Raw genomic sequence first — 227,557 nt, forward strand, 5'->3', positions numbered from 1 at the left:
AACTGAAGCTGGACCCGGAGCGCATCGGCTGCATGGGGGGCTCGGCGGGGGGGCATCTCTCAGGACTGACGGCGATGACGACGGGGCTGGCGGAGTTTGAAGGCGAAGGGCCGTTTAAAGATCAATCCAGCGCGGTGAAGGCGTGCATTGTGATGGCGGCGACGCAGGACCTGGTGGCGGCCAACAAAGGCAAAAAGAACGAGGGCGCGGCGCTGTTCTTTGGCGGGAGTGAGGAGGAGAAGCCGGAGATTTACAAGGCGGCGTCTCCCATCACCCATGTGCGCGCGGGTGTGCCGCCGACGATCTTTATTGAAGGGGAGAAGGACACGCTGAAGGTGGGGCGTGCGGAGATGATGGAGAAGCTGAAGGCGCTGGGGATTGAGACGGCCGTGTACACGCTGAAGGATGCGCCGCACCCGTTTTGGATGAGCGACCCGTGGTGCGCGGAGACGGTGGATATTGCGGCGGCGTTTTTTAAGAAGCACCTCGGGAAGCCGGTGGTGAAGTGAACAGAGGGACGTGGCCGGGTGGGAACTTGGATGATTCGCGGACTGAACGCTGGCGCTGGAAACTCACTGGAAGTTTTTGTGCAGACTTGGAATGCTGGCGGTGGCCCAGGAACCGCACACGGAGTGTGCGGACTACTTCACGGGTGCTTGTGCGATGTGCCGTGGCTATTTCAGCACGTCGAAAAAAGATGGCGGGCCTTGAGCACCTGATCCTTGACGTTTGGGACGCACGAGATAGCAGGGGGCGATGAGCATTTCGTACCGCATCCTGGGGAGTGCTGGCAGTGACAACGCGCTGCTGGTGCAGGTGGACAGTGGTCAGGCGGTCGAGCGCCTGCTGTTTGATTGCGGCGAGGGGTGTCTTTCGGAGGTGGCGTTCGCCGACGTGCTGGGGATTGATCATCTGTTTTTTTCGCATCTGCACATGGATCATGTGGGGGGATTTGACTCGTTTTTCCGCAGCACTTTCAACCGGCAGACGAAGGCGAACCGGATCTGGGGGCCGCCGGAAACGATCCGGATTTTGCAGCATCGCTTTCAAGGGTATTTGTGGAATTTGCATGAGGAGATGGCGGGGACGTGGCGTGTCTCTGACGTGCATCCCGGTGAGGTACGCACGGCGCGGCTGGAGCTGCATGAGGCCTTTGCGGTGGCGCATGATGAGGGGACGCAGCCTTATGCGCGGACGCTGTGGGAAGGAGCGGGGTGCAGCGTGGACGTTGTCACGATGGACCACCGCACGCCCACGCTGGCGTATGTGATTCGTGAGAAGGCGCGGAGGAATGTTGAGACGTCACGGCTGCCGGCATTGGGCTTAAAGCCGGGGCCCTGGCTGAAGCAGCTGAAGGAGTCGGTGAGCGGTTCCGAGGTGGTGGTGATCGATGGTGTGACGCACTCGATGGACGAGCTGCGGGAGAAGCTGATCGTGGAGACGCCGGGGGACTCGATCGCCTATCTGACCGATTTTCTGCTGGATGAACCGGCGATGGAGCGGCTGAGCGATGCCCTGCGTGGCTGCCGGGTGATGATTTGTGAGGGGCAATACCGCCATGCGGACATGGAGCTGGCGCGGAAACATTTTCATATGACCACGGTGCTGACGGCGACGCTGGCGCAGCGTGCTCAGGTGGGGGAGCTGGTGCTGTTTCACCTGTCTGCCCGCTACGAGCGTGCGGTGTGGCTGGAGATGCTGCGGGAGGCCCGGGAGATCTTTCCGAAGACTGCCTACCCGCCGCACTGGGGGCTGGATTTGAGTGACCCGCCTGCACTTCCACACTCCCAACACTGAAAGGCGGCGATAGAGCGCCAAGCCGGGGCGGGGCGAAGACAGCCGAAGGCAATTCCGATTCCGCGAAGGTGACGCCTCGGTATCGGAATACCGAGCTACATAAACTCGTGCTGCACGCCGTCCGCGAATTCGCTGTGAGTGTGAGAGATACGGGTTAGCCCGGGGCCTCCGGAGCTACTTGCCCGCTTTCGGCAGGGCCTGGACGAGGAGGCTGTAGAACTCGTTTTCCTCGGGGGTTTCGCCGTCGCTTTTGAGGATGTTTTTCACCACGCCGAGGACTTCCTTTTGAACCGCCTTGGTGGCGAAGGCCTGGGCTTTTTCATTGATGTAGTCAAACATGGTGTCGTCGCTCTCAGACATCTCACGGGCGCGGGCGAAGGATTCCTCGATGAAGAGGCTCTTGGGGTATTCGGAATCCCAGCCTTCGGCGACAAAGGCGGACTCGAGCAGGCGCTCCTCGGTCAGTGAGATATGGGCATCCGCATAGATGGAAAGAGTGAGGACATCAAACAGGGCTTCGCGTTGGGACTGGTTCATATGAGGAGAATCTGGCTGCTGGCGGTGCCTGATCAAGCAGACACTTCCTCAGACTGAAATCTTCAGGGTCTGGAAGGCCTCTGTTTGCGAGCCTGAGTGAACGGCGGCGGTGACTTGTGCGCCATCGACGGTGATGACGGCGAAGCCGGCGGTGTCGGCATACTCAAAGGAGGTGACCTGCTGGCGCTCGGCGGCGTAGATGTCGCGGCGCTGGGCGGCGGTGTCGGGGGAGTGCTTGGGCTCGAGATTGACCTGATCGCCGGTGTAGGTGTCGAGGCCGTGGAGGATGTCCTTGGGCTTTTGATTTAACGATGAGACGACGCTGCTGACGGCGAGCTGGGAGAAGCTTTTGCCGCCGGCATTGCGGGTGAGGGCGCTGAATTTGTGGAGGTGGCCGCCGAGGACCATGGCCTGCTGCTGGCCGAGGATGTCGAGGAGCTTGGCGCGCTGCGATTTTGTTTTCTCGCCGGCGTAGAGGTGCCAGGATGCGCGGGCGCCGTAGGGGACGACGGGCGGGTGGATGGTGACGAAGAGGTGTTTGGCGGTGCGTTTGGCGGCGACGGCTTCGAGCCATTCGAGGCTGGTTTTGTCGTAGGCGTCGAAGAAGGCGAACTGGGAATCGCCCTGGGTCAGGGTGTGATTGGCCTGGGTGTGGGTGGCGGTGGAGTCGAGCTTGCGTGCTTCTTTGGCCATATAGGGCAGGAGGACTTCATCGAAGGCTTCTTTGGCGCCGTCGCCGGTGACGTCGTGATTGCCTTTGGTGAAGACGAAGGGAATGCCGAGCTCTGACTGGGTGACGAAGGCGAGGGCTTCGCGGTTTTGGCGGGCGGAGAGCTCGGCGGTGCCGCAGAGGCCTTCGACGAGATCGCCGACCTGGAGGACGAAGGCGGGCGGTGCGGCGGAGTCGCGCAGGGATGCGATGCGTTGTTTTAATGCGGCGAACATGCCGGGCATGACTTCGGCGGTGAGGCGGGAGTAGTTATTAATTTGGCTGAGATCGCCGCCGTGGTGGGCATCGAGCCATTTCATGTCGTGATGGGAAAGGCTGTCGTAGTGGAGGTCGCCGAGGAGGATGAAGGAGAAGGGCTTGGCAGGCTCGGCGGCATGAGAGGCGGGGTGTGGAAGTGCGGCTGCGGCGGTGCAGGTTTGGAGGAAGCGACGGCGGGAGTGCATGTGCTATCAACGTGGGAGCGGCATTTCGTCATTCTGAATTCGTCATTCGTCATTGCTCCCCTCTTGACCTGCCGGGCTACCTCTTGACTTCTTGACGCCCGCCCAAGCCATGTCTGACGCCAGCACCACTCCCATGATGAAGCAGTACCTCGCCATCCGGCGCGAGCTGCCGGAGGATGTGCTGCTGTTTTTCCGGCTGGGGGATTTTTATGAGCTGTTCTTTGAGGATGCGAAGACGGCCTCGCCGGTGTCGCAGGTGCTGAGTGCGGGAACGATCAATGATCTCAATCTGCTGGACTCGAACCGTGCGAACTATCTGGCGGCGGTGTTCCGGGATGGGAAGAAGCTGGGCCTGGCGTATGTGGACCATACGACGGGGGAGTTTGAGGTGGCGGAGTTCAAGGATGCCACGGAGCTGGTGGACGAACTGGAGCGGCTGCAGGCGAGCGAGCTGCTGTATAGCGAGGAGCAGCGGGATTTGATCGAGCTGCTGGGCAGGCCAAGCTGTGCGCTGGCGGTGGAGGGGTATTTGTTTTTGATCGATCAGGCGCAGCACAGTCTGACGCAGCATTTCAAGGTGCAGTCGCTGGATGGCTTTGGCTGTCAGGGGCTGAGCGCGGCGATCGGGGCTGCGGGGTGCATTTTGCAGTATCTGCAGTTTCAACTGCGGCGGAGTGTGGATCATATCCAACGGCTGCGGCATGCTCAAATTAGCGATGTGGTGCTGATCGATGCGGCGAGCCAGAGCCATCTGGAACTGGTGACGGCACGCGGTGGCAATGCGCACACGCTGCTGAGCGCGCTGGATCGCACGTGCACGCCGATGGGCGCGCGGAAGCTGCGGCACTGGGTGCTGCATCCGCTGCGGGATCTGGAGACGCTGACGCAGCGGCAGGACATGGTGGCGGCGCTGCTGGAGGAGTCGATGCTGTTCAGTCAGATCCGCACGCTGCTAAAAGAGGTGCGGGATCTGGAGCGCACGAGTTCGCGGCTGAGCCAGGGCAGCGGGAACGGGCGTGATCTGCTGATGCTGGCGTCTTCGCTGGAGGTGGTGCCTGCGCTGCGGGCGGCGCTGGAGCAGTTGATCGTGACGGGGAATTCGGATGATGAGGCGGCTGAAGGTGGGATCAGGATGATTCCTCTTCTGCTGACCCGGCTGCATGATCTGACGGGAATTTCGCAGGAGATTCAGAAGGCGATCGCGGAAGAGCCGCCGATGCAGATCAAGGAGGGTGGTGTGTTTCGCGAGGGCTATCTGCCGGCGCTGGATGAGCTGCGTGCGGCCTCGACGCTGGGCAGGCAATGGATCGCGGATTTGCAGAATCGTGAGATTGAGCGCACGGGGATCAAGAGTCTCAAAATCAAATACAACGCGGTGTTTGGGTACTTCATTGAGATCACGAAGGCGAATGTGGGCAGCGTGCCGCCGGATTATCATCGCAAGCAGACGACGGTGAATGGCGAACGCTACATCACGGATGAGCTGAAGCGGATGGAGGACAAGATTCTCGGCAGCGAGGAGCGCAGCAAGGCGCTGGAGTATGAGGAGTTTCTAGCGCTGCGCGGGCGGGTGCTGGAGCATCTGGCGCACATTCAGGAGACGGCGGAGACGATTGCGATTCTGGATGCGCTGGGTTCGCTGGCGGAGACGGCGCGGCTGTTTAACTACACGCGGCCGGTGCTGAATGAGACGCGCAATCTTTTCATCCGCGAAGGGCGGCATCCGGTGCTGGATCAGAACCTGACGGGTGGCGAGCGCTTTGTGCCGAATGACATCACGCTGGAGCCGGAGGAGAGCCGGCTGATTTTGATCACGGGGCCGAACATGGCGGGTAAGAGCACTTATTTGCGCATGACGGCGCTGCTGACGCTGATGGCTCAAATCGGAAGCTATCTGCCGGTGGCGAGCGCGGAGGTGGGGCTGGTGGATCGCATCTTCACACGCATCGGCGCGAGCGATGACATCGCGCGCGGGCAGAGTACCTTCATGGTGGAGATGAATGAGACGGCTCTCATTTTGAACAATGCGACGGAGCGCAGTCTGGTGATCCTGGATGAGATCGGGCGCGGGACGAGCACGTTTGACGGCCTCAGCATCGCCTGGAGTGTGGCGGAGCATCTGCATGACAAGGTGGGAGCGCGCACGCTGTTTGCGACGCACTACCATGAGATCACGGCGCTGGCGCAGAGCCGCAGTGCGGTGAAGAACTACAACGTGGCGGTGAAGGAGTGGAACCACCAGATCATCTTCCTGCGCAAGATTTTACCGGGCTGCGCTGAGAAGAGCTATGGGATCCAGGTGGCGCGGCTCGCGGGGCTGCCGGAGAATGTGATTGATCGCGCGAAGGAAGTGCTGCTGCAGCTCGAGGCGGGGCATCAGCCGGCGGAGAGTGTGAAGGAGGTGCCGGTGGCGACGAGTGTGCCGGCGAAGGTGAGGAAGAAGGCAGTGAGTGATGAGGATGCGGGGCAGATGGTGTTGTTTGGGTGATTTAAGATGAGGCGTCAACATCATCAGCTTTCCGAGCAGTTGAGAGCTTCTCGGACAATTCTTTGTCATACTGGGAAAGCCTGTTTTGAAGCCCCTCAATTTGATTCGTCAGATAAGTAATCGCTTCATCAATTTTTCTGCGCTCATCACGTGATGCCGCAGTAGAAGCGAAAAAGCTCCCGGAGATTTGACTTTCTTCCCATTTCTTCAAATTGGCATACGCAGTCTCACGTCTCGAAATGTGTGTCGAAAGTTGCGCCGTGATGGCTGAAATCAATACTTGGAGTGTGAGGGCTTCTGCTGAGTCCTTTTGAGCTTCGGCAGATTTCTTCAGCTCGCTCCGGGTCAATTTAAGCTCTTCTCGTTGAAGGTAGATTTCATGCATTTGAAGTCTGATCGTGTAAATCAGGCCAATCAATGCCGCCCCTGAAAAGAGGCTGTTAACCATCCCGAACATGTCGCCAAACTCTCCAGGTTTTTCTGCAATTTTTGGCGTGATTCCAATCAAAATCCAAACGATGAGAAAGCCAAAAATCCACGACCACTCAAACTTTGGGGGATCTCTCTTTTCTTCTGGGTTCATTTCGTTTTTCACAAACGGCTATGGTTGAGTGGTGGGCATTTTAAATTTACAAGTTATACGGCCTGCCTGCGGCGGCGGAAATGATTCACGAAGGTGTCGCGGTCCATTTCGATGGAGTCACCACGATCAAGCTGATCAAAGCCGGATGCGGCTTCCTGGTGCAAGAGGCCCAAGGCTGATTCACGAAATTCCATTTGTCGCAAAGCCTCGCGCACGACTTCTCCTTCATTCTCATACATTCCGGAGGCCATTTTTCTGGCCACGAGAGCGTCCAGAGCGAGTGGCAGGGTGATGGTCATGATTGCAAAACTAACAAGATCTGGATGAATGGCACTGAGTTTTGTGCGGTTGGTGTGTTTTCGGAGGGTGCTGTCCGAGCCATGGTGGGCTGGGTGCTTGCGGTGCAGGTGCGCAGCGGAACGTGTTGCAGACGCCGCTGGTGGATGGCGGAGTGTGGCGGAGTGCTGGGTTTGCTTCCCGGATTGTGGTGCGCCTACCCAGGGAAGCACTCGCCAAGGCTCGGCATCCCTGGGCTATAATACGGAAGGCCATTGGCCTTCAAGCCAAGGGCGTCATTCGATGGCGCAAGATTTTGCGGGGGTTCGTCGATGTTGAAGCCTTGGTTGCGAAGGTGGAGCATTTGTTTCTTGCTGTTTTTCACGCTGGGACCACAAGCCGACAACAATGGTGTCTTGGCTCCGTTTAACACCCTCACCACCATGCGCACGCTTCTTCTTCCTTTGCTTCTTTCGTCGCTCGCCTTTGCGGACACCCCCAAACTTCCTGGCGTTGGGGAGGCGATGCAGGGGATGATTGCCAAGGGTGAGGTGGCGGGGGTGGTGACGGTGGTGGCGAAGAAGGATGGGGTGGTGCATCTGGAGGCGAATGGGATGGCGGACATTGAGAAGCAGAAGACCATGAGCGTGGATACGATGTGCTGGATTGCTTCGATGACGAAGCCGGTGACCGGGGTGGCGATCATGATGCTGCAGGATGAGGGGAAGCTGAACATTGCGGACCCGGTGGCGAAGTATCTGCCGGAGTTTGCCGGGCTGAAAACGCCTTCGGGCAAGTCGGCGAATCTCACGATCACGCAGATTCTGACGCATACCTCCGGCTTGGGCGAGGCGGGTGGTGCGAAGGCGCAGGAGGCGCACACGCTGGCGGATCTGGTGCCGATCTGGCTGGCGACGCCGATGCAGTTCGAGCCCGGTGCAAAATGGCAGTACTGCCAGTCGGGCATCAATGCGGCGTCGCGCATCGTGGAGGTGATCAGCGGGATGACGTTTGACGAGTTTTTGCAGAAGCGGGTGTTTGATCCGCTGGGGATGACGAACACGACTTTTTATCCGACGGATGCGCAGTGGAGCAACGTGGCCACGGGGTATGCGAAGAACAAGGAGAGCGGCAAACTGGAGGCGGTGCCGCCACGCGGTGACTTCGGGAAACGCGGCCGCCCGCCGCAGGGCAATGGCGGGCTGTATTCCTGCGCGAAGGATTATACGCGCTTCTGCCAGATGCTGCTGAATGGCGGCACGCTGGAGGGCAAACGCATTTTGAGTCCGGAGGCGGTGAAGATTCTCTCGGCTGTGCACACGGGCGAGCTGCCCTGCGGTTTTTTCCAGAAGGCGGAGTTTGGCAGTCACGGGAAGAACTATGGCTGGGGCATCGGCACCTGTGTGCTGAAGGAGCCGCATGAAGGTCTGGCGGCGATGCTTTCGCCGGGCACCTTCGGTCATGGCGGTGCGTGGGGGACGCAGGCGTGGATCGATCCGAAGAAGGAGCTTATTTATGTGCTGATGGTGCAGCGTACGAACTTCCCCAACAGCGACGCGAGCCCGGTGCGTGAGGCGTTTCAGAATGCGGCGGCGAAGGCGGTGGGGAAGTGAGGGGGATCAGCGCCGCTGCAAGGAGCGGTCATGGATGGTCTGGGTGCTTGCGGTGCAGCTGCGCGGCGGGACTCGGTGTAGACGCTGCTGGTGGTGGGGTGTGGCGGAGTCCTCGGTTTGCTTCCCTGTCTGGCTGACAAAACCCAGGGCGGCGCTCGCTTAGGCTCGCTTGCCCTGGGCTATATTACGTCGCCCTTTCAGGGCTGTCGGCGGTTGCGGAAATGGTTCATGAAGGTGTCATGATTTGTTTCGACGGAAGCGCCGCGATCTAACTGGTTGAAGCCGCGCGTGGCTTTGTGCTGCCATTTTTGTTCGAGCAGTTGCATAGCTTCAGGCAGGGGGCGTTCGCGTCCGTTTTTCACGTCGTCCTCTGCTGCGGAGATGCCGCGCAGAAGGGGTGCGGCATCATGCAGTTCGCGCCAAGCTGCCGACTCCTCTGGCAGCTCTGCGAGCAAGGACAGGGTTTGCTCTTTGGTGCTCATGTATGCAGCGTAACCGCTGCCCTTTGGCATGCAACTGGGGCTTGGCTGGCGCGTGAGATGCGGCGTCTATCAGACTGCATCACGGACACTCCCGACGTGGACATACGGCCATGCGACTTGCCTGAGAGTCATCTAGAGGAAGTGCGGAGAAACTTGCACGTGCGGAGCTCTGCGGCATCGGAGTGCCGCGCTCCCAGGGTGACTACCTTTCGGCGTGAGGGTGGCTTTGTGGGGGAAGGACGTCCTCGCAGTCGGGTGGTTTGGCGGAGGAGGATGTGGGGCATGAGTACGACTTCGACGCCAAACACAGCCGACCTACGACCAGAGTGCCGCGCTCCCAGGGTGGCTGTGGGCGTGAAGGTGGCTTTGTGAGGGAAGGACGTCCTCGCAGTCGGGTGGTTTGGCGGAGGAGGATGTGGGGCATGAGAACGACTTCGACGCCAAACACAGCCGACCTACGACCAGAGTGCCGCGCTCCCAGGGTGGCTAGCTTTCGGCGTGAGGGTGAGTTTGTGGGATACGAGCGTCCTCGCAGTCGGGCGGTTTGGCGGAGGAGGATGTGGGGCATGAGTACGACTTCGACGCCAAACACAGCCGACCTACGACCAGAGTGCCGCGCTCCCAGGGTGGCTAGCTTTCGGCGTGAGGGTGAGTTTGTGGGGTACGAGCGTCCTCGCAGTCGGGCGGTTTGGCGGAGGAGGATGTGGGGCATGAGAACGACTTCGACGCCAAACACAGCCGACCTACGACCAGAGTGCCGCGCTCCCAGGGTGGCTGTGGGCGTTAGGGTGGCTTTGTGGGGTACGGACGTCCTCGCAGTCGGGTGGTTTGGCGGAGGAGGATGTGGGGCATGAGAATGACTTCGACGCCAAACACAGCCGACCTACGACCGGAGGGCCGCGCTGTTCGGGAAGACGTCTTTGGTTTCTGCCCAGATTTTCAAACGCCGGCTAACGCTGCTGCAAGGAGCGATCCACGAGGCCTTCGTAGATTTTGCGGCGTTCGTCGAGGCCGAGGCCTTTGTTGCGGAGGCCGAGCATTTGTTGATTGATGGTCTCGCGCTGGGAGGTGCTGAGGCGGGAAAGCTTGGCGACCATCTCGGGGGGCGGGGCCTTGGGGTAGCCGTCTGAGGAGAAGCCTTCCTTGTAGTTCACCGCGGCGGTTTTGGCTTCGCTCAACTGAGTGGAGGTGAGCTGCGGGGCGCTGCCACCGGAACCTCCGCCAGAGCTGCCGCCGGATTTGGAGCGCGGGGGCCGGGGCGGGGGCTTTTGATAGCGGACGGAGATGACCTCGCCGCCGGGGACCTGGATTTTGGCGGACCAGGTCTGGATCTCGTCGGAATGGCCGCCGACGCCGACGAGCTGCCAGCCCTGGTAATTGGGGGTGCGGGAGACGACGTGGGACTCGAAGGTCTTTGTGTCGAGAAGGGTGGCGTAAACGTCTTTTTCGAAATGGGCGACACCCGTGAGAATGAGGGAGTCGGAAATGCCGAGGGAGCGGGTGAAGGGGGAATTAGTGACGAGGGCTTCGAACTCCTCCATGTTTACCATGCGGGGGATGGCGCCGTCGTCCTCTGCGGGCATGGGTTGTGGCATGGGCATGGGGTCTGCGGCGGGCAGTGCCGCGACCGCCGTCAGGCACAGGACCATGAAAAGTACGCGGGGCACTGGCTTCATGGCCTTTCTTTCCGGGTCACAAGACGGACGACTCATGGCCAAATTACGGCGGTCATCTGCGCGAACCATCAAGGCAGCTTCTGAAATTCCTGCCAGCCTTCCCAGGCGATGCGCTGGAGGTCGGCGCGGTCCTTCTCGGAGAACTTGCGGGTGATGGGGCTGCCATCGCGGTCCTTGGTTTTGTCAGGAACGGGCTTTTCCTGGCTGCGGATGTCCGTGACGGAGTCGATGGGCAGGCCGACGGGGCTTTGATTGAAGATCGCAGAATAGAGCGTGCAGGCGGTGAGGTAGGCCATGGTCTGATTGAGATGCGCGTCATTGACGAAGCGCAGGGTCAGGTCCGGACGCTGGGTCTGGCAGCGCAGGGCGACGAGGGCCATCGGAGCGACGGAGGCATCGATCTTTTTGGCGAGGGCGGCGATGGTGCGCTCCTTGGCAAGCACGGGTGCGGGATCTGGCGCGGTGGTCAGGGGTTTCTCATTCTGGGTGGTGGGAGTGGTCACATAGAGGATGACGCGGGCGCCCTGGGCTTTGGCGAGTTCGGCGAACTTGGGGGCATACTCGGCATAGGGAGCGGGGTCGCCTTCGATGTCGTCGCGGTAGGACTGAAGCACGATGATGTCCCAGGGTTTGCGGTTGGCCTCGATCTTGGGGAGGAGCTCGCGATGGCGAGCGATGGCGATTTTGGCGTAATTGTCCTTGGGGTTTTCAGCGAGGGTCTTTTCGAGCGTGGCGATGGTGGCCTTTTCCTCGGCTTCGGTGAGGGTGGAACGCTTGACGAAGTTCTGGGTGCCGAGGCGCCAGTGATCTTTCAAGGTGCGGCCGCCGTAGATGATGTCGGTCGCATTGAATTTGAGACCCGGCTGGCCGGCCTCGGCCATGGCCTTGACCACGGAGCAGAGATTGTGGCGGCCGGTGAAGCTGTTGCCAATGAAGAGGACGTTCAGGGTTTTGGCTTCGTTCGCGGCCTGTGCGGCCATGGGAAGTGCGAGGAGGGCCCAAAGGGCGAAGCGGTGGAGGAGGCGGCGCGTCATGGTGGGCGTGAGAACGCGGTGGCGGAGTTTCGTCTCTCAGGGATTTGAGATGGCGGGGGTGGTGAAATCGTGAGATCTCCCCAGGAAGAAGAGAGGTTGACGAAACACATCCCCATTCTCATGCTTCGGGGCCTGATTCAAAATTCACATTCTCATGAGGGAAAACATACGCGCAGGATCGATCATCATGATTATCGCAGGGCTCGCCCTTGCGTATGTCTCCATGAACAAGGGCAAGGGGCGTGAGCTGCTGGAATCCACGGGCATCGAAGTGCCAGGGAAGGTACTGAAAGTCGAGGTGAATACCAAGACAGGACGACGCAGCGGCACCAAAAACTGGCTTACGGTGGAATACACGCCCAAAGAGAAGGCAGCCATCACGAGGCAGTTTCAGGTGACCGACGGCTATCTCGGCTCGATCACCAAGGGTGATGAGGTCACCGTGGATACGGTGCCAGTTGTCTATTCCGCGGCGGATCCGAAGAATGCGATCATTCGGAATGGCTCCACGGGCGATGGAGCCGGGGCCGAGAAGATCATGCTTTTCATCGCCGCAGCGGGAGGAGTTGGATTTTTGCTTTCCTTCGTTCCCCTGGGGAAACGTTAGCTGTCACCTTATCACGCCCTCTCTTCAACCCACGACCTTTCCTGTTCCTCATGTCCACCCGTCGCCATTTTCTCCACGCTGCCCTGGGTTTTGCCGCCCTGCCCTCTTTCTCACGTGCGGCTGCTGCGGGCGGGCCCAGCCTGGGTTTTAGCCTGTATGGCATGAAGACGCTGACTTTGAATGAGGCGCTCAAGACCTGCGCGGAGATCGGCTATGCGAATGTGGAGCTGGCATTGAATGCGGGGTTTCCGACGGAGCCGAAGGTGTTTACGGCCGAGGCACGGAAGGAGGCGGTGCAGCAGCTGGCGGCGCTGAAGCTGGACCTGCCGTGCCTGATGGTGAACATCAGCCTGACGGCGGATGACAAGGCGCATGCTCTGGCGCTGCGGACGATCGCCGATGCGGCGCAGGTGGCGCGGGACATGAACGCGGCGCAGCCGCCGATCATCGAGACGGTGTGCGGCGGCAAGCCGGCGCTGTGGGAGGAGCAGAAGGCAGGGATGGTGGAGCGGCTGAAGTCCTGGGCGGAAACCGCGGAGAAGGAGAAGACGGTGATCGCGATCAAGGCGCATGTGGGCAGCGCGGTGAACTCGCCGGAGCGGCTGCTGTGGTTGATCGATCAGGTGAGGTCTCCCGCCATTCAGGTAACGTATGACTACAGCCACTTTGAGCTGCAGGGGATCGACATGGAGGAGAGCATGAAGCTGCTGCTGCCGCGGACGAAGTTCATCCATGTGAAAGACTCGACGGGCGATGCGGCGAAGTTTCAGTTTCTGCTGCCGGGAGAAGGGCGGACGGATTATGTGAAGTATTTCACCCTGCTGAAAAAGCACGGTTACACCGGCCCCGTGGTGGTGGAGGTGAGCGGGCAGATTTTCAGCAAGCCGGGATATGACCCCGTGGCGGCGGCGAAGAAGAGCCATGCCGTGCTGGCCGGGGCGCTGGCGAAGGCGGGGTGATGCGCACTTGCTCACCGAGCCGTCTGCGATTTGCTGGCTTGCCACGCCTGAACGAAGAGATAACTTCTCCCCATGACTGCCACTCTTACAGCGCCGGCCGAGGCTTTGCTCCGTGAACAAGTCGCGAGTGGGCAGTTCAGTTCTATTGATTCGGCCCTGGAGGCCGCTGTGCAGACTGTGTTTGGTCGTCGTGCCAGCAAGGCTCTCGAGTCTCTGCTTGATGAAGCGCTGCAACATCCTGGACGCCGGGTGCCTGTCGCTGAGCTGCGGCGGAAGAAGGCATGAAGGCCGTTGTTCTTAATCCGGTGGCCGTCAATGATCTTGACGAAATCGAGGACTATATCGCCCAGGACAATCTCGCAGCCGCTGAGGAAGTTCGGCAGGATATTTTGGACACGGCCGAACGCCTGGGGCAACAGCCAGCCATTGGCGTTCGCCCTCGCTTCAGCGCTCCTCGTTTTGTGGGCATCCGATTTCTCCCTGCGGACCATTTCCCCACCTACCTTTTGTTTTATCACGAATTGGAAGATGAAATCGAGGTGTTGAGGGTTCTGCACGGCGCCAGAAATCTGCCGCCTCTTTTTGAATAATTTCCCGCCATGAAATCTCACTTGCTCATTCTTTTCCTGGTCACCCTAAACGCCGCCGCGCAAGAAGGAGCGCTGCTGCGGGTGGCGGATTTTGAGACGGGGGATGTTTCGCAGCTTGGGACGCAGAGGGCGCAGGAGGATTCATTGAGCATCGTGACGACGCCGGTGCGGGCGGGAAAGCATGCGGCGAAGACGCTGCTGCGGGCGAGTGACCCGGAGGTGAATGGCGGGCAGCGGGCGGAGTTTTCAGACGGGAAAAAAATGACGAAGGTGGAGATGGAGAAGGACTACTGGTATGGGCTGAGCATCTATGTGCCGCAGGAGTTCACGGCGCCCAAGCAGTCCAACGCGGTGCTGTTTCAATGGCACACGCAGGCGGGCGGACCGAGCCCGGTGCTGGCCATCCGCGTGGGAGCGGACGGGTGGATCATCACCACCAACGCCACGGAGAAGAAGCGCACGCTGGCCAGGATTCCCCTGGTGAAAGAACAGTGGACGGACTGGGTGGTGCATGTGCGCTGGTCCGCGGAAAAGAAAGGCTTCTGGACGATCTGGAAGGACGGCGTGGAGGTGGTGAAGGAGAGGGACATCATCACGCAATATCCGGAAGGGCTGGGGCCGTATGCGAAGTTTGGGCAGTACCACAGCGTGGGCGAGGTGCCGCAGAACGTGGTGTATTTTGACGAGTATCGCGTGGCGGGCCCCGGGGGCAGCTTTGAGGCGGTGTCTCCGGGCAGGAGCGTGGAGAAGAAGTGATTGACGTTTTGCGGTGTGTTCGTCAGCATCGCGGATCACCATTCATTTCATTTTTTATGACCCGAAGCACCTTTCTCAAATCAACCGTGGCCGCCAGCGGGCTCGTCGGTGTGGCGCAAGAACTCACAGCCGCCGATGCGCCTGGCAGCAGCGCGCGCGAGTATTTTGAAATCCGGAAGTACACGCTGAAAAGCGCCGAGAAGCAGAGGGTGCTGGAGGCCTACCTGAAGGATGCGGCGATTCCGGCGCTGAACCGGCTGGGCGTCAAAAACGTGGGGGTGTTTCTGCCGGAGAAGCCGGAGGGTGCGCCGGTGGTGTATGTGGTGCTGCGCTACAGCTCGCTGGATCAACTGGCAAAGACGGCGGAGCTGCTGGCGGATGCCGCCTTGCAGAAGCAGGGCGCGGCATATCTGGATGCTCCCGCGGCGGATGTGGTCTATGAGCGCGTGGAAAGCTGGCTGACGCAGGGCATCGACGGCCTGCCGACCATGACGGTGCCGGCCAAGGGCAGCCAGGTGTACCAACTGCGCATCTACGAAAGCCCGACGGAGAAGACGGCGAAGAAAAAGATCGAGATGTTCGACATCGGCGAACTCGCCATCTTCAAGCGCTGCGGACTGAACGCGGTGTTTTTTGGAGAGACAATCGTGGGCCCGCTGATGCCGAACCTGACCTACATGCTGAGCTTCAGCGATGCCGCCGCAAGGGACCAGGCCTGGAACACCTTCCGCGGTGATGCGGAGTGGGCCAAGCTGAAGACGACGCCGGGATTCACGGACAAGGAGATCGTGTCGCGCATCACGAACATCGTGCTGGTGCCCGCAGCGTATTCACAGATCTGAGCGGAGAGTGGAGGAGACGAAGACACACTCCGTCTCCTCAATCGCCATCATCGTTGCTCAGGACTTGCCGGCTTTGGCCAGCACGTTTTCGAGGGTTTTGGCGAACGCTTCGGGAGAGGTGCCGCCGATCTGCTTGTCGATCTCCTTGCCGGAGGGATTGAGGAACTCGATGTGCGGGATGCCGTTGACGCCGTACTTGGCGGCGGCGCTTTCGTTGCGCGGATCATCGACGTCGAGATAGGCCCACACGAATTTGTCGTGGAAGGCCTTCACCTCGGCGCTGGGGTAGACGTCATGCTTCATGGCCTGGCAGGGCGGGCACCAGGCGGCGGAGAAGACGAGGACGACGGGCTTGCCGGACTTTTTCGCGGCACTCATGGCGGAGGTGCTGCTGTCTTTGAACTCGGGGCTGCCTTTGGGAAAGTCGCCGGCGATGGCCAGGCTGGTGGCTGCGGCGAGAAGGAGGAGGAGGGTTTTTTTCATGGGTTTTGGGGGTACCAAGGGGAACGAACCATGAGATGCGGCGGGGACGGTTTTTATTCCGGGTTTTGCGCCAGCCGCGAGAATCGCGGTCAATTTCGAGAGCCTTTTTTTGAACGGCGAGCTTCCGACTGCATTGACTTGGCGGCAGGCTGCCGTAAGCGGTGCGGGATGAGCATGAAACGACTTCCGGTTTTTCTCGTCGGTGCGGCCCTGGCACTTACTCTTCCGCCTTCATCCATCCTGGCGAATGAAGCGTTCTTTTCCAAAGATGGCGGGACGGTGACGCTGGCGCTCGGCGACCGGGGTTACGGGCTGATGCAGGTGGATGTGGGCACGGGGAAGATCACCCACGCGCCGCTGCCGGCGGAGCTGAAGGATGAGAGCATCAACAGCGTGGCGGCGGGGAGCGAGGGTGAGGTGCTGTTTCTGGCGAAGAACGGCGTGTGGGTGTGGACACCGGGCGCGGCCAAGCCGGTGAAGCATGTGTGCCCCACCGCACCCGTGGTGGATGCGACGGATCTGTTTGTGGCCACGGTTCCGGGCACAGCGCTGACGGACTGTCTCTTCATCAGCGGCAATGAGACAGCAGAGGGAACGAGCCGCGGTCTGCTTTATGGACGCAAGCCGGGTGGCAAGCAGCCCTTTCTTTCCATCTTCTGCCGCCGTGTGAGTGATGCGACGGGCGGGGTGTTTTCCAATGACGGGCGTTTGTTTTTCGTGAGTGGTGGTGATGTGTGGGAGGGCGGCATCCAGCCGGACGAGGACACGGGCACGGAGCGGCTGGGCACGCTGGTGGGGGCGCGCATCGCACCGCTGGGGATCATGAACACGGATGAAGCGAATGCGGGCAGCCTGTGGGTGCAGCATGTGGCGCCGGCGGGAAAGTGGATCTACGCGCAACTGAGCGGGCACCACATGTCCGCGATCGTGCGGACGCCGCTGCCTGCCAAGCCGCTGTATGCGCCAGGATCGGAGGAGACTCCGAGTTCCAAGGATCATCTGGCGGCGATGGCGCATGCGCTGGGGAAGAGCGAGATCATCACGGAGGACACGGAGCATGTGAGCGCGCTCTGCGCCACGGAGGTGGGAGGGAAGCCACGTTTGTTTTTCTGCGGAGATGCGGAGGAGGAGAAGGGCCCCGCGCTGCTGCTGTGGGAAGGCGCCGGCGCGCCACGCGCCATCGGGCACCTGCCGAAGGAGTGAAGTAAGGCGCAGCGCAGCACCGCTGAAAATGCGAACGCCCGGAGAGAAGCTCCGGGCGTTGCTGGGGTGATTTGATTTATGCCAAGGCGCGGCTGCGATCAATGCATGCCGTGGTGGCCGCTGTGATGGCCGTGGCTGGAGTGGCCAGAGGCGGGCGCGCCGCCCGACGGAGCACCACCGGAGGGAGCGCCGCCGGAAGAGTGGCTGCTGTGATGATGAGAGCCGCCGCCGAAGCTGAAGCCGCCTGAGGAACCGCCGCCGAAAGAGGAGCCAGCACCGGCGCTGGAGTGGTGAGAGCTGCCGCCTGAGTGGTGGGAGCTGCCGCCGAAGGAGAAGGGAGAGCCCGAAGAGCCGCCCCCGAAGTGGCTGCCTGAATGATGCTGCGGCTGATGATGGGAGGGAGAGGGCGAGGAGTAGCCGCGGCCGGAATGGTGGGAGGAAGACCCGAAGCCGCTGAAGAACGAAGCGAAGGAAGGCGCGGAGTAGGAGCGGGGTGAATAGCTGGAGCGGGGGGAGTAGGGCCGGGAGTTGTAGCTGTTGTATGAAACGACCGGGCGCGAGCTGTAGCCATAGCCGCTGCGATAGTAGTTTGAGCCGGACGAGTACCCGGAGCCGTAGCCATAACCATAACCGGGGCCGTAGGGCGCGGCGAATTCGTCGCAGGAGGAAAGGGAAAGGACGGCAGCCAGTGAAACCAGCGGGAGGAGGAGAGATTTGATTTTCATGATCCTCGCTTCGGACGAATAGGCGCGAGGCTTATTCATTCGATTGTTTGCGGCATGAAGATTTTTCGTCGGCGGCATGTTGAGCTCGCTGCGGGAGAGAAGCTGTGGGCTTTCGCAGTGACGGAGGATTTGGGGATGACGGAATGCCTGGGATGAGGCGTGAGCGCTGGGCCATCTCGCGGAGCGAGATGGCTACTTTGGCGGCGGCTTCGCCGCTTTGAAGGGGGCAAAGAACGCCTAGGGCATCAGTTCATTTGCGAGTGCGGTGGCTTCGGCCAGGAAGGCCTCTCCCAGGGGGGAGAGGCGTCCAGTCCAGAGGGCGCCGAAGCAGAGCGGAGGAAAATCTTCGAGCGTGAGCACCTTCACATTGTCGGGCAGTTTGATGCGCGGATGGCGCAGCATCAGTCCGGCGCCGAAGCCTTCCACGACGTAGCGGAGGACGAGATCGAGGCTGCCGACTTCCAGGCTGGGCAGCCACTCCAGACCGCGCTGGCGCAGCGTGGCCTGGAAGGAGCGTGAGACGACATCCCGGGCCTCCAGGGAAACCAGCGGGAGATCGATGCGGTCTTTTTCGAAAATCTGCGCGGCCTGGGTGATGCCGCTCTGCTGGGTGACGAGCAGGACCATGGGCAGGCGGATGAGTTCGCGGGACTCGATGTTGGCCGTGGTTTTTTCCATGAGGGTGCCAAAGCCAATGTCCACCTCCTGCGCGGCCAGCAGGGCCTCGATCTCCTGCTGGCGGCCGTGGGTGAGGGTGAAGTGAAAGCCCTTCACGCGGCGGCGCATGCGTGCGAAGAGCTCCGGCAGGTAGTCCCGCTGCACGACCTCGGCCGAGGCGATGCGGAGGCGGTTTTCGCCGCCGCCGCGCAGGCGGTCTCCCATCTCCGTGAGGCCGCCGAAGAAGGGGGCGATGAAGTCGTAGAGCGTCTGCCCCTCGCGCGAGAGCTGGAAGGGCCGGCGCTGGTAGAGGGTGACGCCCAAGGCATCCTCAAGCTGCAGGATCTGCGCGCTGATGGCGGGCTGCTGAATGCCATAGGGCATGGCGCGTGCAGCGGCGCTGACACCGCCGTGCCGGGCCACGTAGTAAAAGAGCTCAAGGTGATGGACATTCATGCCGTGGGGCAGGCTATACGGTTTATCAATGATGCCACGTGGAAATATCAATTTCCCTTGCGAGGCCGGGTCTGAGAAGCTCGGGCATCATGGAAGGACTCATCTTTCTCTTTCTGCTGGGACTCTGCATTGCAGTGCTCGTATTGCCCTTTTACGCCACCTCCGTGGCGAACAAGGCGAGCCGCCGTGTGGACGAGTTAAACAAGGAAACCAGAGCGCTGCGCGGGCTGGTGGCCCAAAATGTGGAGCGTGAAGCGCGGCTGATCCGGCGCATCGAAGCCCTGGAAGCCGGCCGGCCGGCACCGCCGCGGGAGCCCACCGCCGCCGCGGCTGAAGCAGCGGTCCCCGTGGCAGCGCGGGAATTTGTATCTGCATCCCCTGCCCCGGCTGTTCCGCCGAATGAGCCGGTCTTGGACGCGGCACGGTTCTCACCGCCGGCGGCTTCCGCACCGGAGCCCATGGCGGCCAAGACGACGGCACCGGTTCCCGTTTCCGCACTGAAGGCGGCCACAACAGCCGCCCCGCCGCCACCGCCCACTCATCCCGCGACCGTCCGCCCGCCCGCCGAAGCCAGGCCGGTCGCAGCGCCGGCCGAGGCTCCAAGCCTGTCTCTGGAGCAGTTCATGGGCGCGAAGCTCTTCGCGTGGGTGGGCGGGCTGGCCTTGTTTCTCGGCATCATCTTCTTTGTGAAGCTGAGCATCGAGCGCGGATGGATCTCTCCCGAGCTGCGCACGGCGATCGGGTTTGTGATCGGCGCCGGGCTGGTGGGCGCGGGCGTGGTGATGCAGCAGCGCAAAGCGTTTGCCACACTGGCGCAGACGCTGTGCGCCACCGGCACCCTGGTGCTGTATGGGGTGAGTTATGCGGCGCATGCGCTGTATCACATTCCGCCGTTTCATCATGCGCTGGTGACCTTTGGACTGATGACGCTCATCACGGCGGCGGCCTTCGTGCTGGCAGTTCGCATGGACGCGCAGGTGGTGGCGGTGCTGGGCATGCTGGGGGGATTTTTGACGCCGGTTCTCTGCTCCACGGGGCATGACAATCCGGGCGGGCTCTTCAGCTACATCGCGCTGCTGGACATCGGCGTGCTGGCGGTGGCCAAGTACAAGCGCTGGCTGCACCTGACGGCGCTGGCGGCCACGGGAACGATGATCATGCAGGCGGGATGGATGATGAAATTTTTCCACACGTCCCACTATGCCATGGGTGCGGCCACGTGGATTCCGGTGAGCGTGTTTCTGGGCTTTGCGCTGCTGTTTGCGGTAGCGGCGTGGTGGTCACGGCAGCGCGAGGATGAGGACGGCATTCCCGCCAAAGCGGCGCTGGCGCTGTGCGGCAGCGCGCTTTTCACCGCCTTCCTCTTTCTGGACTACGGGGCCATCGCCGCACGCCCGGTGCTGCTGTACACCTTTGTGCTGGGGATCAACGCCCTGGTGCTGCTGATCGCGTGGCAGCAGCCGCGCGTGGCGGTGGCGCAGGGCATCGTGGCGGCGCTGACGTTTCTGCATCTGGTCAAATGGACGACCGACCAGCTCACTGCGGAGCTGCTGCCGCAGGCGCTGGGCATTTATCTGGCCTTTGGGCTGCTGCACACGGCCTTTGCGGTGCTGTGGCAGCGCCGCGGGCAGTCTGGCACGGTGGCGATGAGCTGGACGCCGGTGGTCACGCTGGCGCTGCTGCTGATGCCGGTGCTGTGTCTGGACTCGGTGAGCCTGATGCTGTGGCCGGCGATCCTGCTGGTGGATCTGCTGATCATCGGGCTGGCGGTCTTCGTTGGATCATTGATCCCGGTGTTCGCGGCGCTGGCGCTCACCTTCATCACGGCCGGAGCGTGGATGTTCCGCCTGCCGGCACACACCGCGGGCGGGCTGGGCCAGTTTCTCTTTGTGCTGGGCGGCTTTGCAGTGCTGTTTGGCGCTGCCGGCAGCCTGATCTCGCGCAAAATGCCGAAGATGCCGTTTGCGGAGCTGCTGCCGGTGAGCTCGGCAGTGCTGCCGTTTGCGCTGCTGATTCTGGCCACGCTGCATCTGCGGGTGGCGGATCCTTCGCCGGTTTTTGGGCTGGCGCTGCTGCTCACGGTTTTCCTGCTGGGACTTACACGCATCAGCGGCATCGCGGTGCTGGCGCCCACGGCGCTGGGCTGCGTGCTGGCGCTGGAGTGGGCCTGGCATCAGCAGAGCTTCAGCGCGGAGCATGCGGCCACACCGCTGTGCTGGTATCTGGGATTTTACGCGCTCTTCACGGCCTGGCCGCTGGTGTTTCAGAAGCTCTTTGCCACACGGCAGCTCCCATGGATCGTCTCCGCGGCGGCGGGGCTGGGGACCTTTGGCCTGGTCTACCGCACGGTGGGGCAGGCGTGGCCGAATGAGATGATGGGACTGCTGCCGGTGGCCTTTGCCATGGCGCCGCTGCTGTGCCTGGTTTTTGTGCTGAAGCAGCATGGTGCGGAGAATCCGGCGCGGCTCACGCAGCTCGCGTGGTTCGGAGGAGTGGCGCTGTTTTTCATCACGCTGGTCTTCCCGGTCCAGTTTGAGAAGCAGTGGATCACGCTGGGCTGGGCGCTGGAGGGCGCGGCGCTGTGCTGGCTCTTCCGCCGGGTGCCGCATGCGGGCCTGCGCGGCACGGGCACGGTGCTGCTGGTGGCGGCCTTTGTGCGGCTGGCGCTGAATCCGGCGGTACTGGAATATCAGATCCGGGGTGAGACGGCCATCCTGAACTGGCAGCTCTATGCCTACAGCCTGTGCGCGCTGGCGCTGTTTGCCGCGGCACGCTGGCTCACGCCGCCGCATGACCGGTGGGGAGAGACGAGTCTGCGCGGGCTTTTCTGCACGTTGGGCGGCATCCTGCTTTTTCTGCTGCTGAACATCGAGATCGCGGATGCCTTCACGCCTGCGGGGCAGAGGTCCATCACGTTTGACTTTGACGGCAACTTCGGCCGCGACATGACCTACACCATTGGATGGGCGCTGTATGCGCTGGGACTGCTGGTGCTCGGCATCTGGCAGCGGAACGCACCCACACGCTATGCGGGCATCGGCCTGCTGGGGCTGGCGCTGCTGAAACTGTTTCTGCATGATCTGGCGAACATTGAAAGCATCTATCGCATCGGCGCGCTGATGGTGGTGGCGGTGATTGCGCTGGCGGCCTCGTTCCTGTATCAACGTTTCCTTACCGACGACAAAAACAATCCTGCATGTTAAACGGAGCTTTGTGCGCCCAGAACGAGCTAAAGCTCACGACTACTTTCCCCACTCATGAAACCGCAGCTCCTTCTTCTTGCCCTGTGCCTGTCCTCGGCCGCGAGCGCTGCTGACTATGCCGCCTGGACGCACCGGCAGACGGTGAAGGTGGCGCAGCCCGGCCTGACGCGGCTGGAGCTGGAGCCTGCGCTGCTGGACGCCTCGAGCGCGACGGGCGGCGCGCCTTTCCACGACCTGCGGGTGGTCAGCCCCAGCGGTGTGGAGACGCCGTACATCATCGCGCTGCCGCGCATCATGCGGCCGGAGATGGTGGAGGCGGCGGGATTTAAAACCACGCTCAATCCGAGCGAGACGGTGCTGGAGTTTCAGCCGCCCGCGGGCACGGCGGTGACGGAGGTGCTGCTGCAAACGCATGCGACCGGATTCATCAAGGCCGCGACGGTGGAGGCGAGCAGCGACGGCGCACGCTGGCAGACGCTGGCCAGCCATGAGCTGCTGTGCCGCCAGCACGGCACGGAGCGGCTGCGCTTCCACTTCGCCTCCGCGGCCTGGAGGCACTTCCGTGTGACGATCGACGACACGCGCAGCGCGCCGGTGGTCTTCAACGGGGCGCAGGTGCGGCGGGATCTGCCGGAACTGCGCATGCTGGCCCAGCCGGTGACGATCCGCGAACGCACGGAAAAGGCCGGTGAAACGCACCTGAAGCTGGATCTGGGCAGCGCCCATGTGCTGCTGGGGACCGTGAGGCTGCACACGCCCGAGCCGGTGTTTCAGCGTGAAGCGACGCTGCTGGATGCGCATGCGACGCTCTTCCGGCTGCAGCATGAGGGGCGCAGCGTGGAGGATCTGGAGATGGCCCCGCACCAGCTCGCTGAGAAGCGCGAAGTGGAGCTGGTGATCCGCAATGGCGACAGCCCGCCGCTGAAAATCGAGCACATCGAGGCCAGGCGGCACCCGGTGCCGGTGGTGTTTCAGGCGGACGCGGTGGGAGAGTGGCAGTTTTACATGGGCAATGCGCAGGCCGCGGAGCCGCGCTACGACATCGCGGCGCTGGGCGAGAAGCTGAGGGAGGCCACCGCGCACTCCGCCACGGCCAGCGCGGTGGAGGCGAACACGGCTTTTCGCAAAACCGCCACCGCCCCGGAGGTGGGTGATGTGGGGCCGGCGATCGATGTTTCGCCATGGGCATTTCAGCGGCCGGTGAAATTCAAGGAGGCCGGCGTGGTGGTGGTGGAGCTCGTGCCAGAGGTGCTGGCGCGCTGCGCGAATGATCTGCACGACGTGCGGGTGGTGCGGGAGGGGCACCAGCTTCCGTTCATCGCCATCAAAGCGGGGCTGGAGCATGAGCTGGAAGTGCCCATCTCCGAAGTGGCCGACCCTCAGAACCCGACGTGGTCGAAGTGGGACATTCAGCTGCCGTTTGCCAATTACCCCACGAGCGAGCTGCTGCTGGACTCGCCGACGCCCCTTTTTGCACGGACGCTCACGGTTTCCGAGCAGCATGAGACGGAGAAGGGGCGCTTCGAGCGCATTTTGAGCAATGCGAACTGGCAGCGGCGGCCGGGGCAGCCGGCGAGCACGTTTCATCTTTCGCTGTACTCCGCGCCGCGCGCCACGTCCATCCGCCTGGCCACGGACAATGGCGACAATCCGCGGCTGCAGATCACCTCCGCACGTGTGCTGTATCCGGTGGTGCAGCTGCTCTTCCGGGTGCCGGACACCACGCCGGTGCAGCTCTGCTATGGGAACCGCCGGGCGCCCTACACGCGCTATGATCTGCAGCTGGCGCGGCCCGAATTTGAAAGCGCCGTGAAAGTGGCCGGGGTGCTGGGGGATGAGGCGAAGCTGCCTGGGTATGACGCGGGTGTGCACGGCCCCATCGGCAAGGGCGGGGCGTGGATCTGGATGGCGCTGTCCCTGGTGGTGGTGGCGCTGCTGTGGGTGGTGGCGAAGATGCTGCCGAAGAAGGCGGAGGGGTGAGGGCGGGAGGAGTCAAGCGCCCCCTTGCAACCCCGCCCCGCATGCGGACGTTATTCTCTGTACCCCCCCGACCATGAGCGAAACGACCGCCCAGCCCCCCAAATTCACCAATGCGCTCGCCAAGGAGCGCTCGCCCTACCTGCTGCAGCATGCCCACAATCCAGTGAACTGGCTGCCGTGGGGAGAGGAGGCGTTTAAAAAGGCGAAGGCGGAGGACAAGCCGATCTTTCTCTCGTCCGGCTACTCGACCTGCCACTGGTGCCATGTGATGGAGCGGGAGTCGTTTGAGAACGAGGAGACGGCGAAGATCATCAACGAGAACTTCATTCCGATCAAAGTGGACCGCGAGGAGCGGCCGGACGTGGACCTGACGTACATGACCTATGTACAGGCGGCGAGCGGGCACGGCGGCTGGCCGATGAGCGTCTTTCTCACGCCGGAGTTGAAGCCGTTTTACGGCGGCACATATTATCCGCCGGAGAATTCGCCGGGGCGCATTGGGTTTAAAAATCTGCTCAATGAGCTGCACAAGGTGTGGACGGAGGACCGCAAGGGCATCGATGAACGTGCGGCGCGCTCGGTGGAAAAGCTCCAGGACCACCTCGACAACGAGAACACGGCGCTGCATGAGATCAATCATGAGACGCTGGTGCAGAAGGCCTATGATGATCTCTCCGGCTCGTTTGATTATCATGAGGGCGGCTTTGGCAGCGCGCCAAAGTTTCCACGGCCCACGACGCTGAACCTGCTGATGCGCATCCACCGCATCCTGGCGGAGCGGAAGGGCGAAGACCGCGAGTCCGAGAGCAACTGGGCGATGGAGATGACGGTGAAAACGCTGCGCGGCATGGCGAATGGCGGCATGCGGGACCACATCGGCGGCGGATTCCACCGCTACAGTGTGGACGGCTACTGGCACATTCCGCATTACGAGAAGATGCTGTATGACCAGGCGCAGCTTCTCACCGCCTACACCGAGGCCTGGCAGCTCACGCAGAACGCCATGTTTGAAACCATCGTGCGCAGCACGGTGGCGTATGTGAAGCGTGACCTGCGGCAGAAGGACGGCGGGTTTTTCTCCGCTGAAGATGCGGACAGCCTGGCCACGGCCGATGCGGCGCATAAAACGGAAGGCGCCTTCTATGTGTGGAAGGCGGCGGAGATTGACGAGATCCTGGGCAAGGAGGACGGGAACATTTTCCGCTATGCCTACGGTGCGCGGCGCGATGGCAATGCGCGCGCGGAGAGTGATCCGCAAGGGGAGCTGAAAGGACTGAACACGCTGTACCGCGCGGTGTCGTTTAAGAAGACTGGGGAGTACTTCAAGAAGTCGCCGGAGGAGATCAAGGCGATCATCGACAAAGGGATTGCGGCGCTGTTTGAGGCGCGCGCGAAACGGCCGCGGCCGCACCTGGATGACAAGGTCATTGCTGCGTGGAACGGGCTCATGATTTCAGGGCTGGCGCGCGCGGGGGCTGCGTTTGGAGATGCGGAGATGATCCAGCTGGCGGCGGATGCGGCGCAGTTTCTGCATGACCAGCTCTGCACCACGCCGGGCAAGGAGCTGCACCGCTCCTGGCGCGAAGGGGAGCGCGGCCCGCGGGCTTTCGCGATTGATTACGCGTGCCTGATTCATGGCTTGATTGACCTGTACCAGGCGTCTTTCGATGTGAAGTGGCTGCGATGGGCCACCGACCTGCAGACCGAGATGGATGCGCTCTTCCTCGACATCGAACACGGCGGCTACTACAGCGTGCACACGGACATGCCGCACAGCGTGCTGCGCATCAAAGAGGACTACGACGGCGCGGAGCCTTCGCCCAACTCGCTGGCCGCGCTGAATCTGGTACGCCTCAGCGCGCTGCTGGCCGCGGATGCGTGGAAGAAGCAGGCGGAGAAGATTTTCGCTCTGTTTGGCTCGACGCTGCAAAGCAGCCCGTCCTCCGTGCCGATGATGGCGATGGCGTATGATCTGCACCATCGCGGCAAGCAGCAGATCGTGCTCGCGGGTGATCCGGGGAGCGAGGCGTTCAAGGCGCTGGCGGGGAATGTACACCGGCGCTTTCTTCCCACGGCCGTGGTCTTGTGCGCGGATGGTGGCGCGGGCCAGGAGTGGCTGGCGAAGCATAATGAAGTGCTCGCCGGGATGAAGCCCGTGAAAGGAGAGCCTGCGGCGTATGTGTGCCAGAACTTTACGTGCCAGGCGCCGGTGACCACGGTGGAGGGGGTGGAGAGGGTGCTGGGGAAGTGATGCTTTCAATAGTTCATGAGAACCAATGTCATTTTTAAATGCACGGTCAGTGGTTGCCTGATGTTGAGCATAGTGTGTGTCACGTCTTGTCGAACCACCAAGCGTCCTCCGTTATCTGAGTGGCAACAAGAAAGCCTGCGCCTGACGAAGGAAGGCGAACGTCAAGCTGGATTGAACAACAAATACAGAGCTAATTATGCAGCCAAATACGCGGCCTATCGATGCGAGAATCCTGGATTGCCGGTGATCAAGTCTTACAAGCTGCCTTTTGATGAGCATCACGGCATTGACGCATCGAAGTGGCGTCCTATTGAGCTTGCGCACGGCATCGTGGTCCGTACTCAACTGGGCAAGGCAATACGAGTCAATAGTCGTAACGACACCTTTCGTACCAATACACGTCACATCCTTGAAGTTTCAGGCAAGGAGACGGGTCGTGCTGAAAGTCTGCTCTCACGGGAGGGCGACGGCGAAGTCATGGGTTCTTCTGAAATCACTTTTTCTGAGACCTCGCACGAGGTTCTCATCGAGGATTTCATAGGTGGTGCTGGAGCACGATACCGCCACATCGCGTTCATTCCTGAGCAGGGAAGCGCAATGAACAAGGACGGCGTGCCTACCCGATGGCGCAGGGTGTACGTCGATCTACCGAGCCATGTCTTAGTTGGCAGCGATCTGGGAGAAATTGGAAAGATACATGGAGTTCTAAATGGTAAAATCTATGTGGAAATGGACGGCCATTTTTATGCTTTTCCAGTCGATGATTTTGTGGAGGAGAAACTGGAATTCACAGTGGGCTGATCAAGCTTCATGTCGCCGCCATGCACGACATTACCCCGATCCCGAAGGGATCGTAGAAGGTAGCCAGGGGGCGAATGCCCCCTGGAAGGTGAGTGCCCCGGAGTTTTTTCAAGTGCGCATGCCGGAGGCATGCCAGCACGGCCCTTCCATGCCTGATCCGCGTGTCAATCCAGATAGCGCTCGTCGAACTCCACGCCGGCGCGGCGCAGCATCGTGACCAGTTCTTCGCGGAATGTTCGTACGCGGTGATGTTCTTCCTGATCGTTGACATAATCCCGCACCGATTCAATCGCCGTCGGACTGACGGTGAAGGCGGCGTAGCCTTCCTGCCAGGCGAAGTGAGGTTGTTGAAGAGCCTCTTGGGTCCAGTTCGTCGCGTCTTTTTTCAAATCGCGCATGAAGTCGGAGAGGCAGTGAGTGGGTTTCAAGCCGAAGAGCAGATGGACGTGATCCGCCACGCCGCCGACGCAGAGTGGTGTGCCGCCGAGGCCGTGAATCATGCCGCCAAGGTATTCGTGCAGTCGTGTGCGCCATGCGGTGGCGATGAGGGGATCACGGTTCTTGGTGGAGAAGATCACGTGGTAGTGCAGCGAGGTGTAGGTGCCGGGCATGCGGTGGGAGAATTGACGTAGAATGTTTCAGGTATAGGAGATTGGGCAACCATTTTGAGGCGAATCATCGTGCGTTGAATCATGGCGATTTGGGGACGTCCTGGTGGGCCGTGAGGCGGGAGCCACGGGGAGATCGGACGTTGCTAGCATGCCTCCGGCATGCGCCCTTAAAGAAAGCGTTGGAGGGGTGAGCTTTCCAGGGGTCTGCGACCCCTGGCTACCTTCTATGATCCCTTCGGGATCGGGGTGCCGGAACTGGTCACGCTCTTTTCTTTTCCATCATCCTCAGCGCCCGTTTGCAGGCGGGGGGCGTATCGTTAATCTCGCGCCTCCATGTCTCGTACTGCCAAAAAATCTGCCTCCAAAAGTTCGCTCAGTGACGTCATTCGCATCCGGGGGGCGAGGCAGAATAATTTGAAGGGGGTGGATCTGGATCTGCCGCTGGGGAAGCTGAATGTGATCACGGGGCCGAGCGGATCGGGGAAGTCTTCGCTGGCGTTTGATACGATCTATGCGGAAGGGCAGCGGCGGTATGTGGAGACGTTTTCTCCTTACACGCGGCAGTTCTTTGAGCGGATGGACAAGCCGAAGGTGGATGCGATCGAGGGGATTCCGCCGGCCATCGCGATCGAGCAGGTAAACAACATGCGCAGCACGCGCTCGACGGTGGGGACGATCACGGAGATCAATGACTATTTGAAGATGCTGTTTCCGCGGCTGGCGGAGGCGACGTGCCCCTCATGCAAGCGGCCGGTGCGGCCGGAGTCGCCGGAGAGCATTCTCAATGAACTCATCAATGCGCATGCGGGAAAGCAGGCGCTGATTTTGTTTCCGGTGCCGGTGCCGAAAAACACGGTGGCGGAAGATTTTGCGGTGTTCCTGCAGTCGCAGGGTTTCCTGCGTATTTTTCTGTATGGAAAGGTGATCCGGCTGGATGATGCGGATGCGCTGAAGGGGCGCAAGCTGCCGGCGCAGGTGATGGTGGTGCAAGATCGTGTGACGCTGGAGGCGAAGCAGCGTGCGCGTGTGAGCGAGGCGCTGGAGGCGGCGCTGCGTTATGGCAAGGGCAAGGTGGCGGCGAGCATCGACGAGGAGACGCAGCATTTTTCGACGGACTGGAGTTGTGCGGACTGTGGCATCACGCTGCCGGCACCGACGCCTGGGTTGTTTAGTTTTAACAGTCCGATCGGGGCGTGCCCGACGTGTCGTGGGTTTGGGCGGACGCTGGGGCTGGACATGGGCAAGGCGATTCCGGATGAGTCGCTGAGCATCAACCAAGGGCTGGTGCGGCCGTTTCAAGGGAGCACGTACGGGGACTCGCAGGTGGATCTGGAGAAGGCGGCGCGAAAGCGCGGGGTGGACATTCACAAGCCGTTTGAGGATTACTCGAAGGAAGACCGCAAGTGGCTCATCGAAGGCACGCGGGATGATCCGGAGGAGGCGTACAATCGCGGCGAGTGGTATGGGGTGCGGGGGTTTTTCAAATGGCAGGAGTCGCGCAGCTACAAGATGCATGTGCGGGTGTTTCTGAGCCGCTACCGTGCGTACACGGAGTGTAGCGACTGCGGTGGCGGACGCTTGAAGAAGGAGGCGTACAATTATCGCATCGGCGAGCACACGATTGCGGATCTCTCGCGGGTGCCGGTGAATGAGCTGCATGCGCTGGTGCAGTCGTGGCCGATCAAGGGCAGCGACCATGTGGCGACGATGCTGCGCGGGGAGATCGCCAGCCGGCTGAGCTACATGGATCGCGCAGGGCTGGACTATCTGAATCTGGACCGGCAGACGCGTACGCTGAGCGGTGGTGAGTTACAGCGGGTGAATCTCACGACGTGTCTCGGGGCTTCTCTGGTGAACACGCTTTTTGTTTTGGATGAGCCGAGCATCGGGCTGCATCCGCGTGACATTGGACGGCTGATTGGCGTGATGGAAGGGCTGCGCGACAAAGGCAACACGCTGCTGGTGGTGGAGCATGAAGAAGCGGTGATGCGCAGCGCGGACAACCTGATCGACATCGGGCCTGGGCGTGGCGAGAAGGGCGGGGAGCTGGTTTACAGCGGGCCGCTGGAGAAGCTGGGAGCGAAGGTGAAGTCGCTGACGGGGGATTATCTTTTTGGGAGGAAGTCGGTGCCGGTGCCGGCGAAGAGGCGTTCCGTCAAACGCGACAGCGTCCTGGAGTGCGCCGGCCCTCCGGCGCTTTCGAAAGCTTCGCGGTCTGCGAAAAGCTCCAGAGGACTGGAGCACTCCAAAACGCTCACGCGCGATGTCGCACGGTTTCTTTCCATTCGCGGAGCACGGCAGAACAACCTCAAGAAGCTGGATGTGGATATTCCGCTGGGGGTGTTTTGTTGTATCACGGGGGTGAGCGGTTCGGGGAAATCGACGCTGGTGCATGATGTGCTGTACCGGAATTTGCAGAGGCTGCGGGGCGAGGTGTGTGAAGAGGAGCCGGGGCGGGTGAGCAAGATCACGGGCTGGGAGCAACTGCATGAGGTGGTGATGGTGGACCAGTCGCCGCTGGCACGCACACCGCGCTCGACTCCGGCGGTGTTTCTCGGGGCGTTTGATCACATCCGTGCGCTGTTCTCCGAGACGGAGGATGCGAAAGCGCAGGGGATCATGCCGGGCTTCTTCAGCTTCAACTCGGGTGAAGGACGCTGCGAGCGCTGCGCGGGGAATGGCTTTGAGAAGATCGAGATGCAGTTCCTGAGCGATCTGTATGTGACGTGTCCGGAGTGCGAGGGGAAGCGCTACCAGCCGCATGCGCTGAAGGTTTTGCTGCATGGCAAAAGCATTCACGATGTGCTGGGGATGACGGCGGAGGATGCGGTGGACTGGTTTGGCGGGCCGCTGTTTGAGACGTCGAAGAAGGCGAAGCAAATTGTATCGCAGCTCGCACTTTTGAATGAAGCGGGGCTGGGATATCTGAAGCTGGGGCAGCCGCTGAACACTCTTTCGGGTGGAGAGGCGCAGAGACTGAAGCTGATCGGGCATTTGATCGAGCATCCGGCGGGTGCGTCTGCGGGAAGTCTGCTTCTGCTGGATGAGCCGACGACGGGGCTGCACTTTGATGACATCGCGTTGCTGGTAAAGCTGCTGCAGCGGCTGGTGGAGGAAGGTCACAGTTTGCTGGTGATTGAGCACAACCTGGAGGTGATCAAATGCGCGGACTGGGTGATTGATCTTGGGCCGGAGGGCGGCGAGGCGGGCGGCACGCTCGTGATCGCGGGAACACCGGAGGAGGTGGCGGAGTGCAGTGCGTCGCATACGGGAAATTATCTCAAAGAGGTGCTCGGATCGGGGAGTGTGGTGAGAGAAGCGGCACGTGGTTACACAGTGGCGAGAGCCAGTGTTCCAGAACGGGCTGCTGCGGAGCCGCGAAGCGAACCCCGAACTACGAACACGATCTCGATCAGCGGAGCGCGGGAGCATAATTTGAAAAATGTCTCGGTGGAGATTCCGCGGGATGAGTTTGTGGTGGTGACGGGGCTGAGCGGCTCGGGCAAGTCGTCGCTGGCGTTTGATCTGATCTTTGCGGAAGGGCAGAGGCGCTTTTTGGACAGCATGTCGGTGTATGCGCGGACGTTTGTGGAGCAGATGGAGAAGCCGGAGGTGGATCTCATCACGGGCGTGCCGCCGACGGTGGCGATTGAGCAGCGGATCTCGCGCGGTGGTGGGAAATCGACGGTGGCGACGGTGACGGAGGTGTATCACTTTTTCCGCCTGCTGTTTTCAAAGCTGGGCACGCAGTACTGCCCGCATTGCGAGGTGCCGGTGAAGAAGCAGAGCGTGCAGGCGATTTTGAAAACGGTGCAGCAGCATTTGCGCAGCGGTGGCGGGCATCTGCTGGCACCGCTGATCAAGGCGCGCAAAGGTTTCCATACCGATGTGGCGGAGCATGCCGGCAAGCATGGCATCGAGACGCTGCTGGTGGACGGTGAGTTCCGCGACACGATGGGCTTTAAGAAGCTGGAGCGTTTCAAGGAGCACACGATTGATGCGGTGATCGCGCGCGTGGCGAAGGGTGATGATGCGGAGAAGCTGCGCACGCAGATCGAGGCGGCGCTGAAGATGGGCAAGGGCACGATCAAGCTGCGCATGAATGACAAGACCATGCATGTGCTGAGCACGGAGATGAGCTGCCCTTCGTGCGGTTTGTCGTTTGAAGAACTGGATCCGCGACTGTTCAGCTTCAACAGCCCACACGGGTGGTGCAAAGACTGCCGTGGCTTTGGTCTGGTCGGTCATAAGACGGATCACAGCGACCGTGCGCCGGATGTTTCGGTGCTGGAGGCAGAGCTGGAGGAGGAGCGGCGGTTTGAAAGTGCGGATGACGAGGAAGAGAAGCCGCGTGAGATCTGCCCAAGCTGCCAGGGCAGCCGCATCAATGAGATCGGCCGTGCGGTGCAGCTGCAAGGCACGAAGATTCAGCAGTTCGCCGGACTGACGGCAGGCGATGCGGGGAGGCTGCTGGACAAGCTGAAGTTTGACGGGACGGAGGCGATCATCGCACGAGATATTGTGAAGGAGATCGCGCAGCGTCTGAAGTTCATGCAGGAGGTGGGGCTGGGGTATCTGCAGCTGAACCGCAGTGCGGACACGCTGAGTGGTGGTGAGGCGCAGCGCATCCGGCTTTCGGCGCAGCTTGGCAGCAATCTACGTGGTGTGTTGTACGTGCTGGATGAGCCGACGATCGGCCTGCACCCGCGCGACAATGAGAAGCTGCTGGACACGCTGATGGCGCTGCGGGACAAGGGAAACTCGCTGCTGGTGGTGGAGCACGATGATGAGACGATGAAGCGTGCGGACACCATTCTGGATCTCGGGCCGGGTGCCGGAAAGTTTGGCGGGCAGATCGTGGCGCAGGGGACGATGGCGCAGATCATGAAGAACAAGCAGAGCGTGACGGGCGCGAGCCTGCGCGAGCCGCTGGTGCATCCCGTGCGCGGCGAACGCCGTGCGCTGCCTGGAGCGAAGGCCAAGGAAGGCTGGCTGCGTGTGACGGGCGCAACGGCGAACAATTTGAAAAATGTGGATGTGTCCATCCCACTGGGGCGCCTGACGGTGCTCACCGGCGTGAGCGGCAGCGGCAAGAGCTCCTTCATGCACGGGGCGCTTTCGCCGGCTGTGCGCGAGAAGATCAGCAAAGCGAAGGTGAAGCCGGCGGTGAAGGCGTGGAAGAGCATCAGCGGCTTTGAAAATCTGCAGACGGTGCATGAGGTGGATCAGTCGCCGATCGGCAAGACGAGCCGCTCGTGCCCGGCGACGTATGTGGGCATTCTGGATGACATCCGCAATCTCTTCGCGCAGGTGCCGCTGGCACGTACGCGCGGCTACACGGCGAGCCGTTTCTCCTTCAACACCGAAGGCGGACGCTGCGAGACCTGCGGCGGCAATGGCGAGATCAAGGTGGAGATGGCCTTCTTGCCGACCACACGCGTGCATTGCGAGACCTGCAACGGCCAGCGCTTCAATGCGGCCACGCTGGAGATTGAGTACAACGGCAAGAACATCGGCGATGTGCTGCGCATGAGCATCAGCGAGGCGGCGGAGTTTTTTGAAGTGGTGCAGAAAATCGCACGCCCGCTGAAGCTGCTCGCGGACACGGGCCTGGGCTATTTGCAGCTCGGCCAGCCGAGTCCGACGCTGAGCGGTGGTGAAGCCCAGCGCATCAAGCTGGTGACGGAACTGCGCAGCGGTGATGGGCGCACGACCAAGGAGCGACTCAAGGGCATCACGGTGGCCGGAAAGCGTAATCTGTATCTCATTGAAGAGCCGACCATCGGCCTGCACATGCAGGACGTGGCGCGCCTCATCGATGTACTGCACCGGCTGGTGGATGAAGGCCACACCGTGGTCGTCATCGAGCATCACCCCGACGTCTATGCCGAAGCGGACTACCTCATCGACATCGGGCCTGAGGCTGGGCCTGAGGGTGGGAAGGTCGTGGCCGCGGGGACGCCGGAGCAGGTGAAGAAGTGCAAGGGGAGCCAGACGGCGCGGTTTTTGTGATGACTTGGGCACGGAGGTGCTGGCATAATGAGGCCCTTGCTTCATGCCATGAATTCGCTCCTGCTTCCGTTTGCCACCCTCGCGCTGGCCACGACGTCTGTGCTTATGGGGGGAGAACCACTGGATCTGCCCAAAGGATTTAAGCCCGATCCCGCGCGGCCGGAAGGGGACGAAAGCCTGTCGGCAAACCGAAAGTTCTTCAAGGCCAAGAAGGCGATTGAGGCGGACTACCGGGCGCGACTGGCCGACATCATCAGCCATGCCAACCGCGTGGAACTCGTCCTGTTAGACTTTGAACCGACGAGTGATCTGGAAAAGATCCCCGAACCAGACCGCTTCGCTATCTCCCCCTCCAATTCTTCGACCAGGATTCTCCGCCGTATTACCCCCAAGCCGGACATTGCCGACCTCGCCAAACAGCATTTTCAGCGCCTTTTGCGGACTCGTGATGATCATGAAGGTGGCGCATGGTGCCACATGCCGGTCCACGGCGTCCGCTTTTTCAAAGACGATCACCTGCTCTTTCAGACCTCGCTTTGCTGGACATGCCACAACTACTTCGTGACTTACCCCGATGACGATGAAACCGCCACCTGGGTCGGCCTGGAGGATGAAGGATTGAAGAAATTCATGCTCGAACAGCTCCCGATCCCAGAAGAGGAACTCCGCCGTTTTCACAAGGCTTTTCCACCGTCAAAGGAGGACACGCCGCAGAAGTAGCATTTATTTACATTCCTGGGCGTATGGTGGTGGGTGCAGGGGTGCCGGGGAGCGGGACAGTTTCTGTGAGCGGGTGGTGACGAAAACGTCGATCCCAAGAAAGCGGCGGCTTCGGCGTCATGCTGCCGCATGCTTTCGCACCGACCATCGTCTCGTCGCATTCCCGACTGGCACAGGGAGTGCATTGACGGCAAGTGGAGGTGGACCGTTCCATGGGGAGTGTTTGGCGTGGTCGGGGCTACCGTGGCGCTTCTGTTCTGCACTCCATGGATGGCTGGACACATCGAGCGCAACACTTTCTACGAGTTCAGGTTGAGTCTTGCAGATGCGTCCACCGCCATCCCGCCTGGAGCGATGGTGGTCCGAGTTCACTCCGAACACGAGATCCAGGTGGGCGAAGTGATGCTGGATGTGTCCGTGCCAAACATTCGCATCGAAGAGGAATGGCTGCGGAGCGAAATGGAACGGAAACAGGAGGTGCTAAGGCGGAAGGCCGTTCGGGCCGCGATTCGGCGAGAGCTGAAGAAGATCCCTTCGACGTCGGCCATTGTGCTTTGCGTCGATTCGCAAACGCCCCTGGAGACCATCGCCATCGTCTGGACGAGCATTCAGGCGGTTTCAAAAGCGGCCCTTTATTTCAATGTTCGCGATGAAGAGCCAGGCGGAGTGCCGTAGGAGGCGGGCAGACAGACCGAGAGTTTTTAGCAGGTTGTGTGTTATGACCCGGTGAACCCAAGAAAGGTTTGGCATCTGCGTCATCCTCCACATGCGTTCACATCGATTCCCGCGTCGTCGCAGCCCTGACTGGCAGGACGAGTGCATTGACAGCAAGTGGAGGTGGAGCGTGCCCTGGAGCATCACCACGGCTGGGTTATTGATTTCGATGCTGGTGGTAACGTCCCTTTGGAATGATGCCCTGCTGAAGGACTTCTCCAATTATTTCAGGTTCGAAGGGACTTTGAGGCTTTCCGTGGCATGTGCCGATGCCAGCAAGCGAGAGTCTTGGGAGCCAGGCATTCTTTGGATGGACACCCAGCAGACCCTGCATGTGGGCGGCAGGGGCGTTTACCATCCCCGCCTGACGTCCCGCCACCGCCGGCTCGTTAGCGTCCCGCCGCCGGCATCCCGGATCACCGGGCCTCGCTGGCGCCCTTCAGATATTCCGTGGGAAGGCTGATGAGAGCCGCTCAGATGAGACCTCGTGCCGGCTTACGAGTTCGTTAACCAGCAAATATCTGCTGCAATGCCTGATGCGCTGCGCTTCGAACCTTGGCGGACATCCAAAGTGTTGACTGTTGCTCCAGATCATCGAGCACCTGTGCAGCCCTCTCTCGGGTCAAGATGCCAGTGGCGGCTAGATACAGAACCACGCCAAGAGAGCCACGAACCTGGAGCCCGAGAGACTGACCAATGGCGCGAGCCGCCGTGTCATCGCTAAGAAACAGGTCCGCGCCGATTTCTTTGGCGTAGGCCAGGGCTTCCGCCTCGCCGGCATGAAGCAGGTCAGCCTGGAGCCACTTAACAGCCTGCCGACTGGCGTTCGCAGATGGCGTGATCACCCGAAGCCATGGGGGAAGGCCTGTCTGGCACAAGGATGGGGCATGGCGTTGGAGTTCAGACCAGACTTGGGGTGTCATCTGGATTTCGCCCATACTGGCGATCAAATCGATGGCTCCCACTTGATGGAGGTGCAAAAGCGGGCCGGTATCTGTCACGACGACGGTCATGATTTGGCCGCATTCAGCGCCCAGGCAATATCATCGAGCTGCTGTTGCTCCAGCAGGTCCAGTTTGCGATGACTCATCAGATCCCGGATGGCAGCGCGCACGGCTTCCGCCTTGCTCTCAAACCAGCCGGATTGCACGGCGGCGTCAAGTTCGGCAGAAAGCGCCTCGGGAAGTTCGATGGTCAGGGTTGCCATGCGATAAATTATGCCATCAGACAGGCCTGCGCAAGACCGTCCTCCTTGCATTCCCCCGGCTCCCACCTTTGATGCTGGTTCAACTTTTGAACTGAACGACACATCATCATGGGCGCACAATGGAAACAGAAATGGCGGGAAATGGCCGCGGACCAGAAGGGGAAGATCACGGGCAAGCTGGTGCGTGAAATCCAGGTGGCGGCGAAGCTGGGCGGGCCGCACCCGGAATACAACGCCCGACTGGCAGCCGCGGTGGCGAATGCGAAGAAGCAGAGCGTGACGCGGGACACCATCGAGCGCGCGATCGCCAAGGGGTCAGGGACCGGGCCGGATGCGGTGCAGTATGAGACGACGATTTATGAGGGCTTCACGCCGCACCGGGTGCCGGTGGTGGTGGAGTGCCTGACGGACAACAACAACCGCACCTCCTCGGAAATCCGCGTGCTGTTTCGCGCGGGCAGCATGGGCAAGGTGCTGTGGATGTTTGACCACGTGGGCCTGGTCGAGGCGCACCACGCGGACAAGTCGCTGGACATCGAGGAGGCGGCGCTGAACGCCGAGGCTGAAAACGTGGAGCCGATGGAGGTGGAGGATGAAGAGGCGGCCGGGCACATCGGCGCGCGGTTTTTCACCCAGACGACGACGCTGGATGCGGTGACGAAGGCGCTGAAGGCGGCGGGCTGGCAGATCACGACTTCGGAAATGAGCTACATCCCGAAGGAGTACCCCGAGCTGACGGATGAGCAGCGGGAGGAGGTGACGGGATTTTTGCAGACGCTGGATGGACATGATGATGTGCACCGGGTGTATGCTGCGCTGAAATGACAGAAGAATGACGAAACCAGAATGAGGAATGACGAATGAAGTCCTAATGACGAAGCTCGAACGAGCCGGTGCGGCCCGAATTCGTCATTTGGGCTTGGCCATTCATTCGTCATTCGTCATTGATTCGCTTCGCTCACCCCTTCGGGGCAGCCTGTGGCTGTCTGTCGCACTTCGTTTGGCTCTAATTTCGTCATTTTTTCTCCTGTGCGGCTGTGGGAAGAAAAAGGCCGCCGTGAAGCCCGTGGAGACGCCGGTGGTGGTGAAGCCGACGCTGCTGACGGAGGCGGAAAGGCTGGGGCTGGCGGCGCGTGTGCCGGTGGATGTGGAGTTTTGCGTGAGCAGCGTGCAGTTGAAAAAGCATGCAGAGGCGCTGCAGGCTTCGCGCTGGTGGGGGCAGATGCAGGCGTTTGTGGAAGACAAGACACCGACGGCCGAAGAGAGCGCCAGCGTGGCGGTGGATGAGGCGTTTCTGGCCTTTGGCAAAGACAGCGTGAAAAGCCTTCTGCTGCTACGGCAGTTGAATGATCTTTACAATGAGACGGCGTACCGCGGCATGATGAGCGGAGGTGTGCTGGCCGGTCTGGGAACGAGCTTTGATGCGAAGAAGCTGATGGATGCCGCGCTGCGGGATCCTGAAGTACTGGAGGCGCTGATCCTGATGCTGGAGCGCTTTGAAATGCCGCCGGTGATGATCGGTGTGGCATCGCCGGAGCCGGAGCAGGTGCTGCGGCGGATGAGCGATCTGCTGCATCTGGCGGACTGGCTGGGAAATGCGCCGCAGTCGCGCATCGTGACGGCCCAGGGCGAAAAGATCACGGTGAATGAGATCGCCATGGAGCAGGTGCTGACGGTGGAGCGGCGGCGGGAATGGATGGACGCCCTGGAGAAAGCGGCGCCGGGAATCACACCGGAGATGAAGGACCGGGTGGCGCGTGGCCTGGAGGTGCTGGCACGCAAGAAGTGGGTGCTGGCGCTGGGGCTGGGCCCTCAGCGTGCGTACCTGGCGGTGGGAAAGGCCAAGGACCAAATCCGGCTGGCCAATGCGGTGGAGGACTCCCTGCTGGCGCGGCCGGAGCTGCGCCCGCTGGATGAGCATGCCCAGAAAGGCCTGGGACTGATCGCCTGCTGGGACGGGGTATTCTGGGATGTGCTGCAGTCAGACCATCCGTTTCAGCCGATCGTGCGTGGTGTGCTGGCGGGGCTGCAAACCGAGAAGACCTTTGCCCCCATGGCGCGCGCGCTGGAACCACAGGTGATCGAACTGGCGGCGGCGGAGCGCGCCTTTTACCACAGCGAGCACACCAACGGGGCAGCAGTGGCGTGGTGGAACCATGGACTGCAGGTGGAGATGACCGGCGGCTTTTCCGCAGCAGATGCCGTGGTGCTGGGAAGGGCCTCGCAGTTTACAGCCCTGCTGGATGAACCGGAGCTCGTGTTTGGTCTGAGCGGCCAGGGATCCGGCACGGGCGCGGGCAGGGCGTATTTTGAAGCATGGATGCGCATGGTGCATGCGACGGCGCACGAACTGGCGAAGGCGGGAGTCGGCGGTGATAAAGCCGCGGACGTGCTCAAGCTGGTGGATCACGCAGTGCTGCCGCAGGTCATCGAAGTCTATGATGGCACGAAAACGATCTGGCAGAAGGCGCTGGGCGACGATGGGGCATTGATCCTCGATGTGGGTGGGAAAATGCCCGCGCTGCCCGGCCTGCCACCGGGCGGCGAGGCGGTGCCAGTGCCGCGTCTTGCCAGCGTGCGCGAGATCAAGAACCGCGGGCTGATCGGCGCGGCCTGGGAGAACATGGAGACGGCGCTGCGGCAGCTCTTGAAAAACGTGCCCGCGCCGCAGCCGCTGGAGCTGCCCAAGGCAGTGACCAAACAGAGCGGAGATCTGACGAGCTACAGCTACGAGCTGCCGTTTGATTCGCGTGAGGCGGGGCCCTGGGTCTCCTTGAACGACCGGCTGTTCATGCTGGGCACCTCACGCGTGCAGCAGGCGCATCTGGCGGAAATCCTCAGGCAGCCGGCCGCGGGCGCGGCCCCGGGCCTGCGGGTAAAGGTGAGCTTCACGAAGCTGCGGGAGTTTCTGAAAGCCTTCGCAGCGGTGCGGGCGCAGAGCGGCGGCGCGGATGAGCTGAAGGCGGCCTTGAAATGGCTGGAGCCGTTTGAGGTGCTGGATCTGCGGCTGTGGAGCGAAGAGGGCCTGGGGAAAGCACGGGCATCGTGCCAGATGCACGATGTGATGAGCTACGATTGACGCCAGACGGCGCTCTCTCGTTACTTCGGGGACACCGGCGTGGGCTCGGCCTGCGGGCGCCAGGTGAGGAGGTCTTTGTCGTTCTTGATGTAGATGACGGGGACGGCCTGGCCTTTGGGGCCGTCTGGCAGGAGGCGGCCTTCGGCATCGAAATTGGCGATGCGGGAGTCGGCGTAGCGGATCCAGCCCTGGAGCGCGCCGGAGTCGGGATCGTAGCGATAGACATCCCGCCACTGCTTGGGCGTGGTGAGGCGCGGGCTGACGTAGGCGGGCGCGGTGGAGCGCTCCAGCACGTCCGGAAAGAGCACCTGGCTGATCAGGGTGATGTTGAGGCCGCGCAGCATGTAGCGCTCGCCGAGGGAAAGCTTGTCGGGCGGAGACATGGTGTCGATCTGGCCGGAGGCCTGCTCGATGAGGACGCCCTGAAGAATGAGGCGGTGAAGCTCGGCGCGAATGTCCGCGACGGCGGATGATTTGGGCGAAGCGGCGGCGAGTGCGTCGAGCTCGCGCTGGGAACCAAGGTAGAAGGGGTGGAAGTTGGCGATCAGGTTGAGCACCTTGTCGATGGTCGCACGAACGGTGAGATCAGATTTTCCGGCGACCTTCGTCTTCAGCGCGGTGCTGATGGCCTCGTCCAGTTTGGTGCGCAGCCGGGCAGCCTCTTCCTTGCGTTTGTCCGCGTGCTCGATGGCGCTGAAGGCTTCGAGCTGCGGTTTGAGCGCGAGGTACTGCTGCTGCAGAGTGCTGCGTTCGTCGGGCGTGAGGACTTGATCCAGCAGGCGGCCGCGGAGGTTGGTGTCCTTCGTGCTGAAGGCCAGGAGGATCTTCACCCAGCGGGAGTCGGTGTCGGTGACAGGCAGGCCGAAGTCGGGGTTGTGCGTTTGATAGTGGATTTCAGACACACGGCCCTGCTCATCGTAGAAGTGCATTTCATTGGGCAGCATGTAAAAGCTGATGATGGCGGGAGCGCTGATGCTGGAGCCGTTGTCGGCAAAGATGCCGATGTCGATGCGATGACTGCGGATGCCGGAGGCCGCGGTCACAGGCGGCGCCCAGCGGACGCGGAGACGGATGACATCGCCGCCGGGCTTGGACTCGATGTGGACGAAGCGCGAATCTCCCTGCAGGAGGGCGGCGCGCATTTGCAGCGGCGCCTTGACGAGATTGAAGGTTTTGTCAAAACCGATGAGCATGCTGTGCTCGGCTTCATTGCCGCGCAGGATGCGGGCGATGGAGGCCGGACCTTCCGAGAGGCGCCAGGGGTACGGGCCGGGCAGCTCAAAGAAATTTTTCCCCGCTTCGATCTTCGTTTCCTCAAGGACGCGCAGCAGCACCAGCGGCGGGATTTTTTCCGGCGTCATCTCATGGGCGATTTGCACCATCTTTTCCTCGTCGATCTGCGCGCCGTCGAAAACCGGCGGATGCGCCTTGCCGCTGAAGTAGTCCTCGGAGGTCTGCACCATCTTGTTGGAGCGGCGAAAGATGGACTGCAGGGTGGGCATGAGCAGGCGCTTTTCGATGAGCAGCTTCTGCGTGTCAGGAGGGAAGGCGGCGGTGGCGGAGAGGAAAGCCTGCAGAAAGGGCTGGTCGGTGAAGGAGGAGCCCTGGGAGACGAGCAGGCAGGGTGTGTTCACCGGCAGGAGGTCGCCATAGCCGCCGCCGGCGGCACCGTTGGCGCCGATGTCATAATCCTGGTGCTCGGGATAGATGAAGAGATTGTTGGAGAGGTACTGCTGCGCCAGGAAGCGGTTGCCGGCAGGGTCCATCATGTAGATGCGCGGCAGGCAGCCGAGCTGCGTGGCGGCGGAGGCCATGGAGCAGTTTCCCAAAGTGGGCTGCGGGCGGACCTGCGTGGCGGCGCCCTTGTCGTTTTCGCCACCTTTGTGAACCTGGAGCTGAGGGTATGACGCCGTGTTCAGCGGTGAGTGCTGGCCGTCACGATTTTCATAGGTGATGGCCTGGAGGCCGGCGGCGGTGCCTTTGGCAAACCACTCATTGAGGAGGCCGGCCACTTTGTCCGTGCGGGTGGTGACGGGCTGTGCCATGACGCCGGAGAGACCCAGCGTGAGAAACGCAAGGAGGCGCATGAAGGCCGTGGGTGTGGTCAGCACGCCGCATTGTCACAGCGGCACCGCACTTCGCAAAAGGAATATGCTACGCGGAAGGTTTAAGCTCCCGGTGAAGCCAGCGGGAAGCGCAGCCTGATTTCCGTGCCCAGATCCGGGCTGCCCTGCACAAAGAGCTGGCCGCGCATCTGATCGGCAAAGACGGCGAGGATTTTCAGGCCGAGTCCGCTGCCTTCGCCCGGGTGAAACTCCGACGGCAGGCCGATGCCATCGTCACGGATGACGAGCTCGCCGCTGCCCTGGGAATAATGCAGCACGGCGGAGACCTGCCCCTGACGGCCATGCGGGTAGGCATGCTCAAAGCAGTTGGAGAGGGCTTCATTGAACGTGAGGGCCAGGGGCATGAGCCACTCCTGCTCGACGGGACCTTCCTGCACGTCCAGATGCACCTTGATCTGCTCCGGCTGCACTTCGTAGCATTCACGCAGGTGGGAGATGAGATCGCGCGTAAAGTCGCCGAAGGTGTCCCCCTTCCCCAGCGCGACCTGGTACAAATGCTGATGCAGAGCGGCGATGGCGCGCACGCGGTTCTGGCTGGAGCGCAGAGCGTTGCGCGCGTCCTGATCGCTCACGCCATTGATCTGCATGTTGAGCAGGCTGGAGATGATCTGGAGATGATTTTTGATGCGGTGATGCGTCTCGGTGAGCAGGAGTTTTTCGCGCTCCAGATCCACGACCGGCCAGCGCGCGCTGGAAGGCGAGACCACCTGGAAAGCCAGCGGTGTGCTTGCCTGCGGGCCTGCCACCGGCGCCGGCTGGGCCGCTGAGACCGGGGCTTCCGGCGTGAAGTGGGAGGTGAGCTCGAAGCCGCCGTCATCGAGCATGCGGGCGCTGATGCTGGCTTCTCCGCGCCTGCCGTTCGCTCCGAAAAACGGGCGCTGCACGATGCACTGAGGGTCCGCTGCCTGGGCGGCAAGATCCGCGAAGAAACCGGTGGCGTCCGAAGGGCGGAAGAGCTGGTGCAGCGGCCGCCCCGTCGCGGCAGCGGTTTCGAATCCAAAAGTCTGCTGCGCCTGCTCCGTCCAGGTACGCACGCGGCCGTTGGCATCCGTGGTGAGCAGCGTGGCGCTGGCCGGGCCGGCAGTCGCGGCAGGCCTGGGCTCCATCGGAGCGAGGGCGGGCACGTCCGGAGCGGCCACCGCGTGCGCGGCATCCGGCACCTCCTGAAGGTAATGAATGGTGCAATGGGTGTCCCCCTGGGCATCCGGAACGGTGGCCAGATGCAGCGTGGCGCGGGAGAAGGAGCCGTCCACGCGCTTCACGCGCACGGCGAGCGCCTCCGCCTGGCGGCCGCTGCTTTGCAGAGTGCGCAGGGCATCGCGGCGCGCCGTGGCGCTGTCAGGGTCCAGCCAGGCATCCAGCGGGTAGCGGCGCAGCTCAGACTTCGCCTGGCCCAGCAGGAGCTCGGCGTGCTGGTTGACTTCGAAAATGACCCCGGCCTTGTCCGTCATGACGATGGCGATGGGGCTGCCCTGCATCAGCGTGCGAAGCTTCGCCTCCATGCTGCGGAGCTGCTCTTCGTGACGGGTGTGCTCCGTGGTGTCCTGAATGCTGACGAGCAGCCCGCCGCCCGGCAGTGCCACGGGGTGGAACTCCAGCTCCTTGAGCAGGCCGTCCGCCGTGGCGAGAGACACCGTGCGCGTGAGCTGACGCCGCCACACGCTTTCGCGCCAGGCCAGCGCCACATGCGTGCGGTGCTCCTCCGTGGGGCAGCCATGCGCGAGCCAGCTTTCGACGGTTTGGTCACTTTCAAGCGGGCGGCCGAGCAGCTTGGCGAGCCCCTCGTTCTGAAACACCGGCATGCCACGCTCATCGAGCACGAAAATGCCGCAGGGGACCGCTTCGAGATAAGCCCGCAGACGGGTTTCACGCCTGCCAAAGGTCTGCTGCGCCTCGGCAAGGGTGCGCAGCTCCTGGCGTGAACGGGAGAGTTCATTCTCCAGGCGTTTCACCACGGCATCATCCGCCGGGGGAGGAGACGGCGGGATGGGCGCGGCAATGACCACCGGGATGGGAGCGGGCACTGGAGGTGCGAAGCGCGTCACCACCTCCACCGGCGGTGGCGCTGAAAAGCCCATCAGCATGAACTGGCGTGAGGAGCCGTCCGGACCTTTGTGCGCCAGCGGGGAGACCAGCCAGCGCGAAGGACTGCTTGCATCGGAGGAGGCATCAGCTCGGGTGTTGATGTAAACAGGGACCAGATCCGGCGCCACGGTCACACGAGTCAGCGCGTCCAGAGTCTGCTGCCGCAGCGCGCTGTAGTCCCGCCCTTCATTAAACACTTCCCAGAAGCAGGTGGTGCCCTCCTGGATGCCTTTGTCCAAAGTGAGATGTGCGGCGGCGACATTCGCCCGCAGAATGGCGCCGTCCGCATTCAGCACCAGCATGGGCATGGAGCAGTCCAGCGGATCTGGCGCCCTGGCCATCGGCGGCGTGCTGTGTTTCTCTTCAGAAGAAGGCGCCGCGTTGTCAGCATCCTCGCCGGCAGGCTGCGGAGAGCTGAACTTTTCGCAGGTGACCATGAGCCCGCCGACGGCGGCATCGCGCTTCTTGCGCCATGGCCGCACCTCCCAGCGATAGACCAGGTGGCGTCCATCAGGACCGCTCAGAGAGTCGTGCTCACTGCGGACAATGTGGCCCTGCAAGGCGCGCTCATAGACCTGCCGCCAGCCTGGATGCAGCCCGGGAAAGATTTCATACTGGCTCCTGCCGACGAGGGGCTGAACCTGCTGCAGGCCAAATTCGCTGATCCACTGGCGGTTGGCCAGCATGTAGCGCATGCCGCGGTCAAACATGGCCATGGCCACCGGGGCATTTTCCACCAGCACGCCGAGCACCAGTTCCATGTCCTCAGATTCGTGTTTCGGGAATTCCTGGCCGGGTGAGAACGCCGATGTGCTTCCTGGGCGAGGCTCCTTCCCGTCGTCACGCATTTTCTCCAAGGGCGTGGTCTGCGCCTTGGGATGAATGACGTTTCTCAAAACTGAGGAGGACATGGGGTGATTAGTTGAGAAAATTTGAAATTTAGGTTCTCTCAAGTTATCAGCAAGGCGAAAATGCGACGATTTGCGTCTCAGTTCAGCAATAAACGCGCCGGGAGGCAAGCTTCATCATCGCCGAGGTTCGGTAAAATCATTCACGGTGGTAGGGCTCTCCGCGGATAATCGTGTAGGCCCGGTAGAGCTGCTCCATCAGCGTGACCCAGGCGATGTCATGCTGCATGGTGAGGCTGGAGAGGGACCAGGACGCTTTGGCCTTGGCGCGGAACTGCGGCGAGTGCCCGTCCGCACCGCCGATGACGAGGCAGACGCGTTTGCGGCCGGAGACTTCCTCGTTCTCGATCCACCGTGCCATTTCCACGCTGCGAAGCTGCCTGCCGCGTTCATCCAGCAAAATGCAGAGATCTCCGGCGCAGGCGGCCTCGATCTGCTTCTCTACTTTCTCCAGCGGCGCCTCCTTGATCACCACATGCTCGAAGTGGCTGTAGTGCTGAAGTCTTTTCCAGTAGAGATCGACCGCCTCCTTCACCCAAGGGTGGCCGGGCTTGCCGACCGTGATGATGCGCCAGTGCATAGGCTAAAAGCGCACATCTCATCAGGATATACAAGGTGTCCGTGATATTATTGCCATTTTAATAAAAATGGATTTTGTTGCAGACCATTGCCATCCTTGTTGTTGCATAATTTAAAAAGATCGTTAAAATGAGAATGCCAATTCAAAAATTAACCGCTGCCAAGTCTATGTCCCAAGCCTCCTCTCCTTCGGTTCATCTCGCTGCTGCATCCAGCCTTGCGGCGTTGATGCTGGCATCCTGCGCACTTCCTCCTCGTCAAGCCTGGCAGGAAATTCAAACTCGTGGGCTCATCACCTACTACATGAATAAAGAAAGCCGTCCTTTGGGAGCCACCTCCGGACCCCGGGTGATGGCGCAGAGCACGGCGCCGGTGCAAACTCCCAGCCCGGTCGTGGGCCCTGACCGTCCTGCCACACCTCCTCCTGCGATGCTGAACGCATCCACGATGCCCGTGGCGCAGGCAGTGCCGGATCTGCCCGGTTATGTGCGCACTCCCTTCACCAACCCTCCGCGTCTGGTGGATGTGCGCGGCATGTCCCCCGGCTCCAAAGTGGTGTGCCCCTACACGCAGCGTCCTTTCCTCGTTCCTGGCAGTGTGACGTCTTCCACCAGCATCGCCGCTAGCCGCCCGAAGACCTCCACGACGCCTGAGCGTCCGCGCACCTCGTCGGTGGATGCCAACAGCAACGTGGCCGCCATGACCAAGCCCGCCCCTTCCGCACCGAGCACGCCCGCAGTTTCTCCCACGCCTCCGGCCCCGGCTTCTGACCTGCCCTATGGCACGCCTATCGCAGGCCGCCCCGGTTTCGTGAACAGCCCGTTTGCCGCAAAGCACCAGCTCGTGGACGTGACGGGGCTGCCCGTCGGCATGGAAGTGAAGTGCCCCTACACCGGCAAGCTCTTCCGCGTGCCGCCGCAGTAGCAGCAGTGGTCGTGCTCACCACCACCGGTGATTGATTCATATCCTTGCCCCGTCTGGACTGCTCCAGGCGGGGCTTTTCATTTCCGCCACAGCGGTACCGTGATTTGCCTTCACGCCACAACATGCGATGGTGAAGCGTAATGGATTTTCCCTCAGGCCTGCTTGCGCTTCCCGGCCGCACCTTTTTACACTTTCTCGTCTATCTCGGACAGCTCACCGCGCTGATGCATGAACTCATGCTGGCCGTCCGTTCGCGTGTCTGGCGGCTGAGGCTGGTGGCGCAGCAGATTGTGGCCATCGGCTACGGCTCGCAGGCGGTGGTGATCGTCACCGGAGCCTTCACCGGGGCGGTTTTCACCTTTCAGAGCTACGCCAAGTTCAAGGACTTCGGCTTTGAGACGACGGTGGGCGCGGTGGTTTCCGTGGCGCTGTGCCGCGAGCTGGGCCCGGTGCTGGCCGGCCTGATGGTGGCCGGACGTGTGGGCGCGGCGATGGCCGCGGACATCGGCACCATGAAAGTGACCGAGCAGGTGGATGCGCTGCGGGTCATGGGCGTGCATCCGGTCGATTACCTCGTGCTGCCGCGCTTCCTGGCGATGATGGTGTCCATGCCCTTCCTGGTGGCGGAGAGCATTTCCTTCGGCCTGTTTGCCTCCTATCTGGTGACGAGCTTTGGCTACGACATGCCCTCCGCCTGGTATCTCAACCACATGTTTGAGCACACCAACATGGACGACCTCAACATCGGCATGATCAAAGGCTTCGTGTTTGGCATGCTCATCACCCTGATCTCATGCCATCAGGGGCTGGGGGCGGAAAACGGCGCCGTGGGAGTGGGCGCGGGCACGACGCGGGCGGTGGTCATCTCCTCGCTGGTGCTGCTCATCGTCAATTTCTTCCTCTCCATCCTCCTGAACTACATCTTCCCCATCGGCACCGTTTAACCCATGGCTGAACCCACCCCCAGCGCGACGCCTGCCCCCGCTCCGATCAGCGGCGGCGGCCATGCCTTCATCGAGCTGAAGAATGTGTACAAGCGTTTCGGCACCCAGGAGGTTCTGCGCGGCATCAATCTCACGCTTCAGCATGGCGAGACCCTCTGCATCATCGGCCCCAGCGGTGAAGGGAAGACGGTGCTGATGAAGCACATCATCGGCCTGATCAAGCCTGACAAAGGCGAGATCTATGTGGACGGCGTGCATGTGAACCGGCTGAAGGAGCGCGAGATGGCCCCCATCCGCCAGAAGGTGAGCATGCTCTTCCAGGGCGCGGCGCTGTTTGACAACCTCACGGTGGAGCAAAACGTGGCCTTCCCGCTGCTGGAGCACGGCGTGCGCGACCGCAAGGAAATCGACCGCCGCGTGCGCGAAGCCCTGCAGGCCGTGGACCTGGACGAGCACCGGCAAAAATATCCCACGAGCCTCTCAGGCGGCATGCGCAAACGCACCGGCATCGCCCGCGCCATCATTGACCACAGCGAGTGCATCCTCTACGACGAGCCGAACTCCGGCCTCGATCCCATCGGCTCTGACATCATCGACCAGATGATCCTGCGCATGCAGCGCCGCTACAGCATCACCTCCATCATCGTCACGCACGACATGCGCAGCATCTTCAAGATCGCCAACCGTGTGGCCATGCTTTATCGTGGGGAGATCCGCTTCCTGGGCACGCCGGAGGAACTGCGCAAAACGGACGACCAGATCGTGCAGGATTTCATCAACGGCCGCTCCGACATCACCGGCTGACCCCACCCCTTTCCTTTCCACCCCCATCACTCTTTTCTTCTCATGATCGACAGCGATAAAAAAACCGAAATGCTCGTCGGACTCTTTTTGTTCATCGGGCTGCTGCTGCTCGGCGGGCTGATCCTGACGTTCGGACGTGTGCGCGAAGTCTTCAAGGACACCTACCATCTGCAGGTGGCCTTTCCAAACGCCGCCGGCATCAAGGAGGGCTCCCCTGTCTTTCTGGGCGGTTCGCGCGTGGGCAAGGTGGACAAGAAGCCGCAGCTCAACGACACCTTCACCGGCGTCATCCTGGACCTGGAGCTCTTCAAGGATGTGATGATCCCCGCGGACGCCTCCTTTGCCATCGGCTCGGCCGGGCTCATGGGAGACGCGCTGGTGGAGATCAAGCCCACCGGCAAGCAGACGGACGTGTTCCTGCCGCATGATTACGACAAGGTCATCGAAGGAGAAAAAGGCGGAGGCCTGAACGACCTGCAAAGCCAGGCCGAGCAGGTGGCGAAAAAAGTGGAGGTGGTGCTGGATGACGTGCGCGTAGCCCTCAAGGATGTACAGGGCGCGATGGGCAAGGTGAACAAGGACGCCCTTTCCGACGCCACGATTCAGAGCTTCAAGGAAAGCATCGAACATCTGCACAGCACCCTCAAGCGCGTGGATGACAAGGTGCTGGGCGAGGAGAATGCGCAGACGCTGAAGACCGCGCTCACCGATTTCAAAGAGGCCGCCGCCAGCTTCAAAAGCGCCGCAAAGAGCATTGATGAGTCCAGCAAAAAGCTCGGCCCCATGTTTGACAAGCTGGACCCCGTCATCGCCAAAACCGACAAGGTGATGACCGAGGCCGACAGCGCCCTGCAGTCCGTCCGCAAGGCCGCTGACAGCTTCGCCGCCGTGGGCGACAACATCTCCTCCGGAAAGGGCCTGCTCGGTGCGATCATGAACGATCAGCGGCTGATGAACGACTTCCGTGACCTGATCTACAACTTCAAGATCAACGGCCCGCTGTGGTATAAAGACACGGCGTCCAGGCTCCGTGCTGAGGAACTGAAAAAGCACGGCGGCGAGGAAACGCCGCCCAAGCGCGGCATCTTCCGCTGATCTCCGCCGAACAGGCGCTCAGGCCAGCACCGCGTGGAGGACGCCCTCATCCTCCCGGCATTCGCTGAGGATCAGGGCACGCAGCCGGCGTTTGGCACGGTGCAGGGCCGTGCGCAGTGCGCCGCTCTGCGGACGCGCCGCACGGCAGCCTCTGATGATGCTTTCCTCAAAGCAGTTCCACACATCCCCGCGTCCCTGGGCCTGCAGTTCCTGGCTGAAGGAGTGAAGAGCGCGCTCGATGACGCTCCTGGCCCAGTCACGGTCCAGCTCATTGTCTGGAGAAGGGCGGTCGTCCGCGACATCGATGTCGGCCCCGTTTTCATCGCTCAGGGAAAAGCAGACCGCGCCGCCGCCGCGGCGCTGGCGGGTGCGGTGCTGCCAGCGCTTGATGAGGTGCGTGCGCAGACGGGCGAAGAGGAAGGCCGCCTGCTCGCCATGGTCCACGATGGCCGCCGCGCGCTCGTGCTGGCCCTGGGCCACGAGTTTGGCAAACAGTTCCTGCACGGCGTCCTCGGCGTCGTGCACCTCGCAGCCGCGGGCACGTGCAAAAGCGCAGAGCACCGGATAGTGGCGGCGGTAGAGCATGGAGGCCGCGTTGAGGGCGGATGAATCAGTGGTGTGGCTGGGGGCGTGGTCTTCTCCGAGGTGCATGGCGGTGGATGGGTTGTTATGCCGTATTGGAGAGCGCGGGCATGACACCAGGCCGTGGACGGAGATTAATAGGCATTTATCTTCGTGCGCTTCCGGCCTCTCCGCATGAAAGTCCCGGCATCACCCGCATTGCATGAGCGCCCCGGCCAACACCCGCAGCTTCCGCACCCGCCTGGCCCTGCAGACGATGATCGTCGCAGGCACCCTGGTGGCGGGCTTTGGCGCCGCGTCCTGGTGGTATGCGAGCCAGACGCTGGAGCGCAGCGTGGACGACCGCATCATCGCTCCGGCGCAGCGCGTGTGGAACCGCATCGACCCCTACACCACGGATGATCAGTTTAAAATGATCGCCGATCTCGTCTTTGGCACCTCGCCGGAACACAATGCCACCCATGCGGTGCTGGTGGTGCAGGAACATGAGCGGGGAAAAACGATCTTCGCCACGCCGAACGCCCCCAAGGATCTCGATGTGTACTTCCGGAGCTGCTTCCCGACCCAGGAAGAGATCCGGCGGGCGCCCCCGGTGGCTCCCCCTGGCGGCGGCCCCGGCCCGCCCAACGGCCGGCGGCGCGACCCACCGCCACCACGCCGGGAAAACGGCTTTGACGACCTGCTCGGCACGCCGGGGTTTGATGTGGTGCGGCCGCCGCCGCCAGAGCGTGACCTGCCCTTCCGCCCGCAGATGCCCATGGTGCGCGAGCCCGCCACTTTCACCGCGCGCTCCGGCGGCATTGACTGGCGTTTCGGCGCCTTCAGCAGCCCGAGCTACACCATCTTCATCGGCCTCTCGCTCACGGATTTTTATGCGGAGATCAACCGCATGGCCTGGTGGTATGTGAGCGCCGGCGCCCTGGGCCTGGTGCTGGCGGGCTTTGGCGCGCTGTGGACTTCGAAGCAGGCCATGCGCCCCCTGGAACGCGTGGTGGGAACCGCCCAGCGCCTGACAGCCAGCGATCTGGCGGAACGCATCCCCGTGCAGCGGGACGACAACCGCGAGTTTGCCCAGCTCATCGACGTGCTCAACGCCATGATGCAGCGCCTGGAGGGCAGCTTTCAGCAGGCCGTGCGCTTCACCGCGGACGCCTCCCACGAACTGAAAACCCCGCTGGCCATCATGCTGGCGGATCTGGACGATGCGGTGCGCCACGCCACCCCCGGCAGCGCGGAGCATGAGCGCTTTGTCTCGCTCTTCAGCGAAGCCTCCCGTCTCAAACAGATCACGCAAAGCCTGCTGCTGCTCTCCCAGGCGGACGCGGGCCGTCTGCCGACGCATCCCGAAAGCTATGACCTCAGCCTCGATCTCGAACGCCTCATCGAAGACGGAGAAATCCTCTGCGAGCAGGCCGGACTCACGCTGGAACATCACATCGAGCCGGGCATCACCGCGCATGCGGACCGCGCGCTGCTGCAGCAGGTGTTTCAGAATCTGCTGAGCAACGCCGTGAAATACAACCGCCCGCAGGGCCGCGTGCGCCTGCAGCTTTCCCGGCAGGACACGCAGATTGTCTTCACCGTCACCAACACCGGCCCGGCCATTCCTGAGGAGAACCAGCAGCGCCTCTTTGAACGCTTCTTCCGCGGCGACAAAGCGCACACCCGGCAGACGGACGGCTTCGGCCTGGGCCTGAACATCGCCACCGAGCTGGCCCGCGCGAACGGCGCGGAGCTGCGGCTGGTGAGCTCGAAGGAGGACGAGACGGTGTTTGAGGTGCGGATGCCTAGCGATCCGTCGCAATGAGACTCACGGCCTTCTCCTTGTCCGGCTGGTGGCGCAGCAGGGAAGTCTGCAGCATGGCCATCGCGAGGGTGTCGCAGCGGGAGGCGGCGGAATAGATGTTCTCGCGCACGGAGGCGCGTGGGAGGGGCTTGCCATCGGGCCAAAATTTCTTCACGGCCCAGGCGGCAAACCACTCGGCCCGCGCGAGGTATTTCTCGTCGTGGCTCAGCTTGTAAGCGGCATTGAGCAGCACCATGGCGTTGCCGATGGAGCCCGCCTCGATGTCGGCGGGACGGGCGCCTTTGCTGGCGGGCTTTTCATTCAGGGAGGCGTCGGGGTCGGCGGTGAGGTAGTTGTCCGCGCAGGCCAGCAGCAGCTTTTTGTAGCCCTCGTTCTGGGTCTGCGCATGGCGGGCGATGAGCGCGGGAACGACCCAGGTGTGCGGATGCTGGCCGGTGTAGGCGGAGCGCCAGCCGCCCGTGTAGGGAATGCGGCGCGGCGGCAGGCCGAGATCGAGGTCTTCCTTGGATTGCCAGTATTCCGTGGCGGCGAGCGTCTGGGGGTCGGCAAAGAGGATGAAGCCCTTGCCTCCGGGCCCGGGATCGTGCGCCATGGCGAGGAAGACAGTGTCGATGCTTTTCGCCAGCGCCAGCATGCGCTGCTTCAGGGCCTCCGGCGCCACGGCGGCGGAGGTCTCGAGATCCACCGCCAAGGACACGGGGCTCTGCGAATAGACGTAGCGCACCTTGCGGCCTTCTTTATCAAAGGCGTAGTCTTCCGAGCCATGAGGGATGGCGCCGGTTTTGGGGTCGCGGCTCTTCTCATAGAAAGCCACCAGCGCATCCATGGCCTGGAGCATTTCGGGATCGGAGGTGCGCTGGTAGGCGGCGGCCCAGGTGGCGATGTAGAAGCCGCCGTGGCGTGGGAAATCCATGCCGCGCCGGCTGGGGGTCTTGCTGGAGATCATGGCATGACGCGAGAAGGAGATCCTGCCGTCCTTGTGATCGATCTGATGCCGCCACAGCGCCTGGGCAAAGCGCAGGCTCTGCTCCGGCGCCATGTCGAAGGACTTCTGCCAGTAGATCCAGGGCCGGTAAAACTCGTGAATCTGGGCGGTGTAAGGCCCAGTCTTGGGATTGCCGCCCGGCTCGTGGTCGATGAGGTCCCAGCCGAGGTGCTCGCCCCAGCAGAAGAAGCCATATTTCGGCTCCTGGCAGTGATGCAAAAACCAGTCGATGATGCGGTCCGCCTCGGCGGCGTATTTCTTCTCTCCGGTGAGCTGGCTCAGCGCATAGAAGACCTGGTAGAGGTTCAGGTCGTGGTGGATGTTGGCGATGTTCTTGAACTCCTGCGGCACACGCGCGGTGTAGAGGTTGCTCACCTTGCCGGCGGGAATCTGGTATTTGTCCCGCGTGAGCACGATGGGAAACAGGGGCGTCAGCGGTGCGGGCAACTGCGTGCGGCTTTGGTCGATCATCGCATCCGCATACCGGCGCACGATGGCGGCAAGGTCCGGCGGGTCCTCCGCCCGGAGCGCGGTGATGGTGGAGAGCAGGAGAAGGACGCGGAAGCAGGTCTTCATACGGTGGGGCCAGCTAAACGAAGCGATGTGGCGCATTGTTCACGGCGAAAAAGTTCCAGCGGCGCTCTCGTCCCGCAACATGAGGTGTACACCGGCCCCAGGCCCGAGGATGGCGGTGCCTCCCTCCGCCCCAGCCGGGATATTGAGAACGAGCATTAGAATTCCTTTCCCCCTGCGCTTGACTCTACTCACATGGTTTAGGTAATATGTCTCACCATGTCCATGGCTTGTTTTGTCGCCGTGTGGTGAAACGAGCGGTGCACTGCCTCGTTTAAGCTGTTCATCCTTATGTTCTCCCTCTTTCGCAAGACCTGGATTCTCGCTGCAGCCTTCGCTCTGGCGGCTCACAGCCTCCACGCGCAGACGTCCTCAAACCCTGAGTTGATGGCCCTGCTGCTGGCCTTCAAGGCCAAAATGACGGCCGATGCGCAGGTGCCGTTTGCCAAATCTCTGGATGAACTGAACCAGAATTATGTGCAGGCGCTGGACCGTGCCCAGCACGAGGCCACGGTGAAGGGAAAACTGGAGGAAGCCCTGGCGATACGCGCGGAAAAAACCGCCGTGAGCACCAGCAACGGAGAACAACTGCCGGCGCTCGTGCCCCAGCACCGGGAGCTGGCGGCATTGCGAAAGAAATATCTGGATGCCCTGCAGACGCTGCGCAGCGCCATGCAAAAAAAGCTGGAGCCGCTGGAAAAGGATCTGGCCAGCCAGCTGGACGTGCTGGCCCTGAAAATGTTGAATGCGGGAAAGAGTGACGTGGCTCTGGAAGCGCGGCAACTGGCCAAAACGTACCGGAAAACCCCGGGCGTGACAGACAACACCTGGGAGGACCAGACCCGCAAAGTCGTTCCCAAACCGACCACCACCCCCATCCGCCTCAAGAAGCGCGACACTCTCAGCACCGCCGCGAGCTTCACGCCGCCGATTGAGTTTGAAATGGTGGTCAAAATCGAATCGCTCGACCTTCGCATCGGCTACGCGGCCAAGGAGATGATTTTCAACTGGGAACGGAAGCCCGATGAACTGCGCATTGATGGCGGGCCTGCCGACCGGGTGTACACTCCCAAAATGGGCGAGATACCCCAGAACAAGTTTGTGGTGATCCAGTGGACCGTGCTCAAAGACCGGCAGATCATTTCTGTGGATGGGAAGGAACGGTTTGAGCACAAGGGAGACTACTCTGACCTCAACCGCCCGCTGACCATTCAAGCCTTCGGCTCCGAGGGAGCCGTGCAGTCCATCAAGACACGCGTCCCCGTCATTCACTGATGTTTTCAGCGGCCTGCGGATTCCCAGAACTATTATGGACTCCATCACTCCCCCTCCGCCCCCACCCCCTCCGCCTTCTCCCTTTCCGGACTCCGCGCCGCCGCCCATGCCGCCGCGCAAAAGCAGCGCTGGAAAATGGGTGCTCATCGGCTGTGGCGGCTGCCTGGGGCTCGCCATTCTCGGGGTGGTGATGTGCGTGACTCTTTTTTTTGGCGCGAGCAAGCTCATCCGAAAGACGGATGTGTATGAGAATGCCCTCAAGCACGCCCAGAATTCCGCGGAAGTGCAGGCAGCCCTGGGCACTCCCATCGAGACGGGGTGGTCGTTCTCTGGCTCGGTGAACTACACCAATGGTTCGGGCGAGGCGAGCTTCACGGTTCCGCTGACCGGCCCCAAAGGGGAGGGCACGCTGAACGTCAAAGCGGACAAAACCAGCGGCGGGCCGTGGCGGTACTCCACCCTGGAGGTGGAGTTTCCGGACGGGCACAAGACGGACCTGCGGGACAAGCCCTGAATTTTTCTGCCCCGGCAGCCGCTACATCACGTTCAGTCATCGCGAGAGTGATCCGGCTTGCGTCTTTTTCTGCCGTTTGATACAGGTGGACGCGTTACCGGTGCGTTAAGTTCCAGTTGGATTCGTTTACAACAATCTCTCATTCTTTGGCCATGAAACTGACCTTCCTCCCTGCCGCCCCCACCCCACGAAAGCTGCTCAGCGCTGCCTTCCTCCTCATCAGCCTCGCCACCAGCCCCGCCTTTGCGGATGGCAAGGACTTCCACGACCAGGATTTGAAAAGCAAAGACTTCAGCAGGCAGGCGCTCAACGGCGCGAACTTCGAGGACGCCGTGCTGGACCACGCCGTTTTTGCCAATGCCAGCCTGAAGAAGGCCAGCTTCAAGGACGCGAGTCTCGATTTTGTGAGCTTTTACATGGCGGACCTCTCCGAGGCGGACCTCAGCGGCGCCACCGGCACGATGGTGCTTTCCAATGTCAATCTCTCCAAGGCCAATCTGGAGGCCACGGGCGACCCCAACAAGGTGCTGACCCTGAATCTGTCCACGGAGATCAACCTGCGCGGCGCCAACCTGAAGAAGTGCAAGATCATCAACGTGGGCTACAAGTGCGACCTCAGCGGCGCGGATCTGCGCGGCACCAATCTGCGCGGCGGCAACATCAGCGACACCGCCAGCCTGAAAAAGGCCATTTACGACGACGACACCGCCTGGCCGAACGGCTTTGACCCCGTGGCCGCCGGCTGCGTGATGGCAAAAGAATCCGCCGCGGAGAAAAAGTAAGTACAACCCGCACCGACTTCGCCGCCCGTGAAAACCCCGTGTGCCGCTGTTCTGCCACTCGTGGCTCTCGCCTGCCTGCTGCTGTCCGCGGCAGGCCAGGCCGCCACCAAGGACTACTCCCGGCAGGATCTGCCGAACAAGGACTTCAAGGATGCGATGCTCGACAACTCAAACTTTGACGAGGCGAACCTGGAGTATGCAAACTTCACCAACGCCTCGCTCAAAGGCTGCAGCTTCCGCAATGCCAAGCTGAGGGGGACAATCTTTTACCGCGCCGTGCTGGATGGTGCGGACTTCACCGGCGCGGACCTGACCAGCGTGCGCTTCACCGACGCGAAGGCCTGGTACGCCCGGGTGCCGGACTCCACCGTCTTTCTGGCGCGTGCCTCCCTGCTGGACTTGAAGGCGCTGGGCAGGAAGGTCAATCTGGACTACAAGTCCGAGCAGCTTCTGGTGGAGAACCAGGAGGCCACCTGCGGCTCGCTCTCCTTCCACTACGCGGATCTGCATGGCACCCGTTTTCTGGGCAATGCCGAGGGCATTGATTTTCGCGGTGCCGACCTGCGTGGCGCGGACTTCAGCGCGGCGGAAAACCTGGACAAGGCCAAGCTCAAAGGGGCCAAGTATGACGAAAGCACCGTCTGGAAGATCGATCCCGTCGCCGCGCAGGCCGTGCTGATGCCCGGGGCGAAGACCGCTCCCGGCGGCACGGCTCCCACGCCGCGCTCCAAGCACCCGCTGCAAGGCAAGTGGCTGATTTTGAAGGAAAAAGGGGCCAAGGACAGAGGGACTCTGCGGGTGTACTCCGACTTCACCTACGAATGGGACTTCTCCGCCGACAGCCCCGTGGCCAAAGGCAAATGGGAGGAGGCAGGCGAGCAGATTTTGCTCAAGAAAGGCGAACTGGATGCTGACTGGAAGGCAAAGGGCCAGGCCAAGGATGAACTGCTGCTCTCCACGGACAAAGGAGAGGAACGCATCGCCGTGCGCGCGCCCGACGAAGAGCCGAAATAGAGGGCGCAGGCGCAGCCGCGCTTAGCTTTCGAACTTAGCGCTGCGCCTTGCGGGCAGCCTCGAGCTGCTCCGCTTTGATGCGGTCCAGCTTGCGCTGCTCCTCGGCCCGGTCCGCCTTGATACGATCCTGCTGGCGGTCATACGTCAACTGGTCGGACTTGCGGCGGTCGGCATCCTGCTGGGCTTTGAGGTTTTCCAGCCGGCGGTTTTCAGCGATGGTGTCCGCCTGGATGCGGTCCGCCTTGCGCTGCTCTTCAATGCGGTCGGCCTTGATACGATCCTGCTGGCGGTCATAGGCCATCTGGTCATCCTTGCGCCGCTGGGCATCCTGCTCGGACTTGCGGTCATAATATTTGCGGGTCTCGATCTTCTGCTCCTCCTCGCGGGCCGCGATTTTACGGTTCTCTTCAATCACCGCCGCCCGGTTGCGCTCCTGCTGGCGGTCATAGGCCAGCTGATCATCCCTGCGCCGCTGCGCATCCTGCTCGGCCTTGCGGTCATAATACCTCCGCGTCTCCACCTTCTGCTCCTCCAGGCGGGCTTCGATCTTGCGGTTTTCCGCGATGGTCTCCAGCCTGCGGTTTTCAGCGATCTGCTCCAGACGGCGATTTTCGATTCTGCGATTTTCAGCAATCGTTTCCAGACGACGGTTCTCAGCCTGCTGCTCCGCCTTGCGAGCGGCATCGATGTTGAGCCACTCGGTGGTGTTCACATGCTGGGGCACGGAGGACGGAGCCCGCGACGCTGAATACGCAGCCGCGGCAGCCTTGCGGTCAGCGTCAATGCGCGACTGCTTGATGGCCTCCTGCTGCTGCTCGTAAGCACGGTTCACGGCGATCTGGTCTGCCAGACGGCGGTCCGCGGCACGCTGCTCTGCCCGGCGGTTTTCGTCCATCTGCTCCAGGCGGCGGTTTTCGGCCTGCTGGTCCCAGCGCCGGCGGTCCTCGGCCTGCTGCGCGGTTCTCTGGTCGGCTTTGCGGTTGTCCTCCAGCTGCTGCTGGCGCTGCGCCTCAAGCTTGCGGTTCTCCGCCGCCTGATCGGCCTTGCGGTTGTCTTCGCGCTGCTGCTGGCGCTGCGCTTCCAGCCTGCGGTCATCGTCAATGCGCTGCTGGCGGATGGCCTCCTGCTTCTGCTCTTCAGCACGCGCGGCCTGGCGGTTCATTTCACGGATGGCCTCCTGGCTCTGTTCATAGATCCGCCTTTCGATGATGATGCGGTCTCCGGACTGATAGACGCGATCTTCTGCATGCAGGCCCGCGTTTGCCTGGAGGGTCGCGGCCACGATGCACACGAGCTCTTTCGGGAAAGGAAATCGTTTCATAGGACTTTGGACTTGGGAATGTGATTCACACGCGGTGCGGTTCGAAAACCGCACTCCGGCGTGCGGGGGGAAGCTCCTTCACGAACGCTGGGTGTCAAGGGGGGTTCCAAACACGCCCGGTGCTTATAACCGATGCTCTTCTAAAGAAAAAACCAGGGGTGGAATGAACATCGTCGGCACCCTGTTCGGGGGGAGAAACCCCGGGCAGAAGGACCGTGAAAACGCACATTTCCCCCTTGCCAAACCCGGAACCTCTCCGACACTCCCGGCCCTCTTGTCCGGGAGCCTTCTGGCTTTGCGGGACGAAAGCCCGCCGGGTGCCTCAGGAGTGGAGGTGCGTGTGCGGTCACCCACTAAACACTCGCAACCCGTAACAACAGATAATGAGCGCAACAGCGACACTCGCAGACCTGATCGCAGGTTCTTTCCGCGAGCTTTCCGAAGGATCCATCGTCAAAGGCAAGATCCTCGAAATCAAACCCCAGGTCATCCTCGTCGATATCGGCTACAAGTCCGAAGGAGCCATCCCGGCGAACGAGTTTGAAGATGAAGACATCCAGGTAGGCGATGAGGTGGAAGTCCTCCTCGAGCGCCTCGAAAACGACGAAGGCATGGTCGTGCTCTCCAAGGAGAAGGCCGCCCACCGTCAGAACTGGGAGAAGATCTACAACGTCTTCAAGGACGGCGGTCTCGTCAAAGGCAAGGTCAAGAGCGTCGTCAAAGGCGGCCTCATGGTCAACGTGGGCGTCGAAGCCTTCCTGCCCGGCAGCCAGATCGACATCATCCCGCCGAAGGATCTCAACGAGTACGTCGGCAAGGTGTTCGAATTCAAGATCGTCAAGATCAACGACGAGCGCAAAAACATCGTCCTTTCCCGCCGCGAAGTCATCGAGGCCGAGCGCGCCGAACAGCGCCAGAAGTTCCTCGACGGCGTCACCCCTGGCGACAAAGTCATCGGGATCGTCAAGAACATCACCGACTTCGGTGCGTTCGTGGACCTCAACGGCATGGACGGACTGCTCCACATCACGGACATGTCCTGGGGCCGCCTCAACCATCCTTCCGAAATGCTCGGAATTGGGCAGAAAATCGAGGTCCAGATCCTCGAAGTCAACCGCGAGAAGGAGCGTGTCTCTCTCGGCCTCAAGCAGCTTCAGAACAATCCTTGGGAAAACATCGAAGCCCGCTACCCCGTGGGCCAGCGCGTGCGCGGCAAGGTCACCAAGCTGGTGGCTTACGGTGCATTCGTCGAAGTGGAAGAAGGCGTCGAAGGCCTTGTCCACGTCTCCGAACTGTCCTGGACGAAGCGCATCGCGCGTCCTTCGGACGTTCTCACCGTCGGTCAGGAAATCGAAGCGTCCGTCCTTGGCATCAACAAGGAAGAGCGCAAGATCAGCCTCGGCGTGCGTCAGCTCGACACCAATCCATGGGACGACATCGACAGCCGCTACCCGATCGGCACGCAGCTTAAGCGTCCGGTCCGCAACCTCACCGCTTACGGTGCGTTTGTGGAGCTGGAAGAAGGCATCGATGGCATGATCCACGTGTCCGACCTCAGCTGGACCCGCAAGATCAACCATCCTTCCGAGCTCCTCAAGAAGGGCCAGGAAGTGGACGCCGTGGTTCTCGGCATCGACAAGGCCAACCAGCGCATCAGCCTGGGCATGAAGCAGCTCGACACCGATCCATGGTCCATCATCGACAGCCGCTTCAAGGTGGGCGATGTGGTGAAGGGCCGCGTGGCCAAGATCGCCTCCTTCGGCGCCTTCGTCGAACTGGAAGACGACATCGACGGCCTGGTGCACATCTCGCAGATCAGCGAAGACCGCATCGAGAAGGTGAAGGACAAGCTGAACGTTGGCGACGAAGTGGAAGCACGCGTCATCAAGGTGGACAAGGTGGAGCGCCGCATCGGCCTTTCCATCAAGGCCATGAACTACAGCGAAGCCGACATCCAGAAGGAAAGCCAGGCCTTCGAAGCCCTCCGCCCAAGCACCGACCTCGTCGGTCTGGAGCAGGCCTTCAAGTTCGCCACCGAAGAGTGGCGTCCAGGCGGCCAGTAATCCGCAGCCGCGATCTGAGACTCAACATCCCAATCAACCACGAAGAGGGCACCGCGAGGTGCCCTCTTTTCTTTGGCCTGGCTCGATCTTCCTCTTCCTCCTACTCCTACTCTTCCTCCCTCGTTTGGACGCCCAGCGCTGCCAATCCAAGGGAGGAGGAAGATTGAGACGCAGCCCTCTTCTTTGCACGCGGGTGAACAATCTTCTGACATTTTCCTTCTAGCACTCCCCTGCGAAGGAGGGCAGTTTTGCAGGATGTCCGAGGATGTTCCCCACGCGCTTCCCGAGACACGCCGCACCTGGCTGCAGCGTGGCCTGCTGGCATTGCCGGCTGCGCTGGCCGGCTGCGCGGCTCCCGCCACTTCGGTGATGGGTTTCTCCGCGAGAAGATCGCGGGCACAATGGGAATACCACAACCGCTTTCTGGCCTCCGGTGCGCGGCTGCGCTTCCGCTCCCACAGCGCGCATGGCAGGCCTTACACGGCGGGCATGGAGTACGTGTACCGCACCCACAAGCGCGATCCGCGAGTCGGCTATGCGGTCAAGAATCTCGCCACGGGCCGGTACCTGGCGGAGTTTCAGGCGGACAGGCTTTTCATGGGCGGCTCCATGCCCAAGCCCGCCGTGGCCGCGGTGCTGCTGGAAAAACGCCGCGGCAACCTCACGCGCGATGAATTTCAACACATCGTCTATGCCTGCGACCAGAGCATCAACGCCTCCTGGTTCTACCTCATGGCCCGCATCACACCCGCGGACGAGCAGTACTTTGAGCAGAAGTACCGCCTGCCGAATGTGCAGATCATCAACAACTGGCAGTCGCCGCGCTTCTACGCCGAATTCTACGAGCGCTGCGTGAACTACCGCCTCGAGTACGGCTGCGAGCTGCTGCTGGAGGCCATGCGGCGCGACCAATATGGCCTCGGCCGCTGGGTGATGCCCGCGAGCATCACCTACATCGGCGGCAAGACGGGCAACTACGGCGAGTGGGACCACGAGTCTCTCTTCTTCTATTACCGCAACACTCCCTATGCCATCGTGCTCTACACCCGCGGCAACTTCGCCCCTGGCAACCAGCTCGGCTGCATGATGGGCGGCCTGTTCCGCGAGTACTGCGCATAAAACCAGCCGCTGACGGGATCACGGCGCGGGCTTGCCGTACTTTTCCAGCGCCGCCTGGAAAAACGCCTTCTCAATGCGGCGCTTGGCATCGCCGCGTGTTTGCAGGTCCATGCTCTCGTACAGCAGGATGAGCACGAGTTTGTTCACCGGATCCACCCAGAGCACGGGCCCCCGCGCGCCATGATGGCCGAAGCAGCCGAGCGGCACACCGTCGCTGTCGTTTTTGGTGACGAACCATCCCAGGCCGATTCCCGGCGCCGGCTGAATGCCCTCCATGCACGGCTCCAGCGTGGTCATGCGCTGGAAGCTGGCCTCTGAGACGAGGCGTTTGCCGTTCACCACGCTGCCCCGCAGCATCGCCTGGCCGTACTTCGCAAGATCTCCTGCCGTGGAGAACAGGCCGCCCGCAGGCCAGGCGTAACGATTGGGATAGGCACGCAGCGCTTCGCCTCCCAGGTACATGCGCATCGGCAGCGGCACCTGCTTTTGCTCCAGCCACGCTTTGTCGGGCTTGTTGGGAACGTCTTCGAGCACGGACTTCTCCTTGTTCCACTGCGAGGTCTGCGCCAGCCGTGCGGCGAGTTTTTCACCCGGCCAGAAGGTGGTCTCGCTCATGCCCAGCGGCTCCAGCAGGCGCTGGCGGATGAAGTCGCCATAGGCCATGCCGCTGACCACTTCGATGATGCGGCCGGCGGTGTTGATGCCGGCGTTGTTGTACTCAAACTTGGTGCCCGGCTCCCATTTCAGAGGCGCAGACGCATACTGCCGGATGTCGTCCGCCAGGTCGTTATGCTTTTGAATGGGCGGATCATTGGGGCCGATGATGCCGCTGGTATGCGTGAGCAGCTCTTTGACCCGCATGGGGTGCCGCGGCGGGTGGTTCCCCTTCTTGTCCGCCACGAGCTGCCCTTTGAATTCAGGCAGGTATTTTTCCACGGGATCGTCCACGTTCACCTTGCCCTCATCGACGAGCATCATCATCGCCGTGGCCACGAAAGTCTTGCTGATGGAGGCGATCCAGAAGACGCTGTCCTCACGAAGGGGCGCTTTCGTGCTCAGGCTGCTGCGGCCCACCGTGGTCACATCCAGCACGCGTCCGGCATCCGCCACCAGCGCCACCCCACCGGAGACGTAGTGCTCATCCACAAAAGGCTGAAGCTTGGCTGCAAACGCGCCATGACCAGCGACCTCCTCCGCTGGCAGAGCCGGACTCCACGCGACCAGCAGGAACACACCCGCACAAAGCCGCGAGCGTTTCAGGACAGGATTATTTGCCAAGAAGTTTCTCATAATACGCGGCGTCGGGTGAAGGGTTGTAGATCAGGTCCATTTTCTGACGGAGCTTCTTCCAACGTTCCGCGCTGGCATCCACCCCGTAGTCCATGAACGTGTAGTCTCCCAGATTCCACACTCGCACGTAGTCCGCCTTCACGGTGGGCACGCCGTCTTTCTCGTCGGTGACGGTGCCGATGATGCGAACGAGGCAAAGGCGCTTGATGGCACCCTTCGGGTCCGCGGCAGTGACCCGAAAATCACCCGCCCCATAGAGCGAGGCGAGCTGGATGTGGAAATCATTCAAGCCGTCGAAGTACTTGTTCTCGATCAGATAAGTCCCTCCTGCCGCCGCCGGCACTTCACGGACAATGCCAAACCACGAGACCAGCTTTCCCTGGTAGCCCAGCAGCGTTCCGGCCTTGGCGGCACCGAATCCATTGTCCCCACCCACATCAGGGTTTTTGGCATCGAAACCGGCCTCCACCTTCGTCGGCGAATAACCAACCGTGGCATCCCGCGTGTGCGGCCGGCTCTTGGGTGAAACTTCGATCTGCTGCGCGTGGCTGGCAAACGCCGCCAGCAGGACGGCAAAAACGATGAGCGATGATTTCATGGTGGAGGAAGAGCGACGAGCCGGACGGCTCGTCCCATGCTCAAACCTCCGCAAGCGGTCTCATCTTTCCTTCTGCGGCAAGACTTCCACCTCAATGTCTCGGACTTCGAGAGACGTGGAGGTCACCGGCTTCTCCGGCTCCAGCCACACATTCTGCCTGGCGGCGGAGGAGAGTTTGCGCCGCAGCGTGTAAAACAGCGCGGCGCCGGCGGAGAGCGCCAGCCCGGCCACGGCCACGGCAGCGCCGACCATCAGCACCAGCGCAAGGATGCCGGCTGCCACCACCACGATGACTCCCAGCATCAGCATGGCGGGCAGCCCGCGAAGTTCAAAGGTTCGGGTTCTCATGGTCACACCATGCGGCCTGCAGGGAAGATGACAACCCGCATGTCCCCTCAGGGCCTTGCAGAAGCGCGCCTACTTTGTAGCCACTCCGGCCTCTCCCACCTCCCAGCCATAGCCGCCGGCGCGGATGGCCACGGCGGTGGCATTGGCCGGCCAGGGGGCGCTGAGCTGGTCTTTGAAATAGGTCTCCCAGGTGATCCATCTGCCATTGATCTGCGCCTGCATGACCCACCAGCGCGTGGCGCTCATCCAGCGCGCATCGCTGTGCTGCCAGTCCACCGTGAGTTTGCCCCCGGGCACCGTTTTGCCGATGATGGGTGCGGGCAGCTGCGTCTGGCTGAGCCATGGAGAGGCGGGCGGGAGCGCGTGCGTGGTGTAGGCGCGCTCCTTGGTGTAGGTGCCCAGTTTGCCGAGGTCCTTGTGCAGGGAGCCGAAGTTCCAGTGAAAGTGCCCCGGCGTCATCTTCAGGCCGCGCTCACGCAGCACGCTCATCTGGTGGAGAATCTCGCCCGCATTGCGGTCGTCGCCCACCTTGGAGGAGTTCATGCCCGGCCAGATGTGGCGGCCCAGGGTGTTCTGCTCCAGCCACCAGTCGTAGAAGGTGATGAAGCCGAGCTTTGGCCGATCGATGGTCCAGTAGAGCTGCGGCGTGAGGTAGTCCACCCAGCCCTGCTGCAGCCATTTGCGCGAGTCCGCGCCCAGGTCTTCATAGGGGTCCAGCCCGCCGCCGGTGCCCTCGGGGAAATTGGGCCTCCACAACCCAAACGGGCTGATGCCAAACTTCACGTAGCGCTTCTCCGCCTTGATGCCTTCATAGATGATGCGCACGGTTTCATCCACATTCTGCCGCCGCCACGCCGTGAGCTCCAGCGTACCGCCCGCGGCCTTGTAGCGGCCGTAGCTCGCATCATCCGGAAACGGGATCTTCTTTTTCGCCGCATCCATGATGGGATAGGGATAGAAATAATCGTCGATGTGAATGCCATCCACGTCGTAGCGGCGGGTCACATCCATGATCACCGCGATGGCCTGCGCGCGCACTTCAGGAACGCCCGGGTCCATCCAGGTGTCGGGGCCGTATTTCATGGTCCACTCCGGATGCCTGCGCACGATGTGGTCCGCGCTGGGCGCCCGCTTTTCACCAGCGAGAGCGCGGAAGGGATTGAACCACGCATGCAGTTCCATGCCGCGCTTGTGCGCTTCCTCGATGGCAAAACTGAGCGGATCCCACAGGGGCGAGGGCGCCACCCCCATCTGCCCGGTGAGAAACGGCGACCAGGGCTCCAGCTTCGATTCATACACCGCATCGCCCGCCGGACGGACTTGAAAGATAAGTGCGTTCAGCCCCACGTCTGCCGCGGAGTCGATAAGCGCCCGCAACTGCTCCTTCTGCTTCGCCACGGGCAAGCCCGGCTCGCTGGGCCAGTTGATGCAATGCACCGTCGCGATCCATGATCCACGCAGCTCACGCGAAGGCATCGGCACGCTGGTCTGGGCGTGCAGCGTGGCGGCGAGCAGGAGGGAGATCGGGAGCAGAAACTTCAAAGGCATGTCTGGGAAGAAAACGCTTCTGGGAGGATGTGTCGCTGAAATTTTCTCTTCTGTGCCGTAATGATGTCCCGCATGTTTTTTCGTTCCTTATCCTGCCTAACCTTTGCGCTTATTCTGGCCTCCTGCTCGTCCTCGCGCTCGCCCATCGTTCCCGGTGCCAAACCCAAGGACCACGGAGCCATCGGCGCCACCGAAGGCCCCGCATGGAAAGACGGCTCCCTCTACTTCACCGATGGGAAGCACATCAATCGCCTGGGACCGGATGGGAAGACCACCGTCTTCCGCCACAACTCCTCCAACGGCCTGCTCTTTGACAAAGAAGGCCGCCTCATCGCCTGTGAGACCAAGAACCGCCGCGTGACGAGGACAGAGAAGGATGGCAGCATCACCGTGCTGGCGGACCGGGTTGAAAACAAAAATTTCTGGGAAATCGATCTAATCGAACGGGTGTTGAAACCTCAACCCAAAACCCGCCTGGCAAAGCTTCTGCAAAAAAGCCGGTTCAATTCGCCCAACGATCTCTGCATGGATTCCAAAGGACGGATCTATTTTACAGATCCCAGATATGGATCTCGTGCGGGCATGGAAATTCATGAACTGTTCTATGTGTATGATTTTGCCCAGAAATATAATTTCCCTACCACTGGCCCGCCTGTGGATCCTTTGACCAAAGCTTTGGCTCTGAGAAAAAAACTGTTAGCAGAATCACCTCAGTTGCTCGAGCGATTCATCGAGGGTGTTTATCGCATCGATGCCCCTAGTCAGGTAAAGCGTGTTATAAGCGGAGGAGAAGGAGGATACATTCTCGAACGCCCCAATGGCATTCTCATCTCGCCTGATGATCGCTATCTCTACATCGCCGACAACAATAACAGCACCCACAGCGGTTCACGAAAGCTGCTGCGCTACAAGCTTGATAAAAACGGTGACATTAGCGGCCCTCCCACAGTCCTCTTCGACTGGAAAGACGGCCGCGGCCCGGATGGCATGAAGATGGACAGCGCGGGCCGCATCTACGTGGCGGCTGGAACGAACAAGGCCACGGAGTTTGAGACGACACGCTTCAAGGCAGGCTGCTACATCCTCTCTCCCTCCGGCCGTCTGCTCGACTTCATCCCCGTGGCTCCGGACGAGTGCTGCAACTGCGCTTTCGGTGGCCAGGATGGCAAGACCCTCTTCATCACCTCCGGCGGCCATTTGTGGAGTGTGCCGCTGCGCTGAGACGTGTTATCTTTTCTTTCCCATTCATGAATCTCAATCTTCACCGCCCCATCTCGCGCCGCACGCTGCTGCGTGGCGCCGGCATCACGCTCGGGCTGCCGTTTCTGGAAACGATGCTCAGTGCGCAGCAGACGGCCGCCGTGCCGCGCCGCATGGTCGCCATCGAAACGAACATGGGCATCATTCCGCAGTTCTTCTTTCCGGAGAAAGCCGGGCGTGAGTATGCGCTGACGCCCTACCTGCAGAAGCTGGCGCAGCATCGCGAGAAGATGACGGTCTTCTCCGGCGTGAGCCTGCCAGGTGTCACGGGCGGGCACGCAGCGGAGAAATGCTTCCTCACCGGCACGCCGCACCCGGAGCGCGGGGGCTTCCGCAACGGGGTGTCGCTGGATCAATTTGCCGCCGAGCACATCGGCGTGGCCACGCGCCATCCTTCGCTCTCGCTTGCCATGGTCAGCGACGGATCGCCCACGCTGAGCTACACGCGCAGCGGCGCACCGATTCCGGCGGAGAAAAGCCCGAGCAAGCTCTTCCAAAAACTCTTCGTGCAGGGCAAGGCCAGCGAAGTGGAGGCCAATGTGGAGGCCCTGCGCCAGGGCCGCAGCATGCTGGACTTTGTGGGTGGCCAGTCCAAGCGCCTGAACCAGACGCTCTCCAAAGCGGACCAGCAGCGCATGGACGAGTACTTCACTTCCGTGCGTGAGCTGGAAAAGCGCCTGCATGCCGCGGAGGAGTGGGAGTACAAGCCGAAGCCGGTCATCCAAGAGACGGCGCCGAAGGACATCGATGATGCGCGTGAGTTTGTGGCGAAGACGAAGCTGATGTTTGAGGTGATGAAGCTGGCGCTGGAGACCGACTCCACCCGCATCATCACCCTGTTCATCGACACCGGCGTCATTCACAACATCACCCACCACGGCAACCGCCCGGAGGCGCTGGCGGAGTTGCGCGAGAAGGAGGAGGCGCAGTTTGGCGCGCTGAATGGATTCCTCACCGCGCTCGACGGCACGAAGGAGGGGGGCCAGACCCTGCTGGACCGCACGCAGGTGCTCTACGGCACGCCGATGGGCAGCGCGAACTCCCACAGCAATGTGAACCTGCCCGTGCTCATCGCCGGCGGTGGCTTCAAGCACGGCCAGCACCTGGCCTTTGACACGCAGAACAATTATCCCTTGAGCAATCTGTATCTCTCCATGCTGCACCGCCTGGGCATCGAGACGGATGAATTCTCCACCGCGAAGGGCACGATGAAGGGACTGGAGCTGGCATGATGAAGAAATCGCTCGCCCTTGCCCTGCTCACCTGCGGTCTGCACGCCGCCGAGCCCACCGCCGCCTTTTTCGACACGCACTGCATCGACTGCCACGACGCGGACACGCACAAAGGCAACCTGGACCTCACGGCGCTGAAGCAGGACTTCAGCAACGCTGAAACCTTCGCCAAGTGGGTTAAAATCCACGATCGCATCGAGTCCGGCGACATGCCGCCGAAGAAGAAAGCGCGCCCGCCTGCCAAGGACGTGAGCGCGGTGACGCAGTGGCTGAACGCATCCCTCATCAAGGCCGAGCCTCTGGACGTCGCCAGCCGCACCGGCGTTCGCCGCCTCACGCGCAGCGAGTATGAAAACACTGTGCGCGATCTCTTCGACCTGCCGGGCATCGCCTTGCAGGCGGGACTGCCCGCCGACGGCTCGGCGCATGGCTTCGACAACAACAGCGAGGCCCTGGACATCTCACACGTGAATCTGGCGCGCTACATCGAGGCGGCGGACAAGTCGCTGGACATGGCCATTGCCACACGGCCCACGGCGCCGAAGTCGGAGATCGTGCGCCTCTCACTCGCGCGCAATTACGAACCCGACATCATGCTGATGCAGGGAGACGCCATTCTGCTGCGCGACAAAAAGATCGATCCCGTTTTTCCGCCCGCCGGCGAGTATGGCCATGTGAACCAGGGCGCGCACGAGCAGCTCGGCCTCTTCGACCGCATGAGCAGCGTGGGCGTCTTCCGCCATGAGGACGAATCCTGGAACGCCTACTTCCGCCACTTTGCCGCGCTCTATCCGGGCCGTTACAAGGTGCGTGCTTCGTTCTACAGCTTTCAGTGGGACCAGGGAAAAATCCTCCCGTCTCGCGGCACGGAGGCGGCGCGGCTTTCCATCGTGCAGTTCAATGACAACGGCCGCGGCGGCCAGCAGCCCAGCTACGTGCTGGGCTACTACGACGCACCTTCTCTGGAGTCGAAGGTGCACAATCTCGACGTGTGGCTGAACTTCAAAGAGACCCTCGGTTTCAATGTCGCCTCGCTCGCGCCGGTGGTGCTGTATCGCGTGGGCACCTGGGGGCAGAAAGACCGCACCATGGGCTTCACCGGCCCGTGCATCGCCAATGACTGGGTGGAAATCGAAGGACCGCTGCATGAGGTGTGGCCGCCGCGCAGCCACTCGCTTCTCTTCGGAGACCTGCCGCTTACCGAATTCAAAGGCGCGCGCCCGCCCGTGCGCAAACCGCTCAAGCAGGAGATCATCGGCACCCGCAACAAGCCCGAGCCTGAGCCCGGCATCTGGACCGTGGAGCCGAAAGAACCGCTCGCAGCCGCCGACCGCCTGCTCGCTGAGTTTCTGCCGAAGGCCTTCCGCAGGCCTGTGAGCGATGAGGTGCGGCAGCAGTACCTCGCGCAGTTTGAAGCACGTCAGAAAGCAGGCGACTGCTTTGAAACCGCCATGCGCTGGGTGTGCCGCGCCGCGCTGTGCTCGCCCGATTTCCTCTACCACATCGAGCCGCCCGGAAAGCTCGACGACTCCGCACTGGCCGCGCGTCTCTCTTACTTCCTGTGGAACTCCGCGCCGGATGCCGAACTGCTCAGCAAGCCCAAAGACTTTCACAACCAAGTGGAGCGCCTGCTCAAAGATCCGAAGTCCCAGCGTTTCGTGGAAAACTTCCTCGGCCAGTGGCTCAAGCTGCGCTCCATCGCCGCGAACGATCCTGACAAAAAACTGTATCCGGAATTCAGCCCCTACTTGCAGGACAGCATGGTCGCCGAAACACGAGCCTACTTCCGCGAACTCATCGAGCAAAATCTGGACGCCGGATATCTCGTGCAGTCAGACTTTGCCATGCTTAATGAAAAGCTCGCCGTGCACTACGGCATCACCGGCGTGAGCGGCCCGGCGATCCGTCGCGTGGCTTTGCCCAAAGACTGCGCCCGCGGCGGCTTCCTCACGCAGGCGGCGCTGTTGAAAGTCACGGCCAATGGCACCACCACCTCGCCCGTGGTGCGCGGCGCGTTTGTGATGGCACGCCTGCTGGGCAAACCGCCCGAACCACCGCCGCCGAATGTGCCCGCTGTGGAGCCGGACGTGCAGGGCGCCACCACCATCCGCGAACTGCTGGACAAGCACCGCGCCGACGCCACCTGCGCCTCTTGCCACGCGAAGATCGACCCGCCCGGATTTGCACTGGAATCCTTCGATGTCATCGGCGGTTTCCGCGACCGCTACCGCTCGCTCAATGAGAAGGGCGACCCCGCCCCGCGCGGCAGCATCGATCCCAAGATCGCCATCAGTTTCAAACTGGGCCCCAAGGTGGATGCGACGGGGCAGTTCGCCGACGAGCGCAAGTTTGGCGGCATCACCGATTTCAAAACCATGCTCGCCGCGGACAAGCACACGCTCCTGCGCAATCTCGCCCAGCAGCTCATCATCTACGCCACCGGCCGCGATGTGGCCTACGGCGACCGCGCCGCCCTCAACGACATCGTGGCACGCACCGAGAAACAGGGCGGCGGCCTCCGCACCCTGCTTCACGAAGTCGTCCTCAGCCCTCTTTTCCAGACCCGATGATGAAACACCTTATCCTCATCTTCAGCCTCACTGCGCTGCACCTGCACGCCGATGAATCCAAGCACCGCCTCATCGGCCTCAGCGAACCTTCGCGGGAACAAGACTTGCGCGATCAGGTCAAGACGCTGCCCGAAGTCGAAGTCGCCGCGTTGAACATGGAAACCGGCGAAGTCACCTTCCGCTACGACGTGACGAAGCTTATCACGAATTACAACGCCAAGAAACCACCCGCCCCAGAAGCCGTCACCAAGCGCCTCGAAGACCTCCTGCGCGCCGCCTCCAATGGCACTTTCACCCTCGTGCCGCTTTCCACCCTGCCTGCGGACAAGCTGCAAAAAATCCAGATCCAGTGCGGCCTGCTCGACTGCAAAGGCTGCCGCTACGCCGCCTACATCGCCGTGGCGAAACTCGATGGCGTGGAGCATGCCAGCGTGAACGAACATGCGCTGCTCACGGTGATGATTGACCCCGCGAAGACGAATCGCGCGGCGCTTGAAGAAGCCCTGAAGAAAGGCCGTATCGAACTCAAGCCCCTATGAAACTGGCCCTCCTCCCATGGTTCGTATCCGCAAGCCTGTTCGCCGCCGAGCTGCCGGACATCCGCAGCGTACCCGTTGATCTCGAAGTGCCCGCCTTGAGCGAAGGCGCCCCCGCCGCCGGCAAGCGTGTGAAGCACGTTTTGGAAGGCTGGAAAAACACCGCGCTCTACAATGTGCTCTACCTGCCCACCGACTGGAAACCCGGTGTGAAGATGCCCGTGATCGTCGAGCTCGCCGGCAACGGCAACTTTAAGAGCAAGCAGGGCGATGTGAGCACCGGTGTGCCCGAAGGCAGCAATCTCGGCTACGGCCTCTCCGCCGGCAAAGGCTTCATCTGGCTGTGCGTTCCGTATGTGAATGGCAAGGGCGATGAGATCGCCATCACCTGGTGGGGTACTCCGCCCACCTACGATCCGCAGCCCACGCTGAAGCATCTGCGCGAGGCCGTGAAAAATGTCTGCCATGACTTTGGTGGCGATGAATCCAAAGTCCTGCTCTGCGGCTTCTCACGCGGCGCTCTCGCCTGCAACTACCTGGGCCTTTACGATGATGAAACCGCCAAACTCTGGCGCGGCTTCTTCGCTTACAGTCATTTCGACGGCGTCAAAACCTGGCCCTACCCCGGCTCAGATCGCGAATCGGCCCTCGTGCGGCTCAGGCGCCTCGGCAATCGCCCCGAGTTCATCTGCGGCGAAGGCGACAATCCCAAACCCACCGAGGCCTACCTCCGCCCGCTGCTGCCCGATGCCGACCTCACCTTCATGAGCACCGGCTTCCTCAATCACAACGATGCCTGGACCCTGCGCCCGAGCCCTGCGCGGGAAAAGGCGCGGGAGTGGCTGAAGCGGGTGATCGGTGCTCCGTAGGTCACACGGCGCGCTGCTTCGCCGCTTCAGCCACGACCTGCTCCAGCACCGCATGGGTCTTCACGATCCATTTCTCTTCCATCGGCGTGTTCCAAAGAAGTTTGCGCACCTTGGCCTCGTCCAGCCGGTCGGTGGCCAGGAGGAAGGACAGCAGGCGGATGTCCTTCGGCCGTCCGGCGAAAAGTTTGGCCACGGCCATGTCGTGAGGATCAAGGGCGAATACGCGGGGACAGCCTTCCAGTGGAACCAACCGGTCGCGAAAATCGGGAGGGAAGTTGTCGAAGGCGGCGGGGCGTACGATGTCGGCGTAATAACCAAACATCTCGAAAAAGGAACTGTTTCTGCCGAGGCGCTTGCTCAGCATCGCGCCCAGTTCGTCGCTCCATGGGTCGAGGATGAAATCGGCGTCGTTGGTGTTTTCGTAGATGTTCGTCGCCTCCGGCAATTCAGGAAAAGTGGCGAAGGCAGAGGCTGAACCAAAGACGATCACCTTGATCTCCGGCACCAGGCTTGAGGCAGCCTTAGCCATGTGAGTCAGTGCCTCGAGCTGCATAAAAACTGGTCGCTTTCTTCTTCAGTTAGCACTCCTGGAAATGGAGCGAAGCCTTTAAAGAAACGTGTTTCCTCATCGTCGGCGCGAAGCAGCGCACTCAACTCCCTCATTCCATCGCGGCTCTTTTGCGCCTTCGTAATCAGGTCCTGCCACTGCAAAAGACGTTTCACGGCCCGGTGGCCGCGATCCAGCCACCGGGCGATATTGCGCAGAGGGATCTCCAGCAGCTCAGGCTCCCGCTCAAACTTGTCGGCGAGGTAGCAGAAATACGCGTGTTCCAGCTTGTCGCCAGTGTCGTCGTGTTCGTGCATGGCTGGTGGATGGTAGCGGACGCGGGGCGGGCTGCCAAGGGGCGTTTTAGCGGGGGGTGGCCAGCACGGCGGCCACGGCCTGCAGAATCGCCTCCACTTCCGCCAGTCGTCCCACCCCTTCGTAGCCGCAGGCCAGCATGCCGGAGGCTGGCTCCACGAACTGCGCGCCGTAGCCGCGCAGGGTTTCCACGTTTTTCTGCGTTGCGGGGTGCTGCCACATCTTGCCGTTCATGGCGGGGGCGATCAAGATCGGGGCGCGGGTGGCCAGGGCGATGGCGGTGAGGGCATCATGGGCAAAGCCATGGGCCATGGCGGCCAGGACGTTTGCCGTGGCGGGGGCGATGAGGAGCAGATCCGCCTCGTCCGCGAGCTGGATATGCCCGGGCTGCCAGCCCTCCTTTTCGGCAAACAAATCACTGATGACCGGATTTTTCGACAACGTTCCCAGAGTGAGCGGCGTAACAAACTCCAGCGCGGACTTGGTCAACACACACGTCACAACGTGGCCGGCTTTCGTGAGCTGGCTGGCGAGGTCCGCCGCCTTGTAGGCTGCGATGGAACCGGTGACGCCGAGGATGATGCGGGACATGCAGGGACAATAAACCCTAAAGTCCGCCCGCAAAGCCCGATCTGCGAAGCCGCTTGCCATCCGGCCCCCGAGAAAGCACATTCCCCACCCGAATACCCCCATGCGCTGCCCCAAATGCGGAAGCTCCCAGGATAAAGTGATCGACTCCCGCGAGGCGCGGGAAGGGCATGCCATCCGCCGCCGTCGCGAATGCATGCGCTGCGACTTCCGCTTCACCACCTACGAGATCGTGGAGCGCGAGGAGCTGCGCGTGGTGAAGCGCAACGGCGCCCGCGAGAGCTTCAACCGCGACAAGCTGCTGGGCGGCGTGCGCAAATCCTGCGAAAAGCGGCCCGTAAAGATGGAGCAGCTTGAACAGTTGGTGGACGACATTGCCAACGAGCTCGAAGAGGAAGGCTACCGCGAGATCCCCAGCACCGTCATCGGTGCCAAGGTCATGCGTCGTCTGGAGACTCTCGACCACGTGGCCTACGTGCGCTATGCCTCGGTGTACCGCCAGTTTGAGGACGTGGGAGAGTTCATCGACGAGATCAAGAGCCTCGGCGAGCGCCGTCCACGCGATGGGCGGCAGCCGGAACTTTTTCGTTAATCCCCCATGAGTGAGAAGACCATTTTTCAAAAGATCATCGACCGCGAAATCCCCGCCCCGCTCGTTTATGAAGACGATCTGGTGGCCGCTTTCAACGACATCAACCCCCAGGCGCCGGTGCATGTGCTGATCGTGCCAAAAAAGGTGATCTCCCGTGTGGGCGAAGCCATGGCGGGAGACCAGGCCACGCTGGGTGCGCTGCTGCTGGCGGCGGGAAAGATTGCCGAAAAGCTGGGCGTCTCAGACCGCGGCAAAGGCTTCCGTCTCGTGATCAATCACGGCAGAGACGCAGGGGAAACCGTACCGCACATGCATGTGCATCTGCTGGCTGGACGCAGCCTGAACTGGCCTCCTGGCTGAGCCAGAATAGGCATCAAGCCCATCCGCCCTCACATTCTCCTGCTCCTCCGGCAGAGTGCCTCTGTCATGCCACGGCCTACATTGTGACAAAAATGTAACAATAAATGAGTGGACCTCGTTGGCCCCTTCATTCGCCACCAATGGTCCGCCTTTCTCGCCTCTTCTTCCACCCATCTCCTCCCCGTCCAGCGCCTCTGCACTCGTGTTTGTTTGCCGGCTTTCTCCTGGCCGGATTGTTTTCCTTCAGCACCGCCCTCCACGGGGTCACTGCCGCTCCGGCGCCCACCGCCGCCGCTGCCGCCAGACAGCCTTCGCTGCTGGATCAAATGTGGGGCCTCCCCGTGCTCTATGAGGCGAAAACCGGCTTTCTCACGCGCTTTCAGCTTTACGGCATCCTGCAGCTTCAGGACGCCCAGGGCTGGTCTGACCGCGGCAATTTCGGCAGCCGTGACCGCCCGCAGGATGTGCGCTGGGGGGACCTGGAGGTGCGCCGCATGCGCCTCGGTTTCAAATCCAAGTGGCTGGACGGCAAAGGCCGCCTCGATGGCCTGATCGACATCAACCCCGACTTCAATCAGTTCTACGGCCGCATCAACATCCTCTTCTTCGAGTATGCCTTCTCAGACGCTCTCACCCTGGGCATTGGCAAGCATCAGGCCTACTTCGCCCTGGAGCGTACGACTTCCTCCCGTGAGTTCCTGACCGTGGAGCGCTCCCTGCTCACAGACATGCTGTGGACGAGCTGGTACACCGGCGTCTGGGCCACCGGCAAGGCCGGCAATGTGCTCTGGGAGCTGGCCGCATACGCAGGCGATGACGAGCGTGAGTTCACCACCTTTCACGGGGGCGCGCTGCTCCAGGCAGGCATTGGTTACGACCTCAAGGAGGCCACGGGGCTGGACCGCGCCTCGATCAATTTTGACTACCAGAAGGCCACCGCGGACACCTCCGTGAAGGGAAACACCTTTGAAGGCGCCCCTTCCCCCTACCCGTTTGAGAGCGCCATGTCCCTGAACACCATCTGGGAAAAAGGCTCCTGGGGATTCTACACCGACATTCTGCACGGCCATGGCCGCGGCCCGCAGGGAGATGTGTCCGGCATCATCATCATGCCCACCTTTTACCTCACCAAAAAGCTGCAGTTTGTTGGGCGCTACCAGTGGGCGGCGGGTGAGAATGATGGCCTCCGCCTCTCCAGCCACTACGACCGCCTGGCACCCTACAACACCGACGGCGGCCACGGCCGCCGGTACCAGGCCCTCTACCTGGGGGCCAACTACTACATCTACGGCCACAAGCTGAAGCTGATGAACGGGATCGAATTTGCCACCATGGACGGCGGCGGGGACGGTGGCAGCTACAATGGCTGGACGTGGTTCAGCGCGCTGCGCATGTATTTCTAGCCGCCCCGGGGGGCAAAAAAAACCGGTCTTGGTGCAACTTTGGCTTATGGTAGCTGTTTGAAAGCCTGATCTAAACCCCCGCCCCGTCATGGAACCCCTCTCGCCCCAAGACCCCGTCGCCAAGCTGCTGGCCCAGGCCCGCTCGGTCGAGGTGCGTGCCCATTTCGCGCAAAACGTGGCCCGCGCCGCACGTCAGACGCCGCAGGATCGCGGCTGGCTGGCCGCTCTGCGCCTGTGGTGGGAGGACGTCTCCTTTGCGGATCCCTCGGCCAAATGGACCTTTGCCACGGTGACAGTGGCCGTCATGGCGCTGGCGTTCGTCATTCTCCAGGCCCAGCCCTCGGCTGAGACCCGTCTGGCCCAGCAGGAGGCTCCGGTGCTCGCCGCGCCGGAACTGCCCCTGCTCCCTCAGGCTGCGGAGACGCCCTGGGAGGCCACCTTTGACACTCAGGCCCTCCTGGCGGTAGATGACACCTCCCAGCTCACGGACAGCGAGATCGGCTTCCTGCTGTATTAATACAGCCTCGTGACCGCGTGTGACGAAAACGTCGGCACATGCTGACGGACGAATGAAACCGCCATGCCAAATGGCGTGATGGGCCCCTCTGCCACGCCATTCTGGAATGAGAAGCACTGCCGCCAGCACGGCTGGTGGCTGCTGCTCACGCTCACCCTTCTGCTGTACCTGCCGGGCACGGCCACCCTGCCGTTGATGGACCGCGATGAACCGCGCTTTGCCCATGCCACGGTGGAAATGATGGAGCGCGGCACCTGGACCATCCCGTATTTCAATGGCGCGTATCGTTTCGACAAACCTCCGCTGACCTACTGGTGGATGCGCCTGCACTACGCCCTGCTGGGTGTGAACGAACTGGCGGCGCGCCTGCACAGCATCGTGGCAGTGTATCTCACCGCCCTTGTGGTCACGGGCATGGCGCGCAAGCTGGCTGGAAATGCCGGCACCGGCCTGCTCGCGGGGGTGGCCTGGCTCACCAGCCTGCAGTCGCTGGTGCATGGCCGCCTGTGCGTGGCGGACATGCCCATGATCCTCTGCGTGGCGCTGGCCTGCCGGGCGCTGGTGGAGTTGCTTACTGCCGCGGAGGAGCGGCGCTGGGGCGGCTGGTTCGGGTGCCTGTGGCTGTCTCTCGGCGCCGGATTTTTGGCAAAGGGGCCCATTGCCTGGCTCGTGCCCGCACTCGCGCTGCTGCTGTGGCGCTGGGTGTTCTGGAGAAGGCCGCTGCCGTGGCGCAGGCTGCAGGCCGTGCCTGGCCTCTGCCTCGCGGTGGCGATGGTGGCGGCCTGGGGCATTCCAGCTCTGATCGAAACCCAGGGCGCTTTTTGGAAGACGGGCATGGGAGAGCATGTGGTGAAGCGTGGCACGGATGTCTTCAACGGCCGCAAGTTCCTTCCGGGCTACTACCTCCTGACCACCTGGCTCAGCCTCTTTCCCTGGATCGGTTTTGCCCTGCCCGTGTGGCGCAGTCTGCGGGCCCGGTGGACGGCGCAGACGTCTTTCCTCACGGCGTGGTTTCTCGCGCCCCAGGTCATCTTCTTTTTCTATGCCACCCAGCTCCCGCATTATGTGATGCCGGGTTATCCCGCCTTCATCGTGCTGCTGGCGCTGGCGTGGCAGGACCGCAGCCGCGCATTGCCGGGCGCGGCGAAGTGGCTGACGCTCGGCCTGGGCGCTCTAATAGCCGGCGGGTGGGTGTTTGCGGCGGTGATGCCCATCCAGCAGGGCAGCATCCGCGGGCTGCTCTACAGCGCCCTGCTGGTGCTGACCTGCGTGCTGGTGCTTGGCGGAGCCCTGGTGTGCGTGGTGTGGAAGCAGGGCCTGACGCGCCGCAATGCCTGGCTCGCCGGCACGGTGGTGGTGCTGACGAGCCTGAGCCTGGCGCTGCTCGGCCTGCAGTTGCGCGCCACCTCGGTTCCAGTGCGTGTGGCCCGGCAGCTCGGTACGGCGCCCCAGGACATGACGCTGCACGGCTGCGGCTACACCGAGCCGAGCCTGGTATTTTATACCAATCACGTCTGGCAGTTCACGGATGATGTGAATGCGGCCACGCAGCTTCTCCAGCGGCCCGGCCCCCTGGCCGTGGTGCTGCTGAAGCGCGACTGGACGCTGGACCGCTGGTTCAAAGGACTGCTGGGAACCGCCCCGCCTGGCACCGCTGCCAGGGATCACACAGCAGCGGTGCAGGCCCTGGAGAATGTGGAAACGCAGTCCATCGAAGGCTTCAACATCGCGCGCTTCAGCTGGGCTGAGGTGGTGCTGGTGATCAAGCGCTAGGCCGCTTCGATCCCCCTCTTCCTCCTGCTCATGCTCCTCCTCCCTTTTCCGGGAGTAAGAGGGGGAGCAGGAGGAAGAGAAAGATTGCCTGCCATCCGCCGCACCGTGAGCCCCAGTGGCACGCCAAACACCAGCGCGATGAGCACGGAAGTCAGCACATCGCTGGGATGATGGCAGTTGTTCTGCATGCGGGACCACGCAACGCCGCCGGACACCACCAGCAGCGGGGCTCCCGCCGCAGGAAACGCGACGGCCAGCGGCACGCAGGCGCCGAATGAGGTGGCGGTGTGCGCGCTGGGAAACGACTGTTTGCGCGCGCTCAAGGTGGGGCCGTAAAAACCGGCGGCCAGGCCGCTGCCGGGCCGGGCCCGCCCGGTGGTCACGCGCATCACATTCACCAGGCCTCCGCTGAGCACCGTGCCCATCACCGCGGCCAGCGTGAGCCGGCGGAAAAACGGCGAGCGTCGCACAAAGGCAAAGCAGGTGAGCGTGGCAAACACGAACACATTGAATCCCGCGAGATCTCCCCAGTAGCTCAGCCAGCGCGCCACGCTGCGCGCGCGCTCTGACTCCACCGAATCTCCCACGTGCCGCACCTGCGCCAGCAGCGCCAGATCATGCGGCATGAGCGCCGCCACCAGCACACCGCCCGCCAGGATGAAGCCCAGCAGCTTCCGGCGGTTGGCGGCCAGCATGGCCCTGGCGCTGCGGAAGAGGCACACCACGTCCGACCACCAGCAGGTCAAAAGAGGGCGTGCATGATGATTGAACCCGGCGGGAAGCCAGGAGGACGAAGGCTCCGCGGCGAGCTCATTCCAGGACGCCGCATACGTGGGCGGCAGGCCGTGCTTGTTGTCCATGACGCCAATGAAAACAAAACAGGCGAAATGCCCAGTCCCTGGTGGCAACAGATTCGTTGCGTCGCGGCTGTGTGACGAAACATACACACTCCCCCGCTGGCTCGCGCTCACATTCCGCGTGAACACTGCGCACTCCCTCCGCGCTCATGCTCAAAGAGTCCCCACCTCGCCGTCCGGTTCACATGTTGAAATCGGCCCATGACATGGTCTTCCGCCATGTTCACAATTCCAACCTCATCTACAACACCGCCTGGGAGGACCCGCGGCTCGACCGCCAGTTGATGAGGCTGGATGCAGGCAGCCGTGTGGTGATGATCACCAGCGCCGGCTGCAATGCGCTCGACTACCTGCTCGATGGCCCCGCGGAGATCCATGCAGTGGACATGAACTACCGGCAGAACGCCCTGCTGGAGCTCAAGCAGGCGCTCATCCGCCAGGGCGATTTCGAAGAGCTGTTCGAAATGTTCGGCTTCGGCTCGCATGCAAATTACGCCTCCGTCTATGCCCGCGTGCGCGGCACGCTGTCCGGGCCGGCGCAGAAGTACTGGGACAGGCGCATCAATTTTTTCAGCCCCACGAGCCTCAAGAAATCATTCTATTATCACGGCACCTCGGGCATCGCCGCGTATGTGATGGGCAATGCGCTCTTCAAGCTGCGACCGAACGTCAAAAACTTCGCCGCCTGCCTGCTGGACGCCCGCTCCCTGGAGGAGCAGCGCCATGCCTATCAGCTCTTTGAGCGTGAAATCTGGGGCCCCTTCAGCAACTGGCTGCTGCGCCAGCCCACGCTGATGACTCTGCTCGGCGTGCCGCGCCCGCAGATCAAGCTCATTCAGGACTCCTACCCCGGCGGGCTCACCGACTACGTGAAGGACAAGCTGCGCCACGTCTTCACCGGGCTGCCCATCAGCGACAATTATTTCTGGCGCGTGTACATGACCGGCTCCTACACGCTGGGCTGCTGCCCGAATTATCTGAAGCAGGAAAACCTCTCCACGCTGCAGTCGCGCGTCGGCCGGCTGAAAAGCTACACCACCACGCTTTCGGGCTTCCTGCGCGAATATCCCGGCAGGTACACCCACTTTGTGCTGCTCGATCATCAGGACTGGCTCGCCGCGCATGACACCGAGGCGCTGCGCGATGAATGGGAGCTGATCCTGGCCAACAGCGCTCCTGGCGCGAGGATCCTCATGCGTTCGGCGGGCGTGAACCTCGACTTCATTCCGGAGTCGATCCGCTCACGCCTGCGCTTCTTCACGGAACGCACGGAGGCCCTGCATCAGCTCGACCGCGTGGGCACCTACGGCAGCCTCCACTTTGCGGAGGTGCTGTGATGAGCACCGCCGCCGCTGACACCCCGGCCCGCACGGGCGCCGCGCTGGAGCGCTACTACCAGTTTCACTCGCGCATCTATGACGCCACCCGCTGGAGTTTTCTGTTCGGGCGCGAGAGCGCGCTCATGCGCGCTTCCTGTGTGGCCAGGGCCCAGCGCATTTTGGAGGTCGGCTGCGGCACGGGGCGCAATCTGGCGGGCCTGCGGCGGCATTTTCCTCACGCGCACATCACCGGCGTGGATCTCTCCGAGCAGATGCTCGCCATTGCCGCGAAGAAGATTCGCGATGACCAGACCACGCTGCTGCGCCGCTCCTACTCCGCCCCCGTGCATCCGGATGGAAAGCGTTTCGATCTCGTGCTGTTTTCATATGCCCTGTCCATGTTCAATCCCGGCTGGGAGCAGGCCATCGATGCCGCGTGGGAGGATCTCGCGGAGGGCGGCTGCATCGCCGTGGTGGATTTTTCCCACTCAAACCTGGCGTGGTTCCGCCGCTGGATGGGCGTGAACCACGTGCGCATGGAGGGGCACCTGTGGCCGTACCTGGGCCAGAAGTTTGTTCCGCTGCTGGATGAGCGCTTCACCGCCTACGGCGGCGTGTGGCAGTACGGCATCTTCATCGGCCGGAAGCAGCGCTGAGTGTGGCGATACTGTTTCGTGCAGTCCGGTGAAGCGGTCGCATTTTCCCGTGATCCGCAGACACTTTTGCTCATGATGTACTTCCTCATTCCCGGCGCCCTGCTCGCGCTGTTCGCCTTCATCCATTTTCTGCGCCGCTTCAGCATGGCGTGGTCCATGCGCGGCTGGCGGCGCACCCAGGGCACGGTGGTGACGGCGGAAATGCGGCGCGCCCAGATGAAGACGGCGGACGGCTGCATCATGTATGATCCGGTCCTGCGCTACTCCTACACCGTGGACGGGCGGACCTTTGAGAGCAGCCGCTTCACCCACCGGACCGTGCGCAATCCGGCGGGCCCCATGACGCAGTTTATTGCCAGGCTGGCGCAGGGTTCGCAGGTGCCTGTGTACTATCACCCGCGCCATCCACAGGAGGCCGTGGTGCAGCCTCTGGCCTGGCGGGGCGCCGCGCTGGCCGCCCTCTTCTGCGCCATGATGCTGGCAGTGCTGGCCACCGCCGTCTGGCTCACGTAAAAGCATGAGCTCCGCCGCTACGAACGCCTTCGCAGCACCACAGCTCGGGCGCTGTGCTCTGGGAGGCCGCGCGGCGCAGATCGCCCTCGTCGGCTTTGTGGCCGGACACGCCTTTCTGCCCAACGTCTGGCTGCATCTGGGCTGGCTCCTCATCGCGGGGGTCACCGCCTGCGTTTGCGTGGACTGGACGCCGCAGATCAAACGCTGGCGGCGGGACGCGGGCGCCTTGTCTGTCATCCTGTTCCTGGCATGGATGACGCTGCGTTCCTGCCTCCAGATGCCCTTGGTTTCAGGATCCACTCAGAATGAAGTCATTCGCGGCATCCTGGGCATTCTCCTGCTGCTGATGTTCTGTGCGCTGGTCTGGCAGCAAAGCCAGACCCGTGGCTCTCTCCGCCTCGTGGGTTGGGCGACGTGTGTGGCGGCCGCACTCGCCGCGCTGATCAGCATCGTGCTCTGCTGCTTCGTTCTGCCCGGTCATCACGTTGGAGAGCGGCTCCAGAACTTTCTCGTGCATGGCGGCCTCAATCCGGTCTGCACCGGCCTGACCTTCGGTTTTGCGGCGCTGTGGCTGGCGGTTTTGGTGGAGGATGTGACCACCCCGTGGCAGCGCCGGCTTTCCTGGGCTGCCTGCATGCTGCTGCACTTTGCCACCTTTCTCTCCGGCAGCCGCGGCGCCATGCTGGCCATGGCCGCGGGCCATGCAGTGCTGCTGACCACGCGCGGCTGGCGGCGTGGCAGGGCGGCGCTGGGCGTGTTTCTGCTGACGGGCACGATCTATTTCACCACCGGACCGCTGCTGGCGCTCACCCTGCCGTCGGGCGCCTCACCATCCGCCTATGCCTTGCAAACCGCTCTCGATCGTGGCGACAACGGCCGCCTGGACATTTACGGCGCGGGCTGGCACGCCGTGGACAATGTCTGGCTCGGCACCGGACAGTGGGGAGTGCGCGAAGTGTGGCAGTGCGAGCTGCAGGCCAGGAGCGACACCTCGCTCCTGGAGCATCTGCACAGCGCTTTCTTTGCCACCCTGGTCCACGGCGGACTCGTGGCTGCGTGTCTGCTGCTGCTGATGCTCGCCTATGGCATCAGACGCGCGTGCCTTCTCGCGGCCCGTGGCGACCCCGCCTGGATCTCCCTGCTGGCTTTTGGCTGCGCCGGTCTTCTGTTTGATGGCGAGTCACTCGCCTCCCTGGCCACGGCGCCACGATTTGAAGGCCTGCTCTTCTGGCTGCCGCTGACCGTGGCGCTCGCGCGCGGGGCGGTTACGGCACCACGCGCAGATTTCTGAAGCCCGCCTCCCCATCAAACACGATCAGGTTGAGCTGTGTCTTGGCTTCGGCGATCACAGGATGCTTCCCAGTCGCCGTCACCCCCGCGATTTGCGCGGTGATCTGATCGCCCTTGAAGCTGATGCGCAGCGTCTGCCAGTCTTCCGTGTTCAACTTGAGCTTCTGGCGCGCGAGCGGCTCGGTCTGGTTTTTGTCCTGGCCTTGATCCGGGTTCTTGGTGATCTCCAGCATGGTGTTGCTGACGACAATGCGGAAGGAATGCCTGCCACCGGTGTGAATGCGCAGCGAGTGCCGTCCCGCGGTGTGCAGTTTCATTTCGTACTGCAAAGTGCCGTCGGTGATCGACAGCGGTGCGCTCAGCGTGGCGCCCTGCTCCGCACCTTTGGGCGCGGGATTCCAGATGGCCTCGTCATGCACCTGCCAGGTGCCGCGGGTCATGGTCCAGGGCTTGCCCGGCAGCGCCTTGAAATCCTCTGACATCACCGCATTTCCCGCCAGCGGCGGGAGTGCAGGCGGCGCCTTCTTCTCAACAATGGGCGGCAGCTCGCGGCTGTAGCCTCCATCGCGGTAGCGGTTCACCAGCGCGCTCAGTTCCTTCACCACTTCCGGGTGCTGCGCGCTGACGTCCGTGGTTTCGGCCGGATCTTCCTTCACATTGTAAAGCTGCGGCTTGAACTGGCTGGCATGCGCTTTCCGCGCTCCGAGTTTCATGTCGCTCACCGGCACGCCTTCGATCCATTTCCACGGACCTTTGCGGATCGCGAAGACGCCATCGGAACTGTGGATGAACATGTGGTCGCGCGTGGGCGCGGCATCCTTCGTGCCGAGAAAGGCGGGCAGCGCGTTGTAGCTGTCTTCCGCGGCGGTGGCGGCTGCGGGCAGCTTTTCCCCCACAATCGCCGCCGTGGTGGCGAGAATGTCGGCAAGGCTGATCATGTCGTTGCATTCGGTGCTCGCGGGGATCTTCGCGGGCCAGCGCGTGATGAAGGGCACCTTGAAGCCGCCCTCCCACACGTCGTGTTTGCCGCCTTTGAGACCGGCGTTCACCTTCAGCCCGGCCTTGAAGGCCTGTGTCTGCACCGTCTCGCGCGTGGGCGTGAAGACGCCGCCGTTGTCGCTGCTGAAAATGACGAGCGTGTTTTCAGCGATGCCCTTGTCATCCAGCGCCTTCAGCACGCCGCCCACACTGCGGTCCAGCTCGAGAATCCAGTCGCCGTAAGGTCCGGCCTTGCTCTTCCCCGCCAGGTCCTTCTCCGGCGTCACGGGATTGTGCACCGCCACCGGTGTGTAGTAGAGGAAGAAAGGCGTGCCCTTCTTCTGCTGGGCAATCCACTCCGCCGCCTTGGTGGTGAGCACCGGCATGACGCGGTCATTCACGCGGCGTGGTGCATCGAGGTCGAGGATCGTCGCCTTGCCATTCTCCGTGTCTTCGGGTCCGTAAGTGGCCTTGAAGCTCGGATCGTCCGCGTCGGGGCCGCGCAGCTTCATGCCGTCGGGGATTTTGCCGCTGCGCAGGCCATAGACGAAACGGTTTTCCACGTACACGCCGGTGAGGTCGCCATGGTTGCTGGGCACGCCGAAATGGTAGTCAAAGCCGATGTCCAGCGGCCCGGGAGAAAGCTCGGCGGTGTAGTCCGTGCGCCATTTCAGCGAGCCGTCGTCCGTGCCGTAGCCCAGGTGCCATTTGCCGATGGCGGCGGTCTGGTAGCCGTGCCTTTTCAGCAGGGAGGCCATGTTCAGCCGTGTGGTCTCGATGTGCAGCGGCGAAAACGTGCCCAGCACCTCATGCGTGAGCGAGGTGCGCCAGCAGTAGCGGCCCGTAAGCACCGAATAGCGCGTGGGGGAGCAGACGGAGGAGGTCGTGTTCGCATCCGTAAAGCGCCGCCCTTCTTTCGCCAGCCGGTCAATGTTCGGCGTCTGCACGAGCTTTCCATCCGCGCCATAGCAGCCCGCGCTGCCGTAGCCGTAGTCGTCGGCCAGGATGATGACGATGTTGGGGGTGTCCGCGGCGATGGCGGACGAAACAATGAGGGCAAACAGGAGCAGAAAACGCATGGCCCCCTTCACGAAGAATTCACATTCGACCTTTCGTGAATTCGCCGTGAACTGAGGCGCGCGCATTGACCACGCTCGTGCCGCGTCGCAGAATGCACCCACGGCGAAATCCACCGCGCCTCCAAAAATGCTCACCCCGCCCACCTCCCGGCTCCTGTCACTGGTCCGTGGCGACACCGCCAGCCTGGTGCGCTGGCTGGCGGAAAAATCCGTGCGGGCGACTCTGCCGCTGGTCATAAGCATCGTGGCCGGATGTGGGGTCTATGGCCTTGCCATCGGCCTGGGACGCGCGCCGCTGATGGCCGTCTTTGTCGCGGTGAAAATGCCGCTGCTCATCTTCCTCACGCTTGGTGTGAACGGTCTCATCAACGGCATGTTTGGCTCGCTGCTGGGCAGCGGCATGTCATTCCGCCAGACCATGCAGGCCTGCCTGATGAGCTTTGCGCTTTTTGCGCTGATCGTCGGTTCGCTCGCGCCGGTCATCCTGGGCATGGCGCTGGACCGTCCGGCGGATGGCACCCCGGAGCTGGAGCCGTGGTACCGCGTGTTTCTGCTCAGCAACACCGCGGTCATCGCCTTTGCCGGCATCATCGCCAATCACAAGCTGCTGCGTTTGATTGAGGCCTTTTCCGGCAGCGCCGCCGCGGCGCAGCGCACTCTGGTGGCGTGGCTGGCCGGGAATCTCTTCGTGGGGGCGCAGCTCTCCTACATCCTGCGTCCTTTCTTTGGCAACCCTGCGCTGCCCGTGGCCTTTCTGCGCCCGGAACCTTTCGACGGCACCTTTTATGAAGCGGTCTGGAGCATGATCGTGGCGAGCCTGCCCGAGGACAATGCGACGGTCGTGCTGCGGCTTTTCCTGGTCATGGGGCTCGTCGTCTGGCTCTGCATGCGTGCCCCCGCCCGCGACCCTGCGCAGGCTTCCAAAGTATTTACCGCCACCACCTCACACCATGAACATTGAAACCACACCCGAGCCGCCTCCCGCCCCGCAATCCACACCGCCAAAGCTGGATCTGCAGCCGCTGGGCGCACACGCCTCGTTTGTGGCCGTGATCGAAGCCCTGCTCAAGCAGCCCGGGCGCATCATGCATGAGTGCAGGCACGGGGGCGGCAAAGTACCTGCCCTTCTGTTTGTGGGCGCCTTGCTGGGCCTGGCGGTGTTTGGCATCCTGCTCGGCACCTTCTCCGGCGGCGCGCAGTACTGGGCGGCGCCGGTCAAAGTGGTTCTGGGAGTGGTGGCTTCGCTCGTCATCTGCCTGCCGAGCCTCTACATCTTCAGCGCTCTCGGCGGCCTGGAGGCGCGGCTGCCGCAGATCGTGGGCATGCTGCTGGCCATGATTGCGCTCACGGCCCTGCTGCTGCTGGGCTTCGCCCCGGTGGTGTGGATTTTTTCCCAATCCACCGAGTCGGAGGGCTTCATGGGCTTTCTCGTGCTCGCGTTCTGGCTCATCGCCCTGTTCTTCGGCTTCCGGCTGCTGCTGGCGGCCGCCAGCACCTTTGGCATGACCCGCAGGCATTACCTCAATGTCTGGATCGGCATCTTCCTGCTCGTGACGCTGCAGATGTCCACCACTCTCCGGCCCCTCATCGGCACCGCCGACACCCTGCTGCCGACGAAAAAGAAATTTTTCCTCCAGCACTGGGGCGATGAACTGGGGGGAGACACGACCGGCCACCGGTACCGCTGACCCCGCCCGAAAGCTTTCCCGCCGCCTTTCTGATTGCGACGGCCCGCGCACGCTTCACAGTGCGTACCATCATGCCCCGTCGCGCGCTCTTCTCTCTATTGCTCTGCCTTGTCAGCCTCTTCCACACCGGCTGTGAAACCACCGGCCTCTCTCCTCAGCAGGCCGCCGCGGTGGAGGCACGTCATCGCCAGATTGCCATGGAGCCGCGTGGTGACTACTTCATCGGCCGCCGCTTCTACATCAATCACACACATCTCTGGGGCTATGTGCGCAGTCCGGGGCAGACTTGGGAAAACTCCAGGCTCGTCATCATGAACGAGCGCTACCAGAAGATCCCCTACCGCCTGCCTGAAGTGCCGAACGAGGGCGGCTACGCCTACGGCGACGACCACAACACCGAGTACACCCTCTGGGGCCGCTTCACCGGACGCAAGGTGTTTGACCCCAACAGCAACCTCGTCCTGCCCGAGTTTGAACTGCGCCGCTGGGAAGTCCGCAACGAAAGTCCCGGCTGGCTCTTCAAGCCCAACGAGCGCTTCAACGGCTCCCAGCTCCTGCGCTCCGAGCCCGGCACGACTCCCTGACGGGAATGACGAAACCCGGATGGCGAATGACGAATTTCATCCCATTCGGGCTTCGCGCTTCCTTCGTCATTCCTCATTCTGATTTCGTCATTTTTTCTTCATGCCCACGACCGACCTGATCGCCGATCTCGAATGGCGCGGCCTGCTCAAGCAGTGCAGCGACCTCGATGCCCTCAAGGAAGCCCTCAAAACCCAGCAGACCTTCTACTGCGGCTTTGACCCCACCGCGGACAGCCTCCACATCGGCAACCTCCTCCCTCTCATGGCCCTGCGCCGCGTGCAGGAGCATGGGCACAAGGCCATCGCCATCGTCGGCGGCGGCACCGGCCTCATCGGCGACCCCAGCGGCAAGGCCAACGAGCGCACGCTCAACACGCCCGAGACCGTCGCCGAATTTGTGAAGCGCATCGAAGTGCAGATCCGCAGCATCCTCGTGCCGGAGCAGACCATCGTGGAAAACAACGCGGACTGGATCTGCAAGATGAGCGCCGTGGAGCTGCTGCGCGACGTGGGCAAGAACTTCACCATCGCGTGGATGCTGGCGAAGGAATCCGTGAGCGCGCGCCTGGAGAGCGGCATCTCCTTCACTGAGTTCACCTACATGATCCTGCAGGCCTACGACTTCGTCGTGCTCAATGAGCGCCACGGCTGCACCGTGCAGATCGGCGGCAGCGACCAGTGGGGCAACATGACCGCCGGCATCGACCTCGTGCGCAAAATGCGCGACCAGAGGAACCTGCCCGAGCAAAGGACCTTCGTGATCACCTTCCCGCTCATCACCACCAGCTCAGGCAAGAAATTCGGCAAGTCCGAAGCCGGCGCTATCTGGATGGACGCGAAGAAGACCAGCCCCTACGCCTTCTACCAGTTCTGGGTGAACTCCGAAGACCCGGACGTGCCGCGCTTCCTGCGCCAGTTCACCCTGCTCTCGCACGAGGAGATCGAAGCCATCGAGGCCGAGCACAATGCCAATCCCGGACAGCGCAGCGGCCACAAGCGCCTCGCCGCCGAAGTCACCCGCATGGTGCATGGCGAAGAAGAGCTGCAAAAAGTCATCCTCGCCTCCCAGGCCCTCTTCGGCGGCGCCGATCTCGCCACCGCCGATGTCGGCACGCTCATCGAAGCCACCGCCTCCGCGCCGAGCACCGAAGTCGATCTCGCCACCATCCCGCAGATCGCCGATCTCCTCGTCACCCTCGGCCTCGCCACCTCCAAAGGCGATGCCGGCCGCCTCATGAAAGGCGGCGGCTTCTACATCAACAACGTCCAGGTCCCTGCCGGAGAAGTCCCCACCCTCACCGCCGAAAACTTCCTCGGCGGCAAGCTCTGCATCCTCCGCAAGGGCAAGAAGAGCTACGCGACGGTCCGGGCGGGGGTGTGAGGGCACGCCACGTTTTCCCATAGAATGACGGCCGCTTTGCGTTAAAATGACTGCATGCAACTGACTCTCGACATCCCGGACGATGTGGCCCGTTCCCTGCCTTTGCCACAGGAAGAACGACGCCAGCGTCTGCAGACGGAGATGGCCTGCCTGCTCTACTCCAAGGGTTGGCTGAGCTATGGTCAGGCCGCGCGTGTGTCTGGTCTTGACTACTATCGCTTCGGCTTCGAACTGGGCGACCGCAACATTCCCCGTCAAATGAGCGAAGAAGACGTGGAGCACGAGCTGGCCTATGCACATCGTCAGCAACACGTCTCCCGTCTCTAACCTCGCCATTGTCGGCAGGCTTGACCTATTGCGCGCCAAATTTGGACGCGTCATCATTCCGCTGGCGGTCGCCTTTGAATTGTCCCGGCTCAGTCATCCTGGTGCCTCGTCAGCCATCAAGGCCGCCCTGGCTTCCGGCTGGCTCGCAATCGTTCCGGTGCCTGATCGCACTCTGCTTCCAGTGCTTCGCGCACGGCTGGATGAGGGCGAGGCAGAAGCCATCGAACTAGCACGTCAGACGAATGCCGATTTGCTCATCATCGATGACGCCGCCGGGCGTGCCGTTGCGCGCGAAGAGGGCCTGCCTTTTGTCGGGATCATCGGCCTGCTGGCCGAGGAACGCGAAGCAGGCCGCATCGTCAGCCTGAAAGCGGAGCTGGATCGTCTTCGCGCTGAATCGCGATTCTTCATCGCTCCGGCATTGGAAGAAAGCGTGTTGCGCCGTGTGGGTGAGATCGCATGATCTCCCACCGCTCATCATGAAGCTTCTTGCCGCTCTTGGTTTCATCATCGCCTCCGTCTCGGTTTCGATTCGCGCCGCAGACTCGTCCCCGCTCAATGCCGACCTCCTCATCGTCGGTGGCAACGAATCCGCCTGTGCGGCAGCCGTTCAGGCCGCGCGACTGGGCGTGAAAAAGATCGTGCTGGTCAATGACATCGAATGGCTCGGCGGGCAGTTCAGCGCGGAAGGCGTCGGCTGCCCGGATGAATGGACAGGCGTGAACGGGAGACGCGTGAATTTTCCCCGCAGCGGCATTTACAGCGAGGTCATCAACCGCATCCGCGCGCACAATTCACAAACCTACGGCATCCCCTCGCCCGGCAATTCCTACTGCGGCACCGAAACCATCGAGCCCGCCGCCGCAGCCAAGATTTTTGAAGATCTCGTCAAACCCTACACCGACTCCGGCGTGCTGCGCATCGAGCGCGGCTGGCAGCCAGACAAGGTGACCCTCGAAAACAACCATGTCACCGGCTGCCTCTTCGTTCGTAGTTCGGGCTTTAGCCCGTCTGGCATCCTCACTGTCCGCGCCAAGCTCACCCTCGACTCCTCCGACTGGGGCGATGTCATCCACCTCAGCGGCGCAAAATACGCCGCAGGCCCCGATCTGAAATCCCGCTTCGGCGAAGCCAGCGCTCCCTCGTCCTTTGATGATGCAGGCGCGCAGGAAATGAACCCGCTCTCCTGGTGCGTCGTGCTGCGTGAAGCAGGCAAAAACAGCACCCTTCCCAAACCCGCCACCTACGACCCGCGCTCCTTTGCCGCACTCGACAAAACACCGCCGTGGGTGGACAGCGACATGAGCACCGGTCCTTACAGCCAGTCCGGCTGGAGCGTGTACACGCACCGGCGGCTGGTGGACCGCTGGCACAATCACCTCGCGCCCGGCACAGAGGCGACCTTTCTGAACTGGCCCGTGCAGGATTACCCGCTCTGCCAGCTTCCGCAGCGGGTGGTAGATGCCCTGGAAAAGACCGAAGCGGGAGCGTCGAGGAAGAACATCGTCGATCTCACACCCGCGCAGCGGCAGATCATCTTCGACGACGCGAAGCAGCACACGCTGGGCATGCTCCACTATCTGCAGACCGCGGTGCACGATCGCGTGGGCGACTTCCCGCAAAGCTTCCGCTACATGCAGCCCACCACGGAGTTTGGCACGCCCGATCTCCTGCCGCCGAAACCCTACGTGCGCGAAGGCCTGCGCATGGAGGCCCTCTACATGCTGCGCGAGCAGGACATCCGCGCCGAAACCCGCGAACCCAAATGGGCGAAAGTGATGGTTCCTGACGGCCTGTTTGGCTTCCAGTTCAACATCGACTTCCATCCCACCCGCCGTCGTTTTCTCAGCGAGGACCGCAACGGCCCCTGGCAATATGTACAGACGCCCTCGCGCGGCTGGCACACGGACACCGACCGCGCCATGTTTCCCCTGCGCGGCCTCGTGCCCGTGCAGATGAACGGCCTCCTCGGCTGCTCCAAGAACATCGGAGTCAGCAGCGTGGTGCAGAGCGCGCTGCGTCTGCACGGCCAGATGATGCATGTCGGCCAGGCCAGCGCCACACTGGCGTGGCTCTGTCTGCGCGAGGGCATCCAGCCTCGCGCGGTCGCAGCTTCGCAAAAGCACTGGCGTGAGATTCAGCTTCGCCTCGCACGCGGCTGCGGCGGCCCCGGCGTGCTGCTCTTTCCCTGGCAGGATCTGCCTTTGGATGCCGCGCATTTTGAAGCCGCCAGCATGCTCGCCATTCGCGGCATCTGGCCGGGGGATGCGAACAGCGTTTTCTTTGATGCCGACCACATCATGACACGCCGCGAGCTCGCCCGTGTCCTCGCACGAATCCTCCGCGCCAAATCGAATCCGCCCGAATGGAAAGTCGCCGCCTCACCACGCTTCACCGATGTCGGCAAAGACGATCCCGATCGCATCGCCATCGAGTCGCTGTGCTCCTGGGGCATGACCACCACCGATGAAAACTTCCACCCCGAGGACAAAGCCGGCTGGTCCATGCTCCACCGCTGGTGCACCGCCTTGAAGCTCCCGGTGAATCCCGGCCTCGCCAGCAAAGACGTGGCGCAGCGCCCTCTCCTGCGTGCCGATGCGGTGGTCCAGCTCTGGCATTCGCTGCAGCAGCAGGGTGAATGGCTCAACGATGATGACTCATGGCTGCAGCCCGGGCAAGACCACGATGAAGACGGCCGCATGAATCTCGATGACCCTCTGCCCTTCGACCGCAACAACAACGGCGTGCCGGACCGCCTCGAGCCCCTGCGGTGATATCACGCCGCATTCAAAACCGGTCTCCATTCAGCCGAATTCAGCTCTGTCCTTGCGCTCGTGCGCTCGTGTCCACGCTTCATTTCTCACTTTTTGTACATGAGTGCCGCAAACCCATGGGCCTCAATGATCCCGGATGGGATCACAGCCGGTAGCCAGGGATCAGCTCGCGTAGCGAGCGCCATCCCTGGAAGGGAGGCGCCCGCTCCGGAAGCAAAGCCAGCGCTTTCTACACACTCCGTGCCCTCCAGCAGCGCTTCACCGTACCGCCGCCACATTCACACCGCTTCGCCACGCACAAAGCCCCGACCCTCCTGCGGGCAGGGAGCATTTGGGAAGCGCGACTTAACTGGTTTCATTCGGGCTCTTTTTCGACCGCGCACGGTATAGATCACGCCTCCCTGCGCTGCGCCCACTTCTTCCCGGACGCAAGAGCCCGCAGCGTTTCCTTCAGCCGCCGCTGGATCGTCTCCTCCTGCTTCGCGCTGCTGATCCACACTTTGTACTCGCGCTGGCAGGAAATGCTCATGGCCTTGAAGCCCGCCGCGGCCGCCTTGTTCTGTTTCAGCGCCTTCTCCAGTGCCGGCGGCATCGGCCACTCGGCTCTCTTCTTCATCGGCGGCGGCTTGGCAGACTCATCTGCGTCCAGCGCCACGGCGGCATGCAGCAGACGCTGAAACGCCTTCGCATTCAGCTTCTCCAGCCTCGTCACGCGGATGGTCAGGATGCTGGTGTTCTCCTCACCTCCTTCAAACAGATCCGTGATCTCGCGCAGCTCCGTGCCGCGGAAGAAGGCGACGCCCAGATGTTTCTTGCACGCGCTGATGGCGCAGATGTTTTTCCGCCCGCTGAAGCACAGCATGTTCCATTTGATGGACTCCGTCAGGTCCGGCTCCCAGCGCTGGATCCAGCCGCGCACCTGCCGCGCCATGGCCTGCGAGAACTCTGGCGCGAGATCGAGCCAGGTCTCGGGATCACGTGTGGCCGGGCGGGCGACGTCCATGCCAGCGAAGCTTAGCTCACGGGCTTGAGCACCACCTTGTTCACGTCCAGCACGGCGCTCTTCGCCTTCGACACCGGATCAATCACAAGGCGCATTTTGCCCGGCGCTTTGATCTCCACTTCACCCACCTGCTCCTCGGACCACTTCTGGAAACCACCGGTGTCCTTCACATTGAACTTCAGCTCCTGGTCCCCCAGCTTCACCGCCACCTGGCTGCCTTCGTTACCGGTGCCGCAGCCGTGGACCACGGTCACCTTGAACTTGCCCGGTTTGGTGACTTCAAAATCCCACTCCGCAAAGTCGTCCTCGCTGGTCCAGAAGCCCAGGCAGTTTTTCTCAGACTTGGGCTCGTAGCGCATGTTTTCAGACCACGTCGTGGCGCTGCTGGCCTCGAGCGTGATGCTGCCGTCCGCAGCCTGCACGGGCGCCGGGCCTTCAGGCGCGGGCACAAAGGCCACCTCATGGATTTCAAACCCGGGCTCCGTGCCCGTGGCGGCCGCAAAGATCGAAAACGGGTAGGTCGTGGTCTTGTCCACATACACCGTCCCATACACCACGCGCTTCGGCTGGCTGGAGGCCATGAGCGTCTTCTTCAGCGGCTGCTGGGCAAAGCGGAACTGCGTTCCCAGCGTGGCATTTCTCAGGGTGTAGGTCAGCCGCACCTCGTAGCGGCCCCAGCGCTTGGCGTTGAAGCTGGAGCAGTCATACTGATCCCAATGCTGCTGGGAGGTGTGCTTGATGTCCTTCGGCTCGATGACGATCACCCCCCGGGTCGGCTCGTCCACACGCAGCGCGGGTTCATCACTGCCAAAACCGTTCAGGTCCACCGGTGTCGCGGCAAACACAGGTTCCGCGGGCTTCGCGGGCTCCATCGCCTTCGCAGGTGGGGGAATGGGCACGGGCGGCGGAGCCACCGGCTTGGCGGCCACAGTTGCTGGCGCGGGCGCCGGTGCGGCGGCGGGCTGCTCTTGCTTGCCGCAGGAGCTGAGGGCGAAAAGCAGCGCTAAGGCGCCGGCGGCATGAGGAAGAGCGTGGCGTTTCATGGTGGTCGAGTCCGTAATGATGCAGGCGGAAGCCTGCCCCGCAACAGAAACGCACGGGGACTTTCGCCCCCGTGCGACCCGACTTCACTGCTGGCTCAACTAACAAAAACTCGCCGTTAGAAGCGGATGCTCATGTCCATGGTGAAACGGTTGTTGGAAAGGCCATAGGGCTTCACCACCGCCATTTCATAGGCAAAGCCGATGTCCACATTCTTCTGGATGCGTGAACGGAAGCCGATGCCCAGCATCCCCTGCGTCACGCCGCTGGCATTGCCCGCGCCGAAGTTGATCACATCGTAGCCGTTGCTCCGCAGCCCGGGGATGTTGGAGGCGCTGTTCAGCGAGGTCCAGAAGTTGGCGGTGGCAAAGGGGATGAACCACCGGCTCACGTAGTAGTCCACCATCATGCTGTAGTGGGCCATGGTGTTCTGCTCATTGCGCAGCATCGGGATCAGCACGCCCACGTTGCCCGTCAGGTGCAGGTCTCCAAAACCCTTCGCAAAGGAGACGAAGGGATTGAGCTGGCCGCTGCCACGGCCGTGAAAGACATCTTTGTCCCCCGTCGGAATCTGGAAGGTGAAGCCAGGCGTCAGGATGAACTGGTTTTCGACGTCATTGATCAGCGCGTATTTGAAGCCCGCCGCCAGATCCATCCAGCCGCTGCCCTTCACTCCGGTGCCGTTGATGTTCAGGTAGCCGTCCTGCGTGGCGATGAACGCCAGCCGGTCCGTCAGCGCGTAGCGGAACTGGATGGCCCCGACACGCGCGCTGCCACGACCTGTCACAAACTGGTTGTCGAAGTTGTGATAGATAAAAATGGGGCGGATCTCAGACCGGATCACCGGATCTTCGAAATAGATCGGATTCGTGACCGGGGAGATGGTGTTCTCCTTCCAGTCAAAGGGATCGGGAACAGGGTTTTTCGCCGGAGCGGGCGTGCCAGCGGTGGCGTTTGAAAAGGACACGGCTGCTACGACGCTGAAGCCCAGCGCAAGCAACCACCGGTATTGGGAGTGTGGTTTATTGACCATCCATCAACAAAGCACACGCGCTTCCGCTTTGATCCGCGTGAATTGGCATCCATTGAACGTGTGATGCGACGAGCCTGAGACGCAATCTCTCTAACGCCGCCAGTACTCGCAAAACAGCAGGCCAAAAAGCAACTCTTCACGCTTCCGCCGCGTGAACCCCGCGGCGCTCAGCAGTGGCGCCACATTCACCAGTTCATGCGCCGCCAGCCGCGTCACCCGGCGGAAAAACGCATACAGGACCCCCACGATCATCCGGCTGCACACACGCCGCACCACACCCGGCGCGATTTGGAAATCCGCATGCAGCCACCCGCCCGAGATCGTTGCCGCACCGGCAATCACCGGCACCAGCCGCTGCAGTTGATCCACGCGGAAACAATCAAGAAAGAAACAGGTCACGATGAGGTCATAGGCCGCCTGCGGCGGCTGCCAGGCCAGCGCGTCCGCATGGATGAACTCCACCCGCGCATCCTCCAGCCCTGCGCGCCGCAGCCGCGCACGTGCCAGGTCAATCATCACACTGCTGGCCTCCACCACCGTCACCCGCGCCTCTGGAAAGCGACGGCACAGCTCCACCAAAAAGCGCCCGTTTCCCTCCCCATAGATCAGCACCTGCTGCGGCGGTGAAAGCGCCGGCAGCAGGGCCGTGCGCGCCCGCTGCAACTGCCCGCCGGCACACAGCGCCTCCATCCAGCGGTAATGCGGTGCCAGCAGGTCAAAGCTCATGCCTCAGTCAGAGCGTCGGGCCTTCCCATCCGCAACCTCCAACAATTCCTCACTTTCACGATCCTCATTCCCGGCCTAATTCGTCATTCCCCATTCGTCCTTCGTCATTTTCCATCTCTCATGAAACTCACCACCTGGAACGTCAACGGCATCCGCGCCTCCCTCGGCAAAGGCCTCCGCGAATACATGCTCTCCGGCGATGCCGACGTCATCTGCCTGCAGGAAACCAAGGCCCAGCAGGAGCAGGTGGACCTGGCCTGGTTCCCCGGCTACAGCGCCGTCTGGAACAGCGCCCAGAAAAAGGGCTACTCCGGCACTCTCATTCTCAGCCGCGTCCCCTTTCACACCTTCACCCACGGCTTCGGCATTGATGAACACGACCGCGAAGGCCGCCTCATCACTGTCGAGTTCCCGGACTTCTACGTCGTGAATGTGTACACACCCAATTCACAGGCCGAGCTCGCACGCCTCAGCTACCGCCTCTCCTGGGACGATGCCTACCGCGCGCATCTGAAGAAGCTGGAAAAGAAAAAGCCCGTCCTCGCCTGCGGAGATCTCAACTGCGCCCATCAGGAGATCGACCTCGCCAATCCAAAGTCCAACCGCATGAACCCCGGCTTCAGCGATGAAGAACGCGCCAGCTTCACCCGGCACCTCGACGCCGGCTTCCTCGACGTCTTCCGCCAGTTCGACCCCAGCCCCGGCCGCTACACCTGGTGGACCCAGCGCACCCCCGACGCCCGCGCCAAGAACATCGGGTGGCGTCTCGACTACTGGCTCGCCTCCGAAAAGCTGAAGCCCGCCCTGAAGTCATGCACCATCCGCTCCGACATCCACGGCAGCGACCACTGCCCCGTCGAGCTGGTCGTGGGGTGAACAATGAAATGATCAACAAGAAGACTATGTTTCGCTCCATTGACTCGAACTTGATACATTGGCAATAAACATGAAGATTGAACTTAGCCGTTCTGATATCGAAACACTCTTGGAGTCACTCAATTATTCCAAACTCCATATGTCGAAAGCTCTAGTTTTTCCAGATGATGGAACTAACACTGTGCGGCGTGCTAACATTGAAAGAGTCGAGCTCGTCGAAACCAAATTGCGATTTGCTCGCAATGAAAATGCAGATTGATCCCGGAGGGATCCAAGAAATTAGCCAGGGGTCAGCTCGCGCAGCGAGCGCAGCCCCTGGAACAACGCACCCACCCAAAGTCCTCTCAAGGTCGCATCCTGAAGGGATGCGAGAAGCTTTCATCGGCTCCTCGTCTACGCTGAGCGTCACATTTCTTCTCGCATACCTCCGGCATGCTCTCCCTTGAGCCGGCTGTACGTTCTATAGGGTCTGCTGGTTCTAACTCGCCACGCCTCGCTTCACCAGCGGCTGCCTTTCCTCATCTCTCCGGGATGATCCGTCACTTGCAGTTTGCCATCTTGACGCTCACACGCCATCCCCGACAATCAAACCATGGAGGTCACAATCGAATACGCCAAGGCACACTTCTCCCACTTGCTGCAACAAGTAGCGCTGGGAGAAGAAGTGCTGCTGCTCCAGGGTGCAGTGGCGGTAGCGCGCATCGTGCCGGTTAAATCATCACTGCCGCTGACACGCCCATGCGTGGGTGAACGCACCTCAGGCCCCGTTCGCTGGAACACCGCTTCTTTTGCGGCATTGGATGAAACGGGCATGCACGAACTAGGACTGCTGTAGCGTCCTGCGTTCTGGTGGCCTGATGAGTCTTCGCTGGAGCTCTTATCCAGTTGCAGCGCAACTGGACTACTTCCCCAGCCCCTCCCGCACCTTCTTCGGCAGCGCCGCCACCACGAGCTCATACGAGTGCTTCACCAGCTCCCGCACCAGCCGCGGCGGCACCGTCCCGTCCAGCATCACGGTGTTCCAGTGCTTCTTGTTCATGTGCCAGCCAGGCTTGATGCCTTGGTGCTCGTCCCGCAGCTCGATGGCGCGCTGCGGGTCACACTTGAGATTGATGCTGGCGGGGAAGTCTTCCGGCACCGTCACCGCAAACATCTTGCCGCCGACCTTGTACACCAGCGCCTCCGGTCCAAAGGGCTGCGTCTCCTCCGCGCCGGGAAAACTCAGGCATTGCTCAATGACATCAGGCAGTTCCATGGGGCACGATAGGCCCGGCCCGGCCCGGGGTCCAAATCTTACCGCGAATCCCCCTCTATTCGTTTGATGAACCGCTCATCACGGTTCTTTCTTGGCCTCAGTCCATGCCCATGCGTTCCCTGTCCCTCCGAGAAAGAGTGATCGTGGTTTTTGCCACCGTTCACCTGACCTTCCTTTTGTTCGGCGCGCTCCCGCTGCGCTGGCGGGAAGGCCTGCACGTGGCCCCCCCGTTCCGTGTTTATGAGCGCATCACCCGCTGCCATCAGCTCTGGAACATGTTTGAGACCATTCCAAACATGAACCGCCTGGAGGCCCGCCTCGTGGTTCAGGAGGGAAGCCAAAAGCCGCGTGCGGAGGGCGTCATCCTGCCTGGCCTGCGCCGCTTTTCCCAGCATGACCACGTGCGCCTGAACAACTGGATGGTCAACGTCATCTTCAATCCCACCCGCGGCGTCTTCCGCGAAGCCTACATGCGCAATGCGGCTGCCGAGCTCCTCCGCTCCGGGCGCTACACACCCCGCGCCAGGATGACCCTGGAGGTCATTCCGGCTTACACCCGCAGCTTGGTCGGCGTCCGTTCCCTCAAGGAGATCGCCGTCGAACGCCCTTCCGTGCTGGGGCCCTTCGAGCTCGGCACCCTGGCTCCCAACCCCGCACCACCCCGGCCCGCTCCATGAGCATGAGCGCGCAGAGCTCCCAGTCCCGTTTCACGGACCTGTTTCTCGGAAAGGCGGACTCCCGTGTGTATGCCAGCATTCGCATCGCCTTCGCCCTCGTCTCCCTGCTCAATCTCATGCAGATCTGGCCGGAGAGAGCGGTCTTTTTCACCGATGCTGGCATGGTGGACCCTGAGGTGGTGAAAAAGTACACCGTGGGACCCTATTTTTCGGTGTTTGCCCTGTGCCGCGACCTCTCCGCCGTCAGCACCTACATGCTTTTCAACGGTGCAGCCATGCTGCTGCTGCTGCTCGGCATCTGGCCCCGCGTCGCGGCCGTCATCATCTACGCATGGTATGTGTCCTACAGCATGCGTGCACCTTTGATCTCCGTGGGCTGGGACGAAGTACTGCGCTGCACTGCCTTTCTGGTGCTCGTTTCGCCCATGCCGGCATGCTGGTCCCTGCGCTCCCGCAAGGCGCGCAAACGGTCCCCGCCCGAACCGTACGTGCCCTGCTACGGCCTCACCTTGATGCGCGTGCAGCTCGCGGTGATCTACCTGCAGGCCGTGCTGGCACGCCTGGACAATGAATTCTGGATGAGCGGTGAATTCATGAGCTTCTTCCTCCTCTCCCACAATTCCCGCTGGCCCGGCCTCTGGGTGCTGAACTATGGCCTTCCACTGAAGGTGCTCACCTACCTCGTGCTCCTCGTTGAGCTCGCCATTCCCATCCTGCTCATGGTCCGCCGCTGGCGCTGGTACGGCTTCATCACAGGCATCGCCTTGCACGCCGGCATCTGCCTCATGTCGTACAATCTCGTCCTGTTTTTCCTCGCCATGATGGTGCTCTACCTGAGCTTCCTCCAGCCCGAGGATTTCGACCGCCTGCAGCGCCGCCTGCCCTTCCGGTCGTAGGTCGGCCGTGTTTGGCGTCGAAGAAGTATCATACCACGCTCTGTTATAGCATTTTCCAAAATAGAGTTCCGAAAAATGGGTCGGGCGACGGTCCCCTTCGGGTACGATGGAACACCCAATTTTACGGCAAAGAGGCAGAGAGGCAGAGGGACCAGAGAATCGATACAAGCCTCTGCCACCTCTGCACCTTTGCCCCTCTGCGGCAAACCGAACCTCCAAAGACTCGCCTTACCGGAAATCAGTTTCGCGAATCGCTATAAATACGGGTCCATTCTCCTCGCGCACCAGCCCCAACGGGGCGACGGATTCAGCCCAGGGCGCGGCGAGGCACGAGCAAGCCCTGGGTCACTCGCACACAACCCGGAGAAGCAAACCCAGCGCTTCGTCACATCACGCCGGGTTCCAGCAGCGTTTGCAACGCGCCCCGCCACGCTTCTGCGCCGCAAGCATCCATCGCACTCATCTCAGTTTTCGCTGCCCCCAAACAACCTCATCCGCCCTAAGCAGAGTGCCAGTCACTCAGACCGGTTTTCAACTGTCGATGGTATCAATGCCAACGGCGCGCTCCGCCAAACCGTCCGACTACGAGGACGTTCCCACGCCATGCAGCCTGCCGTACGGGCGGGCTCTCGCCGCACCCATCCAACGGCAAACTTGCATCACTTACACCAGCATCAGCGCCGGGTTCTCCAGCAGCTTGCGCATCTCCGCCAGGAAGGTGGCGGCCACGGCGCCGTCCACCACGCGGTGGTCGCCGCTCAGGCCCACCCACATGCGCTGTCCCACCACGATCTGCCCCTTGTCATTGACGACCGGTGCGGAGCGGATGCTGCCGATGGCCACGATGGCGGCCTGCGGCGGATTGATGATCGCGGCAAACTGGTCGATGCCATACGCGCCGAGGTTGGAAACGGTGATGGTGCCGCCGGCGAAGTCATCCGGACTGAGCTTCTTGTTCTTGGCCTTGCCAGCCAGGTCCTTCACGCTCTGGCTGATCTCCAGCAGCGTCTTCTTCTCCGCCTGCTTGATGACCGGCGTCACCAGACCGTCATCAATCGCGATGGCGACGCTGAGACCCACGGACTTGAACTTCACAATCGCATCCCCATCCCAGGCGGCATTGATCGCGGGCTGCGCCTGTGCGGCACGGATGACGGACTTCAGGATGAAATCGTTGACGGTGTACTTGTTGCCACCGGTCTTTTCAGCGGAGGCGTTCAGATGCGCGCGGAAGGCCATGAGCGGGCCGGCGTCCACTTCCATCTGCAGGTAGAAATGCGGGATCTGCGTCTTCGAGGCCAGCAGGCGCTCGGCAATGATGTTGCGCATGCTGCTGGTGGCCACGCGCTCATCCTCCGGCCCGATGACGGGACGGATCGCGGGAGTGGCGGCCACACGGCCTGCGGCACCGCCGCCCACCGGGGCGTTTTCCACATCCGCACGCACCACACGGCCGCCAGGGCCGCTGCCGACGAGGGAATTGAGATCCACGCCACGCTCCGCGGCGATCTTCTTCGCCAGCGGGGAGGCCTTCACGCGCAGCGTGGCATTGCCAGCAGCGGCACGGCTCTTGTGCTGCGGGGCCAGCGGCAGGCGCGAGCCAGGAGCGGCGGCCTTCGTGGCAGAGGCTGCGGGCTTCTTCTCAGCCGCTGGTGCGGGAGCCGCGGCGGCCTGCGCTTTGGCGATGAGCTCGTCGAGATTGGCCGGAGCGGCCTCGTCTTCCTCCAGGAACACGGCCAGCGGCGCACCGATTGGGACTTTGACACCGGCGTTGATGATGAACTTATGCACCACACCCTCAAACGGGCTGCCCCACTCCATGGTCGCCTTGTCGGTTTCGATGTCGGCGATGGCCTTGCCATTGGTGACTTTGTCCCCTTCCTTGACCGTCCATTTGGCAATGGTCCCCTCGGTCATGGTGTCACTGAGCTTGGGCATTTCGATGAATTTTGGCATGGCGGAAAAACGGGATGAGCGGTTTAAAGAAGGGGCAGGGAACGAGGGGGGATCAGCAAATGCCAAGCGCTTTGGCGACGACGACGTCCGCCGTCGGAAGCTGGATGGCCTCCAGCGGCGGGCTGTAAATCGCGGGGGAGTCCAGGCTGCACACGCGCTGCACCGGGGCGTCCAGCTCGTCAAAAATGCGTTCCTGGATCATGTACGCGATCTGGGCGCCGATGCCGCAGTAGGGCTTGTTTTCCTCCACGTAAATGGCGCGGTGCGTCTTCGCCACGGACTCCAAAATCGTGTCCTCATCCAGCGGGCGGATGCTGCGCAGGTCCACCACTTCAGCGCTGATGCCGTGCTCTTCTTCCAGAATCCGTGCGGCTTCCAGGCAGGTGATGACCGCCTTGCCGTGGGCGATGAGGGAGATGTCCGTGCCCTCGCGTTTCACGTCAGCCAGGCCCAGGGGGATGAAAAGTTCGCCGCCGGGCAGCTCGTCATTGGCGGGCACTTCCCATTCCTCGCCGTAGAGCTTCGTGCTCTCCATGAACATCACCGGGTCATTGTCGCGGATCGCCGCCTTCATGAGGCCCTTGGCGTCGTAGGCGTTGCTGGGGCACACGCACTTCATGCCGGGGAAATTCGCCATGATGTTCTCAGGCGTGTGGGAGTGGGTGGCGCCCACGCTGGTGCCGCCATTGGCCGGGCCGCGGATGACGATGGGGCAGTTGATCTTCCCCCCGCTCATGTAGCGCACCATGGCCCCATTGTTCACGATCTGGTCCCAGGCCACCGTGTAGAAGCTCCAGAACATCAATTCCATCACCGGCCTCACGCCCAGCATGCTCGCGCCGATGCCCATGCCGATGAAGCCCGCCTCGCTGATGGGGGTGTCCACCAGGCGCTTGTCCCCCCACTTGTCCCACAGGCCCTGGGTCACTTTGTAGGCCCCGTTGTACTGGGCCACTTCCTCGCCCATGACCACGACCATGGGGTCACGGGCGATTTCTTCATCGAGGGCTTCACGGACGGCGTCGCGGTAGGTAATTCGGCGGGGCATGGCGGGGTTTGGGGAGGCAGTAAGTCGGGTCGGGGCGGGGCGGTGTCAAGCGGGGGGCTGCATAGAGAAAGGACATTCTGCCGCCCTGCCCTGAAGGGCGCAAAAATCGGCCCAACCGCTCCCAAAGCTCAAAAAAGGCCGGTTGGCAGGCGATTTTATTAATAAATCTTAACTTTTTCTAGAAATGATGTTGACGATCAGCCGAAAGTTTAGTTGAACGGAGCTTGTTCATTCTTCGCTCGTGCCACTTTCCACCGGTCCATCCTCCTATACTGGCCGCAAACTTGCTCAAAAAACACGAGCGAAGTGTAAAAATGCTTTTATACTGACCACCCCCTGCGTCCCAGCCGGGGGCAAGGACGTTGGTCCTTGTATCGTATTACCCACCTAGAACGCTCAATATGGAACTCGACGGAGGCATCAAGATTTACCTGCGTGAGATCGGCAAGACTGACTTGCTGACTCCCGACCAGGAGGTCGAGCTTGCCGAACGCATCAAACGTGGCGACCCCGAAGCCCGTTCGCACATGATTCGTGCGAACCTGAGGCTCGTGGTGAAAATCGCCCAGGATTACGCCAACTACGGTCTGCCCCTTCTCGACCTCATCTCTGAAGGCAACATCGGCCTCATGAAGGCCGTGGAACGCTTCGACCCGAACAAAGGCGGCAAGCTTTCAACCTACGCCGCCTGGTGGATCAAACAGTCCATCAAGCGCGCCCTCGCCAACCAGTCCAAGACCATCCGCCTCCCTGTCCACATGGTGGACAAGATCAGCAAGATGCGCCGCGTGGCCATGGCCATGTCTGAGGAACTGGGTCGCGAGCCCACCGACGACGAACTCTCCGAGGAAATCGGCATCGACCGCGCCAAGCTCAGCCAGCTCAAGGTCGCCTCCATGCGCCCGGCCTCGCTCGACGCCCCCATCAGCGACGACGACAGCACCGAGTTCGGTGAAATCGTGGGCGACGAAAACGCCCAGACCCCCTTCGACCTGCTCTCGCACAAGAACATGCACAGCCAGCTCGATGGCCTGCTGACCGTTCTCGACGAGCGCGAACGCAAGATCATCGACGCCCGCTTCGGCCTCGCCGGCCAGAAGCCTCGCACGCTGGAAGAAGTCGGTCAGGAGTTCGGCGTCACGCGCGAGCGTATCCGTCAGTTGCAGAACATCGCCCTGCGCAAACTGCGCCGCGCCCTGCAGAAGAAGGAAGACCCGATTCCCAAGGCCCTCCGCAACGCCGGCGGCAAGAAGAAGCGGAAAAAAGCCGCCGCTGCCGAAGCCGAAGAGGATTAAGATTCCAAAATCACGAAGCCGGGTGTCGCAAGACCCCGGCTTTTTTGCGGCTTGGAAAGTAGCCTTGTTCCTGTGGAACAAGGGAACGCATCGCAAGAACAAGCAGCATGAAAGACCGTGCGGTTTCCGGCACAGCGGAGCCATCCCTTGTTGCACAGCAACAAGGCTACTTCTTCACCGGCACCCACTGCACCGCATCCGCGATCACCACCTTGTCCGGCTCCGTCCCTTCATTCGACACCCGCACCCACCCCGCACGCCCCGCTTCAAACCGAAACTTCCCCAGCGTGCGAAACAGCCGCCCGTGCTCCGGCTCCTGTTGCTGATTGATGATCACCTTCGTCTCTCCATCCGCATGATGAATCGTCACCGGTGTCTTGGTCGAGCGCCGCACATTGTAGCAGTGCGCCAGCCGCACCTCATACCAGCCAGCCTTCGGCAGCGTGGGCGTGAAGGTCACGGACTTGCTGCCCTTCCCCGCCTTCATGTCATGCAGGTAACCCAGCCCCACATACGGCGGCGTGTGCGTGGAGTACTGCCACTCACCCACCAGCTCCGCATCCATCTCATCCACCACGATGCCGGGCAGCGTTTTCGCATCGGCCACGATGAATTTCACCATCTCCGGCCGGTCCACCTCGCCGGGCGGGTGAATGTTGGACACAGCCTTCGGATGCGGCTTGAGAGCCTCGGCGGCCAGGGCGGCGCCAAACAATGTCGTTGCGATGAAGAGGAATCTCATAGGCTGGAGGTGCGCGTGCGTGGTGCCACCTGAGGCGCGGTTATTTCTCGGAAATCTCCATCACGATGCCGGGTGCCTCGGGCATCCCTGGAAACGTGACGGCGATCTTGCGGGGAATGCAGCCCAGCTTGCGCATCTCGGCGAGCGCTTGCAGTTCCGCGAAGGGCGGCATCCCCTGATCAGTCATCGCCTTTTTGTAGGCATTCAGAACCGCGTAATCAAAATAGCGCTCGGCGTTCTTTTGGGAGGCCACGCCTTCGATCACATAATCCATCTGGCCTGAGGTGAGTTTCAGAACGCCATTGGCTTCCTGAACCTCAAAGCTGGGATTCAGGGACCACAGCAGGAATGCTTTCATCGTGGCCGGGGCAGACACGGCACTGACGAGGGCCTGCGCCTTGGACTGATCCGCCGCGGCCTTGCAGCGATCCAGAGAAACCCATTGGCCCGTGCTCGGTTCGAGCCAGCTCATTTCCCGGATGTTGAAAAGCTCCCGCTGGCCTTCGGCTTCGGCGACGGCCTGGCTCGCATCCACGGTCAAAGTGAAGTTCGCCACCAGCTCCCCGCCAGCCTTCACGTCCACCTGGAGCTTGTCTCCAGTCGCGCTGCGTTTGCAGGAGTTGAAGAGTGTGACGACCGCCAGGAAGAGGAGGAAATGTTTCATACGCACAGAAGATGTTTCTACAGCCCCACTTCATAGAAGGTCTGTGCCTGGGTTGTCAGCCCAATTCGATCCGTAAGGCGCAAAAGTTTCTCACTTGGCCGCCTTCTCATTCATCAAATACCCCAGCAGATTGACAAACGCCGCCTCATCCAGTGCCTGCCCAAACACCGGCGGCATGAGCGACATCGGCGTGGTCTCATCCTTCGCGAGATCATTTTTCGACACCCGCTGCTCCAGCCCCGCGGCATCGGCAAGAATCAAGACCTGGCCCGCTTCGCCTTTGAGAAAGCCGCTCATCGTCCCGCCATCCTTCAGCGTCAGCGTGTGCAGGTGGAAATGCGCATCCACATTGCGGTTCGGGTCCAGGATGTCTTCGCTCAAACGTTCCGCCCCGCGCGCGCCGATGCCATCGAGCTGCGGCCCGATGAGCCCGCCTTCGCCGCGGATCTGATGGCACACCGCGCAGTTCGCGGTGAAGATCGTTTTTCCCGCCGCCACGTCTGGCTTCGCCTTCGCATACGCCGCCGAGCGCGCCGCGATCAAGGCATCGAGCTGCTTCCGCTGCTCCGGTGAGACTGGCAGCGGCGGTGGCGCAGGCCGTGGCGGCAGGTACGCCGCCAGCTTCTCGCGCAGCGCCGCCGGTGCCGTGTGCTGCAGCATCATGGCCAGGGTTTTGAGCTCCTTCTGCTTCTGATCGTCCGCTTGAAAAGTCGCGATGCTCACCACCGCAGGCTCGATGCGTGTCACTCCCAGCCAGGCATAGGCGGTGCCGTTGTCCCCATCCACAATCTCAAGCTGCACCGGCCTTCCTTTGAGACCGCTCAGATCCCACTCGATGCGCTGGCACACATCATTCCGCGGCGGAAACGCCTGTTGCACGGTTTTGCCTTCGCTGATGAGGCGCACCAAGTTTTTGTCATGCGCCTTGGCTGTCGGGAATCCGCGATGCCCGCACAGCCAGAAGGACAGCTTTTCGGGAGCTGCGAAGCTCGTGCTGCGCAAAATGCCCGTCAGTTTCTCCGGCGACTTCTGCGCTTGGTCCAGGCTGCTGATCACCTGCGCCTGCGTCCCATCCGCACACTTGCGCTCCTGCAGGCACCACGGGCTGGCACTCTGCGGGAAATCAGGATGCGGCAGGGACTGCCATTGCGTGTCTGCCTTGGTCGGTTGTGTCAGCAGAGACTCCGCCAGCTCCATGGCCCATGCGCGCAATGCGGGTGAGGGTTTGGCGCCGCGCTCCATGAGGCCGTTGTAGATTTCAAAGACCGCGTCCGTTTGCAGCGTGGCATTGGCCTTGGTGAGACGCCTGGCGCTTCCCACCATCTTCTCCACACTCTCAGGGCTTCCATATCTGGCGATCTGCGCGAGGAACCTGTTCATCTCCGGAGGCGGTTCGGTCAAAGGTTCCAGCCGCCCCAGCAGCCAGTCGCTGACCACCGAAGTCTTCAGAGCAAGAGCCATCTCCTGAAAATCGCGTTCAAAGGCCTGCCATTCGGCTTTTTCCTCCGGGTCAGTCGGAGGAGCAACTTCCCATTCCGCAGCCTCGTTCTTAAACACCTCTGGATCAGACAGCAGTTTGTACGAAGCCAGTTTTAATGCCTGCCTGAGTGTCAGATCATCGGCGGGCACATGCTGGAGCATCGTCATCATGACAGCTGCCGCGCCGGATCGGGCATCCGCACGGCAATTGGTAAGAGCCCAGGCGGCTGCAAGCTGGGTTCGAGGAATAAATCGCTGATTATTCGGTGCGAGGCAGGACAAAGTATAGGCAACCGCAAGTCGCCATTGCGGAGTTGGCCCTTCGGCTTCACGCAGAAGTAAATGCACGTCCACAAAGTCGTCCGTGTTGTTGTCCATAAATGACAACGAACCGCCCGTGCGCAGCCACACCTGATGCGCGACCCAAACGGCATACGCTTTTTGGAATGTAGACTGGCAATTTTTCTGCAATGCCGCCTGCTCTTCCGGCATCTCAATCAAGCGTTCTGCGAGAACCGGCACCGTGCTGTGTCTGACCGTCAGATTCGGCGAATCGAGCTGCTTGAACAATTCAGGCAGAGCTGCGCTGGTGAGATCCACCTTTTTGGCTTCTTTGTCCGTCTTCACCACCCGCCAGATTCTTCCCCTCTCTTTGTCCCGCCCCGGGTGATCCAGCGGCACCTCATAGTGCCCGATGATCCGGTTATAAAAATCCGCGATGTACAGCGCGTTGTCCGGCCCGAGTTGCAAATCCACGGGGCGGAACCACGGATCATCACTCGTGATGAAGTCAGCCTGCTCATTCGCCTTCGGCGTGGCTCCGGTGAAGCTGACCTTGTCATGGTTCACGCGGGAGGTCACACAATTGCCCACAAACATGTGGTCGTCCCACTCCGGCCCCCACACGCCGCCATCGAGATAAACAATGCCGCAGATGCCGGTGGAGCCGTGGCTGTGCTCGCACATCACCGGCGCGAAACCGAGTCCATCGTGAGGCTTTCCGAAACTGGGATAAGACGCACCGCGAAGGAGCTGGTAAATCGGCGAGCTATGACAGTCCGCGCTGTAGAGATTGCCGAAGCGGTCCCAGCAGAGGCCGAAGGGATTCACCTGGCCACTGGTCCATTTTTCAACGCGCGAACCATCGGGCCGGAAGCGAAACACATTGCCGCTGTGCAGATCCAGCGTGCTGCCATCCTTCGCCTTGAGATGGCTCGTGTTGTTAAATCCGTGCGTCGCATACACCCAGCCATCCAGCCCCAGGCGGAAGCTGCTGCACATGCCGTGCGTGTCCTTTTCATAACCCAGCGGGCCAAAGAGAATTTCACGGTGGTCCGCTTTGTCATCGCCATCGGTGTCCGCAAAGTACCAGATGTTCGGAATGCTCCAGGCGATGCATCCGGCCTTGTGCTCCGGCTTGTGCCAGGGCAGCACACCTGTGGGAATGTTCAGCCCGCCGGCGAAATCCGTCACCTTGTCCGCCTTGCCATCACCATCCGTGTCTTCGAGAATTTTGACGGCATCGCGGCTGTCTTTCACCTGCGTTCCCTGCGGATCAGACCAGCGGCTTTTGTCCGCCGCATAGGGATACTCCACCGTCGATGACACCCACAGCCGCCCCCGTGCGTCAAAGGCCATGTTGATCGGCTTGTTGATCATCGGCTCGCTGGCAAAAAGCTGCACCGTGAAGCCCGGCGGCACATGCAGGCCCGCGCGCTCCTGCTCCGGCGTCAGCGCCTCCGTCTCACGCACCAGCCGCATTTTGTCCTCCGCGGCATGAAGGCTGGCGGCGAGAGTGCATGTGAGAAAAAGACTGCGCGGGAATGACATGCAGCCATTACAGCGCAGGCCGGCGGCTTCCTTCAAGCCATCGTTCACGCTCCACGTACCAAATGCGGCCGGCCCATCCACACGTCATGAACGCCCGGCGAGTGATGCGCGGAAACCAGCCGCGCCTCCCGGCTCCAGTCTCCAGTCAAAGACAGCAGGCTGCGGTCTCCGATCTGCGCGGTGAGCGGCACAACATCCCACGGCGGATGCCAGATGCGAAACAGGCGCCGCAGCATGGGCCTGCCCGGCAGCGGCAGTTCCACGCTGGTGAAAGCAGTGTAGCGCTCCACCAGAAACTCCTCCAGCGAATCCGATGCACAAGGAGCATGCACGGCGGCCTCATCCACCTCACAGGAATAAACAAGAGCCTTGCCACTGCCGGCATCCTCCACACGTCCGCGCGCCACTCCGTTCTCCATATCATGATCGTAGTCCATTCGCCCTAGCTGATAGGGCAGCCCAAACATCACCGGCCCCAGCGCCACACTCAGCCGGTTCGGCAGCCACTCCTTCAGAAAGTAAATGCCCGGCTCGCCCCCATGCTTCACATACGTACGCACATTGAGAAACTCATGCGTGGCGATGGGCCTGAACGGCAGCGCCGCCAGCCTGCCGCCCCTGATGGGCCGCATGTCCCGCATGGTGAAGGCCACGAGACTCACGAACGCGCGCCCCTCGAAGAGATCCAGTTCCCACGGCACCTCCCGCTGCAGCACGGCGGGATCGGTTTCAAAATGGAGAAACACCGCGTCCAGCCAGTCGGCATGAAACACCGGATCAAAGCGCCTGGACAGCAGGCGCTGGCGTCCTTCTGCGCTGGGCAGGCCTGATTCCTGGTGGGATGGCGCTTGCAGTTTCATCACCCCAGCGCGGCTTTCCAATAGGTGAGGGTGAACGCGACGTAGCTCAGAAAAAGGGTCCAATGAATCACTGTGAGATGCGGGATGCCGCGCCAGTGGACCGCGCTGTAATGCGCCCACTGCATGACGCAGCGCAGACCCCAGAAGAGGCCGATGCCACCCGAGAACCAGCGCAGGAACACATGCGCGCCGCCGGCCATGTCCGCGGCAAAGCACCACGTCAGCACCCCGAAGATGAACAGCGTCAGCGCAATGAACCAGCCCTGGATTTGAAACACCTCGCGCACCAGCAGCGGCATCCGGTCCATGGCTGCTTTCCAGCCGAGGATGCGGCCGATAAACAAGTCCAGCACCGCGAGAATGAGCTGCCCGGCGGCGGCGAGCTTGAGAGTGAAGGTGAGTGATTCCGTATTCATGACGCGGCCAAATTTTGCAAGGCAGCCTGCAGGGTGGGATACCGAAACTGGAAGCCGCCAGCGAGCAGCTTTCCCGGAATGACACGACGACTTTTGAGAATGAGCTCGGTCTCCGTGCGGAGGAAAAAGGCGCCGATCTCCAGCATCCATTCGGCTGCGGGCAGGCCCGCCGGCATTCCGACAAGCTCGCGGAAGAGCCCCATCATCTCCGCGTTCGTCAGCGGATTCGGCGCGGCGAGGTTCACCGGGCCGCTAACGTCCTCGTGTGACACCAGCCACTCCACCGCCCGGCAGAAGTCCTCCTGATGCAGCCAGGAGACAAATTGCCTGCCACTGCCCATGCGTCCGCCCAGGCCGAGCCGTGCGAGACGGCGCAGCACGGGAAAGACGCTGTTCCGCGCATGGCCGAGCACCATCGTGGTGCGCAGCGCGACTTTGCGCGTGTGCGGTGCAGGCGCCGTGTTGAACGCGCCTTCCCAGGCGTGAATCACCTCGAGTGAAAACTCATCGTGCACGGCGTGCGTCGGCGTGAAGTCGGCACCGGTCTCGTCCCACGGGGTGCCGAACGTGTGCCGATAGATCGTGGCGGAGCTGCAGTTCAGCCACACCTGCGGCGGTCTCGCGCAGCGGGCGATGGCCTCACCGATCGCACGCGTGGGTTTGAGGCGTGAATCCATGATGAGACGCCGGTTGGCCGGCGTGTAGCGGCAGTCCACCGAGCGGCCGCAGAGGTTCACAATCGCATCTGCATCTTCCAGTTCGCGGCACCATTCGCCGAGAGACTCGCCATCCCACGCGACTTCTCCATCACGAGACGGTTTGCGTGTCAGCACCACGACCTCCCAGCCGAGGGAGGCGAAGTGTTTTTCAAGCACAGCGCCGAGAAAACCGGTGCCACCAGCGAGGATGATTTTGGAGTTAGCCATGATCGGGAAAAGGTCGGAACGCCGCGATGAAATACACAGCCGCCTGGGCGATGAAGGCCAGTGTGAGAATGTGGTAGCCGATCCGCCGCCAGCGCGTGGTGAGGAACTCGGTGGCGTCGAAAACGAAGAACTGCACTCCCAGCCGCGCGGACCAGAAGACAGTAATGAACGCCGCCAGCGATCGCGCCACCGGATCCCCTGCGGCCATGGCTTTGACATGCAGCAGGGTGAGCACGCCCATTCCCGCGATGGTCAGCGCGATGAAAACCCCATAGACCCAGAACAAAGTCCGCAGAAACGGCTTCAGTGGGGCGAGGTTTGTCTTCCAGTCCAGAGCCCGGGGTGTGAGCGCGCTGGCGATGAGAATGCCGAAGTTTCCGAGACCGGCGAGGATGAGAAAGGTTTCCAGATTCAGGTTCATGGCAGGGCTCCCAGGGTTTGAAAAAAGGGCAGCATCACCGCGTGCACGAAGGGCGGGTGAAACAGCAGCCCCACAGGTGCGATGAGAAAGACCCAGGCCCACAGCCGGCTGGCGATGCCTCGTGGAATGCGAAGGCGCCGCCCCAGCGCAATGCCCGCCGCCTGCAGAAGAAAGTAAGCCGTGGGGCCGCCCCAGCCTCCCTGCGCGGGCAGGGAAATGACGACCTCATGCAGCAGACCGGAAACGAGAAAAACCAGCCAGTGCGCTTCTTTGGCGCCCCAGCGCTGAGCCACTGGGCGAAACACCAGGAGATTGATGGCATCGCGAAACGCCGTGTTCCACCGGCGGCCCCAAAAGTCGGACAGCGACTCCGCAGCCACCGGGCATTTCATCAATGGCTCCACGGCGCGCCCCATCCGCATCCAGAATGCGGTGACGATGTGAAACACGCCGAGGTGCAGCATCAAAATGAGGCCCGTCATGCCGACCCACCCCGCCACCAGCGGCATGGATGCGAACTGCCGCGCCACGCCCCACAGCAGCACGGCGCCGCAGGTGAAGTTCACAAAACCCGCCAGCGCCAGACGCCGCGCCTCGCCCGCAGGCCCGTCACGGCGGCGCAGAAAGGCGGTGAGATTCAACGTGGGACACAGCCAGACCCAGATGGCGACATCTCCTGAGGCCGCCCGCGTCTTCCACAACACCCAGGCCTTCATGCAGAAGTAGCCGCCGGCCGCCAGGAACCACATGCGGACCCAGAGCGTGGTGACCATCATCCCTGCAAGCATGAGCAAAAGCGCAAATCCCAGGAGGCCTGCGCCACCGGGCCGGCTGCGGGTCGTTCCGCTGTTTTCCAAAGCATTCATGGGAAGGGAAGGAGAGTTCATGGTTTCAAAGCACAGGCTCCGTTTTCGCAGGCCACCGCGCCCACCTCCGCGCGCAGCGCGTCATCGCCCTTCAACCGCAGCAGGGCGGAGAGGCTGATGCGGTTGCTCGAAATCCAATGCACCACCTTGCGCGCCAGACCGAGCATGCCGGGCGTCGCCAGCCGCAGCGACCACTCGCGGTAGTCCCGCAGCGCCCACAGGCATGTCACCCAGGCGGCCGCCCCCTGCCACAGAGAGCCGTCATCCCCCATGACCACAATCTCCTCGTCCGCCCGCAGGTGCCGCAGGTCCGGGCACAGGCGCAGCGCCTGCGGCGAGTCATAGGGCACAAAATTCAGTCTCACATAGGCAGGCTGCTCCAGCATCCACCGCCGGAAGCGCGAGCACACACCGCAGTGGGCGTCGTAGAAGAGGGTGAGAACATGCATGACGGCTCAGGGTGCGGGTGAGATGAAAGGGATCACAGTGTGTCCAGCATGTCGTGGCTCTTGCTCACGCGGTTCATCGGCGGCACCGGCGGCGGCAGGTTCGCCAGCGTGGCGCGGCGGCGCATCTTGGTGAAGAGATACAGATTGAAGAAGTGCATGCCGCCCAGCATGAGCAGCACCACGCCCATCTTCCCGCTGAGCAGTTCAAAGACGCCGCGCGCCCCGGCGATCTCCTCCGTGCTCCGCAGATACAGCGAAACAAAACCGATGTTTACGAGGTAGAAGCCGACGACGAGCAGGTGGTTGACGCTGTCCGCCAGCTCCGCATTCCCGTGGAAGCAGTCCACCAGGAAGATGCGGCCATTTTTATGCAGGGTGCGCGCCACCCAGATCGTCATGCTGACGGCGAGGATGAGGTAGAGGCTGTAGCTGATGACGGTTTCGTTCATAGGGTTGCGTGTTTTGAGGTTGGTTTGAGAGGAAATGTTTATTCTGAATTTTCAGTAATTTGTGAAACATACAGGCATAAAAAAATCAGCCGAGGAGGCGCATGGCCCACTGCAGGGCGGAGGCATGCTTCATGGAGATCACCGTATCGGCCACTTTGACGCCGAAGCTGAGAAATTCGTCGAGATCCTTCATCTGCTGGTGGAACTCACGCCCAGGCCCCGCTCCTTCATCCTTCGTTCGTGCGGCGCAGTCCCGCAGCAGGTTGATGGCGGGCTCGATCTCCCGGCGCTTGCGCTCCCGCGAGATGGTGATGAAAATCTTCCACACGTCCTTTTCAGCCTCGAAGTACTCCTTGCGGTCGCCCTTCTTGGTGATGATCCGCACCAGGTTCCAGCCCACCAAGTCCTTCAGATTCGTGTGCGCATTCCCCCGGCTGATCTCCAGGCGTTCCATTACCTCGTCCGTGCACATCGGCTCCGGCGCCGTCATGAGCAGCGCGTGGATCTGCGCCATCGTGCGGTTGATCCCCCACTGCGTCCCCAGCGAGCCCCATTGCACCACGAATTCCTCGCGGGCCTTCTCCCATTCTGGTTGTTCCTTGCTCACGCTTTCATTAAAAACTGAAAACAATGAAAGGCAAGCAACGAGTTCACATTTCTGGCGCTTACGGACTCAGCCGCACTTTCACCCACACCCCGTTCTCCTTCCGGTACCGAATCCGGTCATGCAGCCGGCTCACGCGTCCCTGCCAGAACTCGATCTCATTCGGCAGCAGCGTGTAGCCGCCCCAGTGCGGCGGACACGGCACCTGCCCCTCCGGATACTGTGCCTTCAGCTCTGCATCCCGCTCCTCCAGCCACTCGCGCCCGGAAATCACCACACTTTGCGCCGAGGCCCATGCCCCGATCTGATGCCCATACGGACGGCTCGCAAAATACTTCTCCGCATCCGCGCGCTCCAGCTTGGAAATGCTGCCTTTCAGGCACACCTGATGATGCCGGTCCGCCCACAAAAAGCAGGCCGCACCACGCGCATCCGCCGCGATCTCGCTGCCCTTCCGGCTCTCGTAGTTCGTGTAAAAATGAAAGCCCCGCTCGTCGATGCCCTTCAGCAGCACCGTGCGCACCGTCGGCGTGCCATCGAGGCCGTTCGTCGCCAGGCTCATCGCATTCGGCTCCGGCAGCTTGTGCGCCAGCGCGTCATTGATCCACACCGTGAAGAGCTCCACGGGATCCGCCGGCGCGGTATGTTCGTCCAGGGCGCCCAGATCATAGCTCACGCGCAGGTCGGGCAGGTTCGGTTTGTCAGTCAGATTCATCGGGGTTACAAGAAACGCGTGCCACACGGCCTGCGCTACCTCTGCTTTGGCCTTTGATGCACACTTTTGCTCCATGCCACCTCCCATCACCGGCGTCATCCAAGATCTTGAACGCGTCCTGCTCACCCCGGAGCAGATCAGCGCCCGCGTCGCCGCCATGGCCGCGCGCCTGAATGCAGAGCTGGCAGGCAAAGTCGTCACCGTCGTGGCCCTGATGGACGGCGGCCTCTTCTTCGTGGCCGATCTCCTGCGCCGCCTGGAGATGCCCGTGCGCCTGCACACGCTGAGCGCCAGCAGCTACCAGGGCGGCACCGCCACCACCGGCGAGGTGAAGGTGAACTGGCCCGCCAGCTTTGACCTCCGCGGCCAGGACGTCCTCCTGCTCGATGACATCCTCGACACCGGCCTCACCCTCAGCGCCATCATCGAGCGTCTCCTCGTCCAGCAGCCCGCCTCCCTGCGCACCTGCGTCCTCCTCAGCAAGCGCCGCCAGCGCCTGCGCGAAGTCGCGCTGCACGATGCCGGCTTCGAGATCGACGACGAATTCGTCGTCGGCTACGGCATGGACTACCAGGGCCGCTTCCGCAACCTGCCCTGCATCGGCATCCTCAACCCCGGCCAGCCCTCTTCATGATCAAGCTGCGCGTCCTCTTCTTCTCCGTCCTGCGCGACATCACCGGCACGGATGAAATCTCCCTCGAACTCCCCGCCGGCGCCACCATGGGCGATCTCCTCGCCCAAATCGAATCCCGCTGGCCCAAACTCCGCGACTGGCAAAACAGCCTCCTCCTCGCCCTCGATCAAACCTACGTGAAGCGCGACGAGCCGCTGCACGACGGCGCGGAGGTCGCCCTCATGCCGCCCGTCCAGGGGGGCTAGCTCTGGAGCGCGGAATTTATTCCGCAGCACTCCGCTACTTACGGAACTCCGCGTTTCGTTCACGCCCCCTGAACCTCCAGGATAACGTGTTTGCGATGCTCATGGCAAAGCTCCCACGCAGCATGCTTGCAACCTGCTGCGGAATAAATTCCGCGCTCCAAAACGACATTCTACAAGACATGTCGTGAGGCTCACGCCAAGAGATCCTTCACCACATGCCCATGGATGTCCGTGAGGCGGTAATCGCGCCCTTGGAAGCGATACGTGAGCCGTTCGTGATCAAAGCCCAGCAGGTGCATCACCGTGGCCTGGAAGTCGTGCACGTGGACTTTGTTTTCGGCCACGCTGAAGCCCAGCTCATCCGTGCTGCCATATTCAAAGCCACCCTTCACACCGCCACCGGCCATGAAGAGGGAGAAGCAGTCGGGGTAGTGGTCACGCCCCAGCACGGCGCTCGCGGCGGTGCGCCCCTCGCGGAAGGGCGTACGGCCAAATTCACCGCCCCAGATCACCAGCGTGTCGTCCAGCAGTCCGCGCTGCTTGAGGTCTTTGATCAAAGCAGCCACCGGCTTGTCGGTCGCGGCCATCTTGGCGGTGAGCCCTGTGGTGATGCCGCTGCCCTCGCTGGTCCCGTGGAAATCCCAGCCCCAGTCAAACAGGTTCACAAAGCGCACGCCTTTTTCAATGAGCCTCCGCGCCAGCAGACAGTTGTTGGCAAAGCTGGACTCGCCCGGTTTCGCCCCGTAGGCCTCGATCACATGCTTCGGCTCCTGCGAGATGTCCATCACCTCCGGCACGCTGGTCTGCATGCGAAACGCCAGCTCATACTGCGCGATGCGTGTCACCGTCTCCGGATGCCCAAACTCCGCGACCTGCTGCTGATTGAGCTCCTGCAGCGCATCCAGCGTCTTGCGGCGCATGGCGCGGTTCATTCCAGCGGGATCACTCACAAACAAAACGGGGTCTCCCTTGCTGCGGCACTGCACACCTTGATAAACACTCGGGATAAATCCGCTGCCCCAGCAGCCCTGCCCGCCACTCGGCTGCGTGCCGCTGGAGATGAGGGCCACAAAGCCCGGCAGATCCTGATTCTCCGTGCCAAGACCATATGTCGCCCACGAACCCATCGATGGCCGACCCTGCCGCGCATGCCCGGTGAAGAGCAGCAGCTCCGCCGGCGCATGATTGAACTGGTCCGTGTTCATCGAGCGGATCAAGCACATCTCATCCGCGATGGTGTGGAAGTTCGGGCAGGCATCGCTCATCGTGATGCCACCCTTGCCATAGCGTGCAAAGGTGCGCGGCGTGCCCATCAATTTCGGCACCCCCGTGGTGAAGGCAAAGCGGCGGCCCTTGAGAATCGAGTCCGGGCAGTCCTGCCCGCTGCGCTTCACCAGCTCCGGCTTGTAATCAAACAGATCGAGATGCGGCGGCGCCCCCGACATGTGCAAATAAATCACCCGCTTGGCCTTCGGTGCGAAATGTGTCTTCTTCGGGATCAGCGGATTCTCCGCCACCATGCCGGCGGCCCCCGCCTGCTGCTGCAGCGCATGCATGGCGATGGCCCCCAGGCTGAACTGCCCTGCGTTGCCCAGAAACTGGCGGCGCGTTTTGAGCTGGAGGGAATCGTGAAGGACGGGGTTCATGGGGCTGCCCAAAGATACGCACCAAGCAGGCCTTCCTTTGCCCTCAATGCTGGATTTCCCGGCACCTCGCCTTACCAGACGTAGGAGACGAATGCCGAGACATTGTGCAGGTTCGCCGCCTTGTCCAAAACATGCCCCTGATAGTTCACGGCAAAGGACCAGCGGTTGTTCAGGTTCACCATCACCCCCGCGCCCACTCCCAGGCCGTTCTGCGACACCGCGCCCGTTCCCGTGCGGGTGACCACGCCCGGCACGCCGACCAGCGCCACATTTGCCGCGCTGGTTTCATTGAGATACTGCTTGTCCCAGGACAGACGCACCTGCGGAATGATGACGCCCCAGCCGCGGTCAAACCGCGCACTCCCCTGCCACCCCACCCGGCCCAGGATGGTGTCTGACCGCTGCCGGTCCACGCTCACCGCGCCTGGCCCGTTCTCGGCGTAGGGATTCGTGCTGGCATGGGCATAATTCACCCCCACAAAGGGCCCGTGGATGAAATCGCCCGCGGTAAAGTTGTGGCCCGTGTTGAACTGCACCGTGTGCACGGTGCTGTTCGGGCTGGAGAGCGCCGCTCCACGCATCACGCGGTGGTCCAGCATGGTGGCGGCGTACAGCAGGTCAGCATAGTTGCCGCCGCGGTGATAGGTGGCATACCCGGCCAGGGTGAGCGCATCCGTATCCACAGAGGCAATGCCATTCCTCAGGCGCGTCTGCGCACTGAGAGCCCCCACGCCGCCGCCCAGGGAGAGATGGTCCGTCACACGCAGCTCCATCCCCAGCGTGCCGCCGTAAATGTTCGTGCGCTGCCCGGAAGCACTGTTGGAAATCCCCGCATAGCCGTAGTCGAATGAGGAAAAGATGCGGAGCTGTCCGGCCCTGCCGCCGGTGCGCAGGCCCGCCAGGCGGGGCGGCGGGCCCGGGCCGTCGCCTTCGCCCAGCTCCACCAGTTCATCTTCGCCACCCAGATCAATCAGCACCGAGTTTGGGTCCGAGCCCGAGCCCTGCCCTGAGCGCGCACGGAACAGGCGCATGGCAAAGTCTTCCAGCAGCACGCTGGTGCTCTGCAGAGCCAGACTTTGCAGGCTCTGGGCCGTGAGCACCGCATCCGGCGGCACCACCGGAATGATGAGGATCGTCTTGGACCCTTGGAGAAGGTATTTCACGGCATCAGAGCCGTTTTCCGCCACCCACGTGGCGCCGTTGTCCGTCGAGCTCAGCAGAGGCGTGCCGCCCACGCTGGTGTAGATGCCGCCGGCATCGGTGGAGCCGTCCGCAATCCTGCGCACCTCGATGCCCGGCGGGCCCGGATTGTTCAAGGGGTCCCCCAGCGACAACACCACCCAGTAGCTGGTGTTCGGCGCCAGCGTCACGGCTCCGGCAGCGCCATTGGAAAAATCCTGAAAGCTGCCCTCCGTGAATGTCACAGGGATGCTCAGCGTGCCCACCAGCGCGGCTGGCGCGGAGCTCGCAGAAGTGAAAAACTCAGCGGTAAGCACATGCGCGATCCCATCGTTGTTGCTCGCCTGCACGGTGAGAAAGAGGTCCGTATAGGCGTCCGCGCCGGTGGTGAAGTCCCAAGCCACCCGCTGGGACTGGTCGGACAGTCCGAAGTTGGTCTGCTGATTGGGCTGGCCGTAGTTTGAGATCAGCGTCTCCTGCGCACGTAAGGCAGGGGTGGAGACGAACAAGGTGGCGGCGGCGAGAACGAAGAAACGGGCAGGCAGCATGGCTGGGTTTAAAGACTAAAAAAAGACGACGTAGCCGCCTTGTATTTTCCGGCGCTCCCCCAGTGTCAAGTCGAACTCATCCGCCAGCCGTATTGCGGCGCTCCGCATCACCCTTCAATAAAAAATACGTCTAATGGAGCGGTCCGCTGCCTACCTGCTCCCCATGCGTCGAGTTCGGAAATGTCGGCATCTTGCGACGCGGCTTCGAGCGTTGAGGGGGAGTGGCGTTGTCCACGTTGTTATCATCGATTGGACCAAAACGCGTAGCCGGCTGCCGCGAGCCCGCCAGGGCCAATGATCCAGGTATGCCACGATCCGCCCGCAATGGCTCCAAGGGTGCCGAGAATCCCAGCCCCCAGCAGATACGCAAAGCCAACAGCACGCAGCACCGGGCGTTCGACCTGATTAGCGGCATTGAAGAAGCCAACAGCAAAGCAAAGGCGAATGATGAATGAGGTCGTGGTCATGGAATTAGCGGCGCATCAAAAACTCATCCAGATTCATCACCACATTCGCCACCGCCGTCCACGCTGCGAGTTCCGCCACATCCGCATCCTTCGGCGCGGGGCCGAGCGGCTCCGTCGCCATCTTCGTGGCATCGGGGAGATCAGCACGATAGCTCGCCAGCGTCTCGTCATACAGCCGCGTCAGTGACGAAACCTCATGCGCATTCGGCCCGCGGGAGAGGCAGAGCCTGAAGAGCAGCGCCAGCCGTTCAGGCGTCCCTTTCGCCTCCGCCACCAGCCGCCGCGCCATGGCCTGGTGCGTCTCGATGAACACCGGATCATTCAACGTCACAAAGGCCTGCAGCGGCGTGTTCGTGCGGTTGCGGCGGATCATGCACACCTCGCGGTTTCCAGCGTCAAAAGTGGTGAAGCTCGCATAGGGGCTGTTGCGGCGCACTTCAGTGTAAAGGCTGCGGCGGTGCTTGTCCTCGCCCTCGCTCACGGTCCAGTCATTGCTGCGCCCAAAGGCGGTGCTGAGGCCGAGGCTCGGCGTCATGGGACGCACCGGCGGGCCGTACATCTTGGAGCTCAGCAGCCCGCTCACCGCCAGGGCCTGATCCCGCAGCAGCTCGCCCGTCGGGCGGAAGCGCGGCCCGCGCGCCAGCAGGCGGTTGTCAGGATCGCGCTCATTCAGCTCGGGCGTCGTCTTCGTGCTCTGCTGGTAGGCCGTGCTCGTGAGCATCAACTTGAGCATGTGCTTCATGTCCCAGCCGCTGTCCATCAGCTCCGCGGCCAGCCAGTCGAGCAGTTCCGGATGAAACGGCAGGTCTCCCTGGCTGCCAAACTCCTCGCTGCTGCGCACAATCCCCGTGCCAAAGATGCTTTCCCACAGACGGTTCACCGTCACGCGTGCGGTCAGCGGATTGTCGCGGCTCACCAGCCATTTCGCCATCGTCAGGCGGTTGCGCGGCGCATCCTTCGGCAGCGGATTGAAAGCCGCCGGTGTGGCCTCGCTCACTTCATCTCCCAGCGCCTGCCAGTTGCCGCGCAGTTGGATCTTCGTCACGCGGCGCTGCTTCGCATCCAGATCACGCATGATCGGCACCGTCACCGGCTTCAGCGCCGCGAGCTCCTTGTTTGCAGCCGCCAGTCGCGTGCGCTCCGCCGCCGACTGCTTGGCCACGTTCCGCACAAAGTAATCCACCACCACCTGCTGCTGCGCGGGCGTACGTTTGTCTTTGGCCTGCGCCAGCGCCGCCACCACCTTCTCCGGCACCTTCGTCACCTGCTGCACCCGCGCGTCTCCCGTGTAGCTCAGGCGGAAGCTGCCCAGCGTATGCTGCTTGAACTCGCTCTTCTGCACCAGCGTGATGCGCAGCTTTGAGCCCTGCGGCACCACCACCGGCGATGCCGCCAGCAGCGTCAGCGTATGCGGCTTGTCCGCTGCGCCAGACACCGCCCAGCCCTGCTGCTTCTTGCTCTTCGGCTTCAGCACCGAGGCCGCCGTAAAACCCTCCTGCTCATAATCCGCCAGCGCCGTGGTAAAACCCACCGCCACCGGCCCACCGATGGCAAAGGTCTTGTCCTTCTCTGGCGCAGGGGTGGCATCGCTCTTCCACACCGTCTGCCGTTGGTCATCCAGCAGCACCACGCGGAAGCCATCCAGCCGCTTGCCCACATTGCCATCCGTGCGATTCCACACCACCACGCGCTCCACCGCCTTCGCTGCTTTCAGGTCCACCTCCCACCACGGATCATTGTCCGTGCCCGCCGTGTGCGCCACGCTGCTCTTCGCGTAGTTCCCCTCGGTGTTGCCATCATTCGCGCGCTTGGCCGCGGCATCCGTGTAGGTGCTGCTCTGCGTGGCGGCGCCCTTCGTCGCGATGTTCTCACTCCCGCTGAAAACCTGCACCTCCGCAAGCTGCAGCATCTTCTTCTCCCCCGGCAGCTCCACCCGCACATAGCGCGCCTGCGGTGCCGGCCTCGCATCCGGCGGCATCACCTCCGCCTTCACATCGGTGATGACAAAGTTGCCAAATCCAGCCGCTGGCATCGTCTCAAGCCGCAGCGCGCTGAGCTTGTCGCCCGCCGCAGGCAGCTCCACCACATACACATCCGCGTCACTGTTCTTTGGAATGGAAACCGTGCCGCCCGCCGCCACCGTGGCGCTCTGTTTTGACTCCGTGCTCACCTGCCCCGGCTGCGGCGTCTGCCAGCCCAGATCACGCGCAAAGCCCTGGTCCCACGCATCCAGCCCTGCCAGCCATTCCGCCGCAGGCGCACCAAACTTCTTCTCCAGCGCCTCGATCTCGCCCTTCAGCTTCGCCCGCTGCTGGGTGAGCTCGGGCGTGTCAAAGCTGTGCAGCGGCACCTCGTCCTTCTTGTCGCTGTCCGCGCTCTGATTCAGGAAAGCGTAAAACTGAAAGTACTCGTTGATCGTGATGGGATCAAACTTGTGCGTGTGGCACTGCGCGCAGGCCATCGTCGTCCCCATCCACACCGCAAAGGTCGTGTTCACGCGGTCAATGATCGCCGCATTGCGAAACTCCTCGTCATCCGTCCCGCCCTCGTTCTGCGTCATCGTGTTGCGATGAAACGCCGTGGCGATGAGCTGGTCATCCGTTGGACTGGGCAGCAGATCGCCCGCGTTCTGCTCGATGGTGAACTGATCAAATGGCATGTTCGCATTCAGCGCCCGCACCACCCAGTCGCGATACGCCCAGATCTCCCGCGGCTGGTCACTCGGATACCCCGAGCTGTCCGCATAGCGCGCCAGATCCAGCCACTGCCGCGCCCAGTGTTCCCCATAGGCCGGGCTGGCCAGGTAATGCTCCACCACCTTCTCATACGGCAGCTTCCCCAGCGTCTCCAGCTCCGCCAGCGTCGGCGGCAGCCCCGTCAGATCCAGCGCCACCCGCCGGATCAGCGTCGCCGCATCCGCCGCCGGCCCATACTTCAGCCCTTCCTTCTCCAGCCGCTCCACCAAAAACGCATCCACCGGATTCAACTTTAAACCTGAAACTTGAGACTTTAAACTCGGTATGGTCGGCTTGACGACCTTCTCATAGCTCCAGTGCTTCCCCCACGGCGCCCCCTGCTTGATCCACTCCGTCAGCAACGCCAGTTGCGCGGGCGAGATGGTCTTATGCTGCTTCAGCGGCGGCATCACCTCATCCGGGTCCTTGCTCACGATGCGCTCCAGCAGCGCGCTTTTCTCCGGATGTCCCGGCACCACCGCCGTCACCCCATCATGGTCCTTCTTCGCACTCGCCTCCTCATCCAGGCGCAGCCCCGCCTCCCGCTTCTTTTCATCCGGGCCATGGCAGAAAAAGCAGTTCTCGCTCAGGATGGGCCGGATTTCTTTGGAAAACTGGATCGGGCGCGCTGCGGGCTCCGCCAGGGCGGATGAAGCGACAAGAAGAATGCTGAGGGGGCGGATCACGGGTGTGATACGCTTCAGAAGCTCCGATCTTGATGGCAAGCGGCATTCTCCATGCGTGGAGCGGTGGGCGGCGCTGCGTACGGGACCTTAAAACCCGCCTTTACCTTCGCCCTCCGCCCGCTACCATCCGCGCTCCCTTTTCCCCAGCCAATCATGTCCGCCGTCCCCACTGCCGCCCAGATCCGCCAGAGCTTCCTCGATTTCTTCAAGGAGAAGCAGCACACCATCGTCCCCAGCGACAACGTGGGCTACACCAGCCGCGACGGCGCACGCATTTTCACCAATGCCGGCATGAACCAGTTCGTCCCCATCTTCCTCGGCGAGCGCAGCGCGGATGTGGACACCTGGCCGGGCGTCCTGCACAAAGGCCTCCCCACCCGCGCGGCGGATACCCAGAAGTGCATCCGCGCCGGCGGCAAGCACAACGACCTCGAAGACGTCGGCCTCGACACCTACCACCACACCCTCTTCGAAATGCTGGGCAACTGGTCCTTCGGCGACTACTTCAAAAAGGAAGCCATCTCCTGGGCCTGGGAGCTCGTGATCGAGCGCTGGAAATTCCCCCCCACCCGCGTCTTCGCCACCATCTACCAGCCCGACAAATCCCAGAACGACCCCGCCGAGCGCGACCAGGAAGCCTGGGACATCTGGGCCGAAAAATTCCGCAGCATCGGTCTGGATCCCGACATCCACATCGTCAACGGCAACAAGAAGGACAACTTCTGGATGATGGGCGACACCGGCCCCTGCGGCCCCTGCACCGAGATCCACATCGACCTCACCCCCGGCCCTCGCGATCTCGATGAAGAACGCCAGCGCGCCGGTGCCAAGCTCGTCAATGGCAGCGACGCCAGCTGCATCGAAATCTGGAACAACGTCTTCATTCAATACAACGCCAATCCAGACGGCTCCTTCGTCCCCCTCCCCGCCCAGCACGTGGACACCGGCATGGGCTTCGAGCGCGTCTGCTCCATCATCCAGGGCACCAAAAACTTCACCGACTTCGAAAACGCCAAGATCAGCAACTACGACACCGACGTCTTCAAGCCCATCTTCGACGAACTCACCAAGCTCTCCGGCAAGACCTACGCCAGCACCCTGCCTAAAGCCAACGAGCAGGGCCACGTCGTCCCCGTCACCGAACAGGAAAAAATCGACGTCGCCTTCCGCGTCATCGCCGACCATTTGCGCACCCTCAGCTTCGCCATCGCCGACGGCATCCAGCCCGGCAACAGCGACCGCAACTACACCCTCCGCCGCATCCTCCGCCGCGCCGTGAAATACGGCCGCACGCTGGAGTTCAAAGAACCCTTCTTCTACAAACTCGTCGATGTCCTCGCCGCTCAAATGGGCGATGTGTTCCCCGAACTGCGCACCAAGAAGGAGCAGATCAAGAACGTGCTGAAGCTGGAAGAAGAAAGCTTCAATCGCACCTTGGACAAGGGCATCGCGTTGTTTGAAAAGGCTGTTTCTTTGGCGAGGTCGAACGAAACGAGCTTATCAAAAGGTTCAGACGGCCTATCCTACAACACTCATAAAGATGGAGAATTGATCGTCTCCAAAAAGAATGCCGATGGTTCCAGCACCAAGATGATTTCTGGTGAGCTTGCTTTCCGTCTCTATGACCAAGAAGGATTTCCCTTCGACTTAACAGAATTGATGGCACGCGAGCAGGGTTTGGGAGTTGATACAGCCACCTTCAATGAGCTCATGGAAGAGCAGCGCGAGCGTGCCCGCAGAGCGGGCAAAGAGAACAAACAAGTCGTCTCCGTCTCCGAAATCGAAACCAAAGCCCCGACGAAGTTCATCGGTTACGACCACCTCGAAGCGGATGTGAAAGTCCTCGAAGTCGTCGAGATGAAGGACAAGACCGCCGTCGTGCTCGACGTCTCCACCTGCTACGCCGAAATGGGCGGCCAGGTCGGCGATGCCGGCCAGCTCATCCTCGGCGCCAACACCTTCCCCATCAGCGCCACCACCAAAGTCGGCAACACCTGGCTCCACTTCCTCGAAGGCGATGAAGCCCCCGCTGTGGATGCCACGGTCAAGCTCATCGTCGATGCGCCACGCCGCCACGCCATCGAGCGCCACCACACCGTCACCCACATCCTGCACTGGGCCCTCCACGAAATCGTGAGCAAGGACGCCACGCAGAAAGGCTCCAACGTCACGCCCGACAAGCTCACCTTCGACTTCAACAGCGCCGCCCTCACCGCCCAGCAGCTCAGCGACATCGAACGCCTGGTGAACGAGCGCATCGTCGCCAACGAGCCCGTCTCCTGGACCGAAGTTCCCTACGTCGAAGCCAAGACCAACAAAGGCATCATGGCCCTCTTCGGTGAAAAATACGGCGACCTCGTCCGCGTCGTGCAGATCGGCGGCCAGCGCAACAAGCTCGACGGCTGGAGCATGGAGCTCTGCGGCGGCACCCACACGCGCGGCACCGGAGAAATCGGCCTCTTCCGTCTCGTCAGCGAAAGCGCCGTCGCCTCCGGCGTGCGCCGTATCGAAGCCATCGCCGGCCTCGAAGCCTACAACGCCGCCCGCGCCGATGCCGAATTACTAAAACTCCTCGCCGGCAAAGTCAGCGCTCAAGGAGCCGCCGATCTGGAGAAGAAGCTCGATCAAATCCTCACCCAGCAGAAGGAGCTCGAAAAAGCCCTCAAAGCCGCCCAGCAGCGCGAAGCCGCCGTGAAAGCCAAAGACCTCATCGCCACCGCCGCGAACAGCACCATCATCACCAATCTCGGCGATATCGATGCCGACTACGCCGTCGGCGTCGCCGAAGCCCTGAAAGCCAGCTTCAACGGCATCGTCGTCCTCGCCGCCACCGGAGGCGGCAGCGTCGCCCTCATCGCCAGCGTCGCCAAAGAGCACCAGGGCAAAGTCCAGGCCGGCAAGATCATCCAAACCATCGCCCCCATCGTCGGCGGCAAAGGCGGCGGCAAACCCGACTTCGCCCGCGGCGGCGGCAAAGACATCACCAAAGCCGACGCCGCCCTCGCCGAAGCCCGCAAGCTCTGTTCGTAGTTCGGCCTTCAGGCATTCTAAGTTCGTAGTTCGGGCTTCAGCCCGTTCTGCGCTCGTAGTTCGGCCTTCAGGCCGTCTGGAAAGACGGGCTGAAGCCCGAACTACAAACGCCGAACCTTGACGCTCGCAGCCTGCGGGGCAGACTTGGACACATGTACGCATGGCGTCGCATGACACTTGAGCAGCGCGAGAACGTCCTGCAATCACGCAAACTCCGCAGCCGCCCATGGCACACGCCGCCTCATCCCCTGGGCGGCGCAGGCGACTTTCACCTCACTGCGGCATGTTATGAGCATAAATCCATCATCGGTCACACGCCCGAACGAATGGATTCCTTTGCCGAGGACTTGCTTGCCTCATTGGAACCCTGCCAGATCCACGCATGGTGCCTCCTCCCCAATCACTACCACGTTTACATCACCACATCCGACTTGAAACAAACCCTCGCCACTCTCGGACGTCTCCATGGCCGGTCCTCCTTCACCTGGAATCGTGAAGAGGCACTGCGCGGCCGTCACATATGGCACAGCATTGCCGACCGGCAGATTCGCAATGAAGCCCACGGCTGGGCCACGCTGAACTACCTTCATCACAACCCGGTGCGCCACGGCTACGTCTCAAAGTGGCAGGATTGGCCCTGGTCCAGCGCTCGAGAGTATTTGAGCCACGTGGGTGAAACAGAGGCACTGAAACGCTGGAAAACATATCCCATCCTCGACTACGGCTCAGGCTGGGACCATTGACCCATTCTCAATCACCCACACCACCCGCCCACCCAGCGCACGCAGTTGTTCGGTCGTTCGTTTCGCAGCTGCGCAGCAGCCCATTCAGCGTTCGTAGTTAGGCCTTCAGGCCGTTCCGAGTTCGTAGTTCGGGCTTCAGCCCGTTCTGGAGTCATTGAACCACATCCAATCCTCACTTCTCGCATGACACCTTACTCCGAGCAGCGAACATCCCTCCCCCCAAGCCATGCGCCGCCTCGATCAACTCCTCTCCGCCCTCGGCTACTGCTCCCGCCGCGAGGCCATGGCCTTCGTCAAAGACGGTCGCGTGAAACTCAGCGGCACCGTCATCAAACGCTCCGACCAGCGCGTGGACGCCTCCCTCATCACCGTCGATGACCACCCTCTCGAAGCACCCGACGGCCTCCTCGCCATGTTTCACAAACCCGTCGGCTACGCCTGCACCCACAGCGCCGATGAAGGCCCCAACATCTACGAGCTTCTGCCTTCTCACTGGCCCGACCGCAACCCCGCAGTCACCAGCGTCGGCCGCCTCGACAAAGACACCAGCGGCCTCCTCCTCGTCACCGACATCGGCACCCTCGTCCACCGCTACACCTCCCCCAAATCCGACGTCGAAAAAACCTACCTCGTCGAAGTCGATCACGAGCTCGATCCCTCACTCATCCCCATCTTTGCCAAAGGCGATCTCATGCTCCGCAGCGAGGCCAAACCCTGCCTCCCCGCGCGGTTGGAAATCGTCTCCCCCCAAACCGCCCGCCTCACCCTCACCGAAGGCCGCTACCATCAGGTCCGCCGCATGTTCGCCAGCCAGGGCTGGCACGTCGAAAAACTCCACCGCGAACGCTTCGGCCCCTACACCCTCGGCGATCTCGCCGAAGGCGAGTGGCAGATGCTTTCGCTGGAACAAGTGCCCCACTAATCACGTTCACCGCAGCCATGAAATCGCTGCTCCCCCTCCTCGCGCTGGCCCTCACCACCCTCGCGTTCGCAGATCGTCCCAACATCCTCCTCGTCCTTGATGACGACCTCGGCTACGGCGATCTCGGCTGCTATGGCGCGAAGGACGTGCTCACACCGAATCTCGACAAGTTCGCCGCCGAGGGCCTGCGCTTCACCTCTTGCTACGCCGGGCATCCGAACTGCTCCCCCTCACGCACCGCGCTCATGACCGGCCGCACCCCCACCCGCGTCGGCGTGCGGGACTGGATTCCGGAAGACTCACCCGTCCACATGCGCCGCAGCGAGATCACCATCGCCAAACTCCTGCATGACGCGGGCTACGCCACCTGCCACGCCGGCAAGTGGCACATGAACGGGGAGTTCAACAAGCCCACGCAGCCGCAGCCCGGCGACCACGGCTTCGACCACTGGTTCGCCACTCACAACAACGCCTACCCCAATCACCACAACCCCGACAACTTCGTGCGCAACGGCGCCGAGGTCGGCAGGCTCGAAGGCTACGCCGCGCACCTCGTGGCCGATGAAGCCATGCGCTGGCTCGATGCACGCGACAAATCCAAGCCCTTCTTCGCCTACGTCTGCTTTCACGAGCCGCACGAGCCCATCTCCTCCGATGCCAGATACACCACATTATACCATTCCGATGATCCCAGCTTCAACGGCCACCACGGCAACATCTCCCAGATGGACGACGCCTTTGGCCGCCTCATGAAAAAGCTCGACGACTCCGGCCTGCGCGAAAACACCCTCGTCCTCTTCACCAGCGACAATGGCCCCGCCATCACCGCGCAGCATCCGCATGGCTCCGCCGGTCCGCTGCGCGATAAAAAAGGCAGCACCTTTGAAGGCGGCATCCGCATCCCCGGCATCCTCCGCTGGCCCGGCAAAACCAAGCCCGGCACCGCCAGCGACGAACCCATCAGCGGCGTCGATTTCCTCCCCACCATGTGCGCCGTCGTCGGGCTCCAGCCCCCGCAAGACCGCGCACTCGATGGCGCAAACTGGCTTCCGGTTCTCAGTGGCGGCAAAGTCACCCGCAAAACCCCGCTCTACTGGCATTTCAACCGCGCCACCAACGACGCCAAAGTCGCCATGCGTGTCGGTGACTGGAAAATCCTCGCCTCGCTCGACAAAGCACCACCCGCCCGCGGCAATGACATTACCGAAGAATCCGAGCGCGATTTTAAAACAGCCGCGCTCAAAGACTTCCTGCTCTTCAATCTCAGCACCGACATCGGCGAGAAAACGGATCTCGCAGCCACCGAGCCCGCGCGTCTTGCAGAGCTGAAGCCCCTGCTGGAGGCCAAATACGCCGAGGTGCAGTCGGAGGCGCCCACCTGGCCGGCCTGGAAATTCACCGGCGCCGAGGGAAAGAAGATCGAATGGCCGGACTACGTGAAAAATAAAAAAGCAGCGCCCAAGAAACCTTGAGCGCTGCGTGAATCTAAAACCGGGCTTTGTCAGGCCGGATTAATGGTGGTGTCCGCCGCCGTGGCCGCCAAAGGAGTGGCCGCCACCGCCGAAGGAATGACCCCCTGCACCGCCGAAGCTGTGTCCGCTGCCGCCAAAGTTATGCCCGCCCAGGCTGTGGCCCCCGAAGGAGCCGCCCCCGAAGTGCGGGACGTTGTGACTGGCAAACGAAGAACCGATGAAGTTGTGCCCGCCGGTATGTCCGAAGTTGCCGAAGGAACTCCGGCCGAAGTTAAAGGCAGACAGGTTGGTCCGGTTGTTCACAAAGGGCGTGCTGTGGTGGTACCGGTTGTAGTAGCCGGAGTTGCCAAAGCCGCCGAAAGAGCGGTAGGAGCTTGGATAATAACCTCTGTTATAGTAGTTATTGTAAACATAGGGGCGAGAGTAGCCACCGTAGTAGCCGCCTAAGCCCAGGCCACCCAGACCCAGCAGAGGGCTGGAGTAGTAGTTGTTGTTGTAGTAGCTGCTGCCGTAACCGCCGTAGCCACCGTACCCCCCGTAGCCATAGCCGGGATAGCCGTACATATCGCACGAGGAGAGTGAAAGAGCGGCGACAAGCGCACCGCACAGGAGGAGAAGTTTCGCTTTCATAACGACTAATTCGACGCCCGCCCCCGGCTTGTATTCAGATTTAATTTTGACTATCTTAAAATCCAACTCCGCCCTGAAGCTTGAACCTCATGCGCCTCTGCGGGATGATGTCCGCCCTCTTTCCAGTATTCCCACATGTCCGCCGACTCCGTCACTCCTTCCACCACCCTTCTGACCCTCTCTCCTGAAGAAGCCCGCGTGATCGGATGCTTGATCGAAAAAGAAATCACGCTTCCGGACTACTACCCCATGACGCTGAATGCACTGGTCACCGCCTGCAATCAGACCACCAATCGCGACCCCATCGTACGCTATGACGAGCGCACCGTGCTCCGCGCGCTGGAGTCCATGAAGTCCCGCGGCTGCGTGTTTGAAGTAAACATCGTCGGCGGCCGCGCCGTGAAGTACCGGCACAATCTCAAAGGCAGGCTCCCCGGCCTGGACCGCTCCCACATGGCCCTGCTCTGCATGCTGCTTCTGCGCGGTTCACAAACCGCCGGCGAGCTCCGCCAGCGCACCGAGCGCCTCTTCGAGTTCCCCGACATGCCCAGCGTGGAAAACTCCCTGGCAGAGCTCATCGGCTACCATGAGGGCCCCCTCGTGCAGTGCATCCCCGCCGGCCCCGGCCAGCGCGTGGCCCAGTTCATGCATCTGCTCTCCGGCGAGGTGACGGACACAAGCCCAAGCGCACCCACAGCCGCAGCCCCCGCTCCGGCCGCTCCCGCAGCGGATGACGCTTCGGACGCCGACTGGCGCGCCAGGATGGAGGCGGAAATCTCCCTGCTGAAGGCCCAGGTCTCCCGCCTGCAGACCCTCATCGGCGCCGTGAAGTAAAGCATTGCCAGAGTGTGCGCATTGCACATGCTCACGGCATCATGCGCCCCCTGCTCTGCCTGTTCGCTCTCGCTGCCCCCCTTGGTTTGCCCGCGCTTCATGCAGCGGATCAGGCCCCCTTCAAAAAGGAGGAGCTGCACGCGCTCATCCGCGAGGTGGCCGCCAGGATCGAGGAGAAATACAAAGGCTCCCGTCCGGAGGCAGACGGCCTCGTGCAGCACGTGGAGGAAATCCTCATGCTGCCAGAACCTCCCCCGCCATCTGCGGATGACCGCCCTTCCATGCTCGCCAGAAAGATGACCCTGCTCACGGATCGGGCGGGTTTCACCAGCTCCATCGGCGGCGTGCGCGGCGCCGTGTTTGACAATACCGACACCGGCTTCATGCAGCGCTATCACGATCTGGAATCCACGGACGCGCAGGATGCCGAGGAAGTCTGGCGCTGGCTGGAGATGGCGGATGCCGCGCGCCGCCTGAAGTGGTCGGACAAAGCAGAGACCTGCACCCAGCGGGCGCTCGGCGCCGCGCGCGCTCTCGTCTCCCGCCAGCCAAAAAATGCCGAGGCTCATGCGCTTCTGGGGCTGGCTCTCGAATGGAGCAGCGAAAAACTCGCCACCCTCCAGACCGCCCTGAAGCTGGACGCCCGCCAGCCTCTCGCCCTCCATGAAATGCTGGACCGCCGCCTCTCACAGGCGCTGGAGGCTGCCGCTCTGCGCCGTGAAGTCGCCCTCGAAGAAAAATCACTCGCCTACCAGACTGTCGCCCGCGCTTTGCACGAGCGCGCCCTCACGGAGGAGGAGACCCTCGCCTTCGAGCGCCGGCAGGAGGAGCTCCGGCATGAGCTCGTTCAGTTGCTCGCCCTCGCGCAGGAGCGTCATGATCTGACCGTGTACATCAAAACCGTGGGCCTCCTCTCCGAGCTCCGCCAGAACCGCAAGGAGGTCGCCCTCGCGGCCAGACGTCCCCAGGATGAGAGCTTCGAAAGGTTCCTGGCCCGGCTCGCCCTCATGCTGGCCGCAAATTCCCTCACCGTCTTTGAAGACGACGAACTCCTGCGCACCTCTCTGAACCTCGCCGCCGAAGATCCAGAGACCACCGGCACCATCGTTCTCCTCACCATCATCGGCGACGGCATGCGTGCGCAAACCACCCGCCAAAAACCGGCCGAGTCCCGCATGGACCAGATTCGCCTGGCCTTTGGCAGGCTCACCGAAATGGCCGCCGCGGATGACACCCCGCGCGCCGCCCGCGCCGCGGAGGCCGCCTTCATCCTGGAGCTGGGCCTCATGATGGTCATCCAGCGGGAGCCTACGCGCATGGACCTGCTGCTGCGCGCCATCCATCTGGATCCCTTCCGTCAGCGCACCCAGCACATGCTCACGGCCCTGTGCGCCGGCATGCTGCCGAAATTTGATGATCCCGCCGCTGCCGCCGCCCTCACGCTCACAGAGCTGGCCCTGCTGCCCAGCCGCCAGACCCGCCGCACCTGCGCCGCCGCCCTTTCCAGAGTCCGTGACTGGCCTGCTGCCCAGCGCTATCTGGATGCCTGCCTCCGCGAAGAGCCGGACCACCTGAGCCTCCTTTCTCAGAAAGCCGTCACCATTCTGCGGGAAAGCCAGTCCAAGGCCGCGCAAAAAAAGGCCCAGATCTATTTTCAGAAGATCGACTCCCTGCGCGAAAAAACCGGCGCCAAGCCGGACAACGATGACCTTCAGGTCATCACCCGCAATCACATCCTCTTCCTCATGATCAGCGGCAAAAACGACGCCGCCCGTGAAGAGCTGGCCTCCGCCAAACGCGACAAAATCCTCGACGACAAAGAATGCCAGGAGCTGGAAAAGCTGCTGCCCTGATTTCTTCCCGCACACACAAAGCGCGGTTCTCGATAACCCTCGATAACCACGCCGGACTCGCACAAGCCACGCACCCCATTAGGCATCGCGCCTAGATATTTTCGCGCCCTCACACGCAATAACCCATTGCCACCGCGCCCCCTTTTCAAGAGTATCGCGGCATGCACCGCCGCCTCACGTGCCTCTGCCTCGCTGTCGCAGCCATGTCCTGTGCCATCCTGCGCGCCGGGGAGAATGAACTCCTGCTGGACAAGGAAAAAGTACACGCCCTCATCCGCGAAGCAGCCGCCAAAATCGAGGAGAAGTACAAGGCTTCGCGACCCGAGGCCGACGGCCTCGCCCAGCGCGTGGAGCAGGTCCTCTCCACCCCCGCCCCCCCGCCGCCGGCAGACCGCCCGCAAAAACTCGCGGTCAAGCTGCTGCTGATGTCCAATGAAGGCTCCTTCCACAGCGGCATCCGCGGCATCTCTGGCGCCGTCTTTGACAACACTCCCACCGGTTTCGCCCAGCAATACCAGGACCTGGAATCCACCAGTGCTCGAGATGCCGCTGAAGTCTGGCGCTGGCTCAAAATGGCAGACGCCGCACGCGTCCTCAAATGGCAGGACAAAAAGGAGCTGTGCACCCAGCGCGCCGTGGGCGCCGCACGCGCGCTCGTCAGCCGCGAGCCCAAAAACGCCGAAGCCCACGCGCTGCTGGCTCTGTCCCTTGAATGGGGCGCCGAGAAACTCGCCGAACTGCAGACCGCCCTCAGGCTGGATCCCAGGCAGCCTGTGGCGCTGAATGAAATGCTGGATCACCGCATCGCGCAGGGCCTGGAGGCCGCCGCCACCCGCCAGGGCACCCGCCTGGAGGAAAAATCCAGGGATGTGACCCAAGCCCTCTTTGACCATCCTCTCAACGAGGAGGAGGCCGTGGCCTATGAGCGCCAGCTCATCGACATGGAGCATGAGCTCAAGAAACTCTTCTCCCTCGCCCAGGAGCGCGGCGATTTGTGGACTCACCTCAACAACATCGTGCTCCAGTCCTCCCTCGCCCAGAATCGCGACCTCGTGGCCGCCGCAGCCGACCGCCCGCCTGACGAAGATCTCGAAAAATTTCGGGACCGCATGAAAAACCTGCTGATGAAGCACCTGTTTTCGTTGCTCTCGGACGAGAAGCTCCTCACTCCCTCGCTGAAGCTCGCGGACGGTGATCCCGAGGCCACCGGCGCCATTGTGCTGATGGCCATTCTCGGCGATGGCATGAATGCGAAGGCGGAAGGCCGCCCGCCCAGCGAAGAAGTCAGGAATATCTGCCGTCCCGCCATTGACCGCCTGGCCGAAATGGCCGCCGCCACTTCGACTGTGCGCGCGGCACGCGCCGCCGAGGCCGTGCTTCTCGCCGATCTCAGTCGCTGCTTCCTCCTTGAGGAGCCACCCAAAAAAGTGGACCAGCTCATGCGCGCCATCCACCTGGATCCCTTCCGCCCACGCACCCAGACGATCCTCATGCTCCTCTGCTCTGGCGAACTCTCCAAGGACAGGGACGTGCCTGCCGTCACTGCCCTCTCCATGACAGAACTCGCCCTGCTGCCGGATCTCACGCGCCGCCGCGCCTGCGCCGCCTGGCTCGCCCGCGTGGGTGACTGGCCCGCTGCCCATCACCTGCTGGACACCTGCCTCCGTGATCATCCGGACCACATCGGCCTGCTCAATCAAAAAGCCTCCACCCTGCTGCGCGAGAACCAGTCCAAGGCCTCACAAAAGAAAGCCGCCGTCTATTTCAACAAAATCGAAGCCGTGCTCGACAAGCCGGACGCCAGCCCTGACCCCTCGGAGCTCACACCCCTCGCGCGCAATCACATTCTCTTTCTCATGATCGGCGGCAAAAACGACGAGGCCCGTGAAGAACTCGCCAAGGCCGGAGACAACGGCATCCTGGATGCCGAAGAATGCCAGAAGCTCGAAAAGCTCCTGCCCTGATCCCGCCCTTCACCCGCGTCCTACTCCAGCCGCTTCAGGCTCCCGATGCGGTACGCCCCTTCCAGCAGCCGCTGGTTGTCGCGCTCCGCATTGGCCGTGTCCAGATACAGAATGTGCGGAAACTCATCCAGCTCGATCACGTGGATGCCGTTCTTCGCGGCCTTGAAGGCCTCCGCCAGATCGTTCAGGTCCTTGATCACCTTGTCGTTCACCTTGTTCACCACCTGGCCTCCCAGCCTGTCATAGCCCTGCGCGCTCGGCGTCGGCAGCACCAGGCTCAGAAACACCAGCTTTTTGCGGCCTTCCTCCTCATACTTGTCCGGATACGAGGCGATGCGTGACAGCCGCAGGATCGTGCCCCCGCGCTGTTCATCGCCAAAGGCGTCCAGATACGGATGGGAAAGCTCCTGAAACAGCAGGCCGCCCATCAGCACATAGCGCGGCCCTTTGTCAAAGAGGTACGGCAGCACCAGAAAATCATCCGGCTTGCGCCGCGTCAGCTCGCCGTTCAGCACCACTTCCTTCCCCTCGCGCATCACCTTGATCTCCACCTTGTCCCCCACATACGCACGCCCCCGCACCAGGTGGCTGGAGCTCAGCGCGCCAAACTGCGGGTCCTTGTAGTCGCCGCGGGAATCGATGGAGAAGCCGTTGATCGCCACCAGGATGTCCCCCTTCTTCATCCCCGCCTTTTCCGCGGAGCCGCCCTTCATCGTCATGCTGATCAGCACGCCCGGCGCGTCCGGTTTCAGCCCCAGAAACTCGCGAAACTGGTCGTCCAGCGTGGTCTGCATCTCCATGCCCAGGCTCGGAAAGCCCTCGTAGCTGCCGTCCGCGGAGTCTTTCAGGAAGTGCTCGATGATCGGCGCCGGCAGAATGGTCGTCACCTGGTTCTTGGAGTCGTAGGTCAGCAGCAGGCCCACCAGCTTGCTGTTCTTCACCACCGGCAGCGTGAAGCTGTTCGCCTCGCTGCGGATGATGCCGTTCGCCTCATACACCAGGAAGCCGGACCCCTCCACATTGTAGCGGCGGGTCATCACCTTGCTGATCCTCAGCTCGCTCTTGATCAGCTCCCCCACGCGCCCCGTCTGCAGAATGTCCACCTTGTCATCAATGCGGCTGCTGCTGTCCACCGCCATCGGCTTCAGTCCCGCAAAGAAGGTCTTCTGCCGCTCGGAGGGCGCGGACTCCAGCAGCGCCAGGTTCGCCTCGTAATCCACCGCCACCACCTTCGCCGGCAGCTTCATGCCTTTGTCCGGAAGCTCCAGCTCGATGTAGGTCGCGTCCGCCACCATCTGCCCGGTCACCAGCACACGGTTTCCCGCCAGCACCACGCCCAGCCCGCGCCGGCCCGAGGGCGACTCCTTCTGCCACGGCAGATGCAGGCTGTACGGCTGGGAGGTGGCGTTCACCTTCACCAGCGAGTTGCTCTGCACCACCTGCGGCGCTGCGGCCATGGGTTCCGCCGGCGCGGGAGCCCGCTTCTTTTTCGGCGCTTCAGCCGTGGGCGTCTGCGCCTGCACACCGGCCGCGCTGAGGATCAGGAGAAAAACAAAAGTTTGGGAAAGCTTCATGAAGGCGTCGAGGCAAAAGGTTCAAAAGGGGGGCGGATCAATCACACGCAGCGGCTATTCATCGCCCAGGTAGGTGTCCTCCAGGATGTTGTAGGTCTCCATGATGCGTTTGTGCGCCGCCTCGGCCAGCTCCCGCTTCAGCACCAGCGGCCGGTTCTTCTCCAGCAGCGTGATCTCGATGAACGGCTTGTCCTTCTTCGCCAGCGCCGTCTGCACATCCTTCAGGGACCTGATCTTCACCCCGTTGATCTCATCCACCACGCTGTGCGCGTAGGGGGTGATCCACGTGTTCACCTCGTCCGGCAGCACGTTCGTCAGCACCACCGGCTCCGGCCGCTCCACGTAGAGCTTGTCCGTGAGGAAGTTGTCAAAAACATAGTTCACCGTGTCATCGCGCATCTGGTGCGCGTCCATCAGGTTCCGGTCCAGCGGCTGGAAGACAAGGCCTGCGTTCACGATGTAGCGCGGCCGCTGGTTGTACTGCGCCCCCAGCCGCACATACGGGTCAAAGCGCTTCAGCGTCACCGTGGCCTCCTGCTTCTTGCCTCCGCGCAGGTACTTCAGCTTGATCGTGTCCCCGGCAAACTTGCGCTCCACGATCTCGTTCATGTCCATCAGCTCGCCTTCAAACCGCACCAGCCCGTTGTTCATCACCGGGTTGTCATCAATGCTCAGGATCACATCGCCGATTTTGAGCAGGTCGCCCACGCTGCCCTGCGGCTCCACATCCCCCACCATCACGCCCACCCCGTCATTGCTGATCCCCAGCGCCTTCGCCTGCGCCGGGTTTTCAATCGGGAAATCACTCGCCGCCAGGTCCACGTAGTGGTCATAGCGCCCGTCTTCGATGTCCTTCAGGAAGCGCTTGATCACCGGCACCGGAATCATGTACCCCACGTTCTGCGCCACCCGGCCGCTGAACCCCTGGAACGCCACGCCCACCACCTTGCCCTCCTGCATCACCGGCCCGCCGGAGTTCCCAGGATTGATCGCCGCGTCCACCTGGATCGCCAGGTGCGAGTCCACGCTCGTGTGGCTGTAAGGCCGGAAGTCAATGCGCGACACCACCCCGCGCGTCACCGAGATGCGGTCCCCGCCGATCGGATAACCAATCGCGATCACCTCCGTGTTCAGCTGCGGGATGCCCCCAAAGTCCAGCGGCTTGAGCTTTTCAAAATGCTTGCCGTCCTCCGCCTCGATCAGCGCCAGGTCGCAGTCATGTGCGATGTGTACAATCCTCGCCGGGTGCGGCTCCGGATCGTTCGTCGTGCGGATCAGAATCCGCGTGGCATTGCTCACCACGTGCGCGTTCGTCAGAAAGCGGTTTTTGCCAATGAGAAATCCCGTGCCGCTGCCCCCGCTCGGCTGCCCCGCGTTCCATGGCTCGCGGTAGTCCGGCACCAGCACCGAAACATCGATGTTCACAATCCCTTCCCACGCCCCCGAGGCGGTGTCGATCGCCTGGTTCGCGGTCGGAGAGGGCGGCGGAGCCGGCTGCGCGCTGAGAGCGGATGGCAGCAGCGCCAGGGCGAGAAAAGGCAGGAGCGTACGAATGTTCATGCGAAAGAGCGTAATTCACAACATACGCCTCCCGCCGCTTCTAACACAAGTTTGCTGATGAAATAATCTCAGGGAAAAACCCGGCCTCAGCGTGTTCGTTTACAAACACGCCGTCCTAGCCCGCTCTCACTTCGTAGGATGGTGCCGTCCACCGGCGCCCGGCAAACACCACGCCTAGGCGTTTCGCCCAGCGGCGCACGGCGCTGCGCAGCGGTTCCGGCCATAAAAAGCCCTTTGACTTCCAGAACCACCCGCGAGCTGGCCTTCACGCTCGCTGCCAGGCCTACTTCTTCCCAGCTTTTTTCTTTTCGATGAACAGCTTGTTAAAGGCATTCTTTTTAGCCTCTGCCTGCTTCGCGGCCTGCGCCTCGGCGCTGTTCGGATTCGCCGGGTCCGTGATCATCGGAAAATCATCCGTGCGGAACGGCGTCACCGGCAGCCCTTCGGCCGAATACACATTGCACACCGGATTGTCCGCCCACGCATACCTCACCGCCACCGGCTTCGCCACGCCTGTGGCGCTCACGGAGATCTGATTCGTGCCCCGCTTCGAGCCACCGATGATCTCTGCCTTGGCCCACACCCACTTCCGGTCTTCTCCACAGATGGCAAAACCCTTCACCTCGTCCGTGTCCACCGTGCGCAGGCCCAGCGGCGCGTAGTCAAAGGTGATGAGCGCCTTGCCGCCCTCAAACTTCGCATCCTTCAGTTCCGGGCTGCGGTACACCAGCTTCTGGCCGTAGTCATTCACCAGCGCCCAGCGCGCCAGACGCTCCGCCACGTCGCGCTTGTTCTTCGGGTGGATGTCGTTCGCCTCGCCCAGGTCCGTGATCACGCACTGGCCCGTGTGCGGCAGTTTCTTCATCGTCAGCGTCTGCGCCTCACGCAGCTCCGCCCAGTCGCTCTCCACCGGCTCCGTCTGGTAGGCCTTGTAGTCCGCCAGTTGCACCCAGTAGAAGGGGAAATCGCCCTGCTTCCACTCCTTGCGCCAGTGCTCGATCATGAAGGGAAACAGGTCGCGGTACTCCTTCGCGCGTCCGGCATTGGACTCGCCCTGGTACCAGATCACCCCTTTGATGCCATAACCAATCGTCGGATGCAGCACCCCCGCATACAGGTTCCCTGGGCGATGCTGCCCCGTCATCGGATTCTGCGGCGGCCGCGGCGCCTGCGCCGTGAACATCTTCCCCGCCTTCACCGCCTCCATGCGTGCCTTGGCCCAGGCTTCCATCTTCGTCTTGTGGTCTGCCACCTGCTTGTCAAAAGCCTCCTTGGTAAAAGTCGCCTCCTGCTGCTTCCAGCGGGCGATGGTCGCGGCAAACCGCGCATCCTTCTCCAGCACATCCCGCTTCACCCACGCCTCGCAGGAGCTGCCGCCCCAGGCGTTGTCAATGAGCCCCACCGGCACGCCCAGCATCTCCCGCAGCACGCGGCCAAAATGATAACCCACCGCCGTGAACTGCGCCGCCACCGCCGGCGTGCACTCCTCCCACTGCCCCTTGAAGTCGTCCTGGATCTCCTGCGTCCCCACCTGCGGCACCGAGATCAGCCTCAGTTGCGCATCCTTCGCCTGCGCGATGTCCAGGTCCGCATCCCACGTGCTGCCCAGATTGAACCCCATGTTCGACTGCCCCGAGCAGATCCACACCTCGCCCACCAGCACGTTTTTCAGCTCCTTCGCGCTGCTGCCCTTGATCATGATCGTCGCCGGCTTCGCATTCGCCGGCACCGCATCCAGTTTCACCGTCCACTTGCCCTTGTCATCCGCCTTCGCCGTCTTCGTCTGCCCCGCAAACGTCACCGTCACCTCCGTCCCCGGTGCATCCCACCCCCACACCGGATTCGCCTGCTTCTGCTGCAGCACCATGTTGTCGCCAAAAATGGCCGGAAGTTTCAGTTCCGCACGGGCGGAGACAGCAAGAAGGGTCAGGAGGCAGAGGAGGCGCATAAGTCGGGAAAAAAGAGGAGCGTTGGGAACGCTGCGTGAGGGCGGATCATTGCAGCGGGATGCTGATTTAAAATGACGAAACCAGAATGAGGAATGACGAATGAATATCGAATGAAGAAGGCCGGAGCCCGGACGGATCTCACCGCTTATCAAACTTCACCTCCGAGCGAAAATTCCGTCATTCGAGCTTGGTCATTCATTCCTCATTCTGGTTTCGTCATTTGCGCCGCCGAAGGATTGCACTCCCTTCCCCCTCCCCCCTGTGCTAACCTCCCCCGTGACCCGCCTCGCCCTCGCCGCCGCACTCCTCCTCTCCCTCGCCGCCTGCGGCAAATCACGGCCGCGCGCGGACCTCGTCTTCATCAACGGCGCCGAGCCCGAGAGCATCGATCCCCACGTCGTCACCGACCAGGTCGGCATGCGCGTCGCCTCCGCCTTGTTTGAAGGCCTCTGCCGCATCGATGAAGCCGGCCAGCCCCAGCCCGGCCTGGCCGAGCGCTGGGACGTCACCCCTGACCGCAAGACCTACACCTTCCACCTGCGCCCCGGCACCACCTGGAGCGATGGCACACCCCTCACCACCCAGGACTTCCTCTACTCCTGGCAGCGCATCCTCAGCCCCGACTTCGGCGCCGACTACGCCAGCCAGCTCTACGTCATCAAAAACGCCCGCTCGTTTCACGAAGGCACGCTCAAAGACTTCACCCAGGTCGGCGTGACCGCACAGGACGACCGCACCCTGCGCGTCGAGCTCGAGAACCCCACTCCTTACTTCATCGACCTCTGCGCCATCACCCCCTTCTCCCCCGTGCCGCGGCACATCATCGAGAAACTGGGCACTGCCTGGATCAAGCCCGGCTCCCTCATCGGCAACGGCTCCTACACTCTCGAAGACTGGCTCCTCGACGACCGCATCGTCCTCCGCCGCAACGAACGCTACTGGGACGCCGCCAACGTACCCCTGAGGACCATCGACGTCCTCCCCATCTCCGAGCCCAACACCGCCATCAACTACTTCCTCACCGGCCAGGCCGATCTCATCATGGACAAAGGCATGGTGCCCACCTCCCTCACCGCCAAACTCAAGCAGCAGCCCTACTTCCACACCGGCCCCTTCCTCGGCAGCTTCTTCACCCGCTTCAACGTCACCCGCGCTCCCTTCGACAATCCCAAGATCCGTCTCGCCTTCTCTCTCGCCATCGACCGCAGACGCATCACCGAAAAAATCACCCAGCTCGGCGAGCACAATGCCTTCAGCCTCACCCCGCCCGGCGCCGGTCAGAACTACCAGCCGCCCCCCGGCCCCGAGTTCAACCCGGAGCGCGCCCGCCAGCTCCTCGCCGAAGCCGGTTATCCCGGCGGCAAAGGTTTCCCCCGCGTCGAATACCTCTACTTTCCCAAGCCCATCGAACGCAACATCGCCGTCGAGCTTCAGGCCATGTGGCAGGAGCACCTCGGCGTCAGTGTCGATCTCGCCAGGCAGGAATGGAAGATCTACCTCGACTCCATGAAGGAGCTGAACTACGACGTCTGCCGCAGCAGTTGGGTGGGCGACTACAACGACCCCGGCACCTTTCTGGAGATGTTTCTCTCCACCAATGGCAACAACCGCACCGGCTGGGCCAGCCCCCGGTACGACGCCCTCATCGCCGCCGCCGCCCGCGAGCCCGACCTCCACCAGCGCAACACCCTCTTCCAGCAGGCCGAAAAACTCCTCGTCACCGACGACTGCGTCATCCTCCCCATCTACCACTACGTCGGCGTCCAGTTCTACCATCCCGACCGCCTCACCGGCCTCCAGCCCAACCTCATCGACGACCACCCCTTCCGCTGCATCCACTGGAAGTAACCCCCGCCGCACCAGCCCATCCACCCGCGCCCGCGGCACGCGGCACCCTAAATAATGCCAGGCATTTAGTTATTGCCGTCACGGCCTTTTTCGCCACATTCCTCTCCATGAAGCCCGCCCAATCCTCTGATCCCCAACGCCCCCCGCTCGAAGAGCAGCTCGTCGGCGTCAACGCCAAAACCGGCCTCTACCCCGGCGCGCGTTCCTGGTCTGGCGGCAGGCATCGCATCCTCGGCAAAGGCCCCCTCGAATCCTACTGCTACCACGTCATGTCACGTACTTGCGGCGGCGAAGTTCATTTCGACGACGTCGAAAAAGAAGCCCTCCGCCGCATCATCTGGCGCATGACCGAATTCTCCGGCATCAAAGCCGTCACCTACTGCATCATGCGCAATCACTTCCACCTGCTCGCCGAAGTGCCTCACCGCCAGACCTGGCTCCAGCGCTTCGAGGGCCCGGATGGCGAAACAAAACTCTTCGACCACCTCTCCACCCTCTACAGCCGCGCCTACCTCGGCCTCCTCCGCGATGAACTCGCCGACCTCCGCGCCCGCGGCATGCACGCCCTCGCCACGCGGCGCATTGAGGCCCTCAAAAAACGCTTCTGCGATCTCTCCCTCTTCGTCAAAGAAATCAAAGAGCGCTTCAGCCGCTGGTACAACAAACGCCACTCCCGCCGCGGCACCCTCTGGATGGATCGCTTCAAAAGCGTCCTCGTCGAAGGCAAAGGCGAGCCCCTCCGCACCATGGCCGCCTACATCGATCTCAACCCCGTGCGCGCCGGCCTGTGCAAGGACCCCAAGGACTACCGCTGGTGCGGCTACGCCGAAGCCCTCAGCGGCAGCCGCAGAGCCCTGCGCGGCCTCTGCAAAGCCCTTAGCAAACCAGTGGACGGCTGGCGTTCCTCGGGCGCCGCCGAAGCCTACCGCTGCCTCCTCCACGACGAAGGCCGCGAGATCAAAGACATCCGAAATAAAAAGGTGCTTCGTCCCGGCATCACCCCCGCATCCGCCCGCGCCGTGCTTGCCGCCAAAGGCAAACTCACTCCCTCCGAGCTCGTCCGCCTCCGCGTCCGCTACTTCACCGATGGCCTCGTCCTCGGCAGCAAAGCCTTCGTCGAAGACATCTTCACCACTCACCGCGATCACTTCGGCCCCAAGCGCAAACACGGCAGCCGCCGCATCGCAGAATCACACGCCCCCTTCTACACCCTGCGCCAGTTGCGGTTGCGTCCTGTAAGCTGACCACCGCGAAAGCAGGCAAGCAAGCCCCCTTGCTCCACCTACTTCGCCACCCCCGCCACCGCGATCCCCACCTCCACCGTCGGCTCCGCCGCATCATGCATCGGCGGCTCCATCGGCTTCCCTCCCGCGGATTTGAGATCATTGCCCACGGACCAGATCAGGCCTCGCGTCGCATCATACTGCAGCGGCGCGCCCGTGTACGGATCCACCGGCACATCCAGCAGAAAGTTGAAGGTGCGCAGTTGTTCCAGAGTCGTGGGCAGCATTTTCTTCTCCGCAATGCAGCGCCTCACCGCAAACAGCGTGATGATCAAATTCCCCCGCGTGCGCACCAGCCCCAGCATCGCAGGCAGCGGCGTGTAGTTCTTCATTCGCTGATGGTAGTAGGCCATGCCCGCGGAATTCGGCTGGTAGGAGGCCTCGGCGGCGCCCTCGTCTTTCAGCCGCACCTCCGCCGTCTGGGCCAGCGGTACCAGCACCTCCGTTTTCATCTGCCGGAAGGCCGTGGCGAAATGCTGCAGCGTTTCATACGGCTTGAAAAACAACCGCCCGGGCCGGTGCAGTTGCACACCGCCCGGCATCGTGTCCAGGTTCTCTCCGCTCTTCGGGCCCAGGATCAGTTTCTTCTCATGCACGTAGTATCCATTCATCGCGCCCTCCAGCACCTCCGCCGTCGGCTGGCACACATTGAACTGACGCTGAAACTGCCGCAGCATCGCCTCCGGCAGCTTCGTCTGCCGCAGCAGATCCGCCAGCGTCTGGCCCGCCAGCGTCTGCGCCTCCAGCGAGCGCTGGTAGCATGAAGGCCACGCCCAGATCTGCTCCAGCCGCCAGCCGAGTTCCGCCAGATCGATCGCCGAGGTAAACGCCGCCTCCTCCTGCATGCGGCGCGAAAGGTACGCCGCCTCCGCCTGCTTCAGCACCAGCGCCTGCCGCCAGCGCGGATCTTCGCAAGGATCAGCCGCATGCCACGCCGCGTGCGTCGGGTGCCAGTCCGCGTCCTCCAGCAAATCCCGCAGATTGTCCAGCGCCGCCCCGTTCGCCTGCACCACCCGCGAGAGCGTCGGCGTGTCCCACAGCCACGGCGGCCTGCCATACATCTCCTCCTTCTCAAACGGCACCAGCGCCTTCAAAAACTTCCACAGCTTCTCCGGCGTCTGAATCGTCACCGCCTGGTCCACCGGCCGGTTCAGCAGCAGATCCTTGTCCAGCCCTGGCGCCTGGTCATCCACATACAGCCACGCGATGAAAACCAGCGCCAGCAATCCCATGCTCAAAATCGCCAGCGTGGACCACGAGGCCTCCCGCTCCACCGCATGTCTCGGCCGTTTCGTCACCAGCCTAGAGGCCGGCACCCGCGGCGGTGTCACCGTCGCAGAAGCTTTCTCCTTTTCCCCCTCCGCCTTCTTCTCCACGGGCGGCGGCGTCTGCACCTGCGGCACCGCGGCGCTCGTCGCCTCGCGCCGTTTCGGTGCAGGCTCAGGCTTCGGCTTCTCTTCGCTGCGGCGCGTCTTCTTTCCAGGCGGCGCATCCTGCCATTCCAGATCCAGCTCCCATGGCGACGCCCACGCGCCACCCGATTCTCCGCGGCGCGCGGGCTTCTCGGCTGGCGTTTCTGTCGGCGAGTGGGGCCGGATCATGCGCCGCAGTATGAATGCGGTCGCGCCTGCGAGCAACGAGCGTCGTGCTCTTCTCGCTCTCTCTCCTCCCTCCGCCACGCCATCAAGCGGCACCCGCCCAGCGGGTGCTCGCTCGCGCTCACCTCCCACTCCCTGCCCAGCCCCAGCGCCCCCTGCAGCTCCCGCCCGCGAAACCCCGCCCGAATGCTCGTCTGCATGTCATGCCGCTGCACATGGTTGAGCTCCGCCACCTCGCAAAACAAACGCCCCAGCACCGAGTAAATCCACCGCCGCGCCGGCTCCACCGCCACGATCAGCCGCGTCACCGGAGACAGCCGCGCTCCCAGCACCCCGAGCTGTTCCTGCGTAAAATGGTGCAGAAACAAATTCGCGATCACGATCTCCGTGTCCGGCAGCGCCTGCTCCAGCACATTCCCGCGCGCCCAGTGCGCCCGCACCGGCCAGTGCTTCGGCCTCGGCGCCAGGTCAAAGGCATGCAGATCCTCCGCCGCGCAGCAGCCAGCCTCCAGCAGCCGCAGGCACAGCGCCCCATCCCCCGCGCCCAGCTCCGTCACACGCCACCCTTCCTCCCGGTGCCGCCGCACCATCCGCTCCACCCACCGGTGGTTCCCCATGATGCCGTTGATTTGCAGCATTTCCTCCCGCGCGCGCAGCGCGGCGGGGTCGTCATGCGGCAGTATGTCCAGCAGGTCTGTTTCGATCGTTCGCTTTTTCATCATCTCGTGGCTTCAGTGACAACGCAGCACCCTCCCCTTCAGGATGTCTCGCGCTTGCACGGCCCATCGTGCATCACCCGCGGCGGCGCTCACACATTTTCCGCTCAACCTGCGCCATTGCACAGCCGCCATGCCGCGCCGAATTTCGCCTCCCCCCGCCACGCATGGATTCCTCCTCCGCCACCGCCTCTGGTCCCGCCAGTGCTGTTATCACCCGCTTCCTGGTGCAGCATCGCCTTCTCGGCTGGCTGGCCATGCTCTCCCTTCTCGCCTGCGGCTGGCTCTCCTTCCAAAGTCTGCCGCAGCAGGAGGACCCCACCTTTCCCACCCATGATGCCGTGCTCATCACCGTTCATCCCGCCCTGAACGCTGCGCAGATGGAGCAGCAGGTGACCGCAAAGCTGGAGGCCGCGCTCACACAAATTCCCACCGTGGAAAAACTGCAGTCCCAGTCAAAGGACAACATCTCCACCATCACCATCCGGCTCCAGTCGGCCCGCCAGGACGTTATCAACCAGCAATGGCGGCAAACACGCCAGCTTTTGCAGACGGTGAAACTCCCCGAAGGCTGTCTCGATCCACGCCTGGAGACCGACTTCCAGCTCCCGGCCACGATGCTCTTCGCCGTGCTCGGAGATCGCGCCGCCGCCGGCGCCGACGAAATCGAAAATGCGCTGAGGTCCGTTCCCTGCAGCGGCCGCATCCGCCAGTTCGGCCATCCCCCGGCCGAGATCGCCTCCTTTGAGGACATGATGGCCGCCGGCTACACCGTCCGCACGCTGCACCGCCCGCAGGATGGCGCGCTTCAGCCCGCGCCCGCCGTCCTCGTGGGCGTGGAGATGAAGGCAGGAAACATCATTCACGATTTCAAGCAGGCCGTGCTGGCAAAAATCAGCACCACCTCCCTGCCTGAAGGTGTCCAGGTCATCACCGTCTCAGACCAGCCTGCGGCCACCGCCCACCGCATTGGCGAGTTCCTGCGCTGCTTCATCGAGGCCGTCGTCGTGGTCGTGCTCGTGGCCCTCCTGCTCATGGACTGGCGCACCGCTCTCGTCGTGGCCGTGGCCATCCCGCTCACCCTCGCCATGACCCTCGCCGGCATGGCCATTCTCCATGTGCCCCTGCAGCAGATCTCCATCGCCGCGCTCATCATTTCCCTGGGCATGCTGGTGGATGATCCCGTGGTCGCGGCGGATGGCATCAATCGTGAACTGGCGGAAGGGCAGCCGCGCGGCACCGCCGCCTGGCTCGGCCCCTTCAAGCTGCGCCGCGCCATCTTCTTCGGTACCGTCATCAATATCGTCGCCTTCCTGCCTCTCACGCTTCTCCCCGGGGACATGGGCGCCTTCATCATCACCCTCCCCATCGTCATCACGCTGGCGCTGCTCTCATCGCGCATCGTGTCCATGACCTTCATCCCTCTGCTCGGCTTCTACCTCCTGCGCGGCCAGAAGGGCTTTGACGCCACCTCCGGCTCGCACCCGCTGCACCGCCTCGTTCCGTTTTACAAAGGCGCGCTGCAGTTCGCCCTCCACCGTCCGCTGCTCACCATCATCGCCGCTTACGGCCTCCTCGGCGCCAGCACCGCGCTCATCCCCTTTTTTGGCAAACAGTTCTTCCCCGTGGCGGAGCGGAATCAGTTCCTCATCGATCTTCAACTGCCCGAAGGCAGCAGCGTCCAGCAGACGCAGAAGATCACCGCGCAGATCGGCGAGACCCTCCAGCGCGAGCAGTCCGTGCAGAGCGCCGTCATCGTCAGCGGCGGCGGCACGCCCATGTTTTACTACAATCTCCTGCCACGCCAGCCCGCCGCCAATGTGGGGCAGGTCCTGGTCAACACACGCCATGCCGGAGACGTGCCCGCGCTCATCGTCCACCTGCGCGAAGTGTTTGACCGCGAGATCAAAGACGCGCTCTGCCTCGTGAAACAGATCGAGCAGGGCCCCGCACTCGAAACTCCCATCCAGATCGAAATCAGCGGCGACGACATTCCCGCAAAGACCGCCCAGGTCAGCCACGCGCTGCGCTCCGCCGGCGCCTACAAGGTGCACGATGACTCCGGCATCCTCTCCCGCATCAACCAGCAGCGCACCGTCACCGTCAAGGCCCTGGCCCCCTTTGGCACCCTCGCCTCCGGCATCCTGAACAAGGCGCGCACCTCCTTCCCCACAGCCGGCATTGCCTTCGGCGGGGAGGAGCGCGAGCTCACCAACAGTCAGCGCGAGATGGAGCGCGTGCTGAAGATCTCCCTCGCCCTCATCGCGCTGGCCATGATGATCCAGTTCCGCTCCATCATGAAATCCGTCGTCGTCATGCTCACCGTGCCCCTGGGCTTGATCGGCGCTTTTACCGGCATGGCCACCACCCATGCCTCCTTCGGTTTCATGGCCCTCATCGGCATCGTCAGTCTGGCCGGCGTCATCGTCAGCCACATCATCGTGCTGTCAGATTTTATCGAGGAAGAACGCGCTGCGGGCATCCCGCTGGAGCAGGCGCTCATGCAGGCCGCGCTGGTGCGCCTCCGCGCCGTCCTGGCCACCGTCTTTGCCACCGTCTGCGGCCTCATCCCGCTGGCCGTGACCGGTGGCGAGCTCTGGCGGCCGCTGACCGCCGTGCACATCTTCGGCCTGCTCTTCGGCACCGTGCTGACCCTCGTGCTGCTGCCCGTGCTCTACCTCCAGTTTGCCCGCTGGCGCTGGATCAAGTAGCCGCAAAAATCAGCGCCACATTCGAGCCGCCGAAGCCGCTCGAGTTGCTCATCGCCACACGCGGCGCCTCATCCACCGGGCGGGTGAGGATGTTCACACCCTCGCAGGCAGGATCGAGATTCTGAATCTTGGCCGAGATGGGCATGAATCCCTCCTTCAGGGCGATGCAGCTGATGCCCGCCTCCAGCGCTCCCGCCAGGCACAGCCCGTGGCCGGTCAGCGCCTTCGTGCTGCTCACCTTCGGCCGCTTCTCTCCGGTGAAGGTGGCCTTGAGCGCGCTGAGCTCCGCCACGTCTCCCGCCTGCGTCGCGGTGGCGTGCGCGTTGATGTAATCGATCGCCTCCGGCGTGAGGCTGGCGTCCTGCATGGCGTTCGTCATGGCGCGCGCCAGGCCTTTGCCAGAGGGATCAGGAGCCACCACATCATAGCCGTCGGAGCTCTGGCCCCAGCCTTTGACTTCGGCATACACTTTCGCGCCGCGCGCGGCTGCCTGCTCCGCCTCTTCCAGAACCAGCACCACACCACCGCCGGTGATGATGAAGCCATCCCGCCCCGAGTCAAAGGGCCGCGGTGCCAGCGCCGGATCACTCTGCGAGCTGAGCGCGCGCAGCGAGGCAAACGGCAGGATCGTGTGCAGTTGCTGCTGCCCGTCTTCCGCCCCGACCACAAACATCGTCTTCTGCCGCCCCAGACGGATCAGGTCGCAGGCATGCCCCAGGGCGTGGGAGGAAGAGGCGCACGCGCTGTTAAACGCAAGCGTGGCGCCTTTGATCGCAAAGCGCGCCGTCAGGTTCAGGTGCAGCGAGTTCGGCATGCCCGCAATGATCACCGGTGCTGATGTTCGTGCCGGACCGCGCTTGAAGGTCGAGTCCATCGCCAGAAACGTCATCCACGGCGAGCCCGCGGAGGCGCAGTACAGCCCGGTGTCCGGATTCGAAACCTGCGCGGGGTCCAGGGCGGCGTCTGCAATCGCCTCCTGCATGGCGGCCGTGGCAAACACGGAGTTCGGCACCTGGGTGCGCAGTTGCGCCCGGTTGAGCTGCACGTGGGCGGGAAAGGTCCAGTCCAGCGGATCAGGAGAGGGGAAGTCAAAGCCCTTGATGAACCCGGCGAGTTTCACGCGGTCGTTGGCCGCCGCCAGCTCCGGGATGAACTCAATGCCGGAGCGCGCCTGCCGCAGGCTCTCAGTGACTTCGGCACGGCTGTTGCCAATGCTGGAAATAAATCCCAGCCCGGTGACGACCACGCGCTTCATGAGGCGGCCGTACCAAACTTGGCACGCAGGAATTTCTTCAGATCACCCAGCGTGACAATGCCGCTCAGCTCTTCCGTGGCGATCGTGAGGCCGAGAACCTCCTCGGCCGTCATCACCACTTCGATCATGCCAAAGGAGTCCATTCCGATGTCATCGGTCAGCTTCATGTCATCCGTCACGGAGGCCATGCCGTCCGGCCGGGGATTGGCGGCGTCACGCGCCAGCACGCCCAGGATGATCGCATCCAGCTCGTCGAGATTCTTGGTTTCCTCGAAGCGAAGCGCCGCGGCAACGGTCTCCTCGCTGCAGCGCTTGAGGGATTTGATGATGTCTTGTTTGCGTTCTTCGCTTGCGGGCATGGCCGGTGTTTAGTCAGTTCTGGGGTGGGTTCAACGCTTTTTCAGCACTGAAGATTCCATAACGCTGGATGCCGAGCTCGTAGGCCAGCCAGATGCGGAACAGCGTCAGGGCAAAAATACGGTTCGGGTTCCGCGAGCTGAACAGGAAACGCCGGTAGCGCGACTGCGTGAAAAGCCCCTTCACCGTGCGCAGGGCGCATAGCGGCCAGGTGCGCTTCACCAGCGGCGCATAGTCCTTGAACTGGTAGTTCACAAAACCCGCTCCCTCCGTCGCCGCCCGGAATTCGCTTTCCGGCCTCACCCCCGCGATCTGCGCCTCCCGCGTGATGGCATCAATGAAGTGCCGCCTCGCCGTGGCGTCTGGGTTCTCGCAGGACATCCAGGCCGTGGCCACCAACCGCCCCCCGGGCTTCAGCACCCGGTGGCATTCCCGGAAAAAACCCGGCAGGTCAGGCATGTGCTCCAGGCTCTCCACCGTCTGCACGATGTCAAAATGGTTGTCCGGAAGCTGGTTGGCATACCAGTCCCGCAGCATGAAATGCGTCAGGCCCGGCACGGCGTTGTGCGCCTCCGCATACGCCACCTGCACCGCCGAGATCGTCATGCCCGTGACCTTCACCCCGTGGTTCTGCGCCAGGATCCGCGCCGTGGTGCCGTACCCGCAGCCGATGTCACACACCTCCTTCCCCGGGCTGTGCTGCCCGAGCTCAGCCACGATCTTCACCAGGTTCTCCGCCGCTTCCGTGTCGCTTTCTTTCCCGGTAAACCACACCCCATGGTGAATGTGCTCCCCCCAGATTTCGCGGTAAAACTGGTCCAGGTCGTCATAATGGGAGGCGGCGCCTTCCACGGTGGAGATGTAGCTGGCGTTGGTGTTGGAGGATGCAGTCATGAGGCGGAATCAAGCGTGCGCGGCCTCAGCCTGGAGGCAGGCACGCGTTTGAGCGTGTTGAATGGAATGGTGAGCATGGCGTAAAAGGCCCCCATGCGCCGCGCGATGGGCCCGCGGCAAAACACATATTTCAGAATGAAGTCCCGCAGCACCGAGCGCCCGCGCCCACGCCACGTGCCCAGCCACATGCCCCACTCCGCGCGGAAGATCGCCGCCTTCACCGCCCGCCTCCGGCACCGGTTGTAGGCCGCCAGCAGCTCCAGCGGCTCGCTCCGCGTCAGGATCTCCGCCAGAAACTCCGCATCCGCAAAGCCCGTGTTCATCCCCTGCCCGCCGATGGGGCTCATCCCGTGCGCGGCATCGCCACAGAAAATGATCCGCCCGTCATAATAACGGTCGCAGTTAAACTTCCTCGGCGTGAACACGCTCTCGTTGAGCTGGTCCGCCGCCGCCACGCTGAAGCCGGTGCGCTGCCGCGTCAGCCGGCTCACCAGCCCCGGCGGCGGGTGGTCCATGCGCGTGTCCGTCTGCACCACCCAGCGCCGCAGCCCGCCGGGCATGGGGAAGGACTCCACCGAGCCCTCCGCCGTGAAAAACAGATGCGCCTCATCTCCCAGCCCGCTGCGGTCCACGAAGTCCCCCATCACAAAATGGCAGTCGTAGGAGCGCCCCGGCGCCCGCATGCCCAGGAGGCTCCGCACCGCGCTGCGGCTGCCGTCACACGCCACCACAAACCGCGCCGTCAGCCGCCGCCCTCCGCCCTCCACCTCGCAGTACCCGCCTTGCTGCCGCACATACGTCACTTCACACCCGCTCTCGATGAACTCCTGCCCCAGATGCTTCTGCAGCAGCGCGATGGTCGCCGCCTGCGGCAGCGAAAGGATGAAGCGCCGCTCATCCGGTATCTCCCGAAACGACACACAGCCCAGCTTCCCCCGCTGCCCATGCACAAAACAGTCCCGCACCTGCACCCCGCTGCGGATGAATGCAGACGCCAGCCCCAGCTTGTCCAGAATCTGCAGCGAAGGCGGCGTGATGCCAATCGCCGCCGATTGCGTGATGGGCTCCGTGCGCCGCTCCAGCACCCGGATGCGCTGCCCCTGCTGCTTCAGCAGGCAGCCCAGCAGCAGACCCACCGGCCCCCCGCCCACGATGATCACATCGTACTCAGGAGCTCCCGTCAGAGAAGGTTTGGAAGAAGGCGGGTTCATACCACGGCGGCTTGTGCTTGCGCCATCACGGCAGGTTCCACCGCCGCCGGCGGGATGGCCGCGCCGCAGCGCTCCAGCACCGCCGTCTCCACCGTCAGCCCCGGGCCAAAGGCGATCGCGCACGTCATCGCCCTCTCCGTCTCCGCCTCTTCCAGCAGCCCCTTCAGCACAAACATCACCGTCGGGCTGCTCATGTTCCCATAGTCCCGCAGCACACTGCGGGACATCTCCAGCGCCTCCGCCCCCAGCCCCAGTTGCTCCTCGATCTGATCCAGAATCGCACGCCCTCCCGGATGCACCGCCCATTCGTCGATGTCCCCGGCCGCCAGCCCATGCTTGCCCAGAATGCCCCCCAGAATCTCTCGGATGTTGCTGCCGATCAGCTCCGGCACATACGCAGACAGCACCATGTTAAACCCATGGTCCCCGATGTCCCACGCCATGTGCGCCTCGCTCGAAGGCACCAGCGCCGAGCGGAAGCCATGCACCCGGTAAAACGGCCTCCCCGCCACCGGCGCCCGTGCGCTCACCAGCGCCGCCGCCGCCCCGTCCGCAAACAGCGCATTCGCCACGATGCTCTCCGGCTTCTCGCTCACCTGCAGGTGCAGCGAGCACAGCTCCAGGCACATCACCAGCACCACCGCCTCCGCATTCGCCTCACAAAACTGCGCCGCCATCCGCAGCGCCGGAAACGCCGCATAGCACCCCATGAAGCCGATCGTGTAGCGCTCCACGTCCTCCCTCAGCCCCAGCTCCCGCATGAGGTGGTACTCCGGCCCCGGATTCGCAAACCCCGTGCACGAGGCAAACACCACATGCGTGATCTCCTCCTTCGCAAACTGCGGGCACTCCGCCAGCGTCTTCCGCGCCAGCTTCACCGCCAGTTCTCGTGCCGCCTTCGCATACAGCGCATTCCTCTCCCCCGTGCTCGGCGAGTTCAGCGTCCCGTCCTCCTGCGTCCGGAACAGCCCCCCTTCCTCCTTCATGAAGTCGTCGCTCGCGCTGTAGCGCGTCTCGATCCCCGTCCGGTCGTAAATCATCTCGACCATCCGTTTCGCGCGCGGTTCGGAGATCCAGCCCTTCATGCGCTCCCTTGTAAATTCATTGCTGTAAATGAACTCCGGCGTCTCCGTCGCGATGTGGTGAATGTAGGCGGCCATGACTTCAGGAATGATGACGTTTCAGGGACACGGTGGCATGCACGCGGATCGTGTCTCCCACCCGGATGAAAAGCAGCACCGAGGGCACCGTGATCCCGCTCTTCTTGAGGGAAAGATCGAAATCGAGGTCAAAGGAGGCTTTGTCTTTCTCCTGCTTCCATTGGCTGATCTTCCCCGTCACCGTCTGCGGTTTGCCCAGCAGCGTCAGCTTCAGCGGCAGCACCGCCGGCGCCGCCTCCCCCTGCCGGATCGCCGTGAACGGCGTGTCGATCACCCCGGTGATCAGCGGATGCTCCGCCGCCTTCATCGCCTTGCGCATGTTCTCATCGCGCTTCGCCTCCGCCGTGTCCATCTTCGCCACCTCCACCGTCACCGTCGCCTCCACCTTCGTCGGCCGCCCCTCCGCATCCGTGGTCACGTTCGTCACAAACGGCCTCGCATCCACCTTCCCTCCCCAGTCATGCAGCGTCGAGGTGCCGTTGAAAGCGATCGTGCTGGCGCCAGCCCAGCGGGAGGTCTCCGCCAGCGCGGAGCCAGCCAGGAAAAAGAGCAGGAAACAGGAAAACGAAAAAGGAAAGAGCAGGGAAAAAGATGTTTTCATAAAAGACGAGGTGAATAACAGGCGGACACGCGGACAAAGCCGCATCGAATCAGCGGAAAGCTTCCTTCGGCACAGCAGACCCATACGTACTCAGTCGGGCGTTTGGCGCCGGAAGCAGGAATCAAAGAAAAGACACAATCCATGGTCACACTGAGACCGTGGCAGGGCGCGGGTACGCCCAGCGGTGTCACGCCGCATCAAATCAGCAGCCGCACCGTCGCCATCCGCCGCAGCATCTCACCACCTCCGGCATCTGTACGGTCACGCTCTGCGCGCAGCACCACCTTGTCGCCCGTCATCCGCGGCACCCATGCAAAGCGGCCGGAAAACTCCACCCCTGGCAGGCCGCTGCACGGCTTGTCCTTGCTGTCCTTGCCCTTGATGAGCCGCTCCGTCTCATCGTCCTGGCTGCTCAGCCCGCCCGCCACCTCGCGGGTGGAAAGACTGTGGTCCCCCTCCGTCGCCGGCCGGCAGAAGCTCACCACAAACCTCCCCAGCATCCCCGCATGGTCACAGACCTCCGGCGTGAAATCATCCTCCCGATGGTGCAGCCGGATCTGCGTCCCCTCCTCCGTCGGGCACACCACGATGCGGTGGCTCCCGTCAATCGCCGCCAGCGCCGCAAACACCACCGGCACGACCGACGTCGCCCCGCCTGCATAAGCAAGCAGCAGCAGCAGACCCAGCACACGGTGAACACGCTTCATGCGACAAATTTCCCAATCGTATTAACCCCCCATTCTCCCACACCTCCTCCCCCCTTCAACCTTTTCCTCACCCCTCCCGAGTGATACCACGTCTCATCAGAACCCTTGCGCATTCAGGCAGACGTCACGCACGCCTCCCCCTCCCTCCCTGAGGAAATCATCACTCGCACTGCACCGCGTCTCAATCCCCGTCTTCTCATCAATCATTTCCCCATCCTCCTCGCCCTCGGCTCCGTCGCCCCCTTCATCCTCTCCCTCGCAAACTCATTGCTGTAAATAAACTCCCGCATCTCCATCGCGCTGCGAACATGTTCACGTTCCCCCAAGCCCCAAAGGGGCGGCCTATCGCAGCCCAGGGCAAGCGAGCCTCAGCGAGCGCCGCCCTGGGTCACCGCAGGCAAACCGGCAAGCAAACCCATCGCATTGCCAGTGTCTGCCGGGTGCCAGCAGCCTGCCCTTCGTAGCACGAAGTGCGAAGAACGGGCGTCTGCAAAACGCTCCGCTGCACGCCTGCGCCTGTCAGCACCGAAAACTCAGCAATGGTGGTTGGCCAGGTGCCGTTCACGACGGGCATTTTGCCTCCACCTCACCACGGCATCACATCAGTCGTCCCTTGCTCTTTCGGTTCCAAAAATCATGCCGCCCTTTGACGCCGGTGAATCATCCACAGACATCCCGCCATGCTGAGATACACGACCACAAAACGGAATCCCGTTAGAATAAGGCTTGGACCCTCCTTCGACAAGAACAGCCATGTACAAATGACCAAGAACAGCCTGACTGCAACAAACTGCCCGCACCACCACAGCCACCATTGTCCCAAATGCTTGCGAAGCAGCAAAGCTTGCGGGAATACAAGGATAACTCCAAAACAAACCATGGTGAACAACGGGTAGGCAATGGCCCATCCTTCCGCGCCAAATTTATCCTTCACCGCCCTCGAGAAACTGGTAAGAAAATCGGTTTCTTGGGTCGGGATCCAGCAAATGAACTGGAAGAGAACGTGACTCGCCGGCTCGATGAGCATCCACACCCACGAGACGCGCCACAGTCGTCTGATGAAATACCAGGTGGCAATGGCATTAAGGAGTGAGGTGACCGAATAGAACTGCCTCACTACAACATGGGCGCTCCCCTTGTCAGCAGCGGACTCAAAATAGCTGTGTAAGCCCCACTCGCTTGCACTCCAAATGGCCCCCCACACAAGCCAGGGCAGCATCCAGCGCTTGAAAGTCATCGCTTTCACAGACGCCTGCGGCACGCTCGCCCTCCCACTCTCAGCCTGCGCTATCATGGGTGAATCCGCAGGGACGGATGGAGCCCGGGACGGAGATGAAGATGAAGATGAAGATGAAGATGAGGATGAGGATGAGGATGACCGGCGGAAAACAGCCGGGCCGGGAAACACCACAGTCGAAGCTTTGGGCCGCAGCTCGGGCTCCTTCGCCAGACACCTCTGCACCAGAGCTTCCCATTCCTCGCCCGGGTCGTTTCCGCAGTTCGCATTCACGCCCTCCTGCACCAGTTCCGCGCGGCGCTGCATGAGGGGTGTCACCGGCTCCGTCTTGATCTGAATGGCCACCGCCTCGGCCCCTCCCCGAAAAAACGGCGGCGTTCCCGTCAGCAGTTCATAGAGAGTCGCGCCCAGGCTATAGACATCCTCGGAGGAGTGCGCAGGCAGGCCCCTGAGCTGCTGCGGACTGGCATAGGCCAGCGTGCTGCTGCCATTCACCTCGCTCATCTTGCTCTGTCGCGTCACAGCCTCCTGGATGCGATGGCTGATGCCAAAATCCAGGATCCTTGCCCGCCCTGCAGCATCCACGATGATGTTGGCAGGCTTCAAATCACGATGAATGCGCCTGGCCTCCTCATGCAGGTAGGTCAGCCCTGCGCAGATGTCCTTGCCCCACAGCGCCACCTTCTCCGTTTCGAAGAAATGGCTCTCCTGCTCCTCCAGCAGCTCCTTCAGCGTCTGCCCTGGCACATACTCCATCACAATCGCCGCGATGCCATCCTCCACCTCCAGCCCATAGGTCGCCACCAGGCGCGGATGCCGCAGCTCCTTGCCCGCCCGCACCTCATCCCTCAGGCGCCTCATTTCGCTCTCCTGCAGCACCAGGACACTCGGCAAAAACTTCAGCGCCACATCAGTCTCCTCCACGTGATTCCGCGCCAGCCACACCACGCCCATCCCCCCCGCGCCCAGCGGGCGCAGCAGTTCATATCGCCTGTTAAACAAGAACTGCCCCGCCGTCAGCCGGGGCAGTTGAAGTCCGCCGCCATCACGCGATTGGTTCAAAAAAGGATCAGACTGCATGCCGTAATAGAGGAGACGTTTAGTAGCCACATCCAAAGAAACTGGCGAGATGTTTTTCCGGCCCGCGACATTCCTTGGAAATAAATATTGAGGATTGCATAATAGACTGACTGCTTTGCCTTGAAGGCCAACGGCCTTCCGCAATACAGCCCAGGGGTGCCGAGCGTTAGCGAGTGCTCCCCTGGGTTTTGGCAGCCAGTCCAGGAAGCGAACCCATCATCGGCTTCACGCGCCCCGTCTTCCAGAAGCGTCTCCCGGCTATTCCGCCGCGGGAGAGCTTGTGCCTCCGCCACACACCACGCCCCGGCTCCAGCCGGAGCAGCCTCACTATTCGTGTCAGCCTGTTGAGCAAGCCTCAATAAGAGCCTTCCAGGAATGGCACCCGGATTTTTTGCCCCCCCAAGCGAACTTAGCCCGGGCTGCCCCCGCAGCACATAGCCCCCAAGGCCCTCCATCATATCCCAGCCAGTTCATCCCCGCAAACACAGCCGCCCTCACCTCCCTCCGCCCTCCGAAAAATCTTTCTACCCCAAATCTTTCTACCTCATCTCTGCTGCCTTCATCAGCGTCTGATCAGCGTCAAATCAGCGGTTAAAACTCCTCTTCTTGCCCCCCCTTTTGCGCCTCTTTGCGGCCCTCTGACCAGTCTCTGCCCTGCAAAAACCTCAGAAAATTTTTCTGCCCAAAATCTTTCTGCCCTTCATCCCCAACCCATTCCCATGCAGAATAAAATCACCATGTCCAAACTCCGCGTCGAAAGCTTCACCCTCTCCCTCGACGGCTTCGCCGCCGGCCCCGACCAAACCCTCGAAAACCCCCTCGGCATCGGCGGCACCGCCCTCCACGCCTGGGCCTTCCCCACCCGCACCTTCCAGTCCAAGCTCTTCGGCAAACCCGACGGCGAGACCGGCATCGACGAAGACTTCGCCGCCCGCGGCTTCCACAACGTCGGCGCCTGGATCATGGGCCGCAACATGTTCGGCCCCGTCCGCGGCCCCTGGCCCGATGAAAGCTGGCGCGGCTGGTGGGGCGACAACCCCGTCTATCACATGCCCGTCTTCGTCCTCACCCACCATCCCCGCACCCCCCTCGTCATGGAAGGCGGCACCACCTTCCACTTCATCACCGGCGGCATCCACGCCGCGCTCGAACGCGCCCGCGAAGCCGCAGGAACCAAAGACATCCGCATCGGCGGCGGTGCCTCCACCATCCGCCAGTACCTCGAAGCCCGCCTCATCGACGAACTCCACCTCGCCATCTCCCCCGTCCTCCTCGGCACCGGCGAGCCCCTCCTCACCGGCCTCAACCTCCCCGCCCTTGGCTACACCTGCACCCAGCACGTCCCGTCTGCACGCGCCACCCACATCGTGCTGACCCGCGCCTAACCCATTCCGGAAAAGAATTTTTTTACCCTTTTTCCGGCCTCATCTCCAACGTCCTCACACACCCATGAGCACTCGACAAGACTGGAAATTCCTCGGCTCAACATCAGAGGGGAAGGCGTTTCAGTTGGGTGGCCTAGATGTTTGGAAGCATGAGTGGAGAGACACCCAAGAACGAGCCTATGTCAAAGACCCGATCTACCACCAAGATTTCACCTTCCACGTTTATGAAATAAGCAGCACGACTCAGGTGGTGACCTTTGCCGCAGGCGAGTTCTCAAACTGCATGTGGGGATTCTTTGTCAGAGGACCAACGGCCTAACAAAAAATCACCCATCCACCTCTCCCATCCCACACGATAGCCTGGTGATCACCGATACGACACTCGACCCCGACCCCTCGGGGAAGAGCACGAAACCCAAATGATCGTCAGGCGCGCGGACCCTCACCGGTCCCGCGCCTCTTTTTTTGTCCCCACGCAGCCGCCAGGAGCGCGGGCCTCCGAGCCCGCAGCACTCCGCAAGCACCCAAGCTCGGCCATTGCCTGCATACCTTGCCCCCTTGCCCCCACCTACGCTCCGCCTCAAAAACTCCCCCTCCTCATTCTCCAAATCTCCACGCGCAAACTCACCTCTCGGCATCCCTCCTCTGTGTTCCTCCCTGCCCTTCGTGGTTAAAAAAACGGGCGCTTTACCACCCCATGGTTCATCATGCACCCCACCTCATGAGCAGCTCAGACCGCCATCGCGGCAAACACCCCGCAGACTCTGACCTCTTCGGCCCCGCCGCCGCACCCGCCCTCCGCCAGGCCGTGGCGGACCTCTCCTGGCTCCTCACCCGCGGCTACGCCCGCAACTCCGCCCTCAAACTCGTCGGCGACCGCCATGAACTCCGCGAACGCCAGCGCCTCGCCACAGCCCGCGCCGCCTGCTCAGACACCGCGCGCGAAGCCCGCGCCCGGCATCACCTCCCTGCGGAAGCCCTCCGCGGCCGCAACGTCTGGATCGACGGCTTCAATCTCCTCGTCACCCTCGAGGCCGCCCTCAGCGGCGGCGTCCTCCTCCTCTGCCGCGACGGCTGTCTGCGCGACATGTCCAGCGTCCACGGTTCCTACCACGCCGTGGTAGAAACGGACACCGCCATCACCCTGGTCGGCGCCCGCCTCGCCGAGCTCCAGGCCGCCTCCGTCCACTGGCTCCTCGACAAGCCCGTCTCCAACAGCGGCCGCCTCGCCGTCCGCATCCGCGAGCTCGCCCAGCAGCACGCCTGGCCCTGGACCGTCGAGCCCGTCTTCAATCCCGACACCGATCTCATCGCCGCCCGCGACGCCATCATCATCAGCTCCGACGCCGTCGTCATCGACCACGCCGCCACCTGGTACAACCTCGCCTCCGACCTCATCCTCACCCACCGCTGCGGCCCCGCCTGGATCGTGGATCTAAACGGATAACCACAACGCTCGGAACCCCGCACGCCCCGCTCCAGCTCCTTACTAAATGCCAGGCATTTTATACATTACCTTTTCACAAGTCGTTCATCATCAAACATCCAACTACAGTCTCGCAGACTCCATTAGCCGCGCGTCCGGCCCCAGCCCAGCCCTGGCCCCTCCTCTCAGCAACCAGATGCCAACAACCGCTCGGTTCCCACCCGTTTCACCCACCTCCCCCTCATTCCTCAGCACCTCAATCCAAAAAAACAAACCCACCCATCCACCTCTCCCTCTCCCCACGATAACCCACTGATCACCGATACGACACTCGACCCCGGCCCCTCGGGGAAGAGCACGAAACCAAAATGATCGTCAGGCGCGCGGACCTTCACCGGTCCCGCGCCTCTTTTCGTTGCCCCCCGCGCAGCACGCCTCAAAATCCGCAGACAAACCCTTCCGGAAAAAATCTTTTTGCCCTCAATCTTTTTTGCCCTTCTTCCGCTCGTTGAGTCACTGCAGACCGCCCCTCATCCGTCAGCAGCCCAAGGCCGAAGAATAATCCCTTCCTTCGCCAAAAAATCTTTCCCCCACATCCGCTTCTCCCACACGCCACGATAACTCAGTGATCACAGACACAAAGCTCAACCCCCTCGGGGAAGAGATAGAAACAAGTGATCGTCAGGCGCGCGGACCCCCACCGGTCCCGCGCCTCTTTTTTTGTCCCCGCGCACCACGCCTCCAAGGTCTTCAGAAAATTTTTCTACCCCAAATCTTTCTACCTTTACCTCTGGAACGCCAATCCAAATGCCGCTCCGCTTGCAGGTGAGCACCGAACTTCTCACCACAGACCCGTTTTCAAATGATCGTGGTATGACTCCCCGTCCCTCAGTCAAGCCGCCTTGAGTTCCGGTGCTCTGCGGTGCAAATCTCCGGCCATTCCTTTGCCAAAAAAGCAGCGCCCCCCCTTCCCCTCACCACCCACCCCCGCTGTTACCACCCGTCCCACAATCACCCCGCCTTGAGCTCCGGTACTCCGCGGTGTAAAAATCCGCTTCCCTCCTTCCTGCCGCACCCATGCCCGCACCCTCTCGCTGGAAACCCCACGCCCTCCGCCTCTGGCGCGTGGCGCTTCTGGCATTGGCCGTCCTCGCCATCCGCCGCACTCATCCCCCCGCCGCCGCAGTCTCCCTCACCCCGGACCGCATCCACGACTTCTTCACCGCCGCCGCCTCCCTCACGCCCGCAAACAGCAGCGGCATGCAGACCGTCAAAGACACCTCCGGCATCACCCTCGGCCACGTCATGCAGACCTCCCCGGAGGCTGACGACATCATCGGCTACTCCGGCCCCACCAACACCCTCATCGCCCTCGACTCCCGCGGCCACGTCCTCGGCCTCCGCATCCTCTCCAGCGGCGACACCACCGACCACCTCGCCGAAGTCGTGCGCCACCGCTCCTTCTTCAAGCAGTTCACCGGCAAAAAAGCCGCCGACCTCGCCACCCTCCAGCCCCACGCCGTCACCGGCGCTACATTGACCAGCAGCGCCATCGCCGAAGGCGTTCTGCGCCGCCTTGGCAAAAGCGCCACCACCTCCCTGCGCTTCCCCGACACCCTCACCCTCGCCGAAGTCCAAAAGCTCGAACCCCAGGCCGCCTCCCTCCGCGAATCCAAATCCCACCCCGGCTCCCAGGATGTGCTCGATGCCACCGGCACCCCCATCGCCCTCGCCGTCCGCACTGCCCCCGCCTCAGACAGCACCATCGGCTACAAAGGCCCCAGCGACACCTTCATGCTCATGGACCCCGACGCCGCCACCCTGCGCGGTATCGCCCTCCGCCGCAGTTACGATACCGAGGAATACGTCGGCTACGTCACCGGCGACCCCGCGTTTCTCAAAACCTTCGATGGCATGACCACCGAAAACATCGCCCACATCGACTTCAATGCCGCCGGCATCGAAGGCGTCTCCGGCGCCACCCAGACCAGCTACGGCATCGCGGAAGGCATTCGCGTCCGCGCCGAATCCCTGCTCAAAGAACAGGAATCCCACCGCACCTGGTGGCAGCAGATGCGCGCGCGCTGGCGCTGGCAGGACACCGGCCACATCACCATTCTGTTCGCCGCCTTCCTCATGGCCTTCACCCCCCTGCGCGGCCGCCCCTGGTGCCGCCACCTGCATCACCTGCTCCTCGTCATCTACGGCGGCTTCATCGCCGGAGAAATGCTCTCCCAGGGCCTCCTCGCCGGATGGGCCGCCCACGGCACCCCATGGAAAAACGCCACCGGCCTCGTCCTTCTCGCCACCGTCGCCCTCTTGGGCCCCGTCTTCACCAGCAAGCAGCTCTACTGCCACCACATCTGCCCCCACGGCGCCCTGCAGCAGCTCCTCGCCCGCCGCCTCCGCTGGAGCTGGTCCCCCTCCAAAAAAATCGACTCCCTCCTCTCCAAGCTCCCCTTCCTCCTCCTCGCCCTCGTCCTCTTCAGCATCGCCTTCGCCCTCCCCGTCAATCTGAACTCCCTTGAGCCCTTCGACGCCTACCTCTTCCGCGTCGCCGGCTGGGCCAGCATCATCATCGCCATCCTCGGCCTCCTCTGGTCCCTCTTCACCCCCCTCGCCTACTGCCGCTACGGCTGTCTCACCGGCGCCCTCTTCAAGCTCCTCCGCTTCACCGGAGACGCCGACCACCTCGGCCCCCGCGACTGGCTCGCCGCCCTCTGCCTCACCGTCGTTCTCCTCTTCGCTCCACACTGAATAAATCAACACCACAAAAAAATATTCTCCCGAGAAAGTGCCCCGCTCAGTCCCCTGAGCGGAACGAGCGAGCATGCGGCAAACAAACCAGCAAAAAAGAGCTTCGGACCTTATACCAGAACCAGTTGAAAACAGGTCAGCGCAGCGCAGCCAGCCCCGCCGTACTGGGAGCGCCGGTTTTTAACCGGCTCTGGCTGCCACTCCGCTTGCACCTGAGCACCGAACTTCTCACCACAGACCCATTTTCAAAGGATCGTGGTTGATCGTGGTATAAGAAGAAGGCGACTGGCTGAAGAAGCCCATCAAACGCACGGAAAGATGATTGGAAACTCCAGTCTCCCATCGCCCCCCCCACCTCCCAGAAGTCCTCCCACAGATTCAGGAAAGCCACAGATGGATCCAATCAAACATAAAAAATCTGTGGGTTCCCTGAATCTGCGGGAAAACAAATCATACCCGAAGCAGTTAAAAACAGGTCAGCGCGTCCGAGCCAGCCCCGCCGTACCGGGAGCGCCGGTTTTTAACCGGCTCCGGGTGCCGCTCCGCTTGCACCTGAGCACCGACCGTCTCACCACAGACCCGTTTTCAAAGGATCGCGGTGTCAGATCAGTGTCTCCTTCACTGGGATGCCAGACGAAATTCACTGAACCCCAGGGTCCGCAATGGATTCTCACGAGCGCCCATCCTGCCCTCACAGCCGTACCACTCTTCTCTTGGCTCCCGCCTGAAACCGGCCTGCTCAACGCCGCGCCCCGTTCCCAGCCGCCGCTGTTCAATCAAGATTCTCCTGCGTCACGGAACACACGTTCTGCTAGGGCATCGGAAATCCAGAAACGTGCTTTGAGACGCAGTTCCTCCACCAGTGGCCTGACGGCAGGCAGGATGCCTCGCCTCCGCGCCTCCACCAGGCAGCCGAGCATGCCGGTAAACAGCAGTCGGTTGGAACTGGCCAGCTCCCTCGCGCCTAGATCGTCCAGCAGCAGAAAGGATCCAGGATGTTCCATTGCCAAGGCGAGGCACTCCGCTTCACCCGCGTGAACTCTGCCTGCGAAACCAATGACCAGCAGCCGATCCGCAGGGGCTTTGAGACTGACTTGGCCCTGCTCAGGCACCAAGGCTGCCGCAGGAAATAGGTCCGCCTTGGCGGTTAATTCATCGGCTACCGCAGGTGGGATCGTGATAGTTCCAAACAATGCCTCCAACACATCCATGCGTCCGATCTCCGCGAAATTGATCAGCGGCGTGGTGTTGGAGATGATCAGCGCGCTTTCCATGCAGCGAGATTGCTGAGATCCTGCTCCAGATCCTGCTCAGCCAGAGGCTGGGTGATGCCACGCATCCCCAGCAGATGCTGAAACTCCGCCTTGCCCAGTCCTGCCATACGGCAGGCCGCCGCACCTGACAAGATGCCGTCCGAAAACAGCGCCAGCGCCAGACGGCAGCGCAGTTCTCGCTCCAAATCTCGCGGCGGAATGCGTACACCGACAAGACACTCGGCCGGCAGGGTGAGAGTCACAGCTTGCATAAAATAAAACTACCCCTCCTTCACTGGGATGCCAGACGAAATTCACTGAACCCCAGGGTCCGAAATGGATTCGCACGAGCGCCCATCCTGCCCTCACAGCCGTACCACTCTTCTCTTGGCTCCCGCCTGAAACCGGACTACCACACTCTCAAACCACACATGTCCTTCATCTCCACCTTAGAGTCCAAGTTCGGCCGCTTCGCCATCCCCGGCCTCGTGCAGATCCTCGTGTTGTTTCAGTTGTTCGTCGTCATCATCCTGACCTACATGCAGCCAGGAGGGCAGCTCCATTTCCTCCAGCTCCTGGACCTCGATCCCGCCGCCGTGTGGCGCGGCGAGGTCTGGCGCCTCGTCAGCCATGTGCTCATTCCCTGGCGCGGCCTTTCACTCATTACGGCCCTCATCGGCGTCCTCTTGATGCTCACCATGGGCCGCACCCTGGACCAGGCCTGGGGCGCCTTCCGCGTGAACCTTTACATCCTGGGCTGGCTCATCATCGCCGACATCGGGATCATGGTGTTCGGCTGGTCCATTCCCAGCCTCTACCTCTATCAGTCCATCTTGTTCGCCTTTTCCACCCTCGTTCCCGAGTATGAGATCCAGCTTTATTTCGTTCTGCCCGTCAAAATGAAGTGGGTCGCGTTTCTCGCCGCCGGCACCACCGCTTTCTTCGTCATGCGCCAGCCCTCGTTGCTCCTTCCCGTCCTCCTCGGCCACCTGAACTACCTCATCACCTTCGGCCCCGGCTTCATCAGCGAACGCGCCCGCATGGCCCAGGTCGCCGCACGCCGCAGCCGCTTTGAATCCGCAAAGCTCCCCCAGGGCACCTTCTTCCACCAGTGCTCCATCTGCAAAAAAACCGAGATCGACAACCCCCAGCTCGACTTCCGCGTTCTCGACTCCGGCGATGAAATCTGCAGCGACTGCCGCGCCAAACAGGCCGCAGGCTAAAAGGAAACACGCACACCCCATGGACTCCCCGGACCCGTTCGCCACCGCGTTTCTCGAGTTCATGGAAGTGGAGCGCCGCTCGTCCGACCGCACCCTCGCCAACTACGAGCTCGCCCTCCGCCAGTTCCGCGAATGGCGCCCCCCCTTCAAAGGCTGGGCCGAGCTCACCGCCGATGACTTCCGCGCCTTCCTCTTCGATCTCATGAAGCGCGAGCGCGGCCGCGCCACCATCCGCCTCCAGTTCGCCGCCCTCCGCTCCTTCTTCAAATGGCTCACCCGCCGCCGCGGCTGGAAGACCAATCCCCTCCTCGAAGTCCAGCTCCCCAAGCGCGAAAAAAAGCTCCCCGTCGTCCTCACCCTTGCCCAGGTCGAGTCCATGCTCGCCCTCCCGCTCAGCATGGAAAAATCCAAGCGCGACGCCCTCTGGGCACCCGAGCGCGACACCGCCATCCTCGAGCTCTTCTACAGCACCGGCATGCGCCTCAGCGAGCTCGTCGCCCTGAACGTCGCCGACATCGACACCTACACCGAAACCGTGCGCGTCTTCGGCAAAGGCAGCAAGGAGCGCCTCTGCCCCGTCGGCTCCAAAGCCCTCGAAGCCGTCCAGCGCTACCGCCTCAAAGCCGCCGTGCACGATGGCCCCCTCTTCCTCAGCAAGCTCCGCAAACGCATCACCGCCCAGGCCGTCGATGACGTCATCATGAAATACTGGCGCGCCTCCGGCATCCCCGTTCATCTCACCCCGCACAAGCTCCGCCACAGCTTCGCCACCCACCTCCTCAACAACGGCGCCGACCTCCGCAGCGTCCAGGAGCTCCTCGGCCACGCGAGCCTCTCCACCACCCAGATCTACACCCACGTCTCCACCCAGCGCATGAAGGAAGTTTACGAGTCCGCGCACCCAAGGGCGTGAGAGGAAGTACGATGGGCACTCATGCCCGTCGCCCAGCGCTCCCACCAAGCCCACCACTCTCAAATCCACGTCCGATGCCGCCACATCAACGGCATGGGGCTCCCAAGCGCTCGTTCGCAGTCATTCGCGCACCAGCCCGCTGACCACGCGCTGATCGACGGACAAGAGTGCCCATCGTCCCTCTGCACAGCCCCGCCCCCGGTCCTCACTTCTTCACCCACGTCGCCACCGGCGTCACCGTGTGCGCCGCCGGCTCATCCATGGAGAAGGTGATGCACAAACTCTGCGGCCCCTTGGCCCCGTCCACCGTCGCCTTCAGCACATGCACCTTTTCCTTGACCAGGTCACGCGCCTGCTCATTCGCCGCTTCCGGCGGCTCCCCGATGCTGAAGGCCGCCGAGGCCGGCGAGACAATCGTCGCCACCAGCGTCTTCCCTCCCTGCGTCAGCTTCGCCGACTTCCCATCCGGGGCAATCTCCGCCTTCGTGTGCATGCTCCACACGATGCTTCCCGTGTTCTTCATGATCAGGTCATCCTGCAGCACAATGTACGGCTTCGGTCCCCGCATCACCATGATCCCCCGGTGCACATCCTTCGCCGGCTTTGAGTACGCCTTCGTCATGTCCACCACCGCCAGCCCGCGTTCCGGCGTCGAGTTCCCCACCAGCACCCCCGCCTTCGCGTCCAGGTCCTGGTCGCTTCCGTCGATCACCAGCGTGTTCTGCCCCTTCGTGTTTTCCAGATAAAGCCCAAACCGCTTCGTCCGGTCCGCGCCCGGCTTCACTTCAGCCCCCGGCACCCGGTCCCCTTCCGTCCCCAGCTCGATGCCCCAGCGCTCTCCCCCCGCCTCCAGCACAAAACTCCCGATGTCCAGCTGCGCCGTCGTGTCCTCATTGTCCCCGCCCTTCACCGCGATGAAGTAGTCCGTCTTCTCCCACCCCGAGCGCGAGGTCGCCACAAAGCCCCCCGGCTGCGCGTAGTCCATCGTGTCCGCCGTCCCGTCTCCCGCCGCATGCGGGTTGTAGTAAATAAAGTTCCCCACCTGTCCAAAGTAAGACGCAGACACCGGCTGCTTCCCCCCTGCCGCCACCGCCCGCAGTCCCGGATTCCCCGCCACGCCGCTCAGCCACGTCGCCACCCATGGGCGCGTGGACAACGCGCTCTTCGCATCGCCAAAGTTAAACGTCTGCCCGCTCGGCCCCATCATGTGCATCCGCGCCGTGTTAAACTGCGGTATCCCCTCCAGCAGGCTGATCCCCAGGTCACGTCCCGAGGCCGACTTCAGCGAGCTCGCCAGGATCGCCACGTAGTCCATCACCGCCTCGCCCGCCTGCAGCCCTTCCGGCCACACGCCCCCCGGGGCAAACCGCACGATCCCTTTGCCAAACACCTTCGCCGCCGCATCCGCCGCCTTTTTCGCCACCGCGGAGTCTTCGTCCGCCAGGCTCACCGCCGCGATCAGCAGCGCGCACGCCGCGTTCATCTGCTTGCTGTCCGGCGGCAGCTTGCTCGCGTCAGACTTGTCCTGCTTCGCCGGCACCTTCGCAGGCGGCGCCTTCTTCGACGTCCCCGTCTGCCCGCCGCTCGTCCCCTTCGCGCTCTCCGGAATTTCATCCCCTTCCAAAAACGCGATCAGCGCCGCGATCCCCTTCTCTGCCAGGTACGTCCTCACTCCCGTCGCCTGCTCATTGTTCAGCCCCGCGCGGAACCAGTCATACCCCAGCGCCGTCGCCACCACCATGTCCGTCACATTGTCCGCCAGCTCCGGGTGCCAGTCGCGGAAGGAAACCTTGTCCGTCAGCGCGATGAGTTCGCGCACCCCGCGCTCCTGCCACTTCAGTTCGCCGTCTCCATAGTGCAGCGCCCCCAGCAGCCCCATGCGGTACACCGCCTTCGGTCCTTCACCGCCCGTGTCGCCATTGATGCGCGTCAGCTCCGGATCCTTCAGCAAATCCTCGCCGGACGCCTTCATCGCCTCCATGATCTTCGCCAGCACCGGATCCGTCGCGATCTGCCCCTTCACCCCCGCCCATCCCGCCGCATTGTGAATCATTCGCGGCCGTCCCTTGATCCCGCTCAGGTAATCATTCACCACCGGCGCCTTGAACTTCGCCACCGGCACGATCGCGATCTGCGGCCGCGGCGGCGCGGGCTTTCTCGGTGCCGCCGGAGCCTTCGCTCCTCCCTTCGTCGGCTTCGCCGGCGGGGTCGCGGGCGGTGTTCCTGCGGGCGCCGTCGGCATCGCCACCGCGGGCGGCGGTGTGGCCGGCGCGGCCTGCATCGCCGCATAGCGCGCCTTGGCATACGTAAAATCCGCCGGGCTCAGCTTCGCGATCTCCACATCAAACTCGCGCCCGTCCTTCGTCTTGATCTTCACCGTCTTCGCCACCGCGTCCACGGACACCAGCGTCGCCTCCACCGTTTTCCCCGCCGTGTTGGTCCAGGTGTGATATTCCTCCGCAAGCTGGGCTCGCGCGCTGCTCGCAGCGATCAGGCAGACGGTGGCAAGAGTAAGGAAACGCGGAACGGTTTTCATGACAGGGAAGAAGGATGATGTGCCGCTAAAGCAGCGGCTTGGAACGCAGAGGTCAAGCATAAACGCAGCACTCCCCCTCCTCTTTGGCGGAAACCCGCTCCCCAAGAACAAATCCTCCCTCCCCGTCCTGCCCAAACCAACTCCTCCTCCTCCTCTTCCTCCTACTCGTCCTCCCTCGTTCTCGTTCTCGTTCTCGTCCTCGATCCTCCAGCCCCGCCATCCCCCTCATCTCCGCCACGCCCCCCAGCATCCAGCATCCAGCATCCAGCATCCAGCATCTAGCATCTAGCATCTAGCATCTAGCATCCAGCCTCCCGCCCCCCTCTCTTTACCTACCCTTTACACATCCGCTCTCGTCAAAAAGCCTCCCCGCTGTTACAAAAAAAGCGAAATCCATTTCAAACCCGTCCTCCTTCCCATGCGTGCGCTCCTCTCCCTGCTCTTCGCCTCCTGCCTCACCTCCGCCCTGGCGCAGGCGCCCGCGTCCCCGCCGCCCTCCTCTCCGCCCACATCTCCCCCTCCCGCACAGACCACGCCTCCGCCTCCTAAGGAAACCCCCCCCGTCATTCGCGAGCGCGAGCGCCGCATCTACATCCCCTTCGATGAACTCGAAAAGGTCTTCAAAGACGGCGGCAAAGGCGTCTTCCTCCCCTACCGCGAATTCCTCGATCTCTGGAACGAGCTCACCCTGAAGCGCGAAGAAACCGAAAAGCCCCCGCCCGCCGAAGCTGTCCTCTCCAAAGCCGAGTACACCGGCCGCGTCGAAGGAGACAGCCTCATCCTCGAGGCCAAAATCACCGCCGAATCCTTCAAGAAAGGCTGGGTCCTCCTCCCCCTCACCGACAAAGCCGCCCCCGGCATCGGCGAAGCCTCCACCGGCAAGGCCGTCCTCCGTTCCCGCGCCGATGGCAGCGACCTCATGCTCCCCGAAAAAGGCGTCTATGAAATCACCCTGAAAATCTACGCCCCCATCATCCGCGGCAGCGGCAAGTCCCACGTCACTCTCAATCTCCCTCGCGCCGCCGTCTCCCGCCTCAGCATCACCGTCCCCGGTGAAGGCCTCGAGTTCGAGCTCACTCCCGCCGCCGCCTTCACCACCCAGGTGCAGAATGGCCAGACCCAGTTCTCCTCCTTCTTCGGCGCCGCCTCCCAGCAAAACATCGCCTGGGGCAGCACCCAGGTCGTCACGCAGATGAGCCCCCTCGTCCTCGCGCAGCAGACCTTGCACACCCAGATCGGCATCGGCTCCGTCGCCACCACCGCAGACCTCTCTCTGCGCATCCTCCGCGCCCCCATCCATGAGCTCAAAGTCTCCCTCCCAGCAGATCAGGAAATCCTCGGCGTCACCGGCGTAAACATCAAGGAGTGGAAGATCGAAGCCGGCCCCATCGCCGGAAATCCCACCCAGGCCCGCAAGACCCTCATCATCCTTCCCGAAAAACCTCTGCGCGATGACTACGGCCTCGCCCTCCAGCTCGAAGGCCCCCTCGCAAAGCTCCCCGCCGAAGTCCGCGTGCCGGAGATCGAGATCATCGGCGCTGCCCAGACCCATGGCGAGGTGATCCTCGGCGCCGAGTCCCAGCTCGATGTCACGCCAAAGACCCTCACCTCCACCACCCGCTCCCTCGCCGGAGACAGCCGCTCCCAGGTCGGCACCTTCCGCATCCTCCGCCAGCCCTACCAGCTCACCTTCGATGTCGCCGAGGCCAGGCCCCAGGTCGAGGCCTCCAGCACCACCCGTCTCAATGTCCGCCGCGAGGCCGCCACCCTCAGCACCGAGTTCCACTACACCGTCCGCCGCGTCGGCATCTTCGAGACCCGCCTCACCCCGCCCGCCGGCTGGACCATCACAGACGTCCAGGGCCAGATCGAATCCTGGAACATGGAAGGCGCCGATGTCGTCATCAAACTCCCCAAGCAAACCGCCGGCGAGTTCAATTTCACCCTCACCGCCCGCCAGACCCGCCCCCAGGCCACCGCAGACGTCGTCCTCCCCGTCTTCACTCCCCAGAACGTCACCCGCCACGAGGCCCTCCTCGGCGCTAGCATCCATTCCAGTTTGGAGCCCAACACCAAGGAGCTCGGCGACTTCCAGCAGGAGGACGTCAGCGCCGTTCAGCTTCAAAGCGAGCCCAACGCCACCGAGCTCGCCTTCCGCTATCGCGACTCCGCCAAGCCCGCCACCCTCAGCCTCAAAAGCCGCAGCTCCCAGGTCAGTGTGGACATCCTCACCCTCGTCGAGGTGAAGGAGCAGTCCACCCGCCACACCTGGACCCTCGCCTTTGACGTCGCCTACGCCGCCACCGACCGCTTCGTCCTCGCCGTGCCCAAGGACGTCGCCGACCAGATCCGCTTCGTCGATCAGCAGGTGAAGGAGATCAACAAAGCCTACACCCCCCCTCAGCCCGTCACCCTCCCCGACGCCGCAAATTACGCCCTCTGGGAGGTCGTCCTCCGCAGCGAGCGCCAGGGCAGCTTCTTCCTCACCCTCAGCCTCGAGCGCCCCATCACCCTCGAAGCCGGCAAGACCGGCCGCTTCGATCTCCTCCACGTCCACGTCCCCGGCGCCTTCCAGGAGACCGGCCAGATCGCCGTCGTCAAGGCAGACAGCCTCGAAATCCGCAAGGCCGAGCCCGAAACCCTCGAAGAAATCGACGCCCGCGAGCTCCGCAGCGAGCTCCAGCGCCCCGGCGTCTTCCTCGCCTACAAATACCGCTCCCTCCCCATCAGGCTCAGCGTCGAGCTCGCCAAAAACAGCTTCATTCCCGTTCCCCGCGCCGTCATCACCCACGCGGATCTCACCACCGCCGTCGCCACCGACAAGGCGCAGACCACCGAGGTCATCTACTGGGTCAGAAACAACGACTTGCAGTTCCTCGTCGTCCGCCTCCCCCAGGGCTCTCGTTTGCAGTCAGACGTCTTTGTGGATCGCGAAGCCCAGCAGCCCATGCGCCGTGAAGGCAGTGAGGACATGCTCGTCCGCCTCCCCAGCGGCACCGGCGCCAGCAATGCCTTCCCCGTCCGCTTCGTCTATGAATCCCCCAGCCCCGCTCCCGGAGAAAAACTCGGCTGGTGGGGCAGCCTCTCCGTGAATACCCCGCAGATCGCGGATGTCGGCATCATGGAGACCCGCCACCAGCTCATCCTCCCCGCCCAAGAGTGGCACTACACCGCCTTCACCGGCCCCCTCTCCCTCCAGTCACGCGAGACCTCCTGGCGCGCTACCCAGCGGCTCATCAATGAAGTCCTCCCCGCCTTCGGCCCGCAGCTCGAAACCCTGGATGAAGCCCAGCAGAGCCACATTCCCGTCGTGCCCGAAGACGTCCGCGCCCTCTACGGCTCCCAGGTCCAGCAGCAGGGTCACGTGGAAATCCTCCACCGCCTCGGCCCCCCCGCCGAGATCGGCGTCAGCTTCCGCTCCGCACGCGTCACCTTCCTCTACCAGGCGCTGGTATTCCTCCTCTCCCTCGCCGCCGGCGTCCGCTGCTGGAAGTCCGGCGCCCCGGCAAAGCTCCGCTACCTCGCCATCTTCGGCCTCGGCGCCATGCTCCTCACCGGCATGGTCAGCGCCGCCAATGTGCCCGTCCTCCTCGGCTCCATGCTCGCCGCCCTCATCGTCCTCCTCACCTGGATCTTCTGCGCCCTCCTCCGCGCAGCCCTGAACACCTGGGAACGATTCCAAACCTGGCGCGTCAGCCGCCGCGCCCTACGCCTCATTCGCCAGGCCACTCCCCCGGCCCCGCCCCCTCCTCCACCCGCCTCTTCTTCCCCTCCCCCCTCCGCCCCAACCCCAGCCGCCCCGTGAGATGAAAACCCCTCACCCACCCAGCGCAGCTAGGGCCCCGCGCCCCCAACCCGCCCCCACGAACGCGCCAGCGTCCCCGGACTGCGGCGCTTCAGCGCCGCTCTCGCCCCACCCCCGTCTCTCATCACCCCCCACAAATCCCGCGCACCTCCCACCCCCCCTAAAGCCTCCTCGTCCTCGTCCTCGTTCTCGATAAAGTCACCCCGCAATCCCCCCTCACCTCGCACCCCCCAACACTCCTCCTCCTCCTCCTCTTCCTCCTACTCCTCCTCCCTTTCTGTCCCCTCCTCCTCCTCCTCCTCCTCCTCCTCGTCCTCGTCCTCGTCCTCGTCCTCGTCCTCGTCCTCGATCCACCCGCTCCGCCATCTTCCCTCAACTCCGCAAGTCCCCCCCGCCTCCGCCAATTTCCAATTCCCAGTTTTCAGTTCTCAGTTTTCAATCCCTCAACGCCCCGCCATTTCCTCCACCCCCCCGTCCCCTCCCCCCTCCGCCACAATCCCTCACGCCCCGCAAACACCCACGCCCCCGAACCAGCCCCCTCTTCGTATTGTAGTCCCGGCTTCAGCCGGTCTGGAAAGCTCCGCAAACTCACCCCGCCCCGCGCAGCGGACTGCAGGGTTCACCTCGCGGCTTCGCAGCAGCCCCTCCTCGCCCTCACGCCTCCTCTCCGCTCTGGCCTTCCTCATTCTACATTCTGGTTTCGTCATTTCCGCAGAGCCCAACCGCCACGAACTCTGGGTCCCCTCCAACGCTCTCGACACCGTCCTCCAGTCCCACCCCAACGCCGTCCTCCTCTCCCCAGAGCAGTACCAAACCCTCATCCGCGACGCCGGCAAAACCCCCGCCAAACCCGGTGACGACACCGACACCACCGACCCCAAGCTCGCCCCGCCCAAAATCATCGCCCTCGAAGCCCTGAAACTCACAGGCAAGGCACAGCCCGGCGCCGCCTCCGTCACCCTCCATGGTGAGCTCACCCTGCAGCTCCCCGCCAAAGACTGGCTCAGCACCAAAATCCCCTGGCCCTTCGCCATGAGCCAGGTGGCCTCCGAAGGCAGCGTCCTCGCCCACCTTGAACAGCCAAAGGACAAGAAAGCCGGCGCCAGCACGCCAGAGTTGATCCTCTTCGCCAAAGGCCCCGGCACCGCCAGGCTCACCTTCGACACCGTCGCCCCCCTCTCCACGGACGCAGCCACTCAGACCCAGTCTCTCGAACTCCCGGAAGTCCCCCTCGCCGGCGTGCTGAAGCTGGAGCTGCCTCCCTCCGCCCTCCTCCTCCCAGGCACCGCCTGCGAACACTCCGGAAACCTCGTCACCGCCGCCTTTGACCACCAGTCCGTCCAGAACACCGACCCCTTCACCAACACCAAAGTCCGTTCCCTGCGCCTCCGCTGGCTCTCCCCCGGCGCCTCCGGCATGCCCTCCCAGTGGGGCAGATCCTCCACCGTTCCCCGCGTCACCGTCGCAGTCACGGAATCCACTGTCAGCAGCCTTCTTCAAATCGAAGTCGGTGCTTCCAGTCAAACCTCCCGTGAAGTCGAGCTCGTCTGGCCTCTCACCGGCACCGGCACCCAGGTCAGCGATGTCACCGGCCCTTCCGTGCAGCGCTGGCGCCAGGACGGCAGGAACCTCAAAATCACCCTCCTGCAGGACGGCGAAAGCCATCAGGTCAGAGTCGCCCTCCGCCGCTCCATCAATTCCATCGCCGAGGCCGGCGAGCTCCCGCTCCTCACGCTCAATCCGCCCCAGCGCGCCCTCGCCAGCGTCCAGCTCGCCGCGGACATCGACCTCCTCGACCTCCAAAACGCGCAGCAGATCCCCACGCCCGGTCAGCCGGCCGCGCAGCCCGCCAGCAGCTTCGCCTTCATGCTCGGCGTCGATCAGCCCCGCCTCGTCCTCCGCACCTCCAAACCCCGCATCGAATCCGACGTCGATGTCATCGCCCGCATCGACAAGGACAGCGTCCAGATCGAACGCAGGCTCACCCTCACCAGCGACCGCCCCGTCACCGAGGTCAAAGTCACGCTTCCTCCAGGAGAAGAATTCATCGCCATCCTCTCCACGCCCATGAAAGGAACTGCCAACGAAACCACCGGGCGCATCGAGTATGAAAACACGTCGCGCCTCGCCACCGGCAGCACCTCTCAACAACTCCTCACCACGAACAACGTCAGCACCGCGCCTCCTCCCGAACGGCTCATCACCTCCAATCTAGTCAACAATCCGCCCTCCTCGTTCATCACGCCCAACATCATCAGCCAGCCCGTCTTCTCGGAGAGGGTCATCGTCTCCAATGGGGCCGCTCAGAGTCAGGCTCAGGCTCAGACCGCCGGGGCACAGCCGCTTTTCCCTCTCACCTGGCGTCGCGTCGGCCAGACCATCGCCATCCTTCCCGCCATCCCCATCTCTCCCGCCAACACCCTCGAGTTCAGCATCACCTCCCGCCTCAAGCTCACCAAGGCCTGGACCGGACCCAAAAACCCCGAAACCATCACCCTCCATCAGCTCGACATCCCCGACGCCGTCAAAGTCGCCGGCTACACCGCGCTGGACTTCGACGACGCCTGGCGCGTCGCCCTAAAGGAAGCCAAGGGCCTCGAAGACCGCGATGCCCGCCTCACCCCCGTCAAAGGCCGCATGGCCTGGTTCGGCCTCCGCGAGCACTCGCTCACCTTTGAAGTCGAGCGCGCCGAAGCCGTCTTCTCCACCGAAGTCACCGCCTACGCCCTCCCCCGCGCCCGCACCATCGAGATCGAAGGTCAGTTCGCCCTCGACATCAGCGGCGCTCCCCTGCGCACTTTCCAGGTCAAGCTGCCCGTGGAAAACGCCAAGCTCCTCCGCGTCACCTCCCCCCTCGTCGGCGAGCAGCAGCTCGACGAAGCCACCGGCACCTGGACCTACACCCTCCGCCAGGAATCCAAAGGCCACCAAAACATCCGCTGGCGCATGAGCCTCCCAAGTACTGGGGGCATTCCTGCCCCCAGTGCCGCCGCCACCCCAAGGACTGGGGGCATTCCTGCCCCCAGTGATGCGGGCACTCCTGCCCGCAACCCCAACGCCCCCGCAACGCCCCCCAGTGATGCGGGCACTCCTGCCCGCACTCCGGACACCCAGAACGCCGCAACGCCCACCGCCCTGACCGCTCTCACCGCCACCCTCCCCCACCTCTCCCTCCCCCAGTCCCGCCGCTTCTCCGGTACCTGGATCATCGAGGCCAACACCGACACCCAGCTCTCCACCCAGGTGCAAAACATGCAGCCGCTGGATGTCCTGCGCGTCCCCGTCGTCGCCGGTTATCAGCCCCGCCATCGCGTCACCAGCGCCTTCACCTACGGCGCCGGCGAAAACGCCCTCACCCTCTCCGCACGGCGTCACGCCCACTCCGAGATCGCCGCCCTCGTGGTCAACCGCATGAACCTCACCTCCGTCCTCGACACCGACGGCCACAGCCTCCATCAGGCCTCGCTCGATCTCTCCCATTCCGGCGAGCAGTTCGTCAGCCTGCATCTCCCCCAGGGGGCCGAGCTCATCAGCACCTCCAGCGGCGGCCAGGCCGTCAAGCCCGTGCGCAGCGTCGAAAACGCCATCGCCATCCCCCTCCCCGCCGGCTCTGCCAACACGCCCCACACCCTCGTCAGCGTCCAGTACCGCCAGCACAACACCCCCTGGAACCCCAGCGGCACCCAGAACCTCGAACCCATCCGCCTCGTCGGCAACGTCCCCGTCCTCAGCACCGACTGGGCCGTGTACGCCCCCTCCACCTACGGCTACGCTCAGGTGGACACCACCCTCTCCCAGTCACACCTCCTCAACGAAGCCCGTGAACCCGGCCTGATGCCCCGCCTCGCTCACATGCTCGGCAAACCCTTCGAACGCCTGTTCGAACGCTCCCGCAGGTACGAACAAGTTAATTTCAGTCCAGGAGGTGGCGACATGGCCAATCGTGAAATCGCCCGCCGCTATGCCCGCATTGAAGACGCACGCACTGCCATGGACCACGGCGACAGCCTTTTCGCTCAAGGAGACTACGAGGCAGCTCTCTCGTCCTACAAGAACGCCGTTAATTCCCTGCCCACATCTCCGCTGACAAAAGACTGGCTGGATCTCGCCAATCTCAAATTCGCAGACTGCAGCGTGACCCTCGCCCGCGAACACGCAAAAAAGGGGCAGATGGATGACGCGCGGCGCATTCTTCACGATGCCATTCAAGCAAAGCCAGACCACAAGGGCGCCAAGACCATGCTTCAGCAGTTAGACGACCCCGATCGCTGGCCGCCAGCCCTCACCGCCGAGCATATAACCAACGTCACCAAGGTGCAGTCAGGCCTCCTCCTCGCAAACTCCAGCGTCGAACTCGGCAACTACGACGTCGCCATCTCTCAATACATGGACGTCCTGCGCACCGATCCCTACAACACCGCCGCCCGCCGCGGCATCGATAACGCCGAGCAGAAAAGATACGAGTACTTCAAGACCGCCTACGACCACCAGCGTGCCAAGATGCTGGCTCAGGTAGGCGAAACCTGGGAGGACAAGCTCCCGGGAAAAGACCGCGAGAGCTCCGCCCTCACCGACAAGATGAACCGGATCATCTTCCCCGCCGTGTCCTTTCAAGACACCTCCCTGGCAGACGCCGTCGAATTCCTCCGCCTCAAATCGCGCGATCTGGACACCTTCACCGCCACTCCCGGCAGCAAGGGAGTCCCCATCGAGGTTCGCACGAACGCCGCTACCGCAAGCGCCCGCATCACTCTCGATCTCAAAGACGTCCCCATGACCGAAGTTCTGCGCTACGTCACCGAGCTCTCGAACACGAAATACATCGTCGAGTCCAATCATCTGCTCATCCTCCCCGCCGCGGAGTACGACAGCGAAGTGATCACCCGCACCTTCCTGGTGCCGCCGAATTTTCTCACCTCGGGCGGCGGCAAGCCCCAGTCCGCTCAGCAGGTTCTCGAAGCTTCCGGCGTGCCCTTCCCTCAGGGCGCCAGCGCTGTCTTCAATCCCGCGCGTTCCCAGCTCACGGTGCACAACACCCGCGCCAATCTCGCCCTCGTCGAAGCCATTTCCCAGAGCCTCCTCGCCCCGCCGCCACCACCTCCACCCCCGCTTGACCCCCGCGGCTCATCCGTCTCTTTCGACTATGGCGTTGGCCGTTCCCCCGGTGCCTACCTCACCGAGAAAATGGACAAGATCATTTTCCCCACGCTGAAGTTTCAGGACGCCTCGGTCGAAGACGCCATCGAATACCTCCGCGTGAAGTCCCGCGACCTCGACACCTTCACGGGGGCCGACGGCGTCAAGGGTATCAACCTTATTCTCAGAACGGGCGACACACCTTCCAACGCCCGCATCACCCTCGATCTCAAGGACGTCCCCATGCGCGAAGCCCTGCGCTACGTCACCGAACTGGCGCAGATGAGATACAAGGTCGAACCGCATGCCGTCCTCATCACGCCGATCACCGAAAACGCCAGCGAGCAGTACACCCGCAGCTACCGCGTGCCGTCGGATTTCCTGGTGAAGCTCGGCTCCATGACGACTCAAGCCACCGCTCCTCCCGCGGATCCCTTTGCTCCGAGCAAGCCATCCGCAAATGCCTCCGGTGCCACGGCGCGGCCGAACGCCAGGCAAGGACTCGAAGCCTCTGGCATCCCCTTCCCCGAGGGGGCCGCCGCCTCTTACAATCCCGCCACTTCTCAACTGGTCGTGCGCAACACCCAGCCCAATCTCGACCTCGTCGATCAACTCGTGGAGAGCCTCGGCGCGCCGCCGCCTCTTCCGGTGGAAGGCTTCAGTTACAGCTACGGCACCGCCCGCTCTCCCGGCGCTTACCTCACCGACAAGATGAACAAAATCATCCTGCCCTCGGTTCAGCTCCAGGGCGCCACCATTCAGCAAGCCCTGGCATACCTGCAGCTCAAGGCCCGCGAGCTCGACTCCTTCACCGACTCCTCCGGTACCAAAGGCGTGAACCTCATCCTGAAAAGTGGCGAGGCCCCCTCCAACGCCAGCATCAGCCTCGACCTCAAAAACGTGCCCTTCAGCGAAGCCCTGCGCTACGTCACTGAGCTGGCCCAGATGAAGTACAAAACCGAGGCGCACGCCGTGGTCATCGTGCCCCTCTCCGAAAACTCCAGCGAGCTCCTGACCCGCGTCTTCAGCGTCCCGCGGAACTTTCTGGATGCCAGCGGGACAAGGTACAAGACCGCCCGGCAGGTCCTTGAATCTGCGGGCATCATCTTCCCCGAAGGCTCCTCCGCCATCTACAGCGCCACCAGCCTGAGCCGCCTCGTCGTCCGCAACACCCAGTCCAACCTCGATCTGGTGGAGGCCTACTTGCAGGCCCTGGCGCAAACCGCCCAAGGAGGCGGAATGCCTGATGAGTCCGCCCCGGGCCCCTTGCTGCCCTCTGTCGTCGATGAAATGCTCTCCAAAACCGGCCTCATCCCCCTGGACATCGTCCTCCCGGAAAACGGCCGGCTCCTGCGCTTCCACGGTGCCCAGCCCCCGGAGACCCTCGCCCTCCACTACACCTCCTGGTCCCGCCAGATGCTGCACGCCGTCCTCGCCATGGCCCTCGGCATGGGCCTCTTCTGGCGCCTCGGCCGCCGCCGCCCCTGGTTCCTCACCCTCCTCGTTCTCATCCTCATCCTCTGGGCCGCCCCCCTCTTCCTTCAGGGCCCCGCCCTCGCCCTCGCCAACGCCCTCACCTTCGGCTGGCTCTCCGCCCTCCTCCTCCACTCCCTCGGCCGCCTCTTCGCCCTCTCCCCTTCTGATTCCGCAACCGATGAGGACACCGGCTCACGCCGCGGCTTCCTCCGCTCATTCATCATTCGTCATTCTGGTTTCGTCATTCCCCTCTTCCTCACCCCTTCCCTTTTCTCCCAGGTTCCAGATCCCGCCGCCCACACCGTCATCATCCCCTACGACGTCAAACTCCCCCCCGACCACCAGACCCCTCAGCGCTTCTACCTCGGCTACGATGAATTCCAGCGCCTCTGGAAGCTCGCCAAGGAAAACCGCCGCGCCCTCCCCCCCGAAACCGACTCCACCCACCAGGCCGTCATCCACAGCGCCCTTTACCAGGGCCGCATCGAAGAACGCGGCCTCGTCCTCCAAGCCCGCCTCACCGCCACTTCCCGGGGCGACTGGACCAAACTCCCGCTCCCTTTTTCCAGCAGCGGCACCCAGGCCCTCGTGGGCGAAGTCCGCGTCGATGGCAAATCCGCCGCCCTCAGCAGTGGCGAGCTCACCCTCGAACACCCCGGCACCCACCTCATCGAACTCACCGCCACCCTGCCGCTCTCCGAGGATTGGACCGATCTCACCCTCACCCTCCCGCCTTCTCTCTCCAGCATCCTCTCCCTCCACACCCCCAAGTCCGACGGCTGGCTCCGCATCAACGACGCTCCCGCCGCCTCCGTCGAAGAACAGCCCTCAGGCCGCCTCTTCACCCAGACCCTCGGCAGCCACCAGGAACTCCACCTCCAGCGCTCCTCCCGCGGCCTCGACCGCGGCGAAGGCCCCGTCCCCGCCGCCACCGTCCACGGTACCGTCACCCTCAGCGAGCTCTCCCCCGAAACCTTCAATGCCGACATCGACTTCGAATTCCCCGGCGCCGTCCGCCACACCCTCGAATTCGCCATCGACGAAAACTCCCTGGACATCGGCTCCCTCACCCTCACCGACTCCGCCAAAGTCCCCCTCCCCATCCTCACCACCCAGACCCGCCGCGAAAACGGCCGGCTCATCTTCACCCTCACCCTCCGCCACGAAGTCAGCCACGGCGCCACCCTCCACATCGCCGGCGCCCAGCGCTACCTCCCCCCCTCCGGCACCCGCACCCTCCCCCAGCTCCACCCCCTGGCCCAGCGCGTCAAACAAGACATCTCCCTCCGCCACGACGACTCCACCAAAATCAAAGTCACCCCCGGCTCCGCCCAGCGCTCCGCCAGCACCAACTCCGGCTCCTTCCAGGACGCCGGCCGCTGGCAGTGGACCGGCCCCAACGCCCCCACCTACGACGTCCAGCCCGCCGCCCTCTACGCCGAGGCCGACGTCAGCTACGTCTTCCAGCTCACCGAACAAAAAGCCGAGCTCCTCGCCGCCCTCACCCTCAAACGCAAACGCGGCTCCTGGTCCCGCGCCGTCATCGGCCTTCCCGCCGGCTACGAAGTCCAGGCCGTCCAGGGCCCCGCCCTCACCGCCTGGCAGCACGAAGGCTCCCAGCTCTACCTCCAGCTCAACCCCGCCCTCACCGGCCCCGAAGCCCGCCTCGTCGTCCACCTCGCCAAAGTCTCCCCCCAGCCCGTCACCACCTGGACCCTCGAACCCCTCCGGCTCGAAAACTATGAAAAAATCGGCGGCAAGGCCCTCATCGTCTCCCACGCCGCCACCGACGTAAAATTGCCGAATCCGACACAATCAAACACCCTCAGAGAACTCGATCCCACCGCCCTCGACAGCGTCTTCGCCATCGCTCCCCCCATGGAAAAAAAGCGCGCCCTCCAGCACGAAGGCTCCTCCTGGAAAGTGGACGTCTCCCTCACCCGTCAAGCCTCACGCTTCTCCGCAGACGCCGTCCTGCTCGTGCTGACATCCGACGCCGGCATCCGCGTCTCCCAGCAAGTCGTTGCTCTCGTCGAACAAGGCGCCGTCCGCAGCCTCAGCATCCGCCTTCCCGCCACTCTTCCCGAAGCCGTCGTCAGCGGCCCTCTCCTTCGCGAAACCCGCTCACACATCGATGGCGCCGACCGCATCTATGAATGCTCCCTGCAAACCGAAGTGCTCGACCGCGCCGAGCTCACCTTCGATCTCGATCTTCCTCTCACTGCGGAGCTCGATGTTCCCTTCGTCAAAGTTCCCGACGCCAGCCGCCTCTCACGCTGGTTCGTGCTCGACAACTCTTCATCACGCGAGTCCAGGATCACCACACAGACCGCGCTGGAAACCGTGGCCCGTGAAGCCGTGCCTTATCTTCCGGATGGCCTCGCACGTCCGGAGTTCTTCCGCGCCACAGGCGATGGCGCGCTCAAGCTCTCCTACCAGCAGCTCACCAGCACGGAAGGAAACGCCGCGCTCATCACCCTCGCAGACCTGACCACCGTGCTGCGTCCTGATGGTACGCGCTGGGACATCGCGCAGTACTCGCTCATCAATCGCTCTCTGCAATTTCTCCCCGTGCTGCTGCCAGATCATGCCGAGCTCATCAGCGTCAGCGTTTCCGGCGAACCCGTGCGCGCCGATGAAGAAATGCAAAACGGCAGACGCGTGCGCCTCATCCCTCTCATTCACACACGGCCCGGACAACGCGCGCTGGAAGTGAAGATGATCTACCGCTTCACGCAGGGCGGCGGATTGAAGCACACGGAAAAACTCGATGATCCCGAAGTCATGGGCCTCTCCGTGGAGCGCACCACCTGGACCGTGTGGACGCCCAGCGGCTGGGAGCTCAAAAACTCCAGCGGCAACATGACCGCCACCAGCTCCGACGGGCGCGAGATGGAGCAGCTCCAAGGCATGCTCAGCGAACTCGGCGAAGCGAACCGCGCGCTCTCCTCCGGCAAACTCGAGTACGGTGATGCCGAGAGCGCCTACCGCAACGCCAATGCGCTGGCGGAAAAAGTGCAGGAGATGAAACGCACGCTCGTGAGCAGAACCGGACGCGAATCATCCGACATGCCGCGGCAGGGCCAGGTGGTGGACACCGAAGTCAGGCAGCAGCAGGAACTGCTGAAAGGAAACTGGGACAACAACTACGCCAGCAAAAAAGCCAGGGAAGGAGAGAGAAGCTCCACGCAGATCGAGCGAGGCAAAACCTCCTGGGGGATGAACAACGCCGCACCGCAGGAACAGCCCGCAAAGCTCGCTTACAACAACACCTTCAGCGGGTCGGTGACAACCAATGGCGCCCAGCTCTTCAATGACAACGTCGCGGTGGACAACGGCTACTTTGCCAACGGCGCGCAGGTGCCGCTCACCATCAACTCCGGGACACTGGTGCTCAATGGTGACAAAGCATCCGCCAACCAGCCCGCTCAGGGCCACGGCGAAGTCAGCCCCCAGGCCTGGACGAAAAACGCCACCGGCTCGGTCAATCTGGTGAACCGCAACGCCCGCAGCAACAGCCTCTCCCAGGTCGCGTCAGCGGCTGAACCAGCTCCGCCGCCAAACGACTCCACTTTTCGCGGAGGAAAAGAACGGGAAGCGCCAAGACCAGAAATGAAGCCCTCGATGAGTGCGCCGCAGCCCGGAGGCATGCCCCCGCCTCCCGCGATGGGCTCTGATCCCTTTGGCGCACCTCCACCGGCTCCGGGCTTGCCCACGCCCCTGCTCCCTCCCGTCATGGGCTCAGATCCCTTTGGTGCGCCAGCGCCCGCCGCGTCTCCCGCTCCCATGGCGGCCGATCCCTTCGCTGCTGCCGGTCCTGGTGCCGCTCTTAAAGCCGCAGGGAGCAACGTTGCAAAGGCCGCCCCGGTCGATGATTTATCCTCAGCCCCGCCAGTCACGCTCGCGCAGACGGTCGAGTCACTGCGCCCCACGGGCCGTCGCGCTCTGGACATCGACCTGCCGCTGGATGGCACCGCGCATCATTTCTCCAAGCTCAAGGACCACGCCGTGCTGGAAGTCTCGATCAAACGCATCGGAGATCCAAAGACAACCACACGCCTGCTCTACCTCAGCGGCGGTCTGCTGCTCTGGCTGGGCATCGGCTGGAAACTGAAGCAGCGCCGCCTCTGAAAGTACGATGGTCACTCCTGACCGTCGATCAGCGCTCCCAACAAAGCCCACGATTCTCGAACCCATCACTGATGCCGCCACATCAACGGCATGGAGCACCCACGCGTACGTTTGCTGATAAATCATGTATCAGCATGCTGGCGGCACGCTGATCGACGGGCAGGAGTGCCCATCGTACTGTCCGGCGCTAGCTCTGCGCCATCAGCACCAGGCGGAAGCGGCCGTCGTATTTGCCGCCGGCGTGGCGGTTGCAGCACTGCAGGCAGGCGGTGGGGCGGCGGAATTTGCGCACACGCTGCACCGCAGTCTGGCACACCGGGCAGGCGTAGGTGAGCTTGCGCTCCACCTCATTGCGCGGCAGCGGCAGGCGATGCTGCGCTTTTTCACCCGGGATGCCGAGATCCGCGCAGGCCTGGCGCCATTCACGGCCATGCGGCTCGATGCGGCGGCGGCCGCTGCGATGATAGGCGATCAAATGCGCCAGCTCATGCTTCAAGGTGCGCTCCACCTGGCCTTCAAAATCACGCAGCAGCGGATTGAGCTCGATGGCCCAGCCCGGATAACGCGCATAGCCCGCGGTGCTGCGCAGGCGTGCGTTCCAGGTGACGGTGACGAGCCTGGCTCCGCCCGGCATGTCCAGCGCCAGCAGCATGGCACGCGTCTGCTCCTCCAGCACGGGATCACGCCCGTCCATGATGGGTTCATCGGCCGCGGACGCCGGCTGCGGCGGCTCCTCAGGCACAAGCTCACGCACGGTGCGGAACGGCACCCAGTGCGGCAGCGCGGAAAAATCAAAACTGAGCTGGGAGAGATCGAGCATGCGCGTCACTTCTTCTTTTTCTCCTGCACCTTGTGCTCCTGCTGGCCGAGGGCGTAGAGCATGTCAGGCGCGACGGATTCGAGGAGAAATACGTTTGCGCCGATGGTGCTGCGCGCACCAATCACCGTATCGCCGCCGACAATTGTGGCATTGGCATAGACGGTGACATGATCCTCCAGCGTGGGGTGGCGTTTCACGCCGCGCAAAGCCTGCCCGGCTGCGAGCGAGCGCGCCACGAGGCCCACGCCCTGATACAGCTTCACGTGATTGCCCAGCGTGGCTGTTTCTCCAATCACCACGCCTGTGCCATGGTCGATGAAGAAGTGCGTGCCGATCTGCGCGCCAGGATGGATGTCGATGCCTGTGCGGCTGTGCGCCCACTCCGTCATCATGCGCGGAATCACCGGCACGTTTTTCTGATAGAGCACATGGGCCGTGCGCTGGACGGCGATGGCCTCAAGACCGGGATAAGCGAGGATGATTTCCTCAAAGCCCCGCGCGGCGGGGTCGCCGGCGTAGGCGGCCTCCACATCGGTTTGCAGGAGGGCGCGCACTTCGGCGAGCCCCATCAAAAAGCTGCACACGATGCCGTAAACTTCCTCCTCATGGTTTTCCAGGACACCGTTCAGGCGCAGGCTGCGGCGCACCTCCACGATGAGGCGCTCGCGGATGCTGGCCACGAGTTCATTGGTCATGAGCTCCAGCTCCTGGGAGGAGACGGCCTCATCGGAAAAGAAGCCTGGAAACAGGAGGTGCAGCAGGTCTTCACACAGCGTGGCGATGGCGCGTTTGGACGGCAGGTTGCCGCAATCGACGTGGTTGATCCCGCCCACCTCGTGATACGAGGCCATGAGGCTGGAAACGATTTCATTTTGACGGCAATCCATGTGTGCACCCAGCGATACCGCGCTGTGATGGGGATTCAAGCGCTGGCACGCGATGATTGCTGTGAATAACTCATGCTTTACAGGTTCGCTTTGACGCACCGCCGCGCCCATTCCATTCGTAGCGCCATATGCCCGGCCGCAGAACCGATTTGAAAAGCTGGCAGTCACTCTGGCAGCGCTGCGGCATGACAGGCGATTCTCTGGCCTGGCATCAAAAACTCCTCGCCGCCTACTCCGAACCGCAGCGAGCATACCACACGCTGCAGCATCTCGAGGAATGCCTGCGGTGTTTTGATGAGGTGAAAAAGGCGGGAGTGATGGCGAAGCCGGATCTCATCGAAATGGCGCTGTGGTTTCACGATGCGGTGTATGATCCCCAAGGCAGCGAGAATGAAGAGCTCAGTGCACGAATGGCGGTGGAGGCAGGCGGAAGCGATGAAGTGGCGCGGCTCATCCTGCTGACGAAGTCACACCAGCCGGGAGAGGGCGCGGACGACGCGTGGATCATCGACATTGATCTCGTCATCTTCGCGCAGCCCCCGGAGCGCGTGCTGGAGTATGAGCGGCAGATTCGTGTGGAGTATGCGTGGGTGCCTCAGGAGCTCTACACGGAGAAGCGCGTGGAAATCCTGCGCGGGTTTCTGGAGCGCGAACATCTCTACCTCACCGCGTGGTTTCGGGAACGGCATGAAGCGCGGGCGCGTGAAAATCTGCGGGCGCTGATCGCGGCGGTGAAGCCGCTCACTGTGTGACCTTGCGCGCGCCCCAGGGGTAGGGGCGTGCGGCGCCGTCAGAGAAATACCGCGCCAGCTCCTCCTTGGTGCGGCGTTGCAGATCGAGTTCGAGGCGGCGTGTTTTTCCGGCCACTTCGACTTCGAGAGTCACGTGGATCGACTTGCCGTAGTTGAAGATGGGGAAGCTGCCGGCTGAGGTTTCGGTTTCCTTGTGAGGAGCGGCGGTGAGGACTTCGTTTTGAAAATCCAGCTCGCCGCTGGGCACGGTCATCTTTTTGAACTTCACCTGATGCGGCACCGAGTCGAAGTTCCACACGGAAAGCGAGAGCTTGCCGTTGGCAAAGGAGTCGTTGGCGACGAGAGCGCCGATCGTCTTCGCCGTGGCGTGGGCGATGGGGATGACTTTTTTGTCATGATTCACCAGGATGACGAGCCCAAGCTTGTCCTTGAGCAGCCAGCCGCCGTTGTCATAGAACTTGGAGTAGGTGGTCTTGCTGGTTTTGCCGGTGGCGCCATCGTAGCTGCCGATGGTCAGGGTGTTGGAGCTACACGCGGCGAGCAGGAGGAGGCCGGAGATTGCCAGCGAAATGGCTGGAAAAGTTTTATTTGCGCAGTGTTTCATAGAGTAAGCATCCGAAAATATCCAAGGCAGGATCCAGACTCATCACCGGCATGACTCACTTGAGGCGCTTGCGCCAGTAGCCGGGACGCCGGCTGTGATGAGCCACGGCATAAATGGTGATCTTTTCCTGTTCCACCTGATAGTGATAATAGAGATGATAGGGGAATCGTTTCAGGCAGAAGATGCGCACACCATCACCGGCAGATTGAAACTGGGTGGGATCGTGTGAAATGGTGTCGCGAGCTGCCTCCATCGCTTGCACAAAGGCTTCGCCAAGGTCAAAGCGCGTCTGGGAATACAGCGCCGCATCGCGATACTCCTCCAGAGCTTCCAGCTCGAAATGCAACGTCATGCTTTCGCAGCAAGAGCTTCACGAACCATCTGGTGCGCCGTGTCGGCCTCCACCAGGCGTGAGAGACCACGCTCAACATTGTTCATGCGCGTACGAACGATGTCCATCTGCTCAGAGATGGCCTCCGCCGTGGGTGCGGCACTTTCCATCAATTGTTCGGCAAGGTCGATGCGCATGTCAGCAGAAAGCTGCAAGGCTTCCTGCAGGAGAAATGAGACGCTGGCGGCCATGGGGTGAGAATACGAACAAGCATGGCTGGTGACAAGTCTGAATTCGTGCGTGATAGGCAGGCATGCTTCCATCCCTCAACCAGCTCAAGCTTCCCGATCCCTGGCAGCACCAGGCGGTGAATCTGCTGCGCACCGGCAGCGATGTGGTGGTGAGCGCGCCGACCGGGGCAGGGAAGACCTACATCTTTGAACTGCTGCATCAGGGGCGGCATCTGCAAGGGCAGGCCATCTACACCGTGCCAACACGCGCGCTGGCGAATGACAAGTATGCGGAGTGGAAGGAGGCGAAGTGGCAGGTGGGCATCGCGACGGGAGACATCGCAGAAAACGTGGATGCGCCGGTGGTGGTGGCCACGCTGGAGACACAGCTCGAGCGGCTGGTGCGTGGGGAAGGTCCGGCGCTGCTGGTGATCGATGAATACCAGATGATCTCGGATCATTCGCGCGGGGCGAACTATGAAGCGGCCATCGCGCTGGCGCCGAAGGAGACGCGGCTGCTGCTGCTGAGCGGCTCTGTGGCGAACCCGGAGGATGTGGCGGCGTGGCTGGTGAGCCTGGGGCGCAAGGCGGAGGTGGTGATGACGCGCGAGCGGCCGGTGCCTCTGGAAGAGGTGCCCATGGAGACGCTGCCGCAGCGGCAGAAGCAGTTTCACAACTACTGGCCGCGCTTTGCGGCGGCGGTGATGATGGCGGACCTGGCGCCACTGCTCATCTTTGCTCCGCGCCGCAAGGAGGCGGAGTCGATCGCACGCAAGCTCGCGGCCGATCTGCCCATGGGCGATCCGCTGGAGCTGACGGCGGAACAGCGCGCGGTGTGCGGCAAGGAGCTGTCCACGCTTTTGGAAAAGCGCGTGGCCTTTCACCACAGCGGGCTTTCCTACGGCGCGCGTGCGGGGGTCATCGAGCCGCTGGCGAAGGCGGGCCAGCTCCGCGTCATCGCAGCGACGATGGGACTGGCGGCGGGCATTAATTTCTCCGTGCGCAGCGTGCACGTGGCGGGCACGACCTTCCACGACGGCAGGAGCGAGCACAAGCTGGCCACCGATGAGCTGCTGCAGATGTATGGCCGCGCGGGAAGACGCGGACTGGATGACAGGGGCCATGTGATCACCAGCCGCGACAGCCCCTCCATCTTTGATGCGCGGCCCGCGCGCCTGCACCGCAGCACCCTGCTGGCGTGGCCGATCTTTCTGCGTGTGATGAAGCACGCCGCACTGCAGAAGGAGAATCCTTTTGAGGCTGCCACGCACTTTGCAGGTCGTTTGTTTGCCAAGGTGCCGCCGCTGCTCGGTCTGGAGGATCTGGAGCCGGATGTGGTGCCGCCTCAGGCGGAGAATGAGAAGGCGTTGTTTGGCCTGGAGGCGACGGAGAAGCAGATTCTCAATTCATTCGGTGAATGGGAGCGCAAGCACCAGCATGCGCTGCAGCGCGTGCCGCTGAAGCGTGTGCATGCGCTGCTCACGGTGCCGGCCTTTGCGGCGAAGTTTGCGCACGGCATCGGCCGCGTGGGAAAGATCCGCCATGACAAGGAGGTGACCTATGGTGTGGAGATCAGCCTCGGCACGCCGGTGGGAGATCAGGTGAAGCCGACGAAGTCCATACGCCGCCTGCTCAAGCTCTCACGCCAGGCTGAGACGGTGCCGCTGGAGGACATCACCGTGCTGCATGCGGGTGAGCTGGCGAATGCCATCCTCACCAACGCGGAGGATGTGATCAAAGATGTCGCGCCCGAGTTCATCGGCACGGTGATGAAGGAGAACCTGGTGTTTGCCTGCTTTGATCTCGCGCCGATCGAAGTGATGGCCTACGAGGACAGTCATGGCAGGCTGCTCTTTGCCGCGCAGGAGCGCAGCATCGTGGTGAGGAATGAAACGGGCGTTCACATGGCGGAAACGTCTGCATCGGATCGCGAGCCGCGTGGTGGATCGCCGATTCATGCATGGCGCACGCTGGGTTTGATCGATGCCGATGGCGTGCCGACGCGGCGTGGCGAGATCTTCAGCTTCTTCCAGCATGGCGAAGGCCTGGCGATCGTGGCGGCGCTGGAAGACGAGAGCTATCCCGCGGACGAGCTGGTGCAGCACCTGGCAAACCTGCGCAGCGGGTCCAAGTTTGACCTGGCGCTGGACTGCGCGTCCGAGCGTCTCGCGGCGGTATGCCGTGGCACGTATGGCTTTGTGAATCATCACGGCTATCTGGAGCATGGCCTGCCCTATGACTACGGTGAAGGCGCCGCGGAGCTGCTGGATGCGCTGCTGCACCCCGAAACACCCGGCGCGCAGGATCTGAAGGCCGGCATCGCGGAAGGGGACATCTCCCGTGCGTATGTGGAGTGGCTGAGCCTGCTGCGGCACATCACGCATGCGCCGGATCATCCGTGGCGCAGATGGAAGGATCTGAAGGAGGCGGCCAGGCAGACGCTGAAGCACCACACCAAGACCCTGCGCCATTTCTTCCACCTGGATCTGCCGCCGCTGACGAACAAGCAGCGGCATGGGAAGACGCGGCATTATTTGATGGTGAAGTGAGGAGTGGAACCTCAGCCCTCTGTACTGGGCTGGGAGCGCCGGTTTTTAACCGGCTCTGGCGTTGCCCCCTGAAGTACAAACCACCCTGGGCTTTCCAGGATGTTCATGCCACGCGGATGCCGCAGGGACGTTCGCCCGGAGCCGATAAAATATCGGCGCTCCCAGCAATGAGCTTCACCCAGACACGTGGCACCAGCATTTATCCTCGCCATGCTGTCTCAGGTTGAATCACGCTCGTTCTTGTCCATTCGTAGAAGCATGGACGCAATGACGATGCTCCGATTAAAGCAGCAGCTGGTGAGAATGGGTGCGAAACAGCGGCAGGAAGTGTCGGCGTTTCTTCACAAGCTCAAGCAGGACACTCCAGCGTGGAAAAAAGAAATGACCCGGAGAATGGCGGAGATGGATTCAGGCAAGAAATTTTATCTGCGAGGCTGATGTCGTCTTTCATTGACAAATCCCATCCCCGCATCGCCATCGTCGGCTCCGGCGCGGTGGGCTGCTATTATGGCGGGCGGCTGGCGCAGGGCGGGAAGGAGGTGCACTTTCTCATGCGTTCGGACTTCGCGCATGTGAAGCAGCACGGGCTCAAGATTTCCAGTCCGCTGGGCGGCTTCGATCTGCCACAGGTGTCCTGCCACCGCAGCACGGAGGACATCGGGCCGTGTGATCTGGTGATCATTGCCATGAAGGCCACGACCAATGAGACGCTGCTTTCACTGCTGCCACCGCTGCTGAAGGACAAGACGGTGATCCTGACGCTGCAAAACGGTCTGGGCAGCGATGACTTTCTGGCACGGCACTTTGGCTCCGCGCATGTGCTGGGCGGGCTGTGCTTTGTGTGCATCAACCGTGTCGCGCCCGGGGTGATTCATCATCTGGCGCAGGGCCAGATCTCGCTGGGGGAGCACAGCGGGCCGCCGCAGGTGCGCACGGAAGTGCTGGCGGCGGAGTTTCGGCGCTGCGGCATCGACTGCAAGGTGGAGCCCAGCCTGATCACCGCGCGGTGGAAGAAGCTGGTGTGGAATGTTCCCTTCAACGGCCTCTCCATCGCCGCAGGCGGCAAGGACACGGCGCAGATCCTTGCCAATCCGGTGCTGGAGCAGCGCGTGCGTGCCCTGATGCGCGAGATCATTGAAACTGCGGGCCATCTCGGGCATGAGATCCCGCTCTCGCTGATTGACGACATGATCGAACGCACGCGCACGATGGCGGGGTACAAGCCGAGCAGTCTCATCGATTTCCTGGCAGGCAGCGAGGTGGAGCTGGACGCCATCTGGGGCGAGCCCGTGCAGCGCGCGCACGCGGCGGGAATCGCAATGCCGCAGGTGGAGAAGCTGCATGAGGAGTTGAAGGCGCGGATTGCCGCCAGATAGTGGTCCGCACAGTCCTCTGTGCGGGGATCGCCGTCACGAGACGCTTGTCTGACCGCACAGCGGACTGTGCGGACCACTTTGCTCACGCCCATGTCGCTCACAGCTCTTCATAACGCCCGTCCTGAAACGGCCATCGTGCTTGGCTCCGGTCTTGGCGGTGTGGCGGAGGCTTTTGGCATCGAAAGCGAGGTCGCTTATTCCGATGTGCCTGGCCTCAGCGCCTCCACCGTGCCGGGACATGCCGGGCGCTTTGTTCTAGCGCAGCATCACGGGAAACCGATCCTCATTGCCCAAGGTCGGCGCCATTTGTATGAAGGGCTCACGGCGCATGAGGTCACCGCCGGCATCCGCTTCATGCATGAGATTGGCGTGAAGCGCGTGGTGCTCACCAATGCGGCAGGCGCGATCAGCGAGGATTTTCACGTGGGTGGACTGATGCTGATCACCGATCACCTCAATCTCCAGGGCACCACTCCGCTGCTCGGCGGCCCCAACTTCCATGACATGAGCGAGGTCTATTCAAAGAAGTGGTGCGAGAAATTCCACGCCGCGAGTGTGGAGATCGGCGTGAAGCTGCATGCCGGTGTGTATGCCGCCGTGCTGGGCCCGCAGTATGAAACTCCCGCCGAGATCCGCATGCTGCGCACGCTGGGCGCGGATGCCGTGGGCATGTCCACCGTGCCCGAGGCGATTCAGGCGCGCGCGTTAGGGATGGAGGTTGCGGGCATCTCCATGCTCACGAATTGGGCCGCCGGTTTGCGAGCGCAGACGCTGCACCACGCGGAGGTGGTCGAGGTGGGGAAGACGGCGGGGCTGTATCTGGCGCGGTTGCTGAAGGCGGCGGTGTGAGTTGCGTTACAGCCGCATCTTTTGATTCCAGCAAGTGCGTACTGCTTCAAGGTCATGGCTGCTGAGAACCCCGAGACGCCGGATGAAAATGGATTTCTCGGCTGTCACGAGCCGATCCAACCGTACAATGGAAGGCTTGAGCAGATTGGCTGACTGCCAGTCTCTCACCGTGACATCCAGTGTTCCACTTCGCTGAACGGAGGTCACGCGGGCGATGATTGCGTCCTGTCCAAGATCAAAGAGCACCAGGGCGGGCCTGATTTTGAAGCCTGCACCCGAGGTGAAAGGAAAGCGGCAAAGCTGGATCTCGCCAAACATGCTAAGCGAGAGCTTCGTAGGCAGCGTCTTCTTCGGAGTCGTCCTTCAGAAACTGTTCATAGGCAGCGGTCTGCCACTCCGCGTCGTCATCCGAATGGGTCAGAACAATGACACGTGCGATACCGCTTTTTGGGAGCTGCGCGGCGATGTTTCCCGGAATCGGAAAACTGGCCGCTCCGTGAAGCTCGGTGGTGAATTCGACGGCTTGCATGATGGGAAGATTAGTTCTTTTGTCGCAGAGGTCAACTAGCTGGGCCGCTGGATTGAGAGCGCAGACGCTGCACCACGCGAAGGTGATGGAGGTGGGGAAGACGGCGGGGATGTATCTGGCGAGGCTGCTGAACGCGGCGGTGTGATTTTGAGCAAATGACTCCAAGCGGCTCCTCAATAGTTCTGGCAGCTTAGATGCTCAAAAACAGGTTTGCTTATCTAGGTCCATTTATGAGCCATCGTCTGCATTTCAGAACGAAATAAGATAACACAGTCCAAATCACCGTATCGAAAAGGAAAACGACAAGCCAGAGCAAAGGTTCAGGCAGATGCAGAGATTGCCAAAGAGAGAGACATCTGATCAGCCAGAAACCAGGCAAGTTAGCGCCTTGTAAAGCGGCCAGCCAAAGAGGTTTGGGTGGACCTCCCAGTTTCAAGACCAACCACCCCAGCATAATTCCCTCGATCACGATCCCCGAAATGATGGCTTTCATTCGGAGACTCATCGAGGACAACCCGTTTCAGGTTTTGACTAGCAGCAGCCGCTCGTCTGCGCCTTTTCCGAGACCTCGCACGCGTGATCATGGTCGCAGCAGGGCATCAGCGGACGGTCTTCGTTGGCGCCGGGGGCTTCCATCTCGGGGTTCGGGGCCTGGGCGGCGAGGCCGAGGTCGCGGAGGAGTTTCATGTCCTCGTTGGCGCGCGGATTGGCGGCGGTGAGGAGCTTGTCTCCGTAGAAGATGGAGTTCGCACCGGCAAAGTAGGCGAGGGCCTGGGCTTCGCGGCTCAGGTTCGTGCGACCGGCGCTGAGGCGCACCTTGGCCTTCGGCACGGCGATACGTGTCACCGCGATCATGCGGATGAAGGCGAAGGAATCGACGACTTCGTTGTCACCCATCGGGGTGCCTTTGATGGGCATGAGGGCGTTGATCGGGATGCTCTCGGGCTGGGGATTGAAGTTGGAGATGACCTCCAGCATTTTCAGGCGGTCCTCGATGGTCTCGCCCAGGCCGAGGATGCCGCCGCAGCAGACGGACATGCCGGCATCCTGCGCGTGGCGGATGGTGCGCAGGCGGTCCTCATAGGTGTGGGTGCTGACGATGTTGGGGTAATGCTCCGGGGAGGTGTCCACGTTGTGATTGTAGGCGGTGACACCGGCTTCCTTGAGGTCGGTGGCTTCGTCCGCGCCGAGCTCGCCGAGGGTGACGCAGACTTCCATGCCGAGCTTGGAAACGTCGCGCACGATGTCGAGCACCTGGTCAAATTTCTGGGTGCCTTTGCGCACGCCCTTCCAGGCGGCGCCCATGCAGAAGCGGGTGGAGCCGCTGGCACGGGCCGCGAGGGCGCGCTCCATGATCTGCTCCTTGGGCATGAGCTTTTCCGCCTGCACGCCGGTGGTGTAGCGGGCGCTCTGCGCGCAGTAGCCGCAGTCTTCGCTGCAGCCGCCGGTCTTGATGCTGAGGAGGGTGCAGAGCTGCACTTCGTTGCCGGTCCAGTGCTCGTCATGCACGGCACGGGCCTGCTTGAGGAGGTCGAAAAAGGGCTGGTGATAGATGCGGTGGAGTTCGGCGAAAGTCATGAGCGCCCATCATTGGCGCAAAAAGGCCGTTTTGGCAATCCTGCTCCTCCTCTTCCTCCTACTCCTGCTCCCGGAAGGGGGAGGAAGAGGAAGAGGAGGAGTAGGAGGCAGAGGAAGATGGGATTGGCCGCAAGACCACGCGGCTGTGAACCGATTTGCTTTCTTCACTATGAACCGCCGCACTTTTTTCCACCAAACGTCCGCGCTGGCCGCGGTGTCCGCCCTTCCCAAAATCTATGCCGCGGATGAAGCGGGAAAGAAAATCAAAGTGGCCGTGGTGGCCCTGGGGCGCGGGATGCAGCATGTGCAGGCGCTGCTGAAAATCCCGGGCGTGGAGATCGCCTACCTGGCAGAAGTGGACCCGAAGCGCCTGGAGGCCGGCCTGAAGGTGGTGAACGACACGCAGAAGGTGTCCTGCGTGGGGGTGAAGGATTTCCGCACCTTCCTGGACGACAAGACGCTGGACGCCGTCTTCATCGCGACGCCGAATTTCTGGCACACGCCGGCCGCCATCCTGTGCATGCAGGCGGGCAAGCACGTGTATGTGGAAAAGCCGGGCAGCCAGAATGCGCATGAGGCGGAGATGCTCGTGGCGGCCTCCAAGAAATACGACCGTCTGGTGCAGATGGGCAATCAGCGCCGCACGTGGATGAAGGAGGCGATTGAAGCGCTGCATGGCGGCGCCATCGGCACCGTGCGCTACGGCCGCGGCTTTTACTACAACACGCGCAAATCCGTGGCCACGAATGAGAAGCCCGCTTCACCAGACATCGACTACAATCTGTGGCAGGGCCCCGTGCCGGATGATGCGAAGCACGATTTCAAATCGCTGGCGCACTATGACTGGCACTGGTTCTGGCACTGGGGCAATGGCGAGCTGGGCAACAACGGCATCCACACGCTGGACATCCTGCGCTGGGGCCTCAAGGGCGACTACCCGCTGCGCACGACGTACAACGGCGGCCGTTATTTCTACGATGACGCGCAGGAGACGCCGGACACCGGCACGGCGGTGTATGATTTCGGCCACGCCGGCTGCGAATGGGTGCAGAGCAGCTGCCATGCGCGTGCGGCGGAGAAGCCGCTGGCGGAAGTGATTTTCTACGGCGACAACGGCACCATGGCCGCGGCGCGTGATTCCTGGATCAACTACGACCTGAAGGGCGTGGAGATGAGCAAGGGCAAGGGCGCCGGTGGCGGCGATGTCGCGCACATGGGCAATTTCATCGCGGCCATCCGTGGCGAGGCGAAGCTGAACAGCCCCATCGAAGAAGGTCAAAAAAGCACGATGATGTGCCACCTGGGCAACATGGCGTATCGAACAAACACCGTGGTGAAGTGCGATCCGAAGACCGGCAAGGTGCTGGACAATGCGGAGGCCATGAAGCTGTGGGGACGCGATGGCGGGTACCGGAAAGGGTGGGAGCCGAAGATTTAAAGTAGCCTTGTTGCTGTGCAACAAGGGTGCGCTCCGCCGCGCCTACACCTCTAGGTAGTCCCTCGCTCTTTGTTCTTGCGGAGCCTTTCCTTGTTCCGCAGGAACAAGGCTACTTCACTCACCGAAACACCACATCCACGCCCATGGCGCTTTCCTTGGCGAAGCCGGGGATCCAGTGGGGCTTCCGCACGGCGATGAAGTGGTAGATCATGGAGAGCACGTGCAGGATGAGCAGGCGGTCGATGAGGCGGTAGCCGCGGCGGCGGCGCATGAGGAGCTCGATGGCCCAGCCGAGGTAGCGGCGGTGCAGCCAGAAGGGCTTGAAGTCGGTCTTGATGCGGTAGCGGGCGCGCAGGCCGCGCTTGGCGTATTTGGATTTGTACTCGCGCTTGGCTTCGCGCAGGCGGGTTTCCATCTCGGGGGTGAATTCGGTGAAGTAGTACTCACGCGCCAGCGCGAGGAGGCGGAAGGTATCGCGCATGTATTCCAGGTCGGCGACGGGCACGCCGGCGCGCGGGGCGAGGGCGATCATCTGCTCCAGGCGGTCCATGCAGCGGGCAGCGCTGAGCAGCGCGGCGCCGGGCTCCTGCACGAAGTAGAGCAGCAGCTTTTTGACGCTGTGATTGATGAAGATGTTTCCCCAGTACACCTGCAGCAGCGGGGGAATGCGGACGCGGCGGAAGAAGAGTTTTTGCTGCGCGAACTCCTCCACGTAGAGGAGTTCGCGAATGACTTCGTCGGAGTAGCGCAGCAGCTCGATGAGGGCCTCGGCATCGCCCAGAGAGCGCTCTTTGGCAAAGGCGCGAATGGCCTCTTCCACAGGCATGCCGTCCTTCATGACGCGAAGCGTGACGAAGGTATTCAGGTCGGTCCAGATGGCTTCGGGATCGATGAAGGCAATGCGGCGGAAAGGCACCCAGCCGCCAGTCTGGCACCAGACCATGCAACCGATGACGTTCTTCGCGTGCTTCAGCTCCTGCGCGTAGCGTTCGTACTCCCAGCCGGTGAAGCTGGGGTACTCGCCGCAGCCTTCGTACTCGCGGCGCGTTTGCAGCTCCACGATCTTCGCCACATCCGTGCGGAAGAAGTTGGAGTTCAGCGGCAGGTAGCGGAAGAAATCGGACTCGCCGTACTTCATGGAGATGACGAGCGCCGGGCTGGTGAGCCCTTCAAACACGCTGGTGAAAGTGCGGCGGTGCCACATGAGATCGCCAATGCGGTAGGCGCCCACGGTCCAGGTGCGGAAGATGAGGCGGCGTGCGTGCTTCTCGCATACCGGCAGCAGATCGAGCAGAAGCTGGCGGGCCTGAGCGGGTTTTTGAATGACGAGCTCGCTGCGGAATTCATCGTGCACGCCTTTGCCGTCGGATTCGCCGATGCGGATGATGATGCCGGCCACCTGCGGGAAGCTGGTGAAGAAGCCATCGAGCAAATCGGAGAGGTAGTCGTTCACCTTGCGCTTCGCTTCCGCCATGCGCCGCCGCAGCGCCGGCGTGTAGGTCATCACATCCATGGTCAGGTGCACCTGCAGGCCATGCGTGGTGAAGATCTCAAAGCAACGGGCGAATTCCTCGCGGTAGTAGGCGATGCGGGCACGCAGCTCCGGCTCCAGCCACGCATGATCCGCCAGATGCGTCACGTCATCGAGCGAGACCGCATTGAAGCCCCACGCGGCGGCTTGCTCCGCCAGACGCTTCAGGTCCGCTCGCACCTGCGCCCACCAGGCATCCGCGGTGGCGTCCCTCACCTTCGGCAGATGGTGCCAGGGGATCTTGGACCAGTTGATCGTACGCACGTCATGCCCGCGAAAAAACGGGCCGATGGCATCGATGAGGTGGAGAGGGTTCAAGCGCCGCGAATGAAGCACGCCGGGGCGGGATGCAAGTGACGATGTGGTGCGGAGAGAAGAGCGGACGGCTATGCGAATGTGGGGGAGCGGGCGGGGGCGCTGATCGACGGTCAGGAGTGACCATCGTACTACTTCTTCACGCGTTCCTTGAGGATTTCGCGGAAGGGTTTGCCATCCAGGCTGAGGTCTTGGAGGACGGCGCGGCCGTTGAGGATGCGCACCTCGGCGGTGATGCCGTTGGTCGTGCGGATGTTTTCGGCGAACCATTTGTCGGCTTCTGGGGCGAGCTTTTCGTTGAGGTAAAAGCGGTCGAAGGGCCATTCGATGCTGACCTCGTTGTCGTACACGTAGCCGGCTTTAAGACGGAGGTAGGCGCCGTCGGCGGGCGGTGTGAGCGAGAGGCCGGAGAGGGTGGCCAGGCCATCCGCACCGGTAGTGAAGGTGCCATAGACGGTCATGCCGGGTTCCAACTTCATGCCGGCAGGCACGGCGGCATCGCGCTGGTCAGGCCGCACGGCGAGATAACGGCCGCGCAGCGGATCGTAGGGGTCCGGGGCGCCGCATTTGAGCTTGATGAGCGTGCCCTGGGTGAGGACCTGCTCGTGCGTCCAGATCTGGGACAGGGGGGCGGCCCACTGGGCGAGCGCGACGAGGCCGAAGAGGAGGAAGGGGAGCGTTTTCATACAGCGGTGGCAGCTTGTTTCTGTTTGAGCAGGCGGCTCATGAGGATGTTGAAGGCCAGGAAGGCCACGCCCACGGCGATGAAGGCGATGCCTTTGGCCAGGAGCGAGAAATGGCTGTCCGCCATGCGGGCGATGATGAGCATGGAGAGCAGCGTGGCGCCCAGACGCGGCGCGCCTTTTTTGCCGGCGAACTCCAGCACGATGAGCGTGATGCCGATGACGGAAAGGTGCAGCGTGGTGAGCCAGGAGAGCAGTGTGCCATGATCCCCGTCCTTGTGCGGGACCAGGCGGAAGGCGAGCAGCGGCAGCAGGGCGATCGAGGCGATGGCCAGCACCGCCCAGCGTTTATGCAGGAATGCCAGCAGCGCGAAAATCCCGAGCACGGAAAGCAGCCCCCAGCACCAGGGCAGATGCAGCGCATGCGCGGCCCCTCTGAGAAGGTCATCGTTCATGTCATGGAAGGTGGCGGCCAGGCCGTAGCCGAGCAGCCAGAGCGAACCCAGGACGACCTGCGGCTTGCGCCGTGTGGGTTCGTCGATGCCGTTTTGATTGAGCGGGACCAGGACGAGTGCGGCGGCGGTCAGCGTCCAGAGGCAGAAGAAACTCTCATAGTGGTATGCGTGGTAGTCTTCATTTCGAGTGCTGACATATGCCGCCACACTGCAGAGGCCGAAGATGGCGCTGGTCGTCATCACCCAGCGCACGGAGACGGAGAGCGGTCCTGGGTTCCTCCACTTCCACCCCGGCCAGTAAGGCAGGAGGCCGAGCAGCAGCAGGGGATAGAGCAGGGGGCTGTCATGCCACGGCCTGCCATAGCCCGTCTGATCCACGCTCCAAACCGCGATGGCGATGAGATAAAAGATCGCCACGGCATGCGAATGCAGCAGCCAGGCGAGCGGCAGGCTGAGCAGGCACCACGCGAAGAGGAAGTCCGGCCACTCACCGCCCAGGTTGTAGATCTGTGAGACGAGAGCGATGCACGCACCGGTGGCGAGCGCCTGCAGCAGCGCGGCCGTTTCACGCACCCACGCGGCGGAGGCCGCGCCACGCAGCAGTACGCGGAGGCTGAAGAGCTGCGTGAGAAGCAGCGGCAGGAAGGCGAAGAGGAGGCGCACCGGGCGTGAAAAATCATCCCAGTTGAAACCGATCACCGCGATCAAACCCGTGCCGATGAGCAGGGCACCGAGCGCGCCCATGATGATCTGCGCCGTGCCGGGCTGCGAGGCATCCACCGCGTTGCGTTCGCGCAGGATGCGCGCGGCCTCGGTGGTGAGGAGGCCTTCACGTTCCCACTGCGGGAGTTGTTCGAGGAGCCAGCGTTGGTGGGAGGAGTTCATGGGAAAAAATGAGCTGCGTCCACGCTGCGCGCGAGGAGGAGCCATGGCGAATTGATTTGCTCAATGAATGAATTGCCCGCGGCGGTGCGGCTCAGTTCGGCTCGGGCGTCTGCCGCTCGCGGGGCCAGACGATGACGAGGCTGAGCAGCAGGCCGATGAGACCGCCGGCCAGGCCGCCGCCACCGGCGCCGATGGCGAGGGGCTGCTTCCAGTCTTCCACGTTTTCAAAGGCGGGGGTGGCACGCTCCTGGACGGCCACGTAGTCAGGGCTGGCATTGAGATGGGACTGGATCGTCTCGACCTGTTCGAACATTTTGTCGTAGAGTGCTTTGCTGCGCTCCAGCTTTTCGGTGACCATCCGGAGTTCCGAGCGGTCTGCTTCATGACGACCCAGCTCGGTTTCGATCACTTTGATTTCCTCCTCCAGTGGGGTCATCTTTGCTTCCAGAGGCTGCCGGGCCGCGTCCTTGGCATCCAGGGATTTGATTTCCAGGCGGAGGTCGTCGCGTCGGTTTCTGAGGCTGGTAAGCCGCGTGATCAGGCGGTCCAGATCGGATTTGGCGCTTACGGAATCCGCCTTGGCGCGCACTTTTTCCAAGGCCGCCACAGAGTCCTCCATGTTCTTCTGCTGGGTCACGACCGCCTGAAGAAACTGCTGGAGCCCTTTGCCCTGCGCCTGCTCGCGGATGTTTTGCCGGAAACCAATGAACTCATCGAGCAGGGCATCGAGAAAGAGGCGGGTGTATTTGGGTTCAGCGCCCGTGGCGAGGATGTTGAAGATGGCGCTGCCCTTGGTGCGGGCGACGCGGATTTCCACATCGCAGTCCTTGACGTCCGGGTTCAGGGCCCGCACGCGTTCAAGAGCCCGGCGTTTCATTTCGCCGCTCTCCAAGGTCTCCATGATCGTGCCGTAGAAGTCCTCCTGCTGCTCGCGCCATTGGGCTGTGCCATCGGAGTTGAATTGACCGCCTGCGACGATCTTTGCGAGAGAGCCGAACTCCTGGGGGCGCTGCACGACCTGAAGCGTCTGCCGCCAGGCTCCGAGACCGGCGCCGGCCAGAGCACAGACGCCGGTGATGAGAAGGAGGAAGAGGATGCGGGAGGGGGTCATGATGGAATGGGGATGATTGTGGAGGGACGCCAGGAGGCGATGAGGGCGGCGGCGAGGCCGATGACGCCGCCGATCGCAGCGCCCAGGAAGCCGCTGAGGATGACCGGGGCTGTCTCGCGAAGGATGGTCATGCTTGCGGGGGTGGCGTGTGCATGAAGGGCCACGAGGTCGGTCTCCAGGGTGAACTCCTTTTGCACGGCTTCGACTTCGGTGACTTTGGCTTCATACCGTGTGCGCGCTGTCTTGGTAAACCCTTCGGTGTCGTGGAGTTCCTGCAGTGCCGCGGCCAGGCGTTTGATTTCGACTTCCAGGCCGGAAACGTCCCGTTCCACCGCTTTGAGCTCCTGCTCTGCACGCGGGCGTTCTTCGGGCAGGGTCTCCTGACGAAGGGTGGTGCGGAGATCGTCACGCTGATCACGGAGCTTGCTGAGCCGGGCGGTGAGCCGTTCGACTTCGGCAGGGCCATCAGTGGCCGGGACGGCCGTGCGTGCGCGGGCAAGCCTGGAGGTCCAGTCTTCCATGGCATCCTGAAGCGTGACCAATTCCTGGAGGTAATGCTGCAGCACCCGGCCCTGCTCCTGTTCACGCACGTTCTTGCGGAAGGCGATGAATTCATCCACGAGGGCGTCAAGAAAGACGCGCGTGTATTCCGCCTCCGCGCCGGTGGCGAGGATGTTGATCATGCCTGAGCCCGGAGTTCGCATGGTGCGGATGTCCACATCCTGATCTTGGAGGTCCTTGTTCAAGGCGCGCACGCGCTCCAGGGCGCGGTGCTTCATTTCCGCGGACTCCAACGTTTCCCTACAGGTGCCGTAGAGGTCGGCCTCATGCGGCGCGGTGCCGTCCTTGCCCTGCCTCTCCCACATGACCACCACCTTGGCGAGGGAGCGGAACTCCACGATGTCCTGCGATTGCTCCGCGTGCCAGCGCACGCCGGCGACGGTGCCGCCCAGCACGCCGCAGGCAAGGATGATCCAGAACAGCCAGGTGAACTTCATGCGCGGTATTTCCCGTCCTTTTTTCTTCGACTGGCCGAAGATAAATCCGAATCCTAGAGCGAAAGCAAACGATTCCTATGGCGGTTCAAAAAACGCAGTTGGATTGTAAGCGAAAAAAGCCCAGGCCTGCGGGCCTGGGCTGAGCCGGAGCCGGAACCGCACTCGGAGAGTGCGGACTACTTCGCGCTGGGCGGGCAGTGAGCGCCGGGCGTTACTTTGCCTCGGGCTTGATCTTGCCTTTCTCTTCGAGCTTGTGCTTGAACTTCTCGGTCTTCGGCGTGACGACACTGCGCACGTAGCCCTGGTCTGGATGGAGGGCCTTGAAGTTCTGATGGTAGTCTTCGGCGGGGTAGAACTTTTTCAGCGGGGCGATCTCGGTGGCGATGGGGTCTTTCCACTTCTTCTGCACTTCAGCCTTCGAAGCTTCGGCGATCTTGTGCTGCTCTTCGGTGGTGTAGAAGATGGCGGAGCGGTACTGGGTGCCGTAGTCATTGCCCTGGTAGGGGGTGCCCTTGGGCATGAACTTGCCGTGGTGCTCGCCGTCCTCCTTGGTCACGCTGGTGGGGTCGTGCGCGTCCCAGAAGAGGTCGATGATTTCCTTGTAGCTGACGACGGCGGGGTCGAACTCGATCTTGATGACTTCGGCGTGGCCGGTGGTGCCGGTGCAGACGTCTTCATAGGTGGGGTTTTCGGTTTTGCCGCCGGCGTAGCCGCTCACCACGTTCTTCACGCCTTTGACCAGGAGATACTGGGCCTCCACGCACCAGAAGCAGCCGCCGCCGATGACAGCGGTTTCAGTTTTGGCGGCAGGGGCGTCGGCGGCAGAGGAGAGCGGGGCGAGGGTGGCCATGAGAAAGGTGATGAAAAGGGTGAACGCGGTTTTCATGGGGTAGATACGAACGAGTTGAGGCGGGCAGTCAATGTTCCGTCCTATGAGAGGCGAAACTTTCGGGGGAATTCCAAGAAACCGGAGATTGATGGCCGCCAAGAAACGCAGGAGGCACAAAAAGGGTTCAGCTTTGGCGAGCCCTGGGGTTTTGTTCCTTTTTGCGTTTCCTGGCGGCCATCTCTATTCTGGGCGCATGGACGAAATCTCAACTCTGTGCAGCCGGGTGGGCGAAGCGAAGCTGCGTGCCATGGTGGCGGCGTTTTACCAGCGGGTACGGGTGGATGATGTGATCGGCACGATGTACCCGCCGGATGACTGGGAGAATGCGGAGAAGCGGCTGGCGGATTTCATCGTGTACCGCTTCGGCGGACCGCAGACCTACATCGAGGAGCGCGGGCACCCGCGGCTGCGCGGGCGGCACATGCCATTTTCCATCGGTGAGGCGGAGCGCGACCGCTGGATGAAGCTGATGGGGGAGGCGATGCACGAGGTGGCGGTGCCGGACGCGGAGGCGGCGATCATCGGGCCCTTTTTTGCGCAGGTGGCGGACATGATGCGAAACCGCGCCGGGTGATTGGATGTCGTAAAGAGATTGAGCGGCCGCAAAAAGGCGCAAAGGTTCGCAAAAAACTGATGATGAAAAACGAACTGCTTATTCTCGCCCCGCTGCCGGACTTTCTGATGAACCCGCTGCTGGCAGCGAACACCTGCCATGATTACTTTCATGCGGAGGACAAAGCGGCGCTGCTGGCGCAGGTGGGGGCAAAGATTCGCGGCATTGTGATGGCGGGGGGCAGCGTGGTGCCGGTGGCGCTGCTGGAGCAACTGCCGAAGCTGGAAATCATGAGCGTGTTTGGCGTGGGCTATGACGGCGTGCCGGTGGACTGGTGCAAGGCGCATCAGGTTCGTGTGACGAACACCCCGGACGTGCTGACGGAGGACGTGGCAGACACGGCGAGCGCGCTGGTGCTGATGACGAGCCGGAAGCTCATCGCGGCGAACCGCTTCCTGCATGAGGGGACGTGGCTGAAGGGGGCCTTTCCGCTGGCGCATGCGCTGCACGGGAAGCTGGCGGGCATCGTGGGCCTGGGGCGGATCGGCAAGGCGATCGCACGGCGGCTGGAGGCGCATGGCATGCGCGTGGCGTACCATGGACGCACAAAGCAGGAGGTGGGCTGGGAGTACTTTGAGTCCCTGACCGCCATGGCGCAGGCGGTGGATTTTCTGGTGGTGGCCTGCCCGGGCGGCGCGGCGACGAAGCACCTGATCAATGCGGAGGTGCTGGCGGCGCTGGGTGCGAAGGGGACGCTGATCAACATCGCACGCGGTTCGGTGGTGGATGAGGCGGCGCTGATCGTGGCGCTGCAGGGCGGCACGATTCGAGGGGCGGGGCTGGATGTGTTTGAAAACGAGCCGCAGGTGCCGGAGGCGCTGATGCAGTGCGGGAATGCGGTGCTGCTGCCACACCTGGGCAGCGGCACGCACGAGACGCGCGCGGCGATGGCGCGGCTGGTGGTGGAGAATCTGGCGGCGCATTTCAGCGGCGCGGCGCTGCTGACGCCGGTGTGCTGAGGAGGTGCGGGGGACGTGGCTGTGTTTGCGACCCTTCGATCAAGGCCAGCGCGGGCGGCAGCACAAAGTCGTCCTCTCGCTCCGCAAGAGAGACGGAGGGCTTTCACAGCCTGAGAGGGTTTGCGAACTACGGAAGGGGAGGGTGACTGACGCGAGCGCCGGGCTCATCTCGCGGAGCGAGATGGCTAGTTTGCGGATTGCCTGCTTGCCCTTCCGGCGTGAGCCACTATTAAACTTCATGGTCAAATTCATCCTCGGAGCCGTTCTTACTGCTGTCGTCGTCTTCGGCTGGGAGGCAGTGTCGTGGACGAGCATTGGCTGGCATCAAAATGGATTTCGGAGCTTTCGCGATGAGTCCGCGGTGGCTGAAGTGGTGAAGGCGAATGTGACCTCCGGGCACGGCCTGTACCTGCTGCCCTCCATGGGAGAGGCGCCGAAGGTGGCCACGGCGGAGGAGAAGAAGGCGTTTCAAGACCAGCAGGCCAGGGCGCTGAAAGACGGGCCTTATGTGTATGCAGTCATCCGGCCGGGCAAAGGAGAGGTGAGCATGGGAACGAATCTGACGCTGAGTTTTGTCCGCTGCCTGATCTGCGCGTTTCTGATCGCGGCGCTGATGTCGCAGGCGACGCTGTCGTATCCGGCGCGCATCGCCTTTGCGGCGGCGGCGGGGCTGTTTGCCGGGCTGATGGCGGACCTGCCGATGTGGATCTGGTTTGAAAGCCCGGGACGGGATGCGGCGGTGAACATCGCCGATCATGTGATCGGCTGGATCATCGGCGGCGCGGTGCTGGGCATTTTTGTGGGGAAGGATCCGGTGGCGGAGCCGTGAGGCTTCAGACAATCCTTCTCTTCCTCCTACTCCTCCTCTTCCTCCCGGAATCCGGGCGCCAGAACCGGGGGAGTAGGAGTAGGAGGAAGAGGAGGAGGAAGATTAGCTTTCGACGCCGCTGGTTTTCAGCACCGCCTGCGCGACTTCTTCCGGCGTGACGAGCTGCATGCAGTTGTAGTGGCCGAAGCGGCACTCGCGGTCGAAGCAGGGGCTGCATTCGATTTTGTGCTGGATGACGGTGTGGCGCTGGCCGAGGGGGCCGGTTTCGATGGGGCAGGTGGAGCCGAAGATGCTGACGGTGGGGATGCCCAGCGCGGCGGCCAGGTGCATGGTGCCGGTGTCGTTGGTAAGCAGGAGCCGGCACTGGCGCAGGCGGGAGATGAGCTCGGAGAGGCGGGTTTTGCCGACGAAGTTTTCATGCGGCGCCTGAAGCATGGCGGAGAGTTTTTCTCCCATCTCTTTTTCGCCGGGTGCGCCGAAGAGCTCCCAGCGGAACTGCGGATGCCGGGCGGAGATTTGATTGACCACGGCGGCAAAGCGCTCCAGCGGCCAGCGTTTGGCGGGGCCATACTCCGCGCCGGCGCAGACCCCCACGCGGACGGTGCCGTCGGTGGAGACGGGCGGTGGGCCGGAGTCCCAGAGGCCGGGCTGGTCGATGTCCGCGCCGATGCCTTTGGCGATGCGCAGGTAGCGGTGCGCGTGGTGCTCCTTGCTTCCTTTGGCCGGGCCGCCTTTGATGATCTGATTGAGCAGCCTGGCGCGGAAGGAGCCTTTCACACCCACGCGGCGGGGGATGCCGGCGAGCCAGATTTCCAGGGTGCTGCGGGTGGAGTTCGTGCAGAGCACGGCGGCGTCAAACTTCACGCCGGTGGCTTTGATGCGCCTGGCCACGGCGAAGAGACCTTCCTTGGCGGGCTTGCCAATGTAGCGGGAGACTTCGGGCATGGAGAGCCAGAGTTCCTCCAATTTGTCCGGCCCGAGGATGGTGATCTTCATGTCCGGCCGGCCGCGCTTGATGGCGCGCACCATGGGGAAGGCCATGCAGGCGTCTCCGAGCCAGTTCGGGCTGCGGATGAGGAGCTCAAAGGGCTGCAGGCGGCTCAAGTCGTAGCCCGGGGGAAAGGCCACGCCGCGGCGGTAGTGCGGGAGGAGGAAGAACGGCCTGGGCAGCTTCCAGCGGTTGTGCACCCAGAACCAGTTCGCGGGCTGGGCGCGGATGAGGCCTTCCACGGCGGTGTTGATGGCCATGGTGAGGCCTTCGGCGGTGGGCTCGGCCTCGGGGGATTTCACCTCGGGCGCGCAGACCAGGCGCCAGCGGGCGGGGCCATCATCATAGACCATCATGGGCAGCACCACGGCGCGGGTGCGGATGGCCATGAGGGCGGCGATGGTGGTGGTGGAGGCGAGGCGGTCGAAGAAAGGGCACCACAGGCCGTGGTCGCCGGCATGCTGATCGACGAGGACACCGACCTGGCCGGCCTCGCGGATGAACTTCATGGGCGCATTGAATCCGGCCTGGCGGTCAAACAGCGCGTAGCCGAGTTTTTCGCGGCGGCGCAGCACGAGGGCATTCAGCCAGGGATTGCGCAGGGGCTGGTAGATGGCGCCGGCCTTGTGGCCGCGGACGTACATGGAGGGCACCTGGGTGAGGATCTCCCAGCAGCTCGCGTGCAGCACGAGATTGACGACGGGGCGCTGGCCGTTGTCATAGGCGGCCTGGGCGCGCTCGGTGCCTTCGGAGCGCACGTGTTTGCAGATGGCGGCCTCGGTCATCAGCGGCAGTTTGAAGCCGCAGAGCATGTTGGCGAAGAGGCTGCGAAAATGCGCGCGGGCGAGGTGCCGGAGCTCGGCGGGGCTTTTCTCATGGCCAAAGGCGATGTGCAGATTGTGCAGCGCCAGGCGGCGGTACTTTCCGGCCAGGAAGTAGGCCACCGTTCCCAGTGCGCGGCCCACGTACCACACGGCGGTGATGGGCAGCAGCCACAGCACGCCCTCGATGCACCGGAACAGCGCGTACGTCAGCCACTGCCCGGTGCGCTTGGAGAAACTGGCGGAGTCTTTGGCGCGGCCCATGTGCGCTTTCTTATGCCGCAGCGGCATGGGCCACGCAACCCTTGATGCGAGATCGCACGAGGCTGCTCCGTTTGGCGTCACATGAAACGTTTGCCTTTCCTGACCGCCCTCCTGCTCCTGGCCTGCCCGCTGCTGCTCCACGCCGCCGCGGAGCCCGGCAAACCGAACATCGTTTTCATCATGGCCGATGACCTGGGCTGGGCGGACGTGGCCTTTCACGGCGGGAACGCGCCCACGCCCACGCTGGACAAGCTGGCGGCGGAAGGGCTGGAACTGACGCACCACTACTCAGCCCCCGTTTGCAGCCCCACGCGCACCGGTTTGATGACGGGCCGCTGCTGGAGCCGCTTTGGCGTGACCACGCCGCAGAACGAGCGCGCTCTGCCCTGGGACACGGTGACGCTGCCGCGCGCGCTGAAGTCGCTGGGCTATGAGACCTGCCTCACGGGCAAGTGGCACCTGGGCTCGAAGCCGGAGTGGGGCCCGAACCACTTTGGGTTTGATCACAGCTACGGCTCGCTGGCGGGCGGTGTGGGGCCGTGGGATCACCACTACAAGAAGGGCGGCTTCATGGTGACGTGGCATCGCGATGAAAAGCTGCTCACGGAGTCCGGGCATGTGACGGATCTGATCATCAAAGAGGCCTGTGAGTGGCTGGCGGGGCGGAAAAAGGAGACGCCGTTTTTTCTGTATGTGCCGCTGACGGCGGTGCACCTGCCGGTGAAGGAGCCGGAGGAGTGGCTGAAGAAAGTGCCGGCAGGCATCACGGGCGCGGTGCCGCGGCAGTATGCGGCCTGCATCATGCACCTGGATGCGGCGGTGGGGCAGATCGTGGCGGCGCTGGAGAAGAACGGACAGCGCGGCAGCACGCTGGTGGTCTTCACCAGTGACAACGGCGGCAGCACGGCGGAAAACAACGGCCAGGCCTACCCGCCGGATGGCTACGACTCCGGTCCGCTGACGGGAAACAACAAGCCGCTGCGCAATGAGAAAGGCAGCGTGTATGAAGGCGGCACGCGGGTGCCCTGCCTTCTGAACTGGCCCGGCATCGTGACGCCCGGTAAGCATGACGCGCCGGTGCAGATCATCGACTGGATGCCGACCTTCTGCGCGCTGGCAGGGTACAAGCCTGCCAAGGATCTGAAGTGGGATGGCGTGAACCTGTGGCCGCAGCTCGTGGAAGGAGCCCCGCCGCAGCCGCGCACGCTGTACACGGTGGCGCCGGGTTTTAAATCACGCGCGCTGCGCTTTGACCCATGGAAGCTGGTGGAGCATGGCAGCGGGGAGAAGGCGAAGTACGAGCTGTATGACATCGTGGCCGATCCGAACGAAACGAAGGACGTGGCCGCGCAGCAGCCGGACGTTCTGGCATCGATGAAGGAACGGATGCACGTGAAGGCGCGGGCGGACCGGGATGCGGTGGCGAAGGATTAGATATACCATTGGAGACGGCTTTGAGAAGTTCGTCTGGCCGCAGAGGGGCAAAGGAGCAGAGGTGGCAGAGGTTTAAGGTACTTATTCTCTGCGTCCTTTGCCTCTCTGCCCCTTTGCGGCAAAATCGAAAGTCCCTTGAGTATCCCAACGCGAGTGCAGGAGGAGTGCAGGAGGAGTGCCGTGAATTGTCGCGAATGGCGCTGGATTTGAGGTGGAAGGCTGGGAGGAGCGGGGCTTTCCGGAGCGAGCTAAAGCTCGCGAGTACTTTAAAACAAAACGGGCGGTGCCGAAGCGCCGCCCGTTGGGAAAAGGTTGGTGTTGAAGAAGGAGATCCTATTTTTCCACCCAGCGGACGGCTTCCATGAGGAGCTCGCGGGCGGAGGCGAGGCCGAGCTTCTGACGGATGTTCGCCTTGTGGGCGTCCACAGTCTTGGCGCTGAGGGCCAGCTTTTCGGCGATGCTGTGGGAGTCGAAGCCACGGCCCACCATCTCGAAGATTTCGAGCTGGCGGTCGCTGAGCATGCGGGCGGGTTCGCCACGGGAGCCGCCGCGGGGGCCGCCACCGGAGACGATGCTGCCGAGCAGGGAGGCGCTGAAGAAGAAGGAGCCGGCGGCCACCTGGCGGAGGCCCTGCAGCACGCGGGTGCTGGGCTCGCCCTTCATCACATAGCCCATGGCTCCGGCGCGCAGGCAGCGCTCTGCATACACGTTTTCGTCGTGCATGGAGTACACCAGAATCTGCATGTTCGGATGGCTGGCGCGCAGCTTTTTGATGAGGTCAACTCCGCTGCGGTCCTTGAGCGTGATGTCGAGAACGACTACGTCAGGTTTGATCTTGGCGATCTGCTGCAACGCGGTGTTTGCGTCTTCAGCACTGCCGATGACCTGCATGTCTTCCTGCTGGTCGATTAGTTTCTTAAGCCCTTCGATAACGATGGGATGGTCGTCGAGTATATAGATTTTGCTTTTCACGGTGATATTAATGGACTCATTTTCAAAAAGATGTCAAGCCATCGTCCTTAAGAAAGTTTGAGCCGATGGTGCACTCCATTGCCTTTCAATGTTTGAGGGCATGGTCATTTGGCTGAAAAACATAACGCTCGGCGGCCCTAAAAGGAACCTTGGATGTGAAAAAAAGACCCCAAGAGGGTCCGGCGGCGGCCCGTGGTGCGCCCATTCACGGCCATGAAACATCAGATCCACTCCGACAATGCCGCGATCGGTTTTCAGATCGCTCCGATGATTGATGTCGTCTTTGTCATCATGCTGTTCTTCATGGTGATGACGGGGACGATGAAGGTGGAAAAGGACCTGGCGCTGCGGCTCCCCGATGCGGGCGATCCCGCGAAGCCGGTAGAGTTTCCGGCCGAAGAAATCACCGTCGGCATAGCTGAAGACGGCATGGTGTCGATGAACGAACAGACCTTTGACTCGCCCAAGGACAAGGCCCTGCCCACGCTGACGCGCACGCTGCGCCAAGTGGCGGAGTCCTCCAGGCGGCAGAAGCAGAAGGTGCTGGTGACCATCCAGGCCGAAGAGCAGGCCAGCTACGAGCGCATCATCGACGTACTCAACGTGCTGCAGAAGGCCGGGATTCAAAACGTGACCTTCATGGTGGGCGGGGAGGAGCCCTGATCTCCGCCGACAGGCCCCCGCCGCAGCGCACGTTCTTTGCGCATGTCCCGCTGCCTTCTTTTCCTGCTGCTCATCACCGGCGCCTCCGCACAGCTCGCCAACCGGCCGCCGGTGCCGCAGTGGCTGGCGGCACCGGAGGGTGGCACGACTTTCACGCGGGAGGTGAGGCATGAGGGCAAGCTGCTCAAAGCGGTGCTGCTGACGGCGGGGGATGCCGCGGTGGAGATCCTGCTGGATGGCAAAAGCCTCGCCACAGTGAAGGCTGCGGCGACGGCCACAGGCACGGATCTCACACGACAGCTTGGCGATGGCAAGGCGCACACTCTGGGGCTGCGGGTGCCGGGCAAAGCGAAGACCGCCGCGCTGCTGGAGCTCAACGGCGACCTGGCCGCGGTGCGCTGGATCGCAACGGATGACGCGTGGCAAAACGCCGTGGTGGCGGGAGCCACGGATGCAGATGCAGCGACGAACCCGTTTGATTTGAAGAAGACCTTTGACGCCTACAACTCCTGGCAGCTCGCGAAGCCCGGCGCGCAGAACCAGGCGACGGACCCCGCGACGCTGACACTGCCGCCGGGATTCAAGGCAGAGCTGATCCGCTCCGCGCAGCCGGGGGAGGACTCGTGGGTCTCCATGGCCTTTGATCCGCAGGGGCGCATCACGCTGGGGAAGGAGAAGAAGGGCCTGCTTCGTCTCACGCTCAGCGGCAGCGGCGATCAGAAGGTGGAGGTGATCGATGACGAGCTGCTGGAGTGCCGCGGCCTGCTGTATGCGCATGGCTCGCTGTTTGCGAATGCGAACAACACCAAGTCGCTCTTTCGCCTGACGGACAAAGACGGCGATGGTGTCTTTGAAGAGCGCCAGGTGCTGATGCGCACGGAGGGCGGCGTGGGGCACGGGCGCAACCACATCAAGCTGGGCCCCGACGGCGACATCTACGTGGCGCACGGCAACAACGTGCTGCTGCCGAAGAACCTCGATCCGAACTCACCGCTGAAAAACTATGCGAACGACCAGCTCATTCCGAATCCGTGGGACGGCAGCATGTTTGACGGCAACGTGGAGCTGCCCGCCGGCCACATCCTGCGCGTGAAGCCGGATGGCAGCAAGATCACGCTCATCGCGGGAGGCCTGCGCAATCCGCTGGATATTGCTTTCAATGAGTACTGGCAGGATTTGTTCACCTTCGACGCCGACATGGAGCGCGATGTGGGCACGCCCTGGTACATGCCCACGCGGGTGCTGCAGATTGTGCCCGGCGGTGATTATGGTTGGCGGCGTGGCACGGGGCGGTATCCTGAATGGTACGCGGACACTCTGCGGAGTGTCATCGATATCGGGCTGTCTTCGCCCACGGGAATTTACTTTGGGTATGGGGCGAAGTTTCCGGCGAAGTATCAGCAGGCGCTGTACCTGCTCGACTGGAGCTATGGGCGCATCATTGCGGTGCATCTCAACGATTCGGCTTTGTGGTATGAAGGAAAGCAGGAGCCTTTTGTTTCGGGAAGGCCTCTCAATGTGACCGATGGCTGCATCGGTCCGGATGGAGCCATGTGGTTCATCACCGGAGGGCGTGGGACGCAGAGCGGGCTGTATCGGGTGTCCTATGCGGGTTCGGAGAGCACGGAGGCTTATTCTCGATCAGAAAGCGACCTCGAAGGCATGGATCAGATTCGGCGCTTAAGTGTGCTGAAGGGTCATTTGGAGTCGCCCGAGAATGATCCGGAGCCGCATTTGTCATGGGTCTGGAATTCTCTGTCTGACTTTAGGCGGCCTCTGGTGGCGCACGCGGCACGCATGGCGCTGGAGCGCATTCCTCCAGCGCAGTGGCGGGAGGATGCGCTGAAGGAAGAGAACCGCAGCACCGCGCTTCCGGCCCTGCTGGCTCTGGCGCGTGTGGGTGATGCGAAGGACCTCTCTCCCATCCTGCAAAGGCTGAGCACGCGCTTTCCTTGGTATCTGCCGCACACGCGGGAGCGGCTCATGATTCTGCGAATCATCGCCGTGGCCTGCGCTCGATGGGGGCAGCCGAACGACGAAGAGCGCAAACGCTTGCTGGCACAAACCGAGGAGCATTACCCGGTGGAAGGTTGGGAAGGAGCGATCATCGACCCGGAAAGTGCGCAGCTGCAAAACCGCGAAGCCTGCCGCCTGCTGGTCTATTTGAAATCTCCGAAGGTCATCGAGAAGACGATGCCGCTGCTCAAGGCGGCCACGACTTCGGAGGACCTCTTATTTTACCCCTTCATGCTGCGCTACCTCAAGGACGGCTGGACGCTGGAGCAGCGGCGCATTGTCTTTGAAGCACTGAACAAGGCGGAGAAGATGAACGGGGCCTCCACCTTCTTCAAAGCGATCAGCGACACGCGCAGCGAGCTGGCGGCGGCGCTGAAGCCGGAGGAGGCCGCACAACTGGCGGCGGTGATCCAGCCTGCGAAGCCGGCGGTGCTTTCCGCGCATGCGCTGCCGGGGCACTCCTTCAAAAACTGGACGCTGGAGGACCTGGTGCCGCTGCTGGCGAAGATGGATGCGAAGACGCGCAGCCGCGAGGGCGGAAAGGATGCGCTGATCCGCGCGCAGTGCGTGTTCTGCCACCGCGTGAGCAATGACCCCGCGCTGCCCGCCGGCGTGTTTGGCCCCGATCTGGTGCAGGTGTCAGCGCGCTTCAACAGGCGCGATCTGCTGGACCACATCCTCAATCCGTCGAAGTTCATCGATGAGAAGTACCGCTTTGTGACGGTGAAGACCACCGATGGCAAGACCCTGACCGGCAGCCTGGAGAGCGAGGACGACGAGCGGGTGGTGCTGAAGCCGAATCCGCTGGCGGTGGAAACGAGCGAGATCGCGAAGGCGATGATCAAGGAACGAACGGTGTCCGAGATCTCGCCGATGCCCCCGGGTTTGCTCAACAGTCTTAAGGCGGAGCAGATTCTCGATCTTCTGGGGTGGTTTGAGAGTCTGAAGTGAAATGTTTAACGGGCGTGAATGCGTTCCGCATTGACACTGCGTCGATGATCGAGTTTGACTGGGCGAAATCCATTTAATCTCAAGATTTATGAGTAATCATTGCTGCAATCATGCGGACACGCCGGCTGTGGGACATTGCGCGGGATGTGCGGAAGCCTTCTGCGGAAACTGCCTGCTGGACCTGGGCGGTAACTTGTACTGCGGCTCCTGCAAGGTGCTGGCGCTGAACGGGCGGACACCGATGCTGGAGAAGGTGATGAGCCCCTGTGCGGAGGCGGGCAGTGCGATGTCCAGCGCGGTGGTGGGTTTCTTTATCCTGGGCTACATCCTGCAGCCGGTGGCGATCATCAAGGCCCTGGAAGCGCGCAAGCAGATCGCCGCTGATCCTCGGCTCACGGGCTGGGGGAAGGCGAATGCGGCGCTGGCGCTGGCGGTGGTGGGCCTGATCCTGCTGGGGCTGAACCTTATCGCCAGATCCTCTCGCTGAGACGCCGCAGCATTTCACTTGGACCACTCCGTCTTATGTCTCTTCCTCCTCCCCGCATGCCCACCGTGTTTCGTCCCGCCTTCACCGCGATCCGGGAGGGCACGGCCTGCTGCATGCACCCCACGGCCCAGGCGACGCAGAAGTGCATGTGCTGCGACGCCTTCATCTGCCCGACCTGTGACTTTGCGCTGAAAGGCGGCATCCATGTGTGCCCGAACTGCGCCATGTCCTCCGCCGTGCAGGGTCTGGGCTCCCGGCGGAAACGCAATGTGATCTGGGGCTACCTGATGGCGCTGTTTGCCACGGTGTGCCTGGCGGCCCTGATGAGCGGGCTGATGGCGCAGTTCTTCATCGGCATGAACGAGACGGCGGCGGGATTTGTTTTCAGCCTGCTGACCTTTGTGCCTTCGGCCGTCGGCTTCGGCGTGGCGAGCAGTGCGTGCGAGCGGCACCTGCCGAACCCGATGTCCATCAAAGGAGCGATCATCTGGAACGGGCTGCTGCTCACGGCCTTCCTGGTTCTGACGATCATCGGCAATCTCTCGTAAACCTGCCCGCCCGCCTTTCACTCTCACTTTCACTCCCACTCCCGCCCCTGATTCATGCCCGACATAATGGTCCGTGTTCTCGATGTTTCCGGCAGCCGCAGCAATGATGTGCAGGCGCCGGATGATGTGCCCGTGAACCGCATCCTCGCGGTGCTGGTGGAGCGGCTGAACCTGCCGCTCAACAGTCCGGACGGCCAGCTCATGAGCTACAAGCTGCACCACCGGCGCAGCGGCACGCAGCTCCTGGACCAGGCGACGCTGGCGCAGGCCGGAGTGATGAACGGAGACGAACTGCGGCTGCAACCCGAGATCACCGCCGGCTGCATCGCATGAGTGATTCGCCGGACGTGCTTTCGCTGCGGGAGGGACGCTTCGCCCGGTTTGAGGCGGTGTCCTGGTGGCGGCAGGAGCGGCTGCGCAGCGCGCGCGTGCTGGTCATCGGCGCGGGAGCGCTGGGCAATGAGGTGCTGAAAAACCTGGCGCTGCTGGGCGTGGGCCAGGTGGCGGTGGCGGACCAGGACCATGTGGAGCTGAGCAATCTGAGCCGCTCCGTGCTTTACCGCGAAACGGATGAGGGCAAACCCAAGGCGGAATGCGCCGCGCGCGCGATGGAGTCCATCCACGCGGGCACGCAGATCACGCCGCTGGTGGGCAATGTGCTGGCGGACCTGGGCCTGGGCTGGTTCCGCTGGGCGGACGTGGTGGTGGGCGCGCTGGACAACCGGGAGGCGCGCGTGTTTGTGAACAGCGCCTGCGCACGCACCGGGCGGCCCTGGGTGGACGGCGGCATCGAGGTGCTGCAGGGCATCGTGCGCGGCTTCTTCCCGCCGCAGACGGCCTGCTATGAATGCACCATGAGCCAGGTGGACTGGGACCTGATCCAGAAGCGGCGCTCCTGCACCATGCTGGCGCGGCGCGCGCTGGCGGAGCGCGGCACACCGACCACGCCCACGACGGCCTCGGTCATCGGCGGCATGCAGGCGCAGGAGGTGATCAAGCTGCTGCACGGCATGGAGGCGCTGACGGGGCGGGGCTTTTTCTTTGATGGCGCGTACCATCAGTCCTACGCGATGAACTACCCGGTGCATCCGGACTGCCCGTGGCATGAGCCGGCGGCGGAGATCATGACGATGGAAGCGTGGGGAGGCAGCACGCCGCTGAGGGAGATCGCCGCGGAAGCGGAGCGCCGCCTGGGCGGGCTGGATGCGCTGGACCTGAGCCGTGAGCTGGTGGAGGCGATGGAATGCGCCCCCTGCGGCACGCAGACGGCGGTGTGGCGCGCCGCGGAGCATGTGAGCGAGGAGCAGCTGGTGTGCCCCGCCTGCGGAGGCGCGTGTGCGCCGCGGCTGGTGCACAGCCTGCCGGGCGGCAGCCCGCTGCTGGAGCGGACCGTGAGCGGGCTGGGCCTGCCGGTGTGGGACATCCTTTATGCACGCCATGGGGAGCAGGTGCTGGGCTTTGAGCTGGCTGCTGACTCTCCCTTTGCCACGAACTCCCTCAGTCCTTCCAGCCCTGTGAACCCATGAAGAAATCTTCTTCCAGTCAGAAAGCCGCAGCAGCAGCAGCAGCCGGTGAGGTGAATGTGACGCCCACGACCAGTGTGAGCAAGCCGGTGCGCAAATCCTTTCCCGGACCGCGCGGGGCCTCCGCACCACTGCGCGTGGGCGTGGACCGCGAGGCGCAGGCGGAGATCGTGGCGCATGCGAAGGAGTCGCTGCGCGCGGAGGTGTGCGGTGTGATGGTGGGCGAGGTGGGGCAGGATGACGAGGGCCTGTTTGTGCATGTGCAGGCGGTGATCCGCGGCACGGCGGCCAGCGGCGGCAGCACGCATGTGACCTTCACGCAGGAGACGTGGACGCTGATTCATACGGCGCTGGAGCGCGACTACCCGCGCAAGCAGATGGTGGGCTGGTACCACACGCATCCCGGATTTGGCGTGGAGTTTTCGGAGATGGACCTCTTCATCCAGCGCAATTTTTTCTCCGGCCCCTCCCAGATCGCCCTGGTGACGGACCCCATCACGGGCGCGGTGGCCATCGCGGCGAACCAGGAGTCCGGCGGCGTGACGTACCTGCCGCGCTACTGGGTGGACGGGCGGGAGCAGACGGCCAGCGTGCCCGCTTCCGCGGTGGCCGCGGGCGGCGCGCAGGAGGGCGGGAGCTCCAGCACGGATGTGAAGGCGCTGGAAGACCGCCTGTGCCAGATCACCGCCTCGGTGGAGGACCTGCGGAATTCCTTGTACCAGTTTTTGCTGACCGTGGGCGGCATCGTGTGCCTGGGCGTGGTGGCGATCGTGGCCTGGTATGTGCGGGAGCAGTTCCGTGAGCGGGTGAAGCCGCCGGAGGTGACCAGCTACGTGCCGGTGCCGGTGAAGGTGGGAGACAAGACCGTGATGCTGGGCGTGGGCGTGGTGAAGTGGGAGGTGCCGGAGGAGCTGAATGCGATCGTGGTCGAAATGGCGAAGCTCCAGGTGGAGGAGGACGCGAAGCGGAAGCAGGAGGCGGACGAGAAAGCCGGCGCCACACCGAAGGACAAGCCCAAAGAAGATTCCAAGGAAGCGCCCAAAGAAGCCCCCCAAGACGTCAGGAAAGCCGAAGCCCCCAAAGAACCCGCGAAAGAAGCCCCCAAGCCCGCCGCCGCACCATGAGCAATCCCATCATCCGCATCACCCACGAAGAGGCCGCCAGCAGCCATGTGGATGACCTGATCAAACGCCAGATGAGCATGCGCGGAGACCCGGGCGTGACGCGGCACAGCGCGCGCCGCTGGTACTACCAGAGCTGGTTCATCTTCATGATCGTGGGCTTCATCGGCGCCATGTGCGCCTGGGGCGTGACTGAGCCCTGGTTCAACGACTACGAGTACACCCAGGGCGTGGTGAGCGACCTGGACTATGGGTTCACGCCAGACGCGACTGACAAGGACCTGGTGCTGCCGCTGGTGAGCGGACACCTGAAGGTGAACGGGGAGGAGATCGTGCTGCTGCAGCAGACCCGCGAGCTGCTGCCAGACGGCACGACGCGGAAGCTGACCCATGAGGCGCTGAAGAATGGCGATACGGCGGGCTTCTATGTGGAGTACAAGGAGACGCCCTCGGAGGAGATTTCTCTGTGCGTCTTTGTGGTGCGCGCGCCACCGCCGGCGCCTGCCGGGGAGAAGCCCATGACGCTGCGCGCCATGGCCAAGCGCAGCACCATGGTGGGCCTGCTGCTGTTTTCCATCGTGGCGGGTTTCATCGGCTTCTTCATCGGTGCGGCGGATGGCATCGTGTGCCGGCTGCCGCGGCGGGCCTTTCTCTCAGGGCTCGTGGGCCTGTTTGTGGGCGTGGTGGGCGGGCTGGTGTCGGGGGTGATCGCCAACATCGTGTACCAGCCGCTGACGCAGTGGGCCCTGAGCCATGGCGGAGAGACCGGCGGGCTGAGCACGGCGGGCTTTGGCATCCAGATGCTGGGCCGCACGCTGGCCTGGGGCCTGGCGGGCATGACGATGGGGCTGGGGCAGGGGATCGCGCTGCGCTCGCAGCGGCTCATCGCGTATGGGTTCATCGGCGGGATCGTGGGCGGGCTGCTGGGCGGGCTGTTCTTTGATCCGGTGGACATCATTCTGCTGGGCACGGACAAGCCGAGCGCGCACGTGAGCCGGCTGGTGGGCCTGGGCATCATCGGCCTCAGCGTGGGGGCGATGATCGGCGTGGTGGAGCTGCTGGCGCGCGATGCGTGGCTGCAGATGACGCAGGGGCCGCTGAAGGGGAAGGAGTTCCTCATCTTCAAGGACGTGATGCATGCGGGGTCCTCGCCGCGTTCGGACTTGTATCTTTTCAATGACCCGCAGATCGCCGAGCAGCACATGGTGATCCGCGCGGTGGGTGAAGACTGTGAAGTGGAGACGAAGCAGCCCGCCACGCACCCGGTGCTGATCAACGGCCGCGCGGTGAAGCGCGCACGGCTGAAGCACGGCGACACCGTGGCGCTGGGGAACACCCAGTTTGTGTTCCAGAAGCGCAAAAACTGAGCCCTGAACGAAGCCATGAGCGACACGACCACCGCCGCCGCCCCCGCCTGCACCATCTGCCTGACAAGCATCGACCACGACGGCGAGCCGGTGGCCTGCCCCACCTGCCAGGCGCCGTACCATCTGGAATGCTGGACGGACAATCGCGGCTGCGGAGTCTATGGCTGCCAGAGCGCGCCGCAGGTGGAGCTGCGCACGGCGCTGGAGATCCCCGTCTCGTATTGGGGGCAGGAAAACAAGCCCTGCCCGGGCTGCGGGCGCAGCATCGCAGCGGCGGCCGTGCGCTGCCGCCACTGCGGCGTGACCTTCAGCAGCGCGCAGCCGCAGGACGCGGCCGCCTTTCGTGCCAAGGAAAACCTCACGGCGCGGCTGCCTGGCACACGGCGCACGCTGCTCATCCTCTTTTCGCTCTGCATCCTGCCGCTCACGGCGCCGCTGGGCGTGGTGCTCATGGGCATCTGGTACCCGCTGCGGCTGAAGGAGGTGCGCGCGCTGCCGTCCTTCCACGGCGCCCTGTGCAAGATCGGTCTCGGCATCGGCCTGCTGGAAACGGCCGCCATCATCTTCATGAGCCTGCTCTACGGCGCCTTCCGCGCCGAGTGAGCGGGCGCCGCTGAATCTCCCACCGCACTGCTCCTTTCCTCCCATGAATCCCCGACTCCGCCGTCTTCAGGCCGACTACCAGAATGTCTCCACCACGCTGGCGGAGCACCCCACCATCCGTCTGGCAGGTGTGGAGGGCAGCCCGCCGGAGCGCTACTTCATCGACTTCTATGTGCGCGGCCTGCTGCCGGAAGGGGAGGACTCCTTCAAGGTGGGAGAGGCGCACCGTGCGGAGATCTACCTGCCCATGGACTACCCGCGCCGGCCGCCCGTGTGCCGCATGCTGACGCCGGTCTTCCACCCGAACATCGACCCGCAGAAAATCTGCATCGGCGATCACTGGAGCGCGGGGCAGACGCTGCCGCTGCTGATCTCCCGCATCGCGGAGATGATCACCTTTCAAAGCTACAATGTGAAGAGCCCGCTGAACGCGAAGGCGGCGGCCTGGGCGGAGCAAAACCTGGGCTCCCTGCCTTTGGACAAGCGTGACATGACGTGCTGAGGCGGAGATGCGCCCGCATCTGCGTGGCGTTCCGGCTGTAGGATGGGTGTGTTTGGCGGGTGGGGATGTCCTATTCGGATGCAGACCTCTTCGCCAAACCGCCCGACCGCGAGGACGTCCGTACGCGATCGTGTTTGCAGCACGCTGACAGACGGGCGGGCTTACGCCACACCCGTCCTACGAACGACCCCGCGTGCGCAGCGGGGATTCAGAGGCCGCGCTAGTGGCTCACGCTCAGCTTGTACACCACCGAGCCGGGGTTTTCTTTGCGGTCGCTGTTGTTGTTGATGCGCAGGACCACTTCGGGGCGGGAGGTCTGCACGAGGTAGGTGAAGGGCTTCAGCGTGGTTCCGGGTGGCACGAGCACGATCATCTTGCCGGGGCTGCCATCGGCGCCGGCGGGCTCTGCAATGACCACGCGGTCGTCATCTTTATAACTGGCGTTGGGATCATCGGGATTCTCGGAGGAAATGCCGCCCTTGCTCTTCCACTTCCCGCTGACGTACTCGAGGGTGATGACGTCCCCCTTTTTCACCGCGCCGATGCGGTAGCCGTTGGGAGTATTGGCCGCGATGGTGACGGTTTCCTGCCCGCCGGCAGCGGCCGCCGGTTTGGTGGAGACGGCTGCTCCTGAGGTGGAAGATGCCGCGCCTTTGGATTTTTCCGAGAGGCCCATGCGCTCCTTCATGCCTTTGATTTCATTGGCCACGGCCAGGGCTTCATCCAGCTTGGCCGCCTTGGTGTAGGTGGCCTGAAGTTTGACGAGCTCCGCCAGGTACTTTTCATCGATCGGGCGGGTGGCACGCTCACGCGCCGCTTCATAGGCGGTCTGCAGGCGCTGCATGTCGGGAGGAACGGCCGTTTGCGCCTGAGCGGAGGCAAAATGTCCGGCGGCGAGTGTGGCTAGCAGGAGCAGGGTGCGATTCATATTAAAAAGAAAACATACAAATTTCGCGGCGCTGGAATCAAGATGAATCTGCGCCGGTGGCGTGGTGGTTGACAGGGCGCGCGGCCCTTTCCATACTTTGTGCCATGCACTCCCGCCCTGAATCAGCGCTGCTGCCGCGAACCGCGCGGCTGGTGGTCGTGGGGGCGATCTGCCTTTCCCTGGGCATGCACTGGGTGCTGCTGCAGGGCATCGCGTGGACGGGGATGCTGCTGTCCTTTGCGCGTGAAGGCGCGGTGATCGAGGCGGTGCAGAAGACCTTTGACGGGCAGCATGGCTGCGCGCTGTGCAAGAAGGTGCAGGAGGGCCGCGGCTCCAGCCGCGAGCAGCCGCGGCAGGCTGGGCAGGGCTCGGTGAAAATCCATGCCGTGCTGGCGCTGGAGGTCACGCGCCTGGTGGCTCCCGCGGGAGACGTTTTTTCCTTTCCACCGCTGCATGAACAGCCGGTGCACCGCTCCGACCTTCCGGAGACACCACCGCCGCGAAGCGTGCGGATTTAAACTTCACCCGGCTGTTTTCCCAGGACAGGCCGGGCGGATTTTCTGCGCAGGAGTGCCGGGCTGAAACGCCGCGGCGCACACACCTGCCGCCGTGCATGCGCCTGCGCGGTCGCTCCTTTCTGGTGAGCAGTGTTCCGCGGCGTGAGCTGCGTTCTCATCAGAAGCCCCCGTCCGGTGGGTATCCGGGCGGGGGCAAGCCATTTTCTCCATCACGCCACACGCCATTCCCCCTCCGGGGACGCCATGTCGTGTGGCCTGCGCCCCATGCGTCCCCTTTCCTTTTTCTGCCTATCCATGTCTCTTTTCTCCACACCCCTTTTCACAGCCGCATGCGTGCTGCTGTCCTCTTCACTCCTGCAGGCGCAGGAGGCCCCCTCCGCGGAATCCCTCACACGCGGGCAGACGGTTTACATGCAGGTCTGCTTTGCCTGCCACCAGCCCACCGGGATGGGCCTGCCGCCCATGTTTCCACCCCTGGCCAGCTCCGACTGGGTGGCGGCGAAGAAGCCGGACCGCATGATCCGCATGGTGCTGCACGGGTTCACCGGCCCCATCACGGTCAATGGCAAGCCCTTCACCTCTCCGGCGCCGCTCATGCCCGCGCAGGGCGGCACGCTGAGCGACGCACAGATCGCCGATGTGCTGACCTACGTGCGCAGCAGCTTTGGCAACAAGGCCGGCGCTGTGACGGCGGAGGAAGTGAAGGCCATCCGCGAGGCTGAAAAGGCGCGCACGGCGATGTGGACGGAGGCCGAGATCCGCAAAATCCCCGCCGATTAATGCCATGCCAGAGTCACCTTCAGAATCATCATCTCCACCGCCGGGCATCCGCTATGCCTCCGCCGGCGCTGAGCACCGCATCAGCGCCGGCTCATGGCTGCGCATGGGCCTGGGCATCGGCATGGCCATCGCGGGCGTGCTGCTGTTCGGCCGCTATGCCGGAGATGCGCTCCCGCAGCAGCCGCTGCCGGTGGTGGCGCAGATCCACGGCGACCTGGAAGTCACCGAGCGCAGCGGGCAGGCGGTGAAGCTTTCCTCCTTGCGTGGAAAAGTCACCGTCATGGCCTGCCTCTACACCGTGTGCCCGCATGGCTGCGCGGCGGTGGTGCAGGAGATGCAGAAGCTGAACGCCGCCCACCGCACGCGGCCGGACTTCCATCTGGTCTCGCTGGCGGTGGCGCCGGAGCGCGACACCACGGACTTCCTGAAAGCCTACGCGGAAGGCGTGGGCGTGAAGCCGCAGGACCCGTGGTGGTTTGTGACCGGCGGGCAGCAGGCCATCTGGGACTTCATGTCCCACGAGCTGCAGCTCCAGGCCCCGGCGCCCATCCCGCAGGAAAAGCGCATCAACCCGCTGGATCTCTACGAGCACGACCTGCGCCTCGTTCTCATCGACCGCCAGGGCCGCGTGCGCGGCTACTACGCCGTCTTTCACCCCGAACCCGAGATCGCCACGCTCATGACTGAGAAGCTGGAGCGCGATGTGCAGCGGCTTCTCGACCATCCCGCAGAATGATGACGAAACACGCCCACAACGAAACCCAGGCATACCTAAACATACCACAAACCTACCATCTTATGAAACACATCCTCACGCTCGCCGCCATCCTCATGGCCCTCATCTCCTGCGATGCCGCCGAACCCGCCACCTTTCTGTACCAGGGAGAGGTGGCCGGCGTCATGTGCAGCGCCTGCTCCAGCCATGTGGAAGCCGCCCTGGCAAAAATGAAAGGAGTGCGCACGGTGAAGGTGCTGCCCGCCGCCAGGGAGGGCGGCGTGCCCAGGCTGGAGATCACCGCCACAAATGCCGCGCTGACGAAGGAAGACGCCGTGAAGGCGCTGGGGGAGTACGCCAGGACCTACGACATCCGCAGCCTGGCGCTGGTGCGGCAAAAATAGTACCACACATGCCTTGATCCCGCCGCCCCCCCTTCAAATATAACGCCTCCCATGTCCGCCACGGCTTATGCCCGCCACCGCCCTCCGCTGCTGCGCCTCGCGCAGCGCGGGGTCGTGCTGCTGCTGTGCCTTTCCCTGGGCCTGCAGTGGGCGCTGATGCAGGGCGTGGCGTGGACGGGGATGTTCATCGGCTTCGCGCGCGAGGGATCGGTGATCGAGGCCGTGCAGAAGACCTTCGACGGTCGGCATGCCTGCTCTCTTTGCAAAACAGTGAAGGAAGGAAGCCAGGAATCCAGCCCCACCAAGGACACCGGCACCGTGAAGGTGGACGACCTGGGCAGGATGGCGGCGGTGCTGGTCTGCCATGCGGTGCTGATACCACCCGCTGCGGAACCGATGTGGTTTGCACCCTGGAACCCGATGCTGGTGAAACGAAACGAGACGCCGGAGACGCCGCCGCCCAGACGCGCGCTGGCTTGATCCTGCCAGGGGCTCTTTTCTAAATAAAGCTGCTCCTCCTCCGCCCACTGCCGGACGCGCGAAGTCCGGCCGAAGCCCATGCGCATGCCGCACCGACGCGGCTGCCATTTTCACCCTCTCGTCATTTGTTCATTTGTTGATTCATGAAACCTTTCTCGATTCTCTTTTTGCTAGCTCTCTCCGGCGCTGCGCTCGCGCAGTCTGCCAAACCGACCCCAGCCTCCCAAACCATTCCGACGACGGAACTCAAGGAAGTCGTCATCACGGCGAAGCCAGATTCGCCCTCACTCACGGTTCCGAGCCTGGAGGTGCGGAAGGAGCAGATCTTCAAGTCCGTAGCCGGTGGCGCGAATGTGATGGACGCGGAATTCTACAAGACCGGCCGCGCGGCCACACTGAAGGACGCGCTGGACTTTGCCCCCGGCGTGCTGGTGCAATCGCGCTTCGGCGCGGAGGAGTCGCGCATCGCCATCCGCGGCAGCGGGCTGCAGCGCACCTTTCACGGCCGCGGCATCTGGATGATGCAGGACGGCATGCCTCTGAATCTGTCTGACGGCAGCTTTGACATGCAGGCCATCGAGCCGCTGACGGCGAACTACGTGGAGGTCTTCCGCGGGGCGAACGCGCTGCAGTATGGCTCCGCCACGCTGGGCGGCGCGATCAACTTCATCTCCAACACGGGCTACACCGCGCCGGCCTCGCAGGCGCGTGTGGAGATCGGCAGCTTCAACACCTACCGCGGGCAGATCTCCTCCGGCTTTGTGAGCGGAAACACGGATGTGTATATGAGCATCACCGCCTCTCATACCGACGGCTTCCGCGACTGGAGCAAGCAGGAGAGCTTCCGCGCGTTTGCAAACATCGGCACGAAGATCAGCCCGAACCTGGAGAACCGCTTCTACATCACCTATGTGGACAGCAATTCCCAGCTCCCCGGCAACCTGACCAAGGACCAGATGCAGAACAATCCGCAGCAGGCGGCGCCGGGCTCCTTCCTGCCCACCGTGCCCGGGGGCGCGGGGTACCAGGAGCGCGACTACCGGCTCTTCCGCGTGGCGAACAAGCTGACCTACAGCGACGGCCTGGACAACACGATCACCTTCAGCACGTTCTGGAGCTGGAAGGACCTGAACCACCCGATCTTCCAGGTGATCGACCAGCTGAGCAACGACATCGGCTTTGACCTGCGCTACGACCACAAGGGCAGCCTGCTGGGGCGTGACAACACCTTCACCGTGGGCACGGGCTTCATGTGGGGCGGCACGAACGACAACCGCTTCGTCAACACCAACGGCACGCGCGGCGCGCAGGTGGCGGCCTACCGGCTGCAGGCCACGAACTTCAACTTCTACTTCCAGGACAAGCTGCAGCTCACGCAAAGGCTCTCCTTCATCGCGGGCGCGAATGTGGCCTATGCCTCGCGCGAGCTGGATGAGCTGCAGCTCTTTCCGGCAGCGGTGCCGCCAAACACCGTGAACAACAGCGACCGCCTGGAAGCCTGGGGCTTCAGCCCGAAGCTGGGCCTGCTGTATGAGGTGGACCCCAAGACGCAGATCTACTTCAATGCGAGCCGCAGCTTTGAGCCGCCCACGATGGGAGAGGCCACGCCCGCCGGCACGGGCCTGCTGCAGCTCAAGCCGCAGACCGCCACCACGCTGGAGCTGGGCACCCGCGGCCAGCGCGAGCGCGTGAGCTGGGACTTCAGCTACTACTACGCCTGGGTGGAGCGCGAGCTGCTGGCGCTGGGCTCCCCCATCCTCACGCCCACCACCACGGTGAATGCCGGCAAGACGATCCACCAGGGGGTGGAGTTTGCCCTGAACGTGGACCTGCTGCGCAACCTGGCCGTGTCCTCCGACCACCTGATGCTGAACCAGAACTTCCTGTGGAACGACTTCCGCTTCAATGGAGACGCCGCCTATGGCAGCCGCCTGCTGCCGGGCTACTCCCCGGTCTATTACCGCGCGCAGCTTCTCTACCAGCACCCCAGCGGATTCTACGGCGGGCCCACGCTGGAGTGGTCCCCCTTCCGCTATGCGGCGGACCTGGCGCGCACCACCTTTGCCGACCCCTACGCGCTGCTGGGCCTGAAGGTGGGCTACCGCACCAAGAAGGGCCTGTCCGTTTACTTTGAAGCGCGCAACCTCACCAACGAGATCTACAGCCCCACGGTGAACGTGGTGACCAACGCCACCGTGGCCGGCAGCAACGCCGTCTTCCTCCCCGGAGATGGCCGCAGCTTTTACGGCGGCGTGGAGTGGAAGTGGTGACGCCTGACCACTCTGGGCGCGGAGCGGCGGCCGACTGCTGCTCCACGCCCCTTTTTTAACTTTCAGCTTTCAGACTGATCCAAATGACGAACCCAGAACCGAACGAAGTGAGATAGACGACTGCAAGGAGCCCGAAGGGTTGAGCGAAGCGAAATCAATGAGGAATGACGAATGAATCCCGAATGCCCAAGTCCGCGGAACGGCTCAGGCTTGTGGCATGCTCCCGCTGAGCAGGGAGTTACATCATTCGAGCTTGGTCATTGATTCGTCATTCCTCATTCTGGTTTCCTCATTCCTCTCTTCCTCCCACCAACCCTCTTTTCCAAAACCCGCCCTGCTCCCCCCTCCATGAACTCCCGCCTCATCCGCAAACTCCACCGCTGGCTCGGCCTGGCCTTCAGCATCTCTGTCTTCATGGCCGCCGGCAGCGGCATCCTGCACAATGTCATGACGCGCACGCAGGCCCCGCCGCCCCAGGCGAAGCCCTCCGGTGGCGGCATGGATGTGAATGCCATCAAGCTCACCGTCGCGGAAGCCGTGGCAAAGCTGCCCGAAGAGAAGCCCGAAGTACAGGCGGTGAACCTGCGCGGCATCGGCGGCCAGCCCTGGTACCAGATTTACACCAAGACCTCCCGCGCGCCGCAGTACGTGAGCGCCGTGGACGGCCGGGCGGACCCCGCCATGGATCAGGCCTACGCCGCGGAGATCGCCACGAATTTCCTCGGCGGCGCCGCCGTGAAGAAGACGGACTTCCTCACCGCCTTCAACAGCGAGTACATCAACATCTTCCGCATCCTGCCCGTGTACCGCTTCGATGCCGGCGATGCGCTGGACACCCGCGTCTATGTCTCCACCACCACCGGCAGCGTGACACGCCACACCGACAGGCAGCGCCAGTTTGAGGCCACCATCTTCACCAACGTCCACAAGCTCGGCTTCATTCCCAACAAGGACACCCGCGACCTCGTGCTCACGGTGGTGAACATCGGCGTCTTCCTCGTCGCCTGCCTGGGCATCGCGCTGTTCGTGGCCACGCGGCCCAGGAAAAAGTGAATTTTGCGGGCGGGGTGGAGATTTGGTTCTTCTCGATCTGTGTCTACCGCGGTTCGCAAAACTCATTTCCGTTGAGCGGGATGTTTCTTGATCGCGGATCATGGGCTTCGACGGCGGCTGGCTGAGGACAGCCAGCCCTGCCTGCGCTGGGCACTCGCATGCCTGCAGCGAGGTGGGGAGGCTGGTCCTCCAGCCTCCGCCGAACGTCTCCACGCGCCGCTGACCGGAAATCCGTTTTGGAATACGCTATAATGCGCTACATCCGCCGGTCACACCCATGAAAAAACTCCTCCTCCTCGCCACGTTTGCCACCCTTTCCCTCTGCCTGGGCACCGCCCGGGCGGAGGTCTCCGCCTCCCATGCCGCCGCGCTGGAAAAAATGTTCACCGTCATGAAACTGGACGAGCAGTATGAAGCCAGGCTCATCGCCAGCTTTGAAGCCGGCATCGGCATCACGCCAGAGCAGATCAAGGCGCTGCCCCCGGCGCAGCAGGCTAAGTTCAACGCCGCCATCACCAAAGTGCAGGCCAAGCTGATGGGCACCCTGGGCTGGACCCAGATGAAGGGCGAGATGATCGAGGCCTATGCCAAGGTCTTCTCCGAAAAGGAGGCCGGGGAGGTCATCGCCCTCATGGACACCCCCGCCGGCCAGATGCTCGCCGCCAAGGAGGTGCTGCTGGTGCGCGACATCGTCAACCTCACCCAGAGCAAGATGAAGGACCTCCTCCCCGCCATCACGCAGATCATCCAGGAGGAAATGGCGAAGTAATCCGGCCGCCGCCGGCGCTTCTCATTCTTCTTGAAATCCAGCGGGAGTCATGGCGTACGATTGCATACCCCACCCAGCCCGCCAGCCAGCCAGCCATGACCTCCTCCCGCCTTCTCCCGCTCCTCGCCGCCAGCCTGCTGCTCACGCCCTGCCTGCACGCGCAGGCGCCGGCAGCGGCACCCGCCCCCTTCACGGCAGAGCTCGTCTCCGTGGAAAAGATCTGGGACAAGGCCCCGCACAACGGCTTCACCGACCTCACGCGCTTTCAGAACCTCTTCTACTGCTGCTTCCGCGAGGGCTCGGACGCCAACGCCACCAAGGGCGAAGGTGCCATCCACATGATGATCTCCGCCAGCGGCAAGACCTGGGTGGACCACGTGACCCTCAACGAGCCCGGCACCGACCTGCGAGATCCGAAGCTCATCGTCACGCCTGACGGCAAGCGCCTCTACCTCCTGTGCGAAGGCCAGACCGCGCAGGCGCGCCAGCCGCGCTACGCCACCAGCATGGACGGCAAGGTGTGGACCCCGCTGCAGAAGCTGCTGGCCAAAGGCGACGATCTCTGGCGCGTCTCCATCAATCCGGCGGACAAACGCTTCTACGGCGTCAGCTACAACATCCACCCCAACACCGGCGGCCCCGCGCCGGAGAAGGAGTTCAGCCTCAAAACCTACGCCAGCACGGACGGCAGCGTGTGGCAGCTCTCCTCCATCCTGAACGTGCCCGGCCAGCCCACGGAGACCACGCTGCGCTTTCTCAAAGACGGCACCGCGCTCGCCCTCATCGCCCGCCAGGGCGGCGACCGCAAAGGCGTCATCGGCATGGCCAAGGCCCCGTATCGCGACTGGACCTACGCCGCCACCGGCCTCCCCCTCGGCGGCCCGAACTTCATCGAGCTGCCAGACGGCAAGCTCATCGCCGGCACCCGCGGCTTCGGCAAAACCCCAGGCCCCCACATGGTCCTCTTCGCCATGACCCCCACCAGCCTCACACCGATCTTAGAGCTGCCGAGCGGCGGCGACTGCAGCTACCCCGGATTGTACTGGGAGGACGATTTTCTCCACGTGACGTACTATTCCAGCCACGAGGGGAAGGCCGCGATTTATTATGCTCGGGTGAAGGTGAAGTGAGAGGGGGGAGGCACCAACGTCATCGTTGGCGTGCCTTCACAAACCAAACTCTTCCGGCATGGCGAACCTCCACACCGCGCTCATCGGACGCGACGATCAAATCCTCAACACCGGTGGTGGCGCTTGGGAAAAAACACGGGCCTGGCCCGCCATCGATCGTACCGATGCTCACTCGCGATGCGGACACCTCGACGTGAGACGGCTGCTCGCAAGCCGGACAATCAAAGTAAAGCCACCGTTGTGGAGGCCACGAAAAGCGAGACCGATCCAGCACTTCTTCAAGATCAGAAAGCTTGTGGCAATGCGGGCACTCGAGCTGGGGAGTCGTAGTCATGACGGAGAGCGCTTGTTATCTGGCGCGGTATCTTTCATGTGTCGTACTCTCCGCTGTCCCAAGGCTCAAAAAAGGCCATGAAGTTTCCAGGCTGCAGTTCGACGGCCCATACATCGTCCTCGCCTTCGGGTACTCGTGGCACAAGGCCGAACACCGTTCCGAATCGTGTAAGTTCAAAGGGCTGCACCTCGATGCGGCAAAACTTCACCTCGCCCAGGTCCGCAAGCCGTTGCTCATAGATGCTGCGCGCCTGCTCCGGGATCAGCCCGGCCCGCGTGCCCAGATCGTCAATGCGTGCTTCGAGAAACACGCCTCGATGATCAAACAAGAACAAGGCCACAAACTCCCTTCCCGCGGTGCCGCCATAGGCCGGCACAAAGGGCGATGTGAGAAAGAACTGCCGGCCATCCGGTAGTCTGCCAATGTGCATGGCGTGATAGTCATCGTGATTGATGGCAATGAGTTCTGGCTTGCTCATGGGATTCCATCATGCGCAAGGCTCAGCCGATCGCATCAACTCTTCGACGTTGTTTTCGAGCATGGTACGGTACTGGGCCACAAAGTATTCGGTGGCCGCGGAACGGTTCTTTGCCGCCTCGGAGTCAAGGGCCATCATGCAGTGAGCATTGTAGCGGGCCGCGGCATACATGATGACAGCGCTGACACGTGAAGTCGCGTGCTCGTGTGTCAATTCATTGGCGAGGCCGATAAACCGGTCCGCCAGATCGTAGAACTCCCGACGTTCGGGCCTTGGGTCAGAATCCATGAGCAAGGGTAGTTTGACCCGACGAATACACCAGATGAATTGATGGCGCGGATCCCAAGCCACTGCTCCATTCTTCCCGAATTTCCACGGGGGGTATACACGCGCAGGGTGTCAGGGGTCCCAGTGGAAGATGCAGAGGAGGGTTTTGCCGGATCGGGCGAGGTCAAATGCAGCAAAAAATGTGGCATGATGGCAGGAGATACCAGCGGGGAGAGGCTCTGCATCAAGCGCAGGCCTCACCCCGGCGGCTGTGTCTCAGCCAGATCTCAGCGTGTCAGTTCTGCAAACTTGCCGTCTCTGAATTTGAGGGTGAAGTCGTGCTCAGCATCAAAGGGCACGCTGAAACTCAGGCAGACCTCCGCCACCTGGCTGGGATAAAATTTGCCGGGTTCATGAACCGACACCGCACCGTGCTCGCAAGGCCGCAGGAAGGACCAGACCTCGTGCGGCTCATGAATCTCGGGCAGCATGGAAGGATCGATGCCGTAGCCTGGATCACGTGCGTATTCCAAATACTCCGGCCTCGTGCAAGTGGTGTAGTCCTCGAAGAAACGGCGCTCCACCTCCGCGCGAAAGTCTGCGCCGCTCTGCACCAGACCGACAGCACCCGTGAGAGCGATGTCCGCCGGATTTTCAGGGTCCGTCCAGAGGGTGATGCTCGACTCAAAGGGCAGTGCTCCGATGCGAAGCCTGCCCGTGACCAAGTAGGGCAGACCTCCCGGTACATAGAAGGCATCCATGGCCCCGAGAACAGGATGGGTGAGGAAGTTTTTGCGGATGTCGAGCTTCATGATTGGGACTGGGAGGAAGGGTTCTCGCGCTTTGAAGAGCGCGGGCGACCGCGCTCAAGAATCACCGCCGGTCATACCATCGGTCGTGTACCATCTGCAATGAGCATCTTCGTGATCAAGAAAAGCCACCCGTCTCCCAGGAGGCCCCGCGCCTGCAGGTCCTGCTTTGCGGCCGTGCCATGGTGATGCGCTCACCGCGGCACCACATCGCTCCAGGTGGGGTCGGTGCTCGGCCCAGGCTCCCAGGTCAGAGAGGCGAGCGGGTCGGTTTTCGCCCGCAGATAGAGGAGGAGCTCGGCAATGAAACTGCGGCGGGGGCGGCGGGCGCTCACCTGCGCGGCGGTGCCACGCTCGAAAGGGACACCCACGGCGAAGGGCGTGGACGGCGCATCGTGAGTGGAAACCTGGACCTCTGTGACCGAGTGCGGCTCCAGGGTGTACCATTCGGAAGAAGTCAGCCACCAGCCCTGGCCCTGAATCTGCCAGCCGGAAGCCGTCGCGACTTTGTAACTGCAATACGGTGAAGACCGCCCGTAGCCGTAGAACGAATAGGGCTCGTCCGTGTCATTGGTGATCTGGAAAGCGGCGACACGCCCATTCTTCCCCTCATGAAATCCCACGAAGCGGATGGAAGGGCCGGGCCGCCAGAAATGCGCCACCAGAGCGGCGGCCAGGATCATCCCCAGGAGCGAGCCAAGGATGAGCCAACAGGTTTTTCTTTGCGGCCATGTCATGGTGCTTGCG

Annotated in this window: 195 protein-coding genes (1 of these 195 cut by a window edge); 106 read left to right on the forward strand and 89 right to left on the reverse strand. The window is 62.7% G+C overall.

Annotated elements, in window-relative coordinates:
• Nucleotides 1-509 carry the 3' portion of an alpha/beta hydrolase fold domain-containing protein gene (locus tag ACILSQ_RS01600; RefSeq protein ID WP_395741820.1) on the forward strand. The gene continues 424 nt to the left of window position 1, outside the view, so the window shows 509 of its 933 coding nt (coding positions 425-933); the start codon falls outside the window, past its left edge; it ends in the stop codon at nt 507-509.
• A 247-nt stretch (nt 510-756) separates the two neighbouring features.
• Nucleotides 757-1,797 carry an MBL fold metallo-hydrolase gene (locus tag ACILSQ_RS01605; protein WP_395741821.1) on the forward strand — a complete coding sequence of 347 codons (1,041 nt, stop codon included), beginning with the start codon at nt 757-759 and terminating at the stop codon, nt 1,795-1,797.
• 174 nt (nt 1,798-1,971) lie between these two features.
• On the opposite strand, the gene ACILSQ_RS01610 is transcribed toward ACILSQ_RS01605, so the two are convergent.
• Both ACILSQ_RS01610 and ACILSQ_RS01615 read right to left on the reverse strand, forming a co-directional pair.
• Nucleotides 1,972-2,334, reverse strand: coding sequence for a hypothetical protein (locus ACILSQ_RS01610; RefSeq protein WP_395741822.1), 363 nt, complete (start codon nt 2,332-2,334; stop codon nt 1,972-1,974).
• Nucleotides 2,335-2,382: 48 nt separating this feature from the next.
• Nucleotides 2,383-3,507, reverse strand: a complete 1,125-nt coding sequence (locus ACILSQ_RS01615) for a metallophosphoesterase family protein (RefSeq protein ID WP_395741823.1) — start codon at nt 3,505-3,507, stop codon at nt 2,383-2,385.
• 109 nt (nt 3,508-3,616) lie between these two features.
• On the opposite strand from ACILSQ_RS01615, the gene mutS reads away from it, so the two are divergent.
• Nucleotides 3,617-5,995, forward strand: coding sequence for a DNA mismatch repair protein MutS (gene mutS / locus ACILSQ_RS01620; RefSeq protein ID WP_395741824.1), 2,379 nt, complete (start codon nt 3,617-3,619; stop codon nt 5,993-5,995).
• Between the two features lies 1 nt (nt 5,996).
• Here mutS and ACILSQ_RS01625 read toward each other — a convergent pair whose 3' ends face one another.
• Nucleotides 5,997-6,590, reverse strand: coding sequence for a hypothetical protein (locus ACILSQ_RS01625; RefSeq protein WP_395741825.1), 594 nt, complete (start codon nt 6,588-6,590; stop codon nt 5,997-5,999).
• 41 nt (nt 6,591-6,631) lie between these two features.
• Nucleotides 6,632-6,877 (reverse strand): type II toxin-antitoxin system ParD family antitoxin, encoded by a 246-nt coding sequence (locus ACILSQ_RS01630; protein ID WP_395741826.1) that lies wholly within the window; start codon nt 6,875-6,877, stop codon nt 6,632-6,634.
• A 420-nt stretch (nt 6,878-7,297) separates the two neighbouring features.
• Here ACILSQ_RS01630 and ACILSQ_RS01635 point away from each other — a divergent pair, with 420 nt between their 5' ends.
• On the forward strand, nt 7,298-8,467 hold the full coding sequence (locus ACILSQ_RS01635) for a serine hydrolase domain-containing protein (protein WP_395741827.1): 1,170 nt from the start codon (nt 7,298-7,300) through the stop codon (nt 8,465-8,467).
• Nucleotides 8,468-8,664: 197 nt separating this feature from the next.
• Here the strand turns inward: ACILSQ_RS01635 and ACILSQ_RS01640 are convergent, their stop codons facing one another.
• From ACILSQ_RS01640 to ACILSQ_RS01650, 3 genes are all read right to left on the reverse strand, one after another.
• The gene (locus ACILSQ_RS01640; RefSeq protein ID WP_395741828.1) at nt 8,665-8,949 is read right to left on the reverse strand and encodes a hypothetical protein; all 285 of its coding nucleotides are present in this window, start codon (nt 8,947-8,949) and stop codon (nt 8,665-8,667) included.
• A gap of 950 nt (nt 8,950-9,899) precedes the next feature.
• A complete protein-coding gene (locus ACILSQ_RS01645) occupies nt 9,900-10,625 on the reverse strand; it encodes a hypothetical protein (protein WP_395741829.1) in 726 nt (241 codons plus the stop codon).
• 68 nt (nt 10,626-10,693) lie between these two features.
• Entirely contained in the window at nt 10,694-11,659 is a 966-nt protein-coding gene (locus tag ACILSQ_RS01650; protein WP_395741830.1) for a hypothetical protein, read from the reverse strand.
• Nucleotides 11,660-11,846: 187 nt separating this feature from the next.
• Between ACILSQ_RS01650 and ACILSQ_RS01655 the strand changes: the two genes are divergently transcribed.
• The 5 genes from ACILSQ_RS01655 (at nt 11,847) to ACILSQ_RS01675 (ending at nt 15,413) form a co-directional block, all read left to right on the forward strand.
• On the forward strand, nt 11,847-12,266 hold the full coding sequence (locus tag ACILSQ_RS01655) for a DUF3592 domain-containing protein (protein WP_395741831.1): 420 nt from the start codon (nt 11,847-11,849) through the stop codon (nt 12,264-12,266).
• 50 nt (nt 12,267-12,316) lie between these two features.
• Nucleotides 12,317-13,225 (forward strand): sugar phosphate isomerase/epimerase family protein, encoded by a 909-nt coding sequence (locus ACILSQ_RS01660; protein ID WP_395741832.1) that lies wholly within the window; start codon nt 12,317-12,319, stop codon nt 13,223-13,225.
• A 281-nt stretch (nt 13,226-13,506) separates the two neighbouring features.
• Nucleotides 13,507-13,815, forward strand: a complete 309-nt coding sequence (locus tag ACILSQ_RS01665) for a type II toxin-antitoxin system RelE/ParE family toxin (protein ID WP_395741833.1) — start codon at nt 13,507-13,509, stop codon at nt 13,813-13,815.
• A gap of 9 nt (nt 13,816-13,824) precedes the next feature.
• Nucleotides 13,825-14,571: a polysaccharide lyase gene (locus ACILSQ_RS01670; protein WP_395741834.1), complete on the forward strand. Its 747-nt coding sequence runs from the start codon at nt 13,825-13,827 to the stop codon at nt 14,569-14,571.
• 56 nt (nt 14,572-14,627) lie between these two features.
• The gene (locus ACILSQ_RS01675; protein ID WP_395741835.1) at nt 14,628-15,413 is read left to right on the forward strand and encodes an NIPSNAP family protein; all 786 of its coding nucleotides are present in this window, start codon (nt 14,628-14,630) and stop codon (nt 15,411-15,413) included.
• A 57-nt stretch (nt 15,414-15,470) separates the two neighbouring features.
• Here the strand turns inward: ACILSQ_RS01675 and ACILSQ_RS01680 are convergent, their stop codons facing one another.
• The gene (locus ACILSQ_RS01680) at nt 15,471-15,896 is read right to left on the reverse strand and encodes a thioredoxin family protein (RefSeq protein WP_395741836.1); all 426 of its coding nucleotides are present in this window, start codon (nt 15,894-15,896) and stop codon (nt 15,471-15,473) included.
• A gap of 174 nt (nt 15,897-16,070) precedes the next feature.
• Here ACILSQ_RS01680 and ACILSQ_RS01685 point away from each other — a divergent pair, with 174 nt between their 5' ends.
• Entirely contained in the window at nt 16,071-17,099 is a 1,029-nt protein-coding gene (locus ACILSQ_RS01685) for a hypothetical protein (RefSeq protein ID WP_395741837.1), read from the forward strand.
• A gap of 98 nt (nt 17,100-17,197) precedes the next feature.
• On the opposite strand, the gene ACILSQ_RS01690 is transcribed toward ACILSQ_RS01685, so the two are convergent.
• Together ACILSQ_RS01690 and ACILSQ_RS01695 are read right to left on the reverse strand one after the other, a co-directional pair.
• Nucleotides 17,198-17,824, reverse strand: a complete 627-nt coding sequence (locus ACILSQ_RS01690) for a hypothetical protein (protein WP_395741838.1) — start codon at nt 17,822-17,824, stop codon at nt 17,198-17,200.
• 237 nt (nt 17,825-18,061) lie between these two features.
• Entirely contained in the window at nt 18,062-18,937 is an 876-nt protein-coding gene (locus ACILSQ_RS01695) for a LysR family transcriptional regulator (RefSeq protein ID WP_395741839.1), read from the reverse strand.
• An 89-nt stretch (nt 18,938-19,026) separates the two neighbouring features.
• Here ACILSQ_RS01695 and ACILSQ_RS01700 point away from each other — a divergent pair, with 89 nt between their 5' ends.
• The 4 genes from ACILSQ_RS01700 (at nt 19,027) to ACILSQ_RS01715 (ending at nt 27,172) form a co-directional block, all read left to right on the forward strand.
• Nucleotides 19,027-22,140 (forward strand): DUF2339 domain-containing protein, encoded by a 3,114-nt coding sequence (locus ACILSQ_RS01700; protein ID WP_395741840.1) that lies wholly within the window; start codon nt 19,027-19,029, stop codon nt 22,138-22,140.
• Nucleotides 22,141-22,194: 54 nt separating this feature from the next.
• Entirely contained in the window at nt 22,195-24,120 is a 1,926-nt protein-coding gene (locus tag ACILSQ_RS01705) for a hypothetical protein (RefSeq protein WP_395741841.1), read from the forward strand.
• A gap of 73 nt (nt 24,121-24,193) precedes the next feature.
• On the forward strand, nt 24,194-26,371 hold the full coding sequence (locus ACILSQ_RS01710; protein WP_395741842.1) for a thioredoxin domain-containing protein: 2,178 nt from the start codon (nt 24,194-24,196) through the stop codon (nt 26,369-26,371).
• A 15-nt stretch (nt 26,372-26,386) separates the two neighbouring features.
• Complete coding sequence (locus tag ACILSQ_RS01715) at nt 26,387-27,172, forward strand: hypothetical protein (protein WP_395741843.1); 786 nt, start codon at nt 26,387-26,389, stop codon at nt 27,170-27,172.
• Nucleotides 27,173-27,336: 164 nt separating this feature from the next.
• On the opposite strand, the gene tnpA is transcribed toward ACILSQ_RS01715, so the two are convergent.
• Complete coding sequence (gene tnpA, locus ACILSQ_RS01720; RefSeq protein ID WP_395741844.1) at nt 27,337-27,783, reverse strand: IS200/IS605 family transposase; 447 nt, start codon at nt 27,781-27,783, stop codon at nt 27,337-27,339.
• A gap of 333 nt (nt 27,784-28,116) precedes the next feature.
• Between tnpA and ACILSQ_RS01725 the strand changes: the two genes are divergently transcribed.
• The 3 genes from ACILSQ_RS01725 (at nt 28,117) to ACILSQ_RS01735 (ending at nt 35,190) form a co-directional block, all read left to right on the forward strand.
• On the forward strand, nt 28,117-33,795 hold the full coding sequence (locus ACILSQ_RS01725; protein ID WP_395741845.1) for an excinuclease ABC subunit UvrA: 5,679 nt from the start codon (nt 28,117-28,119) through the stop codon (nt 33,793-33,795).
• 48 nt (nt 33,796-33,843) lie between these two features.
• A complete protein-coding gene (locus ACILSQ_RS01730) occupies nt 33,844-34,515 on the forward strand; it encodes a hypothetical protein (RefSeq protein ID WP_395741846.1) in 672 nt (223 codons plus the stop codon).
• Nucleotides 34,516-34,785: 270 nt separating this feature from the next.
• Complete coding sequence (locus ACILSQ_RS01735; protein WP_395741847.1) at nt 34,786-35,190, forward strand: hypothetical protein; 405 nt, start codon at nt 34,786-34,788, stop codon at nt 35,188-35,190.
• Between the two features lie 545 nt (nt 35,191-35,735).
• Here ACILSQ_RS01735 and ACILSQ_RS01740 read toward each other — a convergent pair.
• Nucleotides 35,736-36,242: a hypothetical protein gene (locus tag ACILSQ_RS01740; RefSeq protein WP_395741848.1), complete on the reverse strand. Its 507-nt coding sequence runs from the start codon at nt 36,240-36,242 to the stop codon at nt 35,736-35,738.
• Nucleotides 36,239-36,436: a ribbon-helix-helix domain-containing protein gene (locus tag ACILSQ_RS01745; RefSeq protein WP_395741849.1), complete on the reverse strand. Its 198-nt coding sequence runs from the start codon at nt 36,434-36,436 to the stop codon at nt 36,239-36,241. Before ACILSQ_RS01745 ends, ACILSQ_RS01740 begins: the two co-directional genes overlap by 4 nt.
• Before the next feature lie 108 nt (nt 36,437-36,544).
• On the opposite strand from ACILSQ_RS01745, the gene ACILSQ_RS01750 reads away from it, so the two are divergent.
• On the forward strand, nt 36,545-37,261 hold the full coding sequence (locus ACILSQ_RS01750; protein ID WP_395741850.1) for a YebC/PmpR family DNA-binding transcriptional regulator: 717 nt from the start codon (nt 36,545-36,547) through the stop codon (nt 37,259-37,261).
• Nucleotides 37,262-37,493: 232 nt separating this feature from the next.
• A complete protein-coding gene (locus ACILSQ_RS01755; protein WP_395741851.1) occupies nt 37,494-39,515 on the forward strand; it encodes a hypothetical protein in 2,022 nt (673 codons plus the stop codon).
• A gap of 20 nt (nt 39,516-39,535) precedes the next feature.
• On the opposite strand, the gene ACILSQ_RS01760 is transcribed toward ACILSQ_RS01755, so the two are convergent.
• The 3 genes from ACILSQ_RS01760 to ACILSQ_RS01770 form a co-directional block, all read right to left on the reverse strand.
• On the reverse strand, nt 39,536-41,602 hold the full coding sequence (locus ACILSQ_RS01760) for a hypothetical protein (RefSeq protein WP_395741852.1): 2,067 nt from the start codon (nt 41,600-41,602) through the stop codon (nt 39,536-39,538).
• Nucleotides 41,603-41,682: 80 nt separating this feature from the next.
• Nucleotides 41,683-44,637, reverse strand: a complete 2,955-nt coding sequence (locus tag ACILSQ_RS01765) for a PAS domain S-box protein (RefSeq protein WP_395741853.1) — start codon at nt 44,635-44,637, stop codon at nt 41,683-41,685.
• A 136-nt stretch (nt 44,638-44,773) separates the two neighbouring features.
• Nucleotides 44,774-45,214, reverse strand: a complete 441-nt coding sequence (locus ACILSQ_RS01770; protein WP_395741854.1) for a 23S rRNA (pseudouridine(1915)-N(3))-methyltransferase RlmH — start codon at nt 45,212-45,214, stop codon at nt 44,774-44,776.
• A gap of 428 nt (nt 45,215-45,642) precedes the next feature.
• Here ACILSQ_RS01770 and ACILSQ_RS01775 point away from each other — a divergent pair, with 428 nt between their 5' ends.
• The 4 genes from ACILSQ_RS01775 (at nt 45,643) to ACILSQ_RS01790 (ending at nt 48,980) form a co-directional block, all read left to right on the forward strand.
• Complete coding sequence (locus ACILSQ_RS01775) at nt 45,643-46,137, forward strand: hypothetical protein (RefSeq protein WP_395741855.1); 495 nt, start codon at nt 45,643-45,645, stop codon at nt 46,135-46,137.
• 140 nt (nt 46,138-46,277) lie between these two features.
• Complete coding sequence (locus ACILSQ_RS01780; RefSeq protein ID WP_395741856.1) at nt 46,278-47,081, forward strand: MlaE family ABC transporter permease; 804 nt, start codon at nt 46,278-46,280, stop codon at nt 47,079-47,081.
• A gap of 3 nt (nt 47,082-47,084) precedes the next feature.
• Nucleotides 47,085-47,885: an ABC transporter ATP-binding protein gene (locus ACILSQ_RS01785; protein WP_395741857.1), complete on the forward strand. Its 801-nt coding sequence runs from the start codon at nt 47,085-47,087 to the stop codon at nt 47,883-47,885.
• Between the two features lie 42 nt (nt 47,886-47,927).
• Nucleotides 47,928-48,980 (forward strand): MlaD family protein, encoded by a 1,053-nt coding sequence (locus ACILSQ_RS01790; protein WP_395741858.1) that lies wholly within the window; start codon nt 47,928-47,930, stop codon nt 48,978-48,980.
• An 18-nt stretch (nt 48,981-48,998) separates the two neighbouring features.
• On the opposite strand, the gene ACILSQ_RS01795 is transcribed toward ACILSQ_RS01790, so the two are convergent.
• Entirely contained in the window at nt 48,999-49,631 is a 633-nt protein-coding gene (locus ACILSQ_RS01795; protein WP_395741859.1) for an RNA polymerase sigma factor, read from the reverse strand.
• 133 nt (nt 49,632-49,764) lie between these two features.
• Here ACILSQ_RS01795 and ACILSQ_RS01800 point away from each other — a divergent pair, with 133 nt between their 5' ends.
• Nucleotides 49,765-51,369, forward strand: a complete 1,605-nt coding sequence (locus ACILSQ_RS01800) for a sensor histidine kinase (RefSeq protein ID WP_395741860.1) — start codon at nt 49,765-49,767, stop codon at nt 51,367-51,369.
• Here ACILSQ_RS01800 and ACILSQ_RS01805 read toward each other — a convergent pair.
• Nucleotides 51,350-52,930: a hypothetical protein gene (locus ACILSQ_RS01805; RefSeq protein ID WP_395741861.1), complete on the reverse strand. Its 1,581-nt coding sequence runs from the start codon at nt 52,928-52,930 to the stop codon at nt 51,350-51,352. The genes ACILSQ_RS01800 and ACILSQ_RS01805 overlap by 20 nt on opposite strands.
• A 288-nt stretch (nt 52,931-53,218) precedes the next feature.
• Between ACILSQ_RS01805 and ACILSQ_RS01810 the strand changes: the two genes are divergently transcribed.
• The 4 genes from ACILSQ_RS01810 (at nt 53,219) to ACILSQ_RS01825 (ending at nt 56,512) form a co-directional block, all read left to right on the forward strand.
• Complete coding sequence (locus ACILSQ_RS01810; RefSeq protein WP_395741862.1) at nt 53,219-54,202, forward strand: hypothetical protein; 984 nt, start codon at nt 53,219-53,221, stop codon at nt 54,200-54,202.
• A gap of 106 nt (nt 54,203-54,308) precedes the next feature.
• On the forward strand, nt 54,309-54,716 hold the full coding sequence (locus ACILSQ_RS01815) for a cytochrome c oxidase assembly factor 1 family protein (protein WP_395741863.1): 408 nt from the start codon (nt 54,309-54,311) through the stop codon (nt 54,714-54,716).
• Between the two features lie 152 nt (nt 54,717-54,868).
• Nucleotides 54,869-55,498: a pentapeptide repeat-containing protein gene (locus ACILSQ_RS01820; RefSeq protein WP_395741864.1), complete on the forward strand. Its 630-nt coding sequence runs from the start codon at nt 54,869-54,871 to the stop codon at nt 55,496-55,498.
• A 27-nt stretch (nt 55,499-55,525) separates the two neighbouring features.
• Nucleotides 55,526-56,512, forward strand: a complete 987-nt coding sequence (locus tag ACILSQ_RS01825) for a pentapeptide repeat-containing protein (protein ID WP_395741865.1) — start codon at nt 55,526-55,528, stop codon at nt 56,510-56,512.
• Between the two features lie 34 nt (nt 56,513-56,546).
• On the opposite strand, the gene ACILSQ_RS01830 is transcribed toward ACILSQ_RS01825, so the two are convergent.
• Nucleotides 56,547-57,833, reverse strand: a complete 1,287-nt coding sequence (locus tag ACILSQ_RS01830) for a hypothetical protein (RefSeq protein WP_395741866.1) — start codon at nt 57,831-57,833, stop codon at nt 56,547-56,549.
• 383 nt (nt 57,834-58,216) lie between these two features.
• Here ACILSQ_RS01830 and rpsA point away from each other — a divergent pair, with 383 nt between their 5' ends.
• Both rpsA and ACILSQ_RS01840 read left to right on the forward strand, forming a co-directional pair.
• Nucleotides 58,217-59,896, forward strand: a complete 1,680-nt coding sequence (rpsA, locus tag ACILSQ_RS01835; RefSeq protein ID WP_395741867.1) for a 30S ribosomal protein S1 — start codon at nt 58,217-58,219, stop codon at nt 59,894-59,896.
• Nucleotides 59,897-60,151: 255 nt separating this feature from the next.
• Nucleotides 60,152-61,015 carry a hypothetical protein gene (locus ACILSQ_RS01840; protein ID WP_395741868.1) on the forward strand — a complete coding sequence of 288 codons (864 nt, stop codon included), beginning with the start codon at nt 60,152-60,154 and terminating at the stop codon, nt 61,013-61,015.
• Nucleotides 61,016-61,033: 18 nt separating this feature from the next.
• On the opposite strand, the gene ACILSQ_RS01845 is transcribed toward ACILSQ_RS01840, so the two are convergent.
• The 4 genes from ACILSQ_RS01845 to ACILSQ_RS01860 all read right to left on the reverse strand — a co-directional run bounded on the left by ACILSQ_RS01845 (nt 61,034) and on the right by ACILSQ_RS01860 (nt 64,799).
• A complete protein-coding gene (locus tag ACILSQ_RS01845; protein WP_395741869.1) occupies nt 61,034-62,305 on the reverse strand; it encodes a serine hydrolase domain-containing protein in 1,272 nt (423 codons plus the stop codon).
• Nucleotides 62,283-62,903, reverse strand: a complete 621-nt coding sequence (locus ACILSQ_RS01850) for a hypothetical protein (RefSeq protein ID WP_395741870.1) — start codon at nt 62,901-62,903, stop codon at nt 62,283-62,285. Before ACILSQ_RS01850 ends, ACILSQ_RS01845 begins: the two co-directional genes overlap by 23 nt.
• Nucleotides 62,904-62,963: 60 nt before the next feature.
• Nucleotides 62,964-63,251: a hypothetical protein gene (locus tag ACILSQ_RS01855; RefSeq protein ID WP_395741871.1), complete on the reverse strand. Its 288-nt coding sequence runs from the start codon at nt 63,249-63,251 to the stop codon at nt 62,964-62,966.
• Nucleotides 63,252-63,320: 69 nt separating this feature from the next.
• On the reverse strand, nt 63,321-64,799 hold the full coding sequence (locus tag ACILSQ_RS01860; protein ID WP_395741872.1) for a glycoside hydrolase family 10 protein: 1,479 nt from the start codon (nt 64,797-64,799) through the stop codon (nt 63,321-63,323).
• 72 nt (nt 64,800-64,871) lie between these two features.
• Here ACILSQ_RS01860 and ACILSQ_RS01865 point away from each other — a divergent pair, with 72 nt between their 5' ends.
• From ACILSQ_RS01865 to ACILSQ_RS01885, 5 genes are read left to right on the forward strand one after another with little or no spacing between them, the layout of a single operon-like run.
• Entirely contained in the window at nt 64,872-66,020 is a 1,149-nt protein-coding gene (locus ACILSQ_RS01865; protein ID WP_395741873.1) for an SMP-30/gluconolactonase/LRE family protein, read from the forward strand.
• Nucleotides 66,021-66,046: 26 nt separating this feature from the next.
• Nucleotides 66,047-67,291 (forward strand): DUF1552 domain-containing protein, encoded by a 1,245-nt coding sequence (locus ACILSQ_RS01870; RefSeq protein ID WP_395741874.1) that lies wholly within the window; start codon nt 66,047-66,049, stop codon nt 67,289-67,291.
• Nucleotides 67,288-69,861: a DUF1592 domain-containing protein gene (locus ACILSQ_RS01875; RefSeq protein ID WP_395741875.1), complete on the forward strand. Its 2,574-nt coding sequence runs from the start codon at nt 67,288-67,290 to the stop codon at nt 69,859-69,861. The genes ACILSQ_RS01870 and ACILSQ_RS01875 overlap by 4 nt, the downstream gene beginning before the upstream one ends.
• A complete protein-coding gene (locus ACILSQ_RS01880; protein ID WP_395741876.1) occupies nt 69,858-70,400 on the forward strand; it encodes a heavy-metal-associated domain-containing protein in 543 nt (180 codons plus the stop codon). The genes ACILSQ_RS01875 and ACILSQ_RS01880 overlap by 4 nt, the downstream gene beginning before the upstream one ends.
• Nucleotides 70,397-71,266, forward strand: coding sequence for a hypothetical protein (locus tag ACILSQ_RS01885; RefSeq protein ID WP_395741877.1), 870 nt, complete (start codon nt 70,397-70,399; stop codon nt 71,264-71,266). The genes ACILSQ_RS01880 and ACILSQ_RS01885 overlap by 4 nt, the downstream gene beginning before the upstream one ends.
• A gap of 1 nt (nt 71,267) precedes the next feature.
• On the opposite strand, the gene ACILSQ_RS01890 is transcribed toward ACILSQ_RS01885, so the two are convergent.
• From ACILSQ_RS01890 to ACILSQ_RS01900, 3 genes are read right to left on the reverse strand one after another with little or no spacing between them, the layout of a single operon-like run.
• A complete protein-coding gene (locus ACILSQ_RS01890; RefSeq protein WP_395741878.1) occupies nt 71,268-71,795 on the reverse strand; it encodes a DUF6036 family nucleotidyltransferase in 528 nt (175 codons plus the stop codon).
• Between the two features lie 5 nt (nt 71,796-71,800).
• Entirely contained in the window at nt 71,801-72,130 is a 330-nt protein-coding gene (locus tag ACILSQ_RS01895) for a hypothetical protein (RefSeq protein WP_395741879.1), read from the reverse strand.
• 46 nt (nt 72,131-72,176) lie between these two features.
• Nucleotides 72,177-72,719 (reverse strand): flavoprotein, encoded by a 543-nt coding sequence (locus ACILSQ_RS01900; protein WP_395741880.1) that lies wholly within the window; start codon nt 72,717-72,719, stop codon nt 72,177-72,179.
• A 100-nt stretch (nt 72,720-72,819) separates the two neighbouring features.
• Between ACILSQ_RS01900 and nrdR the strand changes: the two genes are divergently transcribed.
• From nrdR to ACILSQ_RS01925, 5 genes are all read left to right on the forward strand, one after another.
• Nucleotides 72,820-73,308 carry a transcriptional regulator NrdR gene (gene nrdR, locus ACILSQ_RS01905; protein WP_395741881.1) on the forward strand — a complete coding sequence of 163 codons (489 nt, stop codon included), beginning with the start codon at nt 72,820-72,822 and terminating at the stop codon, nt 73,306-73,308.
• Nucleotides 73,309-73,314: 6 nt separating this feature from the next.
• Nucleotides 73,315-73,668 carry a histidine triad nucleotide-binding protein gene (locus ACILSQ_RS01910; RefSeq protein WP_395741882.1) on the forward strand — a complete coding sequence of 118 codons (354 nt, stop codon included), beginning with the start codon at nt 73,315-73,317 and terminating at the stop codon, nt 73,666-73,668.
• A 140-nt stretch (nt 73,669-73,808) separates the two neighbouring features.
• A complete protein-coding gene (locus ACILSQ_RS01915; protein WP_395741883.1) occupies nt 73,809-75,071 on the forward strand; it encodes a porin in 1,263 nt (420 codons plus the stop codon).
• Between the two features lie 88 nt (nt 75,072-75,159).
• Complete coding sequence (locus tag ACILSQ_RS01920; protein WP_395741884.1) at nt 75,160-75,588, forward strand: hypothetical protein; 429 nt, start codon at nt 75,160-75,162, stop codon at nt 75,586-75,588.
• Nucleotides 75,589-75,666: 78 nt separating this feature from the next.
• Complete coding sequence (locus ACILSQ_RS01925) at nt 75,667-77,361, forward strand: ArnT family glycosyltransferase (protein WP_395741885.1); 1,695 nt, start codon at nt 75,667-75,669, stop codon at nt 77,359-77,361.
• Here ACILSQ_RS01925 and ACILSQ_RS01930 read toward each other — a convergent pair.
• Entirely contained in the window at nt 77,358-78,221 is an 864-nt protein-coding gene (locus ACILSQ_RS01930; protein WP_395741886.1) for a phosphatase PAP2 family protein, read from the reverse strand. The genes ACILSQ_RS01925 and ACILSQ_RS01930 overlap by 4 nt on opposite strands.
• A 182-nt stretch (nt 78,222-78,403) precedes the next feature.
• Here ACILSQ_RS01930 and ACILSQ_RS01935 point away from each other — a divergent pair, with 182 nt between their 5' ends.
• From ACILSQ_RS01935 to ACILSQ_RS01950, 4 genes are all read left to right on the forward strand, one after another.
• A complete protein-coding gene (locus ACILSQ_RS01935; RefSeq protein WP_395741887.1) occupies nt 78,404-79,555 on the forward strand; it encodes a DUF3419 family protein in 1,152 nt (383 codons plus the stop codon).
• Nucleotides 79,555-80,193 carry a class I SAM-dependent methyltransferase gene (locus ACILSQ_RS01940; RefSeq protein WP_395741888.1) on the forward strand — a complete coding sequence of 213 codons (639 nt, stop codon included), beginning with the start codon at nt 79,555-79,557 and terminating at the stop codon, nt 80,191-80,193. The genes ACILSQ_RS01935 and ACILSQ_RS01940 overlap by 1 nt, the downstream gene beginning before the upstream one ends.
• Nucleotides 80,194-80,265: 72 nt before the next feature.
• Nucleotides 80,266-80,706: a DUF3592 domain-containing protein gene (locus ACILSQ_RS01945; protein WP_395741889.1), complete on the forward strand. Its 441-nt coding sequence runs from the start codon at nt 80,266-80,268 to the stop codon at nt 80,704-80,706.
• Nucleotides 80,707-80,710: 4 nt separating this feature from the next.
• Entirely contained in the window at nt 80,711-81,997 is a 1,287-nt protein-coding gene (locus tag ACILSQ_RS01950; RefSeq protein ID WP_395741890.1) for an O-antigen ligase family protein, read from the forward strand.
• Here the strand turns inward: ACILSQ_RS01950 and ACILSQ_RS01955 are convergent.
• Complete coding sequence (locus ACILSQ_RS01955) at nt 81,972-84,053, reverse strand: arylsulfatase (RefSeq protein ID WP_395741891.1); 2,082 nt, start codon at nt 84,051-84,053, stop codon at nt 81,972-81,974. The genes ACILSQ_RS01950 and ACILSQ_RS01955 overlap by 26 nt on opposite strands.
• Before the next feature lie 127 nt (nt 84,054-84,180).
• On the opposite strand from ACILSQ_RS01955, the gene ACILSQ_RS01960 reads away from it, so the two are divergent.
• The 7 genes from ACILSQ_RS01960 to ACILSQ_RS01990 all read left to right on the forward strand — a co-directional run bounded on the left by ACILSQ_RS01960 (nt 84,181) and on the right by ACILSQ_RS01990 (nt 90,807).
• A complete protein-coding gene (locus tag ACILSQ_RS01960; RefSeq protein ID WP_395741892.1) occupies nt 84,181-85,014 on the forward strand; it encodes a hypothetical protein in 834 nt (277 codons plus the stop codon).
• The gene (locus ACILSQ_RS01965) at nt 85,004-85,741 is read left to right on the forward strand and encodes a hypothetical protein (protein ID WP_395741893.1); all 738 of its coding nucleotides are present in this window, start codon (nt 85,004-85,006) and stop codon (nt 85,739-85,741) included. The genes ACILSQ_RS01960 and ACILSQ_RS01965 overlap by 11 nt, the downstream gene beginning before the upstream one ends.
• A gap of 71 nt (nt 85,742-85,812) precedes the next feature.
• Nucleotides 85,813-86,325: a hypothetical protein gene (locus ACILSQ_RS01970; protein ID WP_395741894.1), complete on the forward strand. Its 513-nt coding sequence runs from the start codon at nt 85,813-85,815 to the stop codon at nt 86,323-86,325.
• A 100-nt stretch (nt 86,326-86,425) separates the two neighbouring features.
• Nucleotides 86,426-87,706 carry a tyrosine--tRNA ligase gene (gene tyrS, locus ACILSQ_RS01975; protein WP_395741895.1) on the forward strand — a complete coding sequence of 427 codons (1,281 nt, stop codon included), beginning with the start codon at nt 86,426-86,428 and terminating at the stop codon, nt 87,704-87,706.
• Between the two features lie 54 nt (nt 87,707-87,760).
• Nucleotides 87,761-88,033: a UPF0175 family protein gene (locus tag ACILSQ_RS01980; protein ID WP_395741896.1), complete on the forward strand. Its 273-nt coding sequence runs from the start codon at nt 87,761-87,763 to the stop codon at nt 88,031-88,033.
• Nucleotides 87,999-88,496, forward strand: coding sequence for a DUF3368 domain-containing protein (locus ACILSQ_RS01985; RefSeq protein WP_395741897.1), 498 nt, complete (start codon nt 87,999-88,001; stop codon nt 88,494-88,496). The genes ACILSQ_RS01980 and ACILSQ_RS01985 overlap by 35 nt, the downstream gene beginning before the upstream one ends.
• A gap of 16 nt (nt 88,497-88,512) precedes the next feature.
• Nucleotides 88,513-90,807: an FAD-dependent oxidoreductase gene (locus ACILSQ_RS01990; protein WP_395741898.1), complete on the forward strand. Its 2,295-nt coding sequence runs from the start codon at nt 88,513-88,515 to the stop codon at nt 90,805-90,807.
• A 391-nt stretch (nt 90,808-91,198) separates the two neighbouring features.
• Here ACILSQ_RS01990 and ACILSQ_RS01995 read toward each other — a convergent pair whose 3' ends face one another.
• The 4 genes from ACILSQ_RS01995 to ACILSQ_RS02010 all read right to left on the reverse strand — a co-directional run bounded on the left by ACILSQ_RS01995 (nt 91,199) and on the right by ACILSQ_RS02010 (nt 94,610).
• Nucleotides 91,199-91,810, reverse strand: coding sequence for a DUF1801 domain-containing protein (locus ACILSQ_RS01995; protein ID WP_395741899.1), 612 nt, complete (start codon nt 91,808-91,810; stop codon nt 91,199-91,201).
• A gap of 11 nt (nt 91,811-91,821) precedes the next feature.
• Nucleotides 91,822-92,853 (reverse strand): DUF5077 domain-containing protein, encoded by a 1,032-nt coding sequence (locus tag ACILSQ_RS02000; RefSeq protein WP_395741900.1) that lies wholly within the window; start codon nt 92,851-92,853, stop codon nt 91,822-91,824.
• A 116-nt stretch (nt 92,854-92,969) separates the two neighbouring features.
• The gene (locus ACILSQ_RS02005; RefSeq protein WP_395741901.1) at nt 92,970-93,818 is read right to left on the reverse strand and encodes a hypothetical protein; all 849 of its coding nucleotides are present in this window, start codon (nt 93,816-93,818) and stop codon (nt 92,970-92,972) included.
• 156 nt (nt 93,819-93,974) lie between these two features.
• On the reverse strand, nt 93,975-94,610 hold the full coding sequence (locus tag ACILSQ_RS02010) for a class I SAM-dependent methyltransferase (RefSeq protein WP_395741902.1): 636 nt from the start codon (nt 94,608-94,610) through the stop codon (nt 93,975-93,977).
• A gap of 120 nt (nt 94,611-94,730) precedes the next feature.
• Between ACILSQ_RS02010 and ACILSQ_RS02015 the strand changes: the two genes are divergently transcribed.
• The gene (locus tag ACILSQ_RS02015) at nt 94,731-95,486 is read left to right on the forward strand and encodes an exodeoxyribonuclease III (protein ID WP_395741903.1); all 756 of its coding nucleotides are present in this window, start codon (nt 94,731-94,733) and stop codon (nt 95,484-95,486) included.
• 592 nt (nt 95,487-96,078) lie between these two features.
• Nucleotides 96,079-96,321 (forward strand): type II toxin-antitoxin system Phd/YefM family antitoxin, encoded by a 243-nt coding sequence (locus ACILSQ_RS02020; protein ID WP_395741904.1) that lies wholly within the window; start codon nt 96,079-96,081, stop codon nt 96,319-96,321.
• 66 nt (nt 96,322-96,387) lie between these two features.
• Here ACILSQ_RS02020 and ACILSQ_RS02025 read toward each other — a convergent pair whose 3' ends face one another.
• Nucleotides 96,388-96,741, reverse strand: a complete 354-nt coding sequence (locus ACILSQ_RS02025) for an MmcQ/YjbR family DNA-binding protein (RefSeq protein WP_395741905.1) — start codon at nt 96,739-96,741, stop codon at nt 96,388-96,390.
• Nucleotides 96,742-96,845: 104 nt separating this feature from the next.
• On the opposite strand from ACILSQ_RS02025, the gene ACILSQ_RS02030 reads away from it, so the two are divergent.
• Nucleotides 96,846-97,418 carry a hypothetical protein gene (locus ACILSQ_RS02030; RefSeq protein ID WP_395741906.1) on the forward strand — a complete coding sequence of 191 codons (573 nt, stop codon included), beginning with the start codon at nt 96,846-96,848 and terminating at the stop codon, nt 97,416-97,418.
• 2 nt (nt 97,419-97,420) lie between these two features.
• On the forward strand, nt 97,421-98,314 hold the full coding sequence (locus tag ACILSQ_RS02035; protein ID WP_395741907.1) for an HTTM domain-containing protein: 894 nt from the start codon (nt 97,421-97,423) through the stop codon (nt 98,312-98,314).
• Nucleotides 98,315-98,977: 663 nt separating this feature from the next.
• Here ACILSQ_RS02035 and ACILSQ_RS02040 read toward each other — a convergent pair.
• A complete protein-coding gene (locus ACILSQ_RS02040) occupies nt 98,978-100,270 on the reverse strand; it encodes a pyruvate dehydrogenase complex dihydrolipoamide acetyltransferase (RefSeq protein ID WP_395741908.1) in 1,293 nt (430 codons plus the stop codon).
• A 52-nt stretch (nt 100,271-100,322) separates the two neighbouring features.
• Nucleotides 100,323-101,318 (reverse strand): alpha-ketoacid dehydrogenase subunit beta, encoded by a 996-nt coding sequence (locus ACILSQ_RS02045; protein WP_395741909.1) that lies wholly within the window; start codon nt 101,316-101,318, stop codon nt 100,323-100,325.
• Between the two features lie 401 nt (nt 101,319-101,719).
• On the opposite strand from ACILSQ_RS02045, the gene ACILSQ_RS02050 reads away from it, so the two are divergent.
• The gene (locus tag ACILSQ_RS02050) at nt 101,720-102,613 is read left to right on the forward strand and encodes an RNA polymerase sigma factor RpoD/SigA (protein WP_395741910.1); all 894 of its coding nucleotides are present in this window, start codon (nt 101,720-101,722) and stop codon (nt 102,611-102,613) included.
• Between the two features lie 166 nt (nt 102,614-102,779).
• On the opposite strand, the gene ACILSQ_RS02055 is transcribed toward ACILSQ_RS02050, so the two are convergent.
• From ACILSQ_RS02055 to pdxH, 12 genes are all read right to left on the reverse strand, one after another.
• Entirely contained in the window at nt 102,780-103,355 is a 576-nt protein-coding gene (locus tag ACILSQ_RS02055) for a xanthan lyase (protein WP_395741911.1), read from the reverse strand.
• 40 nt (nt 103,356-103,395) lie between these two features.
• On the reverse strand, nt 103,396-104,019 hold the full coding sequence (locus ACILSQ_RS02060; protein WP_395741912.1) for a hypothetical protein: 624 nt from the start codon (nt 104,017-104,019) through the stop codon (nt 103,396-103,398).
• A 90-nt stretch (nt 104,020-104,109) separates the two neighbouring features.
• Entirely contained in the window at nt 104,110-107,328 is a 3,219-nt protein-coding gene (locus ACILSQ_RS02065) for a PVC-type heme-binding CxxCH protein (RefSeq protein WP_395741913.1), read from the reverse strand.
• A gap of 44 nt (nt 107,329-107,372) precedes the next feature.
• Nucleotides 107,373-108,188: a DUF2071 domain-containing protein gene (locus ACILSQ_RS02070; protein ID WP_395741914.1), complete on the reverse strand. Its 816-nt coding sequence runs from the start codon at nt 108,186-108,188 to the stop codon at nt 107,373-107,375.
• Complete coding sequence (locus ACILSQ_RS02075) at nt 108,188-108,604, reverse strand: hypothetical protein (protein WP_395741915.1); 417 nt, start codon at nt 108,602-108,604, stop codon at nt 108,188-108,190. Before ACILSQ_RS02075 ends, ACILSQ_RS02070 begins: the two co-directional genes overlap by 1 nt.
• Complete coding sequence (locus tag ACILSQ_RS02080; protein ID WP_395741916.1) at nt 108,601-109,530, reverse strand: TIGR01777 family oxidoreductase; 930 nt, start codon at nt 109,528-109,530, stop codon at nt 108,601-108,603. The genes ACILSQ_RS02075 and ACILSQ_RS02080 overlap by 4 nt, the downstream gene beginning before the upstream one ends.
• The gene (locus ACILSQ_RS02085; protein WP_395741917.1) at nt 109,523-109,951 is read right to left on the reverse strand and encodes a hypothetical protein; all 429 of its coding nucleotides are present in this window, start codon (nt 109,949-109,951) and stop codon (nt 109,523-109,525) included. The genes ACILSQ_RS02080 and ACILSQ_RS02085 overlap by 8 nt, the downstream gene beginning before the upstream one ends.
• Nucleotides 109,948-110,817: an MBOAT family protein gene (locus ACILSQ_RS02090; RefSeq protein WP_395741918.1), complete on the reverse strand. Its 870-nt coding sequence runs from the start codon at nt 110,815-110,817 to the stop codon at nt 109,948-109,950. The genes ACILSQ_RS02085 and ACILSQ_RS02090 overlap by 4 nt, the downstream gene beginning before the upstream one ends.
• A gap of 17 nt (nt 110,818-110,834) precedes the next feature.
• On the reverse strand, nt 110,835-111,266 hold the full coding sequence (locus tag ACILSQ_RS02095; protein ID WP_395741919.1) for a thiol-disulfide oxidoreductase DCC family protein: 432 nt from the start codon (nt 111,264-111,266) through the stop codon (nt 110,835-110,837).
• A 32-nt stretch (nt 111,267-111,298) separates the two neighbouring features.
• Entirely contained in the window at nt 111,299-111,715 is a 417-nt protein-coding gene (locus tag ACILSQ_RS02100; protein ID WP_395741920.1) for a hypothetical protein, read from the reverse strand.
• Between the two features lie 85 nt (nt 111,716-111,800).
• Nucleotides 111,801-112,322 carry a GbsR/MarR family transcriptional regulator gene (locus ACILSQ_RS02105; protein WP_395741921.1) on the reverse strand — a complete coding sequence of 174 codons (522 nt, stop codon included), beginning with the start codon at nt 112,320-112,322 and terminating at the stop codon, nt 111,801-111,803.
• 58 nt (nt 112,323-112,380) lie between these two features.
• The gene (pdxH, locus tag ACILSQ_RS02110) at nt 112,381-113,034 is read right to left on the reverse strand and encodes a pyridoxamine 5'-phosphate oxidase (RefSeq protein WP_395741922.1); all 654 of its coding nucleotides are present in this window, start codon (nt 113,032-113,034) and stop codon (nt 112,381-112,383) included.
• Nucleotides 113,035-113,107: 73 nt separating this feature from the next.
• Here pdxH and hpt point away from each other — a divergent pair, with 73 nt between their 5' ends.
• Both hpt and ACILSQ_RS02120 read left to right on the forward strand, forming a co-directional pair.
• Nucleotides 113,108-113,668 carry a hypoxanthine phosphoribosyltransferase gene (gene hpt / locus ACILSQ_RS02115; RefSeq protein WP_395741923.1) on the forward strand — a complete coding sequence of 187 codons (561 nt, stop codon included), beginning with the start codon at nt 113,108-113,110 and terminating at the stop codon, nt 113,666-113,668.
• Nucleotides 113,665-113,913, forward strand: a complete 249-nt coding sequence (locus ACILSQ_RS02120; RefSeq protein ID WP_395741924.1) for a MoaD/ThiS family protein — start codon at nt 113,665-113,667, stop codon at nt 113,911-113,913. The genes hpt and ACILSQ_RS02120 overlap by 4 nt, the downstream gene beginning before the upstream one ends.
• 191 nt (nt 113,914-114,104) lie before the next feature.
• Here the strand turns inward: ACILSQ_RS02120 and ACILSQ_RS02125 are convergent, their stop codons facing one another.
• From ACILSQ_RS02125 to ACILSQ_RS02140, 4 genes are all read right to left on the reverse strand, one after another.
• Entirely contained in the window at nt 114,105-115,559 is a 1,455-nt protein-coding gene (locus ACILSQ_RS02125) for a DUF1501 domain-containing protein (RefSeq protein ID WP_395741925.1), read from the reverse strand.
• 71 nt (nt 115,560-115,630) lie between these two features.
• Nucleotides 115,631-117,286 carry an autotransporter domain-containing protein gene (locus ACILSQ_RS02130; protein WP_395741926.1) on the reverse strand — a complete coding sequence of 552 codons (1,656 nt, stop codon included), beginning with the start codon at nt 117,284-117,286 and terminating at the stop codon, nt 115,631-115,633.
• Between the two features lie 242 nt (nt 117,287-117,528).
• Nucleotides 117,529-117,753 carry a hypothetical protein gene (locus tag ACILSQ_RS02135; protein ID WP_395741927.1) on the reverse strand — a complete coding sequence of 75 codons (225 nt, stop codon included), beginning with the start codon at nt 117,751-117,753 and terminating at the stop codon, nt 117,529-117,531.
• Between the two features lie 4 nt (nt 117,754-117,757).
• Complete coding sequence (locus tag ACILSQ_RS02140; RefSeq protein ID WP_395741928.1) at nt 117,758-121,174, reverse strand: DUF1553 domain-containing protein; 3,417 nt, start codon at nt 121,172-121,174, stop codon at nt 117,758-117,760.
• 153 nt (nt 121,175-121,327) lie between these two features.
• Here ACILSQ_RS02140 and ACILSQ_RS02145 point away from each other — a divergent pair, with 153 nt between their 5' ends.
• The 4 genes from ACILSQ_RS02145 (at nt 121,328) to ACILSQ_RS02160 (ending at nt 127,341) form a co-directional block, all read left to right on the forward strand.
• Nucleotides 121,328-124,204 (forward strand): alanine--tRNA ligase, encoded by a 2,877-nt coding sequence (locus ACILSQ_RS02145; protein ID WP_395741929.1) that lies wholly within the window; start codon nt 121,328-121,330, stop codon nt 124,202-124,204.
• A gap of 170 nt (nt 124,205-124,374) precedes the next feature.
• A complete protein-coding gene (locus ACILSQ_RS02150) occupies nt 124,375-124,947 on the forward strand; it encodes a transposase (RefSeq protein WP_395741930.1) in 573 nt (190 codons plus the stop codon).
• Between the two features lie 226 nt (nt 124,948-125,173).
• Nucleotides 125,174-125,869 carry a pseudouridine synthase gene (locus tag ACILSQ_RS02155; RefSeq protein ID WP_395741931.1) on the forward strand — a complete coding sequence of 232 codons (696 nt, stop codon included), beginning with the start codon at nt 125,174-125,176 and terminating at the stop codon, nt 125,867-125,869.
• Nucleotides 125,870-125,886: 17 nt separating this feature from the next.
• Nucleotides 125,887-127,341 carry a sulfatase-like hydrolase/transferase gene (locus ACILSQ_RS02160; protein ID WP_395741932.1) on the forward strand — a complete coding sequence of 485 codons (1,455 nt, stop codon included), beginning with the start codon at nt 125,887-125,889 and terminating at the stop codon, nt 127,339-127,341.
• Nucleotides 127,342-127,380: 39 nt separating this feature from the next.
• On the opposite strand, the gene ACILSQ_RS02165 is transcribed toward ACILSQ_RS02160, so the two are convergent.
• Entirely contained in the window at nt 127,381-127,971 is a 591-nt protein-coding gene (locus ACILSQ_RS02165; RefSeq protein ID WP_395741933.1) for a hypothetical protein, read from the reverse strand.
• Nucleotides 127,972-128,106: 135 nt separating this feature from the next.
• On the opposite strand from ACILSQ_RS02165, the gene ACILSQ_RS02170 reads away from it, so the two are divergent.
• The 3 genes from ACILSQ_RS02170 to ACILSQ_RS02180 all read left to right on the forward strand — a co-directional run bounded on the left by ACILSQ_RS02170 (nt 128,107) and on the right by ACILSQ_RS02180 (nt 132,622).
• Nucleotides 128,107-128,805 carry a YceH family protein gene (locus ACILSQ_RS02170; protein ID WP_395741934.1) on the forward strand — a complete coding sequence of 233 codons (699 nt, stop codon included), beginning with the start codon at nt 128,107-128,109 and terminating at the stop codon, nt 128,803-128,805.
• A 41-nt stretch (nt 128,806-128,846) separates the two neighbouring features.
• Nucleotides 128,847-130,658 carry a hypothetical protein gene (locus ACILSQ_RS02175; RefSeq protein WP_395741935.1) on the forward strand — a complete coding sequence of 604 codons (1,812 nt, stop codon included), beginning with the start codon at nt 128,847-128,849 and terminating at the stop codon, nt 130,656-130,658.
• 161 nt (nt 130,659-130,819) lie between these two features.
• Nucleotides 130,820-132,622, forward strand: a complete 1,803-nt coding sequence (locus ACILSQ_RS02180) for a hypothetical protein (RefSeq protein WP_395741936.1) — start codon at nt 130,820-130,822, stop codon at nt 132,620-132,622.
• A gap of 20 nt (nt 132,623-132,642) precedes the next feature.
• Here the strand turns inward: ACILSQ_RS02180 and ACILSQ_RS02185 are convergent, their stop codons facing one another.
• From ACILSQ_RS02185 to ACILSQ_RS02195, 3 genes are all read right to left on the reverse strand, one after another.
• The gene (locus tag ACILSQ_RS02185) at nt 132,643-134,196 is read right to left on the reverse strand and encodes a PDZ domain-containing protein (RefSeq protein WP_395741937.1); all 1,554 of its coding nucleotides are present in this window, start codon (nt 134,194-134,196) and stop codon (nt 132,643-132,645) included.
• A 54-nt stretch (nt 134,197-134,250) separates the two neighbouring features.
• On the reverse strand, nt 134,251-135,756 hold the full coding sequence (locus ACILSQ_RS02190) for a PDZ domain-containing protein (protein ID WP_395741938.1): 1,506 nt from the start codon (nt 135,754-135,756) through the stop codon (nt 134,251-134,253).
• A gap of 283 nt (nt 135,757-136,039) precedes the next feature.
• Entirely contained in the window at nt 136,040-137,704 is a 1,665-nt protein-coding gene (locus ACILSQ_RS02195) for a sialate O-acetylesterase (RefSeq protein ID WP_395741939.1), read from the reverse strand.
• A gap of 277 nt (nt 137,705-137,981) precedes the next feature.
• Between ACILSQ_RS02195 and ACILSQ_RS02200 the strand changes: the two genes are divergently transcribed.
• Both ACILSQ_RS02200 and ACILSQ_RS02205 read left to right on the forward strand, forming a co-directional pair.
• The gene (locus tag ACILSQ_RS02200; RefSeq protein WP_395741940.1) at nt 137,982-139,553 is read left to right on the forward strand and encodes a peptide ABC transporter substrate-binding protein; all 1,572 of its coding nucleotides are present in this window, start codon (nt 137,982-137,984) and stop codon (nt 139,551-139,553) included.
• A 107-nt stretch (nt 139,554-139,660) separates the two neighbouring features.
• Nucleotides 139,661-140,797, forward strand: coding sequence for a transposase (locus ACILSQ_RS02205; protein WP_395741941.1), 1,137 nt, complete (start codon nt 139,661-139,663; stop codon nt 140,795-140,797).
• A gap of 38 nt (nt 140,798-140,835) precedes the next feature.
• On the opposite strand, the gene ACILSQ_RS02210 is transcribed toward ACILSQ_RS02205, so the two are convergent.
• Both ACILSQ_RS02210 and ACILSQ_RS02215 read right to left on the reverse strand, forming a co-directional pair.
• Entirely contained in the window at nt 140,836-142,437 is a 1,602-nt protein-coding gene (locus ACILSQ_RS02210; RefSeq protein WP_395741942.1) for a hypothetical protein, read from the reverse strand.
• A complete protein-coding gene (locus ACILSQ_RS02215; protein ID WP_395741943.1) occupies nt 142,434-143,153 on the reverse strand; it encodes a hypothetical protein in 720 nt (239 codons plus the stop codon). The genes ACILSQ_RS02210 and ACILSQ_RS02215 overlap by 4 nt, the downstream gene beginning before the upstream one ends.
• Before the next feature lie 164 nt (nt 143,154-143,317).
• Between ACILSQ_RS02215 and ACILSQ_RS02220 the strand changes: the two genes are divergently transcribed.
• Nucleotides 143,318-145,861, forward strand: coding sequence for an efflux RND transporter permease subunit (locus tag ACILSQ_RS02220; protein WP_395741944.1), 2,544 nt, complete (start codon nt 143,318-143,320; stop codon nt 145,859-145,861).
• Here the strand turns inward: ACILSQ_RS02220 and ACILSQ_RS02225 are convergent.
• The 7 genes from ACILSQ_RS02225 to ACILSQ_RS02255 all read right to left on the reverse strand — a co-directional run bounded on the left by ACILSQ_RS02225 (nt 145,854) and on the right by ACILSQ_RS02255 (nt 152,046).
• Nucleotides 145,854-147,116, reverse strand: a complete 1,263-nt coding sequence (locus ACILSQ_RS02225; RefSeq protein WP_395741945.1) for a beta-ketoacyl-[acyl-carrier-protein] synthase family protein — start codon at nt 147,114-147,116, stop codon at nt 145,854-145,856. The two genes, ACILSQ_RS02220 and ACILSQ_RS02225, sit on opposite strands and share 8 nt — an antisense overlap.
• Nucleotides 147,113-147,475 carry a phosphopantetheine-binding protein gene (locus tag ACILSQ_RS02230; protein WP_395741946.1) on the reverse strand — a complete coding sequence of 121 codons (363 nt, stop codon included), beginning with the start codon at nt 147,473-147,475 and terminating at the stop codon, nt 147,113-147,115. Before ACILSQ_RS02230 ends, ACILSQ_RS02225 begins: the two co-directional genes overlap by 4 nt.
• Before the next feature lie 13 nt (nt 147,476-147,488).
• On the reverse strand, nt 147,489-148,367 hold the full coding sequence (locus tag ACILSQ_RS02235) for an SAM-dependent methyltransferase (RefSeq protein ID WP_395741947.1): 879 nt from the start codon (nt 148,365-148,367) through the stop codon (nt 147,489-147,491).
• On the reverse strand, nt 148,364-149,578 hold the full coding sequence (locus ACILSQ_RS02240) for an FAD-dependent oxidoreductase (protein ID WP_395741948.1): 1,215 nt from the start codon (nt 149,576-149,578) through the stop codon (nt 148,364-148,366). Before ACILSQ_RS02240 ends, ACILSQ_RS02235 begins: the two co-directional genes overlap by 4 nt.
• A complete protein-coding gene (locus ACILSQ_RS02245) occupies nt 149,575-150,738 on the reverse strand; it encodes a type III polyketide synthase (protein WP_395741949.1) in 1,164 nt (387 codons plus the stop codon). The genes ACILSQ_RS02240 and ACILSQ_RS02245 overlap by 4 nt, the downstream gene beginning before the upstream one ends.
• Before the next feature lie 4 nt (nt 150,739-150,742).
• Nucleotides 150,743-151,339: a YceI family protein gene (locus ACILSQ_RS02250; RefSeq protein ID WP_395741950.1), complete on the reverse strand. Its 597-nt coding sequence runs from the start codon at nt 151,337-151,339 to the stop codon at nt 150,743-150,745.
• Between the two features lie 197 nt (nt 151,340-151,536).
• A complete protein-coding gene (locus tag ACILSQ_RS02255; RefSeq protein ID WP_395741951.1) occupies nt 151,537-152,046 on the reverse strand; it encodes a hypothetical protein in 510 nt (169 codons plus the stop codon).
• Between the two features lie 105 nt (nt 152,047-152,151).
• Between ACILSQ_RS02255 and ACILSQ_RS02260 the strand changes: the two genes are divergently transcribed.
• A complete protein-coding gene (locus ACILSQ_RS02260) occupies nt 152,152-152,322 on the forward strand; it encodes a hypothetical protein (protein WP_395741952.1) in 171 nt (56 codons plus the stop codon).
• A 358-nt stretch (nt 152,323-152,680) separates the two neighbouring features.
• Here the strand turns inward: ACILSQ_RS02260 and ACILSQ_RS02265 are convergent, their stop codons facing one another.
• Entirely contained in the window at nt 152,681-154,507 is a 1,827-nt protein-coding gene (locus ACILSQ_RS02265; RefSeq protein WP_395741953.1) for a serine/threonine-protein kinase, read from the reverse strand.
• A gap of 593 nt (nt 154,508-155,100) precedes the next feature.
• Here ACILSQ_RS02265 and ACILSQ_RS02270 point away from each other — a divergent pair.
• The 4 genes from ACILSQ_RS02270 (at nt 155,101) to ACILSQ_RS02285 (ending at nt 159,931) form a co-directional block, all read left to right on the forward strand.
• Nucleotides 155,101-155,748 (forward strand): dihydrofolate reductase family protein, encoded by a 648-nt coding sequence (locus tag ACILSQ_RS02270; protein WP_395742381.1) that lies wholly within the window; start codon nt 155,101-155,103, stop codon nt 155,746-155,748.
• Between the two features lie 64 nt (nt 155,749-155,812).
• Nucleotides 155,813-156,067, forward strand: coding sequence for a hypothetical protein (locus tag ACILSQ_RS02275; RefSeq protein ID WP_395741954.1), 255 nt, complete (start codon nt 155,813-155,815; stop codon nt 156,065-156,067).
• A 402-nt stretch (nt 156,068-156,469) separates the two neighbouring features.
• A complete protein-coding gene (locus ACILSQ_RS02280; RefSeq protein ID WP_395741955.1) occupies nt 156,470-157,195 on the forward strand; it encodes a DUF434 domain-containing protein in 726 nt (241 codons plus the stop codon).
• Nucleotides 157,196-158,251: 1,056 nt separating this feature from the next.
• Nucleotides 158,252-159,931 (forward strand): FMN-binding protein, encoded by a 1,680-nt coding sequence (locus ACILSQ_RS02285; RefSeq protein ID WP_395741956.1) that lies wholly within the window; start codon nt 158,252-158,254, stop codon nt 159,929-159,931.
• Between the two features lie 776 nt (nt 159,932-160,707).
• Here ACILSQ_RS02285 and ACILSQ_RS02290 read toward each other — a convergent pair.
• Together ACILSQ_RS02290 and ACILSQ_RS02295 are read right to left on the reverse strand one after the other, a co-directional pair.
• The gene (locus ACILSQ_RS02290) at nt 160,708-161,205 is read right to left on the reverse strand and encodes a DUF3368 domain-containing protein (protein WP_395741957.1); all 498 of its coding nucleotides are present in this window, start codon (nt 161,203-161,205) and stop codon (nt 160,708-160,710) included.
• On the reverse strand, nt 161,190-161,456 hold the full coding sequence (locus tag ACILSQ_RS02295; RefSeq protein ID WP_395741958.1) for a UPF0175 family protein: 267 nt from the start codon (nt 161,454-161,456) through the stop codon (nt 161,190-161,192). Before ACILSQ_RS02295 ends, ACILSQ_RS02290 begins: the two co-directional genes overlap by 16 nt.
• A gap of 159 nt (nt 161,457-161,615) precedes the next feature.
• On the opposite strand from ACILSQ_RS02295, the gene ACILSQ_RS02300 reads away from it, so the two are divergent.
• Nucleotides 161,616-162,407 carry a hypothetical protein gene (locus ACILSQ_RS02300; protein WP_395741959.1) on the forward strand — a complete coding sequence of 264 codons (792 nt, stop codon included), beginning with the start codon at nt 161,616-161,618 and terminating at the stop codon, nt 162,405-162,407.
• A gap of 19 nt (nt 162,408-162,426) precedes the next feature.
• Nucleotides 162,427-163,320: a site-specific tyrosine recombinase/integron integrase gene (xerA, locus tag ACILSQ_RS02305; RefSeq protein WP_395741960.1), complete on the forward strand. Its 894-nt coding sequence runs from the start codon at nt 162,427-162,429 to the stop codon at nt 163,318-163,320.
• Between the two features lie 205 nt (nt 163,321-163,525).
• Here the strand turns inward: xerA and ACILSQ_RS02310 are convergent, their stop codons facing one another.
• On the reverse strand, nt 163,526-165,856 hold the full coding sequence (locus tag ACILSQ_RS02310) for a heparinase II/III family protein (RefSeq protein ID WP_395741961.1): 2,331 nt from the start codon (nt 165,854-165,856) through the stop codon (nt 163,526-163,528).
• Nucleotides 165,857-166,274: 418 nt separating this feature from the next.
• Between ACILSQ_RS02310 and ACILSQ_RS02315 the strand changes: the two genes are divergently transcribed.
• Both ACILSQ_RS02315 and ACILSQ_RS02320 read left to right on the forward strand, forming a co-directional pair.
• Nucleotides 166,275-169,661 (forward strand): hypothetical protein, encoded by a 3,387-nt coding sequence (locus ACILSQ_RS02315; protein WP_395741962.1) that lies wholly within the window; start codon nt 166,275-166,277, stop codon nt 169,659-169,661.
• 1,032 nt (nt 169,662-170,693) lie between these two features.
• Nucleotides 170,694-180,404: a tol-pal system YbgF family protein gene (locus ACILSQ_RS02320; RefSeq protein ID WP_395741963.1), complete on the forward strand. Its 9,711-nt coding sequence runs from the start codon at nt 170,694-170,696 to the stop codon at nt 180,402-180,404.
• Between the two features lie 187 nt (nt 180,405-180,591).
• On the opposite strand, the gene ACILSQ_RS02325 is transcribed toward ACILSQ_RS02320, so the two are convergent.
• Together ACILSQ_RS02325 and epsC are read right to left on the reverse strand one after the other, a co-directional pair.
• On the reverse strand, nt 180,592-181,224 hold the full coding sequence (locus ACILSQ_RS02325) for a SprT-like domain-containing protein (protein ID WP_395741964.1): 633 nt from the start codon (nt 181,222-181,224) through the stop codon (nt 180,592-180,594).
• A gap of 5 nt (nt 181,225-181,229) precedes the next feature.
• Nucleotides 181,230-182,075, reverse strand: a complete 846-nt coding sequence (gene epsC / locus ACILSQ_RS02330) for a serine O-acetyltransferase EpsC (protein ID WP_395741965.1) — start codon at nt 182,073-182,075, stop codon at nt 181,230-181,232.
• A 164-nt stretch (nt 182,076-182,239) separates the two neighbouring features.
• Here epsC and ACILSQ_RS02335 point away from each other — a divergent pair, with 164 nt between their 5' ends.
• Nucleotides 182,240-182,863, forward strand: coding sequence for a hypothetical protein (locus ACILSQ_RS02335; RefSeq protein ID WP_395741966.1), 624 nt, complete (start codon nt 182,240-182,242; stop codon nt 182,861-182,863).
• Here the strand turns inward: ACILSQ_RS02335 and ACILSQ_RS02340 are convergent.
• From ACILSQ_RS02340 to ACILSQ_RS02350, 3 genes are read right to left on the reverse strand one after another with little or no spacing between them, the layout of a single operon-like run.
• Nucleotides 182,853-183,467: a hypothetical protein gene (locus tag ACILSQ_RS02340; RefSeq protein ID WP_395741967.1), complete on the reverse strand. Its 615-nt coding sequence runs from the start codon at nt 183,465-183,467 to the stop codon at nt 182,853-182,855. The two genes, ACILSQ_RS02335 and ACILSQ_RS02340, sit on opposite strands and share 11 nt — an antisense overlap.
• Nucleotides 183,468-183,522: 55 nt before the next feature.
• Nucleotides 183,523-183,819, reverse strand: coding sequence for a type II toxin-antitoxin system RelE/ParE family toxin (locus ACILSQ_RS02345; protein ID WP_395741968.1), 297 nt, complete (start codon nt 183,817-183,819; stop codon nt 183,523-183,525).
• Nucleotides 183,816-184,049: a hypothetical protein gene (locus ACILSQ_RS02350; RefSeq protein WP_395741969.1), complete on the reverse strand. Its 234-nt coding sequence runs from the start codon at nt 184,047-184,049 to the stop codon at nt 183,816-183,818. Before ACILSQ_RS02350 ends, ACILSQ_RS02345 begins: the two co-directional genes overlap by 4 nt.
• Nucleotides 184,050-184,111: 62 nt before the next feature.
• Between ACILSQ_RS02350 and ACILSQ_RS02355 the strand changes: the two genes are divergently transcribed.
• The 4 genes from ACILSQ_RS02355 (at nt 184,112) to ACILSQ_RS02370 (ending at nt 188,802) form a co-directional block, all read left to right on the forward strand.
• Nucleotides 184,112-186,577, forward strand: a complete 2,466-nt coding sequence (locus tag ACILSQ_RS02355) for a DEAD/DEAH box helicase (protein ID WP_395741970.1) — start codon at nt 184,112-184,114, stop codon at nt 186,575-186,577.
• 186 nt (nt 186,578-186,763) lie between these two features.
• Complete coding sequence (locus ACILSQ_RS02360; RefSeq protein WP_395741971.1) at nt 186,764-187,015, forward strand: hypothetical protein; 252 nt, start codon at nt 186,764-186,766, stop codon at nt 187,013-187,015.
• Entirely contained in the window at nt 187,015-187,953 is a 939-nt protein-coding gene (locus tag ACILSQ_RS02365) for a 2-dehydropantoate 2-reductase (protein ID WP_395741972.1), read from the forward strand. Before ACILSQ_RS02360 ends, ACILSQ_RS02365 begins: the two co-directional genes overlap by 1 nt.
• Nucleotides 187,954-188,043: 90 nt before the next feature.
• Nucleotides 188,044-188,802: a purine-nucleoside phosphorylase gene (locus ACILSQ_RS02370; RefSeq protein WP_395741973.1), complete on the forward strand. Its 759-nt coding sequence runs from the start codon at nt 188,044-188,046 to the stop codon at nt 188,800-188,802.
• A gap of 6 nt (nt 188,803-188,808) precedes the next feature.
• Here the strand turns inward: ACILSQ_RS02370 and ACILSQ_RS02375 are convergent, their stop codons facing one another.
• The 3 genes from ACILSQ_RS02375 to bioB form a co-directional block, all read right to left on the reverse strand.
• Complete coding sequence (locus tag ACILSQ_RS02375) at nt 188,809-189,120, reverse strand: type II toxin-antitoxin system PemK/MazF family toxin (RefSeq protein WP_395741974.1); 312 nt, start codon at nt 189,118-189,120, stop codon at nt 188,809-188,811.
• A gap of 1 nt (nt 189,121) precedes the next feature.
• Nucleotides 189,122-189,331 carry a hypothetical protein gene (locus ACILSQ_RS02380; RefSeq protein WP_395741975.1) on the reverse strand — a complete coding sequence of 70 codons (210 nt, stop codon included), beginning with the start codon at nt 189,329-189,331 and terminating at the stop codon, nt 189,122-189,124.
• Between the two features lie 531 nt (nt 189,332-189,862).
• Nucleotides 189,863-190,909, reverse strand: coding sequence for a biotin synthase BioB (gene bioB / locus ACILSQ_RS02385; protein WP_395741976.1), 1,047 nt, complete (start codon nt 190,907-190,909; stop codon nt 189,863-189,865).
• A gap of 169 nt (nt 190,910-191,078) precedes the next feature.
• Here bioB and ACILSQ_RS02390 point away from each other — a divergent pair, with 169 nt between their 5' ends.
• Complete coding sequence (locus ACILSQ_RS02390; RefSeq protein ID WP_395741977.1) at nt 191,079-192,347, forward strand: Gfo/Idh/MocA family protein; 1,269 nt, start codon at nt 191,079-191,081, stop codon at nt 192,345-192,347.
• A gap of 118 nt (nt 192,348-192,465) precedes the next feature.
• On the opposite strand, the gene ACILSQ_RS02395 is transcribed toward ACILSQ_RS02390, so the two are convergent.
• The 6 genes from ACILSQ_RS02395 to msrA form a co-directional block, all read right to left on the reverse strand.
• Nucleotides 192,466-194,196, reverse strand: a complete 1,731-nt coding sequence (locus tag ACILSQ_RS02395) for a hypothetical protein (RefSeq protein WP_395741978.1) — start codon at nt 194,194-194,196, stop codon at nt 192,466-192,468.
• A gap of 128 nt (nt 194,197-194,324) precedes the next feature.
• Complete coding sequence (locus ACILSQ_RS02400) at nt 194,325-194,879, reverse strand: GDYXXLXY domain-containing protein (RefSeq protein WP_395741979.1); 555 nt, start codon at nt 194,877-194,879, stop codon at nt 194,325-194,327.
• The gene (locus tag ACILSQ_RS02405; protein ID WP_395741980.1) at nt 194,876-196,216 is read right to left on the reverse strand and encodes a DUF2157 domain-containing protein; all 1,341 of its coding nucleotides are present in this window, start codon (nt 196,214-196,216) and stop codon (nt 194,876-194,878) included. The genes ACILSQ_RS02400 and ACILSQ_RS02405 overlap by 4 nt, the downstream gene beginning before the upstream one ends.
• 91 nt (nt 196,217-196,307) lie before the next feature.
• Nucleotides 196,308-197,327, reverse strand: coding sequence for a hypothetical protein (locus ACILSQ_RS02410; RefSeq protein WP_395741981.1), 1,020 nt, complete (start codon nt 197,325-197,327; stop codon nt 196,308-196,310).
• Nucleotides 197,324-198,325, reverse strand: a complete 1,002-nt coding sequence (locus tag ACILSQ_RS02415) for a hypothetical protein (RefSeq protein ID WP_395741982.1) — start codon at nt 198,323-198,325, stop codon at nt 197,324-197,326. Before ACILSQ_RS02415 ends, ACILSQ_RS02410 begins: the two co-directional genes overlap by 4 nt.
• A gap of 211 nt (nt 198,326-198,536) precedes the next feature.
• Nucleotides 198,537-199,211: a peptide-methionine (S)-S-oxide reductase MsrA gene (msrA, locus tag ACILSQ_RS02420; RefSeq protein WP_407073059.1), complete on the reverse strand. Its 675-nt coding sequence runs from the start codon at nt 199,209-199,211 to the stop codon at nt 198,537-198,539.
• A 196-nt stretch (nt 199,212-199,407) separates the two neighbouring features.
• Here msrA and ACILSQ_RS02425 point away from each other — a divergent pair, with 196 nt between their 5' ends.
• From ACILSQ_RS02425 to ACILSQ_RS02435, 3 genes are all read left to right on the forward strand, one after another.
• A complete protein-coding gene (locus tag ACILSQ_RS02425) occupies nt 199,408-199,788 on the forward strand; it encodes a globin (protein ID WP_395741983.1) in 381 nt (126 codons plus the stop codon).
• A 62-nt stretch (nt 199,789-199,850) separates the two neighbouring features.
• Nucleotides 199,851-200,786: a 2-hydroxyacid dehydrogenase gene (locus ACILSQ_RS02430; protein WP_395741984.1), complete on the forward strand. Its 936-nt coding sequence runs from the start codon at nt 199,851-199,853 to the stop codon at nt 200,784-200,786.
• Between the two features lie 238 nt (nt 200,787-201,024).
• Nucleotides 201,025-201,615: a hypothetical protein gene (locus ACILSQ_RS02435; protein WP_395741985.1), complete on the forward strand. Its 591-nt coding sequence runs from the start codon at nt 201,025-201,027 to the stop codon at nt 201,613-201,615.
• 102 nt (nt 201,616-201,717) lie between these two features.
• On the opposite strand, the gene waaF is transcribed toward ACILSQ_RS02435, so the two are convergent.
• Nucleotides 201,718-203,715 carry a lipopolysaccharide heptosyltransferase II gene (gene waaF / locus ACILSQ_RS02440; protein WP_395741986.1) on the reverse strand — a complete coding sequence of 666 codons (1,998 nt, stop codon included), beginning with the start codon at nt 203,713-203,715 and terminating at the stop codon, nt 201,718-201,720.
• 54 nt (nt 203,716-203,769) lie between these two features.
• Between waaF and ACILSQ_RS02445 the strand changes: the two genes are divergently transcribed.
• Nucleotides 203,770-205,122 carry a sulfatase-like hydrolase/transferase gene (locus ACILSQ_RS02445; protein WP_395741987.1) on the forward strand — a complete coding sequence of 451 codons (1,353 nt, stop codon included), beginning with the start codon at nt 203,770-203,772 and terminating at the stop codon, nt 205,120-205,122.
• Nucleotides 205,123-205,455: 333 nt separating this feature from the next.
• On the opposite strand, the gene ACILSQ_RS02450 is transcribed toward ACILSQ_RS02445, so the two are convergent.
• Nucleotides 205,456-206,094: a response regulator gene (locus tag ACILSQ_RS02450; RefSeq protein ID WP_395741988.1), complete on the reverse strand. Its 639-nt coding sequence runs from the start codon at nt 206,092-206,094 to the stop codon at nt 205,456-205,458.
• A 213-nt stretch (nt 206,095-206,307) separates the two neighbouring features.
• Here ACILSQ_RS02450 and ACILSQ_RS02455 point away from each other — a divergent pair, with 213 nt between their 5' ends.
• From ACILSQ_RS02455 to ACILSQ_RS02500, 10 genes are all read left to right on the forward strand, one after another.
• Complete coding sequence (locus ACILSQ_RS02455; RefSeq protein ID WP_395741989.1) at nt 206,308-206,757, forward strand: ExbD/TolR family protein; 450 nt, start codon at nt 206,308-206,310, stop codon at nt 206,755-206,757.
• A gap of 42 nt (nt 206,758-206,799) precedes the next feature.
• Nucleotides 206,800-209,724, forward strand: coding sequence for a hypothetical protein (locus ACILSQ_RS02460; protein ID WP_395741990.1), 2,925 nt, complete (start codon nt 206,800-206,802; stop codon nt 209,722-209,724).
• An 88-nt stretch (nt 209,725-209,812) separates the two neighbouring features.
• Nucleotides 209,813-210,211 carry a hypothetical protein gene (locus ACILSQ_RS02465; protein WP_395741991.1) on the forward strand — a complete coding sequence of 133 codons (399 nt, stop codon included), beginning with the start codon at nt 209,813-209,815 and terminating at the stop codon, nt 210,209-210,211.
• 35 nt (nt 210,212-210,246) lie between these two features.
• Entirely contained in the window at nt 210,247-210,759 is a 513-nt protein-coding gene (locus tag ACILSQ_RS02470) for a hypothetical protein (protein ID WP_395741992.1), read from the forward strand.
• Between the two features lie 66 nt (nt 210,760-210,825).
• Nucleotides 210,826-211,092 (forward strand): EsaB/YukD family protein, encoded by a 267-nt coding sequence (locus tag ACILSQ_RS02475; protein WP_395741993.1) that lies wholly within the window; start codon nt 210,826-210,828, stop codon nt 211,090-211,092.
• Nucleotides 211,089-212,285: a ThiF family adenylyltransferase gene (locus tag ACILSQ_RS02480; RefSeq protein WP_395741994.1), complete on the forward strand. Its 1,197-nt coding sequence runs from the start codon at nt 211,089-211,091 to the stop codon at nt 212,283-212,285. The genes ACILSQ_RS02475 and ACILSQ_RS02480 overlap by 4 nt, the downstream gene beginning before the upstream one ends.
• Complete coding sequence (locus ACILSQ_RS02485) at nt 212,282-213,406, forward strand: Mov34/MPN/PAD-1 family protein (protein WP_395741995.1); 1,125 nt, start codon at nt 212,282-212,284, stop codon at nt 213,404-213,406. The genes ACILSQ_RS02480 and ACILSQ_RS02485 overlap by 4 nt, the downstream gene beginning before the upstream one ends.
• On the forward strand, nt 213,403-214,770 hold the full coding sequence (locus ACILSQ_RS02490; RefSeq protein ID WP_395741996.1) for an FHA domain-containing protein: 1,368 nt from the start codon (nt 213,403-213,405) through the stop codon (nt 214,768-214,770). Before ACILSQ_RS02485 ends, ACILSQ_RS02490 begins: the two co-directional genes overlap by 4 nt.
• A 15-nt stretch (nt 214,771-214,785) precedes the next feature.
• Entirely contained in the window at nt 214,786-215,373 is a 588-nt protein-coding gene (locus ACILSQ_RS02495; protein ID WP_395741997.1) for an RING finger protein, read from the forward strand.
• A 43-nt stretch (nt 215,374-215,416) separates the two neighbouring features.
• The gene (locus ACILSQ_RS02500; protein WP_395741998.1) at nt 215,417-215,875 is read left to right on the forward strand and encodes a ubiquitin-conjugating enzyme E2; all 459 of its coding nucleotides are present in this window, start codon (nt 215,417-215,419) and stop codon (nt 215,873-215,875) included.
• Between the two features lie 220 nt (nt 215,876-216,095).
• Here ACILSQ_RS02500 and ACILSQ_RS02505 read toward each other — a convergent pair whose 3' ends face one another.
• Nucleotides 216,096-216,803 (reverse strand): hypothetical protein, encoded by a 708-nt coding sequence (locus ACILSQ_RS02505; RefSeq protein ID WP_395741999.1) that lies wholly within the window; start codon nt 216,801-216,803, stop codon nt 216,096-216,098.
• A gap of 104 nt (nt 216,804-216,907) precedes the next feature.
• Between ACILSQ_RS02505 and ACILSQ_RS02510 the strand changes: the two genes are divergently transcribed.
• The 9 genes from ACILSQ_RS02510 (at nt 216,908) to ACILSQ_RS02550 (ending at nt 224,922) form a co-directional block, all read left to right on the forward strand.
• A complete protein-coding gene (locus tag ACILSQ_RS02510; protein ID WP_395742000.1) occupies nt 216,908-217,321 on the forward strand; it encodes a hypothetical protein in 414 nt (137 codons plus the stop codon).
• 294 nt (nt 217,322-217,615) lie between these two features.
• On the forward strand, nt 217,616-218,101 hold the full coding sequence (locus tag ACILSQ_RS02515; RefSeq protein ID WP_395742001.1) for a c-type cytochrome: 486 nt from the start codon (nt 217,616-217,618) through the stop codon (nt 218,099-218,101).
• Nucleotides 218,102-218,105: 4 nt separating this feature from the next.
• Complete coding sequence (locus ACILSQ_RS02520; RefSeq protein ID WP_395742002.1) at nt 218,106-218,837, forward strand: SCO family protein; 732 nt, start codon at nt 218,106-218,108, stop codon at nt 218,835-218,837.
• Nucleotides 218,838-218,899: 62 nt separating this feature from the next.
• Entirely contained in the window at nt 218,900-219,220 is a 321-nt protein-coding gene (locus tag ACILSQ_RS02525) for a heavy metal-associated domain-containing protein (RefSeq protein WP_395742003.1), read from the forward strand.
• Between the two features lie 51 nt (nt 219,221-219,271).
• Nucleotides 219,272-219,700: a hypothetical protein gene (locus ACILSQ_RS02530; RefSeq protein ID WP_395742004.1), complete on the forward strand. Its 429-nt coding sequence runs from the start codon at nt 219,272-219,274 to the stop codon at nt 219,698-219,700.
• Between the two features lie 143 nt (nt 219,701-219,843).
• On the forward strand, nt 219,844-221,970 hold the full coding sequence (locus ACILSQ_RS02535) for a TonB-dependent receptor family protein (RefSeq protein WP_395742005.1): 2,127 nt from the start codon (nt 219,844-219,846) through the stop codon (nt 221,968-221,970).
• A 348-nt stretch (nt 221,971-222,318) separates the two neighbouring features.
• Nucleotides 222,319-223,023: a hypothetical protein gene (locus tag ACILSQ_RS02540; protein ID WP_395742006.1), complete on the forward strand. Its 705-nt coding sequence runs from the start codon at nt 222,319-222,321 to the stop codon at nt 223,021-223,023.
• Nucleotides 223,024-223,300: 277 nt separating this feature from the next.
• Nucleotides 223,301-223,792 (forward strand): DUF2059 domain-containing protein, encoded by a 492-nt coding sequence (locus tag ACILSQ_RS02545; RefSeq protein WP_395742007.1) that lies wholly within the window; start codon nt 223,301-223,303, stop codon nt 223,790-223,792.
• A 95-nt stretch (nt 223,793-223,887) separates the two neighbouring features.
• Nucleotides 223,888-224,922, forward strand: coding sequence for an exo-alpha-sialidase (locus tag ACILSQ_RS02550; protein WP_395742008.1), 1,035 nt, complete (start codon nt 223,888-223,890; stop codon nt 224,920-224,922).
• A 368-nt stretch (nt 224,923-225,290) separates the two neighbouring features.
• Here the strand turns inward: ACILSQ_RS02550 and ACILSQ_RS02555 are convergent, their stop codons facing one another.
• The 4 genes from ACILSQ_RS02555 to ACILSQ_RS02570 all read right to left on the reverse strand — a co-directional run bounded on the left by ACILSQ_RS02555 (nt 225,291) and on the right by ACILSQ_RS02570 (nt 227,547).
• On the reverse strand, nt 225,291-225,734 hold the full coding sequence (locus ACILSQ_RS02555) for a hypothetical protein (protein WP_395742009.1): 444 nt from the start codon (nt 225,732-225,734) through the stop codon (nt 225,291-225,293).
• Between the two features lie 9 nt (nt 225,735-225,743).
• Nucleotides 225,744-226,022: a DUF3144 domain-containing protein gene (locus tag ACILSQ_RS02560; protein ID WP_395742010.1), complete on the reverse strand. Its 279-nt coding sequence runs from the start codon at nt 226,020-226,022 to the stop codon at nt 225,744-225,746.
• A gap of 266 nt (nt 226,023-226,288) precedes the next feature.
• Nucleotides 226,289-226,813 (reverse strand): DUF6985 domain-containing protein, encoded by a 525-nt coding sequence (locus tag ACILSQ_RS02565; RefSeq protein WP_395742011.1) that lies wholly within the window; start codon nt 226,811-226,813, stop codon nt 226,289-226,291.
• 191 nt (nt 226,814-227,004) lie between these two features.
• Complete coding sequence (locus tag ACILSQ_RS02570; protein ID WP_395742012.1) at nt 227,005-227,547, reverse strand: hypothetical protein; 543 nt, start codon at nt 227,545-227,547, stop codon at nt 227,005-227,007.
• Between the last annotated feature and the right edge of the window lie 10 nt (nt 227,548-227,557).

Source organism: Prosthecobacter sp. (assembly GCF_044227185.1).
Classification (GTDB): domain Bacteria; phylum Verrucomicrobiota; class Verrucomicrobiia; order Verrucomicrobiales; family Verrucomicrobiaceae; genus Prosthecobacter.

Coding starts and splice junctions, on each gene's coding strand:
- ACILSQ_RS02470 (WP_395741992.1), top strand. CDS start 210,247: ATGTCTCTTCCTCCTCCCCGCATGCCCACCGTGTTTCGTCCCGCCTTC.
- ACILSQ_RS02095 (WP_395741919.1), bottom strand. CDS start 111,266: ATGCATGTTCTCACCCTCTTCTACGACGCCCACTGCGGTGTGTGCTCG.
- ACILSQ_RS01880 (WP_395741876.1), top strand. CDS start 69,858: ATGATGAAACACCTTATCCTCATCTTCAGCCTCACTGCGCTGCACCTG.
- ACILSQ_RS02175 (WP_395741935.1), top strand. CDS start 128,847: ATGCGCCCCCTGCTCTGCCTGTTCGCTCTCGCTGCCCCCCTTGGTTTG.
- ACILSQ_RS01840 (WP_395741868.1), top strand. CDS start 60,152: ATGTCCGAGGATGTTCCCCACGCGCTTCCCGAGACACGCCGCACCTGG.
- ACILSQ_RS02480 (WP_395741994.1), top strand. CDS start 211,089: ATGAGTGATTCGCCGGACGTGCTTTCGCTGCGGGAGGGACGCTTCGCC.
- ACILSQ_RS02000 (WP_395741900.1), bottom strand. CDS start 92,853: ATGAAACGCCACGCTCTTCCTCATGCCGCCGGCGCCTTAGCGCTGCTT.
- ACILSQ_RS02205 (WP_395741941.1), top strand. CDS start 139,661: ATGAAGCCCGCCCAATCCTCTGATCCCCAACGCCCCCCGCTCGAAGAG.
- ACILSQ_RS01645 (WP_395741829.1), bottom strand. CDS start 10,625: ATGAAGCCAGTGCCCCGCGTACTTTTCATGGTCCTGTGCCTGACGGCG.
- ACILSQ_RS01995 (WP_395741899.1), bottom strand. CDS start 91,810: ATGGACGTCGCCCGCCCGGCCACACGTGATCCCGAGACCTGGCTCGAT.
- xerA (WP_395741960.1), top strand. CDS start 162,427: ATGGACTCCCCGGACCCGTTCGCCACCGCGTTTCTCGAGTTCATGGAA.
- msrA (WP_407073059.1), bottom strand. CDS start 199,211: ATGAAAACCGCGTTCACCCTTTTCATCACCTTTCTCATGGCCACCCTC.
- ACILSQ_RS01790 (WP_395741858.1), top strand. CDS start 47,928: ATGATCGACAGCGATAAAAAAACCGAAATGCTCGTCGGACTCTTTTTG.
- ACILSQ_RS01775 (WP_395741855.1), top strand. CDS start 45,643: ATGCTGAACGCATCCACGATGCCCGTGGCGCAGGCAGTGCCGGATCTG.
- ACILSQ_RS02160 (WP_395741932.1), top strand. CDS start 125,887: ATGAAATCGCTGCTCCCCCTCCTCGCGCTGGCCCTCACCACCCTCGCG.
- ACILSQ_RS02270 (WP_395742381.1), top strand. CDS start 155,101: ATGTCCAAACTCCGCGTCGAAAGCTTCACCCTCTCCCTCGACGGCTTC.
- ACILSQ_RS02505 (WP_395741999.1), bottom strand. CDS start 216,803: ATGAATCGCACCCTGCTCCTGCTAGCCACACTCGCCGCCGGACATTTT.
- ACILSQ_RS02130 (WP_395741926.1), bottom strand. CDS start 117,286: ATGCTGCCTGCCCGTTTCTTCGTTCTCGCCGCCGCCACCTTGTTCGTC.
- ACILSQ_RS02475 (WP_395741993.1), top strand. CDS start 210,826: ATGGTCCGTGTTCTCGATGTTTCCGGCAGCCGCAGCAATGATGTGCAG.
- ACILSQ_RS02220 (WP_395741944.1), top strand. CDS start 143,318: ATGGATTCCTCCTCCGCCACCGCCTCTGGTCCCGCCAGTGCTGTTATC.
- rpsA (WP_395741867.1), top strand. CDS start 58,217: ATGAGCGCAACAGCGACACTCGCAGACCTGATCGCAGGTTCTTTCCGC.
- ACILSQ_RS02145 (WP_395741929.1), top strand. CDS start 121,328: ATGTCCGCCGTCCCCACTGCCGCCCAGATCCGCCAGAGCTTCCTCGAT.
- ACILSQ_RS01745 (WP_395741849.1), bottom strand. CDS start 36,436: ATGGCAACCCTGACCATCGAACTTCCCGAGGCGCTTTCTGCCGAACTT.
- ACILSQ_RS02460 (WP_395741990.1), top strand. CDS start 206,800: ATGTCCCGCTGCCTTCTTTTCCTGCTGCTCATCACCGGCGCCTCCGCA.
- ACILSQ_RS02025 (WP_395741905.1), bottom strand. CDS start 96,741: ATGGAACTGCCTGATGTCATTGAGCAATGCCTGAGTTTTCCCGGCGCG.
- ACILSQ_RS01875 (WP_395741875.1), top strand. CDS start 67,288: ATGATGAAGAAATCGCTCGCCCTTGCCCTGCTCACCTGCGGTCTGCAC.
- ACILSQ_RS01655 (WP_395741831.1), top strand. CDS start 11,847: ATGATTATCGCAGGGCTCGCCCTTGCGTATGTCTCCATGAACAAGGGC.
- ACILSQ_RS02355 (WP_395741970.1), top strand. CDS start 184,112: ATGCTTCCATCCCTCAACCAGCTCAAGCTTCCCGATCCCTGGCAGCAC.
- ACILSQ_RS02515 (WP_395742001.1), top strand. CDS start 217,616: ATGTCTCTTTTCTCCACACCCCTTTTCACAGCCGCATGCGTGCTGCTG.
- ACILSQ_RS01865 (WP_395741873.1), top strand. CDS start 64,872: ATGTTTTTTCGTTCCTTATCCTGCCTAACCTTTGCGCTTATTCTGGCC.
- ACILSQ_RS02445 (WP_395741987.1), top strand. CDS start 203,770: ATGAAACGTTTGCCTTTCCTGACCGCCCTCCTGCTCCTGGCCTGCCCG.
- ACILSQ_RS01945 (WP_395741889.1), top strand. CDS start 80,266: ATGATGTACTTCCTCATTCCCGGCGCCCTGCTCGCGCTGTTCGCCTTC.
- ACILSQ_RS01980 (WP_395741896.1), top strand. CDS start 87,761: ATGCAACTGACTCTCGACATCCCGGACGATGTGGCCCGTTCCCTGCCT.
- ACILSQ_RS02490 (WP_395741996.1), top strand. CDS start 213,403: ATGAGCAATCCCATCATCCGCATCACCCACGAAGAGGCCGCCAGCAGC.
- epsC (WP_395741965.1), bottom strand. CDS start 182,075: ATGGCCTCGTATCACGAGGTGGGCGGGATCAACCACGTCGATTGCGGC.
- ACILSQ_RS02365 (WP_395741972.1), top strand. CDS start 187,015: ATGTCGTCTTTCATTGACAAATCCCATCCCCGCATCGCCATCGTCGGC.
- ACILSQ_RS02390 (WP_395741977.1), top strand. CDS start 191,079: ATGAACCGCCGCACTTTTTTCCACCAAACGTCCGCGCTGGCCGCGGTG.
- ACILSQ_RS01680 (WP_395741836.1), bottom strand. CDS start 15,896: ATGAAAAAAACCCTCCTCCTCCTTCTCGCCGCAGCCACCAGCCTGGCC.
- ACILSQ_RS02555 (WP_395742009.1), bottom strand. CDS start 225,734: ATGAGCAAGCCAGAACTCATTGCCATCAATCACGATGACTATCACGCC.
- ACILSQ_RS01870 (WP_395741874.1), top strand. CDS start 66,047: ATGAATCTCAATCTTCACCGCCCCATCTCGCGCCGCACGCTGCTGCGT.
- ACILSQ_RS02530 (WP_395742004.1), top strand. CDS start 219,272: ATGTCCGCCACGGCTTATGCCCGCCACCGCCCTCCGCTGCTGCGCCTC.
- ACILSQ_RS02210 (WP_395741942.1), bottom strand. CDS start 142,437: ATGATCCGGCCCCACTCGCCGACAGAAACGCCAGCCGAGAAGCCCGCG.
- ACILSQ_RS02045 (WP_395741909.1), bottom strand. CDS start 101,318: ATGCCCCGCCGAATTACCTACCGCGACGCCGTCCGTGAAGCCCTCGAT.
- ACILSQ_RS01730 (WP_395741846.1), top strand. CDS start 33,844: ATGAATTCGCTCCTGCTTCCGTTTGCCACCCTCGCGCTGGCCACGACG.
- ACILSQ_RS01860 (WP_395741872.1), bottom strand. CDS start 64,799: ATGCCTTTGAAGTTTCTGCTCCCGATCTCCCTCCTGCTCGCCGCCACG.
- ACILSQ_RS02060 (WP_395741912.1), bottom strand. CDS start 104,019: ATGAAACATTTCCTCCTCTTCCTGGCGGTCGTCACACTCTTCAACTCC.
- ACILSQ_RS01605 (WP_395741821.1), top strand. CDS start 757: ATGAGCATTTCGTACCGCATCCTGGGGAGTGCTGGCAGTGACAACGCG.
- tnpA (WP_395741844.1), bottom strand. CDS start 27,783: ATGCCCGGCACCTACACCTCGCTGCACTACCACGTGATCTTCTCCACC.
- ACILSQ_RS01955 (WP_395741891.1), bottom strand. CDS start 84,053: ATGCGTTTTCTGCTCCTGTTTGCCCTCATTGTTTCGTCCGCCATCGCC.
- ACILSQ_RS02570 (WP_395742012.1), bottom strand. CDS start 227,547: ATGACATGGCCGCAAAGAAAAACCTGTTGGCTCATCCTTGGCTCGCTC.
- ACILSQ_RS01785 (WP_395741857.1), top strand. CDS start 47,085: ATGGCTGAACCCACCCCCAGCGCGACGCCTGCCCCCGCTCCGATCAGC.
- ACILSQ_RS02350 (WP_395741969.1), bottom strand. CDS start 184,049: ATGGCCGCCAGCGTCTCATTTCTCCTGCAGGAAGCCTTGCAGCTTTCT.
- ACILSQ_RS01930 (WP_395741886.1), bottom strand. CDS start 78,221: ATGGACAACAAGCACGGCCTGCCGCCCACGTATGCGGCGTCCTGGAAT.
- ACILSQ_RS02485 (WP_395741995.1), top strand. CDS start 212,282: ATGAAGAAATCTTCTTCCAGTCAGAAAGCCGCAGCAGCAGCAGCAGCC.
- ACILSQ_RS01765 (WP_395741853.1), bottom strand. CDS start 44,637: ATGTCCTCCTCAGTTTTGAGAAACGTCATTCATCCCAAGGCGCAGACC.
- ACILSQ_RS02165 (WP_395741933.1), bottom strand. CDS start 127,971: ATGAAAGCGAAACTTCTCCTCCTGTGCGGTGCGCTTGTCGCCGCTCTT.
- waaF (WP_395741986.1), bottom strand. CDS start 203,715: ATGCCGCTGCGGCATAAGAAAGCGCACATGGGCCGCGCCAAAGACTCC.
- ACILSQ_RS02510 (WP_395742000.1), top strand. CDS start 216,908: ATGCACTCCCGCCCTGAATCAGCGCTGCTGCCGCGAACCGCGCGGCTG.
- ACILSQ_RS01670 (WP_395741834.1), top strand. CDS start 13,825: ATGAAATCTCACTTGCTCATTCTTTTCCTGGTCACCCTAAACGCCGCC.
- ACILSQ_RS02290 (WP_395741957.1), bottom strand. CDS start 161,205: ATGGAAAGCGCGCTGATCATCTCCAACACCACGCCGCTGATCAATTTC.
- ACILSQ_RS02120 (WP_395741924.1), top strand. CDS start 113,665: ATGATCAAGCTGCGCGTCCTCTTCTTCTCCGTCCTGCGCGACATCACC.
- ACILSQ_RS02285 (WP_395741956.1), top strand. CDS start 158,252: ATGCCCGCACCCTCTCGCTGGAAACCCCACGCCCTCCGCCTCTGGCGC.
- ACILSQ_RS02560 (WP_395742010.1), bottom strand. CDS start 226,022: ATGGATTCTGACCCAAGGCCCGAACGTCGGGAGTTCTACGATCTGGCG.
- ACILSQ_RS02405 (WP_395741980.1), bottom strand. CDS start 196,216: ATGAACTCCTCCCACCAACGCTGGCTCCTCGAACAACTCCCGCAGTGG.
- ACILSQ_RS01855 (WP_395741871.1), bottom strand. CDS start 63,251: ATGAGAACCCGAACCTTTGAACTTCGCGGGCTGCCCGCCATGCTGATG.
- ACILSQ_RS01710 (WP_395741842.1), top strand. CDS start 24,194: ATGAGCGAAACGACCGCCCAGCCCCCCAAATTCACCAATGCGCTCGCC.
- ACILSQ_RS01910 (WP_395741882.1), top strand. CDS start 73,315: ATGAGTGAGAAGACCATTTTTCAAAAGATCATCGACCGCGAAATCCCC.
- ACILSQ_RS01725 (WP_395741845.1), top strand. CDS start 28,117: ATGTCTCGTACTGCCAAAAAATCTGCCTCCAAAAGTTCGCTCAGTGAC.
- ACILSQ_RS02380 (WP_395741975.1), bottom strand. CDS start 189,331: ATGCAAGCCGTCGAATTCACCACCGAGCTTCACGGAGCGGCCAGTTTT.
- ACILSQ_RS02035 (WP_395741907.1), top strand. CDS start 97,421: ATGAGCGCGCAGAGCTCCCAGTCCCGTTTCACGGACCTGTTTCTCGGA.
- ACILSQ_RS02080 (WP_395741916.1), bottom strand. CDS start 109,530: ATGGCTAACTCCAAAATCATCCTCGCTGGTGGCACCGGTTTTCTCGGC.
- ACILSQ_RS02195 (WP_395741939.1), bottom strand. CDS start 137,704: ATGCGCCTCCTCTGCCTCCTGACCCTTCTTGCTGTCTCCGCCCGTGCG.
- ACILSQ_RS02565 (WP_395742011.1), bottom strand. CDS start 226,813: ATGAAGCTCGACATCCGCAAAAACTTCCTCACCCATCCTGTTCTCGGG.
- ACILSQ_RS01960 (WP_395741892.1), top strand. CDS start 84,181: ATGCTCACCCCGCCCACCTCCCGGCTCCTGTCACTGGTCCGTGGCGAC.
- ACILSQ_RS01985 (WP_395741897.1), top strand. CDS start 87,999: ATGCACATCGTCAGCAACACGTCTCCCGTCTCTAACCTCGCCATTGTC.
- ACILSQ_RS02500 (WP_395741998.1), top strand. CDS start 215,417: ATGAATCCCCGACTCCGCCGTCTTCAGGCCGACTACCAGAATGTCTCC.
- ACILSQ_RS02015 (WP_395741903.1), top strand. CDS start 94,731: ATGAAACTCACCACCTGGAACGTCAACGGCATCCGCGCCTCCCTCGGC.
- ACILSQ_RS02345 (WP_395741968.1), bottom strand. CDS start 183,819: ATGACGTTGCATTTCGAGCTGGAAGCTCTGGAGGAGTATCGCGATGCG.
- ACILSQ_RS02085 (WP_395741917.1), bottom strand. CDS start 109,951: ATGAACCTGAATCTGGAAACCTTTCTCATCCTCGCCGGTCTCGGAAAC.
- ACILSQ_RS01850 (WP_395741870.1), bottom strand. CDS start 62,903: ATGAAATCATCGCTCATCGTTTTTGCCGTCCTGCTGGCGGCGTTTGCC.
- ACILSQ_RS02415 (WP_395741982.1), bottom strand. CDS start 198,325: ATGAAGTTCACCTGGCTGTTCTGGATCATCCTTGCCTGCGGCGTGCTG.
- ACILSQ_RS01805 (WP_395741861.1), bottom strand. CDS start 52,930: ATGAAGACCTGCTTCCGCGTCCTTCTCCTGCTCTCCACCATCACCGCG.
- ACILSQ_RS02225 (WP_395741945.1), bottom strand. CDS start 147,116: ATGAAGCGCGTGGTCGTCACCGGGCTGGGATTTATTTCCAGCATTGGC.
- ACILSQ_RS01735 (WP_395741847.1), top strand. CDS start 34,786: ATGGCTGGACACATCGAGCGCAACACTTTCTACGAGTTCAGGTTGAGT.
- ACILSQ_RS02465 (WP_395741991.1), top strand. CDS start 209,813: ATGAGTAATCATTGCTGCAATCATGCGGACACGCCGGCTGTGGGACAT.
- pdxH (WP_395741922.1), bottom strand. CDS start 113,034: ATGAATCTGACTGACAAACCGAACCTGCCCGACCTGCGCGTGAGCTAT.
- ACILSQ_RS01895 (WP_395741879.1), bottom strand. CDS start 72,130: ATGCACGAACACGACGACACTGGCGACAAGCTGGAACACGCGTATTTC.
- ACILSQ_RS02065 (WP_395741913.1), bottom strand. CDS start 107,328: ATGTCATTCCCGCGCAGTCTTTTTCTCACATGCACTCTCGCCGCCAGC.
- ACILSQ_RS01675 (WP_395741835.1), top strand. CDS start 14,628: ATGACCCGAAGCACCTTTCTCAAATCAACCGTGGCCGCCAGCGGGCTC.
- hpt (WP_395741923.1), top strand. CDS start 113,108: ATGCCACCTCCCATCACCGGCGTCATCCAAGATCTTGAACGCGTCCTG.
- ACILSQ_RS02040 (WP_395741908.1), bottom strand. CDS start 100,270: ATGCCAAAATTCATCGAAATGCCCAAGCTCAGTGACACCATGACCGAG.
- ACILSQ_RS02240 (WP_395741948.1), bottom strand. CDS start 149,578: ATGAACCCGCCTTCTTCCAAACCTTCTCTGACGGGAGCTCCTGAGTAC.
- ACILSQ_RS02300 (WP_395741959.1), top strand. CDS start 161,616: ATGTCCTTCATCTCCACCTTAGAGTCCAAGTTCGGCCGCTTCGCCATC.
- ACILSQ_RS01890 (WP_395741878.1), bottom strand. CDS start 71,795: ATGGCTAAGGCTGCCTCAAGCCTGGTGCCGGAGATCAAGGTGATCGTC.
- ACILSQ_RS01830 (WP_395741866.1), bottom strand. CDS start 57,833: ATGAAACGATTTCCTTTCCCGAAAGAGCTCGTGTGCATCGTGGCCGCG.
- ACILSQ_RS01705 (WP_395741841.1), top strand. CDS start 22,195: ATGAAACCGCAGCTCCTTCTTCTTGCCCTGTGCCTGTCCTCGGCCGCG.
- ACILSQ_RS02275 (WP_395741954.1), top strand. CDS start 155,813: ATGAGCACTCGACAAGACTGGAAATTCCTCGGCTCAACATCAGAGGGG.
- ACILSQ_RS02235 (WP_395741947.1), bottom strand. CDS start 148,367: ATGACTGCATCCTCCAACACCAACGCCAGCTACATCTCCACCGTGGAA.
- ACILSQ_RS01800 (WP_395741860.1), top strand. CDS start 49,765: ATGAGCGCCCCGGCCAACACCCGCAGCTTCCGCACCCGCCTGGCCCTG.
- ACILSQ_RS02435 (WP_395741985.1), top strand. CDS start 201,025: ATGGTCAAATTCATCCTCGGAGCCGTTCTTACTGCTGTCGTCGTCTTC.
- ACILSQ_RS01615 (WP_395741823.1), bottom strand. CDS start 3,507: ATGCACTCCCGCCGTCGCTTCCTCCAAACCTGCACCGCCGCAGCCGCA.
- ACILSQ_RS02525 (WP_395742003.1), top strand. CDS start 218,900: ATGAAACACATCCTCACGCTCGCCGCCATCCTCATGGCCCTCATCTCC.
- ACILSQ_RS02190 (WP_395741938.1), bottom strand. CDS start 135,756: ATGAACATTCGTACGCTCCTGCCTTTTCTCGCCCTGGCGCTGCTGCCA.
- ACILSQ_RS02310 (WP_395741961.1), bottom strand. CDS start 165,856: ATGAAAACCGTTCCGCGTTTCCTTACTCTTGCCACCGTCTGCCTGATC.
- ACILSQ_RS02255 (WP_395741951.1), bottom strand. CDS start 152,046: ATGAAGCGTGTTCACCGTGTGCTGGGTCTGCTGCTGCTGCTTGCTTAT.
- ACILSQ_RS01635 (WP_395741827.1), top strand. CDS start 7,298: ATGCGCACGCTTCTTCTTCCTTTGCTTCTTTCGTCGCTCGCCTTTGCG.
- ACILSQ_RS01780 (WP_395741856.1), top strand. CDS start 46,278: ATGGATTTTCCCTCAGGCCTGCTTGCGCTTCCCGGCCGCACCTTTTTA.
- ACILSQ_RS01770 (WP_395741854.1), bottom strand. CDS start 45,214: ATGCACTGGCGCATCATCACGGTCGGCAAGCCCGGCCACCCTTGGGTG.
- ACILSQ_RS01915 (WP_395741883.1), top strand. CDS start 73,809: ATGGTCCGCCTTTCTCGCCTCTTCTTCCACCCATCTCCTCCCCGTCCA.
- ACILSQ_RS01715 (WP_395741843.1), top strand. CDS start 26,387: ATGAGAACCAATGTCATTTTTAAATGCACGGTCAGTGGTTGCCTGATG.
- ACILSQ_RS01630 (WP_395741826.1), bottom strand. CDS start 6,877: ATGACCATCACCCTGCCACTCGCTCTGGACGCTCTCGTGGCCAGAAAA.
- ACILSQ_RS02455 (WP_395741989.1), top strand. CDS start 206,308: ATGAAACATCAGATCCACTCCGACAATGCCGCGATCGGTTTTCAGATC.
- ACILSQ_RS01610 (WP_395741822.1), bottom strand. CDS start 2,334: ATGAACCAGTCCCAACGCGAAGCCCTGTTTGATGTCCTCACTCTTTCC.
- ACILSQ_RS02050 (WP_395741910.1), top strand. CDS start 101,720: ATGGAACTCGACGGAGGCATCAAGATTTACCTGCGTGAGATCGGCAAG.
- ACILSQ_RS02295 (WP_395741958.1), bottom strand. CDS start 161,456: ATGCAAGCTGTGACTCTCACCCTGCCGGCCGAGTGTCTTGTCGGTGTA.
- ACILSQ_RS01950 (WP_395741890.1), top strand. CDS start 80,711: ATGAGCTCCGCCGCTACGAACGCCTTCGCAGCACCACAGCTCGGGCGC.
- ACILSQ_RS02090 (WP_395741918.1), bottom strand. CDS start 110,817: ATGAATGCTTTGGAAAACAGCGGAACGACCCGCAGCCGGCCCGGTGGC.
- ACILSQ_RS02410 (WP_395741981.1), bottom strand. CDS start 197,327: ATGACCCCCTCCCGCATCCTCTTCCTCCTTCTCATCACCGGCGTCTGT.
- ACILSQ_RS01920 (WP_395741884.1), top strand. CDS start 75,160: ATGGAACCCCTCTCGCCCCAAGACCCCGTCGCCAAGCTGCTGGCCCAG.
- ACILSQ_RS02215 (WP_395741943.1), bottom strand. CDS start 143,153: ATGAAAAAGCGAACGATCGAAACAGACCTGCTGGACATACTGCCGCAT.
- ACILSQ_RS01940 (WP_395741888.1), top strand. CDS start 79,555: ATGAGCACCGCCGCCGCTGACACCCCGGCCCGCACGGGCGCCGCGCTG.
- ACILSQ_RS01970 (WP_395741894.1), top strand. CDS start 85,813: ATGCCCCGTCGCGCGCTCTTCTCTCTATTGCTCTGCCTTGTCAGCCTC.
- ACILSQ_RS02315 (WP_395741962.1), top strand. CDS start 166,275: ATGCGTGCGCTCCTCTCCCTGCTCTTCGCCTCCTGCCTCACCTCCGCC.
- ACILSQ_RS01665 (WP_395741833.1), top strand. CDS start 13,507: ATGAAGGCCGTTGTTCTTAATCCGGTGGCCGTCAATGATCTTGACGAA.
- ACILSQ_RS02055 (WP_395741911.1), bottom strand. CDS start 103,355: ATGAGATTCCTCTTCATCGCAACGACATTGTTTGGCGCCGCCCTGGCC.
- ACILSQ_RS01690 (WP_395741838.1), bottom strand. CDS start 17,824: ATGAAAATCAAATCTCTCCTCCTCCCGCTGGTTTCACTGGCTGCCGTC.
- tyrS (WP_395741895.1), top strand. CDS start 86,426: ATGCCCACGACCGACCTGATCGCCGATCTCGAATGGCGCGGCCTGCTC.
- ACILSQ_RS02325 (WP_395741964.1), bottom strand. CDS start 181,224: ATGCTCGATCTCTCCCAGCTCAGTTTTGATTTTTCCGCGCTGCCGCAC.
- ACILSQ_RS01685 (WP_395741837.1), top strand. CDS start 16,071: ATGAAACGACTTCCGGTTTTTCTCGTCGGTGCGGCCCTGGCACTTACT.
- ACILSQ_RS01700 (WP_395741840.1), top strand. CDS start 19,027: ATGGAAGGACTCATCTTTCTCTTTCTGCTGGGACTCTGCATTGCAGTG.
- ACILSQ_RS02075 (WP_395741915.1), bottom strand. CDS start 108,604: ATGAATACGGAATCACTCACCTTCACTCTCAAGCTCGCCGCCGCCGGG.
- ACILSQ_RS01810 (WP_395741862.1), top strand. CDS start 53,219: ATGTTCTCCCTCTTTCGCAAGACCTGGATTCTCGCTGCAGCCTTCGCT.
- ACILSQ_RS02100 (WP_395741920.1), bottom strand. CDS start 111,715: ATGAACGAAACCGTCATCAGCTACAGCCTCTACCTCATCCTCGCCGTC.
- ACILSQ_RS02280 (WP_395741955.1), top strand. CDS start 156,470: ATGAGCAGCTCAGACCGCCATCGCGGCAAACACCCCGCAGACTCTGAC.
- ACILSQ_RS02155 (WP_395741931.1), top strand. CDS start 125,174: ATGCGCCGCCTCGATCAACTCCTCTCCGCCCTCGGCTACTGCTCCCGC.
- ACILSQ_RS01990 (WP_395741898.1), top strand. CDS start 88,513: ATGAAGCTTCTTGCCGCTCTTGGTTTCATCATCGCCTCCGTCTCGGTT.
- bioB (WP_395741976.1), bottom strand. CDS start 190,909: ATGACTTTCGCCGAACTCCACCGCATCTATCACCAGCCCTTTTTCGAC.
- ACILSQ_RS02425 (WP_395741983.1), top strand. CDS start 199,408: ATGGACGAAATCTCAACTCTGTGCAGCCGGGTGGGCGAAGCGAAGCTG.
- ACILSQ_RS02010 (WP_395741902.1), bottom strand. CDS start 94,610: ATGAGCTTTGACCTGCTGGCACCGCATTACCGCTGGATGGAGGCGCTG.
- ACILSQ_RS02430 (WP_395741984.1), top strand. CDS start 199,851: ATGAAAAACGAACTGCTTATTCTCGCCCCGCTGCCGGACTTTCTGATG.
- ACILSQ_RS01760 (WP_395741852.1), bottom strand. CDS start 41,602: ATGCGCCTCCTTGCGTTTCTCACGCTGGGTCTCTCCGGCGTCATGGCA.
- ACILSQ_RS01845 (WP_395741869.1), bottom strand. CDS start 62,305: ATGAGAAACTTCTTGGCAAATAATCCTGTCCTGAAACGCTCGCGGCTT.
- ACILSQ_RS02400 (WP_395741979.1), bottom strand. CDS start 194,879: ATGAAAACGCTCCCCTTCCTCCTCTTCGGCCTCGTCGCGCTCGCCCAG.
- ACILSQ_RS01885 (WP_395741877.1), top strand. CDS start 70,397: ATGAAACTGGCCCTCCTCCCATGGTTCGTATCCGCAAGCCTGTTCGCC.
- ACILSQ_RS02150 (WP_395741930.1), top strand. CDS start 124,375: ATGACACTTGAGCAGCGCGAGAACGTCCTGCAATCACGCAAACTCCGC.
- ACILSQ_RS02125 (WP_395741925.1), bottom strand. CDS start 115,559: ATGAACCCCGTCCTTCACGATTCCCTCCAGCTCAAAACGCGCCGCCAG.
- ACILSQ_RS02520 (WP_395742002.1), top strand. CDS start 218,106: ATGCCAGAGTCACCTTCAGAATCATCATCTCCACCGCCGGGCATCCGC.
- ACILSQ_RS01650 (WP_395741830.1), bottom strand. CDS start 11,659: ATGACGCGCCGCCTCCTCCACCGCTTCGCCCTTTGGGCCCTCCTCGCA.
- ACILSQ_RS01965 (WP_395741893.1), top strand. CDS start 85,004: ATGAACATTGAAACCACACCCGAGCCGCCTCCCGCCCCGCAATCCACA.
- ACILSQ_RS01900 (WP_395741880.1), bottom strand. CDS start 72,719: ATGTCCCGCATCATCCTCGGCGTCACCGGTTCCATCGCAGCCTACAAG.
- ACILSQ_RS01795 (WP_395741859.1), bottom strand. CDS start 49,631: ATGCACCTCGGAGAAGACCACGCCCCCAGCCACACCACTGATTCATCC.
- ACILSQ_RS01640 (WP_395741828.1), bottom strand. CDS start 8,949: ATGAGCACCAAAGAGCAAACCCTGTCCTTGCTCGCAGAGCTGCCAGAG.
- ACILSQ_RS02170 (WP_395741934.1), top strand. CDS start 128,107: ATGTCCGCCGACTCCGTCACTCCTTCCACCACCCTTCTGACCCTCTCT.
- ACILSQ_RS02335 (WP_395741966.1), top strand. CDS start 182,240: ATGCCCGGCCGCAGAACCGATTTGAAAAGCTGGCAGTCACTCTGGCAG.
- ACILSQ_RS02245 (WP_395741949.1), bottom strand. CDS start 150,738: ATGGCCGCCTACATTCACCACATCGCGACGGAGACGCCGGAGTTCATT.
- ACILSQ_RS02020 (WP_395741904.1), top strand. CDS start 96,079: ATGGAGGTCACAATCGAATACGCCAAGGCACACTTCTCCCACTTGCTG.
- ACILSQ_RS01740 (WP_395741848.1), bottom strand. CDS start 36,242: ATGACCGTCGTCGTGACAGATACCGGCCCGCTTTTGCACCTCCATCAA.
- ACILSQ_RS02540 (WP_395742006.1), top strand. CDS start 222,319: ATGAACTCCCGCCTCATCCGCAAACTCCACCGCTGGCTCGGCCTGGCC.
- ACILSQ_RS01815 (WP_395741863.1), top strand. CDS start 54,309: ATGCCGCCGCGCAAAAGCAGCGCTGGAAAATGGGTGCTCATCGGCTGT.
- ACILSQ_RS01660 (WP_395741832.1), top strand. CDS start 12,317: ATGTCCACCCGTCGCCATTTTCTCCACGCTGCCCTGGGTTTTGCCGCC.
- ACILSQ_RS02320 (WP_395741963.1), top strand. CDS start 170,694: ATGAGCCAGGTGGCCTCCGAAGGCAGCGTCCTCGCCCACCTTGAACAG.
- ACILSQ_RS02230 (WP_395741946.1), bottom strand. CDS start 147,475: ATGCCCGCAAGCGAAGAACGCAAACAAGACATCATCAAATCCCTCAAG.
- ACILSQ_RS02495 (WP_395741997.1), top strand. CDS start 214,786: ATGAGCGACACGACCACCGCCGCCGCCCCCGCCTGCACCATCTGCCTG.
- ACILSQ_RS02250 (WP_395741950.1), bottom strand. CDS start 151,339: ATGAAAACATCTTTTTCCCTGCTCTTTCCTTTTTCGTTTTCCTGTTTC.
- ACILSQ_RS01820 (WP_395741864.1), top strand. CDS start 54,869: ATGAAACTGACCTTCCTCCCTGCCGCCCCCACCCCACGAAAGCTGCTC.
- nrdR (WP_395741881.1), top strand. CDS start 72,820: ATGCGCTGCCCCAAATGCGGAAGCTCCCAGGATAAAGTGATCGACTCC.
- ACILSQ_RS02370 (WP_395741973.1), top strand. CDS start 188,044: ATGTCGCTCACAGCTCTTCATAACGCCCGTCCTGAAACGGCCATCGTG.
- ACILSQ_RS02340 (WP_395741967.1), bottom strand. CDS start 183,467: ATGAAACACTGCGCAAATAAAACTTTTCCAGCCATTTCGCTGGCAATC.
- ACILSQ_RS02135 (WP_395741927.1), bottom strand. CDS start 117,753: ATGACCACGACCTCATTCATCATTCGCCTTTGCTTTGCTGTTGGCTTC.
- ACILSQ_RS02185 (WP_395741937.1), bottom strand. CDS start 134,196: ATGAAGCTTTCCCAAACTTTTGTTTTTCTCCTGATCCTCAGCGCGGCC.
- ACILSQ_RS02375 (WP_395741974.1), bottom strand. CDS start 189,120: ATGTTTGGCGAGATCCAGCTTTGCCGCTTTCCTTTCACCTCGGGTGCA.
- mutS (WP_395741824.1), top strand. CDS start 3,617: ATGTCTGACGCCAGCACCACTCCCATGATGAAGCAGTACCTCGCCATC.
- ACILSQ_RS02070 (WP_395741914.1), bottom strand. CDS start 108,188: ATGAAACTGCAAGCGCCATCCCACCAGGAATCAGGCCTGCCCAGCGCA.
- ACILSQ_RS02535 (WP_395742005.1), top strand. CDS start 219,844: ATGAAACCTTTCTCGATTCTCTTTTTGCTAGCTCTCTCCGGCGCTGCG.
- ACILSQ_RS02545 (WP_395742007.1), top strand. CDS start 223,301: ATGAAAAAACTCCTCCTCCTCGCCACGTTTGCCACCCTTTCCCTCTGC.
- ACILSQ_RS02180 (WP_395741936.1), top strand. CDS start 130,820: ATGCACCGCCGCCTCACGTGCCTCTGCCTCGCTGTCGCAGCCATGTCC.
- ACILSQ_RS01925 (WP_395741885.1), top strand. CDS start 75,667: ATGGGCCCCTCTGCCACGCCATTCTGGAATGAGAAGCACTGCCGCCAG.
- ACILSQ_RS02030 (WP_395741906.1), top strand. CDS start 96,846: ATGCCCATGCGTTCCCTGTCCCTCCGAGAAAGAGTGATCGTGGTTTTT.
- ACILSQ_RS01935 (WP_395741887.1), top strand. CDS start 78,404: ATGTTGAAATCGGCCCATGACATGGTCTTCCGCCATGTTCACAATTCC.
- ACILSQ_RS01695 (WP_395741839.1), bottom strand. CDS start 18,937: ATGAATGTCCATCACCTTGAGCTCTTTTACTACGTGGCCCGGCACGGC.
- ACILSQ_RS01750 (WP_395741850.1), top strand. CDS start 36,545: ATGGGCGCACAATGGAAACAGAAATGGCGGGAAATGGCCGCGGACCAG.
- ACILSQ_RS02550 (WP_395742008.1), top strand. CDS start 223,888: ATGACCTCCTCCCGCCTTCTCCCGCTCCTCGCCGCCAGCCTGCTGCTC.